This is a genomic window from Mycobacterium colombiense (assembly GCF_001665835.1).
In the GTDB taxonomy this organism is placed as follows: domain Bacteria; phylum Actinomycetota; class Actinomycetes; order Mycobacteriales; family Mycobacteriaceae; genus Mycobacterium; species Mycobacterium colombiense_A.
In genome coordinates, this window is sequence record NZ_LZSX01000073.1 from 224,354 (window position 1) to 426,034 (window position 201,681).

At 66.1% G+C, this 201,681-nt stretch carries 206 protein-coding genes, 4 tRNA genes, 6 pseudogenes and 1 riboswitch; of the genes and pseudogenes, 119 read left to right on the forward strand and 97 right to left on the reverse strand.

From position 1 onward, the window contains the following. Window positions 1-11: 11 nt before the first annotated feature. Window positions 12-1,085, forward strand: coding sequence for an oxygenase MpaB family protein (locus A5760_RS16000; protein ID WP_064882398.1), 1,074 nt, complete (start codon window positions 12-14; stop codon window positions 1,083-1,085). A gap of 21 nt (window positions 1,086-1,106) precedes the next feature. Here the strand turns inward: A5760_RS16000 and A5760_RS16005 are convergent, their stop codons facing one another. The 3 genes from A5760_RS16005 to A5760_RS16015 are packed head-to-tail and all read right to left on the reverse strand — an operon-like array spanning window position 1,107 to window position 2,303. After that, window positions 1,107-1,310, reverse strand: a complete 204-nt coding sequence (locus A5760_RS16005; RefSeq protein ID WP_064882400.1) for a hypothetical protein — start codon at window positions 1,308-1,310, stop codon at window positions 1,107-1,109. A 43-nt stretch (window positions 1,311-1,353) separates the two neighbouring features. Beyond that, window positions 1,354-1,761 (reverse strand): ArsR/SmtB family transcription factor, encoded by a 408-nt coding sequence (locus A5760_RS16010; RefSeq protein ID WP_064882402.1) that lies wholly within the window; start codon window positions 1,759-1,761, stop codon window positions 1,354-1,356. A gap of 44 nt (window positions 1,762-1,805) precedes the next feature. Continuing rightward, window positions 1,806-2,303 (reverse strand): nucleoside deaminase, encoded by a 498-nt coding sequence (locus tag A5760_RS16015; protein ID WP_064882404.1) that lies wholly within the window; start codon window positions 2,301-2,303, stop codon window positions 1,806-1,808. Window positions 2,304-2,421: 118 nt separating this feature from the next. Here A5760_RS16015 and A5760_RS16020 point away from each other — a divergent pair, with 118 nt between their 5' ends. Then, on the forward strand, window positions 2,422-3,321 hold the full coding sequence (locus A5760_RS16020) for a class I SAM-dependent methyltransferase (protein ID WP_064882405.1): 900 nt from the start codon (window positions 2,422-2,424) through the stop codon (window positions 3,319-3,321). A gap of 40 nt (window positions 3,322-3,361) precedes the next feature. Here the strand turns inward: A5760_RS16020 and A5760_RS16025 are convergent. Beyond that, a tRNA-Lys gene (locus tag A5760_RS16025) sits at window positions 3,362-3,437 on the reverse strand. 124 nt (window positions 3,438-3,561) lie between these two features. Between A5760_RS16025 and A5760_RS16030 the strand changes: the two genes are divergently transcribed. The 3 genes from A5760_RS16030 (at window position 3,562) to A5760_RS16040 (ending at window position 3,844) form a co-directional block, all read left to right on the forward strand. Beyond that, window positions 3,562-3,634 (forward strand) — tRNA-Glu (locus A5760_RS16030). A 29-nt stretch (window positions 3,635-3,663) separates the two neighbouring features. Then, a tRNA-Asp gene (locus tag A5760_RS16035) sits at window positions 3,664-3,740 on the forward strand. A 27-nt stretch (window positions 3,741-3,767) separates the two neighbouring features. After that, window positions 3,768-3,844, forward strand: a tRNA-Phe gene (locus A5760_RS16040). A gap of 31 nt (window positions 3,845-3,875) precedes the next feature. Here A5760_RS16040 and A5760_RS16045 read toward each other — a convergent pair. The 5 genes from A5760_RS16045 to A5760_RS16065 all read right to left on the reverse strand — a co-directional run bounded on the left by A5760_RS16045 (window position 3,876) and on the right by A5760_RS16065 (window position 10,982). Beyond that, the gene (locus tag A5760_RS16045; RefSeq protein ID WP_064882812.1) at window positions 3,876-5,252 is read right to left on the reverse strand and encodes a TIGR00366 family protein; all 1,377 of its coding nucleotides are present in this window, start codon (window positions 5,250-5,252) and stop codon (window positions 3,876-3,878) included. A gap of 300 nt (window positions 5,253-5,552) precedes the next feature. Continuing rightward, the gene (locus A5760_RS16050; protein WP_082279487.1) at window positions 5,553-6,818 is read right to left on the reverse strand and encodes an MFS transporter; all 1,266 of its coding nucleotides are present in this window, start codon (window positions 6,816-6,818) and stop codon (window positions 5,553-5,555) included. 367 nt (window positions 6,819-7,185) lie between these two features. Then, window positions 7,186-8,373, reverse strand: a complete 1,188-nt coding sequence (locus tag A5760_RS16055) for a PPE family protein (protein ID WP_064882408.1) — start codon at window positions 8,371-8,373, stop codon at window positions 7,186-7,188. Between the two features lie 1,015 nt (window positions 8,374-9,388). Beyond that, window positions 9,389-10,228, reverse strand: a complete 840-nt coding sequence (locus tag A5760_RS16060; RefSeq protein ID WP_064882409.1) for a mycofactocin-coupled SDR family oxidoreductase — start codon at window positions 10,226-10,228, stop codon at window positions 9,389-9,391. 199 nt (window positions 10,229-10,427) lie between these two features. Next, on the reverse strand, window positions 10,428-10,982 hold the full coding sequence (locus A5760_RS16065) for a TetR/AcrR family transcriptional regulator (RefSeq protein WP_064882814.1): 555 nt from the start codon (window positions 10,980-10,982) through the stop codon (window positions 10,428-10,430). Between the two features lie 281 nt (window positions 10,983-11,263). On the opposite strand from A5760_RS16065, the gene A5760_RS16070 reads away from it, so the two are divergent. Then, window positions 11,264-12,544: a cytochrome P450 gene (locus tag A5760_RS16070; protein ID WP_064882411.1), complete on the forward strand. Its 1,281-nt coding sequence runs from the start codon at window positions 11,264-11,266 to the stop codon at window positions 12,542-12,544. 98 nt (window positions 12,545-12,642) lie between these two features. On the opposite strand, the gene A5760_RS16075 is transcribed toward A5760_RS16070, so the two are convergent. After that, entirely contained in the window at window positions 12,643-13,092 is a 450-nt protein-coding gene (locus tag A5760_RS16075; RefSeq protein ID WP_064882414.1) for a DUF5994 family protein, read from the reverse strand. Between the two features lie 467 nt (window positions 13,093-13,559). Between A5760_RS16075 and A5760_RS26205 the strand changes: the two genes are divergently transcribed. The 4 genes from A5760_RS26205 to A5760_RS16090 all read left to right on the forward strand — a co-directional run bounded on the left by A5760_RS26205 (window position 13,560) and on the right by A5760_RS16090 (window position 16,313). Continuing rightward, entirely contained in the window at window positions 13,560-13,793 is a 234-nt protein-coding gene (locus tag A5760_RS26205; RefSeq protein ID WP_082279501.1) for a hypothetical protein, read from the forward strand. Window positions 13,794-14,354: 561 nt separating this feature from the next. Further along, window positions 14,355-14,558, forward strand: a complete 204-nt coding sequence (locus A5760_RS16080) for a cold-shock protein (protein WP_064882416.1) — start codon at window positions 14,355-14,357, stop codon at window positions 14,556-14,558. A gap of 187 nt (window positions 14,559-14,745) precedes the next feature. Further along, window positions 14,746-15,414 carry a M15 family metallopeptidase gene (locus tag A5760_RS16085; protein WP_231122654.1) on the forward strand — a complete coding sequence of 223 codons (669 nt, stop codon included), beginning with the start codon at window positions 14,746-14,748 and terminating at the stop codon, window positions 15,412-15,414. An 86-nt stretch (window positions 15,415-15,500) separates the two neighbouring features. Continuing rightward, window positions 15,501-16,313 carry a methyltransferase domain-containing protein gene (locus A5760_RS16090; protein WP_064882420.1) on the forward strand — a complete coding sequence of 271 codons (813 nt, stop codon included), beginning with the start codon at window positions 15,501-15,503 and terminating at the stop codon, window positions 16,311-16,313. Between the two features lie 4 nt (window positions 16,314-16,317). Here the strand turns inward: A5760_RS16090 and A5760_RS16095 are convergent, their stop codons facing one another. After that, on the reverse strand, window positions 16,318-17,154 hold the full coding sequence (locus A5760_RS16095; protein WP_064882422.1) for an SDR family oxidoreductase: 837 nt from the start codon (window positions 17,152-17,154) through the stop codon (window positions 16,318-16,320). Between the two features lie 70 nt (window positions 17,155-17,224). Here A5760_RS16095 and A5760_RS16100 point away from each other — a divergent pair, with 70 nt between their 5' ends. From A5760_RS16100 to A5760_RS16115, 4 genes are read left to right on the forward strand one after another with little or no spacing between them, the layout of a single operon-like run. After that, window positions 17,225-18,802 (forward strand): methylmalonyl-CoA mutase family protein, encoded by a 1,578-nt coding sequence (locus A5760_RS16100; protein ID WP_064882423.1) that lies wholly within the window; start codon window positions 17,225-17,227, stop codon window positions 18,800-18,802. Continuing rightward, a complete protein-coding gene (locus A5760_RS16105) occupies window positions 18,803-19,228 on the forward strand; it encodes a cobalamin-dependent protein (protein ID WP_064882425.1) in 426 nt (141 codons plus the stop codon). Then, window positions 19,213-20,169 carry an LLM class F420-dependent oxidoreductase gene (locus A5760_RS16110; RefSeq protein WP_064882427.1) on the forward strand — a complete coding sequence of 319 codons (957 nt, stop codon included), beginning with the start codon at window positions 19,213-19,215 and terminating at the stop codon, window positions 20,167-20,169. The genes A5760_RS16105 and A5760_RS16110 overlap by 16 nt, the downstream gene beginning before the upstream one ends. Continuing rightward, window positions 20,166-21,203: a CaiB/BaiF CoA transferase family protein gene (locus A5760_RS16115; RefSeq protein WP_064882428.1), complete on the forward strand. Its 1,038-nt coding sequence runs from the start codon at window positions 20,166-20,168 to the stop codon at window positions 21,201-21,203. The genes A5760_RS16110 and A5760_RS16115 overlap by 4 nt, the downstream gene beginning before the upstream one ends. 8 nt (window positions 21,204-21,211) lie before the next feature. Here the strand turns inward: A5760_RS16115 and A5760_RS16120 are convergent, their stop codons facing one another. Beyond that, on the reverse strand, window positions 21,212-22,117 hold the full coding sequence (locus A5760_RS16120; protein ID WP_064882430.1) for a LysR family transcriptional regulator: 906 nt from the start codon (window positions 22,115-22,117) through the stop codon (window positions 21,212-21,214). A 164-nt stretch (window positions 22,118-22,281) separates the two neighbouring features. On the opposite strand from A5760_RS16120, the gene A5760_RS16125 reads away from it, so the two are divergent. Genes A5760_RS16125 through A5760_RS16135 form a run of 3 tightly spaced genes read left to right on the forward strand, consistent with a single transcriptional unit; the run spans window position 22,282 to window position 24,568 of the window. Beyond that, the gene (locus tag A5760_RS16125) at window positions 22,282-23,175 is read left to right on the forward strand and encodes an SDR family oxidoreductase (protein WP_064882432.1); all 894 of its coding nucleotides are present in this window, start codon (window positions 22,282-22,284) and stop codon (window positions 23,173-23,175) included. A gap of 8 nt (window positions 23,176-23,183) precedes the next feature. Further along, entirely contained in the window at window positions 23,184-24,089 is a 906-nt protein-coding gene (locus tag A5760_RS16130; RefSeq protein ID WP_064882816.1) for a TIGR03620 family F420-dependent LLM class oxidoreductase, read from the forward strand. Between the two features lie 53 nt (window positions 24,090-24,142). Then, complete coding sequence (locus tag A5760_RS16135; RefSeq protein ID WP_064882434.1) at window positions 24,143-24,568, forward strand: nuclear transport factor 2 family protein; 426 nt, start codon at window positions 24,143-24,145, stop codon at window positions 24,566-24,568. 10 nt (window positions 24,569-24,578) lie between these two features. Here the strand turns inward: A5760_RS16135 and A5760_RS16140 are convergent, their stop codons facing one another. The 3 genes from A5760_RS16140 to A5760_RS16150 are packed head-to-tail and all read right to left on the reverse strand — an operon-like array spanning window position 24,579 to window position 26,560. Beyond that, window positions 24,579-25,835 carry an amidohydrolase family protein gene (locus A5760_RS16140; protein WP_064882818.1) on the reverse strand — a complete coding sequence of 419 codons (1,257 nt, stop codon included), beginning with the start codon at window positions 25,833-25,835 and terminating at the stop codon, window positions 24,579-24,581. Window positions 25,836-25,876: 41 nt separating this feature from the next. Then, window positions 25,877-26,191: a DUF4286 family protein gene (locus A5760_RS16145; protein ID WP_064882820.1), complete on the reverse strand. Its 315-nt coding sequence runs from the start codon at window positions 26,189-26,191 to the stop codon at window positions 25,877-25,879. A gap of 30 nt (window positions 26,192-26,221) precedes the next feature. Next, a complete protein-coding gene (locus tag A5760_RS16150) occupies window positions 26,222-26,560 on the reverse strand; it encodes a 2Fe-2S iron-sulfur cluster-binding protein (RefSeq protein WP_064882435.1) in 339 nt (112 codons plus the stop codon). Between the two features lie 124 nt (window positions 26,561-26,684). On the opposite strand from A5760_RS16150, the gene A5760_RS16155 reads away from it, so the two are divergent. The 4 genes from A5760_RS16155 to A5760_RS16170 are packed head-to-tail and all read left to right on the forward strand — an operon-like array spanning window position 26,685 to window position 30,839. After that, entirely contained in the window at window positions 26,685-28,109 is a 1,425-nt protein-coding gene (locus A5760_RS16155) for a class I adenylate-forming enzyme family protein (RefSeq protein WP_064882437.1), read from the forward strand. Then, window positions 28,087-28,992 (forward strand): acyl-CoA dehydrogenase family protein, encoded by a 906-nt coding sequence (locus tag A5760_RS16160; RefSeq protein WP_064882439.1) that lies wholly within the window; start codon window positions 28,087-28,089, stop codon window positions 28,990-28,992. The genes A5760_RS16155 and A5760_RS16160 overlap by 23 nt, the downstream gene beginning before the upstream one ends. Next, window positions 28,979-30,067 (forward strand): acyl-CoA dehydrogenase family protein, encoded by a 1,089-nt coding sequence (locus tag A5760_RS16165; RefSeq protein WP_064882441.1) that lies wholly within the window; start codon window positions 28,979-28,981, stop codon window positions 30,065-30,067. The genes A5760_RS16160 and A5760_RS16165 overlap by 14 nt, the downstream gene beginning before the upstream one ends. A 1-nt stretch (window position 30,068) precedes the next feature. After that, window positions 30,069-30,839 (forward strand): enoyl-CoA hydratase/isomerase family protein, encoded by a 771-nt coding sequence (locus A5760_RS16170; RefSeq protein ID WP_064882445.1) that lies wholly within the window; start codon window positions 30,069-30,071, stop codon window positions 30,837-30,839. Between the two features lie 21 nt (window positions 30,840-30,860). Here A5760_RS16170 and A5760_RS16175 read toward each other — a convergent pair whose 3' ends face one another. Beyond that, window positions 30,861-31,715, reverse strand: coding sequence for a proline iminopeptidase-family hydrolase (locus A5760_RS16175; RefSeq protein ID WP_082279488.1), 855 nt, complete (start codon window positions 31,713-31,715; stop codon window positions 30,861-30,863). A 12-nt stretch (window positions 31,716-31,727) separates the two neighbouring features. After that, complete coding sequence (locus tag A5760_RS16180; protein ID WP_064882448.1) at window positions 31,728-32,330, reverse strand: cation transporter; 603 nt, start codon at window positions 32,328-32,330, stop codon at window positions 31,728-31,730. 161 nt (window positions 32,331-32,491) lie between these two features. Between A5760_RS16180 and A5760_RS16185 the strand changes: the two genes are divergently transcribed. From A5760_RS16185 to A5760_RS16200, 4 genes are all read left to right on the forward strand, one after another. After that, a complete protein-coding gene (locus A5760_RS16185; RefSeq protein WP_064882450.1) occupies window positions 32,492-33,010 on the forward strand; it encodes a phenolic acid decarboxylase in 519 nt (172 codons plus the stop codon). 137 nt (window positions 33,011-33,147) lie between these two features. Further along, a complete protein-coding gene (locus tag A5760_RS16190; protein WP_064882453.1) occupies window positions 33,148-34,287 on the forward strand; it encodes a thiolase family protein in 1,140 nt (379 codons plus the stop codon). Between the two features lie 7 nt (window positions 34,288-34,294). Then, the gene (gene meaB / locus A5760_RS16195) at window positions 34,295-35,182 is read left to right on the forward strand and encodes a methylmalonyl Co-A mutase-associated GTPase MeaB (RefSeq protein ID WP_064882455.1); all 888 of its coding nucleotides are present in this window, start codon (window positions 34,295-34,297) and stop codon (window positions 35,180-35,182) included. Window positions 35,183-35,306: 124 nt separating this feature from the next. Then, entirely contained in the window at window positions 35,307-36,206 is a 900-nt protein-coding gene (locus tag A5760_RS16200) for a thiamine pyrophosphate-dependent enzyme (protein ID WP_196772102.1), read from the forward strand. Here the strand turns inward: A5760_RS16200 and A5760_RS16205 are convergent. Beyond that, window positions 36,199-36,852: a response regulator gene (locus A5760_RS16205; RefSeq protein WP_064882457.1), complete on the reverse strand. Its 654-nt coding sequence runs from the start codon at window positions 36,850-36,852 to the stop codon at window positions 36,199-36,201. The two genes, A5760_RS16200 and A5760_RS16205, sit on opposite strands and share 8 nt — an antisense overlap. 113 nt (window positions 36,853-36,965) lie before the next feature. On the opposite strand from A5760_RS16205, the gene A5760_RS16210 reads away from it, so the two are divergent. Then, the gene (locus A5760_RS16210; RefSeq protein WP_064882459.1) at window positions 36,966-38,186 is read left to right on the forward strand and encodes a sensor histidine kinase; all 1,221 of its coding nucleotides are present in this window, start codon (window positions 36,966-36,968) and stop codon (window positions 38,184-38,186) included. A gap of 164 nt (window positions 38,187-38,350) precedes the next feature. On the opposite strand, the gene A5760_RS16215 is transcribed toward A5760_RS16210, so the two are convergent. Further along, window positions 38,351-39,094 carry a class I SAM-dependent methyltransferase gene (locus A5760_RS16215; RefSeq protein WP_064882461.1) on the reverse strand — a complete coding sequence of 248 codons (744 nt, stop codon included), beginning with the start codon at window positions 39,092-39,094 and terminating at the stop codon, window positions 38,351-38,353. Between the two features lie 156 nt (window positions 39,095-39,250). Here A5760_RS16215 and A5760_RS16220 point away from each other — a divergent pair, with 156 nt between their 5' ends. Continuing rightward, window positions 39,251-39,964 (forward strand): glutamine amidotransferase-related protein, encoded by a 714-nt coding sequence (locus A5760_RS16220; RefSeq protein WP_064882463.1) that lies wholly within the window; start codon window positions 39,251-39,253, stop codon window positions 39,962-39,964. 68 nt (window positions 39,965-40,032) lie between these two features. Here the strand turns inward: A5760_RS16220 and A5760_RS16225 are convergent, their stop codons facing one another. Further along, window positions 40,033-41,649, reverse strand: coding sequence for an FAD-dependent oxidoreductase (locus tag A5760_RS16225; protein WP_064882465.1), 1,617 nt, complete (start codon window positions 41,647-41,649; stop codon window positions 40,033-40,035). 26 nt (window positions 41,650-41,675) lie between these two features. Beyond that, window positions 41,676-42,353 (reverse strand): IclR family transcriptional regulator, encoded by a 678-nt coding sequence (locus A5760_RS16230; protein WP_064882467.1) that lies wholly within the window; start codon window positions 42,351-42,353, stop codon window positions 41,676-41,678. Window positions 42,354-42,479: 126 nt separating this feature from the next. Here A5760_RS16230 and A5760_RS16235 point away from each other — a divergent pair, with 126 nt between their 5' ends. From A5760_RS16235 to A5760_RS16270, 8 genes are read left to right on the forward strand one after another with little or no spacing between them, the layout of a single operon-like run. Continuing rightward, window positions 42,480-43,343: an alpha/beta fold hydrolase gene (locus A5760_RS16235; RefSeq protein ID WP_064882469.1), complete on the forward strand. Its 864-nt coding sequence runs from the start codon at window positions 42,480-42,482 to the stop codon at window positions 43,341-43,343. Further along, window positions 43,343-45,064, forward strand: coding sequence for a bifunctional 3-(3-hydroxy-phenyl)propionate/3-hydroxycinnamic acid hydroxylase (locus A5760_RS16240; protein ID WP_064882471.1), 1,722 nt, complete (start codon window positions 43,343-43,345; stop codon window positions 45,062-45,064). Before A5760_RS16235 ends, A5760_RS16240 begins: the two co-directional genes overlap by 1 nt. Continuing rightward, window positions 45,012-45,929: a 3-carboxyethylcatechol 2,3-dioxygenase gene (locus A5760_RS16245; protein WP_064882473.1), complete on the forward strand. Its 918-nt coding sequence runs from the start codon at window positions 45,012-45,014 to the stop codon at window positions 45,927-45,929. Before A5760_RS16240 ends, A5760_RS16245 begins: the two co-directional genes overlap by 53 nt. 8 nt (window positions 45,930-45,937) lie before the next feature. Beyond that, a complete protein-coding gene (locus A5760_RS16250; RefSeq protein ID WP_155764353.1) occupies window positions 45,938-47,665 on the forward strand; it encodes an FAD-binding protein in 1,728 nt (575 codons plus the stop codon). 2 nt (window positions 47,666-47,667) lie between these two features. Beyond that, on the forward strand, window positions 47,668-48,969 hold the full coding sequence (locus A5760_RS16255) for an LLM class flavin-dependent oxidoreductase (RefSeq protein WP_064882478.1): 1,302 nt from the start codon (window positions 47,668-47,670) through the stop codon (window positions 48,967-48,969). A gap of 41 nt (window positions 48,970-49,010) precedes the next feature. After that, on the forward strand, window positions 49,011-49,838 hold the full coding sequence (locus A5760_RS16260) for a coniferyl-alcohol dehydrogenase (RefSeq protein WP_064882481.1): 828 nt from the start codon (window positions 49,011-49,013) through the stop codon (window positions 49,836-49,838). Further along, complete coding sequence (locus A5760_RS16265; RefSeq protein ID WP_064882483.1) at window positions 49,826-50,815, forward strand: cyclase family protein; 990 nt, start codon at window positions 49,826-49,828, stop codon at window positions 50,813-50,815. The genes A5760_RS16260 and A5760_RS16265 overlap by 13 nt, the downstream gene beginning before the upstream one ends. Further along, window positions 50,812-51,630, forward strand: a complete 819-nt coding sequence (locus tag A5760_RS16270) for an alpha/beta fold hydrolase (RefSeq protein WP_064882485.1) — start codon at window positions 50,812-50,814, stop codon at window positions 51,628-51,630. The genes A5760_RS16265 and A5760_RS16270 overlap by 4 nt, the downstream gene beginning before the upstream one ends. Before the next feature lie 3 nt (window positions 51,631-51,633). Here the strand turns inward: A5760_RS16270 and A5760_RS16275 are convergent, their stop codons facing one another. After that, entirely contained in the window at window positions 51,634-53,271 is a 1,638-nt protein-coding gene (locus tag A5760_RS16275) for a multicopper oxidase family protein (RefSeq protein WP_064882824.1), read from the reverse strand. Window positions 53,272-53,478: 207 nt separating this feature from the next. Next, window positions 53,479-54,246 carry an SDR family oxidoreductase gene (locus A5760_RS16280; RefSeq protein ID WP_064882486.1) on the reverse strand — a complete coding sequence of 256 codons (768 nt, stop codon included), beginning with the start codon at window positions 54,244-54,246 and terminating at the stop codon, window positions 53,479-53,481. 169 nt (window positions 54,247-54,415) lie between these two features. Between A5760_RS16280 and A5760_RS16285 the strand changes: the two genes are divergently transcribed. Next, window positions 54,416-55,225, forward strand: coding sequence for an SDR family NAD(P)-dependent oxidoreductase (locus A5760_RS16285; protein ID WP_064882489.1), 810 nt, complete (start codon window positions 54,416-54,418; stop codon window positions 55,223-55,225). A gap of 27 nt (window positions 55,226-55,252) precedes the next feature. Here A5760_RS16285 and A5760_RS16290 read toward each other — a convergent pair whose 3' ends face one another. The 4 genes and pseudogenes from A5760_RS16290 to A5760_RS16305 form a co-directional block, all read right to left on the reverse strand. After that, window positions 55,253-56,086 carry a glycosyltransferase family 2 protein gene (locus tag A5760_RS16290; protein WP_064882490.1) on the reverse strand — a complete coding sequence of 278 codons (834 nt, stop codon included), beginning with the start codon at window positions 56,084-56,086 and terminating at the stop codon, window positions 55,253-55,255. Then, window positions 56,086-56,973 carry a glycosyltransferase gene (locus A5760_RS16295; protein ID WP_064882826.1) on the reverse strand — a complete coding sequence of 296 codons (888 nt, stop codon included), beginning with the start codon at window positions 56,971-56,973 and terminating at the stop codon, window positions 56,086-56,088. The genes A5760_RS16290 and A5760_RS16295 overlap by 1 nt, the downstream gene beginning before the upstream one ends. Further along, window positions 56,954-58,196, reverse strand: a pseudogene (locus A5760_RS16300) (glycosyltransferase family 4 protein). Before A5760_RS16300 ends, A5760_RS16295 begins: the two are co-directional and overlap by 20 nt. Beyond that, complete coding sequence (locus tag A5760_RS16305) at window positions 58,193-59,239, reverse strand: glycosyltransferase (RefSeq protein ID WP_082279504.1); 1,047 nt, start codon at window positions 59,237-59,239, stop codon at window positions 58,193-58,195. The pseudogene A5760_RS16300 and the gene A5760_RS16305 overlap by 4 nt, the downstream one beginning before the upstream one ends. A gap of 246 nt (window positions 59,240-59,485) precedes the next feature. Between A5760_RS16305 and A5760_RS16310 the strand changes: the two genes are divergently transcribed. The 9 genes from A5760_RS16310 to A5760_RS16350 all read left to right on the forward strand — a co-directional run bounded on the left by A5760_RS16310 (window position 59,486) and on the right by A5760_RS16350 (window position 69,430). Beyond that, complete coding sequence (locus A5760_RS16310) at window positions 59,486-60,151, forward strand: TetR/AcrR family transcriptional regulator (RefSeq protein WP_064882496.1); 666 nt, start codon at window positions 59,486-59,488, stop codon at window positions 60,149-60,151. A gap of 10 nt (window positions 60,152-60,161) precedes the next feature. Then, window positions 60,162-60,356 (forward strand): ferredoxin, encoded by a 195-nt coding sequence (locus A5760_RS16315; RefSeq protein WP_064882497.1) that lies wholly within the window; start codon window positions 60,162-60,164, stop codon window positions 60,354-60,356. Window position 60,357: 1 nt separating this feature from the next. After that, window positions 60,358-61,602, forward strand: a complete 1,245-nt coding sequence (locus tag A5760_RS16320) for a cytochrome P450 (protein WP_064882499.1) — start codon at window positions 60,358-60,360, stop codon at window positions 61,600-61,602. A 153-nt stretch (window positions 61,603-61,755) separates the two neighbouring features. Next, window positions 61,756-62,817, forward strand: a complete 1,062-nt coding sequence (locus tag A5760_RS16325; RefSeq protein WP_196772115.1) for an amidohydrolase family protein — start codon at window positions 61,756-61,758, stop codon at window positions 62,815-62,817. After that, a complete protein-coding gene (locus A5760_RS16330; protein ID WP_064882501.1) occupies window positions 62,817-64,070 on the forward strand; it encodes a M24 family metallopeptidase in 1,254 nt (417 codons plus the stop codon). Before A5760_RS16325 ends, A5760_RS16330 begins: the two co-directional genes overlap by 1 nt. Beyond that, window positions 64,060-65,187 (forward strand): M24 family metallopeptidase, encoded by a 1,128-nt coding sequence (locus A5760_RS16335; RefSeq protein ID WP_064882503.1) that lies wholly within the window; start codon window positions 64,060-64,062, stop codon window positions 65,185-65,187. The genes A5760_RS16330 and A5760_RS16335 overlap by 11 nt, the downstream gene beginning before the upstream one ends. A gap of 2 nt (window positions 65,188-65,189) precedes the next feature. Beyond that, window positions 65,190-66,185: an enoyl-CoA hydratase/isomerase family protein gene (locus A5760_RS16340; protein ID WP_064882506.1), complete on the forward strand. Its 996-nt coding sequence runs from the start codon at window positions 65,190-65,192 to the stop codon at window positions 66,183-66,185. Beyond that, on the forward strand, window positions 66,185-68,614 hold the full coding sequence (locus A5760_RS16345) for a CaiB/BaiF CoA transferase family protein (RefSeq protein WP_064882508.1): 2,430 nt from the start codon (window positions 66,185-66,187) through the stop codon (window positions 68,612-68,614). Before A5760_RS16340 ends, A5760_RS16345 begins: the two co-directional genes overlap by 1 nt. Before the next feature lie 6 nt (window positions 68,615-68,620). Beyond that, window positions 68,621-69,430 (forward strand): SDR family NAD(P)-dependent oxidoreductase, encoded by an 810-nt coding sequence (locus A5760_RS16350; protein WP_064882510.1) that lies wholly within the window; start codon window positions 68,621-68,623, stop codon window positions 69,428-69,430. Here the strand turns inward: A5760_RS16350 and A5760_RS16355 are convergent. Further along, window positions 69,427-70,266, reverse strand: coding sequence for an SDR family NAD(P)-dependent oxidoreductase (locus A5760_RS16355; protein WP_064882512.1), 840 nt, complete (start codon window positions 70,264-70,266; stop codon window positions 69,427-69,429). The genes A5760_RS16350 and A5760_RS16355 overlap by 4 nt on opposite strands. Before the next feature lie 85 nt (window positions 70,267-70,351). Between A5760_RS16355 and A5760_RS16360 the strand changes: the two genes are divergently transcribed. Beyond that, on the forward strand, window positions 70,352-70,843 hold the full coding sequence (locus tag A5760_RS16360; protein ID WP_064882513.1) for a MarR family winged helix-turn-helix transcriptional regulator: 492 nt from the start codon (window positions 70,352-70,354) through the stop codon (window positions 70,841-70,843). 17 nt (window positions 70,844-70,860) lie between these two features. Further along, the gene (locus tag A5760_RS16365; RefSeq protein WP_064882515.1) at window positions 70,861-71,277 is read left to right on the forward strand and encodes a DUF5313 domain-containing protein; all 417 of its coding nucleotides are present in this window, start codon (window positions 70,861-70,863) and stop codon (window positions 71,275-71,277) included. A gap of 3 nt (window positions 71,278-71,280) precedes the next feature. Here A5760_RS16365 and A5760_RS16370 read toward each other — a convergent pair whose 3' ends face one another. Both A5760_RS16370 and A5760_RS16375 read right to left on the reverse strand, forming a co-directional pair. Next, entirely contained in the window at window positions 71,281-72,129 is an 849-nt protein-coding gene (locus tag A5760_RS16370) for a mycofactocin-coupled SDR family oxidoreductase (RefSeq protein ID WP_064882517.1), read from the reverse strand. A gap of 238 nt (window positions 72,130-72,367) precedes the next feature. Beyond that, entirely contained in the window at window positions 72,368-73,018 is a 651-nt protein-coding gene (locus tag A5760_RS16375) for a TetR/AcrR family transcriptional regulator (RefSeq protein ID WP_064882519.1), read from the reverse strand. On the opposite strand from A5760_RS16375, the pseudogene A5760_RS27795 reads away from it, so the two are divergent. Both A5760_RS27795 and A5760_RS27800 read left to right on the forward strand, forming a co-directional pair. Next, window positions 72,963-73,877 (forward strand): annotated as a pseudogene (locus A5760_RS27795) (acyl-CoA dehydrogenase family protein); the annotation flags it as partial. The gene A5760_RS16375 and the pseudogene A5760_RS27795 overlap by 56 nt on opposite strands. Window positions 73,878-74,033: 156 nt before the next feature. Further along, window positions 74,034-74,447, forward strand: a pseudogene (locus A5760_RS27800) (acyl-CoA dehydrogenase family protein); the annotation flags it as partial. 8 nt (window positions 74,448-74,455) lie between these two features. On the opposite strand, the gene A5760_RS16385 reads toward A5760_RS27800, so the two are convergent. The 8 genes from A5760_RS16385 to A5760_RS16420 all read right to left on the reverse strand — a co-directional run bounded on the left by A5760_RS16385 (window position 74,456) and on the right by A5760_RS16420 (window position 80,612). After that, on the reverse strand, window positions 74,456-74,725 hold the full coding sequence (locus tag A5760_RS16385; protein WP_064882523.1) for a DUF4190 domain-containing protein: 270 nt from the start codon (window positions 74,723-74,725) through the stop codon (window positions 74,456-74,458). Window positions 74,726-74,871: 146 nt separating this feature from the next. Continuing rightward, window positions 74,872-75,702 (reverse strand): acyl-CoA dehydrogenase family protein, encoded by an 831-nt coding sequence (locus A5760_RS16390; protein ID WP_064882525.1) that lies wholly within the window; start codon window positions 75,700-75,702, stop codon window positions 74,872-74,874. Between the two features lie 3 nt (window positions 75,703-75,705). Further along, window positions 75,706-76,803 carry an acyl-CoA dehydrogenase family protein gene (locus A5760_RS16395; protein WP_064882527.1) on the reverse strand — a complete coding sequence of 366 codons (1,098 nt, stop codon included), beginning with the start codon at window positions 76,801-76,803 and terminating at the stop codon, window positions 75,706-75,708. A 17-nt stretch (window positions 76,804-76,820) separates the two neighbouring features. Beyond that, complete coding sequence (locus A5760_RS16400; protein WP_064882528.1) at window positions 76,821-77,291, reverse strand: nuclear transport factor 2 family protein; 471 nt, start codon at window positions 77,289-77,291, stop codon at window positions 76,821-76,823. Continuing rightward, window positions 77,269-78,489 (reverse strand): metal-dependent hydrolase family protein, encoded by a 1,221-nt coding sequence (locus tag A5760_RS16405; protein WP_064882530.1) that lies wholly within the window; start codon window positions 78,487-78,489, stop codon window positions 77,269-77,271. The genes A5760_RS16400 and A5760_RS16405 overlap by 23 nt, the downstream gene beginning before the upstream one ends. A 3-nt stretch (window positions 78,490-78,492) precedes the next feature. Beyond that, a complete protein-coding gene (locus A5760_RS16410; RefSeq protein ID WP_064882532.1) occupies window positions 78,493-78,816 on the reverse strand; it encodes a hypothetical protein in 324 nt (107 codons plus the stop codon). Next, on the reverse strand, window positions 78,800-80,077 hold the full coding sequence (locus A5760_RS16415) for an aromatic ring-hydroxylating oxygenase subunit alpha (protein WP_064882534.1): 1,278 nt from the start codon (window positions 80,075-80,077) through the stop codon (window positions 78,800-78,802). Before A5760_RS16415 ends, A5760_RS16410 begins: the two co-directional genes overlap by 17 nt. A gap of 16 nt (window positions 80,078-80,093) precedes the next feature. Continuing rightward, on the reverse strand, window positions 80,094-80,612 hold the full coding sequence (locus tag A5760_RS16420; RefSeq protein ID WP_064882535.1) for a carboxymuconolactone decarboxylase family protein: 519 nt from the start codon (window positions 80,610-80,612) through the stop codon (window positions 80,094-80,096). A 399-nt stretch (window positions 80,613-81,011) separates the two neighbouring features. Here A5760_RS16420 and A5760_RS16425 point away from each other — a divergent pair, with 399 nt between their 5' ends. The 9 genes from A5760_RS16425 (at window position 81,012) to A5760_RS16465 (ending at window position 88,838) form a co-directional block, all read left to right on the forward strand. Further along, window positions 81,012-82,310 (forward strand): amidohydrolase family protein, encoded by a 1,299-nt coding sequence (locus A5760_RS16425; RefSeq protein WP_064882536.1) that lies wholly within the window; start codon window positions 81,012-81,014, stop codon window positions 82,308-82,310. Between the two features lie 121 nt (window positions 82,311-82,431). Beyond that, a complete protein-coding gene (locus A5760_RS16430; RefSeq protein WP_064882538.1) occupies window positions 82,432-83,598 on the forward strand; it encodes an acyl-CoA dehydrogenase family protein in 1,167 nt (388 codons plus the stop codon). Window positions 83,599-83,650: 52 nt separating this feature from the next. Then, on the forward strand, window positions 83,651-84,484 hold the full coding sequence (locus A5760_RS16435; RefSeq protein WP_064882540.1) for an enoyl-CoA hydratase/isomerase family protein: 834 nt from the start codon (window positions 83,651-83,653) through the stop codon (window positions 84,482-84,484). Window positions 84,485-84,488: 4 nt separating this feature from the next. Continuing rightward, on the forward strand, window positions 84,489-85,643 hold the full coding sequence (locus tag A5760_RS16440; RefSeq protein ID WP_064882542.1) for a thiolase family protein: 1,155 nt from the start codon (window positions 84,489-84,491) through the stop codon (window positions 85,641-85,643). Window positions 85,644-85,780: 137 nt separating this feature from the next. Continuing rightward, window positions 85,781-86,395 (forward strand): TetR/AcrR family transcriptional regulator, encoded by a 615-nt coding sequence (locus A5760_RS16445; protein ID WP_064882544.1) that lies wholly within the window; start codon window positions 85,781-85,783, stop codon window positions 86,393-86,395. Further along, complete coding sequence (locus A5760_RS16450) at window positions 86,392-86,898, forward strand: hypothetical protein (protein ID WP_064882546.1); 507 nt, start codon at window positions 86,392-86,394, stop codon at window positions 86,896-86,898. Before A5760_RS16445 ends, A5760_RS16450 begins: the two co-directional genes overlap by 4 nt. Window positions 86,899-87,055: 157 nt before the next feature. Continuing rightward, window positions 87,056-88,327 carry a cytochrome P450 gene (locus A5760_RS16455; protein ID WP_064882548.1) on the forward strand — a complete coding sequence of 424 codons (1,272 nt, stop codon included), beginning with the start codon at window positions 87,056-87,058 and terminating at the stop codon, window positions 88,325-88,327. Then, the gene (locus tag A5760_RS16460) at window positions 88,324-88,512 is read left to right on the forward strand and encodes a ferredoxin (protein WP_064882550.1); all 189 of its coding nucleotides are present in this window, start codon (window positions 88,324-88,326) and stop codon (window positions 88,510-88,512) included. Before A5760_RS16455 ends, A5760_RS16460 begins: the two co-directional genes overlap by 4 nt. A gap of 32 nt (window positions 88,513-88,544) precedes the next feature. Beyond that, window positions 88,545-88,838, forward strand: coding sequence for a DUF1330 domain-containing protein (locus A5760_RS16465; protein ID WP_064882552.1), 294 nt, complete (start codon window positions 88,545-88,547; stop codon window positions 88,836-88,838). A 3-nt stretch (window positions 88,839-88,841) separates the two neighbouring features. Here the strand turns inward: A5760_RS16465 and A5760_RS16470 are convergent, their stop codons facing one another. From A5760_RS16470 to A5760_RS16500, 7 genes are all read right to left on the reverse strand, one after another. Beyond that, a complete protein-coding gene (locus A5760_RS16470) occupies window positions 88,842-89,042 on the reverse strand; it encodes a ferredoxin (protein WP_007777398.1) in 201 nt (66 codons plus the stop codon). Between the two features lie 10 nt (window positions 89,043-89,052). After that, entirely contained in the window at window positions 89,053-90,258 is a 1,206-nt protein-coding gene (locus A5760_RS16475) for a cytochrome P450 (RefSeq protein ID WP_064882553.1), read from the reverse strand. Window positions 90,259-90,370: 112 nt separating this feature from the next. Next, the gene (locus A5760_RS16480; protein ID WP_082279490.1) at window positions 90,371-91,171 is read right to left on the reverse strand and encodes an NAD(P)-dependent oxidoreductase; all 801 of its coding nucleotides are present in this window, start codon (window positions 91,169-91,171) and stop codon (window positions 90,371-90,373) included. Beyond that, window positions 91,168-91,983, reverse strand: a complete 816-nt coding sequence (locus A5760_RS16485; RefSeq protein ID WP_064882557.1) for an NAD(P)-dependent oxidoreductase — start codon at window positions 91,981-91,983, stop codon at window positions 91,168-91,170. The genes A5760_RS16480 and A5760_RS16485 overlap by 4 nt, the downstream gene beginning before the upstream one ends. Continuing rightward, the gene (locus A5760_RS16490) at window positions 91,983-92,936 is read right to left on the reverse strand and encodes an alpha/beta hydrolase (RefSeq protein WP_064882559.1); all 954 of its coding nucleotides are present in this window, start codon (window positions 92,934-92,936) and stop codon (window positions 91,983-91,985) included. The genes A5760_RS16485 and A5760_RS16490 overlap by 1 nt, the downstream gene beginning before the upstream one ends. Beyond that, window positions 92,933-94,588 carry a thiolase C-terminal domain-containing protein gene (locus A5760_RS16495; protein WP_064882561.1) on the reverse strand — a complete coding sequence of 552 codons (1,656 nt, stop codon included), beginning with the start codon at window positions 94,586-94,588 and terminating at the stop codon, window positions 92,933-92,935. The genes A5760_RS16490 and A5760_RS16495 overlap by 4 nt, the downstream gene beginning before the upstream one ends. Window positions 94,589-94,718: 130 nt before the next feature. Continuing rightward, entirely contained in the window at window positions 94,719-95,042 is a 324-nt protein-coding gene (locus A5760_RS16500; RefSeq protein WP_064882562.1) for a hypothetical protein, read from the reverse strand. Window positions 95,043-95,222: 180 nt separating this feature from the next. On the opposite strand from A5760_RS16500, the gene A5760_RS16505 reads away from it, so the two are divergent. From A5760_RS16505 to A5760_RS16515, 3 genes are read left to right on the forward strand one after another with little or no spacing between them, the layout of a single operon-like run. Beyond that, the gene (locus tag A5760_RS16505) at window positions 95,223-96,146 is read left to right on the forward strand and encodes an NAD-dependent epimerase/dehydratase family protein (RefSeq protein WP_064882564.1); all 924 of its coding nucleotides are present in this window, start codon (window positions 95,223-95,225) and stop codon (window positions 96,144-96,146) included. Between the two features lie 11 nt (window positions 96,147-96,157). Beyond that, complete coding sequence (locus A5760_RS16510; RefSeq protein WP_064882566.1) at window positions 96,158-96,901, forward strand: hypothetical protein; 744 nt, start codon at window positions 96,158-96,160, stop codon at window positions 96,899-96,901. A gap of 12 nt (window positions 96,902-96,913) precedes the next feature. Beyond that, complete coding sequence (locus A5760_RS16515) at window positions 96,914-97,870, forward strand: TIGR03564 family F420-dependent LLM class oxidoreductase (RefSeq protein WP_064882568.1); 957 nt, start codon at window positions 96,914-96,916, stop codon at window positions 97,868-97,870. Here the strand turns inward: A5760_RS16515 and A5760_RS16520 are convergent, their stop codons facing one another. Genes A5760_RS16520 through A5760_RS16530 form a run of 3 tightly spaced genes read right to left on the reverse strand, consistent with a single transcriptional unit; the run spans window position 97,871 to window position 100,671 of the window. Next, window positions 97,871-99,046: an acyl-CoA dehydrogenase family protein gene (locus A5760_RS16520; RefSeq protein ID WP_064882570.1), complete on the reverse strand. Its 1,176-nt coding sequence runs from the start codon at window positions 99,044-99,046 to the stop codon at window positions 97,871-97,873. A gap of 27 nt (window positions 99,047-99,073) precedes the next feature. Beyond that, a complete protein-coding gene (locus tag A5760_RS16525; protein WP_064882572.1) occupies window positions 99,074-99,370 on the reverse strand; it encodes a ferredoxin in 297 nt (98 codons plus the stop codon). Continuing rightward, complete coding sequence (locus A5760_RS16530) at window positions 99,367-100,671, reverse strand: NADH-ubiquinone oxidoreductase-F iron-sulfur binding region domain-containing protein (protein ID WP_064882574.1); 1,305 nt, start codon at window positions 100,669-100,671, stop codon at window positions 99,367-99,369. The genes A5760_RS16525 and A5760_RS16530 overlap by 4 nt, the downstream gene beginning before the upstream one ends. A 36-nt stretch (window positions 100,672-100,707) precedes the next feature. On the opposite strand from A5760_RS16530, the gene A5760_RS16535 reads away from it, so the two are divergent. Beyond that, window positions 100,708-101,181 (forward strand): hypothetical protein, encoded by a 474-nt coding sequence (locus A5760_RS16535; RefSeq protein WP_064882576.1) that lies wholly within the window; start codon window positions 100,708-100,710, stop codon window positions 101,179-101,181. A 5-nt stretch (window positions 101,182-101,186) separates the two neighbouring features. Here the strand turns inward: A5760_RS16535 and A5760_RS16540 are convergent, their stop codons facing one another. The 7 genes from A5760_RS16540 to A5760_RS16570 all read right to left on the reverse strand — a co-directional run bounded on the left by A5760_RS16540 (window position 101,187) and on the right by A5760_RS16570 (window position 107,707). Beyond that, window positions 101,187-102,053, reverse strand: coding sequence for an alpha/beta fold hydrolase (locus A5760_RS16540; protein WP_064882578.1), 867 nt, complete (start codon window positions 102,051-102,053; stop codon window positions 101,187-101,189). A 15-nt stretch (window positions 102,054-102,068) separates the two neighbouring features. Beyond that, the gene (locus tag A5760_RS16545) at window positions 102,069-102,467 is read right to left on the reverse strand and encodes a Rieske (2Fe-2S) protein (RefSeq protein WP_064882584.1); all 399 of its coding nucleotides are present in this window, start codon (window positions 102,465-102,467) and stop codon (window positions 102,069-102,071) included. Between the two features lies 1 nt (window position 102,468). Continuing rightward, window positions 102,469-103,614 carry an amidohydrolase family protein gene (locus A5760_RS16550; protein WP_064882587.1) on the reverse strand — a complete coding sequence of 382 codons (1,146 nt, stop codon included), beginning with the start codon at window positions 103,612-103,614 and terminating at the stop codon, window positions 102,469-102,471. A gap of 29 nt (window positions 103,615-103,643) precedes the next feature. Then, window positions 103,644-104,735 carry an amidohydrolase family protein gene (locus tag A5760_RS16555; protein ID WP_064882589.1) on the reverse strand — a complete coding sequence of 364 codons (1,092 nt, stop codon included), beginning with the start codon at window positions 104,733-104,735 and terminating at the stop codon, window positions 103,644-103,646. A gap of 251 nt (window positions 104,736-104,986) precedes the next feature. After that, window positions 104,987-105,880 carry an NAD(P)-dependent oxidoreductase gene (locus A5760_RS16560; protein ID WP_064882592.1) on the reverse strand — a complete coding sequence of 298 codons (894 nt, stop codon included), beginning with the start codon at window positions 105,878-105,880 and terminating at the stop codon, window positions 104,987-104,989. A 9-nt stretch (window positions 105,881-105,889) separates the two neighbouring features. Beyond that, window positions 105,890-106,270: a carboxymuconolactone decarboxylase family protein gene (locus A5760_RS16565; protein ID WP_064882594.1), complete on the reverse strand. Its 381-nt coding sequence runs from the start codon at window positions 106,268-106,270 to the stop codon at window positions 105,890-105,892. Between the two features lie 12 nt (window positions 106,271-106,282). Continuing rightward, window positions 106,283-107,707 carry an aldehyde dehydrogenase family protein gene (locus A5760_RS16570; protein WP_064882596.1) on the reverse strand — a complete coding sequence of 475 codons (1,425 nt, stop codon included), beginning with the start codon at window positions 107,705-107,707 and terminating at the stop codon, window positions 106,283-106,285. Between the two features lie 46 nt (window positions 107,708-107,753). On the opposite strand from A5760_RS16570, the gene A5760_RS16575 reads away from it, so the two are divergent. The 6 genes from A5760_RS16575 (at window position 107,754) to A5760_RS16600 (ending at window position 114,249) form a co-directional block, all read left to right on the forward strand. Further along, window positions 107,754-108,398 carry a TetR/AcrR family transcriptional regulator gene (locus A5760_RS16575; RefSeq protein WP_064882831.1) on the forward strand — a complete coding sequence of 215 codons (645 nt, stop codon included), beginning with the start codon at window positions 107,754-107,756 and terminating at the stop codon, window positions 108,396-108,398. Window positions 108,399-108,522: 124 nt separating this feature from the next. After that, complete coding sequence (locus tag A5760_RS16580; protein ID WP_064882598.1) at window positions 108,523-109,869, forward strand: hypothetical protein; 1,347 nt, start codon at window positions 108,523-108,525, stop codon at window positions 109,867-109,869. Continuing rightward, window positions 109,866-111,260 (forward strand): acyl-CoA reductase, encoded by a 1,395-nt coding sequence (locus A5760_RS16585; RefSeq protein ID WP_064882601.1) that lies wholly within the window; start codon window positions 109,866-109,868, stop codon window positions 111,258-111,260. The genes A5760_RS16580 and A5760_RS16585 overlap by 4 nt, the downstream gene beginning before the upstream one ends. A gap of 90 nt (window positions 111,261-111,350) precedes the next feature. After that, window positions 111,351-111,968, forward strand: coding sequence for a nitroreductase family protein (locus A5760_RS16590; RefSeq protein WP_064882602.1), 618 nt, complete (start codon window positions 111,351-111,353; stop codon window positions 111,966-111,968). A 123-nt stretch (window positions 111,969-112,091) separates the two neighbouring features. Beyond that, window positions 112,092-113,090 carry an acyl-CoA dehydrogenase family protein gene (locus A5760_RS16595; RefSeq protein WP_064882604.1) on the forward strand — a complete coding sequence of 333 codons (999 nt, stop codon included), beginning with the start codon at window positions 112,092-112,094 and terminating at the stop codon, window positions 113,088-113,090. Further along, entirely contained in the window at window positions 113,074-114,249 is a 1,176-nt protein-coding gene (locus A5760_RS16600) for an acyl-CoA dehydrogenase family protein (protein ID WP_064882606.1), read from the forward strand. The genes A5760_RS16595 and A5760_RS16600 overlap by 17 nt, the downstream gene beginning before the upstream one ends. Window positions 114,250-114,254: 5 nt before the next feature. Here A5760_RS16600 and A5760_RS16605 read toward each other — a convergent pair whose 3' ends face one another. Together A5760_RS16605 and A5760_RS16610 are read right to left on the reverse strand one after the other, a co-directional pair. Beyond that, entirely contained in the window at window positions 114,255-115,649 is a 1,395-nt protein-coding gene (locus tag A5760_RS16605) for an alpha/beta hydrolase (protein WP_064882608.1), read from the reverse strand. Window positions 115,650-116,080: 431 nt separating this feature from the next. After that, window positions 116,081-116,914 carry an SDR family NAD(P)-dependent oxidoreductase gene (locus A5760_RS16610; protein WP_064882833.1) on the reverse strand — a complete coding sequence of 278 codons (834 nt, stop codon included), beginning with the start codon at window positions 116,912-116,914 and terminating at the stop codon, window positions 116,081-116,083. Between the two features lie 309 nt (window positions 116,915-117,223). Here A5760_RS16610 and A5760_RS16615 point away from each other — a divergent pair, with 309 nt between their 5' ends. From A5760_RS16615 to A5760_RS16625, 3 genes are all read left to right on the forward strand, one after another. Next, window positions 117,224-118,141 carry a hypothetical protein gene (locus A5760_RS16615; RefSeq protein ID WP_064882835.1) on the forward strand — a complete coding sequence of 306 codons (918 nt, stop codon included), beginning with the start codon at window positions 117,224-117,226 and terminating at the stop codon, window positions 118,139-118,141. A 4-nt stretch (window positions 118,142-118,145) separates the two neighbouring features. Further along, a complete protein-coding gene (locus A5760_RS16620) occupies window positions 118,146-119,336 on the forward strand; it encodes a cytochrome P450 (RefSeq protein WP_064882610.1) in 1,191 nt (396 codons plus the stop codon). A gap of 97 nt (window positions 119,337-119,433) precedes the next feature. Continuing rightward, complete coding sequence (locus tag A5760_RS16625) at window positions 119,434-120,000, forward strand: TetR family transcriptional regulator (protein ID WP_064882612.1); 567 nt, start codon at window positions 119,434-119,436, stop codon at window positions 119,998-120,000. Between the two features lie 341 nt (window positions 120,001-120,341). Here A5760_RS16625 and A5760_RS16630 read toward each other — a convergent pair whose 3' ends face one another. From A5760_RS16630 to A5760_RS16655, 6 genes are all read right to left on the reverse strand, one after another. Next, window positions 120,342-120,914 carry a hypothetical protein gene (locus A5760_RS16630; protein WP_064882613.1) on the reverse strand — a complete coding sequence of 191 codons (573 nt, stop codon included), beginning with the start codon at window positions 120,912-120,914 and terminating at the stop codon, window positions 120,342-120,344. Beyond that, entirely contained in the window at window positions 120,911-121,780 is an 870-nt protein-coding gene (locus A5760_RS16635; RefSeq protein ID WP_064882615.1) for a hypothetical protein, read from the reverse strand. Before A5760_RS16635 ends, A5760_RS16630 begins: the two co-directional genes overlap by 4 nt. Window positions 121,781-121,812: 32 nt before the next feature. Next, on the reverse strand, window positions 121,813-122,256 hold the full coding sequence (locus A5760_RS16640) for a hypothetical protein (RefSeq protein WP_196772104.1): 444 nt from the start codon (window positions 122,254-122,256) through the stop codon (window positions 121,813-121,815). Window positions 122,257-122,328: 72 nt separating this feature from the next. Then, window positions 122,329-123,693: a cytochrome P450 gene (locus tag A5760_RS16645; protein WP_064882619.1), complete on the reverse strand. Its 1,365-nt coding sequence runs from the start codon at window positions 123,691-123,693 to the stop codon at window positions 122,329-122,331. A gap of 45 nt (window positions 123,694-123,738) precedes the next feature. Beyond that, a complete protein-coding gene (locus tag A5760_RS16650; RefSeq protein WP_008253744.1) occupies window positions 123,739-123,939 on the reverse strand; it encodes a ferredoxin in 201 nt (66 codons plus the stop codon). A 53-nt stretch (window positions 123,940-123,992) separates the two neighbouring features. After that, the gene (locus A5760_RS16655; RefSeq protein WP_064882621.1) at window positions 123,993-124,694 is read right to left on the reverse strand and encodes an SDR family NAD(P)-dependent oxidoreductase; all 702 of its coding nucleotides are present in this window, start codon (window positions 124,692-124,694) and stop codon (window positions 123,993-123,995) included. Window positions 124,695-124,975: 281 nt separating this feature from the next. Here A5760_RS16655 and A5760_RS16660 point away from each other — a divergent pair, with 281 nt between their 5' ends. From A5760_RS16660 to A5760_RS16705, 10 genes are all read left to right on the forward strand, one after another. Further along, a complete protein-coding gene (locus A5760_RS16660) occupies window positions 124,976-126,505 on the forward strand; it encodes an aldehyde dehydrogenase family protein (RefSeq protein ID WP_064882623.1) in 1,530 nt (509 codons plus the stop codon). Beyond that, on the forward strand, window positions 126,502-127,707 hold the full coding sequence (locus tag A5760_RS16665; protein ID WP_064882625.1) for a CaiB/BaiF CoA transferase family protein: 1,206 nt from the start codon (window positions 126,502-126,504) through the stop codon (window positions 127,705-127,707). The genes A5760_RS16660 and A5760_RS16665 overlap by 4 nt, the downstream gene beginning before the upstream one ends. A 383-nt stretch (window positions 127,708-128,090) precedes the next feature. After that, the gene (locus A5760_RS16670; RefSeq protein WP_064882627.1) at window positions 128,091-128,909 is read left to right on the forward strand and encodes an MlaE family ABC transporter permease; all 819 of its coding nucleotides are present in this window, start codon (window positions 128,091-128,093) and stop codon (window positions 128,907-128,909) included. A 13-nt stretch (window positions 128,910-128,922) separates the two neighbouring features. Further along, a complete protein-coding gene (locus A5760_RS16675) occupies window positions 128,923-129,768 on the forward strand; it encodes an ABC transporter permease (protein ID WP_064882629.1) in 846 nt (281 codons plus the stop codon). 19 nt (window positions 129,769-129,787) lie between these two features. Continuing rightward, the gene (locus A5760_RS16680; RefSeq protein ID WP_064882631.1) at window positions 129,788-131,050 is read left to right on the forward strand and encodes an MCE family protein; all 1,263 of its coding nucleotides are present in this window, start codon (window positions 129,788-129,790) and stop codon (window positions 131,048-131,050) included. Continuing rightward, window positions 131,047-132,069 carry an MCE family protein gene (locus A5760_RS16685; RefSeq protein WP_064882633.1) on the forward strand — a complete coding sequence of 341 codons (1,023 nt, stop codon included), beginning with the start codon at window positions 131,047-131,049 and terminating at the stop codon, window positions 132,067-132,069. Before A5760_RS16680 ends, A5760_RS16685 begins: the two co-directional genes overlap by 4 nt. Next, window positions 132,069-133,187 (forward strand): MCE family protein, encoded by a 1,119-nt coding sequence (locus tag A5760_RS16690; protein WP_064882634.1) that lies wholly within the window; start codon window positions 132,069-132,071, stop codon window positions 133,185-133,187. The genes A5760_RS16685 and A5760_RS16690 overlap by 1 nt, the downstream gene beginning before the upstream one ends. Next, window positions 133,184-134,611 (forward strand): MCE family protein, encoded by a 1,428-nt coding sequence (locus A5760_RS16695; RefSeq protein WP_064882636.1) that lies wholly within the window; start codon window positions 133,184-133,186, stop codon window positions 134,609-134,611. The genes A5760_RS16690 and A5760_RS16695 overlap by 4 nt, the downstream gene beginning before the upstream one ends. Beyond that, window positions 134,608-135,960: an MCE family protein gene (locus A5760_RS16700; RefSeq protein WP_064882638.1), complete on the forward strand. Its 1,353-nt coding sequence runs from the start codon at window positions 134,608-134,610 to the stop codon at window positions 135,958-135,960. The genes A5760_RS16695 and A5760_RS16700 overlap by 4 nt, the downstream gene beginning before the upstream one ends. Continuing rightward, window positions 135,961-137,727 carry an MCE family protein gene (locus A5760_RS16705; protein WP_064882640.1) on the forward strand — a complete coding sequence of 589 codons (1,767 nt, stop codon included), beginning with the start codon at window positions 135,961-135,963 and terminating at the stop codon, window positions 137,725-137,727. Window positions 137,728-137,784: 57 nt separating this feature from the next. On the opposite strand, the gene A5760_RS16710 is transcribed toward A5760_RS16705, so the two are convergent. The 3 genes from A5760_RS16710 to A5760_RS16720 form a co-directional block, all read right to left on the reverse strand. Beyond that, window positions 137,785-138,306, reverse strand: a complete 522-nt coding sequence (locus A5760_RS16710; protein ID WP_064882641.1) for a hypothetical protein — start codon at window positions 138,304-138,306, stop codon at window positions 137,785-137,787. A 131-nt stretch (window positions 138,307-138,437) separates the two neighbouring features. Further along, a complete protein-coding gene (locus A5760_RS16715) occupies window positions 138,438-139,079 on the reverse strand; it encodes a hypothetical protein (RefSeq protein WP_064882643.1) in 642 nt (213 codons plus the stop codon). Next, window positions 139,076-139,873: a hypothetical protein gene (locus A5760_RS16720; protein WP_064882646.1), complete on the reverse strand. Its 798-nt coding sequence runs from the start codon at window positions 139,871-139,873 to the stop codon at window positions 139,076-139,078. The genes A5760_RS16715 and A5760_RS16720 overlap by 4 nt, the downstream gene beginning before the upstream one ends. 213 nt (window positions 139,874-140,086) lie before the next feature. Between A5760_RS16720 and A5760_RS16725 the strand changes: the two genes are divergently transcribed. Next, entirely contained in the window at window positions 140,087-140,476 is a 390-nt protein-coding gene (locus A5760_RS16725) for a hypothetical protein (protein ID WP_064882647.1), read from the forward strand. A gap of 3 nt (window positions 140,477-140,479) precedes the next feature. On the opposite strand, the gene A5760_RS16730 is transcribed toward A5760_RS16725, so the two are convergent. After that, on the reverse strand, window positions 140,480-141,082 hold the full coding sequence (locus A5760_RS16730; protein ID WP_064882649.1) for a TetR/AcrR family transcriptional regulator: 603 nt from the start codon (window positions 141,080-141,082) through the stop codon (window positions 140,480-140,482). A gap of 101 nt (window positions 141,083-141,183) precedes the next feature. On the opposite strand from A5760_RS16730, the gene A5760_RS16735 reads away from it, so the two are divergent. Genes A5760_RS16735 through A5760_RS16750 form a run of 4 tightly spaced genes read left to right on the forward strand, consistent with a single transcriptional unit; the run spans window position 141,184 to window position 143,643 of the window. Continuing rightward, the gene (locus A5760_RS16735) at window positions 141,184-141,969 is read left to right on the forward strand and encodes a hypothetical protein (protein WP_064882651.1); all 786 of its coding nucleotides are present in this window, start codon (window positions 141,184-141,186) and stop codon (window positions 141,967-141,969) included. After that, window positions 141,966-142,781, forward strand: coding sequence for a hypothetical protein (locus A5760_RS16740; RefSeq protein ID WP_064882655.1), 816 nt, complete (start codon window positions 141,966-141,968; stop codon window positions 142,779-142,781). Before A5760_RS16735 ends, A5760_RS16740 begins: the two co-directional genes overlap by 4 nt. Before the next feature lie 53 nt (window positions 142,782-142,834). Next, window positions 142,835-143,356 carry a cytochrome c oxidase subunit 3 gene (locus tag A5760_RS16745; RefSeq protein ID WP_419538252.1) on the forward strand — a complete coding sequence of 174 codons (522 nt, stop codon included), beginning with the start codon at window positions 142,835-142,837 and terminating at the stop codon, window positions 143,354-143,356. Next, window positions 143,356-143,643, forward strand: coding sequence for a cytochrome C oxidase subunit IV family protein (locus A5760_RS16750; RefSeq protein ID WP_064882837.1), 288 nt, complete (start codon window positions 143,356-143,358; stop codon window positions 143,641-143,643). Before A5760_RS16745 ends, A5760_RS16750 begins: the two co-directional genes overlap by 1 nt. A gap of 19 nt (window positions 143,644-143,662) precedes the next feature. Here A5760_RS16750 and A5760_RS16755 read toward each other — a convergent pair whose 3' ends face one another. Continuing rightward, on the reverse strand, window positions 143,663-144,958 hold the full coding sequence (locus tag A5760_RS16755) for a cytochrome P450 (RefSeq protein WP_064882657.1): 1,296 nt from the start codon (window positions 144,956-144,958) through the stop codon (window positions 143,663-143,665). A gap of 194 nt (window positions 144,959-145,152) precedes the next feature. Between A5760_RS16755 and A5760_RS16760 the strand changes: the two genes are divergently transcribed. Next, complete coding sequence (locus tag A5760_RS16760; RefSeq protein WP_064882658.1) at window positions 145,153-145,872, forward strand: TetR/AcrR family transcriptional regulator; 720 nt, start codon at window positions 145,153-145,155, stop codon at window positions 145,870-145,872. Here A5760_RS16760 and A5760_RS16765 read toward each other — a convergent pair. After that, the gene (locus tag A5760_RS16765; RefSeq protein WP_082279505.1) at window positions 145,788-146,153 is read right to left on the reverse strand and encodes a hypothetical protein; all 366 of its coding nucleotides are present in this window, start codon (window positions 146,151-146,153) and stop codon (window positions 145,788-145,790) included. The two genes, A5760_RS16760 and A5760_RS16765, sit on opposite strands and share 85 nt — an antisense overlap. A 65-nt stretch (window positions 146,154-146,218) precedes the next feature. After that, the gene (locus A5760_RS16770) at window positions 146,219-146,974 is read right to left on the reverse strand and encodes an enoyl-CoA hydratase/isomerase family protein (RefSeq protein WP_064882660.1); all 756 of its coding nucleotides are present in this window, start codon (window positions 146,972-146,974) and stop codon (window positions 146,219-146,221) included. Window positions 146,975-147,084: 110 nt separating this feature from the next. Here A5760_RS16770 and A5760_RS16775 point away from each other — a divergent pair, with 110 nt between their 5' ends. The 5 genes from A5760_RS16775 (at window position 147,085) to A5760_RS26210 (ending at window position 151,037) form a co-directional block, all read left to right on the forward strand. Beyond that, complete coding sequence (locus A5760_RS16775) at window positions 147,085-147,504, forward strand: lipoprotein LpqH (protein ID WP_064882661.1); 420 nt, start codon at window positions 147,085-147,087, stop codon at window positions 147,502-147,504. Between the two features lie 87 nt (window positions 147,505-147,591). Beyond that, window positions 147,592-148,782: an amidohydrolase family protein gene (locus tag A5760_RS16780; protein ID WP_064882663.1), complete on the forward strand. Its 1,191-nt coding sequence runs from the start codon at window positions 147,592-147,594 to the stop codon at window positions 148,780-148,782. Window positions 148,783-148,814: 32 nt separating this feature from the next. Beyond that, window positions 148,815-150,218, forward strand: a complete 1,404-nt coding sequence (locus A5760_RS16785; protein WP_064882665.1) for a FadD3 family acyl-CoA ligase — start codon at window positions 148,815-148,817, stop codon at window positions 150,216-150,218. Beyond that, complete coding sequence (locus tag A5760_RS16790) at window positions 150,215-150,841, forward strand: hypothetical protein (protein ID WP_064882667.1); 627 nt, start codon at window positions 150,215-150,217, stop codon at window positions 150,839-150,841. Before A5760_RS16785 ends, A5760_RS16790 begins: the two co-directional genes overlap by 4 nt. A 10-nt stretch (window positions 150,842-150,851) precedes the next feature. Further along, window positions 150,852-151,037: a (2Fe-2S)-binding protein gene (locus A5760_RS26210; protein ID WP_082279495.1), complete on the forward strand. Its 186-nt coding sequence runs from the start codon at window positions 150,852-150,854 to the stop codon at window positions 151,035-151,037. Between the two features lie 4 nt (window positions 151,038-151,041). Here the strand turns inward: A5760_RS26210 and A5760_RS16795 are convergent, their stop codons facing one another. Continuing rightward, on the reverse strand, window positions 151,042-152,727 hold the full coding sequence (locus A5760_RS16795) for an alpha-keto acid decarboxylase family protein (RefSeq protein ID WP_064882669.1): 1,686 nt from the start codon (window positions 152,725-152,727) through the stop codon (window positions 151,042-151,044). Window positions 152,728-152,792: 65 nt separating this feature from the next. Between A5760_RS16795 and A5760_RS16800 the strand changes: the two genes are divergently transcribed. The 4 genes from A5760_RS16800 to A5760_RS16815 are packed head-to-tail and all read left to right on the forward strand — an operon-like array spanning window position 152,793 to window position 155,381. Then, complete coding sequence (locus tag A5760_RS16800; protein WP_064882671.1) at window positions 152,793-153,236, forward strand: SRPBCC family protein; 444 nt, start codon at window positions 152,793-152,795, stop codon at window positions 153,234-153,236. 5 nt (window positions 153,237-153,241) lie between these two features. After that, window positions 153,242-154,375, forward strand: coding sequence for a CaiB/BaiF CoA transferase family protein (locus A5760_RS16805; protein ID WP_064882673.1), 1,134 nt, complete (start codon window positions 153,242-153,244; stop codon window positions 154,373-154,375). A gap of 58 nt (window positions 154,376-154,433) precedes the next feature. Next, a complete protein-coding gene (locus A5760_RS16810) occupies window positions 154,434-154,889 on the forward strand; it encodes an SRPBCC family protein (RefSeq protein ID WP_064882674.1) in 456 nt (151 codons plus the stop codon). A gap of 51 nt (window positions 154,890-154,940) precedes the next feature. Then, entirely contained in the window at window positions 154,941-155,381 is a 441-nt protein-coding gene (locus tag A5760_RS16815) for an SRPBCC family protein (RefSeq protein ID WP_064882676.1), read from the forward strand. On the opposite strand, the gene A5760_RS16820 is transcribed toward A5760_RS16815, so the two are convergent. Further along, window positions 155,378-156,565 (reverse strand): pyridoxal phosphate-dependent aminotransferase, encoded by a 1,188-nt coding sequence (locus tag A5760_RS16820; RefSeq protein WP_064882677.1) that lies wholly within the window; start codon window positions 156,563-156,565, stop codon window positions 155,378-155,380. The two genes, A5760_RS16815 and A5760_RS16820, sit on opposite strands and share 4 nt — an antisense overlap. Before the next feature lie 279 nt (window positions 156,566-156,844). Here A5760_RS16820 and A5760_RS16825 point away from each other — a divergent pair, with 279 nt between their 5' ends. Together A5760_RS16825 and A5760_RS16830 are read left to right on the forward strand one after the other, a co-directional pair. Further along, window positions 156,845-158,056 carry an acetyl-CoA C-acetyltransferase gene (locus A5760_RS16825; RefSeq protein ID WP_064882680.1) on the forward strand — a complete coding sequence of 404 codons (1,212 nt, stop codon included), beginning with the start codon at window positions 156,845-156,847 and terminating at the stop codon, window positions 158,054-158,056. A gap of 4 nt (window positions 158,057-158,060) precedes the next feature. Next, complete coding sequence (locus tag A5760_RS16830) at window positions 158,061-160,214, forward strand: 3-hydroxyacyl-CoA dehydrogenase NAD-binding domain-containing protein (RefSeq protein WP_064882682.1); 2,154 nt, start codon at window positions 158,061-158,063, stop codon at window positions 160,212-160,214. A gap of 70 nt (window positions 160,215-160,284) precedes the next feature. On the opposite strand, the gene A5760_RS16835 is transcribed toward A5760_RS16830, so the two are convergent. From A5760_RS16835 to A5760_RS16845, 3 genes and pseudogenes are all read right to left on the reverse strand, one after another. Next, on the reverse strand, window positions 160,285-160,890 hold the full coding sequence (locus tag A5760_RS16835; RefSeq protein ID WP_064882683.1) for a class I SAM-dependent methyltransferase: 606 nt from the start codon (window positions 160,888-160,890) through the stop codon (window positions 160,285-160,287). 26 nt (window positions 160,891-160,916) lie between these two features. Then, window positions 160,917-161,776, reverse strand: a pseudogene (locus tag A5760_RS16840) (LLM class F420-dependent oxidoreductase). A gap of 60 nt (window positions 161,777-161,836) precedes the next feature. Beyond that, window positions 161,837-163,045, reverse strand: coding sequence for an FAD-dependent monooxygenase (locus A5760_RS16845; RefSeq protein WP_064882841.1), 1,209 nt, complete (start codon window positions 163,043-163,045; stop codon window positions 161,837-161,839). Between the two features lie 79 nt (window positions 163,046-163,124). On the opposite strand from A5760_RS16845, the gene A5760_RS16850 reads away from it, so the two are divergent. Beyond that, complete coding sequence (locus A5760_RS16850) at window positions 163,125-163,661, forward strand: TetR/AcrR family transcriptional regulator (protein ID WP_064882685.1); 537 nt, start codon at window positions 163,125-163,127, stop codon at window positions 163,659-163,661. 6 nt (window positions 163,662-163,667) lie between these two features. On the opposite strand, the gene A5760_RS16855 is transcribed toward A5760_RS16850, so the two are convergent. Then, a complete protein-coding gene (locus A5760_RS16855; protein ID WP_064882687.1) occupies window positions 163,668-163,952 on the reverse strand; it encodes a hypothetical protein in 285 nt (94 codons plus the stop codon). Between the two features lie 85 nt (window positions 163,953-164,037). Between A5760_RS16855 and A5760_RS16860 the strand changes: the two genes are divergently transcribed. After that, a complete protein-coding gene (locus A5760_RS16860; protein ID WP_064882689.1) occupies window positions 164,038-165,021 on the forward strand; it encodes an LLM class F420-dependent oxidoreductase in 984 nt (327 codons plus the stop codon). Here the strand turns inward: A5760_RS16860 and A5760_RS16865 are convergent. Further along, window positions 165,018-165,311: a putative quinol monooxygenase gene (locus A5760_RS16865; protein ID WP_064882691.1), complete on the reverse strand. Its 294-nt coding sequence runs from the start codon at window positions 165,309-165,311 to the stop codon at window positions 165,018-165,020. The genes A5760_RS16860 and A5760_RS16865 overlap by 4 nt on opposite strands. 151 nt (window positions 165,312-165,462) lie before the next feature. On the opposite strand from A5760_RS16865, the gene A5760_RS16870 reads away from it, so the two are divergent. After that, complete coding sequence (locus A5760_RS16870) at window positions 165,463-165,876, forward strand: Zn-ribbon domain-containing OB-fold protein (protein WP_044488751.1); 414 nt, start codon at window positions 165,463-165,465, stop codon at window positions 165,874-165,876. Between the two features lie 67 nt (window positions 165,877-165,943). Next, window positions 165,944-167,089, forward strand: a complete 1,146-nt coding sequence (locus tag A5760_RS16875) for a thiolase family protein (protein ID WP_064882693.1) — start codon at window positions 165,944-165,946, stop codon at window positions 167,087-167,089. A 39-nt stretch (window positions 167,090-167,128) separates the two neighbouring features. Here A5760_RS16875 and A5760_RS16880 read toward each other — a convergent pair whose 3' ends face one another. Further along, complete coding sequence (locus A5760_RS16880; RefSeq protein WP_064882695.1) at window positions 167,129-168,337, reverse strand: FAD-binding domain; 1,209 nt, start codon at window positions 168,335-168,337, stop codon at window positions 167,129-167,131. A 101-nt stretch (window positions 168,338-168,438) separates the two neighbouring features. Here A5760_RS16880 and A5760_RS16885 point away from each other — a divergent pair, with 101 nt between their 5' ends. Beyond that, a complete protein-coding gene (locus A5760_RS16885; RefSeq protein ID WP_064882698.1) occupies window positions 168,439-168,921 on the forward strand; it encodes an STAS/SEC14 domain-containing protein in 483 nt (160 codons plus the stop codon). Window positions 168,922-168,977: 56 nt separating this feature from the next. On the opposite strand, the gene A5760_RS16890 is transcribed toward A5760_RS16885, so the two are convergent. Together A5760_RS16890 and A5760_RS16895 are read right to left on the reverse strand one after the other, a co-directional pair. Further along, a complete protein-coding gene (locus A5760_RS16890) occupies window positions 168,978-170,627 on the reverse strand; it encodes a DNA repair helicase XPB (RefSeq protein WP_064882843.1) in 1,650 nt (549 codons plus the stop codon). Window positions 170,628-170,679: 52 nt separating this feature from the next. After that, window positions 170,680-172,938: a helicase-associated domain-containing protein gene (locus A5760_RS16895; RefSeq protein ID WP_064882700.1), complete on the reverse strand. Its 2,259-nt coding sequence runs from the start codon at window positions 172,936-172,938 to the stop codon at window positions 170,680-170,682. Window positions 172,939-173,090: 152 nt separating this feature from the next. Between A5760_RS16895 and A5760_RS16900 the strand changes: the two genes are divergently transcribed. Genes A5760_RS16900 through A5760_RS16915 form a run of 4 tightly spaced genes read left to right on the forward strand, consistent with a single transcriptional unit; the run spans window position 173,091 to window position 174,731 of the window. Further along, the gene (locus A5760_RS16900; RefSeq protein ID WP_196772105.1) at window positions 173,091-173,291 is read left to right on the forward strand and encodes a hypothetical protein; all 201 of its coding nucleotides are present in this window, start codon (window positions 173,091-173,093) and stop codon (window positions 173,289-173,291) included. A gap of 8 nt (window positions 173,292-173,299) precedes the next feature. Further along, on the forward strand, window positions 173,300-173,830 hold the full coding sequence (gene moaC / locus A5760_RS16905) for a cyclic pyranopterin monophosphate synthase MoaC (protein WP_082279497.1): 531 nt from the start codon (window positions 173,300-173,302) through the stop codon (window positions 173,828-173,830). Next, the gene (locus A5760_RS16910) at window positions 173,827-174,309 is read left to right on the forward strand and encodes a MogA/MoaB family molybdenum cofactor biosynthesis protein (RefSeq protein WP_064882846.1); all 483 of its coding nucleotides are present in this window, start codon (window positions 173,827-173,829) and stop codon (window positions 174,307-174,309) included. Before moaC ends, A5760_RS16910 begins: the two co-directional genes overlap by 4 nt. After that, window positions 174,306-174,731 (forward strand): molybdenum cofactor biosynthesis protein MoaE, encoded by a 426-nt coding sequence (locus tag A5760_RS16915; protein ID WP_064882714.1) that lies wholly within the window; start codon window positions 174,306-174,308, stop codon window positions 174,729-174,731. The genes A5760_RS16910 and A5760_RS16915 overlap by 4 nt, the downstream gene beginning before the upstream one ends. A gap of 102 nt (window positions 174,732-174,833) precedes the next feature. Here the strand turns inward: A5760_RS16915 and A5760_RS16920 are convergent, their stop codons facing one another. From A5760_RS16920 to A5760_RS16935, 4 genes are all read right to left on the reverse strand, one after another. Beyond that, entirely contained in the window at window positions 174,834-175,721 is an 888-nt protein-coding gene (locus A5760_RS16920; protein WP_064882716.1) for a transglycosylase family protein, read from the reverse strand. 13 nt (window positions 175,722-175,734) lie between these two features. Beyond that, window positions 175,735-175,947: riboswitch (cyclic di-AMP (ydaO/yuaA leader) on the reverse strand. Window positions 175,948-176,154: 207 nt separating this feature from the next. Continuing rightward, window positions 176,155-176,445, reverse strand: a complete 291-nt coding sequence (locus tag A5760_RS16925; protein WP_064882718.1) for a MoaD/ThiS family protein — start codon at window positions 176,443-176,445, stop codon at window positions 176,155-176,157. Continuing rightward, window positions 176,438-177,520, reverse strand: a complete 1,083-nt coding sequence (gene moaA / locus A5760_RS16930; RefSeq protein ID WP_064882720.1) for a GTP 3',8-cyclase MoaA — start codon at window positions 177,518-177,520, stop codon at window positions 176,438-176,440. Before moaA ends, A5760_RS16925 begins: the two co-directional genes overlap by 8 nt. Continuing rightward, window positions 177,517-177,924 (reverse strand): YccF domain-containing protein, encoded by a 408-nt coding sequence (locus tag A5760_RS16935; protein WP_064882721.1) that lies wholly within the window; start codon window positions 177,922-177,924, stop codon window positions 177,517-177,519. The genes moaA and A5760_RS16935 overlap by 4 nt, the downstream gene beginning before the upstream one ends. 165 nt (window positions 177,925-178,089) lie before the next feature. Between A5760_RS16935 and A5760_RS16940 the strand changes: the two genes are divergently transcribed. The 3 genes from A5760_RS16940 to A5760_RS16950 all read left to right on the forward strand — a co-directional run bounded on the left by A5760_RS16940 (window position 178,090) and on the right by A5760_RS16950 (window position 181,601). Continuing rightward, on the forward strand, window positions 178,090-178,497 hold the full coding sequence (locus A5760_RS16940; protein WP_064882723.1) for a cold-shock protein: 408 nt from the start codon (window positions 178,090-178,092) through the stop codon (window positions 178,495-178,497). Between the two features lie 131 nt (window positions 178,498-178,628). Next, window positions 178,629-180,581: an acyl-CoA dehydrogenase family protein gene (locus A5760_RS16945; protein ID WP_064882725.1), complete on the forward strand. Its 1,953-nt coding sequence runs from the start codon at window positions 178,629-178,631 to the stop codon at window positions 180,579-180,581. A gap of 15 nt (window positions 180,582-180,596) precedes the next feature. After that, complete coding sequence (locus A5760_RS16950; protein ID WP_064882727.1) at window positions 180,597-181,601, forward strand: glutathione S-transferase family protein; 1,005 nt, start codon at window positions 180,597-180,599, stop codon at window positions 181,599-181,601. A 16-nt stretch (window positions 181,602-181,617) separates the two neighbouring features. Here A5760_RS16950 and A5760_RS16955 read toward each other — a convergent pair whose 3' ends face one another. Beyond that, entirely contained in the window at window positions 181,618-182,118 is a 501-nt protein-coding gene (locus tag A5760_RS16955; protein ID WP_064882729.1) for a DUF2771 domain-containing protein, read from the reverse strand. Continuing rightward, entirely contained in the window at window positions 182,115-183,797 is a 1,683-nt protein-coding gene (locus A5760_RS16960) for an MFS transporter (RefSeq protein WP_064882731.1), read from the reverse strand. The genes A5760_RS16955 and A5760_RS16960 overlap by 4 nt, the downstream gene beginning before the upstream one ends. A gap of 109 nt (window positions 183,798-183,906) precedes the next feature. On the opposite strand from A5760_RS16960, the pseudogene A5760_RS16965 reads away from it, so the two are divergent. Further along, window positions 183,907-184,692: pseudogene (locus A5760_RS16965) on the forward strand (DUF3027 domain-containing protein); the annotation flags it as partial. 167 nt (window positions 184,693-184,859) lie between these two features. Here the strand turns inward: A5760_RS16965 and A5760_RS16970 are convergent. Beyond that, window positions 184,860-185,315, reverse strand: a complete 456-nt coding sequence (locus tag A5760_RS16970; RefSeq protein ID WP_064882735.1) for an SRPBCC family protein — start codon at window positions 185,313-185,315, stop codon at window positions 184,860-184,862. Window positions 185,316-185,335: 20 nt separating this feature from the next. Continuing rightward, window positions 185,336-185,611, reverse strand: a complete 276-nt coding sequence (locus tag A5760_RS16975) for a DUF2530 domain-containing protein (RefSeq protein WP_064882737.1) — start codon at window positions 185,609-185,611, stop codon at window positions 185,336-185,338. A gap of 202 nt (window positions 185,612-185,813) precedes the next feature. Here A5760_RS16975 and A5760_RS16980 point away from each other — a divergent pair, with 202 nt between their 5' ends. The 3 genes from A5760_RS16980 to A5760_RS16990 are packed head-to-tail and all read left to right on the forward strand — an operon-like array spanning window position 185,814 to window position 187,389. Then, window positions 185,814-186,245, forward strand: coding sequence for a MarR family winged helix-turn-helix transcriptional regulator (locus A5760_RS16980; RefSeq protein WP_064882740.1), 432 nt, complete (start codon window positions 185,814-185,816; stop codon window positions 186,243-186,245). A 21-nt stretch (window positions 186,246-186,266) separates the two neighbouring features. After that, window positions 186,267-187,100: a TrmH family RNA methyltransferase gene (locus A5760_RS16985; protein ID WP_064882742.1), complete on the forward strand. Its 834-nt coding sequence runs from the start codon at window positions 186,267-186,269 to the stop codon at window positions 187,098-187,100. Window positions 187,101-187,110: 10 nt separating this feature from the next. Further along, on the forward strand, window positions 187,111-187,389 hold the full coding sequence (locus A5760_RS16990; protein ID WP_064882744.1) for a DUF2537 domain-containing protein: 279 nt from the start codon (window positions 187,111-187,113) through the stop codon (window positions 187,387-187,389). Between the two features lie 108 nt (window positions 187,390-187,497). Here A5760_RS16990 and sepH read toward each other — a convergent pair whose 3' ends face one another. Then, complete coding sequence (gene sepH, locus A5760_RS16995) at window positions 187,498-188,271, reverse strand: septation protein SepH (protein ID WP_064882746.1); 774 nt, start codon at window positions 188,269-188,271, stop codon at window positions 187,498-187,500. Window positions 188,272-188,393: 122 nt separating this feature from the next. After that, complete coding sequence (gene serC / locus A5760_RS17000) at window positions 188,394-189,512, reverse strand: phosphoserine transaminase (protein WP_064882848.1); 1,119 nt, start codon at window positions 189,510-189,512, stop codon at window positions 188,394-188,396. Between the two features lie 245 nt (window positions 189,513-189,757). On the opposite strand from serC, the gene A5760_RS17005 reads away from it, so the two are divergent. Both A5760_RS17005 and A5760_RS17010 read left to right on the forward strand, forming a co-directional pair. After that, window positions 189,758-190,783: an AurF N-oxygenase family protein gene (locus tag A5760_RS17005; RefSeq protein ID WP_064882748.1), complete on the forward strand. Its 1,026-nt coding sequence runs from the start codon at window positions 189,758-189,760 to the stop codon at window positions 190,781-190,783. An 18-nt stretch (window positions 190,784-190,801) separates the two neighbouring features. Next, window positions 190,802-192,490, forward strand: coding sequence for an FAD-dependent oxidoreductase (locus A5760_RS17010; protein WP_064882750.1), 1,689 nt, complete (start codon window positions 190,802-190,804; stop codon window positions 192,488-192,490). A gap of 106 nt (window positions 192,491-192,596) precedes the next feature. On the opposite strand, the gene A5760_RS17015 is transcribed toward A5760_RS17010, so the two are convergent. From A5760_RS17015 to A5760_RS17030, 4 genes are all read right to left on the reverse strand, one after another. Further along, window positions 192,597-193,055 (reverse strand): VOC family protein, encoded by a 459-nt coding sequence (locus A5760_RS17015; protein ID WP_064882752.1) that lies wholly within the window; start codon window positions 193,053-193,055, stop codon window positions 192,597-192,599. A 95-nt stretch (window positions 193,056-193,150) separates the two neighbouring features. Next, the gene (locus A5760_RS17020) at window positions 193,151-193,666 is read right to left on the reverse strand and encodes a hypothetical protein (RefSeq protein ID WP_064882754.1); all 516 of its coding nucleotides are present in this window, start codon (window positions 193,664-193,666) and stop codon (window positions 193,151-193,153) included. Further along, on the reverse strand, window positions 193,663-195,132 hold the full coding sequence (locus tag A5760_RS17025; RefSeq protein ID WP_064882757.1) for a serine/threonine-protein kinase: 1,470 nt from the start codon (window positions 195,130-195,132) through the stop codon (window positions 193,663-193,665). The genes A5760_RS17020 and A5760_RS17025 overlap by 4 nt, the downstream gene beginning before the upstream one ends. A 51-nt stretch (window positions 195,133-195,183) precedes the next feature. Beyond that, entirely contained in the window at window positions 195,184-196,305 is a 1,122-nt protein-coding gene (locus A5760_RS17030) for a citrate synthase 2 (protein WP_064882761.1), read from the reverse strand. A gap of 71 nt (window positions 196,306-196,376) precedes the next feature. Between A5760_RS17030 and pdxH the strand changes: the two genes are divergently transcribed. Continuing rightward, window positions 196,377-197,039, forward strand: coding sequence for a pyridoxamine 5'-phosphate oxidase (pdxH, locus tag A5760_RS17035; RefSeq protein ID WP_064882763.1), 663 nt, complete (start codon window positions 196,377-196,379; stop codon window positions 197,037-197,039). A 158-nt stretch (window positions 197,040-197,197) separates the two neighbouring features. Next, entirely contained in the window at window positions 197,198-198,493 is a 1,296-nt protein-coding gene (locus A5760_RS17040) for a citrate synthase (RefSeq protein ID WP_064882765.1), read from the forward strand. 31 nt (window positions 198,494-198,524) lie between these two features. Here the strand turns inward: A5760_RS17040 and A5760_RS17045 are convergent, their stop codons facing one another. Next, window positions 198,525-199,328: an enoyl-CoA hydratase/isomerase family protein gene (locus A5760_RS17045; RefSeq protein WP_064882767.1), complete on the reverse strand. Its 804-nt coding sequence runs from the start codon at window positions 199,326-199,328 to the stop codon at window positions 198,525-198,527. Next, entirely contained in the window at window positions 199,321-200,307 is a 987-nt protein-coding gene (locus A5760_RS17050; RefSeq protein WP_064882770.1) for an RNA polymerase sigma-70 factor, read from the reverse strand. Before A5760_RS17050 ends, A5760_RS17045 begins: the two co-directional genes overlap by 8 nt. A gap of 121 nt (window positions 200,308-200,428) precedes the next feature. Between A5760_RS17050 and A5760_RS17055 the strand changes: the two genes are divergently transcribed. After that, window positions 200,429-200,800: a DoxX family protein gene (locus tag A5760_RS17055; RefSeq protein WP_064882771.1), complete on the forward strand. Its 372-nt coding sequence runs from the start codon at window positions 200,429-200,431 to the stop codon at window positions 200,798-200,800. A 10-nt stretch (window positions 200,801-200,810) separates the two neighbouring features. On the opposite strand, the pseudogene A5760_RS17060 reads toward A5760_RS17055, so the two are convergent. Beyond that, window positions 200,811-201,681 (reverse strand): annotated as a pseudogene (locus A5760_RS17060) (NAD(P)/FAD-dependent oxidoreductase); the annotation flags it as partial.

The following is a 201,681-nucleotide window of genomic DNA, read 5'->3' on the forward strand; positions in this document are numbered from 1 at the left end:
GGGAACCAATTGTGACTCAAGATACGTCCGCATCGCGCCCCCTGACCAGCGACGTAGCACGCAGCGACGTCGTCGGTGCCGTTGAGCAGTCGGTTTCGGCCGGGCCGGCCGACGCGTCCGACGGTGTCGCAGGTGGTTGCCCGGTGTCGCCGGCGGGGTACGACGCGCCGCCCGCACCGCTGGGACCCGACTCGCTGACCTGGCGATACTTCGGGGACTGGCGGGGAATGCTGCAGGGTCCGTGGGCGGGTTCGATGCAGAACATGCACCCGCAGCTAGGGGCGGCGGTCATCGATCACTCCACGTTCTTCCGCGAGCGCTGGCCGCGTCTGTTGCGTTCGTTGTATCCGATCGGGGGAGTCGTGTTCGACGGGGACCGCGCCCCGGGCACGGGTGCCGAGGTCCGCGACTACCACACCGACATCAAGGGCGTCGACGAACAGGGCCGCCGCTACCACGCGTTGAACCCCGACGTCTTCTACTGGGCGCACTCCACCTTCTTTATGGGCACCATCCATGTGGCCGAGCGATTCTGCGGCGGGATCACCGAGGAACAGAAGCGGCAGCTGTTCGACGAACACGTCGAGTGGTACCGGATGTACGGCATGAGCATGCGGCCGGTGCCGGCCTCCTGGGAGGAATTCCAGGTCTACTGGGACCACATGTGCCGCAACGTGCTGGAGAACAACTGGGCGGCCCGAGCCGTGCTCGATTTGACCGAGCTGCCGAAACCCCCGTTCGCGCAATGGATTCCGGATCTGTTGTGGGCCGCGCAACGCAATCTGTTGGCGCCCTTCTTCGTCTGGGTGACGGTCGGCTTGTACGACCCACCGGTGCGGGAGTTGATGGGCTATCGCTGGTCACGCCGCGACGAGTGGCTGCACCGGCGCTTCGGCGACCTCGTCCGAGGCGTGTTCGCCCTGGTGCCTCCCAGATTCCGCAAGCACCCGCGGGCACGGGCCGGCTTGGACCGCGCCAGTGGGCGGATCCCGCTCGATACGCCCCTGGTGCAGACACCGGCGCGCAACCTGCCGCCCGAAGACGAGCGCGGTAACCCAAAGCATTACTGCCCGACGGTCTCCTGAGCCAACCGGGCGCCGGTCGCGCTATTCGTGGCTGTGACCGTGAACGTCTTCCAGGCCCGCCTGATGCAGGTGCTGATGGGTGTGTTCGGTCCCGTCGGCGTGAGCGTGTGGGTGTTCGTGCTCGACGTGCTCGTGCTCGTGGCTCGTGTGCGCATGGGCGTGGGTCACGTCGCCGTGCTGGTGCTCGTGCGCATGCGGCGTGTCGTGGGTGTGCTGTTCGGTCATTGCGGTTCTCTCCTTTGTGAAATGCCTTGTGGTTGTTGCTCGCTCAGCGGCCGGCGCTGCGCTGCCGGCTGGGCGGGCGGGACGACTCGGCGACGGCCTTGAGCCCGCTGTCGCGTCGGTGGTGACCGGGCACCCCGGGGCCGGCGTGCTCGGCGTTGAAGACCGCGTCGATGACGAGCTGACGGACGTGGTCGTTTTCCAGGCTGTAGAAAATCGTCGTGCCCTCCCGGCGGGTGCGGACCAGGCGTGCCATCCGCAACTTCGCGAGGTGCTGGGAAACCGACGGCGCCGGCTTGCCCACGTGCTCGGCGAGTTCTTTCACCGACATCTCGTGGTCGGTCAACGACCAGAGCGCCTGCACGCGGGTGGCGTCGGCCAGCATCCGGAACACCTCGACCACCAGGTTGGCCTGGTCGTCGGGCAGTCGGCCTTTGCCATTATCTGCATGCATACGCAAATACTAGCGAAAGTCGATTCGGCTGCCAAGGGCGCGGATCAGGCCGACGGGACCACCGTCGACTGGCGGCCGCCGTTGCGCTCGTTCCAGAGCCGGTAGACCTGCACGGCGTCGTCTTTGGGCTCGTAGCGCATGGGCAGGCGTCGCTGGTCCCATTCCTTCGCGAATTCGTCGTAGAACGTGGACAACTCGAAGTACTTGCGGTCATCCAGGTAGTACTGCTCGTAGCTGTCCCGGGTGGTCAGGAACACGACTTCCTTGGGTGAGCAGTAGTACAGCGAGCCCAGGCACATCGGGCATGGATGGGCCAGCACGTAAATGGTGGCGTCGACGAGGTGCTCGGTGCCCAGCTTCATGCAGGCCTCGCGGATCGCCAGGATTTCCGCGTGGGCGGTGGGATCGTTCGTCTGGGCCACCTTGTTGGCGCTCTCGGCCAGCACCGCGCCGTCCTGGACGATGACGGTCGCGAACGGGCGGCCACCCTCGTCCACGTTTCGGCGAGCCAGGTCGATCGTCCGCTGGGCGAAATCGGACATGGGTCCTCCGGCGTAGAACGGGAGCAGATAACTCGGAGAGTAGTCCCGCCGCCGGAATGCGACCTTGTGATACTAACTAGATCGTCTATGTTTTTTCTGACCCGATTAAGGGGGCACCATGGCGCGCGCCGAACGTGATCGTTGGAACCTGGCGACGAGTGTCGGGGCGACGGCGACGATGGTGGCCGCTCAGCGGGCGCTGTCATCCGACGCGAAGTTGATCGACGACCCGTACGCCGCACCGCTGGTGCGCGCGGTAGGGATCGACGTCTACGTCCGGTTGGTGAACGGGGAAATCGCCGCCGGCGGGAACACGGAGTTCGACCCGCAGCGGATGGCGCAGGGGATGGCCTGCCGAACCCGGTTCTACGACCAATTCTTTCTGGACGCGACCCGCAGCGGCATCGGCCAGGCCGTGATCCTGGCGTCGGGCCTCGATTCCCGCGCCTACCGGCTGCCCTGGCCGCCGGGGACGGTCGTCTACGAGGTCGACATGCCAGAGGTGATCGAATTCAAGACGCTGACGCTGGGCGACCTGGGAGCCGAGCCGAGCGCCGAGCGGCGCACCGTCGCCATCGACCTGCGCGACGATTGGGCCTCGGCCCTGCAGGCTGCCGGATTCGATCCGCAGGCCCCGTCGGCATGGAGCGCCGAAGGCCTGGTGGTGTACCTGCCCGAGGAAGCTCAAGACGCGCTATTCGACAACATCACGACGCTGAGTGCCCCCGGCAGCCGTCTCGCCTTCGAATTCGTGCCTGACACTGCCGTTTTCGCCGACCCGCGGTGGCGCGCCCACCACGACCGGATGAGCGAACTCGGGTTCGAGCTCGACTTCAACGATCTCGTCTACCACGGTCAGCGCAGCCACATCGTCGACCACCTGAGCCAGCGCGGCTGGCAGACCAGCTCCCAGACCATTGCGGAGCTGCATGCGGCCAACGGGTTTGTCTACGCCGACGACGACGTCGCCGCGGCCTTCGCCGATGTCACCTACAGCAGCGCGGTGCTCGGGCAATGAGCCGTGATTCCGGCGCGCACGGCCGGGGCCGTGCGCTTTGTGGTGCCCCCACTAGGACTCGAACCTAGGACCTGCGGATTAAAAGTCCGTAGCTCTACCAACTGAGCTATAGGGGCCGCGGAGATTCAGGATACTTGGACCGAAAACGCGGCTCGTTTGAGGATTGGGCACACCGTGACCTAAGCTGACGTGGCTCCCAACGAAACCACGTTGCGAGTACCCCGGAGTGATTCGGTTCTGGCCCCCATCGTCTAGTGGCCTAGGACGCCGCCCTTTCACGGCGGTAGCACGGGTTCGAATCCCGTTGGGGGTACGCGACGCGGTGACGCGGAGCAGCAGCAAGGCCCTGTGGCGCAGTTGGTTAGCGCGCCGCCCTGTCACGGCGGAGGTCGCGGGTTCGAGTCCCGTCAGGGTCGCCAAGCGCGGCGAGGCAATCGCTGCCCTCCGGCCAGGTAGCTCAGTCGGTACGAGCGTCCGCCTGAAAAGCGGAAGGTCGGCGGTTCGATCCCGCCCCTGGCCACCAAGGATCTGCGAGTTGTCGGCGTACTGCCGCGTCAAACCACGTAGGGCGCAATCAGAGTGGTGGCACCCAACACCACCAACCCGATCAGGAACGCGACGATCGTGAAGCCCATCACCTGACGGACATTGAGTTTCGCGATCGCGAGCAGGGGCAGCAACCAGAAGGGCTGGATCATGTTCGCGACCCCTTCGCCGACGGCGACCGCCATGGACATCAACCCGAGGTAAGCCGGCGAGGTCTGGCCTACCGCGCGCGCCGAGTCGACCGCGATCGGGCCCTGCACGGCCCAGTGCCCGCCGCCGGACGGCACGAACAAGCTGATGATCAACGAGCCGATGAAGGTAAAAAACGGCAGCGTGTACTGCGTCGCGCCGCTCACCAGCCCGTGGGCCAGCAGCGTCTGCAGGGGCACTGCCTTGCCGCCGGCGTGCGAGGGCGCATAGCCGAGCAGAGCAACCAGACCGCCGTAGAGCGGGTACTGCAGCAGGAGCGGACCAGACACCTTCGCGGCGCCGGTGAATGCCCGGATGAACCGGATCGGCGTACGGTGCAGCAGCGCACTGGTGATCGTGAACAACATGATCATCGACGAGATGTTCAGCGCGAAACCGCTGAGGCAGAAGTAGGCAATGCCCGCGGCGAACACGAGGACATTGAGAATCCACTGGTTTTCCAGCCATTCGGCGAACGATCGCTTGCCCTCGGTCTTGACCCCGGACTGGCCCTCGTCCTCGAACACAGCGGGATGGGGCGCAAGGCTTTGCGTCGGCTGCATGCGCCAGATAGCCAGCGCGAGCAGCGCCAGCACGACGATCACCGACAGCCAGCTGTAAGGCTCGAAGATCGTCAGCTTGAGCGGCACCGTGGCGCCAGTCATCTTGTGGATCACGTTGATTGGGCTGCCGTCGTCCGTGTTCGCCAGCGCGATCGATGACGACAGTCCCTGCGTCCAGACAATGAAGCCCATGAACGCCGCGGCGATGAGGTAGCCGAAATGTGTGTCGGTGAAGCGCCTCGCGACCTGGCGGGCGATCAGCGCACCCGCGACCAACCCGAGCCCCCAGTTCAGCAGGGACAGTGCGGCGCTCAAGCCGAAACAGAGCAGGGCTCCCTGCACCTGGTTCCTCGGCTTGCCCGCGATGTAGACGATGGCCCGCTTGAGAACCGGCGCCTCGGCGAGCGTGTAACCGGTCACGAGGATCAAGACCATCTGAAAGGCAAAGGTAAAGATATTCTGCGATCCCCACACGCCCCCGTACCACGCCTTGAGCATGCCGCTCGCCGATGCGCCGCGCACCAAGAACGCAACCAGGGCGGCGACGATGACGGTGAGGATGACCGCGAACAGGTAGGGGTCGGGCATCAGCCGTTCGACATACCGGACACAGAGCGCGGTGAAGGCTTGGATGACGCCGCGGTGTCTGGGTTTACCGTCTTCTTCTGACGCGCTTGGCCGTTCGGCCTCGGGCTCGGGCGCCTCGGTTGCGGCCTTGGGTTCATCGCTCGTCGTCATCGACATGCCCTCGCGTTCTCAGTGCGTCGGCGTCGTCGTCGATCGGTACCGCGGCGGATTCGGCGGGGAGCTCTAGTGCCCGCGGGGTTCGTATCCGAAGCGCGCGCGTCGCCATCGCCCAGCGGCCATCGTTCGCAGATCGACCCCTTTGTTTCGTGTGGTCAGCCCGCGTTCGACCGCGCGCACTGGCTGATCCTAGTAAACCTTGCGCCGGGCCGCTTCTTTTGCGCTCGCTGCTGATCGACCGGGTGCCGCTGTGCCGGTGGATGCGCGGCCCGCGCCCGATGGCGCTCGGGATAGCTGTGGCGCTTTCCTTTCCAAGCCTGGCGGCACTAACCTGACCGGCACCAATTGTATTGCCAGCAAAGGAAACAAACCGCATAGTGCCCAAGCCGTCGGATACGCGGCGACGGTGATCACCGCACCGAAGAGCGGAGGTCCGGCTGCGGCGACCATTCGCTGAGTGGTGTTGTGCAGGCCCAGCGCGCGTCCACTCCAGAACGGCCCGGCGAACTCCGTGATCGCGGTGGCCTCCAGTCCATTGTCGAGCACCGCGGTTACCGATACTGCGACCATGAGTGGCACTGCGAGAAGTGAGGAAGTGTTATCCGTGAGGGCAAGCAGGAACAAGGCCAGGGTCGCGACGATGGCGATGGTGCGGACCGGGCGCATCCGCGAGCCGACCCGATCCGACCAGCGGCCCACCGCGATGCGGCCTAGCCCGCCGAGTAACTGAGAGACAGTGACTAGGCCGCCGGCCGCTGCGATCGACCAGTTGTGATGTTTGGTCAGCCAGACCAGCATGAAGGTCACGGTGATCGTCTGCGGCATCATCAGCAGACTCGCCACAAGGTGGATTCGCCACAGCACGAACGATTTACGATATGGGTTGGCCAATTCCTGCTCGGTGGCTGCCCGTCGAGATTTGCGTGGCGGATCGACTATTCCGATCGCACCGGCGACGGCCGCCACCGCGCATGCCAGGGCCGGGAACATCAGCCCCACGCGCGGGCCGCGCTCGGCCAGTTCTGGAATGACCAGCGCGCCCAACGCGATACCCAGCGGTTGGGCGGTCTGGCGGATGCCCATCGCCAGACCGCGTTGGTGCGGCGGGAACCATGCGGATACCAATCGGCCGCCGGCCGTGTTGCAGCTGGCGGCGGTCATGCCGCCGAGGAATAGGTAGGCGCCGACCAAAAGCAGTGAATGCGCCGACGCCGCGGCATAGGCCGCGGCGGCCGTCAGTGCAGAACCGACCGTCAGCACGATCCGCTCGCCGACTCGGTCGAGCACGTAGCCCCAAAGAACCAGCGTGACAACCATGCCCCAGCTCGGCATTGACGACAACAGGCCGGCCTCGCTCAGTGGAATCCCGCGGGCGCTCTCCAGTGAGGGGATCAAAAAGGCAATGCCGTTGATGAAGAGGAAGGAGCTCGCCGTTATTCCCAACGAGACGGCCATAATCGACCAGCGTCCGCCCGCTCCCAGTTGTGCCGTAATTTTCAGCTCCTTCGCCGCGGGGGCATCATGCGACGTCGTTGCGACAGAACGAAGTTCACCACTCGCGGAAATCGCCGCGCTTTCTTTGGCCGCCGGTACCCAGCGCCGGCGCTTCCACGGTGATCATCGCCAGCAACAACACCCCAATTCATGAAAAGGAGTAGGGGTATTGCCGTTTCGGCTGCAGTTGTCGCGGCGGGGAAATCGAGCAACCGAGCCGTCTGCGGTGGTTGGTGTCCCGCCGGGCTAGCTCGCGAACCGATATCAGTTGCGATATTGTCGGCGCTTCGCTGCTTGAACAGTCCCAGTATCCTCATTCCCACGGCACTCACCCGCCCGCGGGTGATCGGGAAACCACGGTGGGCCGGAGCTCGAATCGGGAAGCCGCATCACTCATCCCACGTCCGGCGGTATTCGCCATCGGTATGAAGGGCAGACCCGCCGGCGCACTGCTTGAAGGTTCAACTATCGGAGTGGAGTGCCAACTGGCACTGGGTAACTCGATGACAGCAGGGCTTGATACCGGTGCCGCTGCCCAGGCAAGCGGCACCGACAGCGCGCCGATCGAGAGCCCGCGGGCAACGCCCGTCGTCATCGCGGTGCCGCTGCCGCCGAGGCCCGACAATCCCAATCTCAGCGCTCGCGTCCCGGAGCCGACCGCGTGGGCGAGCTCCGATTTCACCGACATCGCGGCTGCCGCCGGCGCGCCAACCCCCTTCGACAACGACAGCGCGCTGTTGATGAAGTTGAGGGGATGCATGGCAATCTTTGCCGGTGTCTCCACCAGAGTGCTCAGCTTCGACATCGCCCCTGACAGTGCCGCGGGTGTGGAGGCTCCCGACGTCGATGCCGGCGTTGTGGCGAGTTCGCGCAGCGCTTGAGGAACCGTTGTGATCAATTGAGAGCCGGTCGACATCGCCTCCTGCGCCCGCAGCCCAACCGAGTCGCCCGCCGCGTGGCTGATGGCCGCGCCCTGTTCGGACATACCCGCCGGGTCGGTCGTAACCGGCGGCGAGAGAAACGGAGTCAGCACCGACGCGGCCGCCGAGGACGCGGCGTAGCCGTACATGGCTGCAGCATCTTGGGCCCACATCCGCTCGTATTCGGCTTCGGTGGTCGCGATGGCGGGGCCGTTTTGCCCGAGGACGTTGGTCGTGACCAGCAGCAGCAGTATTGCTCGATTTTCGGCAATCAGCGGCGGTGGCACCATCGCAGCGAACGCGGTCTCGTAGGCGTCAGCGGCTGCCTGGGCATGGTTAGCTGCCTGCAGAGCCTGACCGGCGGTGGTGCTCAGCCAGGTGACATACGGCGTCGCCGCCTCGGTCATCGCTGTCGAGGCACGACCAGCCCAGTGATAGGCGAGTGTCGAGATCACTGAACCGTATACGGTTGCCGCCAGGTACAGGTCCCCGGCCAGTGTGTCCCACGCCATCGCAGCGGCCAGTAGCGATCCCGCACCGGGGCCCGAATATATGCGTCCGGAGTTGATTTCTGGTGGTAATGCTCCGAAGTCCATCGCTATCCCTCTCCAATGGGCGCTGGGAGTTTGCGACGGATATCGGCTGTGGTTGTGCGAGTGGTGAGTTGAGGTACACGCGCGAACATGATCTTCCTCTGCAGGGCATGGGTGTACGGATGTGTGCCGGCGGCGGGTGGTAGCCGCGCCGCGGTGCAACTGATTCGGCCTACGCCGATTTGCGATTACGGCATTCGTGCTTGCGCATCAAGCGCCGCGACAAGAACCAGGACTTGATGCGATAAAGGTTCACCGGCCGGGTGCATGGCCGCATGAGGCGGCACCCAAAGCCTGACGCTGACCGATCAGAGTCGAGCGATGCAGAAGCGGGTCAAAAAATCATGACTACCAGGAGGATTGGCAGGCGCACGTGACTGGGGCGCACTGCGCGGAGTCAACAGGCCGGCCATGGAGGCCGGTGTCGGAAACGACCGATCCGGTGGTGCCGACCGCGACCAGTTCGGAGGCCGATCACGTTTTATCCCAGCACTTTTGAATGGCTTCTGATTCGTCGATGAAGGCCCATGGTCAGACCGACTTGTGGGTTCGCTAGGAGCGTCGACGTGGGCTCGGACGAGATCTGTCCCGGCCTGCGCCACCGTAACCTGTTGTTCGGGGCCCGGCGCGGCGAGCGCCGACCGTAGCGCCCAGCACCCTGTGAGGGCGCCAAAGAGGGCAAGGGCGGCAATGACCGCGACAGCTGATCGCCATGGTCGTGGTTTGCCTAAACCCCAGAGATTCACAGTGATTCACACGTTATCATCGACGACGGCTCTGCGAAGTGCGGCAAAGATTTGAAGATGATTAGAGGAATTCGGCAGCGCTGGCCCGGCGGTGAAGCCCAGCTAAGACCCCGCTCGCTGGAACTACCTGCGGCTTAGCGTCTGGCGGCACCGGGTGCGGATGAAGACGAGATTGACACCAGATGTCGCGACTATGAGCCACCGTTGGCCACTTCGTTGCAATCTCCAGCAACCGTGCGTCGGGTCCGCCCGGTGCGACCTGACGCCTGCCGCTACTTGAGCATGCTCCCGGCGTCGACGGTGACCGGAAGGCCTGTGATGTAACGCGATTCGTCGGAAGCCAGGAACAGCACCGCGTTGCTGATGTCCACCGGCTCGACCCAGCCGACCGGCAGCACGTGCATGAACTGTGCGGCTACCTTGAGGTCATCCGGGCCGGGGTTCTCCAGGTCCGGCCGGAACAGCTTCATAGTGCCCTCGTTCATGAACATCGGCGTGTTCACGTTGGTCGGGTGAACGGAGTTCACCCGGATGAAGTGCTGGCCGAGTTCGACTGCGAAGGTACGCATCAGCCCGACTACGCCGTGTTTGGCGGCGATGTAGTGACCGGTGTGCGGGTAGGCCTTGAGCCCACCTACCGAGCTGGTCAAAATGATCGATCCACCCTGGCCCTGGGAAATCAGGTGCGGCACACCGGCTTTCACTGTTTTCCAAACCCCCGAAAGGTTGACGTCGATCATATCTCGCCAGTCGTCTTCATTGGTCTTGTCGAGAGTCTGGCCACCGTTGCCGATCCCGGCGTTGGCGCAGATGATGTCGAGGCGGCCGAGTTGTTCGACTCCGCCGTCCACCGCCGCCTTCAGGGCGTCGTAGTCGCGCACGTCGACTTCGGCGGTCACGATGCGCCGGTTGAGCCCCTTGATGAGGTCGGCCGTCTCGGCCAGGTCATCCGGCGTCGAGGGTGGGATCTCGCTGCTGCTGCTGATTGGGGTGCAGATGTCGACGGCGATGATGTCGGCACCCTCCTGCGCCAGGCGCACCGCGTGACTGCGGCCCTGGCCCCGGGCCGCCCCGGTGATGAACGCAACCTTGCCCTCGACTCTTCCGCCCATGACTGCACCTCACTGATCCGGGAGGCCGGGATGACGACGGCCCGGCGCACCTTGGTTCGGTCGACTTCAATTATTTGTCGATCGATCAGGAAGGGTGGCACCATTTGGCCGCAGTGTCAACAGATGCCGGGACGGTCGCACGATTTGGTGCTGCGCGGCGGATGCAGCGCGGGGGTCGTCGCGGGAGCGGCGGCCGGCCCTAGCCGCTCGGTATCGGTCCGGTCGCGGGCGCCTTCAGGAGACTCATCTGGCGTTCGACGAACGCGCGCAACTCGTCGTGCCCCTGGGTGACGCCGACCGCGCTCTCGTTGCACAGGCTGCGCGCCACCTGCGCGATCAGCATCGAGATGGCCACCGGCGGGTACTCCTCGAGATCGACGTGGTTGGCGCGCAGCACCATCGTGACAGCCGCCGTCTCGATGTCGCGTACCCGTTCGGCGTAGGCCTTGAGTTCGGCGCCAATTGCCTTGCGGTGATTGGCCAATGCCATGAACTCGGCATTCAGTGTCGTCACCGCGGAATCGCTGTTCATCAACCACAGCGCTTGCAGCGGGTCGTCGTCGGCCAGCAGCGCGCGCATGCGTGCCAGCGCGGTCTCGGCGCCGGCGCGCAGCACCTCGACGAACAGATCGTCCATGGTCGGGAAGTAGTAATAAACCAGGGCCTGCTTGACGCCGGCCTCTGCGGCCACCCGCCGCGACGTGGCCGCGGCATAGCCCTCCTCGCGCATGATTCGAGCGGTGGCCTCGATCAGCTTGCCGCGCGCGCCCGCATCGGCGCCCCTCCTGTTTTGGCGGGTCGCCGCGGGGTTGGACGCGCCGGCCTTGCTTGACCGGCTCGCGCGATCCGTGGTAGGCATACCGCATCCTAGCAATTTGGTCGGTCGATCAGTTTTGTATGACGTAAGCCGCAGTCAGCCGGGACGGAGGGGACGATGACGACCGCCGTGGCCGCCTGCCCACGCCAGGCCATCAGCGTGATCGCCGGGGGACGCGTGATGCGCCCTTTTGTAGGCCAGGAAAAGGAATCGAACTCATGACTGAACTCGCCGACGTCGACTACTTCACCGACGCGGACATCGCGCAAGATCCCTATGCCTACTGGGATTACCTGCGCGGCCAGGGCCCGGTGTTCCGGGAGCCGCATTACGGGGTCGTGGCCGTCACCGGTTACCAGGAGGTCCAGGCCGCATTCAAAGACGTTGCTTCGTTCTCCGCGGTCAACGCGATCGGCGGGCCGTTCCCGCCGCTGCCGTTCACCCCGGAAGGGGACGACATCAGCGACCAGATCGAAGCGCATCGCCACGAGTTCCCGATCTTCGAGCACATGGTCGTCATGGATCCGCCCGAACACGAAAAGGCGCGTTCCCTGCTCGGGCGGCTGCTGACGCCGCGTCGCCTGCGGGAGAACAAGGACTACATCTGGCGATTGGCGGACCGGCAATTCGACGAGTTCATCGCCAACGGTCAGTGCGAGTTCCTCGGCGAGTACGCCAAGCCGTTCGCGACGCTGGCGATCGCCGATCTGCTCGGGGTTCCCGACGAGGATCGTTCCGAGATTCGCCGCAATCTCGGGGCCGGTAATGCGCCGGGCGCCAGGGTGGGCGCGCTCGATCACGAACCGGTGGGCAGCAACCCGTTGCAGTACCTCGATGGCCTGTTCAGCGCCTACATCGCCGATCGGCGGGAACGCCCCCGCGAGGACGTGCTGACCGGCCTGGCCACCGCCACGTACCCCGACGGCTCGACCCCACCGCTTTTGGAGGTCGTGCGGCCGGCCACCTTCTTGTTCGCAGCCGGCCAGGAGACCGTGACCAAGCTGTTGAGCGCCGCGGTGCAGGTCCTCGGTGACCAACCCGAGCTTCAGGCGCGGCTGCGAGCCGACCGAAGCCTGATTGGCTCATTCATCGAAGAGGCGCTGCGCATGCAGAGCCCGACCAAGGTCGACTTCCGGCTGGCGCGCAAGACCACCACCCTGGGCGGAGTGCACATCCCGGCCGGCACGGTCATCATGCTGTGCCTGGGAGCGGCCAACCGTGACCCCCGAAAATTCGATAATCCCGACGAATTCCAGGTTGACCGGAAGAACGTCCGCGAGCACATCGCGTTCGGCCGCGGAATCCACACCTGCGCGGGCGCACCGCTGGCGCGGGTGGAAGGCCAGGTCACCATCAACCGCCTCCTGGACCGAACGCGCGACATCCGGATCAGTGAGGCCAAGCACGGCGTGGCGCCCAACCGCGACTACCGCTACGAGTCCACGTTCTTGCTGCGCGGGCTCAAGGAGTTGCACCTCGAGTTCAGCCAGGCCGACTGACGAGCGTTACTCTTGCGCCGCAAGGCGTTTCACTTGTTGGTAGTAGATTTGGTAGTAGATGATGTTATACCTCGGCGGGATATAGCGCTGGTCGTTGGCTAGTAGCCGGAAGCCCGTTCACATTGTTGTTGTGCGGCCCGCAGGATCGCCTCTGCGGCAATAAATGCGGGTTTGGCGCGGTCGGCAGCCTCGACGGGCAGGTCCGCGGCGCAACGCAGCACCATCAGGGCCAACGCACTGTGGGTCGCGTAAGAGACGATCAGCAGATTCGCGCAACCATGTGCGCCGCTCACCGTCATGACGTGCTGGCGCTTGCCTTCCCACCCCGGCCAGTTGAAATCGGGTGGTCGCTGCAGCGATGACCAGTTCACACTGATGGAAGTGACATCCCCGAGCAACGGAGTCAAGACCGCAACGAGCTCGGGTAATTCATTGGTGATGCGATCTGCACGCGGCCACCACGCGCCGTCGATATCGCGGCCGAGGTGGCGAGCAACCGATAGCCGGATGGGAGTGGCCTGGCGCCGGGTCCTGGCCGCGTAGCTCATCGGAAGTACCGCAGTTGGCAATTCGCGCACCTATTCACGAAGGTGCAGTCATCCGCAGAATTTGTCGGATTTTTCCGGCGTTGGGTGATGGCCGGGATTGCATGATCCACGGGCGGTTCCTTCGCGCTCGGCGTCGTCGAGCCCGCGGGTGCGGGATCAACGGAGGAATCACATTGCCCGGGTGTATCGTCCGCGCCGACTGCGCGGTGGACCACCGCTGACAACGAACGGCTCGTCTTTTACGCTACGCCACCAACGGCCCGCCCGGGGGGTCGGGTGGCCAGCGACAGCGCGCAAGCACGGCACGGCTTGGCCGACGGCGTCTGGGAAATTCGCCCGGTAGCTGAAGCTTGTCATTGCCACCGCAACAAACCTCTTGCGGTGCAAGGGATGAGGAGACGATGCTTGTCATCTGCTCTTGGAGCGGGATGACGGGTAGGGTGGTGGCAACGGCGAGGACGGATTACATGGCAATAGCGAACTGGTGCGACGCGGTTGAGATCCACCCATCGCAGATCCGGGTCGGTGACATCATAGGCACGCGGCGTCCCACCGAATTGCGTCTGACGGTCAAGATGATCAGTGGTCCGCAGAGTGGTCCGCCCCAGTGGACGTTTTTCAGTCGAGACGATAACGGTCAGCAGCGAACCGATACGTTCGGAGAAGGCGAATTGGTCCGCAGGTACGCCAAAGCATCCTGACGTCCAAGCACTTCAACGCCCATCAGGGACGCAATTTGTACGACGTACAGCCTCTGTATCGGGCCGATCGGAAAACGTCGGGTGCTCGACCGGTTTCTCAGAGGTTTCGCCCGAAGCGACATACTTCGGTGCCTCGGGGTGGGAAAACAGGTTCGACTGGTCCATGGGCTGTCCTTCCGGATGAAGAGTTCGGCCGATACGTATTGTTACCTGGCGTCGGACGACGATCGAATCGCACGGCGGTCTCATTCGTGATTCGTTCGCGATTCGCGGTGAGTGACCGCTAGAGCGCGGATCCCTCCACTCTACAGGCCGCCGGCGCCGTGCATGCCGCACTCAGGTGAGCTGCTGCGGTGGCGACCTTTCTGCATCCAAGGGGGCGGCTCCGTCACGGCCTGGGCGCGCTAGTTCCGCCGGTCACACACGTGGACGCCGTCCCGACTCGCTGATAAATGAATCAGCAAGCGACGCAACTATTTTCCAAATATGGTCGGCCTCGTGCTACCCTGAGTCCGCATGGATGTGTTTGGTACATCCGCATTTGATGAGAGAAGTAAGTAAATGACACAGGGAACTGTGAAATGGTTCAACGGTGAAAAGGGCTTCGGCTTCATCACCCCTGACGACGGCACGAAGGACCTCTTCGTCCACTACTCCGAGATCCAGGGCAACGGCTATCGCTCGCTCGATGAGAACCAGCGTGTTCAGTTCGAGGTTGAGCAAGGAGCCAAGGGACCCCAGGCAGTAGGAGTCAGTAGCGTCTAAGAACCTCACATACATCACGGTGGGCTGGTGCGGTTGCTCCGCACCAGCCCACTGGTATTTTCGAACGTTCCCAGCTTTCGGAAGCCGCTGCCCCGTCGGCTGCGACATCATCTAGTGCTTCACCCGATCCGGACCGACCAATCGGGATAATGACCGGATGCGTCTCGCGTGTGTGCTGCTATTGACGATGGCGCTGGCGCTTGCCTGGGTGAGCGGACCACTCACCGCCCAGGCAGGCCCTGACGTGCCGCCGGTCAGCGACGCCGCGCGTGCGGCCGGCTTCGTGGACATCCGTGCCGTCGTTCCCGACGCGGTGCTCGATCTGCGCTACGCGACCGCCAACAACTTCACCCACACGCAGCTCTATCCCTCCGACGCCAGATGCCTTGTGCACCAATCGATGACGCCCGGCCTGGCCGCCGCGGCCGGCGCGTTACGCCCGCAGGGCCATCTGCTGGTGTTTTGGGACTGCTATCGGCCGCACGACGTTCAGGTCAAGATGTTCAACCTGGTCCCCGACCCCGCGTGGGTGGCCCGTCCGGGTCCGTACGCGCGCAGCCATGAGTCGGGGCGTTCGGTCGACGTGACCTTCACGACGCCGCAGCAGCCGTGCCCGTCCGGGCAGCACGCGGGTGGGCTCTGTCTGGCCGACATGGGCACCGATTTCGACGACTTCACCTCTCGGGCAACTGCTTTCAATACCCAGGGCATCAGCCCCGACGCGGTCGCGAACCGGGCTGCGCTGCGTTCGGCCATGAACTACGGCGGCTTGAAGGTGTATTCGGGGGAGTGGTGGCATTTCGACGGCCCGGGGGCCGGCATCGACCAACCGATTCTCAACGTTCCCGTCGACTGAGGCATCCCATATTATGAGACGGTAATTTCATATCGTGGCTGCGGCGCGTAAGCTGCCAGACGAGACGCGGTAGGCAAGGGGTCACAGTGGACGACGAACTTCGAGCGGCCTACACGCACGGCCACCACGAGTCGGTGTTGCGTTCTCATCAGCGACGCACCGCCGAGGACTCCGCGGCATACCTGCTGCCGCACCTGAAGCCGGGGCTGTCCGTGCTCGACGTCGGGTGCGGACCCGGCACCATCACCGCCGACCTGGCCGCCCTCGTCGCGCCCGGGGCGGTCACCGCCGTCGACCAGGTCGACGACGTGCTCGATGTTGCCCGCGCCGAAGTCGAGCGGCGCACTCTGTCCAACGTCTCGTTCGCGACCGCCGACGTGCACCACCTCGAATTCCCCGACAGCACTTTCGATGTCGTGCACGCCCATCAGGTGCTACAGCACGTCGCCGATCCGGTCGCAGCCCTGCGGGAGATGCGGCGAGTGCGCGCGCCGGACGGCATCGTGGCGGCCCGCGACGCCGATTACTCGGGGTTCGTCTGGTACCCCGAAGTGCCGGCACTCGACCTGTGGCGAGACCTCTACCAGCGCGTCGCGCGCGCCAACCGCGGCGAACCGGATGCGGGCCGGCGATTGCTGTCGTGGGCGCAGCAGGCGGGATTCGGCGACATCACACCCACGGGCAGCCTGTGGTGCTATGCCACGCCCGCGACGCGCGATTGGTGGGGCGGAATGTGGGCCGACCGAATTCTGCACTCCACCGTGGCCCGCGACCTGGTGAGCCTCGATCTGGCGACGACCGCGCAGCTCGAGGAGATCTCGGCCGCGTGGCGGGAATGGGCCGCCGCCCCGGATGGCTGGATCGCCATCCCGCACGGCGAAATCATCTGCCGCGCATAGACGCTCAGTCGAGAAACAGGTCCGGAATCGGTTGGTCGCCGCCGCCGTACCGGGACAGGTCCTCGACACCGGCAGACCGCAGAACATCGGCGTCGATGTAGCAGTTGCCGGTCGCTTCCCGGCTGGGGCGAGAGATGATCTCGACCGCCGCGTCGGCCATGATCTCGGGGCTGCGCGACGACTCGGCCAGCTTGTCCCCGTCGGCCATGTTCGCCACCGCCGCGGTGGCGATATACGTCTGCGGCCACAGGCAATTCACCCCGATGCCGACTCTCCCGGGTTGGAAGGCGAATTCCACCGCCCAGCCCAGCGACAGCAGCGTCATGCCGTATTTGGACAGGGTGTAGGCCGGGTGCTCGCCCAGCCAGCGGGGGTTCATGTTCACCGGTGGCGAGATGGTGAGCACGTGCGGGTTGGCGGATTTCTCCAGGTGCGGCACGCACGCCTTGGTCAGCAGGAAGGTGCCGCGCAGGTTGATCTCCTGCATCAGGTCGTACTTCTTGGCCGACAACTTGGCGGTCGGTTCCACCGCGATGGCGCTGGCGTTGTTGACGCAGACGTCGACGCCGCCGAACCGTTGCACCGCCGCATCGACCACGCGTTGCACGTCCTCTTCGCGACGGACGTCGCCGACGACCGCCAGCGCCTTGCCGCCGGCGGCCTCGACTTCGGCCGCGGCGGTGTGCACGGTCCCGGGAAGGCGGGGATGCGGGGTGTCGGTCTTGGCCAGGAGCACCACGTTGGCGCCCTGCCTGGCCGCACCGATTCCGATCGCGAGCCCGATCCCGCGGCTGCCACCGGAGATGACGACGGTGCGATCGACGAGCAAACCGTTGGGCACGGAGCCTCCTTTTACCTGGTCAAGCACGTGGTATTGGCATTCTCTTTTTTTGCAAGTACGTTATTCACCGATGGATAATACGGCCCACACTCCGTCTGGTATCCCGCTGCAGCCCGTATACGGGCCGGCGGATGTAAGCGCAGAGCCTCCGCAACCGGGGGAGTTCCCCTTCACCAGGGGTAACTTCGCGTCCGGCTACCGCGGCAAGCTCTGGACCTTCCGCCAGTACTCGGGATTCGGCACCGCCGAGGAATCCAACCGCCGTTATCGCTACCTGCTGGAGCAGGGCGGGACGGGCCTTTCGGTGGCGCTCGACCTGCCCACGCAGTGCGGATACGACTCCGATGACCCCGAGTTCGGCGAGGAGGTCGGCCGGGTCGGCGTCGCTGTGGACACCCTGGCCGACTTCGAGATCCTGTTCGACGGCATCCCGTTGGACAAGCTCAGCACGAGCATGACGATCAACGGGACGGCGGCGATCCTGCTGGCGTTCTACGTCGCCGCCGCCGAGAAGAAGGGGATCCCGCGGGAGAAGCTCACCGGGACCATCCAGAACGACATCCTCAAGGAGTACGCCTCGCGCGGTACCTGGATATGGCCGCCGGAGCCGTCGCTACGACTGATCGCCGACACCATCGAATTCTGCGCGGCCGAGGTTCCCCGGTTCAACGCGATATCGGTGGCCGGCGCGCACTTCCGCGATGCGGGGGCCAACGCGGTGCAGGAGATGGCGTTCACCCTGGCCGACGGGGTGACGTATTGCGACACCGTGGTCGAGCGCGGTCGGATGACGATCGACCAGTTCGCGCCGCAGATCTCGTTCTTCTTCTACACCCACGGGGATTTCTTCGAAGAGATCGCCAAATACCGTGCGGGACGCCGGCGTTGGGCGACGATCGTGCAGGAGCGTTACGGGGCGACGACGGCGAAGGCTGCGATGTTCCGCTTCGGCTGCGTCTGTGGTGGCGCGTCGCTGTACGCGCCGCAGGCCCACAACAACATCGTCCGGGTGGCCTACGAGGCGATGGCCGCGGTGCTGGGCGGCGTGCAGTCGATGTTCACGGCGGCCTGGGACGAGCCGTTCGCGCTGCCGACCGAGGAAACCACCACACTGGCCCTGCGCACGCAGCAGATCTTGGCGCACGAAACCGGCGTCGCCAGCGTCGCCGACCCGCTCGGCGGCTCCTACTTCGTGGAGGCGCTGACCGATGCGACCGAGGAGCGCATCATCGAGATCATGTCCGACCTCGAGCGGCATGGTGGAATGGTGCAGGCCATCGAGGACGGTTACCTGCAGGGCCTGATCGCCGACGAAGCCTTCAACATGCATCGCGACGTTGAAGCCGGCACCCGGCCCGTCGTCGGGGTCAACCGGTTCGTGACCGAGGAGCTGGCGCACGATGTCGTCACCTATGAACTCGATGCCGAAGGACGTGATCTGCAGCTCAAGCGGCTGTCCAAGGTCAAGGCCGAAAGGGATTCGGCCGCAGTGAAATCCACGTTGGCTGCGCTGTCGCGGTCAGCCGAGGGAGACGACAATCTGATGCACAAGCTGATCGACTGCGCCAACGCGTACTGCACGGTCGGGGAAATGGTCTCCGCGCTCAAGGCGGTATGGGGCGAATTCCAGCAACCGGTGGTGTTCTAGATGGCCGTCCGCGTTCTCGTTGCCAAACCCGGCTTGGACGGGCATGACCGCGGCGCGAAGATCGTCGCCCGCACCCTGCGCGACGCCGGGTTCGAGGTCATCTACACCGGCATCCGCCAGCGCATCGAGGACATCGCCTCGATCGCCGTCCAGGAGGACGTGGCGGTGGTGGGGTTGAGCATCCTGTCGGGTGCCCACCTGGCCCTCACCGCGCGCACCGTGGAGGCGCTGCGCGCCGCGGATGCCGCCGACATCGCTGTCGTCGTCGGGGGCACCATCCCGCACGCCGATGTTCCCAAGCTGCTCTCCGCCGGCGCCGCAGCGGTATTCCCCACCGGGACACCGTTGGACAACCTGGTGCGCGACATCCGCGCGCTGACCGGAACTTCCGACCCAGTCACGGAGGAATCATGCGCGTCGGAGTAATGATCGGCGCCGAGCGTGGCGACATGGCCCGCAAGGTCGACAGACTGACCTCCGATATCGAATGGGCCGAATCCGCGGGCCTGGACACGGCGTGGATGCCACAGGTGCCCAACGACTTCGACTGCCTGACCATGGTGTCGCTGATGGCCGCCCACAGCTCGCGCATCGAGTTGGGTACCGCCGTGGTGCCGCTGCAGGCCCAGCACCCGATCGCCCTTGCCCGCCAGGCGCTCTCGACGCATGCGGTGGCCGGTGGGCGGCTGGCGCTTGGCGTCGGGCCGTCGCACCATTGGATCATCCGGGACATGCTCGGCCTGCCGTACGAGAAGCCGGCCGCCTACACCCGCGATTACCTGCAGGTGCTCAGCGCCGCCGTCGCTGGGCCGGGATCGGTTGACGTCGAGAACGATTCGTTCAAGGTGCACAATCCGTTGGCGATCGGGGCCGACACCCCGATGCCGGTGCTGGTCGCCGCGCTGGGACCGGTGATGCTGCAGATCGCCGGTGAACTCGCCGACGGCACCGTTTTGTGGATGGCCGACGAGCGCGCGATCGGCGATCACATCGCGCCGAAGATCACCAAGGCCGCCGCCGACGCCGGGCGGCCCGCACCGCGGATCGTCGCGGGAATCCCGGTATGCCTATGTGCCCCTGGGCAAGTCGATGAGGCCAAGGAGCGGGCCAACCGCATCCTGGGCGAGGCCGAGGTGTCGCCCAACTACCAGCGCCTGCTCGACCGCGGCGACGCCCGCGATGTCGGTGATCTGTGCGCCGCCGGCGACGAGGAGGCGATCCTGGCCCGGATGCGCCGATTCGCCGACGCCGGCGTGACGGATTTGTCGGTGCGGCTGCTGCCGATTGGCGACAACCGCGACGAGCTGGTCGCATCCAAGCGCCGCACCCGCGAAATGATCGCCTCACTGGCCGCGGAATTGCGTTGACCGCGGACAACACCGGGCCGCTGGCCGGGGTACGCATCCTCGAGGTCGGCACCATGCTGGCCGGTCCGTATGCGACCATGCTGCTCGCCGATCTCGGTGCCGAGGTCACCAAGATCGAACCCGCCGGCGGCGAGATCTCCCGCAGCGTCGGCGCCACCTACTTCGCCAGCCTCAACCGCAACAAGTCCAGCATCACACTGGACCTGAATTCCGATGCGGGACAGCAGCGATTGGGCGAACTGGTCGCCGAATCGCACGCGCTGCTGGTGAACCTGAAGCCGTCCGCCATCCGCCGGCTGGGCCTGACCTACGACGAGTTACGCCGGCACAACGAGAAGATCGTCTGCGTGGCGATCACCGGCTTCGGCCTCTACGGCGGCGACGATCCGGCCTTCGACTACGTGGTGCAGGCGGGCGTCGGCACCGCCGCCCTGACCGGTGACCCGGACGGACCACCGACGCTGCCCGGCTACTCCTCGGCGGACAACTCCACCGGAATGACCGCGGCGCTGGGGTTGTTGGCCAAGATCATCTCCGGAACCGGCGGCCAGGTGGATGTGTCGCTGCGCGACGTCATGCTGTCCCAGCTGAACTACCACGCGTCCGCCTACCTCAACAGCGGGGTAGAACCGCAGCGCCGCCCCTACGGCGCCCACTCCTATTACGTTCCGGCGCAGCTCTTTCCGACGGCCGACGGATATCTGGCGCTGTTCATCACGCACGACGGATTCTGGAAGTCGTTTGCCGCTGAAGCGGGGATCGGGGGCTTCGAGACGATGGCCGAGCGAGTCGCCCGCCGCGACGAGGTGCTGACCATCGTCACCGCGATGCTGGCCACCGACAGCGCCGTCGGCTGGGAACGACGACTGCGCCCGCTTGGCGTTCCGGCGGCGGCCGTCCGAACCATGCCCGAGGCGCTCGAGGCGACCCCGGAGGTGATCGTCACAGCGGGCGAATTCCGGTTGGTCGGGAGCCCGATCCACGTCTCCGGATATGAGCCCGAGTACCGGCCCCCGCCGGAGCTTCCCCAGTAGCGCGTTGCTCAGGCCGGCGCAGGCCCGGTGAGGACAGCCTCCGCGATCTTGCGGAAGGCCGCCAGCAGGCGGCTGCGATCCCCAGCGCGACAAGCCAATACGACATGGCTGGGTTCGACACCTTCCAACGGCACCGTGGTGATATCCGGCCGCACACCGTTGCCGTGAACGCCCGCCGTGATCGCCACGGCTTGCCCCGAGGCGATGAGTTCGAACTTGTCCTCCAGCGCATCGATGAACGGGCCATCGGGTGCCCGGCGACCATCGGGTCGCGGATCGATGCGCCAGAAGGCGCTCCAGGCCGGATCCGAATGCCGCACCCGCGGCATGGGTTCGTCGGCGATGTCGTCGAGGGTGACCGATTCCCTGCCGGCCAGGCGATGGTCGACGGGTATCGCCAGCACCCGCGGCTCGTCGTACAGGATCGTCACGTGCAGCCCTTCGGTCGGAAACGGCAGCCGGGTCACCACCGCGTCCACCCGATGGCCGAGCAACGCATCGAGCGCCTGGTCCCAATCCAAATGCGTGACTTGGACATCGGCTTCGGGATGCGCGCGGCGCATCTCGCGCACCGCGGGCGTGACGATCATGCCCATCGTGTACCCGATGGTGATCCGGCTGGGCTGCGCGGCCGCTCGCGCCTGCGCGGTGGCTTGGGCGGCCGAACGCAGCAGCGCATTGGCCCGGGGCAGAAACACCTCGCCCGCCTCCGTGAGCCGGGTGCCCTGCGGGGTGCGGTCCAACAGGCGGACGCCGAGTTGCTGCTCGAGCCGGCGGATCTGGCGGCTCAACGACGGCTGCGCGACGCGCAGTGCTGAGGCGGCCCGGCCGAAGTGCCGGTGCTCGGCGACGACGACGAAGTAACCCACCAGCCGCAGGTCAAGGTCCACCACCGGCGATGCCGAGTCCGTCATGCGCTCAGTGTAATCAGAGCCCGGTCGCTTTATGCCTCAGAACCCGGTGTGAACTGCCGTGATGCCTGAATTGCATCGCGTCATATGAAACAGGGCTTGGACAAGGCTTTCACCCCGCCATTGACTTATGGCATACATCCCACGGGACCCAGAAGGGAACTTTCATGCACGTCTTTGTCACTGGCGCGACCGGTCACATCGGCTCCGCCGTTGTCACCGAACTCCTCGACGCCGGGCACCAGGTCACCGGTTTGGCGCGGTCGGACGTGGGCGCCGCCGCCCTGCAAGCCGCGGGAGCAACAGCGCGCCGGGGAGATCTCGACGACCTCGACGGCCTGCGCGACGCGGCGGCGGCGTCCGACGGCGTCATCCACCTCGCGTTCAAGCATGACTTCGACGACTTCGCGGGAGCTGCCGAGACGGACCTGCGCGCTGTCCGCGCCATCGGGGAAGCACTCGTCGGTTCCGATCGGCCATTCGTCAGCACGTCGGGAACGCTGCTGCTCTCGCTCCTGGGTCAGGGCGGTGTCGCCACCGAACAGGACACGGCGCCCGGCGGCCCACGGGTTGACTCCGAAAACGCGGTGATCGCGCTCGGCGAGCGCGGGGTTCGGTCGTCGGTGATCCGCCTTGCGCCGCTGGTGCACAGCGATTTCGATCACCATGGCTTCGCCCACCACCTGATCAACGTCGCCCGCGATACCGGCGTATCCGGCTACATCGGCGATGGCGCCAACCGCTGGCCCGGTGTGCACACGCTCGACGCCGCGCGCCTGTACCGGCTGGCCCTCGAAAAATCGCCTGCTGGAACGCGTCTGCACGGCGTCGCCGATGAGGGAGTGCCGTTCCGGGACATCGCCGCCGTCATCGGTCGCCACCTGAACGTGCCGACGTCGAGCATCGCCGCCGAAAACGCCGGCCACTTCGGCTTTCTCGCGCTCTTCGCGTCGCTGGACAATCCGACGTCAAATGCCTTGACGCAGAAAGTCCTCGACTGGCACCCGGAACGCCCCGGGCTGCTCGAGGACCTCGATGCCGGCCACTACTTCGGCGAGTGAGCGACGCCATGGCTGACACAGTGGTCACTACGGTCCGAAAGACGCTGGGGCCGGTGGGCGTATGCCTGCCGGTCTCGTTCACCGGCACACCACCGGCCGACCTGTTGCGCGAGGCCGCGTGCCGCCTGGAAGACGCCGGGTACGGCGCGGTCTGGACCAACGAGGTCATCGGCAAGGACGCCTTGGTGCAGCTCGCCGTTTTGTTGGCCGCGACCAAACGATTGGCTCTTGGCACCTGCGTCGCCAACATCTGGGCCCGGCCGGCCCAGACGATGCACGCCGCGGCCGCCCAACTGGCCCAGGCGTATCCGGGCAGGCTTGCGCTCGGCATCGGGGTCGGCTATCCGGAGCAGGCGGCCAGCGTCGGGCGCGAATTCGGCAGCCCGCTGACGACGATGCGCGACTATCTGGAAGCGATGGACGGCCCGACGTGGCCGCCGGCACCGGATGCGCCGTATCCGCGGATCGTCGCCGCCAACGGGCCGAGAATGCTTGCGCTGGCCGGTGAAAAAGCCGACGGGGCGTTTCCCGCCGGGCTGCCGCCGGAGTTCACCGCCGAGGCCCGCGCGGCGTTGGGGCCGGACAAGGTCGTGGTCGTTGGCCTGTCCATGGCGAGCGACATCCAGGCCGCGCGCGAGGCGGTGTCGGCCAGACTCGGCGTGCCGTCTTATGCGTCGAGGCTGGTGGAGCTGGGCTACTCGGCGAGTGACATCGACGAGGTGAGCGATCGGTTGGTCAATGCGCTTGTCGCGCATGGCGATCCGGCGGATGTCGCGGCCAAGCTGGGCGAGCACCTGGCGGCGGGCGCGGATCACGTCGTGCTGCTTCCGTCTATCGGCGGTGAATTTGACGCCGCCATCGACCAATTCCACCAACTTGGGCGGGCGGTAGCCGAACTCAAAGACGTTGCCTGATGCGTGCTCCAAGTCCTTGTACCTGAGATAGCTGCCTGTTATAGGGTGCAACGATGGATCAGCAGCGGGTCGCCGATGAACTCGAAATCGCCGCGCTACTCAACAAATACGCCCGCGCCGTCGACGCCAAGGACTGGGACCTGTACCGGTCGGTCTTCACCGACGATGCGCATATCGACTATTCATCGGCGGGTGCCGCGGCGGGCCCGCGCGACGAGGTGGCCACGTGGTTGGAACAAGGCTTCGGCGCCATCCCGATGTCGATGCACTACATCACCAACGTGGAGATCCTGGATCTCGACGGAGATGTCGCGACGGTGCGCGCCATGTTCTACAACCCGATGCAGTTGCCGGGCATGGCGGAGCTGAGTTACTGCGGGGGCTACTACCACCACGAGCTGACCCGCACGGCCGACGGCTGGCGCAGCCGTAGCCTGCGCGAGGAGAACGTCTGGTTCGTCAACCCGCCAGCGGGCTGACCCGGCCGGGCTACGTCAGCTGCTTTTCCTGGTAGCGACGCGCCCATTCGGCACGCGATCGGATCGACACGTCCACGTCAATTCCCTTGGCGCGCAAGGCCTTGACATTCGCCTGCTCGCGTGGGGTCCGGGCGAACGGGTCCCAGCCGAAGAACCGGCAGGCGTTGCCCCAGGTGATTTTGTTGATGTCGGAATCGTCGGCGCCGGCGGCGTTCAGCTCGGCGAGCACCTGCTCGGGCGCGTCCGGCCAGAAGCAGTCCGAATGCGGGTAGTCGCACTCCCAGGCGATGATGTCGATGCCGATCTCGTGGCGCAGCTTCAGCGACGTCTTGTCGGTGACGTAGCAGGCCAGCGAGTGCTCACGAAAGACATCACTGGGCAGCTTGTGGCCGAAGTCGCGACGCAGCCATTTCTGGTTGGTGTAGTGCCGGTCGCTGCGGTCCAGGTAGAACGGAATCCAACCGATACCGCCTTCGGAGAAGGCGAATTTCAGGTCGGGATAGTTGCGCATCGCGGGGCCCCACAGCAGATCCTGGGCGCACATCGCCGACACCTGGGTGGCCAGAATGATCAGGTTGTCGATCGGCGCGTTGGGCGCCATGCTGATCGCCCCGAAGCCGGTGCCGATGTGCAGGCACATCACCACGTTCTCCTCGGACAGCGTGCGGAACACCGGCCCCCAGTAGTCCTCGTCGTGGTAGCTCGGAAGTCCTTCCAGGTGCGGCAATTCCGGCATTGTGACCGCCCGGCAGCCCTTCGCGGCGACGCGGCGGATCTCGGCGCACATGCCCTCGGGGGTCCAGGTCGGCAGGATCGCGATCGGGATGAAGCGGTCCGGGTAGGACCCGGCCCAATCGTCGATGTGCCAGTCGTTGTAGGCCGACACCATCACCAGGGTGACGTCCTCGCGCGTCATGTTGAGGTGCCGGGCCGAAAACCCGGTGAAGGTCGGGAAGCACATCGAGGCGAGGATGCCGTTGCGGTTCATGTCGCGGACACGTTCGTGGACGTCGTAGACGCCGGGGCGCATCTCCGCGAAGCCGGCGGGATCGCGGCCCCACTCCTCGGCCGGCCACGACACCACCGCGTTGAGGCCGCTGACGCCCTGCGGCCTGCCCTGGTACATCCATTGGTCCACGCCCTTGTCGTCGGTGACGACGACGGGTGCGTCCTCCTTGTACTTGGCGGGCACGTGCCGCAGGAACATGTCCGGCGGCTCGACCACGTGGTCGTCAATGCTCACCAAAATCAGGTCGTCGACCTTCATCAACCGGTCCTCTCCCGCGCCGCGACTCGAGCCGAACTCGGTCAGCCGCCGCACTCCGTGGTGGTTTCGAGCAGTCGTGGAATCGGCGCCGGGTCCAGCTGCAGGGCGTCCGACATGTGCAGCTTCCCCGCGTTGGCGATCATGTTGTCCAGAATCGCCTGCAGGTCGTCGCCCTCGATCTCGTAGATGGCGACATAGGGTCCGTCGCCGTCAACGGGCCGTAGCCGGCGCGCGGAGACGAACCCGTCCAGGGCTACCAGCTCACCGAGGTGCACCTCGTCGTACCAGGTGTTGTACTCCAGTTCGCGCTCGGGTGAGCTGGGCCGGCTCTCCACGAGGATGATGCCCTTGGCCATCTTGGACATATCAAGCCACCTCTCTGGCTGCTACTCGTAGCGCACCGTGACCGAGTCCGAATCCGGAACGCCCTGGCACGTCAGAATGTAGCCCTCGGCGACCTCGTCCTCTTCGAGAGCGTCGTTGACCCGCATGGTGGCCTGGCCCTCTTCGAGCTTGGCCATGCACGTACCGCAGTTGCCGGCCTCGCAACTGAAAGGTGGTTCCAGCCCGGCCCGTCGCGCGGTCTCCAGCAGGGTCTCGCCCGGGACTATGGGCACCGAGACCTTCTTGCGGTCGAGATGAATCGTCACCGTTCCTGCGCTGGAGCCGTTTGTTGCCGGATCTGTCACCCGTGGGGTCTCCTCGATGATCCGGGTGACCGTCACTGAGACCGCCCCCTTCCGTACTTGCATTCTTCACTATAGAGAATACTATTCTCACGAAGCGATAGCATCTTCTCAAGACTGTATGGATGTCGGGTCAGCCCGGTCTGTCAGGGAAGGACGGGACGTGACCGAGCCGGCGGCGCTCGTGTTCGAGGAACGGCGATTCAGCGTGCCCGAACTCGACGCGTTGGCCGACGGATGGGCCGCCACCCTGGCGAAAGATGGGGTCACGCCAGGTCAACGCGTCGCCGTCATGGCCTCCAATCGGCCGGAGTTCCTCGCCGTCGTGCTGGCGATCTGGCGACTGGCCGCCACAGCGGTGCTCATCAGTCCCGCGTGGAAGCGCGACGAGGTCGACCATGCGCTCGCGCTGACCAACCCCGAGCACGCCGTCGGCGACCACCCGGTGCTGGCCGGTCTGATGCCGATGCTGCACATGGACCAGCCGGTCGCACCCGCAGAGCCGACAGCCGGCGCACCGCCGCCTGCGGCGGACGCGGCGCTGGTGTTCAGTTCCGGCACCACCGGCCTGCCGAAGGCCGTCCGGCACACCCACGCCTCGCTGGACGAGGCGGTGCGGCACTGGCGCCAAGCGCTGCAACTGACCCGCCACGACCGCATCCAGGTTGCGACGCCACCGTCACACATCCTCGGACTGTTGAATCTGCTGACCGCCCTGAAGACCGGCGCCCGCGTGCGGCTGCATCCCCGGTTCGACATCGACCGGGTGTTACGGCACATCGAAAGTGACCGCATCACAGTGGAAATGGCGGTCGCTCCCATCGCGCTGGCCATCGCCTCGCATCCCGACCTCGAGTCCTATGACCTGTCGTCGCTGCGCTACATCATGTGGGGTGCCACCCCGGTCACCGCCCACGTCGCGGAGACGGTGACCCGGCGCACCGGAGTCGGTTGGCTCCCGGCCTACGGAACCACGGAATTGCCTGTCGTAGCGTGCAATCCGATCGATGACCCGCGCCTCGACACCGTCGGACGCGCGGTGCCCGGGGTCGACCTGCGGGTCGTTTCGCTGGAGACCGGCGAGCCGGTCGGCGCGGGCGAGGTCGGTGAGATCCAGGCCCGGTCGGCATCGCTCATGGCCGGTTACCTCCCGGCCGAGGCGACCTCCGATGCGGTCCGCGACGGGTGGTACCGCACCGGGGACGTCGGCTGGCTCGACACCGGCGGCTGGCTGCGGATCACCGACCGCCTCAAAGAGATGATCAAAGTGCGCGGCTTCCAGGTCGCGCCCGCCGAAATCGAGACGGTGTTGCACGGTCATCCGTCCGTCAAAGACTGCGCAGTGTTCGGGATTCCGGACGGACTGAACGGCGAAGCCGTCGTCGCCGCGGTCGCCGCATCCGAACCCATGGACGCCGACGCCGCCGACGCGGTCGCCACCGAGTTGACCGCCCGGGTGGACGAAAGACTGGCGTCATATAAACATCTGAGCCGGGTCGTGTTCGTCCCCGACATTCCTCGCCTGCCTTCCGGCAAGGTGCTGCGCCGAGTGCTGAAGGAGCGATATGGATGTACGTCTGACAGCTGAACAACAGCAATTACGCGATGCCGCCGCCAAGCTGGCCGACGATCTCGGGCCGGCAGCGGTTCAGGATCTCGACGACCAGACTCGAATCACCCGTCTGGACAAGCAGATCGAGAACACCGGCTGGCGGGCGCTGCGTTCCGACGGGGCCTCCGGTGTGGAGGTGGCCATCGTGGCCGAGGAATTCGGCCGCCGGCTGGTCGACACGCCGTTCCTGGGTCCCGTGCTCGCCGACGATCTGGGCCGCCACGTCGGTGCCGACGTATCGGCGACGACCGTGGCCGTCGACGATCGGGTGATCGATGCCCGCGGCGCCCGGCAGGCCCTGTCGCTGTCGGGTGGCACGGTTCTCGCCGTCGATGTGCAGGTTTCGCCGCAGAGCGTCGACCTCACGCGGGCCGACGGCACGACCGCGGGATCGCCGGAGACGTTGGGCGTCGTGTCGCCCGAGGTTGCCGAACAATGGCGGGCCCTCGCGCTGGTCGCCACGACGGCCGACCTGGTGGGCATCGCCCGCGGCGCACACGCCGTCGCGTGCGACTATGCAAAAATCCGCGAACAGTACGGCAAGCAGATCGGCTCGTACCAAGCCATCGCGCACTTGCTGGCCGAAAGCCTTGCGCTGATCGAGGGTTCGGTGAGCGTGTTGCGGCATGCCGCGTGGGCCGTCGACGAGCTCGCCCCCGCCGAAGCCATTCGGGCCGCCCAGATCGCAAAGGTCTACTGCGGGCGCGCCACCCGCACCGTCTGCGAGACGGCCATCCAGGTGCACGGCGGTATCGGCAACACCTGGGAATGCGTGGCGCATGTCTACCTGCGCCGTGCCCTCACATCGACCGAGCTGTGGCCGGTCGCGTTGAAGGAGATCGATCTTGGACTTTCGTGACTCACCCGACGAAGCCGCCTTCCGGGAGCGGCTGCGCACCTGGCTTGCCGCACACGCCAAGGAGTTCTCGGGCTCGGGCGACGAGTACTGGGTGCGCATGGCCGACTGGCACCGTGCTTTGTACGAGAACGGCTTTTTCGGCCTGTCCTGGCCACGCGATTGGGGCGGCCAGGACCTGGCGCCGGTCTACGACGTCATCGTCGACGAGGAGCTGGTGCGTGCCGGTGCGCCGCCGCGCCCCAGCGTCGGCTATCTGGTGTACGGCATCGGCGCCCACGCCAGCGACGAGCTCCGAAAGCGCTTCCTGCCCGGCATCATCAACGGCACCGAGCGCTGGTGCCAGGGGTTCAGCGAGCCGGGCGCCGGCTCGGATCTGGCGTCGCTGACCACCACCGCTCGCCTCGAGGGCGACAACTATGTGGTGAACGGGCACAAGATCTGGACCAGCTATTCCGATGTGGCGGACCGGTGTCTGTTGCTGGCGCGCACCGACCCCGAGGCCAAGCGACACCGCGGCCTGTCTGCGTTCGTCCTGGACATGAAACAGCCTGGCGTGCAACAGCGCCCGCTGCAGATGATCAACGGGGTCACCAACGAATTCGGCCAGGTGTTCTTCGATGATGCGACGGTGCCGGCGGACCGGATGGTCGGTGCTCCCGGCGATGGCTGGGCCGTGGCCATGACGGTCGTGGGGCACGAACGCGAGCCCTCCACGCTCGGCTATGCGGCCCGCTACGGCAAGCTCGTCCGAGAGCTGTTGTCGCGCAACGACGGTGAAGTGCCCGAGGAGCTGGCGTGGGCCGCGGTTCAGTCGGATATGCTGACCCATCACGTCCGCCGGCGGCTCTCCGAACAGCTCGACGGGGTATCGCACGGCTCGGAAGGCTCGCTGGACAAGCTGCTGATGACGTGGGTCGAACAATCCGTGGGGCATGCGGCCCTTGCCGTCACGGGAACCCGCGATCCCGATCTACTGAGCGCCTACCTGTACAGCCGGGCGCAGAGCGTCATGGGCGGGACATCGCAGATACAAAAGAACATCATCGCTTCACGAATCTTGGGATTGGGAGTCTGACGTGTACGACATGCCTACCGAAATCGACGTTCAGGCCGACGGTGCCCTGCGCATCATCACGCTCAACCGCCCGGATTCGCTCAACTCGGTCAATGACAACCTGCACGTCGGGCTCGCGCGGCTCTGGCAGCGACTCACCGATGATCCCACCGCCCGCGCCGCGGTGATCACCGGTGCCGGGCGGGCGTTTTCGGCCGGCGGCGATTTCACGTATCTGGAGGAGCTGGCGAACGACGCTGAGCTGCGCGCCAAAACCATCCGGGACGGGCGCGAGATCGTGCTGGGCATGGCCCGCTGCCGAATTCCGGTGGTGGCGGCGGTCAACGGCCCCGCCGTCGGGCTGGGCTGCAGCCTGGTTGCGCTCAGCGACATCGTCTACATCGCCGAAAGCGCCTATCTGGCCGACCCGCACGTGCAGGTGGGGCTGGTGGCCGCCGACGGTGGACCGCTGACCTGGCCGCTGCACATCAGCCTGCTGCTGGCCAAGGAATTCGCCCTCACCGGCACCCGGATCAGCGCACAGCGGGCCGTCGAGCTCGGCTTGGCCAATCACATTGCGGACGACCCGGTCGCGGAGGCGATCGCCAGCGCCAAAAAGATTCTGGAGCTCCCTCAGCAGGCGGTGGAGAGCACCAAGCGGGTGCTCAACATTCATCTGGAGCGGGCCGTGCTCGCCAGCCTGGACTATGCGCTGTCGGCCGAGAGCCAGTCGTTCGTGACCGAGGACTTCCGGGCCAACGTCGCAAAATTCAACGCGGCCAAGAAGAACTGAGGTTGTAGCCGCCCGACGGCCTCAGGCATCATGCCGGCGCAGGAAGTCGCGCATCACCGCATCGAACCTGTCCGGCTCTTCGATGAACGGCATGTGTGCGCTGGCCTCGAACAGCTCGAACCGTGAACCCGGTATGCGCTGGTGCATTTCCCACATGTGTTCGGGCACGCATTCGTCGTATCGACCCGCGAGTACCAGTGTCGGCGCGGCGATTTCGCCGAGCCGGTCGACCACATCCCAGTTCCGGATCGTCCCCACGATGTGAAAGTCGCTGGGGCCGAACATGGTCTCGAAAACTTCGGCGCCCATGTTGCGGAACGCATCCTCGAGCTCGCGCGGCCACGGGCGTACCCGGCACAGGTAGGTTTCGTTCCAGGTTCGGATGGCGGCCTGATACTCGGGCGCGTGCGTGCTGCCGGCGGCCTCGTGCCGGTCGATGGCGGCCTGGGTGGCGGGGTCCAGTTCAGATTTCAAGCGCGCCACCATCTTCGCGAACTCCGGTATGGACGCGATGCTGTTGGAAATGGTCAGGCTCGCGGCGCCGGCGGGCGCCGCGTCGAGCACATACTGTTGGGCCAACATTCCGCCCCAGGAGTTGCCGAAGAGGTGGAAGCGGTCCAGGCCCAGGGCTCGCACCACGGCATCCACCTCGGCCACCGAGCGCTCCATCGTCCAAAGATCGCGGTCGGGTGGGCATTTGGAGTTTCCGCAACCGAGCTGATCCCAGAAGATGACCTCGCGCTCCGTGGCCAACCGCCCCAATGACCGCAAGTAGTCGTGCGGCAGGCCCGGTCCGCCGTGAATGACGAGCAGCGGAAGACCCGCGCCGCCGCCGGTCCGCCTGAACCACACGTTGCCGCCCGGGACCGCGACCATTCCCTGAGTCATTCATCCACCCTCGGTGAAGAAGATTTCGTGGACCTCACGCAGCGCGTAGAACACGAGCACGTAGCCGGCGAGGGGGTCCGCCCACCACCACCCGGCGATGCTGTTCAGCAGTAGGCCGAGTAGCACGGCGGCGGCCAGCAGGCCGTCGATGAGGGTTACGCGGCCCTCGGTGGTGAGCACGGGGTTGCTCAGGGCGGCACCGGTTCGGGCCTTGCCGGCCGCAAGCGCGAACATCGTCGCTGCGGTGACCGTCGTCCAAGCGATGCCAAGGGACGAGGGCTTGGGGTGAAAGCCGGCAACCAGGACCGTCGTTGACTGCACCGTCAGGTAGATACCTAGCGCTCCGAAGGCGGCGCCAATGAGCCGCAACGCTTTTCGTCGACGGGCTGCTCCAGTTCCGGAGAGCTCCCAGATCACCGCCAATGAGGCACCGATCTCGATCAGCGAGTCCAAACCGAACCCGGCCAGCGCCACGGATTCGGCCTCGATGGCGGCTGACGCGAGGATAACGATGCCGACCGCGTTCCAGAACAGGGTGGCGTATTCGAGGGCAAATCCGCGCCGCAGCAGAGACCGGCGTGCGGCCTCGTCCAGGTGGCTCATCGGAATCAGTCTCACATATCCGCATACCGCATATCGCCATGGCCGATGTCGTCCATTGACTGTCCAGGAAAGGTCGACGTTGCCGGGCCCGGCCGCCGCAGCCCCCGTTCCTGGCAGGATCTCCTAGTATAGAAGCTGCGGCCCAAATGGGAGGAACGGCAATGACCAGTGTCACGAATCCGATCCCGTCGCAAGATCTTTCGGGAATCGTCGGACATCGCTTCATTTACACCTACGCCAACGGATGGCAGTACGAAATGTACGTCAAGAACGCCGGCACCATCGACTATCGCATCCACTCCGGACATGTCGGAGGCCGCTGGGTCAAAGGCCAGGAGGTCGACCTGGTCCAACTCGACGACGACAGTTTCAAAATTTCCTGGACCGAACCCACCGGCACCTGCGTGGCCGTCAACGTTCTGCCCGCCAAACGCCGCATCCACGGCGTCATCTTCTTTCCGCAGTGGATCCGCGTGCACGGTGAACACACCGTCTGCTTCCAGAACGACCACCTGGATGAGATGCGGGCCTACCGTGACCGGGGACCGACCTACCCCATCTACGAAGTCCCCGAATTCGCCTATATAACCCTGTTCGAATACGTCGGAACCGACGACGAGACCGTCATCGACACCGGTCCCGAACACCTCCCGCCAGGGTGGTCGAACCGCACCAACTAGTGGACGCCGCCGCTGCGCCGCGCTCCGCTACGGGGCGCTTGTTGCGACTCGCACTCTCGCAATGAGAGAATATGATTCTCATGATGTGCGGACGCCTCTCGGGGCGCCGCACCTGCTGGTTGAACTGGAGAAGACCCGTGTCTGAAGCCGTCATCGTGTCCGCCCTGCGCACCCCCATCGGCACCGCCCGCAAGGGCACACTGCGCGATACCAGTGCGTTCGATCTGGCGCAGCATGTGGTGACCGAAGCGGCGAGAGATCTCGACCCCGCGCAGGTCGACGATGTGATCCTGGGCGAGGGCCTCTATGGCGGCGGCGTGATCGCCCGCCACGCCGCCATCACCGCCGGGCTGTCGCACGTGCCCGGGTTGGCCAACAACCGGCACTGCGCGGCCGGTCAGGCGGCGGTGCAGAGCGCGGCGGCAAGCGTGCGCGCCGGGATGGACGAGCTGATCATCGCCGGCGGCGTGAATGCGGCGTCGACGTCGCCACGCTCCCGCATCCAGGTGGACGGCGAATGGGTCGACTGGTTCCCCCCGACCCACCCCGACCGGCCCGACGCGCCGAACATGGACATGTCGATCACCGTGGGCTGGAACGCCGCGGTCAAGGCCGGTGTGAGTCGCGAGGAGATGGACGCCTGGGCGCTGCGGTCACACCGCAATGCCATCGCCGCCATCGACGAAGGCCGCTTCAAGGAGGAGATCGTCCCGATCGAGACGCCGCACGGCCTGTTCTCGGTCGACGAGCACCCGCGCCGCGACACCACGATGGAGAAACTGGCCGCGCTCAAGCCGCTGCACCCCGAGATCGAGGGTTTTTCGATCACCGCGGGCAACGCGTGCGGCGCCAACGACGGTGCGGCGGCGCTCGTCATCGCCAGCGACCGGCTCGGCATGCCCGCGCTGGCCACCATCCGGTCCTGGGCATCCGTCGGCGTCGACCCGGCGATCACCGGCCTGGCGCCGGTGGAGGCGATACCGAAAGCCCTTAAGCGGGCCGGACTTTCGACCTCCGACGTCGACCTTTTCGAGATCAACGAAGCCTTCGCCGCGATGTGCGTGGCCACCATCAAACTGCTCGAGCTCGACCCCGACAAGGTCAACGTCAGCGGCAGTGGCTGCTCGCTGGGGCACCCCGTCGCGGCGACCGGAGCCCGGATGCTGGTCACCCTGGTGCACGAATTGCGCCGCCGCGGCGGTGGCATCGGCGTCGCGGCGATGTGCGCGGGCGGTGGAATGGGCTCGGCGACCGTGATCGAGGTCCCGGCTCCATAATGCGTACATGATCATCGCTGACCTGATTGCCCGCGCGCGCAACGGATCTCCCCGCGCGGCCGGTCGGCTGCTCAGCCTGGTCGAGGGCGACCAGCGCGACGAGGTCCTGGAGAATATCGGTCCCGCGCCGCAGAGCACGGGGCCGGTCGTCGGCATCACCGGGCCGCCGGGCGCGGGAAAGTCGACGACGGTCGCCGCCTTGGTCGCCGCCTACCGCGAGCGCGGCAGCCGGGTGGCCGTGCTGGCGGTGGACCCGTCGTCCCCGTTCAGCGGCGGAGCCCTGCTGGGCGACCGAATTCGAATGGCCGCGCATATCAACGACTCCGACGTACTCATCCGTTCGGTGGCCACCCGTGGGCATCTGGGCGGCCTGGCTGCCGCGGTGCCGGCGGCCATCCGGTTGCTGGGCGCGATCGGTTACGACGTGGTCCTGCTGGAGACGGTGGGGGTGGGGCAGTCCGAGATCGAGATTGCCGCCGTCGCCGACCCGACCGTCGTCATCCTCAATCCCGGCGCGGGCGACGCGGTGCAGGCCGCCAAGGCGGGTGTGCTGGAAGTCGCCGACATCGTGGCGGTCAACAAGGCGGACCGGGACGGCGCCGAACAGACGGTTCGGGACCTTCGGGCCGAAACCAGCGCCCCCATCGTTTCGCTGATCGCTGCGCGGGGTGAGGGCATCGAAGACCTGATGGCCGCCATCGAGGACCACCGCCGCGCCGACAGTCGCGCCCGACGGCTGGCCCGCGCCCGAGCGCAGATTCTGTCGCTGGCGCAAACCCGGCTACGGACCCAGCCCGATCTCGACCGGCTTGCCGAGGCGGTCGTCGACGGCGACCAGGACCCATACACGGCCGCTGATCAGCTGATCTCACCTCCGTCGCCCGGAACGGACTGACGGCCCCGCTGTCCCCCGATCGGGGGACACGCGCATTCATCACCTTTGCTGACCGATTGGTGGAGGTGCGGCCGGGCGCAATCGCCCTACGTTGAGCGTGTTCGCTTGAGAGTAGGAGACCGACATGACTCACACACCCCAGACTTCGGCAGCACTGGTCCGCGACGACCGGTTGGAGCTGTATCACCGGATGTGGGTTCTGCGACTGCTCGACATGGCGTTGGATGAGCTGCGCGTCGACGGTCTGATCGACGACGGCGCGCGTGCGGAGTTCGGGCAGGAGGCTGTGGCTATCGGCACGGTTGCGGCGCTGAGGCCGGGCGACCTGGTCAACGCCGGCACGCCGCAGTTCCGGCACGCTCAGCAGGTAGGCCTGGCCCTCCCGCTGGGGCCGGCCATCGCCGAGACGATCGGCCCCAAGCGCCGCGCCGGCGGCGGGGCGGCCGACTGGAAGCGCTCACTGGCCAACGAGACAGCGCTCGGGCAATCGACTCTGTTTGCGCTGGGTGACGCCAACACTCAGCGAATGACCGGCGAGGGCAAGGTCAGTTTGTGTGTCATCGGTGGCCGCGACACGCACTCCGTCGAGTTCACCACTGCCGCAAGGATCGCCGTGCAATGGCGGCTGCCGGTGGTGTTCGTCGTTGAAAACATCCGCGGTGGATTCAACGCCCGTCGGCGCGCCTACGAATTCAACACGATGCCTATGCTTCCGGTCGACGGCAGGGACGTTGTGGCGGTGGCCGACTCGGTCGCCGAGGCGGTACACCTGGCGAGCGCCGGCGACGGCCCCGCGTTGGTCGAGGCGATCACTTACCACACGAATCACCCCGCGGCCGTCGACCCGCTGGTCTTCACGCGTCGGCAACTGATCGCGGCCGGCAGCGACAGCGACCACCTCTACGAGGTGGAACGGGGCGCACGCCACCTGGTGGCCGAGGCGATGGCTTCGGCGAAGGCATCCGTGCGGCCGCAACAGATTCCGCCCGTGCCAGATTCGAATCCCTGGTCGGCCGCTAGCTGAGCAGCCCTTGCCGCATTGCCTCGGCGACGGCGGCGGCGCGGTCGCTGACACCGAGCTTCTCGTAGAGGCGTTGCACATGCGTTTTCACCGTCGACGGGGCCACAAAGAGCTCACCCGCAATCGCAGGGATGCTCTGACCGCGGGAGATCCTCTGGAGCACCTCACGTTCGCGCGCACTCAACACCGGCGCGGACGGCTCCGCGCGCTGCCGGATCTCCGCGGCGAGGCCGCCGACCAGCGCGGGCGCCACCACGTCATGCCCCTGCGCGCAGTCGAGTACGGCCTTGACGATCTCGCTGCGCGTCGAGTCTTTCAGCACGAAGCCGGCCGCACCCTGCTGCAGCGCCTGGTACACGATCGCCGACTCGTCGTGCGCCGAGATCAGCAACACCCGGGTGGCCAATCCCTGCGTTCGCACGGCGGCCGCCACCTGGGCGCCGTCCATGCCGGGCATCCGGTAGTCGAGCAGCGCGACGTCCGGCACGTGCGACTTGATCAATTCCAGTGCCGCAGAGCCGTCTTCCGCTTCACCGACGACGTCGACCGAACCGCTCGACGCCAGCGCGCGCACCACGCCCTCGCGAAAAAGCGGGTGATCATCGCCGACAACCACCCGCACCGTTTCGGGGGTAGCCGCGCCGACCATGGCGACGAGTGTAGCGGCTTGCCCAACAGCGGCGTTCGCATTCTCGGGGCGGCATGATGAGTCATTTTCGAGATTGCTTCGGGGCGGCAGACGCGGATGAGTACGGTGATCGGGTGGCGGTCGCCGATGACGTAGAGCTGGAACGGGTTCGCACGGTTCACCAGTTGCGCTCGTACCGCATCGGCTCGGTGCTGCGGATCGGTGTGGTCGGCCTGATGGTCGCGGCCATGATCATCGGCACCAGCCGATCGGAGTGGCCGCAGGAAAGCGTGCTGATCGTCCTGTACGCGCTCGTGGCGCTCAGCGCGCTGGGATTGGCTTTCGCTCCGTTCCGTCGATGGATCGGAATGGGCCGATTGGTTGCGATCGGCCGGTTGGAGCCGTTTGTCTTCACCGTCATCGACATCGTCGTGCTGACCGTCTTCCAGCTGTTGTCCACCAACGGCGTCTACCCGCTGCTGATCATGGCGATGTTGCCGGTCCTGTTGGGACTTGACGTCTCCTCTCGCCGGGCGGCGGTGGTGCTGATCTTCTCCATGCTCGGATTCGCCATTGCCGTGCTGCAAGATCCGGTGATGTTGAGCGAGGTCAAGTTGCCGGAGGCGGGATTTCGGTTCCTGCTCTATGCATTCCTTTGTTGCGCGGCCTTCTTGGTGGTGCGCATCGAGGAGCGTCATACCCGCTCGGTGGCCGGATTGAGCGCCTTGCGAGAGGAATTACTAGCCCAGACGATGAACGCTTCGGATGTGTCGCAGCGTCGGATCTCGGAATTCATCCACGACGGGCCCCTGCAAGACATCCTTGCCGTGCGCCAAGAGCTCGTCGAATTGGACGCGGTGCTCGACGGCGATGAGCGGGTCGGCCGGGCGCTGGCCGGTTTGCAGACGGCCTCGGAACGATTGCGGCAGGCCACTTTCGAACTGCATCCGGCGGTACTCGAGCAGGTCGGGCTGGGCGCCGCGGTGCAGCAGCTCGCGGAGTTCACCGCACAGCGGTCCGGCATCGACATCACCACCGACATCGAGTATTCGACGCGCAGCGCCATCGATCCCGTCATGTTCGGCGTGGTGCGCGAGTTGTTGTCCAACGTGGTGCAACATGCTGCGGCCCGCAGCGCGACGGTCATACTCGGGATCACTGACCAGACTTGCGTTTTGCACGTGGTCGACGACGGGGTGGGGTTCGGCCATGAGACGGTGGCGCGCCGCCTGGGGGAGGGCCACATCGGTCTGGCGTCGCACCGCGCCCGGGTGGAGGCCGCCGGGGGAGCACTGGTGTTTCTCGACGTCCCGGTGGGCACCCACGTCTGCGTCGAGGTGCCGCTCAAGGACTGACGGCTCCGGGGCCGTCGACCTTCGGTGGTCACACGAGTCACATGGGTATCAGTTTGGCTGGCATGAAGTGAGTTTGGTTTGCGCTATCATCGGCGCTATCACATATGAGACTCACCTATTGGTCGGGCACACAGCCGGCTTGACGGCTACCGGAGCCGAGCGTCTCACTCGCAATCGCTGACGAGTAGGCGGTAGCCGGCGTCGAGCTGTTGTTTTTCAAGCAGTTCCGCGTGTTGTTGTTGCCATCGTCCGGAGTGCAGGTCGGCCGCAAGGCGGAGCAGTCCTTCGGCTAGGACGCCTTCGTCGGCATAGGCCAGCATGGAGATACCGGCGCGGACGGTGGCGTCGAGGTAGGCCTCCGGCCGGCGCCAAAAGGCGGCGCCGAATCCGTCCGTGCAGTCATGCGGTACGGGCACGGTGCGCACCTGCGCGCCACCCAACAGCTCTACCAGTCGTTCAATCGGTACGTACAGCGCCTTGTTGATCCGAGCGGCGTCGGGCAGATATTCACGCAGCAACCAGAAGTCGTCGATCACCGCTTGATCCCAGGTGAAAACCACGATTCGGTGACGGCTGACCCGGCGCAGCTCGCCGATCCCGGCGGGGAGATCGCTCCAGTGATGCACGGTCAGCAAGGCCATCGAGGCGTCAACGCATTTGTCTCGCAGCGGCAATGCCTCCGCCACGGCCTGGACACAAGGGGCCGCTTGCGGTGAACGCTGGGCGATCATCACCATGCTCGGCTCGATCGCGGCGACGGTCTGGGCCGGTTCGTAGGAGCCTGTGCCGGCCCCTACGTTCACGATGGTGTCCGTCGTGGCGAGTGCGGTATGCACTTGCAAAGCAATCCGCGGGTCTGGTCGACGGGTACTGCGATAGGTCGCGCCGATCCGGTCGTAGGCGACCATCAACCCAGAATGACGCAGGGTGGACCGAATGCGCCAGTACGAGCATGAATTAATCAGCACCAGTGGTCGTCGGGGGCATACGCTTCTGACCGGAAACAACTTGCGCGTAGAACCGCGGGCTGCCACCCTTGAGGGCCCAGCACGGAAGAGCCAGCGATGAACGATCCGTTAAACGTCGTGGTGATCGGCGATTTCGACAGCTCGTATGCGCCTCATGTTGCCACCAATAACGCGATAAGCCATTCAGCGAAGTTGCTCGGCTTGCAGGCTCCCGTGACTTGGCTGGCGACCGAATCACTCGAAACGGACCTCCGGCCGGTCACGACCGCGGATGCGTTGTGGTGCGCTCCCGGCAGCCCCTATCGTAGCTTGCGCGGAGCCCTTGCTGCGTTGCGCTTCGGGCGCGAAGGCCATGTGCCAACGTTGGGTACATGTGGCGGATACCAGCACATCGTTCTTGAATTCGCACGCAACGTACTCGGCTTCCAAGACGCGCAACATGCCGAATACGACCCGTACGGGTCTCGCCTGTTCATCTCATCGCTGACTTGTTCCCTGGCGGGGCTGACCATGCCGGTCAACCTTGAGCCGGGATCCGTGGCCGCGCACTGCTATGGGGAGTGCCGAGTCTACGAAAAGTACTACTGCAACTTCGGGTTGAATGCGGCCTATCGAACGGCGCTAGAGGAAGGTGGGCCGCGGGTCACCGGACTCGACGATGACGAAGAAGCCCGCGTCCTAGAACTACCGGGCCATCCCTACTACATCGCCACGTTGTTCGTTCCCCAGAATCGCTCGACCGTCGAGGAACCTCATCCGCTCGTGACACGACTGTTGTCTGAGGCCGCCAACCGCAAACTCGCCGCGTAGCACAATCGGCCAGCAACTGGGTCGGGACCGATGCCGTAACCGCCCATGCTCGGCGCACAAGGCGTCCGCTACTTCAGGTCGACCGACTTCCCGGTGGCGGCCGCGTGACCCGCTCGGTAACCGAAAACCATTGCCGGGCCCAGTGTTCCGCCGGCACCCCCGTAGGCCCGCCCGGTCACGCCGCCCATCGCATTGCCCGCAGCGAACAGGCCCGGTATCGGTTCGCCGCCGACATGCAGAACGCGGGCATCGTGATCGGTGCGCGGCCCGCCCTTGGTTCCCATCGCACCGATGCTCACCGGCACCGCGTAGAACGGGGCGGTATCGATCGGGCCCAGCGTCTTACCGGCCGGCGTGGTCGCGCTGTCATCGCCCCAGTAGCCGTCGTAGGCGCTAGAGCCGCGGCCGAAGTCGGGGTCGGCGCCGGCGGCCACGTGACGGTTCCAGCTCTCGACCGTGCGGGTCAGGCCGTCGGCGTCGATACCGGTCTTGGCGGCCAACTCGGCGAGGTCCGCCGACTCGCAGAACCAGTCCGGGACAGGTTGTCCCGGTTCGATGCCGAGAAAACCGTAGCGCTGCAGGTGAATCGAGTCGAACACCATCCATCCGCGATCGTTGACATAGCCGCCGCGAGGGTCCAGGTAGTGGAAGGCGCCGGCCATCGAGTTGTAATCGCATGCCTCGTTGACGAAGCGCCGGCCGGCCGAGTTGACGATGATGCTGCGCGGCCGTGTTCGCTCCAGCCGCACGCTGCGGCTGCGCGGCTTGCCCTCGATGGTGTCGCCCGGGATTTGCACGATCGGCACCCACCAGGCTTCGCCCATGTTGGCCAGGTCGGCCCCGTGCTCCATCGCCATGCGCAAGCCGTCGCCGGTGTTGTTGGGCGGCGAGACCGCGCCGTGCATGGGGCCGCGCAGAAAGGCTTGTGTCAGAGCCGGATCCCATTCGAAGCCGCCGGTGCCGAGGATGACCCCGTGCCGCGCGCGAACACTGATCGTCCCATCCGGCAGGGCCACGCGCACCCCGGTGATCTCGCCGTCTTCGGCGATGAGGCCTTCGGCCCGGGCGTTGGTGTGGGGGGTCACCCCGGCATCCAGCAGGCCTTTGAGCAGGCCCGCGATCAGCGCGGTGCCGGCGACGCACAGATGGCTGGTTCGCTCGTCGATCGCCGCGTGCAGGCGCGCTCTGGTCTCGGCGTCGAAGCCGACGTTAGACCAGTCGGCCGGGAAAGACGTTATCTGCGTAGCCCATTCGCCGAGCTGGGCCAGGTCGAAGGGGGCCGCGCTGAGCGACCTGCCCCCGCCCGGCTGCCCTCCCGGTAACTCGGGACGGTAGTCGGGGAATCCGGTCGCGATCTCGAACTGAAGGCCGCTGTGTGCCTCGATGAAATCGAGCATCGCCGGTCCGGTGCGCACGAACGTTTCCACCAGCTCGTCGTCCATCGATCCCAGCGACTGTGCTCGCAGGTACCGCAGCGCGTCGGCGGGCGTCAATTCGCCGTCGGGAGAACGGTTATGGGCGGGGATCCACACGATGCCGCCGGACACGGCGGTGGTGCCGCCGACGCTCGGGGCCTTCTCGTAGACCTCCACCGAGGCGCCCGCGACGGCCGCTGTCAGTGCGGCGGTGAGGCCGGCGCCGCCACTGCCGAGCACGACGACGTCGACTTCGTGGTCCCATGACATGGACTGCTATCCCTTCAGCTCAGTGGCTAGCTCAGGAGCTCGGCCAACTGCTTGGCGGCCTTGACGACCGCATCCTTTCCGCGCATCACGACATCTTCTCGGTGTGAGATGAGGTTGATGCACGTCGGTGGGGACGGCACCGGACGGCGCACCCCCACGGCCAGGCCGTAGGTATTCGGTTCGATCTCACCGTAGGTCGTCACCCAACCACGTTCGCGCGCACGGGAAACCAGCTCGCGTTCCCCAGGGCGTGGAGGCATGCACGCGAGCAGGGCGATCCCGGCGGCGCCGCGGTCCAGCGGGTAGCGGCTGCCTTCGTGGAAGGAAAGCTGGTAGGCGACATGGCTGGGCACGATCACCGCGATCGCCACCTGCTGGTCGCCTTCGGCGATGAGCAGGGACACGGTGGTGCCGAGCTCGTCGGCCAGCGCCCGCAGCGTCGGCAGACTCACTTGTCGCACGTTGCGGTCGAACGAAGCGCCGAGCACGGCCAGGCCCGCGGCCGGCCGGTAGCGGCCGTCCTCGCCCTTGGCCACCAGCCGGAACTCGGCCAACGTCGTCAGCAGCCGATAGGCGATGGTGCGGTGGACCCCCACCTGATCGGCGAGCTGTTGCACCGTCAGTCCACCGGGGGAGTCCGCCACCATCTGCAGCGCGGTCAGACCCCTGGCCAGGGTCTGCGAACCGGTACCGGACCCCGTCACAGCCTTGACAGACCTTCCCGCGAGAGCGAAGCTCTATATATAACGCACATCAGTGTGCGATATTAGCACACAGGATACGCCGAAAACGAGAACGAGATTTCCCCGATCTGGAGGCCGGACAGCACCGTGGCGGAGTTCGAGAGCATCTGGAGCGATCTCCAGGGCGTCGCGTTTGAGCAGGGCTACCTCGACGCCGGAGGAATACGGACCCGCTATCTGCGTGCCGGCGATCCGGGCAAGCCGGTACTGGTGCTGCTGCACGGATCCGGTGGCCACGCCGAGGCGTACGTCCGCAATCTGGGCGCGCACGCCGAGCATTTCTGGACCTGGTCGATCGACATGCTGGGCCACGGATACACCGATAAGCCGGGTCATCCGCTGGAAGTCGCGCACTACGTCGAACACCTGATGGCGGTGCTGCGCACCATCGGTGTGGACCGCGCCTACATCAGCGGTGAATCGCTCGGGGGTTGGGTGGCCGCCCGCACCGCGGTCGACCATCCGGATGTGGTTGAGCGCCTGGTGCTCAACACCGCCGGCGGTTCGCAGGCCGATCCCGCGGTGATGCAACGGATCATCACGCTGTCGATGGCCGCCGCCGAGAACCCGACCTGGGAGACGGTGCAGGCGCGCATCAAATGGTTGATGGCCGACAAGTCGAAGGATTACGACGACCTGGTTGCCAGCCGCCAACGGGTTTATCGCCAACCGGGATTCGTCTCCGCCATGAGCGACATCATGGCGTTGCAGGATCCGGAAATCCGCGCGCGCAACATCCTCGGCCCGGACGAATACGGGTCGATCATCGCCCCGACGCTGGTGCTGTGGACCAGTGACGACCCCACCGCCGACGTGACGGAGGGCCGTCGCATGGCGTCGATGATTCCGGGCGCGCGCTTCGAGATGATGCCCGGTTGCGGCCACTGGCCGCAGTACGAGGACCCCAAGACTTTCAATCAGTTGCATCTCGATTTCCTGCTGGGCCGGTAATGGCCGCACCGGGGCAGGAGGTACCTGACATCGAGACGGACGTGCTCGTGGTGGGCGCAGGGCCGGTCGGTTTGACCCTCGCCAATATCCTTGGGCTGCAAGGCATCCGCACGGTCGTGGTCGACGAACGGGACACCCTCATCGACTACCCCCGCGGGGTGGGCCTGGATGACGAGGCGCTGCGGACCTTCCAGTCGATCGGGCTCGCCGAGCGGGTGCTGCCGCACACCGTGCCCAACCAGATTCTTCGGTTCGTCGACGCCAAGCGTCGAGTGCTCGCCGAAATGGCGCCGCCGGACGCACGTTTCGGGTGGCCTAAGCGAAATGGCTTCGTGCAGCCGCTCGTGGACGCCGAATTGCTGGCCGGCCTGGACCGATTCGAACACGTCCAGGTGCGGTGGGGACGCCCGATGACGGCATGCCAGGAAAGCGCCGACGGGGTGACCGTCGAACTCGGTGACGCCGACAACGACGGTGACACCTCGCGTGTGCGGGCGCGCTATGTGGTCGGCTGCGACGGCGGCCGCAGCATGACCCGCCGGGTGATGGGTGTGTCGTTCGACGGAACGACGTCGTCGACCCGGTGGCTGGTGGTCGACATCGCCAACGACCCGCTGGGCCATCCGAACAGTGAGGTCGGCGCCGACCCCGAACGCCCGTATGCCTCGATCTCTATCGCCCACGGAATTCGCCGCTTCGAGTTCATGATTCACGCCGACGAAACCGATGAGCAGGCCGAAGATCCCGCGTTCCTGACGCAGATGCTGGCCCGGATGGTGCCGCACCCCGACCGGGTCGACGTGATCCGGCGCCGGGTGTACACCCACCACTCGCGGATCGCCGGCGCGTTCCGCCAGGGCCGGCTGCTGCTGGCCGGGGACGCGGCCCACCTGATGCCGGTGTGGCAGGGCCAGGGGTACAACAGCGGGATCCGCGACGCGGCGAACCTGGGCTGGAAGCTCGCCGCGGTGGTGAGTGGGCGGGCCGACGACAAGCTGCTGGACACCTACGACGTGGAACGCCGCAAGCACGCCCGCGCGATGATCGACCTGTCCACCATGGTGGGCCGGGTGATCTCGCCGACCAACCGCCGGGTGGCGACCGCCCGGGATCTGCTGGTGCGCTCGGCGTCAATTGTCCCGTCGCTCAAGCGATATGTGCTGGAGATGCGGTTCAAGCCGATGCCGCGCTATGAACACGGGGCCGTCGTACACGCCGCGCCGGGCCGCACCGATTCGCCGGTCGGAACCCTGTTCATCCAGCCCCGCGTCGATACCCGGGACCAGCAGAACGTGATGCTCGACGACGTGCTCGGTTCGTGGTTCGCCGTGCTGTGCTGGAACAACAACCCGCGCAAGATTCTCGGCGATGTGGCGTTCGCGAACTGGAAAGCCCTGGGCGCCCGGTTCTTTGCGCTCCGCCCGGCGACCCAACTGCACTGGACCGGACACGACGACCCCGATGTCGTGGTGGTCGGTGACCGGCACGGTGGCCTCAAATCCTGGTTCGACGCCCACTCCGACTCGGTGCTGTTCCTGCGCCCCGACCGGTGCATCGCGGGTGCCTGCATCGCTCAGCGCGCCCCCGACCTGAGCGCCGCACTCTTTGACGCACTCACACTCACGCCGCGAGGGGGTGATTTGCAAAGTGGCACTGGCTCTGTGCTGTATGTCGCACAGCCCTCTCCTGAATCTTCCGGGGCCGTCGCAGGACCTGCTTGACGACATCGAAGGCGCGATCGCCGCGGCGCGCGCCTTCGTCGAGGAGTATGACCCCGAACTGGTGGTCAGTTTCTCTCCGGATCACTACAACGGCTTCTTCTACAAGGTGATGCCGCCCTTCTGCATCGGCACCAGCGCCTGCGGAGTCGGCGACTACGGCACCCACGCCGGTCCGCTGAACGTGCCGGAAACGCTTGCGACCGAATGCGCGAGGGCGGTCCTCGACGCGGGCGTTGACATCGCGGTGTCGGCAAGCATGGACGTGGACCACGGCACGGTTCAGCCACTGGAAAAGCTCTTCGGCCACGCCACCGCCCGTCCCGTGATACCGATCTTCGTCAACGCCATCGGCGTGCCGCTGGGCCCGATGCATCGCTGCCGTGCGCTCGGCAGGGCCGTCGGCGACTATCTGGCCACCCTGGACAAGCGAGTTCTGATCCTGGGATCCGGTGGGCTCTCGCACAGCCCGCCGGTGCCGACCCTGGCGACCGCGCCCGCCCCGGTGCGGGAGCGGATCGTGCACGGCCGGCCGATGACGTCCGAGCAGCGGCAGGCCCGGCAAGCCGCCGTCATCGACGCGGCCAAGAGTTTCGCCGCCGGCGACAGTGAGTTGCAGGCGCTCAACCCGACGTGGGACCAGCGATTCCTGGAAATCATCGACGGAGGATGGCTGAGCGAATTGGATGGGTGGTCGAATTCGTTCGTCTCCCATGAGGGCGGCAGCTCCGCGCAGGAGATCCGCACCTGGGTGGCGGCGTTCGGGGCGCTGGAAGCGGCAGGGCCCTACGAGACCACCGAGCGCTATTACAAGCCCGCGCCCGAACTGATCGCCGGTTTCGCCATCAGAACGGCACTTCCGAAATGACGGCGGCATTGGACGGTTTCGATCAGGTTGTCGACGTGCTCATCGTCGGGTCCGGCGGCGGCGGCATGACCGCGGCGCTGACGGCGCAGGCCGCCGGGCTCGACGCACTGGTGATCGAAAAGTCGTCCCACTTCGGGGGTTCCACCGCTTTGTCGGGTGGCGGCATCTGGGTGCCCGGGGCTCCCGCGCAGCGGCGGGAGGGCTATGTGCCCTCACCCGAAGCCGTGGTGGGCTACCTCAAGCTGATCACCGACGGATTGGTCAGCGAGGCCCGGCTGCGGCAATACGTCGAAAGCGCGCCGCAAATGCTGCAGTTCTTGGAGCAGCTTTCCGGATGGTTCGAATTCGTCTGGAAGCCCGGCTATGCCGACTACTACCCCGAGCTGCCCGGCGGCTCCGAGCTCGGCAGCACGATCAACGTGCCCGCGATCGACCTGCGGAAGTTGGGTCCCGACGAGCAGAAGCTGCTCGCGCCCCTGGCGCTGGCCCCGAAGGGAATCTGGTTGGGGCCCAAGGACCTGCGCACGTTCTATCGGATCAGGCAGTCGTGGGCGGGCAAGGGCGTGCTGATCAAATTGATTGGGCGAATGGTCCGGGCGAGGGTGTTCGGTGAGCGGATGGCCGCGATCGGACAGTCGCTGGCGGCCCGGCTCCGGCTGGCGTTGCGGGAGCGCGGTATCCCGCTCTGGCTGGACTCGCCGATGGTGCAGCTGCTCACCGACGCCGACGGGTCGGTCACCGGCGCGGTGGTGGAGCGCGACGGCAAGGCGCAGCGGATCGGTGCGCGGCTGGGGGTCATCCTGGCGTCCGGCGGATTCGACCATGACCTCGCCTGGCGCAAAGAGCTTCTGCCCGAGGTGGACCAGGACTGGAGCTTCGGCAACCCCGCGGCCATGGGCGACGGCATCCGCGCCGGCCAAGAGGTGGGCGCCGCAACGGATCTGCTCGACGAGGCCTGGTGGTTTCCGGCGATCCAGTGGCCGGACGGCCGTATGCAATTCATGCTCAACGAACGGATGATGCCGGCGCAGTTCATCGTCAACGGTGCCGGCAAGCGCTTCATCAACGAGGCGGCTCCCTACATGGACTTCGGTCACGCCATGATCGACGGCCAGCGATCCGGCGTCACGCACATCCCGTGCTGGCTGATCACCGACTACAGGTCGTTCAACCGCTACGTCGTCGGGGGGCACCTGCCGATACCCAAGATTCCGGGAGCGCCGGTGCCGACCGGCCGCAAGATCCCACCGGCCTGGCTGGAATCGGGCGTCGTCAAAGCGGCCACGACGTGGGACGAAATGGCGGCCAAGATCGGCGTGCCCGCGGACCAGCTTGCCGAAACCGCCCGCCGTTTCAACGAACTCGCCGGCAAGGGCCACGATGACGATTTCAACCGCGGCGACAGCGTGTACGACAACTACTACGGCGACCACACCCTGCCCAACCCGAACCTGTATCCGCTTGGCGATCCGCCGTACTACGCCTTCCGGATCGTTCTCGGCGACCTCGGGACCTCGGGCGGCCTGCTGACCGACGAACACGCCCGCGTGCTGCGGGCCGACGGCAGCGTGGTGCCCGGCCTGTACGCGGTGGGTAACACGTCCGCGCCGGTGATGGGCCGCAGCTACGCCGGTGCGGGCGCGACCATCGGCCCAGCCATGACCTTCGGCTATGTCGCGGCGAAACACATTGCGGCCCAAGCAGCCAACCGAACCGTTAATACTCATAGGAGGTAACGATGAAAATCTCACTGTTCTACGAATTCGCTCTGCCGCGGCCCTGGGCACCCGACGACGAACACGTCCTGCTGCAGGACTGTCTCAACGAGGTCGAGGCCGCCGACAAAGCGGGCTTCTCCACCGTGTGGCTGACCGAGCACCACTTCCTCGAGGAGTACTGCCACTCGACGGCACCGGAGATCTTCTTGGCCGCGGCCAGCCAGCGGACCAAGAACATTCGCCTGGGATTCGGCATCATGCACCTGCCGCCGGTGGTCAACCACCCCGCCCGGGTGGCCGAGCGCATCGCCACCCTCGACCTGCTCTCCAACGGCCGCGTCGAATTCGGTACCGGCGAGTCGTCATCGGTCGGTGAGCTCGGCGGGTTCAACATCGACCCCGCCGACAAGCGCGCACAATGGGAAGAGGCGCTCGAGGTCTCGATCCGCTGCATGATCGAGGAGCCGTTCACCGGCTTCAACGGCGAACACGTCCAGATGCCCGCGCGCAACGTCGTTCCCAAGCCGCTGCAAAAGCCGCACCCGCCGGTCTGGGTCGCCTGCACGCGGCCGGCCAGTGTGCAGATGGCCGCCCAAAAGGCGATCGGCGCCTTGAGTTTCGCCTACACCGGTCCCGGACCCCTGACCGAGCGGGTCAACGGCTACTACAAGGAATTCGAGGAGAACGGCGTGCCGGTCACTCCCCGGATCAACCCGAACATCCTGGCCATCGGCGGGGACCTGTCCATGATGGTGGCCAAGACCGACGAGCAGGCGTTGCAGCGGCTCGGGCAGGGCGGCGGCTTCTTCTCGTTCGGCATCATGCACTACTACATGACCGGAGTGCACACGCCGGGGCGCACCGGAGTCTGGAAGCGCTACCTCGAAGAGGTGGAGAAGGATCCGACGCTGGCGTACGGGCCCGGCCGGGGCGCCATCGGCTCTCCGGCCACGGTGCGCGAGTTCCTGCGCGGCTACGAGGAGAGCGGCGTCGACGAGATCATCTTGCTGCTCAACCCGCGTAGCCACGAGGGCACCATGGAATCCATCGAGCTGATGGGCAAAGAGGTGCTCCCCGAATTCATCGAGCGGGACGCAAAGGCCGTGGCGGAAAAGGCGAAACGGCTGGAGCCCGTCATCGAAAAGGTGGAGGCGCGCCGGCCGAAATCGACCGCCCCGCAATTCGACGAGGATTACTCGTTCGGTGGACTCCCGACCGGTCGCGGCGGTAAGTTCACCGCCAGCGAGATCCCCGAAGCAATGGCGGAGATCAACGAAGGCCGCGTACAGGCGGCGCAGCGCGCAAAGGACCAGCAGAAGTAGTGCCGGACGGCATCTGAGCCGGGAGAATTTCGAGGCGAGCCTTGGGAGAGATCGACGAGCTGTGGCGCTACGACGGCCGTCGTGCGGTGGTGACCGGATGTGCGTCCGGCATCGGCGAACACGTGGTGCGTCAGCTCACCGAGCTTGGGGCCGAAGTCATCGGGTTGGACAAACGGCGACCGGACTTCGCGATCGACGAGTTCCATGAGGTCGATCTGGCCGATCAAACATCGATCGAGTCGGCGGTCAGCGCGGTGACGGGTCAGGTCGATGCGCTGTTCAACGTTGCGGGCGTGTCGTCCGGGATCGGCGATCCGCCACTCGTGGTGACCATCAACTTTTTGGGGATGCGCCACGCCACCGAGGCACTCGTTCCGAAGATGGCCGCGGGATCGTCCATCGTGAGCGTGTCATCGCTCGCGGCGGCCGCATACCGGGAGCACCTGGCGGAGGTGGCGCCGCTGCTTTCCACCGCGACGATGCAGGAGGGTATCGACTGGTGCGCCGGGCATCCCGATGCGCTGGGCACCGGCTATCAGCTGTCCAAGGAAGCGATCATCCTCTACACCATGCGCAGCGCAACGCCGCTGGGCGCGCAGGGAATCCGCATCAACTGCACCGGACCAGGGGTCACCGAGACGCCGATCCTGGACCAGCTGCGCACCGCGTATGGACAGGGTTTCCTCGACGACATTCCCAAGCCGCTGGGCCGTGTCTCCGGTCCCGCCGAGCAGGCCGCGGTGCTGCTGTTCCTGAATAGCAATGCCGCCAGCTATATTTCGGGCCAAGTGTTGTGGGTCGACGGCGGAAACGTGGGCGCCGCAATCGCGCGTGAACTCGAGGAAGGGCATGCCCCGTGGCCAGTGTGACCGACTTTCGCCGTACCGCACGCGATGTCAGCAACTGGGGCCGTTGGGGCGATGACGACGAACTCGGCACGCTGAACTTCATCACCGAGGAAAAGATCGCCCAGGCCGCAGGCCTGGTCCGACACGGCAAAGTATTTCCACTCGGCGTGGACTTCGGCTCCTCGGGGCCACAGGGCGCCTTCGGTTTTCGGCACAATCCGATCCACGTGATGACGGTGGACGGCGGTGACGCCAGCACGCTGGCCAAGTACGGGCCGGATTGGGACCGGAACCCGACGGCGGCGCAGATGGGCCCGTACTTCGTCGACAACCTGTTCCGGTTCAACGACGACATGATCATCATGCCGTTGCAGGCGGCCACCCAATGGGACGCGTTGTCGCACGTCTATTACGACGACCAGCTCTACAACGGGATCCCCGCGGGTTCGGTGACCAGCCTCGGTGCCCGCCGGCTCGGCATCGAGAAGGTGGACGGTAAGGGCATCACCTCACGCGGTGTGCTGCTGGATCTGGTGCGTCATCGCGGCGCGGAGGTCTTCCTGGAGCACGGAAACCCCATCACGCCCGAGGAATTGGACGACGTGGTCCGGGCGCAGGGCGTGGCGATCGGACGTGGCGACATCCTTCTCATCAAAACCGGTTGGTGGACAAGGTATCTGCAGACGGGAAACAAGACCGAACAATATTCCGGCCTGGACTGGCGATGTGCCCAGTGGCTGCACGATCACGAAATCGCGGCGGTCGCGTCCGACAACCTCCAAGTCGAAGACCCGGTGTCCGGGGTCGACGGTGTGTTCTTGCCCTTCCACCTGCTGACGCTGCGCGACATGGGGCTGATGCTCGGTGAGTACTGGGACCTGACCGCACTGGCAGCCGATTGCGCCGCCGACGGCGTGTACGAGTTTCAACTCATCGCACCACCGCTGAGATTCGTTGGGGCAGTGGGCTCACCGGTGAACCCGATCGCGATCAAATGATGCAGCGCAAAACCCTGTCGGTTGACGGCCTGGCCACCAGCTACCTGGAAGCCGGCGACGGCGACCCGGTGGTATTGCTGCACGGGGGTGAGTTCGGCGCCGGCGCCGAACTCGGCTGGGAACGCAACATCGCCGCGCTCGCCGCGCGGTATCGCGTCCTGGCGCCGGACCAGCTGGGATTCGGGCAGTCCGCGAAGGTCATCGACTTCGTCGACGGCCGCGGCATGCGGATCCGGCATGTGGCGCGGTTCTGCGAACTGCTCGGCGTCGACACGGCGCACTTCGTGGGCAATTCGATGGGCGCCATCAACCTGCTCACCGACGCCACGTCCGACGCACCACTACTCTCGGTGCGCAGCTTGGCAATCATCTGTGGCGGTGGAGAGATCCAGCAGAACGAGCATTTCGAGGCGCTGCAGAACTACGACGCGACGTTGCCCGCGATGCGCCGCATCGTCCACGCGCTGTTCTTCGACTCCGGCTACCCCGCCGACGACGACTACGTGCGTCGCCGCTACGAGTCGAGCACCGCGCCGGGAGCATGGGAAGCCATCGCCGCGGCCAGGTTCCGGCGCCCCGGCGCCACGCCGTCCGCGACCCCGTCTACCACCCGGGCCTACGAACGCATCGGCGTGCCAACGCTTGTCGTCGAAGGGGCGGGGGACAAGCTCCTTCCCACCGGCTGGTCCGCCGAGATCGCCAAGCAGATCGACGGGGCCCGTTCGGTTGTGGTCGACAAGGCCGGACACTGCCCCCAGATCGAGCAGTCCTCGGTGGTCAACGAGTTGCTGATGGATTTCCTGGGCGCACTCTGAGTGTCAGAAGCTGTAATCCAGGCGGGTCATCATTCCGGCCACCTGGTGATAGGTGTTGTGGCAGTGCATCACCCAGGTCCCGGGATTGTCGGCAACCAGGGCGGCGACGAGCTTCTGCTTGGGCAGCACCATAACGGTGTCCTTGCGGGCGCCGGGGCTGCCGTCAGCCCTGATTATCTGGAACGTATGCCCGTGCAGGTGAATTGGGTGATACATCATCGTGGTGTTGTCGAACGTGATGGTGGGCCGTTGGCCCTGCTGGACGTGCAGCGGATTCGTCGTGCCGTAGGGCTCCCCGTTGATCGTCCAGTTGTATTGCATCATGTTCCCGCCCAGGACCACGGGGAGATCGAGACCGGGATCGGGACGTCCTAGGTTGACCGGCGTTGTGGCCGTGAACATTTCGACGGTTCCAACCCGCTTGGTGAGTTCGCCCGGCTGAAACTGCGGGTCGGGGGCGCTGCCCGAAGCCGTGGAGAACAACGCGCGGGCCAGGCCGTTCTTGCCTTCGGCGACCGCGACCAGTGGGAAGACGCCGTCCGCGGCGGTCACAGTCACGTCGTAGCGTTCGGCCATCCCGATGAGCAGCGCGTCCACCTGCGCGGGGACTACGGGGTAGCCGTCGGTGTGAGTCACCGTCATCGCATGGCCGGCCAGTGCGACCCGGAAGGTGGTGTCGGACGCAGTGTTGATGAAGCGGATCCGGATGCGCTGGCCCGGCTTGGCATTGAATGTCGTGGGGGAAGCGGGGATTCGACTGTTGATCAGATAATACGGGTAGGCGATATCACCGGCGTCGCCACCGAGCAGGTCGCTGGTGCCGACACCCGCCGCGGCGGGCGGCGGTGGCGGGCTCGTCGAGGTTGTCGTGCTGGTCGATGTCGTCTCGCTCGTCGTCTCCGTAGTCGTTTCTGCGGACGATGTCTCGGTCGTTGTCGGAGTTGTCGACGTTGTCGAGGTCGTCGCTTCGGGGGCGTTCTGCGGGGGCTTGTTCGGGTTGCTCAGTTCGGTGTAGAGCTGCTGCGGGCTCTTCCCGACCCCATCGGTCCAATCGTCAAGGACGACGATCCATTCGGCGTCGTAATTGCCCTCGGTCGGGTCGTCGACGATGACCGGCAGATAGAGACCGGTGTCCTCGTCCAGGCCGGTGTGCGGGTGCGCCCAGTAAGTACCCGAATTCGGCACGGAGAATCGGTAGGTGAAGTCGTGGCCGGCGGCGATGTTGGGTGTGGCCGGCTCGGCGCCGTCCATGTCGTTGCGCAGCGCGATGCCGTGCCAATGTACCGATGTCGGATGATCGAGCCGATTCGACACCGTCACCTCGACCTCGTCACCGGTGCGGGCGCGGACCACCGGGCCCGGGATGCTATTGCCGTAGGCCAGCGTGCGCACGACCGGCCCACCCAGGTCGACCTCGACCGGCTGGGGTGTGAGCGTGGCGGTGACGGTGCGACCGCTATGCGGCCGGGCGGCCTCGGTTTCGGTGATGGCGGCGGTCAGCCGGGCGTTGCCCGTCGGATCCGGTTTGGATTGGCTGCACGCCGTCAGCGCCAATCCGCCGGCGATGCCCGCGGCCATGAAACCGCGTCTGGTGAGCCGAGTTCTGCCGACAGGGACACCGCTTGTGGGCTGCACGGGCAATCGGTGCTCCTCGTCTTTGGCTCGCCCCAACGTTCTCGTGCTTGGATGCTAGGCGGAGCGCAACCGCGAGCGCTAGACCCACCACTGATCGCGCGGAGGCATACTCCCGAGCGCTGTGACAGTACGCAATCACTTCAATGTGATTCCGCGTAAACGTATCTGGGGGCAGGGAGCGATACTCGATGTCGCCACTTGCGCACTCTCGCCCTACTGGGCACCGCTCGCTGCCTGCGCAGCCATCCAGTCGCTGAAGGTGGTGGGGTAGACGGCAACTTGTTCGTCGTCGGTGGGAACGATGCTGCGGTCGTCGAGAACCGCACCGTAATAGCGGGCATCGTTATCCGTCACCACCGTGCGCGCATCACCTGCGGCCGCAAACCGCGTGCGGATGAAGTCGTCCATACCATGCTTTTCGGGACCGGCGATGTTGATCACCCCGTTGACTGGATCGCCCGTCGCCGCACGGGTGACCGCCAGGGCCACATCCGCGGCCGCAATCGGCTGGAACGCCCCGTGCGGGGCACGGACGGTGTCGCCTTCGGCCAACGAATCAGCAATGCCGTCAACGAATTCGAAGAACTGCGTTGCCCGTACGATCGAATACGGCTGTCCCGATTCCACGATCACTTTTTCCTGTGCAACCTTGGCTCGCATGTAGCCACTTTCGGCCGCCCGGTCGGCGCCCACGATCGACAGGGCGACGTGATGCTGTACGCCCGCGGCCCGCTCCGCGTCCAGCAGGTTGCGGGTAGACGTGGTGAAGAAATTCAAGACGTCGTCGTCGGCCCAGGACGGCGAGTTGGACACGTCCACGACCGTGTGGACTCCTGCGACGGCGTCGGCGACACCTTCACCGGTCACGGCATTGACGCCCGTGCTCGGCGACGCCGGGACCGCCTCGTGTCCCAGTTCGGTGAGCCTGGCGACGACCTGTGACCCGATCAGCCCGCTGCCACCTATTACCAACACCTTCATGATTACGCCTTTCCCGTTACCCGACGAACTGGCCTCATCAGCATGGCCTAGACGCCGACGGGTCGGAACCCCGGGAGGTCCGCGGTCATCCCGCAGACGGAGGACCCGTCTGCGGCCGCGTTAAATCAACTGCTTGACTTAATGCTGTGCACGCCGATTAACTCGTCATGTGGTTAACGAATTGGATGGCAAGGTTGCCATCGTCACCGGCGGGTCCTCGGGCCTCGGCCGCGGGCTTGTGGAGCGGTTTGTGGCCGAGGGCGCGCGGGTCGTCATCGCCGACGTCGAGACCGAGCGGGGCGAGGCGCTAGCGCAGTCGCTGGGTGCCAACGCCGTCTTCCGGCCGACCGACGTCTCCGACCCCGAACAGGTGGGAGCGCTGGTGTCCGGCGCCGTTGAGACGTTCGGGGGCCTGCACGTCATGGTGAACAACGCCGGGATCTCGAGCCCGCTGCGCAAGCTGCTCGACGATGACCTCAGCGATTTTCACCGGGTGATGGGGGTCAACGTGCTGGGCGTGATGGCGGGTACCCGGGATGCCGCGCGGCACATGGTCGACCATGGCGGCGGGTCGATCATCAACATCACCTCGATCGGCGGCATCCAGGCCGGCGGTGGCGTGATGATCTACCGCGCCTCCAAAGCCGCCGTCATTCAATTCACCAAGGCCGCGGCAATTGAGTTGGCGTACTACGAGATTCGGGTCAACGCGATCGCGCCCGGCAACATACCGACGCCCATCCTGGGGAAGTCGGGGGCCGGCATGGACCCCGAGCAACTGAAGCAGTTCGAGGCGCGGATCCGCGAAACGATGCGGGAGGATCGACCGCTGAAGCGTGAGGGCACGCCCGACGACGTCGCCGAGGCGGCGCTGTATTTTGCCACCGACCGCTCGCGCTATGTCACCGGCACCGTGCTGCCGGTCGACGGTGGGACCGTGGCGGGCAAGCCGATTCGATCCAAGAAGCGCGACGGATGACCGAACGGCACGGACGTGGCACTGCGGTCACCTTCGAGCCGCTGCACGGACCGGACGTCCGTCGTCGTGACGGTAAATGAGTCCTTTGTCCGCGAAGGCGGATAGCCAGCCATCCATCGGCCACCATCCCCAGCGCCGGTGGAAGATCGTGGCGTTGCGCAATATGTCGTCCAGGTGGTCTACCGGAGGGTCGGTGACGGGGTGGTACTGGTGGAACGCGTGTGCCCCACCAACCCACCGCATCGGAACTCGTCGCGCCGCCGCGCATTGCCCGAAGTCGGTGTCCTCCGCGCCGTAGCCGCGGTACAGCTCACAGAATCCCCCGATTCGCTGCCATGTGGCGGCTTTCACCGCGAAAGACAGCGACCAGAACAGCGCGTAGTCCGTCGTGGAGACGACCGCGCCGTCTGGCGGTGCGGGCCGAGCGCGATGCGGTTGGGGTTGCGACCGTACCTCTGAGATCACGTAGCCGCCGGGGCCCGGCGGCGGCAAATAGGTGACAGGCCCGTTCAGGATCGCGTTCTCGTGTTCGGATTTGGCTGCGACGCTGTGGTACCGGTCGAGTAACTCCGCGCCGGGAATGCAGTCGACGTCGAGAAACACCAAGAGCTCCGCGGCATTTCGTACCGCCGTGGCCGCGCCCACGTTGCGCCCCATCGCCAACGGCAACGGGTGGGAGGCCGGGCAGTCAACCACCCTTGCCGGCGCCCCAAGTTCAGCGACGGTGGCAGCGACGGTGGAGTCACCGAGCGCTACCACAATGTGCATGTCCGGCCGCAGCGCGCCGGCGGCCAGGCCTTCGAGCTGCCGACGCAGGTGGACGCCTCGGCCGTGGACAACGGTGATGACGGCGGTCCGCACTACGTGCCCGGTCCACAGCGACGGGCCGTCGACTCGATCGCTTCGGCGGCGCGGTTGGCGGCCCCATCCACTTCCCAGCGCCGCCACCGCCGGGGGTCGGACGCGGTCGCGGCGGTGAGCAGCGCGGGCCAAGCACGTGGGTCGGGCACCCCTTGGGCGACCACCGCAAGCCGGTGGCGCTTGAGCACCCGGGCCGTGGCGCGCTGCTCGTCGAACGGGCGCGGTTGCGGGATGACTGTAGCGGGTCGTCTCGCGGCCGCGACATCGGCAATACAGCTCTGACCCCCGTGGGTGATTACTACGTCCGCCTCGCGGATTTCGCGCCACGGATCATGTTTCCATGATCCGCCCTCACCGCCGAGCGTTGTCCATGAATGGACCGAATGTGCTGCGGCGCAGTCTTGTAGCGATGTGCCGAACGCGTCGCTGGCTCCGCTCAACACGAGTACCCGGGTCTCCTTCAACGGCTTGGCGGGCATCAACGATCCGGACTCGCCGTCGCAGCCGTTGCGGCCCTCGAAACGGCTGATCCCACCGACGTAGCTCGTTTTCTCGTCCCACTGCCGCAGCCATGACGGCACACACAGTGCCCGCGGCCAGGCCGCCACGATGTGATCGGCGAGACGGTGCACCAGTACGTGCGGGGCATCCACCCGGTCGCCGGGCAGCGCCATGACGATCACCGGCACGCCAAGCAGGCGGATGAACACCGCCACTTCCACCGAGACATCGACGACGACGGCTTCGGGCCGCGCATCGGATACCCACCTCGCGAGCTCACTCATCCGCGCGCTGAACCCAGCGTCGTGATGGGGCGCCCAATGCAGCGCGCCGTGTGCGGTGGTCTCGCGCGGCTGCGGCTCCGCGTCATCGCGCGGCAGCCTCATGACCATCGAAAACGGGTGTGGCTCGGAAACATCCAGTGACGTGATGGCTGTCACCGGCCGGCGCATCCGGGCGCAGATGCTGATGGCTCGTGCCAGATGTCCGAAACCGTGATGGTGAATGTAGTACCCGATCATGCGGGCCTGCCCGCGAAGTCGTCCATCATTTGTCGGTACAAATCGGTGTAGGCGGTCACCATCGCGTCCGCCGAGCAGTGCCGAATGGCGTGCTCACGCACCCGCTTTCGCGACAGCCGTACGACGGCGGAAATGGCGTCCGCCATCGCGGTGACGTCACCGGGGGCGACGAGCCGTCCCGACGAGGTGCTGATGAGTTCGGGTATGCCCCCGAGGTCAAACGCCACAACGGGGGTGCCGCAGGACATCGCTTCGGCGACGACAAGGCCGTACGGCTCGTCCCAGGTCGGAGTGACGAGCGCCGCTGCGGCATGACCGACCAAGTGGACCAGACGCTCATGGTCCAGATGGCCCGCATAGGTGACGTCGCCATCCAGATGCGGCTCGATGTGGGTGAGGAAGTATTTCTGGTCGGAGATCGGGCCGGCGAGTATCAAAGGCCTGCAAGCCCGTTGGGCCGCCGCGATAGCGAGATGGGGCGCTTTTTCCGGGGTGATCCGGCCGAACCACACCAGGGAAGGCCCGCCCGGCCCGAGGGACCACTGGCCCGTGTGGATGCCGTTGGGAACCACCGTGATATCGCCGGTCAGGTTTTCCCACGCCGCCGCGGTGTGTTGGGAAACGGCAGCGAAGCGGGTGCCTTGTCCGGTGGAGGCGCCGATTGCCGACTCGAGCCACGGGGTTGGCGGTGTGTGCACCGTGGTCAGCATCGGCGTGGACAAAGCCGAGGCCATCGCCACCGGAAGGTAATGGAGGCTGTGGTTGTGGATGACGTCGAACTCCTGGCTGCCGGGCCCCGCGAGCCACAGCATCAACGACAGATACGCGTGATGATCGGCCATGAAGGCCGCCGGGGGCATCGATACGTCGTGTCGCGCCGCCTCCGACAAATTCAACGGGCGTACGTGGAGCGTCCGACATTTCAGGCCGGGGTCCGAATCGGCTGCCGCGAACAGCGACACCCGATAACCGCGGGATGCCAGCGCCCGGGTCAGGTGGCAGACGTGTGCCTCGAGCCCCCCGGCGAACGGTTGCCGAATCGGATAGCGAGTTGAGGCGATCAAGGCCACGCGTGGCCGTTCCATCATCTCAGGACGCTCCGATAGAGGGCACGATGCGCGGACGCGAGCTCTCGTCTTTCGGCGAGCCGCGCCGCCCAGTTGGCCCTGGGCGCCGGGTGGCCGGCGGCCCAACGGGCATATGCCCGGCGGATCGCGCGGCAGAGCGATGCTTGATCGAGGCCTTCGTCCCCAAAGCCGAAAACCCCGCAGGGGCGTTGCTGGTGATAGAAGCCGCAGCTGGGCGCGACTACGGCGGTCCCGAGATCGTAGCTGGCTTCCAGCCAGCCCGAATGGGTGCCGAACCGGTAGGGCAGTACCGACACCGTCAGCGAAGCGAGGTATTCCCATAGTTCGTCGTCCGAGAAGTAGGGGTGCACCCGGACCTGGACGTGCTCGCAGGAGTCGTAGGCCAGCAGCGCCGCGCCGGTCTCCGGCGCAAACCAGTGATTGTCGGGATCAAAAATCTCATCGTGGACGTTCACCTGCAGGATCGCGTCGGGCAGCGACGACAGGATCACCGCCAGTGCGTGCACGATGGGCAACGGTTCCATGTTGGCGCGCAGGCTCTTGGCGTGCAGACCAACGACGAATCGCTCGCTACGGCTGCGGGGCTTCTCGATCCACTCCTTCGCGAGCACATGAGGATGCGGTAGTACCCGGGCCCGTCGTCTCCAATTCTGCCGAATCAGCTGTGCGGCACCAGGTGTCAGCGTTATCAGTTCGTCCGCGGCAGAAATCAGGACGTCCTGCTGCGCGGCGTGGGCTTCGGGCGCAGGGTGGTGCGGATTACGCAGGTCGTGCACCGTGTAGACAAGCGGCTTGTCGTGCGTCTTGAGCTCGTGGACGACTCCGGCCAAAACCTCGGGACCCACGGCGTCGAATCCGAAGTGGATGTGGAACACGTCGAATCGTGAGTGATTGTCGCTGACCCAGCCGGGCTCCAGCATCAGCGGCGGCCACCAGCCTCCCGGCACGGTACGGCCATCCGCGGGAACCGGATCATCCAGGCGCACAACGCAATCCAAGTTCGAATCACTGAGGTGGCGAACATAGACGTGTGACGCCGGCACCGAGGCGACGCGCAACAACTGGGGCCCCTTCCTGAAAACCGTGGGGGGTCGGCCGCGCGTCCCGGCGGCACTGTCCCGTCAATCGAGAAGCAGAACCGTTCCTGCCGTCTGAAGAACAGTGCGAAGCTGCAATACCCGCCACCGGCGGGGCCAAACTGTGGACGCGCAGGGAGGCTGCCGGTCGGCGCGATCGCGGTATTAAATCAATCGCTTGACTTAAACTCCGCTACGAGGTTGACTGATCAAATGACCACCGCCGGCCGGACCGTTCGCACCGAGCGGGCCAGTTCCACCCAAGAGGCGATCCTGGTGGCGGCCGAGCGCCTCTACGCCGAGCACGGCATGTTCGCGGTGTCCAACCGGCAGGTCAGCGAGGCCGCCGGCCAGGGCAACAACGCGGCCGTCGGTTACCACTTCGGCACCAAGGCGGACCTGGTGCGGGCGATCGAGCAGAAGCACCGCGGGCCCGTCGAGCAACTGCGCGAACAGATGGTGACCGAACTGCTCGACACGGGTGGTCCGACCGAAATGCGCAACTGGGTTGCCTGTCTGGTGCGCCCGCTCACCGATCACCTGGACGAGCTCGGAAACCCCACCTGGTACGCGCGTTTCGCGGCCCAGGCCATGACCGACCCGGCCTACTACAACATCATCGTCAAAGGCGCGCTCAGCTCCCGTTCGCTGGTCCAGGTCGTCGAGGGCATCAACCGCTGCCTGCCCGAACTGCCCGCCGAAGTGCACTTCGAACGCAACATCATGGCCCGAAACCTGTTGATGCACACCTGCGCTGACCGTGAACGCGCGCTTGCCGCAGGCGCGGTGACGTCTCATCGTTCATGGCGGGCCGCGGCATCCGGACTCATCGACGCGATCGTGGGCCTGTGGCTGGCGCCCGTGACGGCGTACGAGTAAGGATTCACAGATGAAAGTGACTGTCGACCAAGATGTTTGCGCTTCCTCGGGCAACTGCGTGATGAATGCGCCCGAAGTGTTCGACCAGCGCGATGACGACGGTGTCGTCGAACTGCTCAATCCCAATCCCACAGCCGAACAGGCCGAAGGGGCGCGGCGGGCGGCGGCGGCCTGCCCCGCGCTTGCCATCCACATCGAGGAATGACATGTCAGACACATTGACGAGCAGCGCGACAGCGCAGACCTCCGATATCCCGGACTACCCGATGGCCAGGGAGCCACGCTGCCCGTTCGCACCGCCACCGGACGTCATGGCGCTGGCCGAGGCGAGGCCGATGTCCCGGGTGCGGATCTGGGACGGCAGCACGCCGTGGCTCATTACGGGCTACGAGCAAGTGCGCGAACTGTTTTCGGATTCACGGGTCAGCGTCGACGACCGCCAGCCCGGATTCCCGCACTGGAACGAAGGCATGCTGTCCACGGTGCACAAGCGCCCGCGGTCGGTGTTCACCGCCGACGGTGAGGAGCACACCCGATTCCGGCGCATGCTGTCGAAGCCCTTCACATTCAAGCGAGTCGAAAATCTGCGCCCGACCATCCAGCAGATCACCGACGAGCACATCGACGCGATCCTCGCCGGACCTCAGCCCGCCGACATCGTCACCGCGCTGGCGCTCCCGGTGCCCTCGCTGGTGATCAGCCAGCTGCTGGGCGTTCCCTACGAAGACGCCGACATGTTCCAGCACCACGCCAACGTCGGCCTCGCGCGTTACGCCACGGGTGAAGACACCGTCAAAGGCGCGATGAGCCTGAACAAATACCTCGCCCAGCTGGTCGAAGCCAAGATGGAGAATCCGGCTGAGGACGCGGTTTCCGACCTCGCCGAGCGGGTGAAGGCCGGCGAGCTCAGCGTGAAGGAGGCCGCGCAGCTGGGCACCGGGCTGCTGATCGCCGGACATGAGACCACCTCGAACATGATCGGGCTCGGCGTGCTCGCCCTGCTGGTAAACCCCGACCAGCTGGCCGTCATCCGCGATGCCGAAGATCCGAAGGTCGTCGCCAGCGCGGTGGAAGAACTCCTGCGCTACCTCAGCATCATTCAGAACGGTCAGCGCCGCGTCGCGCTCGAAGACATCCACATCGCCGGCGAGACGATCCGTGCCGGCGAGGGCATCATCATCGATCTGGCCCCGGCCAACTGGGATGCGGACGCGTTCGCCGAACCGGACCGACTGTACCTGCACCGCTCGGGCGCCGACCGCAACGTCGCGTTCGGCTACGGACGGCATCAATGCGTGGGGCAGCAGCTGGCCCGCGCCGAGCTGCAGATCGTCTTCCACACGCTCGCCCGGCGCATTCCCACGCTGCAACTTGCCATTCCGATCGAGGAGGTTCCGTTCAAGGATGACCGACTCGCCTACGGCGTCTACGAACTGCCGGTGACCTGGTAGCCCAGCTCGCTACTTATCAAAATTGCGGATCCGAACGGAGGGTCAATGATGACGACTCGAACAAGCACGCTCTACCCACCCGGAGGTTATGGCGCCCCGAAGGATCGGCGTGGCCACGCCGTCGGCAGCGACATCGGCCTGCCGCAGGGGACCGTGGTCTTCTCGGCCGACAACCACATCTCGCTCGCGGATGACATCTTCTACCAACGCTTCCCAGACGACCTGAAGGACAAGGCGCCGCGGATCTGGTACGAGGACGGCGCCTACCAAGTCGGCCGCAAGGGACAGTCGTTCCTGCCGGGCGATTTCAGCGCCGTGCTGATGCAGTACGACGACCTGCCCGGCGCTGCGAGCACCAACATCGAGGCCCGGATCCAAGAACTGCACGACGACGGCGTCGAGAAGGAACTGGCGTTCCCCAACGCGGTGCTGGCTCTGTTTCACTACCCGGACAAGCAGCTTCGCGAGCTCGCCTTCCGCATCTACAACGAATACATCGCGGAGTTGCAGGAGCGCTCGAACGGCCACTTCTACGGCGCCGGGCTGATCAACTGGTGGGACCCGCAGGGTGCCCGCAAGACGCTGGCCGAGCTGAAGTCATTGGGAATCAAGACCTTCCTGCTGCCGCTCAACCCCGGCAAGGATGACGACGGCAACATCATCGACTACGGCAGCACCGCAATGAAGCCGGTCTGGGACGAGATCGAGGCCGCAGGCCTTCCCGTGACGCACCACATCGGCGAGACCCCGCCGAAAACCCCTTGTCAGTTCAACAGCGTGGTGGTCGGCATGATGATCAACATCGACGGCTTCCGCGAGCAGTTCGCCAAGTACCTCTTCACCGGAATCCTCGATGATCATCCCGGGCTGCGAATCGGCTGGTTCGAGGGCGGCATCGCCTGGGTGCCTTGGGCTTTGCAGGATGCCGACCACCTGATGGGGTCGTACCAACACATGTTCAACCGGACCCTCGAGCACGAACCGCGCTACTACTGGGACACCCACATGAGCGCATCGTTCATGGTCGATCCGCTGGGCCTGCGGCTGATCGACCAGATCGGGGTGGACAAGGTGATGTGGTCCAGCGACTATCCACACAACGAGAGCACCTACGGCTATTCCGAGAAATCGCTGAAATCCGTTGTGGACGCCGTGGGTCCGGAGAACGCGGTGAAGATCGTCAGCGACAACATCACGAAGTTCCTGGGTCTGTAGTGACGACGTTCGCGCAACTGGATACCAACACCGGCAACGGACCGGTGATCCCGGAAACGGCCGACCTGGCTCGCCTGCGCCGCGAGACGGGGGCCCGGCTGCGTTCGGCGATGGCCGAGCGCGGGGTCGACGCGATGATCCTGCTGGGCAACAACGCGGTGGTCTACGCCACCGGTGCCAGCTGGCCGCTCGGCGACGCCGGATTGTCCTACGTCGAACGGCCGGTGGCCGTGGTGCTCGTCGACGACGAACGGCCGCACCTGTTCCTGCCCTTCCGCGAGGGGGCCTCGCGGGAGTCGGACTTGCCCGCCGACCACTTGCACGGGCCCGTTTACCTCGAATTCGACGAGGGTGTGCAGCATTTCGCGCGTCAGCTGGCCGACCTCATTCCGGCCGACGCGGTAGTCGCGGTCGACGAGTTCACCGGCGCCATGTCGCGCGCCGCGAAGCTCCTGTTCCCGGGCGGCGCACCCGTTGACGCCGCGGCCATCGTCAGCGCCGCCAAGTCGGTGAAAACGCCGGACGAATTGTCCTGCATGCGCACCGCGATCCGGATCACCGACGAAGCGATGGTCGAGGTCCAGAAGAGCCTGGCCCCAGGAATCCGTCAAATCGATTTGTCGGCAAGCTTTTTGCGCCGAGCATTCGAGCTGGGAGCCACGGCCAGCATGCTCGAGCCGATCTGGCAGGTGATGCCGCCGAGTAAGGCCGAGGGAGTGTGGACCACACACGGCGATTTGGCCCTGCCGCTGCTGACCACCGAGCGCGAGTTGGCCGAAGGTGATGTGCTGTGGACCGATGTCAGCATCACCTATCAGGGCTACTGCTCCGACTTCGGGCGTACCTGGATCGTCGGGCGGGACCCGTCGCCCCGCCAGCAGGCGCAGTTCGACAAGTGGTTCGAGATCATGAGTGCAGTCCTCGGTGTCACCAAGGCCGGCGCCACCGCGGCGGATCTGGGCCGGGCGGCCATCAAGGCGAACGGCGGCACCAAGCCGTGGCTGCCGCACTTCTACCTAGGCCACGGCATCGGGGTCAATGCCGCCGAAATGCCGATGATCGGAACCGATCTCGGGCAGGAGTTCGACGAGAACTTCGTCCTGCGAGCCGGGATGGTGCTGGTGCTGGAACCGGTGGTGTGGGAAGACGGCACCGGCGGCTACCGCAGCGAGGAGGTCCTGGTGATTACCGAGGAAGGCTGGATCCGTTTGACCGACTACCCCTATGACCCCTATGGCTCCCATGTCAGTTGAAGTTTGCCCTGACGAGCGCACGCTGCGCTCGGGGCGCCGCCAGCGGGCGCTGGCTCAGATGGCGGCACACGATCTCGACGTCCTGGTCCTCGGCCGCCAGGCCAACGTCCGTTACGTGACCGGGGCACCGCAACTGTGGGTCGCCGGCACCCGGCCGTTCGGCCCGACCTGCGTGCTGGTGCGTGAGACCGGCGCCGTGCACCTCCTCAGCACGTGGGACGAGGGCGTTCCCGAGGACATCCCGCACGAGAACCTCTACGGCATCTCGTGGAACCCGATGAACACGATGTCCGCCCTGCAGCGAATCGACGGCGCGGCGACCGCACGGCGCGTCGGAACCGACGCGCTCTCACCGGTTTTCGCGCAGCTCCTGCCGACCGCATTTCCGAACGCACAGCTGGTCGACGGCGAGCTCGCCATGCGGGCCGCGCGCCGCATCAAGACGGACGAGGAGATCGCCGCGCTACGCGAGTCCATCGCGGTGGCCGAGTCTGCGCTGGCGGCCGCGGTCTCCGAGCTGCGGCCGGGCGTAACCGAACAGGCGCTGGCCGGCGTCTCGCTCGAAGCCTCCTCGGCCGGCGGTGTTAGCACACCATCGAATCAAGATGTCGCATGGGTGACGTCGCGCACGCACCCCTGGCGGCGCGCCCACGGTGACGGCCGTATTCGGGACGGCGACCTGGTGGCGTTCTCCGCCGGAGTGCTGGCGGGAGGCTATGTCGGCGAAGTGGGCCGCACCTGGCCCGCCGACAACCGACACGTGCCCGGCGGCGCGGCGGCCCTGCACGGGCGATGGGAACGCCTGTGGGACAAGCTGATTACCGCCTGTGGGCCCGGCGCGGGCGCGACCGAACTGCTCGAAGCCTACCGGGCCGCGGACGAGCCCGAGCCGCCGATGCCGGTGGCCCGCGGCCTGGGCATGGGGTTCGACCCACCCGTGGTGTCCAAGCACTTGCCTACCACCGCGGCCGACGAACGTCTGGAGCCCGGGATGGTGCTGGCTGTGACGGGCTACGTGTGGGAAGAAGGAGTCGGCGCGGTATTCGGGCGAGAAGCGGTCCTGATCACCGCGGACGGACCCGAAGTGCTCACCGCGAGCCCGTTCTGGCAGCCGTAGCCATGCCCGAGCCCTCGGAGCCGGCGGCCGAAGAGATCATCCGGTACCACAAAGACGCCGCGACGCGGATCGCCACGATCACGTTCGACCGGCCGGACTATCTCAACGCGCCAACGGTCGCCGCACGCCTGCGCTACACGGACTTGTTGCACCGGGCCGGCATTGACGACGACGTCAAGGTTCTGGTGGTCCGCGGAGCGGGTGACGACCTCGGTTCCGGCGCGGACCTGACCGAGGTCATGCGGATGCGTGACGCGCCGGACCAGAGCCCGCGGCTTGCCGAATACCGGATCGGCGCCGACGAAGTCCGGTATCCGCCGCAGGGTTCATTCCGCAACGGCGCCACCCTGGGCCAGTGGTACGCCAACCCGAACTCGGGCATCCGCGGCCTGCAGGACTTCAAGAAGATCTCCATCCTGGAGGCCAAGGGCTACTGCTACGGCTGGCACTTCTACCAGGCCGCCGATGCCGATCTGGTCATCTCCAGCGACGACGCGCTGTTCGGGCATCCCTCGTTCCGCTACTACGGCTGGGGTCCCCGGATGTGGTGGTGGGCGCAGACCATGGGTATTCGCAAGTTCCAGGAAATGGTGTTCACCGGAAGGGCTTTCACCGCCGCCGAGATGTATGACTGCAACTTCCTCAACAGTGTGGTGCCGCGGGACGAACTCGAGGCAGAGGTGGAGAGATACGCGTTGGCCTGCGCGAGTAACCGCCCTACCGACACGGTGTTCATGCAGAAGGTTTTCTTCGAGATCATGAAGCAGTTTCAGGGCGAATACCTCGGCAGCATGCTCAGCGGCGTCTTCGAGTCGATGGGCGCCAGCGTGCGCCCGGATGGCGGCGACGAGCTGATGCTCGACGACGCGATGAAGCGGGGTCTGGGCGACGCGGTCAAGGACAACGACGACAAGTTCCCCCCCGAATGGCGGCTGAGCAAGAAGGCGCGCAAGAAGGCGCGTGCCGACAAGGGCACCGAAGCGAAGAGAAAGAAATAGTGACGCCACACCGCGTCGAACCGCCACTGGACGGCTATACGGTGATCGATTTGTCCACCGGTATAGCCGGCGCCTACTGCACCAAGCTGCTCGCCGACGGCGGTGCCGGTGTCGTGAAAATCGAGTCACCCGAGGGTGATCCGCTGCGCCGGTGGTCGGCATCGGGTGCCGCCGTCCCGGCCGGCGGTGACGGCGCCCTGTTCAGCTTCCTGGCCGGGGCGAAACACAGTGTCGTCGCGGATCTCGCCGGCGACGCCGACGCCCAACTGGTGAATCGGCTGCTCGCGTTTGCGGACGCGGTGGTGTGGTCGGCCGGCTCGAAAGTGGCCGAGCACCCGGACTTTACGCCGGACGCCATCCGCCGCCGCCACCCGCATCTCACCGTCACCTCGATCACACCGTTCGGGCTGGAAGGCCCCTGGCGAGACCGCGCCGCGACCGAGTTCACCCTGCAGGCGTGGTCGGGCGGGATCGTCGGTCTCGGCCGCGGGGAGCAGGAGCGTGCGCCCGTCTTCGTCGGCGGTCAGGTCGGTGAGTACCTGTCCGGGGTCTACGCCAGCGCTGCCACCCTGGCGTCGCGCTGGCGCCGAATCGACGGCGGGGCAGGCGAACTGCTGGACCTATCGATGCTCGAGACACAGATTCTGTGCCTCACCTATTACCCGGTGTCCTACTTCGAACTGCTCGGCCGGCCGTGGCGAGACATGCGACGGCCGACCATTCCGGGGGTGGCCCAGGCCAAGGATGGGCTGGTGGATCTCGGTTGCGGGACCGCGCAGCAGTGGTTCGACCTGTGCGCGATGGTAGGCCACCCGGAGTGGATCGATGAGGAATCGCCGCTGTCGATCACCGAGCAGGCCAACATCCACGCCGAGGAGCTCTTCTCCTGGCTGGCCGAGACGCCGGTTGACGAAATCCGGGAACTGGCCTCGGCATTCCGTATTCCCAATGCGCCGGTAGCCAACGGCGCCAACGTTACTTCCTTCGATCAGTTCGTGGAGCGCGATTCATTCGCACGCAATCCGCGCGATGGCTTCCGGCAGCCGAGCCACCCGTATCGCCTGCGGCCCGCGCGATTGCGCGCGCCGCAGCCGGCCCCGCGGCTGGGCGAGCACACCGAGCACTACCGCGCCGGACCCCTTCCGGCGCGGCCGGCGCCGACCGGCGCAGCGAAAGCGCTGCCGCTCAGCGGCATTCGCGTGCTGGACATGACGACGTTCTGGGCAGGCCCGTGCTGCACCCATTCGCTGGCGTTGCTCGGCGCCGAGGTCATCCATGTCGAGTCGACCCGCCGTCCCGATGGCACCCGGATGATCGCGGGCATACCGATCACCGAGGACCAGTGGTGGGAGAAGTCGCCGATCTTCGAGGCCCTCAACACCAACAAGAAGGGCCTGACCCTGGACCTGCAGAGTTCGAGGGGCCGGGAGTTACTGCGCGAGCTCATCGCCACGTGCGATGTGGTGGTGGAGAATTTCACCCCGCGGGTGCTGGACCAGATCGGGCTGGATTTCGCCACGGTGCAATCGATTCGGCCGGACACCGTGATGGTGCGGATGCCCGGCTTCGGCCTCGAAGGCCCGTGGCGGGACAACCCCGCTTTCGCCTACGTCATCGAATCCGCATCCGGTGTGAGTTGGCTTACCGGCTATCCGGATCGAACGCCCTATGACCCGTATTCGATCGGTGACCCGAACGCGGGCGTGCACGCGCTCAACGCGATACTGCTCGCGCTCGAGCACCGGCGCCGCACCGGCGAGGGCGTGTTCGTCGAGGCGGCGATGGTCGATGCCGCCCTGAGCATCGCGGCCGAGCAGGTGATCGAATACACGGCGTACGGGGCGCTGCTGGAGCGGGCCGGCAACAGGGGACCGACCGCCGCGCCGCAGAACCTCTACCTCAGCGCCGACATCGACGAATTCGGCCGGCTCGACAGCTGGGTCGCCATCGCGGTGGCCACCGACGATCAGTGGGACAGTCTGTGCCGGGCACTCGGATCACCCTCCTGGGCAACCGATCCCAAGCTATCCACCGAATCCGGCCGGCGCACACACCACGATGCCATCGACGAGCAACTCGCCGCCTGGTGCGGGCACCGCAGCCGCGACGACATCGTCGCGACTCTGTGGGACGCCGGCGTACCGGTCGCCAAAGTCATGCAACCGCACCGCCAACCCGAGCTGGAACAGTTGGCGTTCCGGGATTTCTTCGAAGAGGTCGACCATCCGGTCAACGGCCCGGCTAGGCTCAGCAGCGTGCCGATGAGGTTCTCAGCCGGGCCCCACAAGTTCCACACCGAGCACGCGCCGCTGCTGGGGCAGCACAACCATGAGCTGCTGTCCGGGCTGGGCCTGTCCGATCCGGAGATCGCCGGCCTGGAAGCCGACGGCGTGATCGGCAGCGCGCCGGCCATGCGCGCGAGGAGCTGATCGACCATGGCAATCGATCCCTCGAACATTCTGCTCACCGGCCGGGTGGCCGTGGTGACCGGTGGGGGAGCCGGCATCGGGCGCGGCATCGCTACCGGCATGGCGGCATTCGGTGCTCGGGTGGCGATCTGGGAGCGCGACCCGGAGACCTGTGCGCAGGCAGCCGAATCCATTGGCGCCCTGGGCATCGTCACCGATGTTCGAGACGGTGAGCAGGTGGACGCCGCACTGCAGCGGACCGGCGCCGAACTCGGCACACCCACGATCCTGGTCAACAACGCCGGCGGCGTGTTCTCCTCGCCGCTGCTGGAGACCAGCGAAAACGGCTGGGACGCACTCTATCGCGCAAACCTGCGCCACGTGCTGCTGTGCAGCCAGCGGATCGCCCGGCAGATGGTGTCCGCGAACGTGCCCGGCAGCATCATCTCGCTCACCTCGATCGAGGGCGTACGAGCCGCACCGGGCTACGCGGCATACGCCGCCGCCAAGGCCGGTGTAATCAACTACACCAAGACCGCGGCGCTGGAACTGGCCCCGCACAACATCCGCGTCAATGCGATAGCGCCGGATATCACGCTCACCGAAGGGCTGGCGAACCTTGGCGGCGATGCCGCCACGACCGCCATAGGCAACATCGTGCCGCTGGGGCGTCCCGGCCATGTCGACGAAATCGCGAGTGCCGCAGTGTTTCTGGCCTCTGACATGTCGGCCTACCTGACCGGCCAGACGCTACACGTCGACGGCGGCACCCAGGCCTCCAGTGGCTGGTATCACGACCCGCAGACCGGCGACTACCGGCTGGGGCCGACGAGCTAGTGCGTCCAGCCCTCGGCGGCCTGTTCGTCGAAGGTGCGATCGATGCGCTCGAACCTGCGCTTGACCGACGCCCGGGCCGCCTCGTGCGGCAGGATGTACAAGCGGTTGGCCAGGATCGCGTCGGCGGTGAGCCGCGCGACGCCATCGACCGAGACCGTGTCATCCTGCGTCGGCGGGAGCTGTCCGACGCCGCTCGTCAGGTCTGGCGCTGACGCGAGCCCGTCGTCCGCGCCGCGAATTCGTTCCGAGTTCGCGACCAACCCCGTCTCGATGACCATCGGGCAGAGCACCGAAACGCCGATGCCGTTGTCCCTGACTTCGCGGGCCAGCGCCTCGGCCAGCCCGACGACGCCGTACTTGGCAACGCCGTATGCCCCGAGGCCGGCGTTGGGCACCAGTCCGGCAAAGGAAGCGGTGAACGCGATGTGGCCACCCTTGCCCTGCTCGATCAACTTCGGCACGAACGCCTCGACGGCGTGGATCGAACCCCACAAATCGATATCGATGACCCAGTGCCAGTCTTCGTGCGACATCGCCGCGAGCGGACCCGCGACGACGATGCCCGCATTGCTGAACACGACATCGACCTGACCCAGCAGCCGGAAGGATTCATCCGCGAGGCGCACCATTTGATCGAGATGCCGCACGTCGCACGTCACCCCGTGTGCGTCGAACCCCTCGGCCTTCAGGTGCGCCACGGCTCGTTTCAGCGCGGACTCATCGACGTCGGCCAGCACCACGCGGGCCCCACGGCGGGCGAATTCGGTGGCGGTGGCCAAACCGATGCCGCTCGCACCGCCGGTGATGACCGCCCCGCGCCCCTCGAAATCGTCCATGGATGCCGAGCGTATTACTCGCCCAGGAAACGGTGTGAGAGACATCATGTAGCTAGCACCCTAACTATTAGGGCACCATATAAATATGGCCGCTCCGACTGCGCGCGACATCGATCCGCTGGCGCTCGAACACCAGGTGTGCTTCGCGCTGGCGACGACCAACCGGGCGGTCCTGGCGGTGTACCGGCCCCTGCTGGAGCCGCTCGGCCTGACCCATCCGCAATACCTGGTGATGCTGGCGCTGTGGGATCACCGCAAGGACCCCGCGGCGGACCAGTTCCCGTTGTCGGTCAAGCAGATCGCCGCCGCGTTGCAGTTGGATTCCGCGACGCTGTCGCCCATGCTCAAGCGCCTGGAGGCGCAGGGGCTCATCACCCGCGCGAAGAACGCGGCCGACGAGCGCACCACCGATGTGATGCTGACGCAGCGCGGAATCGCCTTGCGGGAGCGAGCACTTGAGATTCCGCCCGCCGTGGTGGCGCGTCTGGGTGTCGAGCTGGCCGAACTCGAGAACCTACATCGGGTCCTCGGCCGTATCAACGCCGCCGCCGTGGCGGCCGGCGCACTGCAATCCTGACACCCTGAGGAGCCATCATGACCGACGCGAAACCCAATCTGTGGCAGCGGATCGGCTATTCCTACGGCCGGCGACTGCCCGACTCGATGCGCACCTGGGTGGCGCGCGATCTGGCCGGGGAGGGAGCGGTCCGCCGGCACATGATCAGGTGGGCCATACCACCCCTGCTGGTCCTTGCTCCGTTCTGGCTGCTGCCCGCGTCGCTCTACGTGCACACGGAGATGACCGCGCCGCTCTACATCTGGGCGCTGCTGATAACCCTTGCCCTGAACAAGGTCTGGCGCCGCCACCGGCTGGCGGTCCACGGGCTGGACCCGAACCTGGTCGACGTGATCGCCCGCCGGAAACAGGCACGGATGCACGAGGACTACATCGCCCGCTACGGGCCGCGACCCGAATCGGCCGAATGGCAGTCCAACAGCAGCCCCTTCTAGCGGCTACTTCAGGCAGCTACCCGCGTCGATGGGCAGCGTCACACCGGTGATGTAGCGGGCTTCGTCCGAGGCGAAGAACAACACCGCGTTGCTGATGTCGATCGGCTCAACCCAGGGGATCGGCAGCGTATGGAACAGCTGGCAGATCGGCGCCATGTCGTCCGGGCCCGGGTTTTCCAAGTCGGGGCGGAACATCTTGAAGGTGCCCTCGTTGTGCAGCATGGGCGTCTTGACGTGGGTCGGGTGCACGGAGTTGACGCGAATCATGTGCTGTCCCAGTTCAACTCCGAAGGCGCGCATCAGCCCGACGACGCCGTGCTTGGCCGCGACGTAGTGGCCGGTGTGGGGGTAGGCCTTGAGTCCGCCCACCGAGCTGGTCAGGATGATGGAACCGCCGTTGCCGCCCGCGATCAGGTGCGGCACACCGGCTTTCACGGTCTTCCACACACCGGCCAGGTTGATGTCGATCATCTCGGTCCAGTCTTCTTCGCTGGTCTTGTCCAAAGTCTCGCCGCCGTTGCCGATTCCGGCGTTGGCCACGATGATGTCGAGCCGGCCAAGCTGCTCGACGCCGTTGTCCACCGCCGCCTTGAGTGCGTCGAAGTCGCGCACATCGACTTCGGCCGTGAAGATCCTGCGGTTGTGCCCCTTGACCAGGTCGGCCGTCTCGGCGAGGTCTTCGGGCGTCGATGCCGGGATCGCGGTGTCCACCACGCCCTCGCGGATGGGCTTACAGATGTCGACGGCGATGATGTCGGCACCCTCCTGGGCCAACCGCACCGCGTGGCTGCGGCCCTGACCGCGTGCCGCTCCGGTGACGAAAGCGACTTTGCCCTCAACACGTCCGGTCATGGCTACCTCAACTCCTGACTTGATCTGATCGGCACGCCTCAGCGCGGAACAAACGCGTTCGGAGGACCGAGGGCCTTGCCGCCCTTGAACTCTGTCATTCGGCCGTCACGGGTGTCAATGACGGATCCGTTTCGGCTATCTCTGGTTCTAGATATTAGAGAATCTCATTCTCACCGGCAAACGGCGTGCGCTATTTGCTCACGAGATAGGAGAGTGAGTGCGGCCGGCTCGGGGTGTGCTACGCGACGAATCCGCGTGAGCAGAAATCCCATACCTCTTCGGCGGTGATGGGGTGCATCGTCGCGTCGTCGGGCCCGCCGCTGGATTGCGCGATGAACATCACCGTCTGCATGGTCATGGCGGCCACCCGCTTGGGATTGATGGTGGTGCGCAACTTGCCCGCGTCGTGGGCCGCGTCCATCAGCTCGGTCAGCAACGCGAGCAGCGGTGCATGAGCGACCTTGACCTCGGCGGGGTGCGTCACCAGCAACCTCGGAGCAAAGTCGGTGAACAGCGGACGCTGGGCCGTGGGATCCGGGCGGGACGCCTCGTAGAGGAGCTGGACCGCGACCTGCAGCCGCTCCAGCGGATCGGCTTGGCTCTCGGTGGCGGCGCGGATCTGGTCGGCCGATCGGCTCAGGGCGTCCTCGAAGAGCGCCAGCAGCAACTCGTGCTTGCCGTCGAATTGCAGGTAGAAGCTGCGCAACGACTGACGGGAGCGGTCCACGACCTCCTGCACGGTAAAGTCCGTGCTGCCCTTTTCGATGATGATGGCCTGGGCCGCGTCGAGGAAGCGCTGAACACGTTGCGCCGCGCGCAGTTTCGCAGTCTTGATGGACCGCTCGACGGCACGCTGCTTCCAGGCCGGCTCTTCGCTGGGGCTGGTCACGGCCGGCTCAGGTGATTGCCGCGAGGGGAGAACATGGTTGGACTCTACCGGAGAACGCGGTGACATCGCTGCGCTCGACCCCCTCACGGATCACGTGTCGGAGATTGTAACTTTCTTACCGCGAGAATACTATTCTCTTAGACGTGTGTATGGAAGCTTATTCGCAAGAGTGAGCCCTGTCGTCGGCGGAAACCCGAATCTACCGACGGCGCGGTGCGCTCAGAACATCCCGGGAAGTGCTGTGCAGCTGACGTTTGACGCCGACGTGGAGGCGTTCCGAGCCGAATTCGTGGCTTTCCTCGACACGCATCTGCCTTCCGAGGCCGAGGCGCTGGTGCGGCCGCAGTCGAGTTCGGACATCCCGGAGTGGGCCCGTCGTTGGCAACGCCTGCTGTTCGACAGCGGATGGCTACAGCCCGGCAACCCGCCGGAGTTCGGCGGGCGCAACGCCACGCTGTTGCAGCAATACGTGTACCAGGAAGAGCTGTCCCGTCGGCGCATCTATCAGAGTTTCAATCCGCAGGGTGTGGGCATCATCGCGGCGTCATTGCTGTCGTTCGGCACAGCCGAGCAGAAGCAGCGTTGGGCGGTGCCGATCCTGCGCGCGGAGATCACCGCGTCGCTGGGGATGAGCGAACCCGGCGCGGGCTCGGATCTCGCGTCGCTGAAGACGCGCGCAGTGCGCTCGTCTGATGCAGAAGGTGACCACTTCGTCGTCAACGGCCAGAAGGTGTGGACATCGGGAGCCCATCACGCCGATGTGTTGCTGACATTCGTGCGCACCGATCCGGACGGGCCAAAACACAAGGGCATCAGCGCTTTACTGATTCCGACCGATACCCCCGGCGTAGTCCGTCGCCCCTTCGCCTCGGTGGGCGACATCGAAGACGTCGACTTCAACGAGGTGTTCTTCACCGACGCGCGGGTGCCGGCCGAGAACTTGGTGGGGGAGCTCAACGCCGGCTGGCGCGTCGCGACCGGTTCGCTCGGCCACGAGCGCGCGATGCTGTGGCTGGATTACGCAGACATGTTGCACGCGTTGACCGCCGAGTCCAGCCCCGCGGGGCCCGTGCAGCGGGATCACTATGCGACGCTGGTGATGGATTTCTACGCGATGCGGCTGCTGGGGTCGGCGACACTGGCCAAAGCCGCGCGCGGCGAGGAGGACGTGCCCGCCCAGTCGGTGCTCAAGCTGCTCGGCTCGGAGGCGATGCAACGCGCCAGCGAGGACGCACTGAGCGCCAAGGAAGGCGACGGACTGGCACTGCGTGCGGTCACCGCCCCGTTCGCGCCGCTCAACCTGGACAGCCACTACGGCAGCTGGTTCGACCGCTACACCCGCACCTTCGCCGCGACCATCGCCGGCGGTACGTCGGAAATCCAGCGCAACATCATCGCCGAACGCGTACTCGGCCTGCCGCGCAATTGAGCTGCGCGTCAGTGCTTCCGGGCGTCCAACTGGGCGTAGTAGCCGATGGCGACGAGACCCGCCACTATCGCGATCGCCCCTAAAACCATGCCGGCGACGGCAGTTCGGGGGTTGTTCGCCTCCCCGCGGGCAACCCGTCGGCGGGCGATGTCGCCCGTCACGACCGCAGCGATGCCGAAGGGCACTCCGAGCAGCAACCAGCAGGTGAGCAGTCCGACCAGGCCCAGCAGCACCGAGGCGACGCCGAACTGGTTTTGTGGTGCGTCGGGGTGACTCATTACGTCCCAACCTCCTGGGGCTGACGGCCGGCGCCGGTTGGCCGCCGCGCCCAGTCTGCTCCGAGCTGCGTCCGCGGGACAAGAAATGGGTCGTACCGCGACCTGATGCACGACGGGTGGTCCCGCGTGCCCCCGGGGACGTCCCGTTACAGCTGCGCGAGCCGTGGCGCAAATCCGGCCGCCACCACCGCTTTTCCGGCGGCACGCGTGAGTTCTCGAGAGCTACCGAGTAGTCCGTCGAGAATCAGCGACCGCTTGATGTGGTGGTGCAGCGGGTGCTCGGCGGTAAAGCCGATACCGCCCAGCACCTGCTGGCAGTGGCGTGCGGAGGTCAGCGCGGCCTGCCCGGCGGCGGCCTTTGCCAGCAGGGAAGCCAGTCCCTGCGGGTCGTCGCACTCGGTGGCGGCCTGCAGTGTGGCCTCGGCACCCTCGATCGCGACAAGTGTCTCCGCCAGCCGGTGCCGGATCGCCTGGAACGAGCTGATGTGCCGGCCGAATTGGACACGGTCCACGGCGTGCTGACGGGCCAGTGACAGCATGGCGCGGCTGGTGCCGGCCAGCCACCAACCCAGGGCTCGCCAACCCGCTTGCAGGGCGGCTGACGGCAAGGGATTTTCCTGCGGCACAGGGTGTATCGGCAGCAGCTCGTCGATCGCCGAGCCGGGGTGGTCGCGACGCTCCCACAGCACCCAGGAGCCTCCGGCGAACGGTAGCGGCAGCGTCCCCCCGGGCGCGTCGCCCGCCGCGCGCAGCACCACATCGTTGAGCACGGGAGCATGCGCGCCGGTCTCACCGAGCAGCTTGAACACCAGAGGGATTGCGATGTCCGGCATTTCGTCGAGCATGTCGCGCCAGCCCAGGTCGGTCAGCGCGGCGTCAAGCTTAGCTCCCGAGGCCGCGCTCATCGTCGTCCGCAACGAGTCCGCCAGCAGGCGCAGCGATTCGGGGTCTGACTCGGTGTCTGCCGAAGGGGCCACGGTTCACTCCTTCCCGAGGTCGAGCAACCGGCGGGCGATGATATTGCGCTGGATCTCGGCGGTGCCGCCGTAGATCGTTGCCGCGCGCGAGTACAGGTATTCCGAACGCCACGGCGTGTCTTCGAGCTCGAGCGTCCCCGGCAACGCGTCGCGGACGGTGTCGTAGAGCCGCTGCTCGGCCGAGGCCAGCAGCACTTTGTCGATGGAGGTGTCGGGTCCCAGTCGGGCCCCGTCGCGCATCCGGTGCTGAGTGGCACGCGACCGGCAGCGCAACGTGTGCAGGGCGAGATAGGCTCCGCCGAGCGCGGATTCGTCGGGCTCGCCGGTTTCGGATGCCGCGGTGATCAGGTCGTCGAAACGCGAATAGAGGTAGGCGATTCGCTGCCAGAAACAGGCGGAACGCTCATAGGGCAGCAGGTCCATGGCCAGTCGCCAGCCGTCGCCGGGCTTACCCAGCATCCGGCTGGCCGGGATCACCACGTCGTCGTAGTACACCTCGCAGAATTCGTCGACACCGTGCATCGTCCGCAGCGGACGGACGGTGATGCCCGGCGTATCGAGGTCGACGAAGAACGCGGTGATTCCGTCGTGCCCGGGCGCGGTGCGGGTCAGCAGCACGCACCGGGTGGAGAACTGCGCGAAGCTGGTCCAGACCTTTTGGCCGTTGACGATCCAGTTGTCTCCGTCCTGGACCGCGCGGGTCGTCAGCGATGCCAGGTCGCTGCCCGATCCCGGCTCGGAAAAGCCCTGGCACCATTGCTCTTCGCCGCTGAGCAGGCGCGGCACCATTTCCTTGGCGAGCTCTGCCGGCGCGTAGTCGATCATCGTGGGCGCGAGCACCTCGAGCATCGAGTAAGGCCCGGGTTCGGCCAGCCGGCGGCCCACCACCTCTTCGCCGACGATCGCGCGCAGCACGGCGGGACCGCCCAATCCACCGACCTCGACCGGCCAGCCGAACCGCATCCAATCGGCGTCGTAGAGCGCACGACTGACCCGGGCGAACTGCCGCATGTGCCCCTGCAGCGAGTGGTCGGGCTCGGGGGTCAGATCGTTGTCGTCGAGCCATGCCCGCAGGTCGGCCCGGAACTGCTCGACATTCACTTCGATTGGTCGGCTCCTTATGTCGTGGTCTGGGCCGCAGAGTCACCGGCGGGACGCCCGATGGCGTGCGGGCGTCCGGAGTCGTGCACACCGCTGCGGCGGATGAAGGTCATGGCGCGGGTCTTCAACCGCCACCCGTCGGCGGTTCGCAGATAGGTGTCGCGGTAGTAGCCGATCCGCATGTCGTGAGTGGCGTGATCGATGAAGCACAGCGGTTGGGTACCGGTGGCCGCATCCCCGTCCAGGTCGACCACCGCGGTTCCGGTGAGGAACAAACCCTTTGGAGCCGCGGCCACCAGTTCCGGGAATCGGCTCAGGCTGTAGGTTTCCCCGAAAGCGCTGTAGGTGCCGTCAGGAGTGAACACTGCGACGAGGCCCTCGATGTCCGCCTGGGTGATGGTGACCGCGTAGCGGCCGAGCAGCTGCTGAATTTCGACCAGGTCGTCGGTTCTGGTTGGACCGCTTTTAGGCTGATCGGGTGTCGACATAGACCTTGCCGCCTTTCATCACGAAGCTGACGTTCCGGGTAACGGTGATGTCTTCCAACGGGTTTCCGGGTACCGCGATGATATCGGCGAGCTGGCCCGTCGCGAGGCGCCCCCGGTCGGTCGAGTCGATGAGCTCGGCCGCGGTGATGGTCGCCGCTCGGAGCACCGCCAGCGGCGGCATGCCCCATTCCACCAGCGTGACGAGCTCGTCGGCGTTTTTGCCGTGTGGTATGGCCGGCGCGTCGGTGCCGACCGCGATCTTCACCCCGGCTTCGTAGGCGGCCTTGATCGATGTTTCGGCCTTGGGGAACATCTCGGCCGCCTTGTCCTGCAATGCTTTCGGGGCGCGGGACACGTCCATCGCCTGGGCAAGCCTGCGGGTGGTAACCAGAAACCTGTCGTTGTCGACCAGCATCTGGATGGCCTCGTCGTCCATCAGGAACCCGTGCTCGATGCAGTCGATACCGCATGCGACCGCGTGCTTGACCGCTTCCGCTCCGTGGGTGTGCGCGGCGACGCGCAGCCCGCGCCGGTGCGCCTCGTCAACGATCGCGCGCAGTTCCTCGTCCGAATAATGTTGTGCACCAGCCTCACCGGTCAGTGACATCACGCCGCCGGAAACGCACACTTTGATCAATTGGGCGCCGTGCTTGATCTGGTAGCGCACCGCCTTGCGGATCTCGTCGACCCCGTTGGCGATGCCCTCTTCGACCGTGAGCTCGAGCGCGCCCGGCATGAACGCGGCGAACATCGTCGGGTCCAGATGCCCGCCGGTGGGTGTGATCGCGTGGCCGGCCGGGACGATTCGCGGCCCATCGACCCACCCTGCGTCGATGGCCTTGCCCAGCGCCACATCGAGCAGGTAGCCGCCGGTCTTGACGAACAAGCCCAGGTTGCGCACGGTGGTGAAACCGGCGCGCAGCGTGCGTCGGGCGTTGCCGATTGCGCGCAGCACCCGCGTCGGCGGGTCGTCCTGTACTTGGGACAGCCCGGGCGTCTCGCCACGTCCGCCCATCAGGAGGTTGACCTCCATGTCCATCAAGCCCGGCAACAGAATCTGGTCGCCGAGATCGATGATTTCGCCTTCGGGGTCGCCACCGACACCGACGATCCGATCGTCCTCGATCTTCAGGATGCCGGGCCGAACGATCTCGCCGCTGTCAACGTCGAGCAGCCCTGCGGCCTTGAGCGTCAGCACCGGCTAGATCACCGGTTCCCGCAGTACTTCAACCCACGCCGCGCCGCTGTCCGGGACGCGCGGTTGTTTCCACGCCTCGATGGGGAACGACACCATGACCAGTGACTGCATCATGTGCATCAATGTCTTTGCGTCATCGGGCAGATCGTTCAGAGGGAACTTGTCGCAGTAGGCGATGACGTCGTTCAGCAATGGGAACGCGACGTCGTAGAACTCCTGCATCTGGGACATCGTCGAGGCCAGCCGCTTGGCGTAGCGCTCGGGCTCGGTCGCCAGGTCCCAATCGATAAACGGCTCGAGGGCGGCGAATTCAGACGGTAGCGCCATTGCGCTGGTACTCCTTCACGTAGTCACCGGTCGTCTTGTGCAGGTGGCGGATCAAGACTTCCTGGTCGCACAGCAGGAACTTCTTGACGGCCCGGGTGCCGATCATGGTCTGCGTCGCTTCCAGGGTGTTGGCGTCCTGCAGCGCGTACTCCTTGAACGTCACGGCGGCCAGCTCCTGGGCCAGGCGTTCCCGCGCATTGCGCGGCGGCACGAAGTACAGCGAGGACTCGAAGATGTGCTTGTCCACCGCGGTAGGCCAGTAGTGGTAGGTCAGGTACCAACCCGGCTCCCAGATCAGCAGCATGAAGTTCGGGTAGAAGAGCCACGAGTCGATGCCCCACTGCGGCACCCGCTTCACGTTGACACCCGGTGGCAGCTCGCGGTTCTCGATGATCTCCGGCTTGTCCCACGGACCGAACAGACCGCTGCGCAGCACCTGGTCCATCGGCTTCACCATGCTCATGTCCACCGGCGGCGCCTGGCCACCCCAGGTCGATTGCAGGTTGTGCGGGCCGGCCAGTTCGTAGTGCAGCGCCTCGTAGCCGAACTTCTGGATCTTGGCGGCTTCTTCCTTGGTGTACTGCCCCTGGTGCAGGATCGGCGCGTGGTAGAACTCGACGAACGCGTCGATGAACAACTTCCAGTTGCTGCCGACCTCGGCCCGGTAGGAGTAGGTCTCCGTCATCTCGCCGAAGGGGTAGCCCTCGATGCTCTTGGCCAGCGGCCCGAGGTAGTCGATCAGCGGCGCCGCGTTGTCGTCGAAGTTGATGAAGATGAAGCCTTCCCAGACCTCGCAGCGGACGGCTGCCAGGCCGTAGTCGCCCTTGTCGACGTTGAAGAACTCTTCCTCCTGTTGGACGAAGGTGAGGTCACCGTCGAGGCTGTAGCGCCATGCGTGGTACTTGCAGGTGAACTGCCGGCAGGTGCCGGAGGTCTCCTCGTTGGGAAAGTCGTTCCACACCAACTTGTTTCCGCGGTGCCGGCAGACGTTGTGGTATGCCTTGACGGTCCCGTCCTTGGTCTTGGTGATGATCACCGAAGTGCCCTTGCCGGCCGCCGGCAGTTCCCTGGTGAAGTAGCTGCCGGTGCGGGGGAGTCGCTCGACCCGGCCGACGTTGAGCCAGGTCTTCTTGAAGACGGCTTCGCGCTCGGCCTCGAAGAACGCCGGATCGATCGAGTCGGTGTAGTCGACCGGCGCGGTCCCCAGGTCGGGGTAGTTTTCTGTCCAGCTGCCGGCGGCTGGCTTGGGGAAGTGCGGCACGTTCTTACTCCTCTTGTCAGTGCTGTTCGGCGTGCTCGAGCTGAATGCCAAAAGTGTTGAAGGCCATGGCCAGCAGCGCGTAGCAGCCGACCGTGAAGACGAAATCCATGCGTTGCTGGTCGTTGAGGCGCTCGCCGAGCGCCGCCCAGGTCTGGTCGGACAGCTCCGACTTCTCGTCGAGTTCGTCGACCCCGGTGATCACGGCTTGGTCGAACGTATCGGCGGCCTCACCTCGTTGCAGGGCCGCGATCTGGTCGTCGGTGATCCCTTCGTCCTTGGCCATCCTCACGTGGTGCGACCATTCGTAGGCGCACTGCCGGCGATGGGCCACCCGGAGGATGGCCAGCTCGCGGATGCGTGGCGGCAGCGTGGACGTCATCAACAGGTGGACGTTGAATCGGAGAAACGACTTGGCCAGCGCCGGGTGGTGAGCCAGCGTGGAGAGCGCGTTGTTGGTGGCCGCGCCACGCATGGCCGAGAGTGCCTGCCGGGTCGCCTCGTCCCACTGGTCAGCCGGCAGCGGCTGCAAGCGCATCAGCAGTGTCCTCTCGGTGAAAGAGAATCAGATTCTCATTTGCAACTAACAGACTGACACGAAACGCGCGCCCGGTCAATGCCGGCGCACCGGGCCCAAGAGTGTGGTCACGGCCTGGCTCACCCGGGCGGCCGGGATAGCTGTCGTTCGCGTCAACGCAGTGGCGGCGCGGTCCCGATATGCCCAGCCGGGTCTTACCTCACGCCATTGCCGCGCGGGGACCGCGTAATTCGTCCCCGCGTTCGGCCGCTGGTCAGGCGGGTGCCGACGGGCTGAGCAACTTATGGATGTTGATTCTCGTCTGGCGAGAAGATAGTTTTCATTTGAGTGATCTTGGCACGGGACAGCGATTCGCCGAGGGCTGTAATCGCTCCGGTGGATCCGATGGAAGGGACGGCCATGAACAAAGAGGACATGATCCTGATCAGCGTCGACGACCACACCGTCGAGCCGCCCGAGATGTTCAAGAACCACCTGTCGAAGAAGTATCAGGATGACGCGCCCCGGCTGGTGCACAACGCCGACGGTTCGGACATGTGGAAGTTCCGCGACACCGTCATCCCGAACGTGGCGCTCAATGCGGTGGCCGGACGGCCCAAAGAGGAGTACGGCATCGAGCCGACGGGGCTCGACGAGATCCGGCCGGGTTGTTACAACGTGGACGAGCGCGTCAAGGACATGAACGCCGGCGGCATCCTGGCCTCGATCTGCTTCCCCTCCTTCCCGGGTTTCGCGGGTCGCCTGTTCGCCACCGACGACCACGACTTCTCGATCGCGCTGGTGCAGGCCTACAACGACTGGCACATCGACGAATGGTGCGGCGCCTACCCGGCGCGGTTCATCCCGATGGCGATACCGGTCATCTGGGACGCCGAGGCGTGCGCCGCCGAGGTACGACGGGTCGCCAAGAAGGGTGTGCACGCCCTGACCTTCACCGAGAACCCGGCCGCGATGGGCTACCCCAGTTTCCATGACGACTATTGGACCCCGCTGTGGAAGGCGTTGTGCGACACCGACACCGTGATGAACGTGCACATCGGTTCCTCGGGGCGGCTGGCCATCACCGCGCCGGATGCGCCGATGGACGTGATGATCACGTTGCAGCCGATGAACATCGTGCAGGCCGCCGCCGACCTGTTGTGGTCCAAGCCGATCAAGGAGTACCCGGACCTCAAGGTCGCGCTGTCCGAGGGCGGAACCGGCTGGATCCCCTACTTCCTCGAGCGCGCGGACCGTACCTTCGAGATGCACTCCGCCTGGACGCACCAGGACTTCAAGGGCAAGCTGCCCAGCGAGGTTTTCCGCGACCACTTCCTGACCTGCTTCATCAGCGACAAGGTCGGGGTGGCGCTACGCAACGAGATCGGCATCGACAACATCTGCTGGGAAGCCGACTACCCACACAGCGACTCGATGTGGCCGGGTGCGCCGGAAGAGCTCTGGGATGTCTTGTCCATCAACAACGTTCCCGACGACGAAATCAACAAGATGACCTACGAGAACGCCATGCGCTGGTACTCGTTCGACCCGTTCACGCACATTTCGCGCGAACAGGCGACCGTCGGTGCACTGCGCAAATCCGCCGAGGGGCACGACGTGTCCATCAAGGCCAAGGGCCACGACAAGGACAGCCGGGGCGGCTCGTCCTTCGCGGATTTCACGGCTAACGCCAAAGCTCTTACCGGCAACAAGGATTGACACACCATCGGACGGATCCGCGCGCCGGTGGCGGTCGCAAGCGCGGCGAGCCGGGCGCAGCGGGCCGGCCGAAAGCTGCTGCATTTCGATCGAAGGAGACTGAGCAGTGCTCGGCGCTGGAATGAACTTTGAGCTGACCGATGACCAGGAACTGATTCGTCGGTCGGTGGCGGAGCTGGCGCGGAAATTCGACGACCAGTATTGGATGGAAAAAGACCAGGCGCACGAATTCCCGACCGAGTTCTACCGCGCCATCGCCGATGGCGGCTGGCTGGGAATGACCATCCCGACCCAATACGGTGGTCACGGCCTCGGCATCACCGAGGCGACGATCCTGCTCGAGGAGGTCGCCAAGTCGGGTGGCGCCATGAACGCCGCCAGCTCGATTCACCTGTCCATCTTCGGCATGCAGCCGGTCGTGGTGCATGGCTCCGATGAACTCAAGGCCCGTACGCTGCCCGCCGTCGCGACCGGCGAGGTGCACATCTGCTTCGGCGTCACCGAACCCGGTGCCGGGCTTGACACTTCGCGCATCACCACGTTCGCCAAGCGGGAAGGCGATCGCTACATCGTCAACGGTCGCAAGGTCTGGATCTCCAAGGCGATGGAGTCCGACAAGATCCTGTTGCTCACCCGGACGCAGAGCTACGACGAAGTCACCAAGAAGACCGACGGGATGACGCTGTTCCTCACCGATCTCGATCGGAGCCGCGTCGACATCCGCCCGATCCGCAAGATGGGCCGCAACGCCGTCAGCTCCAACGAATTGTTCATCGACAATCTCGAGGTACCGGTCGAGGACCGAGTTGGCGAGGAGGGCAAGGGCTTTCAGTACATCCTCGACGGCCTCAACCCGGAGCGGATGCTGATCGCGGCCGAGGCTCTCGGCATCGGGCGGGTGGCGCTGGAAAAGGCGGTGAAGTACGGCAACGAGCGCGAGGTCTTCGGCCGGCCCATCGGCATGAACCAGGGATTGCAGTTCCCGCTGGCCGATTCACTGGCCCGCCTCGATGCCGCCGAACTGATGCTGCGCAAGGCCACCTGGCTTTACGACAACGGCAAATCGTGTGGGCGCGAAGCCAATACGGCTAAGTATCTCTGCGCCGATGCCGGCTTCGACGCCGCGGACCGGGCCCTGCAAACCCATGGCGGCATGGGTTACGCCGAGGAGTACCACATCACACGGTACTTCCGCGAGGCCCGCCTGATGAAGATCGCGCCGGTCAGCCAGGAGATGATTTTGAACTTCCTGGGAGCCAACGTCCTGAAGTTGCCGAGAAGCTACTGATGGCCACTGCCGGTGAACGGCGGCATGGCGATCTGACGCTCGCTCGACGCCGATGACCACAACAGATGGCCCCGTGCTGCTCTCGGAAGACCGCGACGGGGTGCGTACCCTCACGCTCAACCGGCCAGGGCGCAAGAATGCGATCAATCCAGAATTGTGGCTCGCCCTGCGAGACGCACTCGATGCCGCCGGCCACGATCCGGGGGTGCGCGCCCTGGTGATCACCGGTGCCGGGGGCAGCTTCTGCTCCGGCGCCGACATCTCGGCTCCCGAGGACATCCACCCGAAGTACAAGTTGCAGCGCTTGACCGACGTGGCACTGGCCCTGCACGAGCTGTCGGTCCCCACGATCGCAAAGGTGACCGGGGTGGCCGTCGGGGCGGGGTGGAACCTGGCGCTGGGCTGCGACCTGGTGGTGGCCACGCCGGAATCGACGTTCTGCCAGATCTTTTCGAAGCGCGGCCTGTCGATCGACCTCGGCGGCTCCTGGCTGTTGCCGAAAATCGTCGGCCTGCAACAGGCCAAGCGTCTCGCGTTGCTGGCGGACACGATAGATGCCGAGGAGGCGTGCGCCCTCAACCTGGTGACCTGGGTGGTATCGGCCGTGGAAATCGACGACTTCGTCGCGGATCTCGCCGACCGGTTGGCCGCCGGTCCGCCGATTGCGCTGGCCCACACCAAGGCATTGCTGAACGAGGGCGCCGACCGCACCATGCGTGACGCACTGGCCAACGAGGCTCGCGCGCAGGGAGTCAACTTCGCAACGGCAGACACCGCCGCGGCCTATGCCGCTTTCGCGCAGCGGCGGGAGCCATCGTTTACTGGTCGGTGGGCCCTATCGAAATCTGGTGTGGAATCAGGTTCGGGCGAGAAGCAATCGGAGTAGAGATATGCGTGAAACAGTCATCGTCGAGGCCGTGCGTACGCCGGTGGGGAAGCGCAACGGCGCGCTGGCCGGCATGCATGCCGCCGACCTCTCCGCGGTCGTCCTGACCGAACTCATCGAACGCACCGGCATCGGTCCCGACATCATCGACGACGTGGTCTGGGGCTGCGTGTCCCAGGTGGGCGACCAGTCGAGCAACATCGGCCGCTATGCCGTCCTGGCCGCCGGTTGGCCCGAAACCATCCCCGGGACCACCGTCAACCGCGCCTGCGGGTCCAGCCAGCAGGCGCTGGACTTCGCCGTGCAGGCGGTCATGTCCGGCCAGCAGGATGTCGTCGTGGCCGGCGGGGTCGAGGTCATGAGCCGCGTTCCGCTCGGTTCGGCCCGGGCCACCGGTATGCCGTATGGCCCGAAAGTCCTTGCCCGCTATGACGATTTCTCCTTCAACCAGGGGCTGTCGGCGGAGATGATCGCCAAGAAGTGGGGATTCTCGCGCACCCGGCTCGACGAATTCTCCGTCGAATCCCACGAGCGGGCCGCCGCGGCCCTGGATGGCGGCGCGTTCACCGAGCAGATCGCACCGGTCTTCGTCGAAGGCGCCGACAACAACGTGTTCACCGCCGACGAGGGCGTGCGGCGCGGCAGCACCGTCGAAAAGCTCGGCACGCTCAAGCCGGCCTTCGCCGAAGACGGGGTGATCCACGCCGGCAACTCCTCACAGATCTCCGACGGCGCCGCCGCGCTGCTGGTGACCACCGCCGAGATGGCGGTCGAGCTGGGCCTGACCCCGATCGTGCGGTACCTGGCGGGCGCCGTGACCGGGGCGGACCCGGTGCTGATGCTCACCGGCCCCATCCCGGCCACCGAAAAGGTGCTGAGCAAGGCCGGCGTCGCGCTGTCCGACGTGGGCGTCTTCGAGGTCAACGAGGCTTTCGCGCCGGTGCCGCTGGCGTGGCTGGCCGAGACCGGGGCGGCCCCGGCCCGGATGAATCCGCTGGGCGGCGCCATCGCGTTGGGGCACCCGCTGGGCGCATCCGGCGCTGTGCTGATGACACGCATGGCACATCACATGCGCGACAACGGGATTCGTTACGGCCTGCAGACCATGTGCGAGGGCGGTGGGACCGCCAACGCCACGCTGGTGGAGCTGGTGAGCTGACGGCGGCGGCCTCACGCGCACAAAAAACTCGGCACGCGTGACCCTTGTCACAGCGGGCAAACTAACCTACTGTGTGTTCACTAGGTTGGTTTTCCCGAGTTTTTCGAGGTCGGTGCAGGTTGGTAGACGGAGTTCCGGTGCCCGTCGCGCGGCGATACGACACGCTCCTCGCCAAGGGCGAGGACCGCAAACAGCGGATTCTCGACGTCGCGCAACGGCTGCTCACCCGCAACGGCTGGCGCAGCACAACGCTCGCCCAGATCGCCGGCGAAGCCGGCGTCACCCCGGCCGGGCTGCTGCATCACTTCGAATCGAAGGAGCAGCTGCTGCACGCCGTGCTCGATGCCCGCGACCTCGATGACGACACCCATGCCGACCGGACCGGCGACCTGTTCGACCAGATCGCCGCGGTCGCGGACCGTATTCACCGGGCGCCCGAACTGGTGGGCACGTTCACGGTGCTGCTGGTCGAGAACATCCTTCCCGAGGCCCCGCTGCACGACCGCATGCTGGCCAGGCACCGGGCCGCGACCGACATCGTCGCCGATCTCATCCGTCGCGGCCAGGCCGACGGCCGGTACCGCGACGACATAGACCCCGCCGTCAAGGCAGTGGAAATCCTCGCCTTCGTCCACGGAATGGAAACCACATGGTTGCTCGATCCATCGATACCGCTATCCGAGGTGTTCAAGCAGTACGCCCAGACACTGGCGCGGGATTTCGCGCCCCCGAAGACTCGCGAGACGAGATGAGGTACCGGCTCGACGTCGTCGCCGCCACCGTCGTCGACGTGGTGAGATTCGCCGGCGGCTGGATCTTCGACCGGTCGATGGCGGGTTGGGACGTGACCGTACTGGTCGCAGACCACCCGGACGACCGGCCCCTGCAGATCATCGGCGCACAGGTGCTCGACCTCGAAGAGGCGCTGGCGTCGGTGCAATCTCGGCCCCGTCCGCAGGCCCTGGCCGCCGGGGCGGACCTGTTCGGCTGCGACGCGCGGGTGCGCCAGGGCGTGCTGCAGGCCCTCGATCACGGCGTCACCGAGGTCACGCTATGGGGGGAGAGCTGGCCGTCCGAGCTCGACGAAAGCGTCGGCCTGGTGCAACACCAGCTGAGCATGGCCGCGCAGACGTTCAAGGCCCAGGCGTTGGCGGCCGCGGCCGCACCGCCCGCCCCGATCGGTCACGTGGAGACCTTCCGCAGTGGGCTGCTGGCATGGCCCTCGGTCGCCTCCGACCTGGTCCCCGCCAGCTAGCCGACCCGGGAGCCGCGAAACCACACAGCCCGCGCGATTCGCCCGCGTTTTGACGTCGGGACTGGGGTCCGTCGTTGACGACCACCAGGCCGTGTGAAAATGTAATACTCATCCGCGAGAGGCACGTTCTCACTAGCCGAGATTCAAGGAGCAGGAGATGGCGAGCGAATTCTCCGAGTTGGACTTCTTCCGCGGCAGCGAGCTCATCGAGAACCCGTACCCCTACTACGAGGCGCTCCGCGAGCGCTGCCCCGTGACGCGGGAGAGCCATCACGACGTCACCATGATCACCGGTTGGGACGAAGCGTGCGCGGTGCTCAACGACGCCGAGACGTGGTCCTCGTGCATCTCGGTCACCGGCCCATTTCCCGGCTTTCCGGTCCCGATCGAGGGTGACGACATCACCGAGTTGATCGAGCAGCACCGCGACGAGTTGCCCTTCAGTGACCAGCTGCCCACGCTTGATCCGCCGACCCACACCAACCACCGCTCCCTGATGATGCGGCTGATCACCCCCAAGCGCCTCAAGGAGAACGAGGACGCCATGTGGGCGCTCGCCGACCAGGCGCTCGACGACTTTCTCGCGCCGGGGCGCGGCGAGTGGATCAAGGGCTTCGCGGGCCCGTTTACGCTGCTGGTCATCGCCGACCTGCTCGGAGTGCCGATGGAGGACCGCGACAAGTTCGTCAAGGGCATCGCTGAGCACGCGGGTGGCGGCATCGGGGGCACCAAGGGATCCCTGGCCCACAGCCCGCTGGAGTTCCTCTACGGCCTGTTCTCCGACTACGTGCGCGACCGCCGCAGCGAACCCCGCGACGACGTGCTGACCGGGCTGGCGACCGCGACGTTTCCCGACGGCTCGATTCCCGACGTCGAAGACGTGGCCCGCGTCGCCGCCAACGTCTTCTCCGCGGGCCAGGAGACCACTGTGCGGCTGCTGGGTGCGTCCCTGCAGACGCTGGGGGAGCGCCCCGACATCCAGGCGCAGTTACGCAAGGACCGCAGCCTCATCCCGAACTTCATCGAGGAGTCGCTGCGCCACGAGAGCCCCGTGAAGGGCGACTTCCGGATGAACCGGGTGCCCGTCAATGTCGGTGGCGTCGATCTGCCCGCCGGCACCACGGTGATGATCGTGCAGGCCGCCGCCAACCGTGATCCGCGCCGGTTCGAGGAACCCGCCACGTTCGATCCGGCCCGCAAGAACGCCCGTCAGCACATTTCGTTCGGGCGCGGCATCCACAGCTGCCCGGGCGCGCCGCTGGCGCGGGCCGAAACGCGGGTGGCGATCGAGCGTCTGCTCGACCGCACGACGGACATCAGGATCGATGAGAAGGTTCATGGGCCGGCGAATGACCGCCGGTACCAGTATGTTCCGACGTACATCCTGCGTGGCCTGACCGAACTGCACCTGGAGTTCACACTGGCATGAAAGTTTGGGTAGACGACCAGAAGTGTCGCGGTCACGGTGTATGCACGACGCTGTGCCCGGATGTGTTCAGCCTGACCGACGACGGTTACGCCGAGGCCATAGATTCCGACGTTCCAACGGAATTGGAGGCAGCGGCTCAGGAGGCAATCCAATGCTGTCCCGAGCAGGCGATCAGCCAGAAGTAACCGAATACACCGACCAGTAGGAGATTCTTTAAGTGGCAAAAGCGCCAAAGGGATATGTCATCCTGACCGAGGCGATCAAAGATCCAGAGGGCATGAAAGCCTATGCCCAAGCTGCCGGATCAGCGATGAACGGTGCCACCATTCTTGCCGTCGACACCGCGCCCAAAGTCATTGAAGGCGACTGGCACGGCGACCAGACCGTCGTGCTGGAATTCGAATCGGTGGATGCTGCTCGCGCGTGGTACGCGTCCGAGGGCTATCAAAAGGCAGCAAAACTGCGGCAGGCCGCGGCCGACTGCAACGCGGTCATCCTCTCCGGATTCTGATCGCTACTCTCCGACGATGGAGATCGCCTGCCGAGGGCATTGACGGACGGCCTCGCGCACGTCGGCCTCGTTCTCCGGGGTTACTTCTTCCTGGTGAACCGTCAGCATGTCGTCGTCGCCGAGTTCGAATATGTCGGGGTTGATGCCCATGCAGACGCCGTTGCTCTCGCAGAGTCCCCAATCGACTTCGATCTTCTTCGTCACCGTGACCCCCTTACCGAAGCACCTTGACGGGTACATTCTTCCAGCCCGCGACGTTTTGCATGTGGACGCGCTGTAAGCCGTCCCAGTCCACCTCGTAGCGCGGCATGAAATCGAGCAGCCTCTCCAGCGCGATCCTGCTCTCCATGCGGGCCAGGGCCGCGCCGAGACAACTGTGAATCCCGTATCCGAGGCCCAAGTGCTGCGCCTGGGTCTGGTCGCGCTCGATGTCGAATGTGTCGGCGTCGGTGAAGGCATCCGGATCGCGGTTCGCCGCGGCGCCGATGAGGAACACCGGCTTGCCGGGCGGAATCACGCCGCCACTGACGTGTGCCTCTTTGAGTGTGTAGCGGACGTTGTATTGCACGGGCCCCTCGTAGCGCAGCAGCTCCTCCACCGCCCCCGGGATCTTGCTGCGGTCGTCGAGCAGCTTTTGCCATTGGTCAGGATTGCGGGCGAAGATCACCGCGGCGTTGCCCACCAGCTTGGTGACGGTCTCGGCGCCCGCTCCGCCCAAAAGCGTGGCGAAGCCGGTGATTTCGATGTCATCGAGCTTGCGTGGCTGGCCGTCTTCGCCAGGGATTTCGGCCGCGATCAGCCGGCTGATCATGTCGTCCTGCGGATCCTGACGGCGCTCCTGGATCAGGCTGAAGTAGTACATCGCGGTATCGATGTTTGCTTGCACACCGGCTTCGGTGACCTCGATCTGCCCTGGTTCGCGGTGCAGGCCGGTGTCGATCCAGTGTCGCACTTGCTGGCGGTATTCTTCCGGCACCCCGGCCATCCGGGTGATGACTTCCACCGGGAACGGCCCGGAGAAGTCCTGGACCACATCGAAGTGGTCGGGATCGGCCGCGCCCAGGTACTTCTCGATCACCTCGACGACCGTTTCCTGCTGCGATTGGATAGCCCGTGGGGTGAACGCCTTATTCAGCAGGCTGCGCATGTGCCGGTGCTCCGGCGGGTCCATGAAGATGATCGATTTCTGCTCAGGAGATAGGCCCTTGCGCACCATCGCCAGGTCGCATCCACGCGCCGAGGAATACGTCTCGAAGTCCTTGAACGCTGCCGCGACGTCCTCGTGCCGGGTCAGCGCATAGAAGTCCTCTTTTTCGTCGTAATACAGCGGCGCTTCCTCGCGCATCCGTCGATATATGTCGAACGGGTTGTTGAAGTAGTCCTCGGAGAACGGGTCGAAGACGACCTTCGGTTTGGTCACTGCGTGCTCCTCATCGGCGAGGTCGGGCTGAAACCTTTACAGCGGAGTCCCTGACTGTAACGCTAACGGTAATACCTTCGTGACGAACCGGAAAGACCAAAACGCTGGCATTTCAAACCCTCTTCGCGATGTCGATGGTCTCGATGGCCTCGTCCAGCGCACCCAGACTGCTGCCCAGCTCTTCGGCGATACCACGCACGACGGCCACGTCCTTGCCCACGAAGTCACCGGCGACCTCGATGAACGACGCGACGGAACCACCCGCCGCGACGAGGTTGAGCACGCGGCTGGTCGCGCTCCCGTGCCCCAGAGCGGTCAGCAACGTCGACTCCGGCACGCCGAGCCGCTCGCCCAGCCGAATTGACTCGGCGAGCAGCCCGATCTGCGCTGCGAACAGCGCATTGTTGACGAGCTTCACCTTCTGGCCGGCACCGGTGAGCCCGACGTGCAGAACGGGATCGCCGTAGCAACCGAGCAGCGGTCGCACCCGGTCAACCGCTTGGTCGGCACCGCCCACGAACAGCGTCAGCCGGCCCGCGGCGATGTCGTGCGGGCCTCCGCTGACCGCGGCGTCGAGGACGTCAACACCGTTGGCGCGCGCGGCAATAGCCTCGACGGTGTTCGGGTTCGCGGTGGTATGTACCACCAGCACCGAACCGGGCTGCATGGTGGGCAGCAGTGCGGTGTCCAGGCAGACATCCCGCAGCTGTTGGTCGGAGAACACGCAGAGCACCACCGCATCGGCGTCCGCGCCGGCCTCGGCCGCCTCGTTGACCGCCCGCGCGCCCAGTTGCTCGAGTTCGCGGCGCTTTTCGACGGTCCGGCCCAGCACGTGGACATCGTGACCGGCCGCCACCAGACGGCTTAGCATGGGGCGACCCATCCGCCCCGCGCCGATGAATCCGACCCTCACCGTGGGTGGTCCATCAGGGCCAGCGCCGCGTCGGCCGCATCGAGCACGGCTCCGCCGTTCGCCCCGACCCGGCCGGCGAGGTCGACCACCAGCCGGACGTCCTTCTGCAGCAGCCCTCCCGCGACACCGGCCAGCCGATCCAACCCACCGATTCCGCCGAGGGCGTTGAGCGCGAAGCTGTTTCCACTACTGCGGGAGACCACCTCGGTGAGACGGTCGGGCTCGACGCCCAGCTCCTTGGCTAATGACAGGGCGGCGGCCGCAGTAGCCAGGTTGGCGGTGAACAACAGGTTGTTGAGCAGCTTCGTGGTTTGTCCGGAACCCAGCTCACCGAGGTGAACGACCGGATCGGCATAGGTTTCGAAGACCGGACGACAGCGCTCGACGACGTCGGTCTCGCCGCCGACCATCACCAGCAGCCGGCCCTCGGCCGCCGCGCCTCCACCTCCGCTCACCGGCGCGTCGATGACGGAAACGCCTTGCGGGGCGGCCCTGTTCGCAAGCTCCCGGCAGGTGTTCGGGTGCACCGTGCTGTGCACGGCGATGACGCTGCCGGGTTGCATCGTCGTCAATAATCCGTTTTCGCCGCAGGCGAGCTCGTCGATGTCGGCATCGCCGATCACGCAGAGGCAGACCAGATCACTGGCCGCGGCCAGTTCGGCCGGAGACCCGGCGACTTTCGCCGGGGTGTCGGCGAACGCCTCGAGGGCCTCCGGTCGGCGCGCCCACAGCGTGGTGGGGTACCCGCCCTCGGCAATCCGCCGCGCCATGGGCCCGCCCTGGCTGCCCAAGCCGATGAATCCGACGCGCATTACCCCGCCTCCTCGTCCGCCGAGCGTGACGCTGCAGTCACGTTGGGGCTCGAAAGTGACCGGGGCGTCATATTCGAGGAGCCGTCTGGGCGCGAGGCCGCCTCCGCCACGCATTCCCGCACGAAATCAAGGACTTTCGAGTGGTAGTCGGGGGCGGCGTGACTCAGGCTGATGTTGTGCCCGGCGTCCGGCTGGCGATGCACGATGAACCGCGGCGCTCCGGCGAACAGGGCACCGATCTCGGCCACCGCTGCGTCGTCGGTCTGCCAGACCTTTTCGTGCTCGGCGATGCTGAAGTGCACTGGGACGCGCACGGCGGGTGCGAGCTCCGGAAAAGTCTGTCGCGCCCAGTCCGACACCATCTGGTCCTCGTAAGACGGAGCCGACGGTGAAACCCTGGCGCCGCCGAGGACCTCGGGCGGATAGAGTTCCTCTGGGCTCCAGAGTAATTCGCGCATGCCCGATGGGCGGCGTTCGCGGGTAGCGGTTTTCAGTATTTCCTTGGCCGCGGGGTGGTAGTGCCGACCGGTACCGGCCAGTTCGATGCCGAGCAGATCGGCGCCGCGCTCGTCGGCGGCCAACCGTATCGTCAGCTCGCAGCCGCCCGAATGGCCCCAGACGAATACGCCTGCGCCACGCGGTCGTTCGCCGAGGATACGATCGACAGCACCGTAAGCCAGGTTGACGCGCTGCTCGCCGGAGACCATCGCTTCTGGATAGGGCGCCGAGCTGCCATAGCCGGGCCGATCGAGGGCCACCACGGTGAATCCAGCTGCCGCGCCGGTCCGGGCGAGGGAATAGGACGGATGGCCCGGGCAGTCGAAATACGTTGCGGTGGTTCCGCCCCCGTGAATCGCCACAATCACGGCCTTGGGGTCGTCGACTTCGGCGACCAACGCCGACATCGGTACCCCGTCCGCGATCACGAGCCGCGGGCGGGGAGCCGCGCTCATGCGTCGGCCCGCAGCAAAAGCACGCCGCTGGGAGTGAGGCCGCCGCTGCTGACCACACCGACGCGGGCATCGGCGACCTGGCGGTCACCGGCCTCGCCGCGAAGCTGCGTGATCGCCTCGTGCATCAGTCCCATGCCGTGTGTGCGGCCGTGCGAGAGTTGGCCGCCGTGGGTGTTGAGCGGCAACAGGCCGTCGCGCGCAATGTTCTTGCCGCCGTCCAGGAATTCCTTGGACTCGCCGATACCGCAGAAACCCAGCGCCTCGATCCAGGACAGGCAGTTGAAGGAAAAGCCGTCGTAGAGCTCGGCGACGTCGACGTCGGCGGGCCGCAGCGAGGTACGCGTCCACACGTGCGCCGCCTGGCCCAGCACCTGCGGCTCGTGGGTGAGAGTGCTTTGGTCCCAATCGAGTCGCTCGACGATCTGCGTGCCCACCGCTTCCACCAGCACCGGCGGCTTGGCCAGGTCGCGGGCGGCGTCGACGGCCGAGACGATGACGGCGATGGCGCCGTCGCACGGCACGTCGCAGTCGTACAGCCCGAACGGCGTGGTGATGGGCCGCGCGTGGAGATAGTCGTCCATCGTCATCGGCGTCCGGTAGATGGCGGTCGGGTTGAGTTCGGCGTTGGCGCGCTGGTTCAACGCGATCCAGCCCAGCGTTTCCCTGGTGGTGCCGTACCGGTGAAAGTGCCGCTGCGCGTTCATCGCCAACGTGTGCGCCGCCGACGTCGCGCCGAATGGCATCTGCCAGCCCGACATTCGGCCCATCGACGGGGTGATCTTGCCCTGCTTCATCAGCTCGCCGTTGGTCGCTTCCCACAGCGTGCGGAAGCACAGCACGTGACGCGCTAGCCCGCCGGCGACCGCGAGCATCGCGGCGATCACCGAGCCACCCGGGCCGAATGTCTCCATGGCGCCGTTGTGCCATGTCGGTCGAATACCGAGCGCGCCCTCGAGGGCCGTGGTGCCGCCCTCCCCGAAGCCGCCTACATTGATCGCGCCGGGGTAGGTGGACAGGCCGTCGATGTCGGCGTAGGTCAGGCCGGCGTCGGCGATGGCCGCTTCGCACGCCTGCACCGTCAGCGCCAGCGGCAGCTGCATCAATCGGCGTCCGATCGGCGACGCACCGATCCCGGTCAGCGCGACCTTGTCCTCGAACTTCTCGGCGGTCAGCATCGGTCGGACGTGTTCGCCGAACCGTTCCGGCGCGATCTCATCGACCGGCAGGGGAGCGGACTGCCCGTCGGCACTCGGCTTGAACAGCGGAAACCACACGTCCTCGACCTGCTCGAAGACGACCTCGACCTGCTGGCCGAGTTCGAGCTGATCGGGTTCGCACTCGACGATGTTCGTGGTCAACCGGACGCGGGGGTCCTCGGCGATCGCCACCTGCGCGATCACGTAGGGCGCCGGCAGCCCGGGCAGGCTGAATCGCTCGTTGATGGTGAATCCGGCGAGCGTCGCCCGGCCGGAGACCTCCCGGACGCCCACATCGAGCGAGCGGCAGTATCGGCACACCGGCGCCGGTGGATGGATCAGCGAGTCGCAGGCCCTGCATTCCTGCAGCCGTAGCTTTCCGTCGGCACCCGAGGTCCAGAAAAACTCGTTCTCCTGCGTGACCTGGGGCAATGGGCGGCCCGGTGCTGCTGACACGTCACCTCCGGAAGTCGCACGGCCGGCTCGGTAGGGCCATTATGCAAATCGGAGAATTACGTTATCACTCCAGGCAGGTGGGATCCAGACGGCGCAGGTAGTGCTGGTAATGCATGTCAGGCGCCCGCCGTCAGTACGGCACCCAGACGCCGGCGAAATAGGCGCCCCATTGATGAAAGCCGACGCTCCACATCGGGGCGTTCGGTGACCACCAAGGCCGAGGCGGTGGCGGCGGTGGCACGTCCTGTGCCGCGAATGACGGCGCGTATGCCGGCGGAGCGCTGTACCACGGCGGCGGCGCCGGAAGCGGTTTGCACTCCCACGTCGAGACATTGAACGACATGTTGGGATCGCACTGCGCCGAGCTGACCGCCGGCGTCGCGATCGTCGCGACAGTCATCGGCACGAAGGCGACCGCGATGGCAGCGGTCAGACGACCAATTAACCACCTCATGGTGGGCCTCCCGGTTGGGGCCATTGCGACCCCGGCTGGTGTCAGTTTATTCCGTCGATACCGGCGCGACCAGATGAAACATTCGACGCGACGCCGAGCCCGGCTGCTCGTGGCGTTTCGTGTCGGACGGGAGTTATGCTCGCGGGCGCGGTATCAAGTACTTAACATTCGGAGGGCTGGTTGCTCGACGCAGAGAAGATCCTGATCACCGGTGCGACGGGCAAGATCGCGTTCCCGATCGCGCGTGCCCTGGCGGCGGCGGGAAACGAGGTGTGGGGCGCTGCGCGCCTGAAAGATCCCGCGGCCCGGCAAAAACTAGCGGACGCCGGGATCAAGCCCGTGGCGCTGGATATCAGCGCCGGCGACTTCTCAGCCCTCCCGGACGATTTCACCTACGTCTTTCATGCGGCCGTAGACCCGGGCACCGACGACTGGAACCGCTGCGTTGAAACGAACGCTCAAAACTCGGGCGAATTGCTCCACCACTGCCGCGCCGCAAAGGGTTTCGTCTTCTGCTCCACCGGCTCGATCTACGCCTACCAGGGTCAGCGACCGCTGACCGAGGCAGATCCGCCGGGGGCGCCGCTGCGGGCGAACTACAGCTTCTCCAAGGTTGCCGCGGAAGCGGTGTGTACCTGGGTCGCCAAGCGCTACCAGGTTCCGCTCACCATCATCAGGATCTGTTCGACGTACGGCCCCCAGGGCGGTGCGCCCAGCGACCGCCTCGATGCGATGTTGGCGGGCAAGCCTATTCGGCTGCATCCCGACAAGCCCAACAATTACAACCCCATCTATGAAGACGACTACGTGGAGCTGGGCATCCGCGCGATGGAAGTCGCCGCGGTACCGCCGGTCGTGGTGAACTGGGCCGGCAGCGAAACGGTCAGCGTCGAAGAGTACTGCGCGTTCATGGGTGAACTGGTGGGTGTCGAACCGATCTTCGAGTACACGCCCGAGGCGCACACGCCGCTGTGGCCGGACGTCACCCACATGCACGACGTGCTCGGGCGCACCAAGGTGTCCTGGCGCGAGGGCTTCCGGCGCATGGTCGCGACCCGCCATCCCGAAATCACGCTGCCCAAACATGATTCGACGAGATCCTGAGGACTGACGCTATGCATCTTCCCGGCACGCCATCGGACGAGGTCACCGAGATTCTCGCCACCGGGGCTGGCGAGATCGCCACGTTGTTCGTCTCCATGGCGCTCCGGCACCCCGACGGGAAGGACGCCGAGTACCTACGCTGGCACAGCCTGGACCACCGCCCGGAGCAACACCGGCTGGCCGCGGTGCGCGCGTCGTTGCGCCTGGTGTCCACGCCGGCCTGCCGCGCCGCACGCGCGCTCAGCGGGGGGCCCTTGGACGCGGTCGACCACGTGATGACGTACTTCTTCACCGACACGGCCGGACTGCAGGATTTCAATGAGCTGTCAACGGCATTGGGCAATGCCGGCCGCAAACTCCCGCTGCTGCCACCGGTCGAGCGCGGCGTGTACGAGGTGCAACGCAAGGCGGCCGCGCCGCGCGCCAGGGTCGGGTCGGACGTCCTGCCCTGGCTGCCCGTGCGGGGCGCGTTCGTGTTGGTCGAGCGGGGATCGGCATCGCCGGACCCGCTGGTGGAGGTCGACGGTGTCGCCGGTGTCTGGTCCGCGTTGTCGCGCCGGGTCGACGCCAGCCTGGCCAGTGCCCGAGAGAACCAGACGATCACCTACTGCTTCCTCGATGACGATCCCATAGCCACCGCCGAACGGCTGAGACCGGTGCTCAAGGCCCGCTGGGCCGAGTCGGACATCGAACCGCTTTTCGCCGCACCATTTTTCGCGGTCGTTCCATACGAGTGGGATCGGTATGTGCCATAGGGGAGGGGTCGCGTGCGCATCGACTTGATGGTTGGCTCCGACAAGGAGCGCTCGCGCGCTGATCGGCTTGCCGGGCTGATAGACGACGGTGTCGCGGCCGAAGGCGACGGATTCACCGCGTTTTGGATGCCGCAGGTCCCCGGCTACCTCGACGCCATGACCGCCGTGGCCCTGCTCGGGCAGGCCACCGGTCGCATCGAGATCGGAACGGCCGTCGTTCCGATTCAGACTCGCCACCCGATGATCATGGCGCAGCAAGCCTTGACCACCCAGGTGGCGTGCGGCGGGCGGTTCACGCTCGGCATCGGGCCCTCGCATCACTGGATCGTCAACTCGCAACTGGGCTTGCCCTATGATCGCCCGGCGCGGTTGATACGCGACTATCTCGCCGTGCTCGACGCGTCCTTTGCGGGACCGGGGACTGTCGACGTCGACAACGAAAACTATTGCGTCCATTCGCCGGTCGATGTCACGGATGCGTTCGAGATGCCGGTGCTGTTATCGGCGCTCGGGCCGACAATGCTGCAACTCGCCGGCGAGCGGGCCGGTGGCACCATCCTCTGGATGGCGGACGAGCGGGCAATCGGAGACCACGTCGTTCCGCGCATCGCTGCGGCGGCCGACCGGGCCGGGCGGGCCGCGCCGCGGATCGTTGCCGGCGTTCCCGTAGCGCTCTGCTCGGACGGTGAGATCGAGGATGCTCGCGCCTACGCCAGCGAGGTGTTGGGGCACGCCGATTTCTCGCCGAACTACGTGCGGCTGCTGCAGCACGGTGACGCCGAAGACGTCGGCGACACCATGGCGGCCGGCGACGAGACGGCCGTCCTGGATCGGTTGCGCCGCTATCGGGACGCGGGCGTCACCGACCTGGCGGTGCGAATCGTGCCGTTGGGCAAGGACGCAACCGCACGGGCCGAATCGCGCCGTCGAACCCAGCAGTTCTTGTCGTCGCTGTGTCCGGCTCTTTGATCAGCGTGACGGCAGTCCGAGGACACGCTGGGCAATGATGTTGCGCTGAATCTCCGACGTGCCGCCCGCGATGGTGCCCGCGTAGCTGCTGATGTAGCGCGCGAACCAGCTGGCGGTGAAAAGATCGGGCGCGTAAGGGTTGTACGGGGCGGTCAGCATTTTGTCGGGTAATCCGTCGACCCCGGCCGCGTCCAGTGCGTGCCGCAGCGCGCTCTGCTCGGCCTCCGAACCGAACACCTTCAGCACGGACAACGCGGCTACATCGACTTCACCGCGGGCCGCTCGGCCCAGCGCGGCCGACCCGAGCAGCCGCAACGCGTAGTAGTCCATCACGATGGTGCCGTAGTGGTCCGCGTTCACCTCATCGGCGGGCCGGTAGTCCTCGAGCAGTTGCTCGAGCCGGTTCGCGAAGGCCATCCACATCAGGGTGCGCTCGTGGCCGAGCGAGCCGTTGGCGACCTGCCACCCGCCATTGAGCGGGCCGACCAGGTTGTCCGCGGGCACCCGGACGTCGTTGAAGAACACCTCGTTGAAGTCCAGCTCATCGGAGTCATAGACCGAGGGGAAGGGGCGACGCAGCACCCCGGGAGTGTCGGTCGGGATCAGCAGCGCGCTGATTCCCTTGTGGCGGGGAGCGTTTGGGTCCGTGCGAACGAAGGTCAGGATGACGTCGGCGTCATGGGCGCCGGAAGTCCATACCTTCTGCCCGTTGACCACGAACTCATCGCCGACCAGCTCCGCCTTCGTGCGCAGCCCGGCGAGGTCGGAGCCGGCTCCGGGTTCGCTCATTCCCAGCGACGCGGTCTTGTCGGCTCGCAGGATCGGTACGGCCCAACGTCGCTTCTGCTCCTCGGTGCCGAAGGACAACAGCGACGCCGCGATGATGCCGACGCCTTGGGGATTGAAGCAGTGATAGATCCGGCGCCGTGACAGCTCCTCGCGATGCACGAACTGCTGCAGGATGTTTGCGTTGCGGCCGCCGAATTCCGGTGGGTTGCCCGGCAGTAGCCACCCGTGCTCGAACTGGAGCCGCTGCCAGCGGCGCGACCATTCGGGCACGTGCGAGGTCGACGAAGGACGCTCCGCGGCTTGAGCCTGCGTCGGCAGGTGTTCGGCGAGGAAGTTGACGAACTCCGCGCGGAACGCCTCTACGTCGCTGTCAAAGGTGAGTTGCATGGCATGACTTTTCCGGGAGAGGACCGGTCAGCGCGTGAATCCCCACTCTGCCTCGTTCTCTTCGGTTTTGAGGTGCTCGGCCGGATCCTCGGTGTCGGCGAGTGGCGGCTGAGAAGCTCGCGAGGTGCGCTGGCCGATTTCGGTGATGGCATGCACGGGACAGTCGAGCAGCGCCCGCATGACCGCGTCGCGATCCGGCTCGGCCACCGTGCCGTCCCCGATGAGGGATGCGTACCCCCAGTCGTCCAGCGAGAAATATCCCGGAGCGTGCTTGGCGCAGATGCCGAAGCCGTCGCAAACGGTGCGGTCCAGCCGGATCTTCATGCTTGCCTCACAGGTTCCGCCTCGTAGGGACGGTCCGCGCGGAACGCGCCGGGTGTGCAGTCCGGACACGTGCCGTCGAGATGCGTACCGACTTCGTCCGGGAACTGATCGAGCAGGCTGGCGGCAATGTTGGTGGCCGCATCCAACGTGGCGCATGCGCCGCGTCCACGCAGCAGCACCGACCAACGGCGCAACCGTTCGACGTCCTCTGCCGTCGCGGCGCCGTCGCGCAGCGCCCCGGCGGCCGCGGCCATCGCCGCCGTTCCGTTGAAGCACGATCCGCATTGCCCGGCGTTTTCGCGGTCGAAGTACGCGAGCACCGATGCCGCCACCGCAACGGGGCAGTCGTCGGTGATGACCGAAATCGCGCCGCAGCCCAAACCGCTGCCGACACGTCGCATCGTCTCGTGGTCCAGGGTCGTTTCCAACACGGAGCGGTTGAGCAGACCGGCGAAGTAGCCGCCCATCAGCGCACCGCGGACCTGGTCGGCTGAAACACCATGCAAGGTAAGCAATTCGGTGAACGCCAAGCCGAGAGGGAGTTCGTAGAGCACCGGCGGCTTACCGGCCCCGGTGATGGTGGCCAGGAAGGTGCCGGGCGACAACGTCGTGCCTTGCGACCGGTAATCAGCCGAGCCGTGGCCCTGCAGGTAGGGCAGGTTCGCCAAAGTCTCGACATTGCTCACCAAGGTGGGCCGGTCGTCGACTCCCACTTCGAAGGGACGCGGCGGTTTGTCCGTCGGCTTGGCCGGGCCGCCGTTGATCGCCCGAACCGCGGCGGTCTCCTCGCCGGCGACGTATCCCGGCTGCACGGTGAGCATCTCGATCGTGACACCCAGCGCGTCGGGATCCAGTTCGCCGAGCGCGGATTCGACGCTGTGTGCCGATTCCGGGTCGGACACGTAGATGTAGGCGCGGTCAGCGGCAACGATCGTCGCGGCGAGCCGCAACCCGTCCAGGACCAGGTGAGGACGCTTGCGCAGCAGCCAGCGGTCCTTGACCGAAGCCGGTTCTCCCTCTTCGCCATTCGCGACGACGACGGGAACGCCGAGCGAGCGTCCGTTGTCGCGCACCGTCCGCAGTTTCACCGCGAGTGGAAACGCCGCACCGCCGCGCCCGACCAGGCCACTGGAATCGATTTCGCTCAGGAATTCGTCGGGGTTGGCAAGCGGGCGGTAGCCGCCGAGCTTCCGATAGGTCGCCAGATCTTCCCGGGCCTGGCCGGTGTGCTCACTCAGCAGCCGCGGCGTGCATCCGGGGAAGGTCGCGGTGGTGATGCTTGTGGACTCGGTGGTGTTCAAAGCTGGCCTGCCATCGTGTTGGTTAGGCTTGCGCACATGCGAACTGCCGTGGTGCGTGTGAACGTCGACTCGGACAGCGTGCTCACGTCCGCACAGCTACGTGACGGCATGGCGGCTCTCCTCGAACTCGCGGCCACGGCCGGTGTGGACGTGGTCGAGAACGACCTCGTGTCCATGCCCGCAATCCGCCGCGAAGTCGAACTGCTCATTGCGGCCGAAGACGGCGACACGGCCAAAGACACGGCGATCGGATTGTGCGCCAGGGCGTTCGGTGGTGCTCCCGCTCCGGGCGTGATCACGTTTGTCAGCCGGGGCACCGACGACGACGCGCACGGGGTGCTGTCCGCGTTCGGGTTGACCGGTGACATCGAGCGCACGCCCGGCGATGATGGATTCGACATCGTCCAGGTGACGCTGCGGGAGTCCGACCTCGAACGCATTCCCGAGAGCCGGGTACACACGGCGCTGGAGGCGTCGCTCAACTGTGAGGTCCACATTCGCACCGTGTAGCGCCATTACGAGCCCAGGAACTCGAGGATCGCGGGTGCCGCCTGCACCCAGGTGTCGAACATGTTGAAGTGTTGTACCCGGCCCGCGGCACGGTCTTCGGACGCGCGCTCCCAGGCGTCCTCGGGCCACGGCGGATCGACGAGCTTTGATCCCTTGATCAGGCAGCTGACTTCCAGCGACGTCCGCTTCGGGTGGTCCATGTCGTTCTCGCCCCCGCGAATGATCAACGTGGGGACCTTGATCCGGTCGAACATCTCGTCCTCGACACCCGGAATCGTCTGCCCCGGCTTGGAGACGAAGGCGTTGAGCCAGCGCAGCATCAGCTTGAGGAACTCGCCGGAGTCGAAGTCGAGGAACCGCTGCTTGTTGTTCGGGTTCTCCTCGATGCGCTCGCGCCATTCGGCCACCTTCACCACGCCGTCCATGCCGGTGCCGCGTACCGCGAGGATGCTGGGAATGATGTAGAAGGAGCCGAGCACGAAGGTGCCGTAGGTGCCACCGACGATGTTCCACACCACGAGCTTGGTGACCATCTCGGGGTAGAGCATCGTGGTCAGCATGGAATCCCTTGCCCCGCCGGAACCTCCGGCCAGAATGCAGCGCTCGAAGCCCAGGCCGGTCACCAGCTTGTGCAGCGTCTCGGCGCGCATGTGCGATTCGCTCTGCCCGTAGAACTGCACATCGGAGGCGCCACAGTTGGGCCGGTCCCACAGCAGCACCCGGTAGCCACCGGCGGCCAGGGCATCGGCCAGCGGACGCAGGCCGGGGATCTCCTTGCTGAACCGGCCACCCGGCGTCAGGGCAATGAGATCGCCGGAGTCACCGAGGATTTCGTAGACGACGTTTCCCCCGTTGATCTCGATAGAAGGCACCCGATTCTCCTGTAGTTAGGCCTGAACCAACACGTCGTTGCCGACGACGCGCACCGGATAGGTACGGATACTCCATTCGGGCTTGACCGCGGTGGTGCCCGTCGCCAGCTCGAAACCCCATTGGTGCCAGGGGCAATAGATGTATTCCAGGTCGCGCACCATGACGGAGTCACCCGGCGCGGTCTCGTCGACGATCGTGCGTCCCCGGGCTCGTCCCGAACACAGCGGGCCGCCTTGGTGCGGGCAATAGTTCGCGATGGCGTAGAAGGTGCCGTTGACGTTGTAGACGCCGACGCCGTGCCGTCCAATCGGTACCAATTTGTGTGTGCCCGGCGGGATTTCGTCTACCGTTGCGACCACATGCTCGCGGCCCTGGGCGAGACGTGGCTCGGGCCGCTTGGTTTCCTCCGTCAACTCAGAGCACCCGGGTCTGACCCTCGAGGACCGGAACGGTCTCGGGCAGGTGATAGGTCGCGATGCCGTTCTTGTACATGACCGCGTCGCGGGCGTGCTTGGGCAGGTGCTTGACCAGCCAGCGCGGGTCATCGAACGTCCAGTGCGGGTAGTCCGAGGAGAAGAGCAGGATCTTCTCGCACTCCATCCATTCCAGCGCGCGGGTCAGTTCGGTCTTGTCCTCCGGGTAGTCCAGGGGCTGGGTGGTGAACTTGATGTGGTCCTTGACGTATTCGGACGGCTTGCGCTTGATGTCGAGCCACGACTTGCGGGCGTCGTAGATCGCGTCCATGCGCCACATCAGCGGCAGGATCCAGCTGAACGCGTGCTCGACGAAGACGATCCGCAGCGTCGGGAAGCGGTCGAAGACACCGTCGAAGATCAGGCTCATCACCTGGTTGGCCGCCAGCAGGGAGTAGGTCACCATGAAGTCGTGGTTGTAGCTGGGGAACCCGACCGGCGGGATCGGCAGCTCATCGAACTGGCTGCGTGACAGGTGGCAGCTCACGGTGATGTCGTTCTTGGTGGCGGCCGCCCAGATCGGGTCGTACTTCGGGTGACCCCAGGACGGCCGCGGCTCGGCCTTGATCAGAATCTGCGCCATGAAGGGGTGTCCGGCCCAGCGTTCGATCTCGCGCACCGACTCTTCCGGTTCCTCGATGGCGATGCAGATCGACCCGCGCCACCGTTCGTGCCAGTTGTTGTGGCTGTCCAGCCAGTGATTGGCCTGCCAGTCGTTCAGCGCGGCCGACATCGCATGCTGCGCTTCAGCAATGCGTGCCGGGTAGGCCGCGGGTTCCAGGATCGCGATGTCGGAGCCGGCCTCCATGATCAGCTGGCGGAACGCCAAATCCGGGTCACTGCACGGGAACTCGCCGTTGGCGGGGAAGGAGTCCACGCGCATGGCGTAGGAGTGTGCGTAGTCCGGGGCGTCGTAGTAGATCTGCTCGCCAACGGAGCGAGTGAGGAAGTACTTGCTGCGCCACGGCTCGGGGATGTATGGGAGTAGCTCTCCGCGCTTGGGCGCCGGGTGGACATCCGAGTCGACGCAGCGGACGGCTATGCGCTCGGTAGCGGGAACCCGCTCCTGCGAATGGGTCAACGTCATCTGGCTCTCCTCAGTCTTTCGCGATACTTCTACTCTGCGCCCACGCCGGCGGGAATGTCTATGCCGTAGAGCTGCGCCGCGTTGCGCCAGCACAGCTTCTCGCGCTGCTCGGCGGACAGCGCGCTGGGCAACTTCGTGACATCACCGCACTGCCAGTGTGGATAGCTCGAGCCGAACATCACCATGTCGTCTTTACCGGTGAAGCCGAACCATTCACCGGCGAACTCGACGTCGCCGGGGCCGTCGAGGCTGCCCTGAACGAAATACACGTGACCGGGCAGGTAGTCGCTGGGAATCCGCGGGGCCCATGGTGTCTGCTCCAGGTGCGGCCGGCCGAACGTGTCCATCCGCCAGATGAACGGCGTGATGAAGTCGGCGGCGCCATCGCCCCACACGAACTTGAGGCCGTCGAACCGCTCGAAAACTCCCTCGGCGATCATGTTCATCTGGTGATACAGGTAGTTCAGCGCCATGAAGCTGACGTACTGCTCGTAGGTACGGGTGTTCCCGTTCGGCGTCGGCGGAAACGCAATACCCGAGCCGACCTCGATGTGTGCGGCGACGGGAAGCCCGGCGTCGACGGCGGCCTCCCAAATGGGCCAGAACTGCGGCTTTCCGTAGAGATCGCGGGACTGCAGCGGCACGCCGATCTGGACCACCCGCGGATGCGCGCGCCATCTCTCGATCTCGCGCAGCGCGCCGGGGATGTCGTCGGGGTTGACCCGGATGGTGCCGCGGAATCGCTCGCCGAACTCGCTGGACTCCAGCCAGTTCGACACCATCATCTCGTTGTGCGCGGCGTGTAGCGCGCTGCCCAGGTGCCGGTCCGGCATGATGCCGCGCGCCATCGGATGCAGGACCGCAACATCGACGCCACGCTTCGAAAACAGTTCATTGGCAACAAAATTCGGATCCGAACCCGGATACTGGCGGTCCGGCCCCTCGGTGTTGGGCGCGTACTCACCGCCGGGGGCGCCGTACCAGTCCATCTCGTAGTCGGGGAACCCGCGGCTCTTGAACGGTTCGCGCAGGGTCTTCCGGAGCGCCTTGTTGGAAGGGAAGAAGATGTGCACGCTCGCGTCGATCAACGGTGTGCTGGTTCCGTCAGCGTGCTTGATCACGAGAGCCACCCTTCGGCTCCGGCGGCCAAAGCCGGCCGTGCGAGGTCATATGATAGCCAATCTAACATTTTCTTCAGCGGTCCATCAATGGGTTTCCGGTAAGCATTTCGTTTAATCATCATCCCTGGTAGCGGGCGTTTTACGATCCTTTGGGCAAGTCGGGTTCTTCATTCCGGATAATACCATTCTCCGGGTTGGCGGACGGATGCGATCCGCGCCGTTCGTCACCACGAAGGCCGGCTCCCGAGGGGCTACTCCGAAGACCCACCCACCGTGACGCCGGCGGCCCGCTCGAACGGTTTGATCACCGTCGTGAAATCGGAGTCGGGCCCTTCGGCGCGGGCGAGCGCCTCCCACAGCCGGCCGACGGTCTCGGCAACCTCGGCGGGCACACCAAGCGCTCTGGCTTCGTCGAGATAAAGGCGCACATCTTTGAGCATCAGGCCCGTGGCAAAGCCGTAGTCGAAGGTGCGCGGCAGGATCGCGCGGGGGAACTTGTCGCGGCTCGCGCTCGTCGCACCCGATCCCGCATTGAGCACCTCGATCATCACGCCGGGATCCAGGCCGGCTTTTACGCCCATCACGACGACTTCCGCGGTTGCGGTCAAGACGTTTGCCGCCAGAATGTTGTTCGCCAGCTTCATCGTCTGCGCCGAGCCGGGCTTGTCGCCGACATACACCGGCCGGCCCAGTGCTTCGAGCGCGGTTCGAACGGCGTCGAATTCGTGGCGCGGGCCGGACACCATCAGCGCCAGGGTCCCCTTCTCAGCCCCGCCGACACCGCCGCTGACCGGGCTGTCCATCGCCACGATGTTGCGCTGGGCAAGCAGGCCGTGGATCTGCGCCGCCATTTGGCTGCCGACAGTGGACAAGTCGACATAGCGCTTCACCCGCGCGCCTTCGATCACTCCAGCCGGACCGGTGGCCACCGCGAGTGACGCGCCGGGTGTGGGCAGGCTGGCCATCACCGTGTCGGCGCGATCGGCGACCTCTTTGGGCGATGACGCCGGGCGTGCCCCCAGGGCGACGACGCGCTCGAGGGCCTCGTCGCGCGTGTCGAAGGCGACGACGTCATGCTTTTCATCAATGAGGCGACATGCCATGGGAAAGCCCATGTTTCCCAGCCCGATGAACCCGATGTCCACGTTGCGCCCCTAGCCCCGGTCCAGTTCGGCGAACGCCTCATTGGCGATGCGAAAGCTGTCGACGGCGGCCGGCACGCCGGCGTAGATGGCCACCTGCAGGAAGACCTCGCGGATTTCCTCACGGGTGACGCCGTTGGTCAGTGCCGCCTTGACGTGGGTGCGTAATTCGTTGGGCCGGTTGAGCACCGCGATCATCGCCAGGTTGAGCATGCTGCGGGTCTGTCGCGGGAGTTCGTCGCGGCCCCAGACGGCACCCCAGCAATATTCGGTGACGAGGTCTTGCAGGGGCCCGGTGAAGTCGTCCGCGTCGGCCAGCGCGCGGTTGACATACTCCTCACCCAGCACCTCGGAGCGGATTCGGAGCCCCCGCTGGTAGGTTTCGCGATCCAATGTTTTCCTCCTTCAGAGCCGAACGATGACGGTCTTGGTGGCGCTGAACGTGTCGAGGGCTTCATACCCCTTCTCGCGGCCATAGCCGGACTTCTGGAAGCCGCCGAACGGCAATTCCACGCCGCCGCCCGCGCCGTAGGTGTTCACATAGACCTGGCCCGCGCGGACCTGGGCCGCCAGCCGGTGCGCGCGGGAAAGGTCGGTGGTCCATACGGCGCCGAGCAGGCCGTAGGGTGTGCCGTTGGCCAACTCGATCGCCTGCTCTTCGGTGCGGAATCGGTGGACCGTCAGCACGGGACCGAAGATCTCTTCTTGGGCGATCGGCGATGCGGGGTCAGCTCCGTCGATGATGGTGGGGCAGAAGTAGGCGCCGTCGGTCAGCCTCGCGTCACGTGGAGGCTCTCCGCCGCAGAGGATTTCGCCTTCGTCGTTGTCGGCGAGCATGGTTTGGACCCGGAGCTGCTGCTTTCGGGAGATCAGCGGTCCGAGGTCGTGGTCCTCGATCCCGGGCCCAATTGTGGTCGACGTCAAACGTTGTCGGACCATGTCGACCAGGGTGTCGTGAATCGCGTCGTGCACCAGCAGACGCGATCCCGCCGAGCATGTCTGTCCGGCGTTTTGCAGAATCGCCTTCGTGATCGACTCCGCGGCGCGAGCCAGATCCGCGTCGGGAAAGACGATTTGTGGGGACTTGCCGCCCAGTTCGAGCGTCGTGGGGACCACGCGGTCGGCGGCGGCGTGAGCGACTATCGATCCGATCTGAGTCGATCCGACAAAGCCGAGGTGGTCGACATCGGGATGGGCGGTTAGCGCCGCCCCGGCTTCGGCGCCGATGCCGGTCACCACATTGAACACGCCCTGCGGCAGGCCGGCCTGCACCGCCAGAGCAGCGAATTCCACTGCCGTTCTGGGGGTTTCGTCGGCGGGCTTGACCACCGCGCAGTTACCCACCGCGATGGCGGGAGCAACCGCGCGGGCGAGCAGTTGCATCGGGTAGTTCCAGGCGATGATGTGGCCGGTCACCCCGAACGGCTCGCGTCGGGTGTACACGTGCAGATCCGTTGAGAGCGGGATGGTTTGGCCGTAGTAGGAGTCGATGGCGTGGCCGTAGAACCGGAAGTACCGCGCGGCCACGGCGGCATCGGTGCGCGCCTGGCTCAGCGGCTTTCCGGTGTCCTCGCACTCTATTCGGGCCAATCGCTCGCGGTTCTCGTCGATGACATCGGCGATCCGTGTCAGCAGGATTGCCCGGGTCTCCGGTGATGTCTCCGGCCAGCGCTTCGACGCCGCTCGCGCTGCCCGGACGGCGCGATCCACTTCGTCACTGCCGCCGCGCGCTACCGGTCCCAGGGATCGACCGGTGGCCGGATCGATGTTGTCGTACACGTCTGGCGAGGACACCGATTCGCCGTTGATGAAGGACTGCGTGGTGGTCACGGTGGCCCTGACCTCTTTCGTCGCGCCGACGGGTATCTACACGTTAATGTATATTTCCGTGGTCACGACAACCCGGCGTGGACGCCCGACGCACGCCGAAGCCAAGAAGCTGCAACAGAAGTTGCGCAAGGCGGCCGTGGCGACGTTCGTCAAGCACGGCTACGACGGCACCAGCATGGACGCGATCGCCAAGGCGGCCGGCATCACTCGGCGCACCCTCTATGCGCGCTATCCCGACAAGCGCGCGGTTTTCCTCGATGTCATTCCCTGGGCGCTCACCCGCAGGACGGAACGTGAAGAGACGCACGATGTGGACCAGGATGATCTGCGGACCGCCCTGGTCGAGGTCGGTCGGGCCGGTCTCGAGCGCGCGATCGATCCCGACATCGTGCGCCTGAAGCGCATCGCGATGAACGAATCGGCACGGTTTCCTGAATTCGCCGTCAGTGCGCACTCCATGACCTGGTCCCCGCGCCACCGGCAGGTGATGGACCTGCTCCGTCGCCACCAAGAGGCGGGGGCCATCGAGATCGATGATCTCGAGTTGGCCGCCGGCCACTTCATCGCGCTGGTCGAGCACTTGCCGGCGCGGTTGGCCGACTGCGGAATCTATCGCAGTCGTGAGGAGGACGAGCACCACCTACAGCACGCCGTCGACCTCTTCCTGCGCGCCATACTGCGCCGCGCCTGAGTCGGCGTCTCTCGAATTGGCAAGGTAAGCAACGGAACCTGTGCGAATTCGGCAGCGGCCCTGGAACATTAATATACGATGGTGTTTACTTAACTGCAGGTGGTGTCAACCCAAGGAGCGCCGGATGACTTCTGCAGTAGAGCGTCTAGTGACAATGGTCGGAGCGAAGGATTGCTTCGACATCGAGCCCGCGGAACTGCTGCCGCTGCAGTTGCAAGCGGCCAACGAGCGTCTCGAGGCCCAGTCGCAACGCATTCCGCTGTTGGCCAACCGCGCGGAATCGGGCGGGGTCGAGCGCATCAAGCAACCCGCCGACCTGGTGCCGTTGCTTTTCGCCCACACCACTTACAAGACGTACGCCGAAGGCTGGCTCAACGACGGCCAGTGGGACCGGATGGGCAAGTGGTTGGCCACCGTCTCCACCCGTGACGTCGACGGCCTCGACACCGGCGGGGTGCAGACGCTCGATGACTGGCTGAAACGGCTGGAGACCGTCGGCCATTACCTGTCGTGTTCGAGTGGCACCACCGGCAAACCCGCGATGCTGTCGTGCACCGAGGGCGATATCGAACTCTCGGCGCGGATCAACAGCGAGGCGCTGCTGTGGGCCACCGGCCTCACCCGCGGTGAGGACCGCAAATTCCTGGGCCTGGGCCCGCAATTCGCCGCTCCTCGTGAAGATGCGATCCGCCAGGCGATGGTCGATTGCTTTTCGTCGCGATATCCGCCCTACCAGTTCGGCGACGGCGAGCCGATCACCGTCGGGTCGATGGTCGACATGATCACGTTGCGGCGCAAACTGGCCGACGGCACCGCACGCCCGAGCGAGATCGCGGACTTCGAACGCATCGCGGCGCAACGCGGCGCCGACATGGAGGCTTCGGCCAAGAAAGCCGTCGACGCGGTGATCGAGGCCCGCGCCGTGCCCCTGCTGGCCACCGGCATGTTCGCCACCTTGTATCAGATCGCGGAAGGCATTCGCGCCAAAGGGCACGGCGGTGACGATTTCAATCCCGGCAATGCCATGATGGCCGCCGGCGGCCTCAAAGGTGCTGTGCTGCCGGACAATTACCGCGAATACGTCTTGGAGACGTTCAACGTCACCGAGGACCGGCTGTATCACGCGTACAGCATGCGTGAGATCAACGCGACCTTCCCGCTGTGCTCTGCGGGGCGGTATCACGTTTCGCCCTGGGTGATCATGCTGCCGCTGGATACTGCCGGCGAGCAATTACTGGATCCGGCTGACGGCGAGATCGAGGCCAGGGCAGCTTTTTTCGACGCGTCGATCGAGGGCCGCTGGGGCGGCGTGATCAGCGGGGACCGGGTCAGTGTCAGCTTCGGCAAATGTCGCTGCGGCCACCAGGGGCCGACGGTGGGCCGCGAGATCACGCGGTACGCCGACCTGCCCGGCGGTGACAAGATCACCTGCGCCGGCAGCATCGACGCCTATGTCCGGGGCGTCGCATGACCACATTGGCGGCGCCACATTTCGTCCAGGGCGTATTGGTCGAGGGGGAAGGAGACCGTCACCGGTCGCGCGATCTGGGCGCCGACTTCGTCACTCCCGCAATCGATCTCGATGCACTCGTCATGCCGCGGTCGCAGCTGCCACCGCTGCTGGACGTCAAGCTCGCCGAGATCGTCGACTTCCTGGCGGAAACCGGTGAGCGCCTGCAGTTGGATCGCAACCCGCACCTGCAGCAATGCCTGGAACTGATCGCGGCCACGAATCCGTTGCCGCGGCGCGTGGTGGAGAATCTCTATCGCCAAGCCCCGATGTACCTGACCAGGCCGCTGCTGAACAGCATGATCGATTCGAACTTCGCCGATCGCGAGGCGCTGGACGGGTGGGTCGAGCGCGTCGACATTCACGGCAACAAGGGGGCGGTACGCGCCTTCCCGTCCCGAATGATCCACATGCTGGCGGGCAATGCCCCGTCGGGCTGCGTCGCCTCGATCGCGCAGGGTGCCCTGGTCAAGGCCGTCAACGTGTTCAAGCTGCCCTCGAGTGACCCCTTCACCACGGTGGCGGTGCTGCGGACCATGGCCGAGATAGATCCGAATCACCCCGTCGTGCAGTCGATGTCGGCGGTCTACTGGCAGGGCGGCGACACCACCATCGAGCGCACGCTCTACCGGCCGCAGTACTTCGACAAGATCGTCGCCTGGGGAGGCGGTGAGGCGATCAACAACGTGATCCAGTACCTGGGCCCGGGGATCCAACTGATCTCCTTCGACCCAAAGTCCTCCATCTCGATGATCGGGCGCGAGGTGTTCGAGTCCGACGACCGCGTCGCCGATGTCGCGGATCGCCTGGCGACCGACACCACGGTGTTCAACCAGGAGGCCTGCCTGGCGAGCCGCTTCGCGTTCGTGGAAGGTGAACGGCCCCAGGTCGAATCGTTGTGCGCAGCGCTGGCGCAGCGGCTGGCCGTGGACCGCGATTTCGCCTCGGCGGTGGGCCCGCCACTGACCTCGGAGGTGCGCGACGAGATCCAGGTGATGGAGGCCATGGGCGATCTCAAGGTCTGGGGCGGCTTCGACGGGCGCGGCCTGGTGATCCTTTCGGATCGGCCCGTCGAATTTCAGCCCACCAACAAGACATCGAATGTTGTCATGGTCCCGTCGCTCGATGACGCGGTCCGCTATGTCAACGTCGCCACTCAAACCATCGGTGTGTACCCGTACGAACGCAAGGCGCAGCTGCGGGATCGGCTGGCGAGCGCGGGGGCCCAACGTCTGTGCCGGCTGGGAACGGCGAACGCGCACGTGCTCGGTAGCCCGCACGATGCGATGTATCCGTTGCAGCGGTTCGTGCATTGGATGGGCGACGACGACATCGCCCGGGCCGGCGTATGACGCTGCGGCCGCGCTGCGCGCTAGGTTGCGTGAGGGAGCAGGAGTAGAGGAGAAGCAGTGACCGGAGCAAGCGCGGACATCTGGGAAGTGATGTCGACGGCCCGAACGATCCGGCGCTTTACCGACGAACCGGTGGACGATGCGACTCTGGCGCGTTGCCTTGAGGCGGCCAGGTGGGCGCCCTCGGGCGCGAACGCGCAAGGCTGGCGTTTCGTGGTGCTACGCTCGCCCGAGCAGCGGGCCGTGGTGGCCAAGGCCGCGGCCCACGCTCTGGAAGTGATCGAGCCGGTCTACGGCATGAGCCGGCCGGCCGCCGACGACAACAGCCGCCGCGCCCGCACCTACCGTGCAACGTACGAATTGCACGACCGCGCCGGTGAATTCACCTCGGTGCTGTTCGTCCAGGCGCACTACCCGACCGCGTCGGAACTGCTGCTCGGCGGTTCGATTTTTCCCGCCATGCAGAACTTCCTGCTGGCCGCGCGCGCCCAGGGGCTCGGCGCCTGCCTGACCAGCTGGGCCTCGTATGGCGGTGAACAGCTGCTGAGGCAAGCCGTCGGCATACCGGAGGGCTGGATGGTCGCCGGTCACATCGTGGTCGGGTGGCCGAAGGGCAATCACGGGCCGCTGCGCCGCCGCCCGCTTGCCGAGTTCGTGAACCTCGACCGCTGGGACAACGCCGCCGACGGCCTCGTGACCAGCGGTTAGGTCGCTGTAGGAATTCCGCTCGTCACCGCCCTTACGGTGACCCCATGCCCGGATTGGGAGATTATTACTTCCGCAACCGAGAATGTTATTCTCGCCTGACAGTGACGACGAGAGGCGGCGCGGATGCTGTTGGAGTTCGATGCTGATCAGCGACTGTGGCAGGACACCGTGCGCGACGCCGTCGCGAAGCAGTGCCCGCCGTCGCTGGTGCGCAGCGTGGCGGAAGAGGGCGTCGACCCGAGCCCGCTGTGGAAATCGTATGTAGACCAGGGCTGGACCGAGCTCAGCGATGCGGACAGCGCCGTCGAGCTGGCCATCGTGCTCGAGGAGCTCGGTCGCGCCACCGATCCCACCCCGTTCCTGGCGACGATGAGCCAGTTCGCGCCGCTCGCCGGCGACCGCTTCGACCCACACCAATCGGGCACCGCGGTCTACGGCGGGGTCGCGGCGCACCGCGACGCCGAGGGCTGGGTGCTGGACGGCACGGCCCGTCACGTGCTCGACGGCGATCGCGCGGATCGGCTGGCCGTGGTGACCGATGCGGGGGTGTTCCTCGTTGAATCCAGTCAGGTGTCGGCCCGGCGCTCGGCGGTGTTCGACCCGGTGCTGCACGTCGCCGACCTGTCGTTCGCGGGGGTTCGGGTACCCGACAGCGAGCGGCTGACCGTCAACGCCGAGCGCGCGCATCACCTTGCGCTGACCGGCATGGCCATCACGATGGTCGGCGCCTGCCAACGCATCCTCGACCTGGTGCTCGAGCACGTCAAAAGCCGTCAGCAGTTCGGCGTGGCGATCGGCTCCTTCCAGGCCGTCCAGCACAAGGCCGCCGACATGCACGTCGCGGTGGAACGCGCCCGCGCCCTCGCATACTTCGCCGCGCTGACGATCGCGGCCGACGATCCCCGCCGCCGGCTGGCGGCCGCGATGGCCAAGGCATCGGCGGGGGAGTGCCAGTCGCTGGTGTTCCGGCACGGCCTGCAGCTCCATGGCGCAATGGGATTCACGTGGGAGAACGACCTGCAGTTCGCGCTGAAACGAGCCAAAGCGGGTGAGCTGATGCTCGGTGGCGCGGCGGAGCACCGGGCGCGGATCGCGGAGGAATACCGTGCAGCTGACTTTTGATTCCGACGTCGAGGAGTTCCGGGCGGAGTTCTCGGCGTTCCTCGACGAAAACCTGCCCCCCGCAAGCGAAACGCTCGAGCGGCCCCGGTCGGTCTCGCACATGCCGCAGTGGGCACGCGCCTGGCAGCGGCTGTTGTTCGACAACGGCTGGCTGCTGCCCAGCCAGCCACCGGAATTCGGCGGCCGCAACGCGACGGTCATTCAGCAGTTCGTCTACCTCGAGGAACTCAGCCGCCGCCGGATCTACCACAGCTTCAACCCGCAGGGCGTGAACATCGTTGGGGCGTCGCTGTTGTCGTTCGGCAGCGACGAACAGAAGCGGCGCTGGGCGGTCCCGATCCTGCGGGCCGAGATCACCGCGTCACTCGGGATGAGCGAACCCAGTGCCGGTTCCGACCTGGCGTCGCTGCGGACCCGCGCGGTACTCGACGGCGATCACTTCGTGGTCAATGGTCAGAAGGTGTGGACCTCGGGTGCCCACGACGCTGACGTCCTGCTGACGTTCGTCCGTACCAATCCAGATGCGCCGAAGCACAAGGGAATCAGCGCGCTCGTCATCCCCACCGACATCCCGGGCCTGGTGCGCCGGCCGTTTCCGTCGATCTGCGGCGTCGACGACCTGGATTTCAACGAGGTGTTCTTCACCGACGTGCGGGTGCCGGCCGAGAACCTGGTCGGCGAGCTCGACCAGGGCTGGCGGGTGGCCAACGGATCGCTGGGCCACGAGCGCACCATGATGTGGCTGGGTTTCGCCGATCGCCTCGAGAACATGATTGATGACTTCCATCCCGGCACCGAGGTCGAGCGTGACCAATACGCCAGCACGATCATGGACAGGCAGGCGCTGCGCCTGCTGGGTTCGGCGGCCCTGGCCCGCGCCGCGCGCGGCGAAGATGACGTGGCCGCGATCTCGGTGCTCAAGCTGCTCGGTTCCGAAGCGGAGTTGCGCGGCATGGAACTGGCGTTGACGTCCGCGGGATCCGAGGGCCTCGTGCACCCCGGGCTCACGGGCCCGTATGCGCACATGAACCTCGACCACTACTTCGCCAGCTGGTTCGAGCGCTACGCCCGCAGCTTCTCCGGGACCATCGCCGGCGGCACCTCCGAGATCCAGCGCAACATCATCGCCCAGCGGGTGCTCGGCCTGCCGCGCGGCTAGCGCGGTCAGAGGGCTTGCTGAGAGACATTGCCGGCCAACGGCATCCGGGCCGCGTCCGGAGTGCCGAGCTGGCCTGCCAGCCACGGCAATGCCGTGGCGAATACCGTGCCGGCGGTCGGCCAGTCGTGCTTTCCGGGCTGGGCGACCACCGCGCAGTCGATGCCGTTCGCCCGGCCGAGCTGGCACAGGGAAGCGGCGGCCGCAGCCTGGTTGCCCGGGTCAGAGGCCGCACCCCGGCTTGCGACAGAGAGCGCGGCGCTATCGACAATCGTGATGTTGCGATGCGGCGTCGGCGGACCACCAGAGGAGATGGCGAACCAGCCGGATACCCCGGTGTAGCGACCGTGGCGGTTGATCACTGTGGTCGGGTCGAATTTTGCCCACGCGTCGGCGTCGCCGTCGAAAAGGTCGGCGATGGTTTGTTCCTTGGTTCCGGTGTTGGGGGTCAGGTCGCCCTCGATGTCGACGAACGAGCTGAACATGTCGGGGTGCATGACGGTGAGATCCACTGCGGTTGTCCCGCCCATTGACCAGCCGACGATGCCCCAGTGGGACGGGTCGGGGCTGACGCCGAAGTTCGAGACCATATAGGGCACAACGTCTTTAGTCAGATGGTCGGCGGCATTGCCGCGGGTTCCGTTGACGCCTTCGGTGTCGTTGTCGAACGCCCCGCTCGGGTCCACGAACACCAGCACCGGTGCATTGCCGTCGTGCGCGGCGGCAAAGGCGTCGACGGTCTGTACGGCGTTGCCGGCGCGCACCCAGTCGGCGGGCGTGTTGACCATGCCGCCGATCATCATCACCGTCGGCAGCTGCGGCGGCGGTGAACTCGCGAACCACGCCGGCGGCAGGTAGACGAGTTCCTCGCGGTGCTTGAAATGCGACGCGTCATCGGGCGTCTGCACCGACACCAGGCCGCCGTGCGGCGGCTTGGCTCCCTTCGCCGCCAACGCGATCACGGCGGCCTTGTCGGTCTGGTTGGGCAGCCGAACGGAGGTGATCTGCTCCCACGCGCTCTGCACGGTTTGGAAGTAGCCGACCCATTGGTTGAGCACGAGCAGCGAGCAGAGCAGGCACAGCGGCACCGCCAGGATCGATAGTGCACGTCGCCACAATCGTGCGCCGCGCCAGCCCAGGATCAGCACCGCCGTGGCCATGCCGAGCAGCGCGATCCACACGTACAGCGCGTCCGGCGCCGACTTGCTGGCGCCGTCGGCGATGCAGGAATGCGCCCCGAGGGCCGTCATGACTCCGGCGACGGCGGCGGCGGGCAGCCACAGCAGGCGCCAACGACGCGAGCGCCACCCGGCGGCGAGCCCCAGCATGATCGGCGTGACGATCTGGGCCGTGATCGGCACCCAACCGTGGATCAGAGATATGTGGTTGCCCAGAAGCGACATGGCGATTCCTCCTCTCAGCTGCCAGCGATCCAGCTGCGTGAAAAAAGGATCGAATGCCGACCTCGGCGAATCCTTGGTGGATTCTTGGGCGGTCCGGCGTGCAGCGCGGGGGTGCAACCTCGGGTGCGAATCTGGCGTGTTCCAGTGAATGAGTCCAACCAGTTCTAGAGTCCTGAAGCCCGGTATAGACGCGATTCCCCCAACCTGAGGTCCGTCATCAACCAGTTGCGGTGGAGTTCGCCTCTGCGGACCCGCTGCCGGACGACAGCACCCGCGGCGCGCACCCGGTCGCCACCATCTCCGCACCGGTTCTCGACGCCGACGACCGCATTGCGCTTGTTCTCGCCATACACCCGTTGCGCCATGAGCGATTCGCGAGATCCGGACTGCCGCGAAGCTACTGCCGCCTGGTCGACCATCTGCGGGAACTCCTAGGATCGGTTCACCAGGGTGGCCGTCCGCTGCCACAATTCGTCGCTGTGGCGAGGGTCGTAAGTGATCCGGTGCGCGCGACCGACGCGGCGTTTCACGAAGTAATCGCCGGCGGGCTCGAAGTCTTGACTCTCGTCCGCAGCCAGCCACACCAGTTGATCACACGCTGCCTCCGGGGTGATACCGACGAGCCGTTCGGAGTGCGCTCGCTCCATGACCTTCAGAAGGCGTGAACCCGATGCCGGGCCGAAGTTGCTGTTGACGAAGCCGGGGTGAAACGACGCGGCGGAAACACCGAGCCCGCCGTAGCGACGGTGCAATTCGCGAGTGAACATAACGAGCGCGATCTTGGACCGCCCGTAAGCAACCGTCGGGCGCACCGGCTTCACGCAGAGCAGGTCGTCCACCGACACACCTGGACGCACCAATCGTTGCGACGAGCTCGACGTGCAGATGATCCGCGCCTTGGAGGCGACCAACACGTCCATCAACAAGGTGGTAAGTAGGAACGCCGCAAGGTAGTTCACCTGAAGCACGCTGTCGAACCCGTCAACGGTGAGGCCGTCCGCCGCAAAGACACTTCCGGCATTGTTGGCCAGCACGTCGATTCGCCGATAACGCTGCCGCAGATCCCCGGCCAACGTACGCACCTGGGCGAGGTCGGAGAAATCCGCACAGAAATAGTCGGTTCCGAGTTCGTCGGCAAGCGCCTTCGTCTTCGACACGGAGCGACCGACGACGACGACGTTGTCGCCGGCCGCCGCCAACCGCCGGGCTGCTGCTGCACCGACGCCGTCGCTGGACCCAGTGATGACGATGGTCCGCTCCGACACGTGTGCCATACCCCTCGTCTGCACCGTTACTGCAACGGCTACTGGTAAGACATACTGGTGTCACCTACAGTAAGTTGTGAACTGTCGAATTGGCAACCGCTCTTAGCGCCCTGAGAGGCTAGACCCGTGACTTCATCTCCTGACACCGCGAAGCGTCGCGTCGTTCACGTCGGCACCGGCATGACGGGCAGCGTTGCGCTGCGCGCAATCATCGACGACCCAGCACTGGACCTGATCGGGGTCAAGGTGTCCTCGCCGGCGAAGGTAGGCACGGATGCCGGCGCGTTGTGCGGCCGTCCCGATGTCGGCATCGCGGCCACCGACGATCGGGCGGCAGTCCTCGACGCCAAGCCCGATTGCATCGCCTACTGCGCGACCGCCGTCCGACGTGAAGACGAGGTGATCGCCGACATCGTCGGCTACCTGGAAGCCGGCATCAACGTGGTCACCATCTCCGCCATTCCGATGGTGTATCCGAAGGCGGCACCGGCCAATTGGCGCGAACCGCTTGAAAACGCCGCGCGTGAAGGTAGCTCGACCTTCTACGCCACCGGGTGCGAACCCGGCTTCGTCAGTCTCAATCTGCCCACCGCCCTGCTGGCGGGTGCAGGGGTGATCGACACCTACCGCATGGACGAGTACGCCCTCGACCTCGACTTGGCCTATCCGATCTGGGAGGTGCTGCATGAGTCGATGGGCTTCGGAAAGCCCAACGGCCACGTCCCGATTCGCATCGCTGTCGGCAAGGTGAACAACGACTGGGAACCCGTCGTGCGCTACATCGCCGACACACTCGGCATGGACGTCCAACGAGTGGCACTGGACTGGGAGACGATCCTGGCTCCGCACGATCTGGATACCGCACTCGGGGTGATCCCGAAGGGCACCATCTGCGGCCACCGCTGGCAACTCGCCGCGATGCACGACGAGCGTCCCGTCGTCTCGGTTCAGTACTTCGCCGCGGTGACCTCGACTCCGTGGCCCGACTCTTGGCCGCGCCCAGCGCAACCCGGCAAGGGAGGCATGGTGTTTCGCATCGAAGGAAACCCGAACATGACCCTCGACCTACATCTGGACCCCGCACCAGGCGACTCCACCAATCCCGGCGTCGCCGCGACGGCGATGGCGGCGATCAACGCCATCCCCGCGGTCATCGACGCCGCGCCCGGACTGCTAGGCGCGCCACTGGCCGGCCCGTCGATAGTGACCCGTCAGATCCGGCGCTGACACGATGAACCAGGAAATCGTTGACCTGTATTACGACCCGTTTGACTTCGACATCGACGAGGATCCATATCCGGTGTGGCGGCGGATGCGCGAGGAAGTGCCGCTGTACTACAACGAGCGTCACGACTTCTACGCGCTGAGTCGATGGGATGATGTCGCTCGTGAGCTGCCGAACTGGCAGACCTACCGGTCGGGGCGCGGCACCGTCATGGATGTCATCAAAAGTGGCATCGAGGTTCCTCCGGGGGTGATCCTGTTCGAGGACCCACCGCAACACGACCTGCATCGGCGATTGCTGTCGAAGGTGTTCACCCCGCGCCGGATGGCTGTCATCGAACCGTTGACGCGCGAGTTCTGTGTACGGGCTCTCGATTCGTTGATGGGGCGGAACCAATTCGACGTCATCGCCGACCTCGGTGCCCTGATCCCGATGCGCACCATAGGTTATCTGCTCGGCATCCCCGAACACGGCCAGCAGCTGATCCGCGACACCACGAACAATGCTATCGACCTGAAGGAGGGTCAGTTCGCGGTCGCCGACAAAGCGTTCGAGGAGTCGTATCTGTTGTTCTCCGAGTACATCGACTGGCGGGCCGACCATCCATCCGACGACCTGATGACGCAGCTGCTCAACGCTGAACTGGAAGACGATGGTGGAGTACGCAAGCTGACGCGCACCGAGGTGCTCACCTACACCAGCATGATCGCCGGTGCCGGCAACGAAACCACTACCCGGCTCATCGGTTTCGCGTGCCAGCTGCTGGCCGATCACCCGGCCCAGCGCCGCGAGCTTGTGGCCGACCCCGCACTGATCCCGGGTGCCATCGAGGAGGTGCTGCGCTACGAGGCGCCGTCGCCGGTGCAGGCGCGATACGTCGCCCACGATACGGAATGCCTCGGCCAGCTGATCGCAGAGGGCTCAATCATGTTGCTAATCAACGGATCCGCCAACCGCGACGAAGCGCACTTCCCGAACGGCGAGCAGTTCGACATTCACCGTCGAGGTGGACACCTCAGCTTCGGGCAGGGTCTGCACTTCTGCCTCGGTTCCTCGCTGGCACGCATGCAGGCCAGGGTCTTGCTGGAAGAGATCCTTAAGCGGTGGCCGCAGTGGGACGTCGATTACGCGCGTGCGAGCAAAGCCCATACCGCCAGCGTGCGGGGGTGGTCCAAGCTGCCGATCATGACACGATGAGCGTCACACCGCGGGCAAGGAGGTGAGGGTGCAAGCTTCGAAGCCGCAGCAACAATCCGTCCGACGAGCGCGAGGCTCGCTGACTGAAGATGCGATCGTGGAGACAGCCTTCGCGATAGCAGCGGAGTCCTCAATCGAGGAGCTCAGCATTCCGCTGGTCGCCAAATCGCTGGACGTCGGCGTAACCAGCATCTACTGGCATGTACGCAACAAATCAGAGCTTCTCGACGCCATGACCGACCGCGCGTTGCGCCGCAGCGGATTACCGGCGTTCACCGAGTCGGACGATTGGCGCGAGTCGTTGAAGGCGCACGCACGCGGCGTGCGCCGGACCTTCCTCAGCGACCCGGTGTTGACGGACCTGATCCTCATTCGAGGCGCGCTGAGCCCGCTGGCACGACGGCTCGGCGAACAGGAGACGCAGAAAGCGATCGCCAACATGATCGATTCCGGTCTCGACGAGCAGACAGCCCACGACACGTACTCCGCGGTGTCGGAACTCGTTCGAGGGTCAATACTTCTCGCGAGATTGGCACAAAAGCACAACGCAGCACAGCAGACGGAGTCCGCCGACGAGGACGGATTCACCAGCGCCCCAGTACCGCCCGACGATCGAGCATTCGAACTTCTTCTGACCTCACTGCTCGCCAGCGCCGCGCCGTGACTCGCAGGTTTAGCCGCTGCGTTCCCGGTTCAAAAGCCATGTAGTTCCTTGGGCGTTAGAGGACTCCGCAAGAGGCCACGGGCACCAACACGCAGCCGGCCTGGGTTACCGAACACCACCGTGTGCGCTGACCGAGACAGCCGCGCCCGCTAGCCGTGGCCTGCGAGATATCAGCAGAATTACAACGGCGCGGCTCTAATTCCGGATGGGCTCGCTATCGGGGACTCGCCAAATCCGCGGCCTCGCGTGTGCGGCCACAGCGGCCGCCGTCGGCGTGTCGTGGCCGTCAGCTCACCGGCAAAACCCTGGGTTCACACTCGACGGTCGAACGGCGAAACGGCCTAGACCGGATCGAACTTGGTGATCAGCCAGGCGCCGTTGACCCGGGCCAAGCTCACCAGCACGCTGCTGGATGCCATCGCCGGGTCGGGATTGTCCTTGCTCGTTGTGCTCTGGTCGACCAGCACCAGCACGACGGCCGAATTCGGATGTAACTCCTGAACCGCGGCCCCCAGCACCCGGGCGTTGGTTTTCAGTGACTTCTGTTTGGCTGCCGGAGCCACGATCTGTTCGGTGAACTGGTTGTAGTACGACAAGAAGTCGCCGGACAGGTGCGTCTTGGCGTTGGCGAAGTCTTTGTCGAGCGAGTCGGGCGAGTACGACAGCAACGCGACCGTTCCGTCGGACGCCGCAGTGGCGACCGCGCTAGCGACGCTGGCGTCGGTCTGCTTATCCGGCCGGTACTGCTTGAAGTACAGCCACGTCGCCGCGCCACCGGAAAGCAGCAGCAGCACAATCAGAATCACGGGAACGACTTTCACCTTGCGCCGCGCAGGTGGAGCGCTACTTTCATTGCGGTCGGTTGGTTCGGCAGAGTCGTCGGCCGGGTCGATGCTGGGCTTGTCCTCGCTCATGGAATGAACTCCACGTTGGACATCTTGTATTGCCCGCCGTCGTTTTTGACGGTCACTTTGAGCCGCCAATTGCGTGGTTCGTCTTTGGCGCCCGCGGCGTTGTTGATGTGCGAGGTCGCCGCGACGAGAACCAACGCGGCATCGCCGTTTATGGCTTGCACGGCCGCCGCATTCACGGTTCCTTGCGTGACGACTTTGGACTGCTCTACGACGGTCGTGAAATCTTTTGCACGCGCCTGGAAGTCGTCCCGGAACTGGCCGGTCGAGCTGTCGATCACCCGCTGGACGTCCTCCTTGGCCTTGTTGAAGTCCATGGAAGTCAGATTGACGACGCCTTGTCTGGCTCCCGCGATGAAGTTCGCGGCGCGCTGGTTGCGCTCGACGGTTTCATGACGCTGCCACATCATGTATCCGCTGGCCCCGGTGAAAGCGCAGATGAGGACGATGACGGCTGCTTTCCATGCCACGGACCACGAGGGCAGCCGCAGGCGTCGCCGAGAGCGGGCCGGCTTGGATTCCGCTTCTGCCTCTTCGGCGGTTTCGTCGGAGCCTTCTTCGGCCTGTGTCTCGTCTTCGACGGTTGCCTCGGAGGTGTCGGCGTCGGTCGTGTCGGTGACGTCCTCCGTCTCCGGCTCGGCGGTGTCGGTTGTGTCCTCGTCCGCGGCTTCTTCGGTGGCCTCGGTCTCGGCCTCTGGCTCAGCCTGGGCCAGAGCTTCACGCCGGAGGCGGGCCGCACGGGCGCGGGCGCGCGCCGCGGCGGCCAGCGCTTCGGCTTCGGCTGCCTCGGCCTCGGCTTCCTCGAGCAATGCCATCGCGTCGGCTTTCGAGGTGGCCGAATCTTGCGGCGGTTTCTTCGCCTCAGCCATCGTGCTTACTGACTCCTGTACGTCTCACGCGGCTACCATCGCACGAGCGAGAACGGCCAGCTGTTGGTGCCCCCCGGTCCGCCGCCGCAGCCGGTGTCGAACGTCGAGTCGACCTGACCCGCCAGCGTCACCGCATCCCACGAGTAGACGTCATGCGAGGGAAAGAACTGGACCACGCAGCGCACACCGTCAGGCACATCAACGGCCAGGGTGTAGCGGCCGTTGGACAGCTGGGCTATGCCTCTATAGACCGTCGCTTGCCCGTTGGGCTGCGGAGTTGCGTACACCTGCAGGCATCCCGGCGCCGGCTGGACGCACGGGCTAATCGACCAAATCCAGCTGTGGCCGGGATCCCGATTCGTGTCCACCCTGTAGTTGCCAAACAGCATGTCTGCGTGGGCGCTCGGCGTGACGGTCAGCGCGGCCATGGCAAGCGCAAGGCTCACTGCGAAAGTCTTCACCGGTGCGTCTCCCATCTCTGCACACGCAATTGCCCCAATATAGGTCGCGGTCACGCCGAACAGGTCTACTCGAAGAAATTGCGACGGTCAGTCGATGACCGCGGATTCCTTGCGTTCCGTGATCGGCCGGGCGAGTTCTTGCTCGTCGCAGATGCGCTGCAGCTTCTCCAGCGTCTCGTCCAGGCCCGCCCCGACCTTGCGGCCGGGCGTGAAGGTGGCCGGCAGCTTACGCATGCCCTGGATGACGCCGATGGTCTCGTAGTGGACGGTGCCCTCCCGATCGCACTGATAGTCGGGCATCCGGTCGAGGACCGCGGTCAGCATGGACTTGAACACGGTGCGCGCCACGTTCGAGCCGATGCACCGGTGAACGCCCAGCCCGAAGCTGAAGTGCCGGTTACCTTTACGGTCGAGGATGATCTGGTCGGGGTCGTGGAACACCGAGGGGTCGCGGTTGGCCATCGCCCACGAAATCCAGAGCCGCTCACCCTCTTTGAAATGCGTGCCGTCGAGCTCGGTGTCGTCGGCAAAGGTCCTGCCATCTCCGGGCGCCGGGGTGAAGTAGCGCAGGAACTCCTCGGTCGCGGGGTCGAGCAGGGTTTTGCGCTCGTTGCTGAGCAGCTGGCGCTGCTCGGGGTGTTCCGAAAGCCATTCCAGCGAATGGGCGGTCAGCGCGGTCGTGGTGTCGAAGCCACCGCCGATGACCAGGCCCAGGTTCCCCAGGATTTCCAGCTCCGGGGCCGGCTCGCCGTCGATGCGCATCTCGAGCAGGCCGTTCACGATTCCGGGCCGCGGGTTTGCGCGGATCTCGATCATGTTGTTGACCATGTCGAGCCCCATCTCGCGGTGCATCGCGGTGACGCGCTCGATGTCGGGGGAGTGCTCGGGCGTGTACACCGCGGCGTGCACCGGCTCGCTGTACATGTTCCACTTCTTCAGCGGGATACCCAGCATTGCCAGCGTGAAGACGGCGGGCACGATGTTGGCCAGGTCGTCGACGAAGTCGATGCGGCCACTCTCGATTTTCTCGTCGAGGCAGGCGCGCGTCACGTCGTCGATGAACGGTTCCCAGCGCTTGATCGCCGCCGGTGACAGATACGGGTTGAGCACGGTTCGGTAGGTGCGGTGCTCGGGGTCGTCCATCTCCAGGATCCCGCCGCGCACCGCGCTGACCCGGCTGGCCGTGGGGATCGAAATGCCCTTGTAGCCGCGGCGTTCGCCGTGAATGTCGTGATCGTTGGAGACGGCGGGGCAGCGGGCCAGCTCGAAGACCTCGTGGCTGCCGGCCGCAACCCAGTGCCCGCCGTAGGTTTCCGTCCACGCCATGGGGCACTTGGCGTGCATCTCTTCGGTGATCGCCTTGAACTTCGACCGGTACTCCGAAGAATGCCGGTCGAAGTGGTACCGGTTCTTCTTGCGGTCGCTGTCATTGACGACGTCGTCGACACTCAACGCTCTGTCTCCCTACGTGTTTCGATAGCTGAGGACCGTGCCGGCTCAGGCGTCGTCGGTGATCATGATGGCCTGCTCCGGACAGGACTGCGCGGCTTCACGCACCTGGTCCTCGCGATCGGCGGGAACCACCTCGTCGATCGCCGACGAACTGCCGTCAATGTCGCTGAGCTGGAACGATTCCGGAGCGATCATCGCGCACAGGGTGTGGCCCTGGCACCGTTCTGAATCCACCCAGACCTTCACGGGCTTTCTCCTCTCACACTGGTTGCCGGGCACCGCTGACGAATCGCCAACGCTCAGGTGTTTCGACCGCCATTGACGCCCAAGATCTGACCGGTGATGTAGCCGGCCTCCTCGGACACCAGAAACGCGCATGCCGCCGCGATGTCCTCGGGGGTGCCCATCCGGCGTACCGGGGTCCGCGCGATGGTTTCGTCGATGTCGCCGAGGAATCCGTTCTTCTCGGCCGCGCGCAGCATCGGGGTGTCGATGAAGCCGGGCGGCACCGCGTTGACCGTGATGCCCTTGGGTCCGTACTCAAGTGCGAGCGACTTCGTCAGGCCGTTGACCGCCGACTTCGCCGCCACATAGTGACTCATATAAGGAGCACCCGAATGCGTGCTCGACGACGAGATGTTGACGATGCGGCCCCACCCCGCCTCGACCATGTCGGGCAGCACCGCCTGGACGGTATGGAAGACGCCGTTGAGGTTGACGTCGATCACCCGGTGCCAGTCCTCGAAGCTGATGTTGTTGAACTTCTTGAACCCGTCGAGGCCCGCGGCATTGACCAGAACCGTCACCGGCCCGAGCTGGGCGCGGATGGCCGACAGCGCCGCATCTACTTGCGCCCGGTCGGTGACGTCGGCGGTGTAAGCGAAGTCGGCTTCCGAAGGACGCAGGTCCACAGAGGCGACGTTCAAGCCGTCGGCGCGCAGGCGGTGCGCGACGGCGAGACCGATGCCAGACCCGCCACCGGTGACTACCGCGGTCTTCATGTTGTGGCCTCTGCTCCGAAGGGGGCCATTTCAGTCACAAAGAATCTCCCTTACAATTATGAGAACCTTACTCTCCACGCGGAGCGCCGTGCAACACGCGCACAACACCGCGTCCAGCCTGCGCGGAGAGGCCCAGGCCGACAGAGTACGGCTCTTTGCGGCGCTGGTCAGCACCTCGATCCCGTTCCTGAGACTTTCTTGAATTATCGAAACTCGACTGTAAGATTCGCCGGGGAAGAGAATGAAATTATCGTGATCGCCACCACACTAGGGGGTACGGAATGCCTGCCCAGGACACGGCAGAGCCCGCCACTGGAACCACGGTGACCATCGCGGATGCCGAGCCCCATGTCGACCGTCGCCTGCTGATCGACGGCCGGCTGGTCAGCGCCGACAGGACATTCCCCTCGATCAATCCGGCGACGGGTGCCGTCGTCGGGCACGCGCCGGACGCCGGCGGCGCCGAGGCCCAAACCGCGATCGCGGCGGCCCGGCGTGCGTTCGATACCACCAGCTGGCCCACCGATGCCGAGTTTCGGATCCGCTGCCTCGACCAGTTGCACCGGGCGCTACTCGAGCACGCCGACGAGTTGCGGGAACTCACCATCGCCGAGGTCGGCGCCACACGCACGCTGACCCAGGGCGCTCAGCTCGACGAGCCGATCGGCATCGTGCGCTTCTACGCGGACCTGCTGCGCAGCTATGAGTTCTCCGAGGACCTCGGCGAACGAGAGGTGCGGGGCATGCGCCACCACCGCTGGGTGGAGAAGGAGGCCGCCGGCGTGGTCGGTGCCATCATCGCCTACAACTATCCGAACCAGCTCGCGCTGGCCAAGCTCGCGCCCGCGCTGGCCGCGGGGTGCACCGTCGTGCTCAAGGGCGCGCCGGACACACCACTGGTCACCCTGGCGCTCGGCGAGCTGATCGCCAAGCACACCGACATTCCCGCCGGGGTGGTGAACGTGCTCAGTTCGTCGGATCCCGCGTCGGGAGTCGCGCTGACCACCAGCCCGGACGTCGACGTCATCACCTTCACCGGGTCGACCGCGGTCGGGCGCAAGATCATGGCCGCCGCGAGCGACACCGTCAAGCGCGTCTTCCTGGAGCTCGGCGGCAAGTCGGCGGCGATCATGCTCGACGACGCCGACTTCGCCAACGCCGCCCTGTTCGCGGCGTTCAGCATGGTCACCCACGCCGGCCAGGGGTGTGCGCTCACGTCCCGGCTGTTGGTGCCCAAGTCGCACCATGACGAAATCGTCGAACTGATCGCGCAGAACTTCGCCAAGGTGCGACACGGCGACCCGGCCGACCCGACAACTTATATGGGGCCGCTGATCAACGAGCAACAGCGGGAAAAGGTCGACGGCATGGTGCAGCGCGCCGTGGCCGCCGGGGCAACCCTGGTCACCGGCGGCAAGCGGTTGGATCCCGGCTATTTCTATGCGCCGACGCTGCTGACCAACGTCGATCCCGACAGCGAGATCGCGCAGGATGAGGTCTTCGGCCCTGTCCTCGTGGTGATCGGGTTCGACGACGACGACGATGCCGTGCGCATCGCCAACAACTCGATCTACGGCCTGGCCGGTGCGGTGTTCAGTCGCGATCAGGACCGCGCGCTCGCGGTGGCGCGCCGCATCCGGACCGGATCCTTCTCCATCAACGGCGGCAACTACTTCGGCGCCGACACCCCCTTCGGGGGTTTCAAGCAGTCGGGTGTGGGTCGCGAGATGGGGGCGGCCGGGCTCGAGGAATTCCTGGAGAGCAAGACCTTTGCCGTGCCAGCCGTCTCAGCGAAAGGAGTCGGTGCATGAGGCCGCTCGAAGGCATCCGCGTACTTGAAGTCGCCATGTACGGGTTCGTTCCGTCGGCGGGTGCCGTGCTCGCCGAATGGGGCGCCGACGTGGTCAAGGTCGAGCACGCGGTGACCGGTGATCCGCAGCGGGGGCTGCGGCAGACCGGGATGCTGCGCGTTGAAGGCGATCCCAACCCCAACATCGAGCACGCCAACCGCGGCAAGCGCAGCATCGGGCTGGACATGTCGGTGCCCGAGGGCAAGGAAGTGCTCTACGAGCTGGCCCGCCGCGCGGATGTCTTCCTGACCAGTTTCCTGCCCGATCACCGGAAGAAGTTCGGCATCGACGTCGACGACATCAGGGCGGTGAACCCGAAGATCGTCTACGCGCGGGGGAGTGCGCTCGGCCCGCGCGGCGAAGAGTCCACCAAGGGCGGCTACGACATGACGGCCTTCTGGTGCCGGGCCGGAACCGCCGCCACCATTACTCCCGCCGGCATGCCGGGCATGATCGCGCCGCCGGGACCGGCGTACGGCGACACCATTTCGGGTACCAACCTCGCCGGCGGCATCGCGGCGGCGCTTCTCAAGCGTGAGCGCACCGGCGAACCGTCCGTCGTCGATGTGTCGCTGCTGGGCAGTGGCCTGTGGTCGCTGGGCCACACGGTCGCGCTGACAAGGCATCTGAACCAGCGGCTGGAATCGCCACCGCCCGGCGTGCACGGCGCGCCCAACAACCCGCTGGTGGGCCTGTACACGACGTCCGACGGCCGCTACATCTCGTTCGTGATGATGCAGCCCACCAAGTTCTGGGCCGACGTGTGTCGCCATGTTGACCTGCCGGAGCTGGCCGATGACCCGCGCTTCGACACGGTGGAGAACATCGCGGCCAACACCGCCGACGCGGTAGAACTGCTGACCAAGGCCATCGCCACCCGCACGCTGGCGGAGTGGAGCGAGCGCTTCGCCACGCTCTCCGGGCCGTGGGCACCCGTGCAGGACACTCTGCAGGCGGCCGACGACGCGCAGATCCGCTCGAATGAGTACATGGTGCGGGCGGGTGAACTGGAGTTGGTGTCCAACCCGGTACAGTTCGACGTCGCAGCGCCACAGACCGGGCCGGCCCCCGGATTCGCAGAGCAGACCGACGAGATCTTGATGGAGCTCGGCCTCGACTGGGACCGGATCATCGAACTCAAGACGGCCGGCGCCGTCACCTAGGACTGGAGCAGCACTGACATGCTTGAGCCGATCGCCTCTTCCGTTGGGACGCAGTTGCCTTGCGCCCTTGTATCGGCGGCGAGGTGCGCGATAACGGTTATGCATTTTTCGCTCCGCCTGGACGCGGCATGAGTCATAATCGCCGGACGCTTCAAGACGTGGAGCCCCTCGCTTTGCGGCGCCCACTTATGCGACAGAACGGAGGTCTGTGGTGAGCGGACTAGCAGCTGTCGCATCGCGGACCGACGCCGGAACATGGCTGCCCGCTGAGCATTTCGCTCTCGTCAGCGCGCCTATACAGCTGTCAACTATGCCGAATGTACCGCACTCGTTGCGCCACAACAAGACTGTCGGTCTCGTAGCTTGGGAAGGGGCTGCCGCCGATGGCAACCAAGGGAGCTGACCACTGGTCCGCGGGATTGCCCGCCCTCAGGCTCAAGTTCAATTTCGCGGGGCCGATGCAGGCCGTCGGAGCTTTGTTCGCAATGTCGGCCGACGCGGTCAAGTACGCGTTCCGCCGGCCGTTCCAGTGGCGGGAGTTCTTGGAGCAGTCCTGGTTTGTCGCTCGGGTGTCGCTGGCTCCGACCTTGTTGGTGGCGATCCCCTTTACCGTCCTCGTCAGCTTTACGCTCAACATCCTGTTGCGCGAACTGGGCGCGGCGGATCTGTCCGGTGCGGGTGCCGCGTTCGGTGCCGTCACTCAGCTCGGCCCGCTGGTCACCGTGTTGATCGTGGCGGGCGCCGGTGCAACGGCGATGTGCGCGGACCTGGGGGCACGAACGATTCGCGAAGAAATCGACGCGATGGAAGTGCTGGGCATCAACCCGATCCAGCGGTTGGTCACACCGCGAATGCTGGCTTCCGGATTGGTGGCCTTTCTGCTCAACAGCCTGGTCGTCATCATCGGCGTCCTTGGCGGCTACGTCTTTTCGGTGTTTGTCCAAGACGTCAATCCCGGGGCGTTCGCCGCGGGTATCACCTTGCTCACCGGCGTGCCCGAGGTGATTATTTCGTGCGTCAAGGCAGCCCTTTTCGGCCTCATCGCCGGTTTGGTGGCCTGCTATCGGGGCCTGTCGATCACCGGCGGGGGCGCGAAGGCTGTCGGCAACGCGGTGAACGAGACCGTGGTTTATGCCTTCATGTCCCTGTTTGTGGTCAACGTGGTCGTCACCGCGGTCGGCATCAAGATGACGGCGAAGTAGGGCGAGGGCGACAATGGCGCTGAGGGCCGCATATCCGCGATTAACCCGCCAACTCGAGAGGCCGGTCGCCCTGCTGGGGCGGATCGGCGACCACGCCCAGTTTTACGGTAAAGCGCTCGCCGGAATACCCTTCGCGGCCACCCGCTACACGCGCGAAGTCGTTCGACTGGTCGCCGAGATCAGCATGGGCGCGGGCACTCTGGCGATGATCGGCGGAACCGTTGTGATCGTCGGCTTCCTGACGCTTGCGGCGGGCGGCACACTGGCCATTCAGGGTTACACCTCGCTGGGCAATATCGGCATCGAGGCGCTGACGGGCTTCCTGGCCGCCTTCATCAATGTCCGTATCGCGGCCCCGGTGGTCGCCGGGATCGGTCTGGCGGCCACCTTCGGCGCCGGGGTGACTGCTCAGCTGGGCGCCATGCGGATCAACGAAGAAGTCGATGCGTTGGAGAGCATGGCCATTCGGCCGGTTGCCTATTTGGTGAGCACCAGGATTCTGGCGGGAATGATGGCTATCACGCCGCTGTACAGCATCGCCGTGATCCTGTCGTTCGTGGCCAGTCAGTTCACCACGACGTTCCTGCTCGGACAGTCGCAGGGGCTGTACCAGCACTACTTCAACACGTTCCTGAACCCGATCGACTTGTTGTGGTCGTTCCTGCAGGCCATCCTGATGGCGCTCACCATCCTGCTGATCCATACCTACTACGGCTATTTCGCCTCGGGCGGCCCGGCCGGTGTCGGCAACGCCACCGGCAACGCGGTGCGTACCTCGCTCATCGTCGTGGTGTCCGTGACGCTGTTGGTCTCGCTTTCTATTTACGGTACGAACGGCAACTTCAACCTGTCCGGTTAGCAGAGGAGGTGAAACAGCAATGACGCAGAATGTTCCAGCGGGTCGCGGCGCGGTCGCCGGCCGACCCGCGCGCAGCGGCCATGCGCGGCCGCCGGTCGGACGGAATTACCTGCCACCCCTGCTCGGACTGACCACCGTCCTCATCATTGGTCTGATCTTCGCCGTGGCGGTGGGTCTGTTTCAGGGCGCCTTCACCAAAACCGTGCCGGTGACCGTCATCTCGCAACGAGCCGGCCTGGTGATGAACCCGGACGCCAAGGTCAAGATGCGCGGCGTTCAGGTGGGCAAGGTCGACTCGATCGAACCGCTGCCCAACGGCGAGGCGGCCATTCACTTGGCGATGGACCCGTCGCAGTTGCACTTCATCCCCGGCAACGTGCTTGTCAATATCGCCTCATCGACGGTCTTCGGCGCGAAGTCCGTCGAGCTGGTGCCACCCGACCAGCCCTCGGCGCAGCGGCTACACAGCGGCCAGACGCTGCAGGGCCAGCACGTCATGGTCGAAATCAACACGGTATTCCAGCAATTGGTGTCGGTTCTGAGTCATATCGACCCGCCCAAGCTCAACGAGTCGCTGGGTGCGCTGGCACAGGCGTTCAGTGGGCGGGGCCCACAGCTCGGCCAGTCGCTGAGTGACCTGGATTCGTTCCTGGCCAGGCTGGAGCCGAGCCTTCCCGCATTCCGGCATGACCTCGCGGTTTTACCGGCGGTGTCCAACGCCTACGCCGACGCGGCACCCGACCTGGTGAAGACCGCGGCCAACGTGACCCGGATCAGCAAGACACTTGTCGATGAGCAGCACAACCTGGATGCGTTGCTGATCAGCGCGATCGGCTTGGCCGACATCGGCAACGAGGTCTTGTCGACGAACCGCCAACCGCTGACGGATGTATTGCATCTGTTGGTGCCGACGACCGATCTGACCAATGAGTACGCCCCGGCGCTCAACTGCGCTTTCGCCGGGCTCGTACAGATATCGCACGGGGCGCCGTTGTCGGAACCGAGCATCAACATCTCGGCGAGCCTCACGTGGGGCGCCGAGCGTTATCGGTACCCGACGAACCTGCCCAAGGTCGCGGCGACGGGCGGCCCGCAGTGCGTGGGTCTGCCGAAGCTGCCGTTCAATACGGCCCCACCGCAGCTGATTACCGATACCGGCGCGAATCCCGTGAATTACGGAAACCCACAGCTGCTGATCAACTCCGATCTCCTCAAACAGCTGTTGTACGGGCCGATCGCCGGACCGCCACGCAACTCCGCGCAGATCGGACAACCCGGATGAGAACGCGCGCCACGCTGGTCAAGTTCGGCATCTTCGCGGTCGTGATGGTGATGCTTACCGCCTTCCTGTTCTTCATCTTCGGCCAGTACCGGACGGGTTCGACGACCAAGTATTCGGCAGTGTTCACCGACGTATCGCGTCTCAAGCCGGGTCAGTCGGTGCGGGTCGCCGGCATCCGGGTGGGCACGGTCAATAGTGTTTCGCTGCAGCCGGACAAGAAAGTTGTGGTGAAATTCGACGCCGACCGCAACGTCGTCCTCACCGAGGGCAGCAGGGCGGCGGTCCGCTACCTCAACCTGGTGGGCGATCGCTACCTTGAACTCGTCGACGGTCCGGGCTCGCCCAAGCGGCTGCCGGCCGGCGCTCAGATTCCGGTCAGCCGCACCGCGCCGGCGCTTGACCTCGATCTGCTGCTAGGCGGGCTGAAACCCGTTACCCAGGGCTTGAATGCGCGCGATGTCAACGAGCTGACCTCTGGTTTGTTGCAGGTCTTCCAGGGTCAGGGCGGGACGCTCGAGTCGCTCTTCGCCAAGACGACCTCGTTTTCAAATGCCTTGGCCGACAATGACCAAACCGTGCAGCAACTGATCGACAACCTCAACATCGTGATCGGCACGGTTGCCAAGGACGGCAAACAGTTCTCCGGCGCGATCGATCGCCTCGAGCAGCTCGTCAGCGGCCTGTCGGGTGACCGCGACACGATCGGATCCGCCATTGACGCCCTGGACAAGGGAACCGCCTCGCTGGCGGATCTGCTGGCCGAGGCCCGCCCGCCGCTGTCGGGCACCATAGCTCAGTTGAATCGGCTGGCGCCGGTACTCGATGGCGATAAGGACCGCCTCGACGCCGCCCTCCAAAGGGCACCGAGAAACTACCGCAAGCTGGTCCGGCTCGGCGTGAACGGCGCCACCATCCCGTACTACATCTGCCAGTTCGGGATCCGCGGCACGGATCTTTCAGGCAAGACCGTGCGCGCCAATATCTACCGGTCAGATGCAGGAAGGTGCACGGAACCCTAATGCTCAAGTATCGCGGAGCTGGGCTCGTCAAGCCCGGAATCATCGGCGTCGTCCTGGCGGTGATGGTCATCCTGGTGGGCCTGTCGCCCGACCGATTCATCTCGTGGGCGACGATGGTTCGCTACCAGGCGATGTTCACCGAAGCCGGCGGTCTTGCCACCGGCAACCCCGTGGTTGTGTCGGGGCTGAAGGTCGGCACCGTGTCGGATGTGAAGCTGAGCCACGGCGACGCTCTGGTGACGTTCGCGATGAAGGGCAACATTCTGCTCGGTTCAGAGACTTCCGCGCACATCCGCACCGGCTCGCTGCTGGGCGAGCGGATGCTGACGGTGGAGTCCGCCGGCAGCGGCACGATGCATCCGATGGCTCTGATCCCCGTCTCGCGCACGTCTTCGCCATATTCATTGACGGAAGCTGTCAGTGACCTGACGTCGGACACGGCCGGCACCAACACGACGGCGCTGAATCAGTCGTTGGACACGCTGGCGGCGACGCTCGACCAGATCGCACCCCAAATGGGGCCGGCCTTCGACGCGCTCACCCGGTTATCGCGAACCCTCAACAGTCGCAACAAGAACCTGGGTGAGTTGTTCAAGAGCGCCGGCGACGTCACCGGGATACTTTCCGAACGCAGCATGCAGGTCAACAAGCTCATCCTCAACTCCGATTCTCTGCTCCAAGTGCTGGTGGCGCGGCGACAAGAGATCGTGGACCTGCTGGCCAACACCTCGGTGGTGGCCAAGCAGCTGACGGGCCTGGTGCACGACAACGAAAGCACTTTGGCGCCAACGCTGGAGCGGCTGAACAGGGTCCTCGGGGTCTTGGAGAAGAACCGGGACAACATCGGCAAAGCGCTGCCGGGTCTCGCCAAATTCGAGATCACGGTCGGTGAGGCCATCTCGGGTATGTACGCCTACCAGGCGTTCGCCCCGAACTTCCTTCTCCCGCAACTCTTCCAGGAGTTGTTCGACTATCTCTGGGGATTCCGCACCTTCGATACGTCTAAGGGTCCCGGCTTCCCGTCGCCGGTACCTCGGGCCCTGACGCCCTGGCCGTACAACGCCATTCCACAGTGCCCTGGCTGCACGTTGGGCGGACGGATCGGAGGATCGCAGTGACCTCTCGGATCTCCCGGATTCCGCGCAAGCGGCTGGCCGCCGTGACGGCGGTCGTCCTGGTCGGGCTGATCGTTGCGGGCGCCGCCATGGTCGTCCGCAACGCGTTCTTCGGCCCACGGACGATCACCGCCTATTTCACCACCGCCACCGCGATCTATCCCCATGACGAGGTGCGCGTATCGGGTGTCAAAGTCGGCAACATCAAATCCATTCAGCCGCAGGGCACACAGGCCAAGATGGTCCTCAAGGTCGACCGCGGCGTGCCCATTCCGGCGGACGCGAAGGCGGTCATCGTCGCCCCGAATCTGGTGTCCGCCCGCTACGTCCAGCTCTCACCGGCCTATCGCGACAGTGGGCCGGTCATGCGCGACGGGGCAGTCATTCCGGTTGAGCGCACCGCGGTGCCGGTCGAGTGGGACGAGGTCAAGACGCAGTTGATGCGGCTGGCAACCGATTTGGGACCCAAGAGCGGTGTATCGGGCACGTCGGTGGGCCGGTTCATAGACAGTGCCGCCAACGCGCTCGAAGGCAACGGCGACAAGCTGCGGCAAACACTCGGTCAATTGTCCGGGGTGGGCCGGATACTCGCCAACGGCAGCGGCAACATCGTCGACATCATCAAGAACCTGCAGACATTCGTCGGCGCGCTGCGCGACAGCAACGTTCAGATCGAGCAGTTCAACGGTCGCCTGGCCACGCTCACCAGCGTGGTCAACGACAGCAAATCCGACCTGGACGCGGCGCTGACCGATCTGTCGACGGCGGTCGGCGAGGTGCGGCGGTTCATCGCCGAGACTCGCAACCAGACCAGCGAGCAGATCGCCCGGTTGGCCGACGTCACGCAGAACCTGGTCGATCACCACATGGCCCTGGAAAACATTCTGCACGGCGCGCCGAACGCCTTCGGTAACTTCTTCAACGACTACAACGCCGATACCGGAACCATCGTCGGCGGGTTCGGGCTGATGAATATGGCGAATCCAACATGGGGCGGTCAGGTTCTGCTGTCCACTCCGGGCTGCACGCAGATCGGCGCCATCGAGAACATCACCGCGGTCGAATCGGGCAAGCTGTGCTCCCTGTTCCTCGGTCCCGGATTGCGGCAGACCAGCTGGAATAACTCGCCAATTCCCATCAACCTGTTCATAGCCAAGTCGATTGACCCGGCCAGGGTTCTCTACACCGAACAGCGCCTGGCGCCCGGCGGCGAGGGCCCGAAACCCGGACCACCAGAGATGCCGCCCGCGGTGTCGGCCTACACCGGCCTGCCGGGTGATCCGGTGGGACCGCCGGGGGCGGTGCCGCCCGAGCGGATACCGGGCGCGGCGATGCCGCTGCCGCCGCCACCGTCGACACCGATGCCACCACCACCGGCGCCGAGCGTGTCGGGCATGCTGCTGCCAGACGAAGGGCCACAACAATGAGCGCCTGGGTCGCGGCTAAGCGGGTATTCGCCACCGGCTGTTGCGTGGTGGTCACGGCGACGGGATGCGCGTTCCACGGCCTCAATTCACTGCCGCTGCCCGGTGCGGTCGGACGCGGGCCCGGGGCCAACATCTACCACGTCGAACTCCCGAATGTCGGTACGATGGAGTCGAATTCGCCGGTGATGATCGACGACGTCGTTGTCGGCAGTGTCGGCACGATGCGGGTGCAAGGGTGGCACGCCGACGTCGAGATCTCGGTCAAACGCGATGTGGTGGTCCCCGCCAACGTGGTAGCCACCGTCGGTCAGACCAGCCTGCTGGGCTCGATGCATGTGGAGCTCAATACTCCGGTGGGCCAGCAGGGAAGTGGACGGCTGCAGCCGGGTGCCACCATCCCGCTCAGCCGGTCATCGGCCTACCCGTCGACGGAGCAGACGCTGTCGTCGTTGGGCGCGGTTGTCAACGGCGGTGGACTGGGACAGATCGGGGAGGTCATCCACAATTTCTCGGCCGCCCTGTCCGGGCACGAGGGTGCGGTGCGTGATCTGATCACCCGCCTGGACACGTTCGTGGGCACACTGGACGACCAGCGGGACAACCTCGTCGCCTCCATCCAGGCGCTGAATCGGCTTGCCGGCACATTCGCCGACCAACGCGACGTTGTCACCGAAGCGCTGCGCAAGATACCGCCGGCGCTCGAGGTGTTGATCAAGGAGCGGCCGCGTCTGACGGCCGCCCTGGACCATCTTCGAGTGTTCAGCAACACCGCTACCCGACTGGTCAACGACGCCCAGGCCGACCTGGTCACGAACCTCAAAAACCTGGAGCCGACCATCAAAGCGCTCGCCGACGTCGGACCGGACTTCGGCGCGGCCATCGCGGCCTCGTTCGTGTTCCCGTTCACCCAGAACTTCGTCGACCGAGCGGTCCGAGGCGACTTCTTCAACCTGCATCTCGATTTCGACCTGACGATTCCGCGGCTCAAGAAGGGCTTGTTCCTGGGAACCCACTGGGGGCAGCTGGATATGCCCGTGCCGCCGGTGCCCGGGGACCCGTATCGCTTCAATTACACACTCGATCCTTTGCATAACCCGCTGAGGCCACCGTGGATCGATCCCAACGCGTTGCCGCTGCCCCCACCACCGCCGGGTGCGGTGCCGGCACCGGGGCCGGCGAACTATGGACCGCTGCCCGGGCCTGCGCCGAACGCCGCCCCGCTGCCCGGGCCTGCGCCGGCTGCGGCTCCGCTGCCCGGGCCTCCGCCCGGCGCGGCCCCGGTGCCCGACGCGGGTCTTGGTCAAACGCCGATGCCCGCAGAGGCGCCTTCGACGGGAGCGGGTGGATAAATGCTGACTCGCTTCGTTCGGATCCAGCTGGCGGTTTTCGCGATCGCCGGAACCATTGGCGTGATCGCGATGGTCCTCTTCTACATCCAGGCGCCGACCCTGCTGGGCATCGGTCGGATGACTGTGACGCTGGAGCTGCCGGCCACCGGCGGCCTGTACCGGTTTTCCAACGTGACCTACCGTGGGGTTCAGCTCGGCAAGGTCACGTCGGTGGGTCTGACCCCGACGGGCGCGAAAGCGACGCTGTCGCTTAGCACTTCACCCAAGGTCCCCGCGGACCTGACAGCGCAGGTGCTCAGTGTCTCCGCGGTGGGTGAACAGTACGTCGACCTGCGGCCCAAAACCAATTCGCCGCCCTACCTGCACGACGGCTCGGTAATCGCCGTGCGCGACACGACGATTCCGCAGCCGGTCGCCCCAATGCTCGAGCAGGTCAACGCCTTGGTCCAAAGCATCCCGAAGACCAAACTCGGCCAACTGCTTGACGAGTCCTTCCAGGGCTTCAACGGCACCGGTTACGACCTGGGGTCACTGCTCGATTCCTCGAAGACGCTGTCCCGCGACGCCAACGGCGTCGTCGATCGCACCAGAGCCCTCACCGAAGACACCGGACCGCTGCTGGATACCCAGGCGCGCACCACCGATTCGATCAGAACGTGGGCACACAGCTTCGCCGGCATCTCGGATACGTTGGTGAACAACGACTCTCATTTCCGCACCATCCTGGAGAAAGGTCCTGACGCCGCGAACGAAGCATCCCGGCTTCTCGATCAAATCAAACCGACGCTGCCGGTGTTGCTTGCCAACCTGACCACCATCGGGCAGATCGGCGTCACCTACCACCCTTCGATCGAGCAGCTGCTGGTGTTGCTGCCGTCGGGGGTTGCCATCGAGGAGGCCGCCCAGGGTGAAAACCATCCCGACGGTAAGGCTTACGGCGACTTCGCCGCCACGGTCGACGATCCGCCTATTTGCACGGTCGGCTTCATGCCACCCAACACCTGGCGATCCCCGGACGACCTGACCGACATCGACACGCCGGACGGGTTGTATTGCAAACTCCCGCAGGATTCACCGATCGCGGTACGCGGTGCCCGCAACTATCCCTGCATGGGTCACCCGGGTAAGCGCGCGCCGACCGTCGAAATCTGCAACAGCGACAAGCCGTACATGCCGCTGGCGATGCGCCAGCACACCCTCGGTCCCTATCCGCTGGATCCGAATCTGCTAGCCCAGGGTGTCCCGCCCGATGACCGAATCACCACCAATGACAGGATCTTCGGCCCGGTCGAGGGAACGCCGCTGCCGCCGGGGGCGGTGCCGCGCGGCGCCCCTGCGGGGCCGCGGGGAGAAAATCCGCCGCCGGGCACGGTGGGAGCCGCCGTTCCCCCGGTGCCGTCGTCGGGACCCGCGCTGGCGCCGATGTCGAGAATGTCGGCGGACCTGCCGCCCATAGCGCCACTCGACGTCCCTGTGGCGGGAGAACTTCCCCCGCCGCCCGCCGCGCCGGCACCGCCTCTAGCGCCGCCTCCGGGCCCGCCCATTCCTCCCGATTCCGCACCGGCCGACACGGCCGGCGGCGGCGGCCCCCAGGCTGCGCCAAGCTCGTTCGGAGCCAACGCATCTAAGCCCGCGCCGTCGGTCGTGGTGGCGAAGTACGATCCGCGCACCGGTCGTTATGTCGGTCCGGACGGGAAGTTGTATCAGCAGTCCGATCTCGTCGCCCCGAAGGGGCCCAGGACGTGGAAGGACATGCTGCCCACCTGAATTCGCCCTGAGCCGAAGCGGCCCGAGGGGCGGGGCGATGAAGCTACGGCCGCCCGGTCAGGAGAGCTGGTCCAGGCGCAACGGCATCGTGATGTCAAGCCAATTGTTTTGCCCGCAGGCACCGCTCGGGCCGACTGTCTTGTCCTTGCCCGAGAGGACCCGCGACCCGACTTGGAATCCACCATTGTCGTTCACCGGGAAGAAAAAGAATTGCTGCTGGCCGGGGAACGCGGTGCCGTCCTCGCACCGCTCCCAGTTCGGCACTTCGCGTCTCACCTTCCACATCTCCCCATCATTCATATATAGGGGCGCGCTCCATCCTTGGTCGCTCGTCACCGTGCCATGGCATTCCAAGGTCGAGTCGCACGACGAGCTGATGGTCCATACTTGGTAGACCGTAGGTTCGCCGAAGTACTGATCGTTTCGCTGGGCCCAATCGCCAATGGACGTGGCGCGGAAAGTCCCGTTGAGGGCCACGTCTTCCTTGGTTATCGCCTGGGCTGGCGATGCAGTGCACAAACCGCCGAATGCGGTGGCAGCCACCAGCGTTGCGGTGGTGAGTGTTTTGACTGAACGCATCAGGTGCTCCTCGAAGCGCGTAATCCGAGGGTGCCTATGGCACCTTTTCGCCGTCGATTGCGGCGTTCTCGAGCGATGACGTTACACCGCTTCGGCCCGCCAGGTAACGGTTGGGACAATATCTGCCGCGCTCATCCGGACGGGTCGAATTTCGCGATCAGCCAGGAACCGTTGACTTTTTTCAGCGTGACCAGGACGCTGCTCTGCGTCTTCTCGGGATCTTTCTTTTGCACGCTTGCCGTGGTCTGGTCGACGAAAACCAGCACGACGGCCGACTCGGGATGCAATTCCGAGGCTGCGGCCCGAATCACCTTGGCGGACGCCGTCAGTTGTCCCTTCTGCGCCACCGGCGCGACGACCTCGTCGGAGAATTTGCTGTAATAGGCCAGAAAGTCGCCGGTGAGATGTGATTTCGCGTTGTCGAAATCGCGGTTCAAATGGTCGTAGGAATAAGACAACACCGCCACGGCACCATCTGACGCCGCCCGGATTGCCCGGCGCGCCGCCGCGTCACCGACCTGCTGATCCGGCCGGTACAGGATGAAGTACACGCCCGCAGCGACCGCCACGGCGGCAACAACCAGCGTTGTCGCGACGATCGAACGCCACCTTGCCAAATAGCGGAGGGCCCGGCGCCGAATCGCGGCCAGCCGGCGCAAGCGTGTCGATCGCTCGGTAGCGGGTGGCGTCCCGTCCTCGTCGGCGGTTGAAGTCTGGGCACCGTCAATCGCCTTTTCCGTGCCGTCCGGCGACGAGCCATCCTCGACTGTCATTGCAGGAAATCAACTTTCGACATCTTGAGCTGGCCGCCGTCGCGGTCCATATTGACGCTGAGCCGAAACAAGGCCGGTGGCGGTTTGGCGTTATCCGGCCCAAAGGGATCGGTTTTCGCCGCCACAAGCACGACTCCCGAATTGTCGCTCAACGACTCGACGGCGACGGCTTCGATGGTGACCTTGTTGCCGACCTTCGTCTCCTCGGCCTTATTGACTATCAGGGTCGACAGCACGGATAGCTGGTTCTTCTGGTCGCCCGTGGAGGCATCGATCGCGCGCTGGACATCCTCCTTGGCATGATCGGGGTCGATCGACATCAGTGCCGTGATCCCTTGCCGGGCGGCCGCACTGAACTCCGGGGCGAGTTGGCGATTATGCACCGCGGTGCGGTGCTGCCACACCATGTAGCCGCTCGCGGCAAGAGAAGCGGAGGCGAGCACGATGCCGACGCCGACAGCCACGGTTTTGCGTCCCGGGCGCCGGAGCCACCGTGGTCGCCCACGACCCCGCAAGCGCAGCCGCTTCCGGATCCGCTTCGCGAGGCGCTGCTCGACATCTTGGGCGTCGTCGTCCACGCCCCCGGTTTCGGCTGCCCCGCGCAGGCTTAAGAGGCGTTGCCGGGCCGCCTCGGCGCGCGCTTCGGCCTTGGCAACTTCGTCTTCTGGGTCGGCTTCGGACGCGGCCGCTCCGTCGCCGCCGTCGGCCCCTGCGCTTGACTGTGGTTCGTCGGGATCGGTCACATCCCTCGGGTCACCAGAATCGTTGGCGTTGGCCCCCTCCGGATCGTGCACGGAGAAGCAGCTTATCACTCCGACCTGGGCTCAACGCCGTCGTCGGACGGCTGCCCTCGTCGCCCCTACATGCGGGAATACTCGCTCGCCGGGTAACGGGGCGCAGTGGCGTTCGGGATGGTCCGGCGCCGGGCACCGTTCCGTCCAGGTGATCTTCTCCAACCAGGAGAATTTTCTTTTCAGGTGTGGCAGAGTAATCGGGTGCGATCATTCGTGGCTCTGGTTGCCGCGTTGCTCGGTGCGGGTTTGGTGGCGGCGCCGCAAGCCTCGGCCGGGCCGAGCGTCTGCGACTACCCTGCCTGCACCCCGGGCATCATGCCTCATCAGGTTCTCGGTGCGCCGTGTGACAACACCACCTACTACGCCTTCGGTGTCGCCGACGGATACGTTTCCTTCGCCTCGGAGCCAGGACGGCTGATGTTCTGCGGCTCGCCGAGGCGATACCAGCCCCGATGGTTCCGCTCACCGCCGATGGCGGGAGTCAAGGACGAGAACGCCGACTGCCAGAACTATCTGAACTACGTCGCGCAGTCGCCCGATGGTCTGTTCCTGATCTGTATTGCTCACGACGGCATATCGAGCTGGGTCCGCGCCGACACGTAGCGGTCACTCGGGGGTCTGTCGCGGAAGACCGAGCAGGCGCCGGCTCAAATCGGTGACCCGTTCGAGCAAGGTCTCGTCGTCGATGTCGGCTACCAGCGGATGCATGACTGCGGTGCTGAGGGCGCCAGAGAACATGGCGGCCTCGATCCGCCCGTCCAGCCCCGCATCGCTCAACAGGACCCGGTACAGACGGTCCATGAAAAGTTGAAATGGCTTGTGCTCGGCCAGCAACCGGACGACAACGGGATCGAACTGCAGCGTGCGCACCAACCGGCGATCGCGAACGGCCATCTCAACCACACGTACCAACAACGCATCCCGTGCCGCAGGACCGTCGTCGTAGGCTTCGGCCTCCTCGAGTGCGGGCTCAAGCCGACCTAGTTCGCGCTCGGTCACGGCGATGACGATCTGCTCTTTGGTCCGGAATTGATGGTAGACAGCGGCTTTCGTGATCCCAACGGCGTCGGCGATCCTCTGCAGCGACGTACCGCTGACGCCGTGTGTGGCGATCAGATCCAGCGCGGCGTCGAGTACCCGCGTCCGGGCCGGGCTGTGCTCGATGAGCCAGAATTGCTCACCGATGACCGGCTGGCGTGCTGTTCCCACGCACCGAGACTAGACGACGCTATTGACCCTGGCTAGCCGATCGGCTAGCTTCGCTCACTAGCCGAGTTTCGGCGGCGATTTTGTGCGAGGAAGGAGTACCGATGTCCGACGTCGGCGCGAACGATGCACGCGGTAACCAATCTGCACGAACCGTCTCGCGGCGGACCGATGGCGAGCTGATCCTGCTCTGGACATTGCCGGCGGCGCTGATCCTGTGGATCGCCTCCTTCTTCCTGTTCCCGGGTTTCAACCCGCCGATGTCACCCACGATGCCGGCGGAGCAGGTGGCCGCGTTCTACCGCGATCCCGCGCACATTCCTCAGATCCGTTCCAGCATGATCCTGTTCAACTGGTTCGGGGTGTGCCTGGTGCCGATCCTGGCCCTGATCGTGCTGCAGATCCGCCGCATGGCGCATCGGACGCCGATCTTCTCCTACGCCATGCTTGGGTGTGCGGCCGGCGGTCCGACGCTGTTTCTTGTCGCCGATGTCTGCTGGCTGCTGGCAGCCTTTCGGCCCGAGCGCAGCCCCGAGCTGACGCAGCTGCTCAACGATCTCGGCTGGGTCACCTTCACCATCCTGGTCCCGTTTTTCATCGGGCAATGCGTAATCTTGGCCCTGGCAATCTTTTTCGATGATCCGTCCCGCCCGGTGTTCAACCGTTGGGTGGCCTACTTCAATCTTGTCGTGGGGGCCGCGCTGGTGCCGGCGTCCTTCGTCGGCGTGTCGTTGACCGGACCGCTGGCCTGGGACGGCTTGCTGTCGTTCTGGGTAAAGAATATTGCCATTGCCATCTGGATCATCGTGATGGGCGTTGTCCTGGGCCAAGCCGTTTATCGCGAGCGTGCCGAGAACCGCAGGCGCCCAGAAGAACTGGTCACCGCATGAGTGCGGTGATCACCCCGCCGACGTCCCCCGCAACGCCGCCCGCGGGCCCACTGCATCACCGTATCGGTTGGCACCTGCGGCGCGACCCCAAGCGAGAGCTGTGGCTGGCGTGGGGGATCCTCATGGTGTTCTACGGCCTGTTCTTCCCGATGTTCTTCATCGTGGCCCAAGTCCAGCCGCCGCCGGAGCCCACCTGGGACCTCGCGACGCAGGCACACTGGTTCGCCGAACGTCACCTCGGCATACCCGTCGGCTTCGGCGTCATCTTCGCCATCAGCGGCATGATCGCGGTCAACAATGCCCTCATCGCGTATTCCATGCGGCGCATGTCCGTCAGCCGCGCATTCGCATACTCGTATCTGCTCATCTACTCGCTCAGCGCGGTTCCCGGCATGCTGCTGCTCAACATCGCGCTGATCGTCGGCACGCTGCGACCGGACCGCGACCCCCGAGTGATCGGTTGGCTTTATGACTTCGCCTTCTTGTCTTTCGACGGGACTATGGGAGTGTTCCTGATCGGCTCGCTGATCTGGATGGTGGCGATCCTGCTCGACAAGAACCGCGTCTTCCCCAAGTGGTTCGGCTATCTCAACCTGTGCAACGCGCTGACCGAAGTCGTCGTGGCGCCCTGCTGGATCTTCCGGCGTGGGGTGTTCGCGTGGGATGGCGAGATCGCTTGGTGGCTGGACATGGTCGTGTTCGGCATCTACCAAGTCACGTTCATCGTCATGCTGTTTCAGATGATCCGCCGCGAAGACTTCGGGACCGGTGAGCTGCCGGGCCTGCCGCGAAAGAAGGCGGTCGCGCAGTGACCGACCTAGCCGACCGGCGCGGACGCGTAAGGGCCGTGCCGGGCCAACCCGACATGTGGGCCTTCGTATTGTTCGAGACCCTGGTATTCACCGCATATTTCGGCTTCTACCTGTTCTCCCGGGGCCGCAATCCCGAGCTTTTCCTGCACTCGCAGGCTCACCTGGACCTGCGCGTCGGAGTCTTCAACACTCTGGTTCTGCTACTCAGCTCATGGTCGGTGGCGCGGTGTGTGCAGTCGGCCCGCGCCGGCGCCTATGGGGCGGCTCTCAGGGACGTCTTCATCACGGCAGCGTTCGCGGTGATGTTCCTGTTTTTCAAGGTGTTCGAGTGGGCCCGGTTGGTCCAGGCCGGAAATGGCATAGAGCGCAACGACTTCTTCACGTTCTATTTCTTCCTCACCGGGATCCACTTCGTCCACCTGCTGATCGGCTTCGTCGTCCTCGGCGTCATCGTCTACCAACTCTTGAGTCCGGCCCGGCGCTCCCAGGAAATCATCGAAACCGGCGCAACATATTGGCACACCGTCGATTTCCTATGGGTGCTCATCTTTGCGCTGCTCTACGTGGTGAGGTGATCGGAATCAGATTCAACAAGAGATTGCTGTTTGTCTGGACGATCTTGGCCGCCCTGACGCTGGCTTATCTGTGGATAGACCGCTCGGTCGGCGGGGCGCTGAAATCCAGCGCTGTGGTCACGTCGAGCGTCATCGTCATCGCACTGGTCAAGGTGCGCATCATCTTTCGCGAGTTCATGGAGGTGCGAAACGCCCCGGTCCTGCTGTGCCGACTCACCGACGCGTGGGTGGTGTTGATCGCCGTCGTCTTGCTCGGCTGTTACTTCGTCGGGATGCAGGTCCGGTAGCGCCCGCGAGCGAAAAGGCCTAAGCCACCGGGGCGATCGCGTCCGCAGTGGTGAACGACAGGTGCAGTTCGCTCAGGCCGCGCAGGATGTACGTCGGCTCGTAGTTGTAGCGACGCTCGGTGGCCGGCCCGTGATGGGCTTCGTTGATCTCGATGTGCGGCATCCGGTCCAGGATCCGCTCGATCGAGACACGGCCTTCGACACGGGCGAGTGGGCCGCCGGGGCAGGAGTGCACACCACGGGCGAACGCCATGTGTTCGCGGACGTTCTTGCGGCGCAGGTCGAACTCGTGCGGATTCTCGAAGCGGCGGGGGTCGCGGTTGGCCGCGCCCGGCAGGATCATCACCACGGTGCCGGCGGGGATGTCGACACCGCCGATGGTGGTTGCCTTGCGTGCCAGCCGCGAGTCGCTCTTGACGGGGCTGTCCATCCGCAGCGATTCCTCGATGAACCCGGGTATCAGGCTGCGGTCGTCGCGCAACTGTTGCTGGATGTCGGGCCGGTCGCCCAGCACCTGCAAGGCGGCGCTGAGCAGCTTCGCCGTGGTCTCCTGGCCGGCGGCGAACAGGAACGTCGCCGAGCGGACGACCTCGATCACCGGGGGTGTCGAGCCGTCCGGGTACTTCGCTTCGGCCAGGAACGTCAGCACGTCGGCGCGGGGTTCGCGGCGCCGATCCTCGATGTAGTTACAGAACTTGTCGTCGAGCCATTCGAGGGGGTTGATGCCCACCGACTCATGATCCAGGGCGCCCACCCGCGCGCCGGGCCGGTCGGCGCCCAAGACGGTGCGGAACTCCTTGTGGTCTTCCTCCGGAACGCCGAGCAGGTCGGCGATCACCAAAGTGGCGAACGGCTTGGAGTATTCGGCGATGAATTCGCACTCACCGATGCCGAGGAACTCGTCGAGCTGACGGTCGGCGAGGCGCCACATGAACTCCTCGTTCTGCTTCAGCCGGCTCGGGGTCAGCAGCTTGGCGAGCACCGATCGGGCCTTGGTGTGGTCCGGCGGGTCCATGGTGACCATGTGCTCGAACATGGGGAAGGAGCTGCGGTGCGCATCGATCTGCGGGCTGATGTCGTCGCCTTCGGGCGTGAACGGGAGCGGCGGGAACGGCCCGCCGAGCGCGACGATGTTGGAGAAGGTGTCCGGGTCCTTGTAGATCTCGCAGGCTTCGTCGTAACCGGTGACCGCGACGACGCCGTAGTGCGGCAGGCGCAGCACCGGGTTCTGACTGCGCAGGTAGTCGAAGTACGGGTGCGGATCTGGGACCAGTGACGGATCGGTGAAGAAGTCGATCGAGTCGAAGGTGCTCATCGGATTGCGTCTCCCTGGGCTGGGTTTACCGGTGGTGTTCGGCGGCACATCGCTACGGCCGCCCGATTTCGAGATCGAAAATGTGCTGAGCACCTGCTTAGCATGGCGGTAATGTCAGGGTCAAGGTCGCAACACCGCGCCACGATACGATCCGTGGGGTCGGCACGGGATGGCACACAGTACGGAGCAGGGACATGACATCGGCCCGCAGAATCGGGGCGCCGGACGCGAAAAACCGCGTGTTGTTGCTCGATGCCGCCGAACAGCTGATGCTCGAAGAGGGCTATGCGGCGGTGACGTCGCGGCGCCTGGCGAACAAGGCCGGGCTGAAGCCTCAATTGGTGCACTATTACTTCCGCACCATGGAAGAGCTGTTCCTGGAAGTCTTTCGGCGCCGGGCCGAAGAGGCGCTCGAGGCGCACGCGCAAATGCTGCAGTTGCCACAGCCGCTGTGGGCGCTGTGGCGATTCGGCACCGATCCCGCGTTCACGCGGATTTCCATGGAATTCATGGCACTGGCCAATCACCGCAAGGACATGCGGGCCGAAATCGCTTACTACGCAGAGCGCTTCCGCGAAGAGCAGCGCCAAGCGGTGGCCACGGCGTTGGAGCGCTACGGGTCCAGGATTCAAGACGAGGGCCAGGACATCGAGATCCCTCCGGTGGTGTGGACGGTGCTGATGAGCAGCCTGTCGCGCTTCCTGGTGCTCGAGCAGGCGATCGGCATGTCCGCCGGCCATGCCGAGACGGTGGAGTTGGTGGAGAACTACCTGCGCCGCCTGGAAGGCGAACCGCAGCCGATCGAAGGTGTGCCGGAGACCTGGCTGGTTCACCAGTTCCGCAGCGAGCAGAGCACGCCTTTGGGGCCGTCCTTGGACACGACGACGGCGCCGTCTACCGCCAGATCACAGTGAAGCCCCGGCGTGCCGGGCTCCGTGCCCGTGCTCGCCACGACCATCGCGTAATGGTCGGGGTCCGACATGTCCAAATCGAAGCCCCACGGCTTGCCCGGGGCGAGGTCGATGTCGACGTGCGGTGTGAACGAGTAGGGGTTGTGGCTGTAGTCGGAAAACTTGTCCGGCTGATGGTCCAGGTAATAGATGCTGGTATAGATCGGATTCTGCGCGCTGACGGTGTATCTGACGTGATGCATGACCGGATCATCGGCATGCGCCCGCCCGCTTCCCACCAGCAGACCTGCTGCCAGTAGCGAAGCCAACGACACGATGGAGCTGACGCCCATCACTGTCTTCATCGTGGTCATGATGCTCCTCCGGCTGCCGGGCGCGGTTTGGCGTTGCGGTTCATCACCCGTTCTGCGGCCTGCCAGTGCGGGTCGGCAACCCATAACCGTGCGAAGGATGCTATCGCCTCCTCCGGAGAAACTCCGCGGATTACCCGCTTTATCTCGGTCGCCGGCAGGCGTGCCAGCGAGCGTGCGACGGCCCGCCAGCCATGGTCGGGCGAGTCGAACGCGCCGCGGGGCACGACCTGATCCACCAAGCCGATGCGTTCGGCATCGACCGCGGTAAGTGCGGTTCCCGAGCCGGCCAACAGCAGCGCCTTGCTCTTGCCGACCAGCGCGGCCAGCCGCTCGGCTCCGCCCCAGGCCGGCATGATCTCGAGCTGCACCTGGTTGAAGGCGATCTTGACGTCGTCGGCGGCCACGCGGATGTCGGCGGCGACGGCGACTTCGGCCCCGCCGCCGAACGCGTGGCCGTTGAGCGCGGCGATGACCGGAGCGGGGAAATCGGCCAGCTGATCACAGATGGACCGCATCCGCCGGGCCATGGCCGCGGCGTCCTCCTCGGTCCGCAGCGCGCTCAATTCCTTGAGGTCGCCGCCGGAGACGAATGCTTTGTCCCCGGCACCCTTGATCACCAGCGCCTGCGCGCCGGCCGCCGCGTCGAGCGCCTTCTCCAACTGGTCCATGGTGTCCAGGCCGATGGCGTTGCGCGCGTGTGGGCGGTCGATGGTGACCACCGCCAACCCGTCGTCGATCTCCAGGTCCACCATGTGTGTAATCGCTCCTCGACAGGAACCCGATATTGGCATTCTCTTTTCGCGAGAATAACATCATCGCTGCAGGCTAAAGAACTTTCGTCAGCGAGGATGGAGGTGACCCCATGCGGAACCGAATCGTGGCGGTCGCGGCGGTCTTGACCGTGGCTTTGGTTGGCGCGTGCACGTCGCGGCCACCAACCCAAATCGCCAGCACGGCGTCAGTCACCGTGAACGGTAACGACCGGAACTTCCACATCGTGAAGTGCGGCCAGCGGGAGTGGAGTCGGACGATCGAAATCGGCGGCAACTTTGCCGGCGCCAAACTCGTCATCGACGAGAGCGCGCAACCGGCGACAGTCGAGTCTGTACACATCCAAAACCTGGGTGGCTTCAGCGGCATGTACTCGCGGGGCGATGGCGGCAGCGCGGACATGAACATGACGGGCGACAAATTCAGCGTCTCCGGCACCGCCAACGGTTACAGAACCGACAAACCCGGTGAACCGGCCGACGCCACCTACAAGATCGTCGTGTCGTGCTGACCACGTCGAACCGGGGTTCGGCGGGGCCACGTTGCGATTAGGCGCCTGTAGAGAATAGTATTCTCACAAATCAAGAAGGAGGATTTCATGGGGCAGTTGTCGCACCGGGAAGACGTCCCGTTTCCAATCTTTGACGCGGATAACCATCTATACGAGCCGCCGGAAGCTCTGACCAAGTTCCTGCCCAAGGAGTACAAGGACTTCGTCCAGTACGTGCAGGTCAACGGGCGGACGAAGATCGCGATCCGGGGGCAGATCAGCAACTACATTCCCAACCCGACTTTCGAGGTCGTCGCCCGGCCGGGCGCCTGGGAGGAGTACTTCAAGTTCGGCAACCCGGACGGGAAGACCAAGCGCGAGCTGTTCGGTGAGCCGATGCGCGCGATCCCGGCGTTCTTCGAGCCCGGCCCGCGCCTCGAGAAGATGAACGAGCTGGGCCTGGACCGCACCCTGATGTTCCCGACGCTGGCCAGCCTGCTCGAGGAGCGGCTGCGCGACGACCCGGTCGCCATCCACGTCCTGGTCCATGCGCTGAACGAATGGCTCGACGAGGTGTGGGGCTTCAACTACCAGAACCGGATCTTCACCACCCCGGTGATCACCCTGCCGATCGTCGAGAAGGCGATCGAGGAGCTGGAATGGGCGGTCAAGCGCGGTGCGCGTTGCATCCTGGTCCGCCCGGCGCCGGTGCCCGGCTTCCGCGGTCCGCGGTCCTTCGCGCTGCCGGAGTTCGACCCGTTCTGGGAGCGGGTCGTCGAGCACGACCTGCTGGTCGGGATGCACTCCAGCGACAGCGGCTATTCCCGCTACACCTCCGAGTGGGACGGCGCCGACCAGGAGATGCTGCCGTTCCAGACCAATGCGATGGGCATCCTCAACGAGTGGCGGCCGATCCAGGACGCGGTGGGGTCATGGGTGATTCACGGCGCGCTGTACCGCCACCCGAAGCTGAAGGTCGCGATCGTCGAGGCCGGTTCGAAGTGGATGACGCCGCTGCTGGACGGTCTGGCCGAGGTCTTCCGGAAGGCCCCGGAGGCCTTCCCGAGCGACCCCGTCGAGATGGTGAAGAACCGAATCCACGTCAGCCCGTTCTTCGAGGACGGCATCGACGATCTTGTCAACCTCGTCGGTGTGGATCAGGTGCTGTACGGCTCGGACTGGCCGCACCCCGAGGGCCTGGCGGAGCCAACGTTCTACGTCAACGCGCTGTCGCACCTGTCCGCTGAGGATCAGGCAAAAATCATGGGCGGCAACCTCGGTCGGCTCGTCACGGTGTGACAGCGGCCCCCGCTTGGCAGACCATCCCCGAGATGGTCTCGAGCGCGGCGGACCGGTTCGGCGACGCGGAAGCAGTCGTCGACGGTCCGCTGCGCTTGACTTTCAGGCAGGTCGTCGAGCGAATCCGTTGCGCCGCAGGCGCCTTCGCCGACCTCGGCGTGGACAAGGGTGACCGGGTCGCAATCTGGGCGCCCAATTCGGCCGAGTGGATCATCGCGGCGTTCGGCTTGCTCACCGCGGGTGGCGTGCTCGTCCCGGTCAACACGCGGTTCAAGACCGAGGAAGCCGGCGACATCATCGTCCGCAGCAAGGTGAAGGCCGTCCTGGTCCAAAAGGGCTTTCTGGACCAGGATTACACCGCGCCCGCCGGCGTGCCGGTCATCGACCTGAAGTCCGACTTCCTGTCCAGCGGTTCACCATTCGAGCGACCGGTGAGCGGCACCGACACCTCGGACATCATCTTCACGTCGGGCACGACCGGGCGCCCCAAGGGCGCGATGCTGAGCCACGGTCAAACGTTGCGCATGTATGAGGAGTGGGCGACCCTTGCGGACCTGCGCGAGGGCGACCGCTATTTGCAGATCAACCCGTACTTCCACACCTTCGGGCTGAAGGCAGGTCTCGTCACGTCTTTCCTGCGCGGTGCCACGATGCTGCCCGTCGCGGTGTTCGACGTCGAGACGGTGGTGGATCTCATTGAACGCGAACGCATCACGATGCTTCCCGGACCGCCGACGCTGTATCACTCGTTGCTGACGGTGCAGGACAAGTCCGGGCTGTCGTCATTGCGTGCGGGGGTGACCGGCGCCGCCGACATCCCCGTCGAGCTGATCCGTCGCATCCACGACGAACTGCCGTTCCAGACGCTGATGACGGGTTACGGGCTCACCGAGGCCGGCAACGTCACCCTCTCGCTGCCCGGCGATTCCTTCGAGGATGTCGCCACCACCGCAGGCGTGCCGTGCGACGGGGTCGAGGTGCGCATCGCCGACGACGGCGAGGTGCTGGTCCGCGGCTACGGGGTCATGAAGGGCTATCTGGACGAACCGGAGGCCACCGCCCAGGCGATCGACGACGAGGGCTGGCTGCACACCGGAGATCTGGGCGACTTCACCGATACCGGGCGGCTGCGCATCGTCGGCCGGAAAAAGGACATGTTCATCGTCGGCGGCTTCAACGCCTACCCGGCCGAGATCGAGGGCTTCCTGCTCAACCACCCCGCCGTCGCGCAGGCGGCCGTCATCGGCGTCCCCGACGAGCGGATGGGCCAGGTCGGAAAAGCGTTCGTGGTCCGTAAGGGCGACGTCAGCGCCGACGAATTGATCGGCTGGTGTCGCGACCGGATGGCCGGTTTCAAGGTGCCGCGCACGGTAGAGTTCCTCAATTCACTCCCACTCAACGCGACGGGGAAAGTGATGAAGGACCAACTCCGATGAACAACGGCGATATCCACTCGATGGTCATCGCCTCGGACTACCGCGTCCCCGATCCCACCCGGGTGTGGCCGCTGCTGGAACGCAACAAGGCCGCCCTCGCCGATATCGGCGCGCATCACGTGCTGGTCTACACCTCGACCCACGACCACGGTCGGGTGTTGGTGATGATCGGCGTGCACAGCCGTGAGCCGATCGTGGAGCTGCTGCGCTCCCGCGTCTTCTTCGATTGGTTCGACGAGGCCGGCGTCGAAGACATCCCCGCCGTCTTCGCCGGCGAGATCGTCGAAAGGTTCATCGCGCAGCCACCGAAAAACCCGGCGGCACCGGGCGTCGTGGTCGCCGCCATCGCGTCCGTCAACGACGTATCCCTACTGACCTCCGAAGTCAGCACGGCGATCGACAGATTCACCACGGCCGGAATCCGAAAGACGTGGGTATTCCAGGCTTTCGACGACGACCACGAAGTGCTGATCTTGCAGGAGTTCCCCGACGAAGACAGCGCCCGGGAGTGGATCGACCATCCCGATGCCGCGGCGCAGTGGATGTCCGGGGCGGGCATCGGTGCCTACCCGCCGTTGTTCGTCGGCCGATTCTTCGACATGATGCGCATCGAGGCGGACTGAGGATTCGCCGTTGTTCGTGTGCCTGTGTAATGGAATCACCAGTCAGACCGTGACGGAGGCCGTTTCGTGCGGGGCGTCGACGACGAAGGAAGTTGCCAAGGCGTGCGGTGCGGGCGCCGATTGCGGTCGCTGCCGGCGGACGGTGCAGGCCATCCTGCGGTCGTCCAGTGCGGATCGGACGCCGAACTCGCGCTAGAGCGTCAGCGTCGCGGACTGCCGTCCGGTGACGTCGGTTGGACGAGTTCGACCAGCAGGTTGGGGATTTCGAGCCGCGGCAACACCACCTCGACGAACACCATGCGGTCCTGATGTTCCGCCGCGGCGGTCAGCGCGTCGTCGAGTTCGCCGTAGGTCTGGACCCGGAACGCCAGATGGTCGGTAACCCCCAGCGCGCGGGGCACGTCCGTCCACTTCCAATTGACGATGTCGTTGTACGGCGCGGTCTCGCCGTGGATCGCCCGTTCGATGGTGTAGCCATCGTTGTTGACCACCACGATGACGGGCGACCGCCCCTCGCGTGAGAATGCGCCCAACTCTTGGACCGTCAGCTGTGCGGCGCCGTCACCGATGATCAACACTATTCTGCGGTCAGGATGCGCCACCGCCGCCCCGAGCGCAGCGGGCAACGTGTAACCGATTGAGCCCCATAGTGGTTGACCGATGAAGGTCACGCCCTGCGGCAGCCGATGGTCGGCCATGCCGTAGAAGGAGGTGCCCTGGTCCGCAAGCACCACGTTGCCCGGTGTCAGGGCCACGCACAGGCGGTCCCACAACATCTTCTGGGTGAGCGGCTGGTCGCGCGGCGGGGGCGGCGGCAGCGGCTCGGCCGGCGGCGACACCACCGGCGGCGACGAGATTCCGCGCCGGATCAGGATGGTGGCCAGCGCCTCGAGCGCGGCATCCATCTCCAACGGCGCGAAGACTTCTCCGGCCACACTGCTCTGATACTGGCCGACATCGATGGTCCGGGCCGGGTCGATGCGCTGGCTGAAGAAGCCGCTGACCATGTCGGTGAAGACCACGCCGGCGGTGACCAACACGGGTGCCTCTTCGATCGCGTTGCGCACCGCCGGCGCGCTGGCGGACCCGGCGTAGATGCCCAGGAAGTTGGGTGAGCTCTCGTCGAGCAGACTCTTTCCCCACATCAACGTGGCGTGCGGCACCACGTCGGCGGCCAGCAGCGCCTCGAGTTCCTTGATCGCCTGCAGCCGGTGCACCAGCAGGTCTGCGAGCACGGTGATCTGGTGGTCGCCGATGAGTTCGGCCGCGGCCTCGACGAACATCGCCAGGGCGCGGGGACTGGTGCCACCGGTGTAGCGGGGCAGCGGCGCCTCGGGCGGCTCGGTGGGGAAGCGGGCTACGTCGGTGGACAGCAGGATGTAGCCGGGGCGCTTCTGCTCTCGCACCTCGGACAGCACCCGGTCGATCTCGCGGCGGGCCGTCGCGGGCATGAGATTGGCTTGGGCGCAGGTGATTTCGCGGCTGACCCGGAAGAAGTGCTCGAAGTCCCCGTCGCCGAGCGAATGGTGCAGCGCCCGGCGGGTGCCCTGGGCGTCCTTGGACGGGCCGCCGACGATGTGTACGACGGGTACCTGCTCGGCGTAGCTGCCCGCGACCGCGTTGGCCGCGGAGAGCTCGCCGACGCCGAAAGTCGTTACCAATGCCGACATTCCGCGTAGCCGCCCGTACCCGTCGGCGGCGTAGCCGGCGTTCAGCTCGTTGGCGTTGCCGACCCAGCGGATGCTGGGGTGGGCGATGATGTGGTCGAGGAATTCCAGGTTGTAATCGCCGGGGACGCCGAAGATCTCCGAGACGCCGAGCTCGGCGAGACGGTCCAACAGATAGTCACCGACGGTGTATGCGGGATCGGTCGCGGCATCAGTCACAGGCACGACGGTACGCTCGGTCCAATCCGTTCCGGGTGAGACGCCAGGCCAGTATCGTGCGGGCCATGGCACTCAGAGAATCCCGCGACATCGTCATCGAAGCCAGTCCGGAGGAGATCCTGGACGTCATCGCCGACTTCGAAGCGATGCCCGAATGGTCGGAGCCGCATCAGAGTGCGGTGATCCTCGACACCGGCGACGACGGGCGCCCCCGCCAAGTGAAGATGAAGGTCAAGGTCGCCGGGATCACCGACGAACAGGTGATCGCCTACACGTGGGGCGACAACGTGGTCAGCTGGAAGCTGGTCAGCTCCTCGCAGCAGAAGGCGCAGGACGGGAAGTACACCCTGGTGCCGCAAGACGACGGCACACTGGTCAAGTTCGAGCTTCTCGCCGACCCGAACGTGCCGCTGCCGGGCTTCGTGCTCAAGCGCGCCGTGAAGGGAACGATCGATTCGGCGACCAAGGCGCTGCGCGAGCGGGTGCTCCAGGTCAAGAAGGGCAAGTAGCCGCCGTGAGCGGGGGCGGCCCACTGACCGGGGTGCGAGTCATCGAACTCGGCGGCATCGGACCGGGGCCGCACGCGGGAATGCTGCTCGCCGATCTGGGTGCCGACGTGGTGCGGGTGCGCCGCCCCGGCGGCGTGCCGATGGCAGGCTCGGCGCAGCCGGGCGAAGCGGGTCGGCACCAAGCGGTCGCGACGATGCCGGCCGAAGACCGCGATCTGCTGCACCGGGGCAAGCGAATCGTCGACCTCGACGTCAAGACGCAGCCGCAGACGCTGCTGGAGCTGGCGGGCAAGGCCGACGTGCTGCTGGACTGCTTCCGTCCCGGCACCTGCGAGCGACTCGGCATCGGGCCGGACGACTGCGCGGCGGTCAACCCGCGGCTGATCTACGCGCGGATGACCGGCTGGGGACAGGACGGACCCCTGGCGCCGACCGCCGGTCACGACATCAACTACCTGTCCCAGACCGGTGCGCTGTCGGCGCTGGGCTACGCCGACCGGCCACCGATGCCGCCGCTGAATCTGGTCGCAGACTTCGGCGGTGGGTCGATGCTGGTGGTGATCGGCATCGCGGCCGCCCTGTACGAGCGGGAACGCTCGGGCACGGGGCAGGTGATCGACGCGGCGATGGTCGACGGGGTCAGCCTGCTGGCCCAGATGATGTGGACGATGAAGTCCACTGGCGCACTGCCGGACCGGCGCGAATCGTTCCTGCTCGATGGCGGCGCCCCGTTCTACGGGTGCTACGAGACCGCCGACGGACAATACGTCGCCGTCGGCGCCATCGAGCCACAATTCTTCGCGGCGTTGCTCGCGGGGCTCGGCCTGTCACCTGACGACGTGCCCGCCCAACACGACAGGGCCTCCTACCCGCGGATGCGCGAGGTCTTCACCCAGCGATTCGCCGGCCGGACTCGCGACGAATGGGCACAGACCTTTGCCGGCACCGACGCGTGCGTCACCCCGGTGCTGACGTGGAGCGAGGCCGCCGCCGATGAGCACCTGCGGGCGCGGTCCACGGTGATCACCGCCCACGGCGCCGATCAGGCCGGACCCGCCCCACGCTTTTCGCGGACCCCGGCCGGCCCGGTCGGGCCGCCCCCGGCGGCGACCACGCCGCTCAGCGAAATCAACTGGTAGGAAACTGTTTACGGCGAATCGGTCCGTATCGGGGCCGGCGTTGCTAAGTTGATCCTCAGTGGCCGTAAAAGCATCACGGGAATTTGTCGTCAACGCGCCGCCAGAAGTGGTCATGGAAGCGCTGACAGATGTCGGCGTCCTGTCGTCGTGGTCGCCGCTGCACAAAAACATCGAAGTGATCGACCGGTATCCCGATGGCCGGCCGCACCACGTCAAAACCACCATCAAGATTCTCGGGTTGGTCGACAAGGAAGTCCTGGAATATCACTGGGGCCCCGATTGGGTTGTCTACGACGCCAAGGGAACCTCCCAGCAGCATGGGCAGCACGTCGAGTACACCCTCAAACCCGAAGGGATCGACCGGACCCGGGTGCGTTTCGACGTCACCGTCGAACCCGGCCGGCCCATGCCCGCGTTCATCGTGCGTCGGGCGGCCGAGAGCGTTCTCGACGCCTCGATGAACGGGCTGCGCGCGCTGGTCATGGGCGACGGCGATTCGGACAAGGCAACGTAATCCGGATTTTTCGGCTCGCCCGGGCGGCGCGATTGCTAAATTTGGTAGCTGGTGGCCATACGCGCATCGTCTGAGATTGTCATTGAGGCGCCCCCGGGAGTGATCATGGAGGCGCTGGCCGACATGGACGCCGTCCCCTCGTGGTCACCATTGCACAAGCGGGTCGAAGTCGTGGACAGGTATCCCGACGGCCTGCCACACCACGTGAAGATGACGATCAGGGTGAGCGGCATCGCGGATACCGAAATGGTCGAATACCACTGGGGCCCCGACTGGATGGTCTGGGACGCGCAGAAGACCGCGCAGCAGCACGCGCAGCATGGCGAATACAACCTGGCGCGTGAGGGCGACGACAAGACCCGGGTGCGATTCAGCCTCACGATCGAGCTCCGGGCGCCGCTGCCCGGGTTCTGGGTGCGCTCGGCCGGCAACAAGGTCCTGTACGCCGCGCTGGAGGGCCTGCGCAAGCGCGTGATGGGTGCCGTCGGTTAGCCGGCTGATGCGTTCTTCAGCGCAGCCAGTCGCTTGATCGCCTCGTCGAGGGTGTCGTCGCGCTTGCAGAAGGTGAAGCGCACCAAGTGATTCCACACGTCGGCCGGGCCGTGCGTGGTGGCCGGGTCGCAGAACGCCGACATCGGGATCGCGGCCACGCCAACCTTTTCCGGCAGCTGCGCGCAGAACGCACTGCTGTCGTCGTAGCCCAGCGGACGCGGATCGGCGCACAGGAAGTACGTGCCGGCGCTGTCGTGCACCTCGAACCCGACGTCGATCAGCCCGGCGGCCAGCCGGTCACGTCTGGCCTGCAAAGTCGCGCGCAGGCCGGCCACCCACGCGTCCTCGGTCTCCAGCGCCAGGGCCACCGCCGGCTGGAACGGCGCACCGCCGACGTAGCTCAGATACTGCTTGGCCGCGCGCATCCCCGCAATGAGTTGTGTTGGGCCGCAAGCCCATCCGATCTTCCAGCCGGTGCAGTTGAACATCTTGGCCGCGCTGGAGATGGTGACCGTCCGCTCGGCCATGCCGGCGAAGCCGGCCAGCGGCACATGTCGCCGCCCGTCGAACACCAGATGCTCGTAGACCTCATCGGTGATCACCAGCAGGTCGGCTTCGATCGCGACCCCGGCGATGGCCGCCAGCTCCTCGGCACTCAGCACCGTGCCCGTCGGATTGTGCGGGGAGTTGACGATCAGCGCCCGGGTCCGTGGCGTCACCGCCCGGCGCAGCGCATCGGCGTCCAGGGCGAAGCCGCGGCCGTGGGGGACCAGCGGCACCGCCACCCGCTGGGCGGAGGCCATCGCCACCACCGGCGAGTAGGAGTCGTAGAACGGTTCGATGAGCAGGACCTCGGAGCCGGGCTCGATGAGGCCGATCACCGCCGAGGCGATGGCCTCGGTCGCGCCGACCGTCACCAGCACCTCGGTGTCGGGGTCGTATGCGATGCCGTAGCGGCGCTGCCGCTGGGCGGCGATGGCCTGGCGCAGCGGCGCGATGCCGATGCCCGGCGGGTATTGGTTGACGCCGTCGGCGATGGCCTCCTGGGCGGCGTTCAGCATGGCCGGGGGCCCGTCCTCGTCGGGGAACCCCTGGCCGAGGTTCACCGCTCCGATCCGCGCGGCCAGCGCCGACATCTCGGCGAACACCGTCGTCGCGTAGGGGCGCAGTCGCGACACCGTCATGGTGGTTGAGCTTAGGCGGGGCGTGCCACGGCGGCGCCCGACGTCTCGCCGAGCCCCAATGTGAAGTCAGGTGCACGTTCGTCGCCGAGCGTGAAAGTAGTTTCACGTTTCCCGGGGCGGGCGGCCACCCGCCAAAGCGAGCGCGTGGTGTCCGTCACAAGGTGCCCCTGAGCTGCGCGGTCTTGCCCAACCAACAGGTTGGCCGGGGCCCCTGTTAGGCTGGCGCGGGACCTAGTCTTGAAGACGGATTCGAACCCAATTCGGAGAACAGGAAGTCGTATGTCCGAAGAAGCTTTTATCTATGAGGCCATCCGCACCCCGCGGGGCAAGCAGCGCAACGGTTCGCTGAACGAGGTGAAGCCGCTCAACCTGGTCGTGGGCCTGGTTGACGAGCTCCGCCGGCGTTTCCCCGACCTGGATGAGAACCTGATCAGCGACATGATCCTGGGCGTCGTGTCCCCGGTCGGTGACCAGGGCGGCGACATCGCCCGCACCGCGGTGCTGGCCGCCGGCCTGCCCGAGACCACCGGCGGCGTGCAGCTCAACCGGTTCTGCGCCTCCGGCCTGGAGGCCGTCAACACCGCCGCGCAGAAGGTGCGCTCCGGCTGGGACGACCTGGTGCTGGCCGGCGGTGTCGAGTCGATGAGCCGCGTCCCGATGGGCTCCGACGGCGGCGCCTGGGCGACCGACCCCGAGACCAACTACCGGATCGGCTTCGTGCCCCAGGGCATCGGCGCCGACCTGATCGCGACCATCGAGGGCTTCTCCCGCGAGGACGTCGACCGCTACGCGCTGCGCTCGCAGGAGAAGGCGGCCGCGGCGTGGTCGGGCGGCTACTTCGCCAAGTCGGTGGTGCCGGTGCGCGACCAGAACGGCCTGGTCATCCTCGACCACGACGAGCACATGCGGCCCGACACCACCCTGGAGGGCCTGGGCAAGCTGAAGACCGCGTTCGACGGCATCGGCGAGATGGGCGGCTTCGACGACGTGGCGCTGACCAAGTACCACTACGTCGAGAAGATCAACCACGTCCACACCGGCGGCAACAGCTCCGGCATCGTCGACGGCGCCGCGCTGGTGCTGGTCGGTTCGGAAGCCGCGGGCAAGTCGCAGGGGCTGACCCCGCGGGCGCGCATCGTGGCCACCGCCACCAGCGGCTCCGACCCGGTCATCATGCTCACCGGCCCGACCCCGGCCACCCGCAAGGTGCTCGACCGCGCGGGCATGACGATCGACGACATCGATCTGTTCGAGCTCAACGAGGCGTTCGCGTCGGTGGTGCTGAAGTTCCAGAACGACCTCAACATCCCGGACGAGAAGCTCAACGTCAACGGTGGCGCCATCGCGATGGGCCACCCGCTGGGCGCCACCGGCGCCATGATCACCGGCACCATGGTCGACGAGCTCGAGCGCCGCAACGCGCGTCGCGCCCTGATCACGCTGTGCATCGGCGGCGGCATGGGTGTCGCCACCATCATCGAGAGGGTTTAAGACCATGGCAGAGAACACCATTCAGTGGGATAAGGACGCCGACGGCATCGTCACCCTGACCCTGGACGACCCCACCGGGTCGGCCAACGTGATGAACGAGCACTACAGCGAGTCGATGCACAACGCTGTGGGACGCCTTGCCGCCGAGAAGGATTCGATCACCGGCGTGGTCATCACCAGCGCGAAGAAGACCTTCTTCGCCGGCGGTGACCTGAAGGGCATGATCAACCTCGGCCCGGAGAACGCCGGAGAGGCGTTCGACACCGTCGAGTCGGTCAAGCGTGATCTGCGCGCGCTGGAGACCCTGGGCAAGCCGGTGGTCGCGGCCATCAACGGCGCCGCGCTGGGCGGTGGCCTGGAGATCGCGCTGGCCTGTCACCACCGCATCGCCGCGGACGTCAAGGGTCTGGTCGTCGGCCTGCCCGAGGTCACGCTGGGCCTGCTGCCCGGCGGCGGCGGGGTGACCCGCACCGTGCGGATGTTCGGCATCCAGAACGCGTTCATGAACATCCTGTCGCAGGGCACCCGCTTCAAGCCGGACAAGGCCAAGGAGATCGGCCTGGTCGACGAGCTCGTCGGCTCGGTGGACGAATTGGTGCCGAGCGCAAAGGCCTGGATAAAAGAGGCCAAGGACAACCCCGACGCTTACACCCAGCCTTGGGACAAAAAGGGTTACAAGATGCCCGGCGGCACCCCGGCCAGCCCAGCGCTGGCCGGCATCCTGCCGTCGTTCCCGGCGCTGCTCAAGAAGCAGCTCAAGGGCGCGCCGATGCCGGCGCCGCGGGCCATCCTGGACGCGGCCGTCGAGGGCGCGCAGGTGGACTTCGACACCGCCAGCCGCATTGAGAGCCGCTACTTCACCCAACTGGTCACCGGCCAGGTCGCCAAGAACATGATCCAGGCGTTCTTCTTCGACCTGCAGCACATCAACGGCGGTGGTTCCCGCCCAGACGGCATCGAGCCGGTCAAGATCAACAAGATCGGTGTGCTGGGCGCGGGCATGATGGGCGCCGGTATCGCCTACGTGTCGGCCAAGGCCGGGTACGAAGTGGTGCTCAAGGACGTCAGCCTCGAGGCCGCCCAGAAGGGCAAGGGCTACTCGGAAAAGCTTGAGGCCAAAGCGCTTCAGCGTGGCAAGACCACCGAGGAGAAGAGCAAGGCGCTGCTGGACCGGATTACGCCGGCCGCCGACCCGGCCGACCTCAAGGGCGTCGACTTCGTGATCGAGGCCGTGTTCGAGAACCAGGAACTCAAGCACAAGGTGTTCCAGGAGATCGAGGACGTCGTCGAGCCCAACGCGCTGCTCGGGTCCAACACCTCGACGCTGCCGATCACCGGTCTGGCGACCGGCGTGAAGCGCCAAGAGGACTTCATCGGGATCCACTTCTTCTCGCCGGTCGACAAGATGCCGCTGGTGGAAATCATCAAGGGCGAGAAGACCTCTGACGAGGCACTGGCCCGCGTGTTCGACTACACCCTGGCCATCGGCAAGACCCCGATCGTGGTCAACGACAGCCGCGGCTTCTTCACCAGCCGCGTCATCGGCACGTTCGTCAACGAGGCGCTGGCCATGCTGGGCGAGGGCGTGGAGCCGGCGAGCGTCGAGCACGCCGGGTCGCAGGCCGGCTACCCGGCCCCGCCGCTGCAGCTGTCCGACGAGCTCAACCTGGAACTGATGCACAAGATCGCGTCGGCCACCCGCAAGGGCGTCGAGGACGCGGGCGGCACCTACGAGCCGCACCCGGCCGAGGCCGTCGTCGAGAAGATGATCGAGCTCGAACGCCCGTCGCGGCTGAAGGGCGCGGGCTTCTACGAGTACGTCGACGGCAAGCGGACGCGGCTGTGGCCGGGCCTGCGCGAGACGTTCAAGTCCGGCAGCGCGGAAATTCCGTTGCAGGACATGATCGATCGCATGCTGTTCGCCGAGGCGCTGGAGACGCAGAAGTGCCTCGACGAGGGCGTGCTGACGTCGACCGCCGACGCCAACATCGGCTCGATCATGGGCATCGGCTTCCCGCCGTACACCGGTGGTAGCGCGCAATTCATCGTCGGCTACGAAGGTGCGCACGGTGTCGGCAAGGAAGCCTTCGTGGCCCGGGCCAAGGAACTGGCCGCCAAGTACGGCGATCGTTTCCTGCCGCCGGCATCGTTGACGTAACCACACACGAGCGCAAAGCCCCCGAAACAACGAGGTTTCGGGGGCTTTGGCGTGTTGGGGTCGCGAAAGGCTAACGGCGCCTTTGGAACAGGTAGTACCGCGCCGGGGTCTTCTCGGCGCGGTCCAGCTCGCGTTCGGCCCCGGCCGACAACAGCGTCCAGCTCTGGGTGAATCGCCGTTCCATCTCGGCGTGGTCGATGCCGCGCACCCCGACCCGGCCGCCGGGGATGAACGCAACGATCAACAGCCGCGCGTCCGGTGCCGCGACGGCGCTGATCTCCCGGACGTAGGCGTCTCGATCCGCGTCGCTCATGTTGTGCAGGCACCCGTTGTCGACGATCAGCTCGAAGTTCGCGCCGATGCCGGTCCGGCTCAGCTGCGTGACGTCGGCCTGGACGAACTCGACCGCGGCGCCCGCCGTGCGTGCCTTGGCACGCGCCCGCTCGAGAGGCTTGGCCACGAAGTCGACCGCTGTGACGTTCCAGCCGTGTTGGGCGAGGTAGATGGAGCAGTCACCGGTACCGCAGCCGATTTCCAGGGCCGACCCGACGGGCAGGGCCGCGGCGTCGCGCGTTCCCTCGACCAGATCCCGCACGCTCTGCGCGAGCGGATGACCATCCCACGGGGTGAAACCGATGCGGTAGAAGATCCGAAACAGCGTTCGTTTGGAAGCCATAGTTCACCCTAGGCCCGTCGGGCCGGTCATCTGGAGGCGGCGGCGATGCGGCGCCATTCCTCCCGGGGGAAGGCCCGGGGATCGGTCCGCAGCACCTGGACGCAGACATGGTCGGCGCCCGCGGACCGATGCTCGGCGACGCGGCGCATCACGGCCTCTTCGTTACCCCACGCGATGATCGCGTTGAAGAGCCGATCGCTGACCTGCGACAGGTCGTCTTGGGAGAAGCCGCTGCGCAGCAGGTTGTTGGCATAGTTGGCAGCGCCAAATACGCACGCAGCCAATCGGTTCCGATCTGGCGGGCCTCGTCGGCGCTGTCCGTCAGGATCACGGTCTGTTCGGGAAGCAGCAACGGGCCCCGGCCCAAAGTCGAACGGGCGGAAGCGGTGTGCTCGGGGGTGACGAGGTACGGGTGGGCGCCGGCGGCGCGGGTCGCGGACAGCGTCAGCATCTTGGGGCCGAGTGCGGCAAGCACCCGGCGGTCGGTGGGAACCGGCCGCGGCGCGGCGTCCAAGCCGTCCAGAAATGACGCCGTCGCCGCCAGCGGTTTGCGGTATCGCCCGGGTTGGCCGGCATCGATCAGCGGGGCGTGGCTGACACCGATTCCGAGCAGGAAGCGGTCGCCGTGCTCGCCGGTCAGCGTCGCATAGGATTCGGCGACATCGGCGGGCGAATGCATCCACAGGTTCAGGATTCCCGTGGCGATCACGGTCCGCCTGGTCGCGCCGAGCAGATGACCCACCGCGTCGAACACCGGGCCGCCGACGTCGGGTATCCACAGCGCCGGGAAGCCTAGTTCGTCGAGTTCGGCTGCGGCATCGGCGGATTCGGCCGGGTCGCCGTAGCGCAGTTGACTACTCCAGATTCCAACACCGGTCAGTTCCATGTGTGGCCTTCCCTTCGTGGCGCGCGGCTGCTCGGGGCCGCGGCTCTACAGGACATGCTGTCAGACGTCGCTTCCGGTGTATTCGGGAACCGGCATCGAATCGTGCATCCGGATGCCCTTGGTGTTGAGCTTCGCCACGGACCGGGACAGCGACCCTGGCATCGCCGAGATCAGCTGGGCTCCACGGGTTAACGCCCACACTCCAATTCGTGAACCGGGGATGATGCCTTTGGCGGCACCGCGGGCAAATGTCCGGCTGCGATGCACCGGGTCGTGCATCTTCAGTTCGTAGGCGGCGAAGGCGCGCAAGTGGTCGCCGTCCGCCTCGGCGAGTTCGCCCGCCAGCACGTAGGCGCCGAGGACGGCGAGGCTGGTGCTGCCACCCACCGCCGGGCCCGGGCAGTATCCGGCGTCGCCGACCAGGGTGACCCGACGGCGCGACCACCGGTCGGTGCGCAGTTGGGTGATCGAGTCGAAGTAGAAGGTGGGCGTGCGCAGCAGTTCGTCCAGCCAGCTGTCCACCTGGTCGTGCATCCCGGCGAACGCGTCGCGCAGTAATTCCTTCTGCCGCAACGCATCGCGATGGCCGTAGTCCAATTCCGTTTTGCTGCGGAACATGAACACCGCGCGCGCGTCGTCCAGGTGATCGGCGGTATAAATCCCGGCGAAGCGGCCGACACCGACGTGGCCGACCATCTGGCCGGACTCGACCAGCGTCTTGGGCGCCGACACCACCGAGAGGTATCCCCCGAGGAAGCGCGTCAGCTCGGCCTCCTCGCCGAAGGTCAGGCGCCGAACATGGGAGTGCAACCCGTCGGCACCCACGATGACGTCGAAGGTGCGCGCCGCCGAATGCTCGAATGTCACGGTGCCGTCGTGTTCGATCGCGGTGATCGAGTCGCCGAACACGTACTCGACGTCGTCACGGGCGGCGTCGTAGTAGATCTCGCTCAGGTCGTCGCGCATGATCTCCACGTGCGAATCGGAGGTGGCGGCGTAGATCTTGGTGAGGTCGACATCGATGGCTTTCGGCCGGCCTTCCCGGTACAGGATCAGCCGGTCCGTCCCGGTGGCCCGCGCCTCGATGCGCGGCAGCACCCCCATCTTCGCCGAGATTTTCATTGCGGGGCGGAACAAGTCGACGGCGTGGCCGCCGGTTTTGCGCAGCGTCGGCGCGCGCTCCACAACGGTGACGTCGAAGCCGTACCGGGTCAGCCAGTACGCCAGGACCGGGCCGGCGATACTGGCGCCAGAGATGAGGATCCGCATGAGCACCTCCCGCACTTACTTAACGTTCGGTAAGCTTAGCATCCCGCTTACCTATCGGTAAGTCAGATAAGCTGGCGGGGTGAGCAGGCCCCGGTCGGACACCCGTGAGCGCATCCAGGAGGTCGCCCGCGAGCTGTTCTTGCAGCGCGGCGTGCAGCGCACCAGCCTGCAGGACATCGCAAATGAGCTGGGCATCACCAAACCCGCGCTGTACTACCACTTTCCGTCACGTGAAGAGCTGGTGCGCAGCATCCTGGTGCCGCTGATCGACGAGGGCGAACGGTTCGTCGCCGACCACGAGGGCCGCCGCCACAACGATGTGCGCGAGCTGTTGGAGGGTTACTTCGACTTCCACTACCGGCACCGGCGGGATCTGGTGCTGCTATTGACCGAGCTGTCCACGCTGATCGACCTCGACCTCATCGACACCGTGCTGGCGTGGCGTGAGCGGCTGGCCAGGTTGGTCTTCGGTAAGAAGCCGACGCTGGCGCAGTCGACTCGGGCGGTGGTCGCGTTCGGCGGCTTGCAGGACTGCTGCGTGCAGTTCCCCGATGCGTCCCACGAGGAGCTACGCGAGAAGTCGGTTGCGGCCGCGCTCGATGCGCTGGGTGCGTGAGGCGCGTCAGGAGGTGCCTGCACCGCTTGCGGTGCTTTGGTCTTGGGCATTCTGAGTGAAGGTGTCGCCGGAGGTCTGCCCGTTGTCGTTGACGAAATTTGTGTCGTCCGTGGGCAAGGGGGCGGTGGCCGACGGTCCCGCGGCGACGACGGGGCCGCTTGCAGCCCGCGGTGCGGCGCTGAAGAGGACGAGGGTCGCGATGGCGGCTGCGCCGGCGAAGAGCGCTGGTGCGGTGTGGACGTGCCGACGGCGAGCGCCGGCGAGATTGGTGGGGTGCCCGATGGTTGTCATGCGTTATGTGTACGGCCCGGGCGTCAGCGACGGCTGGGCGCGGCTTATCGATCTGCTGTGAGCCCGTGCGGGCTACAGTCCCGGTATGCGCTTTGGACTCTTCATTCCGCAGGGCTGGCGGATGGATCTGGTTGACATCGAACCCGAAAAACACTGGACGGTGATGCGCGACCTGGCCACCTACGCCGACAACGGTGCGTGGGACTCGCTGTGGGTCTACGACCACTTCCACACCGTGCCGATGCCGACCGGCGAGGCCACGCATGAGGCGTGGTCGCTGATGGCGGCCTACGCCGCCACTACGTCGCGGATCAAACTCGGCCAGATGTGCACGGCGATGAGCTACCGCAACCCCGTCTACCTCGCCAAGGTGGCCGCGACGGCCGACATCATCTCCGGTGGCCGCATCCAGATGGGCATCGGCGGCGGCTGGTACGAACATGAATGGCGCGCTTACGGTTACGGATTCCCCTCGGCAGGTGTGCGATTGGGACGTCTGGACGAAGGCGTGCAGATCATGCGCGATGCGTGGCGCGATGGCAAGGTCAGCTTGGACGGCAAGCATTATCAGGTCGACGGCGCGATCGTTGAGCCGAAACCGTTGCAAGACAACGGGATTCCGCTATGGATCGCCGGTGGTGGCGAGAAGGTGACGTTGAGGATAGCCGCGCAGTACGCGCAATACACCAACTTCACGCCGGAGCTCGAGGCCTTCAAACACAAATCGGATGTGTTGGCGGAGCACTGTCGTGAGGCGGGCACCGACTTCGACGCCATCGTGCGCTCGGCCAACTTCAGCGCAATCATCGGCACCTCCGAGGCCGACGTCAAAGACCGGCGGCAGCGGATACGCGACCGCATGTCCCGCTACGTCCCCGAGGCGGCGGCCGATGCCATGCTCTCCGGCGGCTCGGAGGGCGCAACGGGCACAACGGAACAAGTCATCGAGCGGATCACCAAGGTCCGCGACCTCGGGTGCGAATACGCGATCTGCTACTTCCCCGAGGCCGCCTACGACCGCTCCGGCATCGAGCTGTTCGAACGCGAAGTGATTCCCGCGCTGAGCTAAATGTCGCTGGTGGTGTACCTGGTCTTGACCGGCGGCGCAGCCAGCAGCGGAGGAAGCTGTGTCAGCTTGCCCTCGCCGGCGCGAAACGCGCGGTAGGCCTCGTCGTTTTCGACTGTCTCCCACAACTCGTAGATGAGCCAGTGCGCTTCGTCGTCCTCATCGACGAGGACGTCGGTGCGGACATTGCCGTCGAACGCCCGGGTGTCCTGCAGCGCCCGGCCCATCAGTTCGCGCCCGGCAGCGACCTCGTCCGGCTTGAATCTGAGCTCGAGTATCACCGTGACCGTCATGGGCCCAACTTATCGCCGCGCCCCGGGCAGCCGATGGCCTGGCCTTCCTCCCGTGGATGAGAATGTGGTTTCCACTTTTCGGAAAGCTGTTATACGGTTCAGTGAGCAATATTCTGTTGGCGGATTGTGGACAATCCTGGAGGATCCCTCGATGCAGAAGGCACTAGCCCCCGAGATCTCTACCTGGCCCGATGAGAGCCCGCAGCTGATCGGCAGCCGATGCGGCAGCTGTGCGGCCACCACCTTCCCGGTCCAGCAGTGGTGCCCGCGATGCAGCGCCGCCGAGATGTCCGATGTGCTGTTGCCCCGGCGCGGAACGCTGGTGGCGTGGACCACCCAGGGCTTCCCGCCCGGAGCTCCCTATGCTGGCCCGACCGGCAAGGACTTCGTGCCGTTCGGCGTGGGGTTGGTCCAGCTCGGTGACGTCATCCGCGTCGAAGGCCGGTTGACCGAGAACGACCCGGCCAAGCTGCAGTTCGGCCAGGAAGTCGAACTCACCATGGTGCCGTTCGCGACCGACGACGAGGGCGCCGAAATCATCACCTTCGCTTTCCAGCCGGTCTGAGTGGCGATCGTGAGCGCGGCGGAGCCGGGCGAAGCGGGTCGCCACCGTCTAACCAGGAGGATTTGAGATGACCAACGACGTCGCCATCATCGGCGTGGGTCTGCACCCGTTCGGCCGGTTCGACAAGACCGCGATGCAGATGGGCGCCGAGGCCGTCCAGCTCGCGCTCAAGGACGCCGGCGTGGACTGGAAGGACATCCAGTTCGGCTTCGGCGGCAGTTACGAAGTCTCCAATCCCGACGCGGTGACCCGTCTAGTCGGGCTGACCGGCATCACGTTCACCAACGTGTTCAACGCCTGCGCCACCGCGGCCAGCGCCATTCAGCAGACCGCCGACACCATCCGGCTGGGCAAGTACGACATCGGCATCGCGATCGGGCTCGACAAGCACCCGCGCGGCGCCTTCACCGACGACCCCGCCAAGCTGGCGCTGCCCCAGTGGTACGCCAACAACGGCCAGTTCGTCACCACCAAGTTCTTCGGGATGAAGGCCAACAAGTACATCCACGACCACAACATCTCGCAGGAAACACTGGCGCGGGTGGCCAACAAGAACTTCCGCAACGGTGCACTGAACCCAAATGCCTTCCGGCGCAAGGAGATCTCCGTCGAGGAGATCCTCAACTCGCCCGCGCTGAACTACCCGTTGACGCAGTACATGTTCTGCGCGCCCGACGAGGGGGCCGCCGCGGTCATCATGTGTCGCGCGGATATCGCCGAGAAGTTCACCGACAAGCCGGTCTACGTGCGCGCCTGCGAGATTCGCACCCGGCGCTTCGGCGCCTACGAGGTGCACGCCACCTCGGCGCCGCTGGACGAGGACGCGTCACCGACGGTGTATGCCGCCAAGGCCGCCTACGAGGCTGCCGGCATCGGCCCGGAGGACGTCGACGTCGCGCAGCTGCAGGACACCGACGCCGGCGCCGAGGTGATCCACATGGCCGAGACCGGCCTGTGCGCGGACGGCGAGCAGGAGAAGCTGCTGGCCGACGGCGCCACCGAGATCCACGGCTCGATGCCGGTCAACACCGACGGCGGGCTGATCGCCAACGGCGAGCCGATCGGCGCGTCGGGGCTGCGGCAAATGCACGAACTGGTGCGGCAGTTGCGCGGCGAGGCGGGGGAGCGTCAGGTACCCGGCAACCCGCGCGTCGGGCTGGCCCAGGTTTACGGCGCGCCCGGCACCGCCTCGGCGACCATCCTGTCGCGCTAACCGCCTGAGCCCAAACACTTCTCAGGTCCAATCACCCGGCTATAGGGCATATTCGGGTAAGGCGATGTCGTCGCGGAATTCGCTGCGAATGGCCCAGTCGGCCAGCCGCGGAACGTTCAGCAGTTTCGACGCCTGGTTGCGGGTCCATACGCCCAGCGCCGTCCTCGGCGCGAACATCGTGGCGAACGCCCGTGCTGATCGCTGCCTGGCCTCAACGATCGGACGCAGCTGCCGCTCATAGCGGCGAAACGCATCCTGGTGATTGGATCCTGCGCGATTGAGTTCGCCGGCCAGTATGTAGGCCTGCACCATCGCGAGACCCGTTCCCTCACCCGCCAGCAGCGAGACCGCTGCCGCCGCGTCACCGATGAGCGCTACACGCCCATCCGACCAGTGGTCCATGACGATTTGGCTGACGCGATCGAAGTACACATCGGAGGTCCCGTCGAGTTTGCGCAAGATCTCTGGGCATTCCCAGCCCGCGTCGCCGAAAACTTCATGCAGGGTCGTCTTGGTCTGTGACACATCCTGCGGATCGGGGCCGCCCATGCGATCACGGGTGAAAACGAAAAGAAACATCGTCTTCTCGCCGCGCATCGTGAACCGTCCGATCATGCGCCCGGGCATGGCGTGCACGACGTAGACGAGTTCATCACGCGGTTGATAACCCTCGGCCTCGAACGCCGCGACTCGGTAGCCGAGATCTGCCTCCCAGCGGGGTTGCGGGCCGAATGTCAAATTCCGCACAGGCGAATGGATACCACCTGCACCAACCAACAGGTCGAATTGTCGTGACCCGCCGCGCTCGAGGGTGACCTGCACGCCCGAGTCGTGTTGCTCGATGGCCGAAACGCTTTCACCGAACAGAGTTTCGACATGGTTGTCGATGGCGCGAAAGATCATGGCCGCCAAATCGCCGCGGGGCACGGTCACGAACCGGCCATCGAGGTTCTGCCGGAACAATTCGGCCGAGAAGCCGCCCACCTTCCGCGAATTCCGGTCCACGATCCGGACCTCTTGGACCGCGTATCCGGCGGCATGCAATTCGGCGGTAAGTCCCATGCGTTCGGCAACGGCATACCCGCCGCCCCAAAAGTCCACGGCATAGCCGCCGGTGCGAAGACGCGCCGCCTTCTCGATCAGGGTGGGCTCGTGGCCATACCGTGACAGCCAGTACGCAAGCGTGGGGCCGGCGATGCCGGCGCCGACAACGGCGATCTTCGTGTGCCCACCTCCTCGGTGATGGATGGGATTACTATAGCACTATGAAATAGTTGCACTGGGGTATTAATTAGGGTGTCGGAGTGACCGGGAACGTTGTCGCCCGTCGGCGCCGAGGAGGAGTCGCTGTGCTGAGGGAACTTACGGACATGCCTGCGGGCATTCATGCGCTCGAAACCACCGGGACTGTGACGGCAGCGGATTACCAGCGGATCTTCGCGCCGATGGTCGAAAAGGCACGGCGCACAGGGAATCGACTGCGCCTGCTATACGAATTCGGCCCTGGATTCCAGCGCATTACGGGAGGAGCGCTATGGGCGGACGCGCGACTCGGAACGGGCTATCTGCGGTTGCTCGACGGGTGTGCTGTCGTGAGCGATATCGGCTGGATTCGGGCAACCAGCCGCGCCATCGGCGAGTGGATGCCAAGCCCGCTTCGGGTGTACCACAACGACGAACGCGATGACGCCGTCGCGTGGCTAGCTTCGCTGTCGGAATGCCCTGGCGTGTCGGGCCGCGATATGGCCAAGGCCTACGTCGGTGGAGTCGGCGCTGCTCTCGTTACCCTTGGCGGGTTGGCGGTCTCGAAGAGAGGTCAAGAGCCGGAATAGAATTCGTTGATCACAGCGCATCGCGGCCGGCACGCTGAGCGGTTGCCGGCCACGACCTAAATCGCCGGCCCCAGGAGGTCGTCCGCGTCGCGGATGATGTAGCCGTAGCCCTGCTCGGCCAGGAAGCGCTGCCGGTGCGCGGCGTACTCGGCGTCCAGGCTGTCGCGCGCCACCACGGAATAGAAGATGGCGCCCCCACCGTCGGACTTGGGTCGCAGCAGCCGGCCCAGCCGTTGCGCTTCCTCCTGGCGTGAGCCGAACGTCCCCGAAACCTGCACAGCCACAGAGGCTTCCGGCAGGTCAATGGAGAAGTTCGCGACCTTGGACACCACCAGGGTGGACAACTCGCCGCGCCGGAACGCGTCGAACAGCTCTTCGCGTTCCTTGGTCCGAGTGGACCCCTGGATCACCGGGGCGTTCAGCTCGGCACCGAGCTCGTCGAGCTGATCGAGGTAGGCGCCGATCACCAGGGTCTGCTCGCCGGGATGCTTCGCCAGGATCGATTTGACCACAGCGATTTTGGTGTGCACCGTCGAGCAGAGCTTGTACCGCTCTTCGGGCTCGGAGGTGGCGTAGAGCATCCGCTCGTTGTCCGTCATGGTGACCCGCACCTCGACGCATTCGGCCGGTGCGATCCAGCCCTGCGCCTCGATGTCCTTCCACGGCGCGTCATAGCGTTTCGGGCCGATCAGCGAGAACACGTCGCCCTCGCGGCCGTCCTCGCGGACCAGGGTGGCGGTCAGGCCCAGGCGCCGCTTGGACTGCAGGTCGGCGGTCATCCGGAACACCGGCGCCGGCAACAGATGGACCTCGTCGTAGATGATCAGCCCCCAGTCCCGGCTGTCGAAGAGCTCCAGGTGCCGGTACTCGCCCTTGGTGCGCCGGGTGATCATCTGATACGTCGAAATGGTGACCGGCCGGATCTCCTTGCGTTCGCCGGAGTATTCGCCGATCTCGTCCTCGGTGAGCGACGTGCGCGCGATCAGCTCGCGCTTCCATTGCCGCGCCGCGACGATGTTGGTGACCAGAATCAGCGTCGTCGCACCGGCTTTCGCCATGGCGGCCGCTCCCACCAACGTCTTACCGGCGCCGCACGGAAGCACCACCACCCCGGAGCCGCCGGACCAGAACGAATCGGTGGCCATCTGCTGATAGTCGCGCAGGTGCCAGCCGTCCTGAGCAAGGCTGATCGGATGCGCTTCGCCGTCGACGTAGCCCGCGAGATCCTCTGCGGGCCAGCCGATTTTGAGCAGCATCTGCTTGACGCGGCCGCGCTCGCTGGGGTGGACGATGACGGTGTCGTCGTCGATGCGGGCGCCGAGCATGGGGGCGATCTTCTTGTTGCGTAACACCTCTTCGAGTACCGCGCGATCCAGGCTCACCAACGTCAGGCCGTGCGCGGGGTTCTTCACCAGTTGCAGGCGGCCGTAGCGAGCCATGGTGTCCACGATGTCGACCAGCAGCGGTTGCGGCACCGCGTAGCGCGAGAAGCTCACCAGCGCGTCGACCACCTGCTCGGCATCATGGCCGGCGGCGCGGGCGTTCCACAGCGCCAGCGGAGTGATGCGGTACGTGTGCACATGCTCGGGTGCGCGCTCCAGCTCGGCGAACGGCGCGATGGCGGCGCGCGCCGCGCCGGCCTGCTCGTGGTCCACCTCGAGCAGCACCGTCTTATCCGACTGCACGATCAACGGTCCGTCAGACATCGTCAGCGCCACTCCTCCTCATCTGCGTTCACATCGGCGGGCATGCCCACCATTATCCGGCGGTGGCCGACACGACCGACGTGATGCGGTGGATGGCGAAGTCACGCAGCCGCCCGGACGCGGAGTCGAAGGCGACCAGCTGACCGCCCTTGATGGTGATGGGCGACACCACCCGCTGGGTGGCCACGCCCGCCGCATCCAGATAACCGATCACCAGGGTGTCTTGTTCCTTGGCCGCGCGCTGCAGCTGGGTCATGGTGACGGCGGGATCGACGCGGATATTGCCGAACGGTGCGGCGGTCACCTTGCGCAGCACCGCGACCACCGCGTTGAGGCTTTCGCTGTTCGGGCGCCGGACCGGGCGGTACGGCCGGCGCTGCTGGGGTGCGGCCACCCGGGCGCCGCGCGGACGCACGTCGACGATGGAGCCGGAGGAATCCTCGGCCGCGGGAGCGAAGCCCGCGGCACGCAACGCGACGAGCACCTCGCCGATGGGCGCCGGCGATACCGCGACCGTCGGCGCCAGCGCCCGCAACTGCACCTGGTCGGTCGCCGGCGCGGCCACGGCCTGCGCCAGCAGCGCGGGGTCCTCGCAGCGCACGAACGACGCGGCCATGCCGATCCGCAGCTGGCCATGTCGGCGTGCGACATCGTCGATGAGATAGGTAAGCCCTTGGGGCACCGGGGTTTTGGAATGGTTGGCGAACAGGGAATGCATCCAGTCGCGGGTCTTGCCGACATCGAGGGCATGCCGGATCGACTGCTCGCTGACGCGGTACACCATCGCGGTGCCGGCCGATTCGACGGTGGCAACGACGGCGAGTTGCTCGGCCAGGTCGCGTTCCAACGGCCCGGGCACGACCACGGTCAGGTCCGCCTGCACCAGGAAGTGGTCGACCGGCTTGGGCAGGGCCCGGTTCATCGCCTCGATCGCGACCTGCGGATCCCCGTCGTCGTCCAGCAGCGCCCGACCGGGCGTGCTGATCGCCCCGCGGCCCACCAGGCCCAGGGCGTTGCTCTCGGCGAGCAGGTCCGCGACGGGTCCGGGCTGCAACCGCTTCGCCCAGCGCGGACGCCGCCAGATCAGCGCCGCGGAGGCTGCCGCCGGGCTGACGCCGGCGCCGGGGGACAGCTCGGACAGCATGCCGAGCAACAGCCGGCGATCCAGCGGTGCGGCGGTGGAGTACAGCCCGTCGGTGAGGGCGCCGTAGGGCTTGGCGTCGGGTCCGCGGGTGCCGATCAGCGCCGGCCGACCAGGAAGGTCGAGCCAACTGCTCGCCAACAGCTGCCAGCGCTCGGCCGCCGACATCGCGGCGTACCGGTCGGTGGCGATGGTCGGCGCCCAGTACGGCGCCTCGCCGGTGACCGGCTCGGGGTCGGGCATGCCGCTGGCGATCAATCCGGCCGCGGCCGCGACTTCGAGGATCAATCCCAGCCGCGGCTCCTCGATGCCGGTCACCTTGCTCAGCCGCTTGACGTCGCGAATGCCCAGCCCGCCGCTGCGCAGCTCGGAAACCGGTGCGGTGGAGAGAGTTTCAAGTAGGACGTCGACCTCGTGCAGCAAGTCGATGACGGCCCCGGCGGCCACCGCGTCGGCGTCGTCGGCCGTGGTCGTCGACACCACCGGGTCGGGCGCGGTCAGCTGCATGGGGCCGGGCTGCTCGCCGCGCAGCACCTGCCCGACGTGGCGGGGCAGGATCACCGTCTCGGCGTCGATGCGCCGCAGCAGCCCCATGGCCAGCAGCTGGGGCACCGGCCGGTCGGCGGGCGCGCCGGGCGCGGCGTCGCGGGTGCGGCCCATCGGGGAGCCCTCGAGAAGTTTCTCCAACACGTCGAGCTGCGCCTGGTTGAGGTCGTCGATCAGGCCGGCGATCTCGTCGGCGCCGCGCGAGGTGTCCTCGAGGATGACCTGGCCCGGGTGCCAGGGCATTCCCGTCGCGGCGTCGGCGGCCACCCGCAGCGCGGCGTCGCCCCAGACCAGGGCGCGTCGCCGGAGGTCGTCCACGGCGTCGAGGACGTCGGTTTCGGGGGCGCGGTCATCGATCAGCGCCAGCAGCTTCGCGGTCGGCACCGGCTCCGCGTCGGCCTGCAGCACCAGCAGCGCGTCGAGAACGGCCAGGCGCAGGAAGTCGAGGTCGTCGGTGCCGGCCTTGATCGACTGGCGGGCCTGGGCGCGCGCGGCCAGTGCGGCGATGCTGCCGGGTGGGGGCTGGGCGAGGTCCGGCCGCAATTCCAACAGTCGGATCAGCCGCTCATCGGATAACTCGGCCAGCCAAGACCCCAGCGGTATATCCGGGGTGTTGTCGGTCATTGCTGACCAGCGTAAAGCAGGCTGCGGGTACCGAGCAGAGCTCGATGAGTGATCGCCTCGCCGGGGCGGCGGGCATCGGCGGCGCGCGCCGCGCGTCGCCGAACCCCGGTCTTGCGCCGCATGCCGTCGGGCCACCTGTAAGAATGGACCTCGTGGCTGACACTGCTGAGGGCAAAGCCCGCAAGACCAAGTATGTCGACAACGGCTGGCCGACGACGGACCCCGACGACCATGCGGTCAGTGAACTCGTGACCGATCGCACGGGTGCGCTGTCCCCCTTCGGCGAGCTGGCGTTCCCGCTGCCCTCCACCGATCTGCCCTACTTGCACCCGGTCACCGTCGTCAATCGGTAGGCCGCCAGATGGCTAGGGCCTCTGCGGCCTCCGAAGCCTCGTCGAGCCGGGCTTCGGCAGACTCCGGCTCGGGCGCCCTGTCACACCTGGACGATCACGGGGCGGCCCACATGGTCGACGTCAGCGAGAAGGTAGCCACCAAGCGCACCGCGGTCGCCGCCGGCGTCCTGCGCACGTCGGCGCACGTGGTGGGGCTGATCTCGACCGGCGGCCTGCCCAAGGGCGATGCGCTGGCCACCGCGCGGATAGCCGGCATTCAGGCCGCGAAGCACACCAGCGACCTCATCCCGCTTTGTCATCAACTTGCACTCACGGGGGTCGACATCGACTTCACCGTGGGCGAGTCTGAGATCGAGATCATCGCAACCGTGCGAAGCACCGACCGCACGGGGGTGGAGATGGAAGCGCTGACGGCCGTCAGCGTCGCGGGCCTGACGCTCTACGACATGATCAAGGCGGTAGACCCGGCCGCACGAATCGACGACATTCGAGTGCTGCGCAAGGAAGGCGGCAAAACCGGAAGGTGGGCGCGCCCATGAGTTCCCGTTCAGCCCGCATCATCATCGCCTCGACCCGCGCGTCGTCGGGTGTGTACGACGACCGCTGCGGTCCGATCATCGCCGAATGGCTGGCGGAGCGGGGCTTTTCAGACGTGCAGCCGGAGGTGGTCGCAGACGGGCCGCCGGTCGGCGACGCGCTGCGCACCGCGATCGACGCCGAGGTCGACGTCATCATCACCTCCGGTGGCACCGGCATCTCGCCCAGCGACAGCACACCGGACCAGACCGTGGCCGTCGTCGACTACATGGTTCCGGGGCTTGCGGAAGCGATCCGCCAGTCGGGCCTGCCCAAGGTGCCGACGTCGGTGCTGTCGCGCGGGGTGTGCGGTGTGGCCGGCCAGACCCTGATCGTCAACCTGCCAGGGTCGCCCGGAGGGGTGCGCGACGGGCTCGGCGTGCTCGCCGGTGTGCTCGACCACGCGCTCGACCAGCTCGCCGGTAAAGACCACCAGCGATGACGCTCGTTGTGCGCGCCGCGATGACCGAGCACCCGATTTCACTGGCCGAGCACGAAGAGTTGGTGGGCCACCAGTCGGCCGGGGCCATCGTCGGGTTCGTCGGCATGATCCGCGACCACGACGGCGGACGGCGGGTGGTGCGACTGGAGTATTCGGCGCACCCGTCGGCCGAGCAGGTCATCGCCGAAGTGGTGGCCGATGTGGCCGAGCAATCCAGCGGCGTGCGTGCCGTCGCCGCCAGTCACCGGGTCGGCGCGCTGCGCATCGGAGATGCGGCGCTTGTGGCGGCCGTCGCCGCCGATCACCGGCAGGCGGCGTTCGCCACGTGTGCGCACCTGGTGGACACCATCAAGGCGCGGCTACCGGTGTGGAAGCACCAATTCTTCGCCGACGGCACCGAGGAGTGGGTGGGCTCGGCCTGACGCCGTAGTCACGTCGGCCTTACGTCCGCTGCCGGATTGGTGCGCCGTGCCCGACACGCCCCGAACAGGAGGGTTTTCGGGGCGTGCGGGGAGTGCGGCGGGTCAGGCGTTAGGCGACGGCTGAGCGAGAGCGTCCAGCGCGTCGTTGCCCTGAACGTCCTGGGCCCGGATGGCGTCCCAGAGTTGCTGGGTGTAGCCGGCCTCGGAAACATGCTGCGGCATGCCGGCCGGTACGAAACCGTGGAAGTCCGTGTCCACCACGGGCGGTGCGTCCGCTGGGGGTGCGGGCGGCATCGCGTCGGCCGGAGGCGGGACATCGGCCGGCGGTGCCGGCGGCAGGTCCGCCGGGGGCGCGGGCGGCAGGTCCACGGCGGGCGCGGGCGGCAGATCCGCCGGGGGCGCGGGCGGCAGGTCCACGGCGGGCGCGGGCGGCAGATCCGCCGGGGGTGGCGGAGGAGCGTCCGGCGGTGCCGGCCGGCCGAACGAGGCCAGTTGCACGGGGGCGGGGGGCGGGGGGGGGGGCGGGGGGGGGGGGGGGGGCGCGTCCGCGGGCGGGGCCAGCGGCGCCGGGGCGCCGTTGATGCCGGGGGCGTCCAGGCCGGCCGGCAAGGGCACGTCGCGCTGGCTGGGACCCGACAGCGGGCCACCGCAGACGGGCCAGGCGCCACGGCCCTGGCTGGCGAGCACCCGTTCGGCGACGGCGATCTGCTGTTCTTTGGTGGCTAGTTCGGCCGACGGCGCGTATTGGCCACCGCCGTGCGAGGCCCAGGTGCTCGAGCTGAACTGCACGCCGCCGTGGTAACCGTTGCCGGTGTTGATGGCCCAGTTACCACCGGATTCGCAACGGGCTACCTGATCCCATTCGCCGTCGGTGGCCGCGGCCGCCTGGCCGGCAAGGGCGATGCTGCCGCCTCCAAGAACCGCACCGGTGAAGGCGATCTTGGCGACGCTGATGTTTGAACTGCTGGGCTTACGGTGACGTCCACTCATACGCGCCGGTCTATTCCTCTCTCGTCACGCGCCTGCGAGGTCAGCTGTCGGGTTCGGGTTGGAGAGGCCACCCGGCCGGCGTGGTCGTCATGCGAGACGACGCCGGCTTCACCCCTAGGGGCCGCGAGCGGCCCCAATCGATCACGGTGGACCGGTGGGTCCCCCGTCTCCATCCATGTAGTTCGGTGGCCCCCGCCTATTGGATGGAGCTCGGCGCGATAGGGAGGGGAGGTCCGCCAATCGGGATGGCTGGCGAGCCTTCGGAGACGGTAACGGTTTCTGTTGGTCCCGTCACGTCTTGCGAAACCCGGCGTTTCCCTCTCGGCCATCCGCGAAAACCGCAGGAACACTTAGTGTTTGCGCAGGTCAATATGGGCGATATCGGAGCGTGACCGCGCCGTTATGAATCCGTTACGTGAGATAACTCACAGTTTCAGCCGCCAGAAAAGGGCGGCAGAACATCAATCGTGTCACCGGTTTGCAACGCCGCGGTCTCGTCACGGACGGCGATCCCGTCGCGCAGGTACGAGCACCGGGTCAACACGGTGGCCAGGCGAGACCCTCGAACGGCGAGCCGCTCGACCAGCTCGCCGACCGTGGTGCCGGGGCGCAGCACCACCGTCTCCGACTCGACACCCGCCGCCGCGCGGGCGGCCGCGAAGTAGCGCACCGTCACCTGGACACCGTTGGCTTGGACAGGGGTCTGTCCCGTGGGACTAGCCACCGATCGCGCTCATCGGGCGATCGGGCTGGATGAAGTTCGGGTCGTTGATGCCGTGACCGGCGGGCTTGCCCCACATGGCAGTTCGCCACGCCGCCTCGATCGCGTCGTCGGGCGCGCCGCTGCGCAGCAGGCCGCGCAGGTCGGTCTCCTGTTCGGCGAATAGGCAGCTGCGGATCTGGCCGTCGGCCGTCAGCCGGGTGCGGTCACACGTCGAGCAGAAGGCGTGCGAGACCGACGCGATGACGCCGAACTTTCCGCTCGGTGTGCCTGGGCCGGTGTCGACCAGCCAGAGCTCAGCCGGCGCCGATCCACGCGGCGCCGGGTCCGGCCGCAGCCGAAAGTGTGGGCGTAGCGCGGCCAGCACGTCGTCGGCGCTCAACGCGGCGTCGCGGCGCCATTGGTGCCCGGCATCCAGCGGCATCTGCTCGATGACGCGCAATTGATAGCCGAGGTTGAGGCAGAACCGCAGCAGCTCCACCACGTCCTCGCATCCGGTGGCGGGGTCGAGCACCGCGTTCACCTTCACCGGCGTCAGGCCGGCTTCCTTGGCGGCGGCCAAGCCCGCCAGCACATCGTCGAGCCGGTCGCGACGGGTGATGGTCGCGAAATGCTGCCGGTCCACGCTGTCCAGCGAGATGTTGACCCGGTCCAGGCCCGCCCGGACCAGCCCGGCGGCCCGCCGAGCCAGCCCGATGCCGTTGGTGGTCAGCGAGATCTCGGGTCGCGGCTGCAGACCGGCGGCCGAGGCGACCACCTCTTCGAGGTGGCGCGCCAGCAAGGGCTCGCCGCCGGTGAACCGCACGCTGGTCACCCCGAGCCGGGTGACCGCGATGCGCATCAGCCTGGCCAGCTCGTCGGCGCTGAGTAGTTGCTCTCCCGGCAGCCAGTTCAGGCCCTCCGCCGGCATGCAATAACTGCATCGCAGGTTGCAGCGGTCGGTCAGCGACACCCGCAGATCGGTGGCGACTCGCCCATGGGTATCCACCAGCGGGCCGGTGGTCGGTGCGTCCGCGGGTACGGCCGGGCCGCCGTCGCGGCTCGGGACCGTCGGGACGCCCAGTGTCGTCAGGGTCATGCGGCCACCGCCGGCACGTCGTGAGTCGGCGAGCTGACGGGAACGATCTCCTTGCCCAGCGGCATCAACGACACCGGAATCAGTTTGAGGTTGGCCAGCGCCAGCGGAATGCCGACGATCGTGAGCGCCATCGCCGCCGCGCTGACAAGATGACCGATCGCCAGCCACACACCGAACAGCACTACCCAGATAACGTTTCCGATCAGGGCGCCCGACCCCGCGGTCGGCTTGTCCACGATGGTGCGGCCGAACGGCCACAGCGCATAGGAGGCGATGCGCAGCGAGGCGAATCCGAACGGAATGGTGATGATCAGCAAGAAGCTGATGAGCGCCGCAGCCAAGTATCCGACGGCCATCCAGAGGCCGCCGAAGACTAACCAGATGACGTTCAGGATCAGGCGCATATCTCCTCCGCGGGTACCACCAAGCGTACCGAGTACCCGATAACGGGGGTGCTGGTTACCCGGGCATCCGAGTAGGATCAGACTCCTAATACGGCGTCCTGCGCAGGCGGGACGCTTATTGTGTTGCCTATTTCTACTGATTCGTTAGACAAGCAGGTGAGACCAGTGCCGACGGGCAAGGTTAAGTGGTACGACGCTGACAAGGGCTTCGGCTTCCTGTCGCAAGAGGACGGCGAAGACGTGTACGTCCGGTCGTCGGCGTTGCCCGCCGGGGTCGAGGGCCTCAAGGCGGGCCAGCGTGTGGAGTTCGGCATCGCCTCCGGGCGGCGCGGGCCGCAAGCGTTGAGCCTCAAGCTGATTGAGCCGCCGCCCAGCCTGACCAAGGCGCGTCGCGAGGCGCCCGCCGAGCACAAGCACAACCCCGACGAGCTGCACGGCATGGTCGAGGACATGATCACCCTGCTGGAAAGCACCGTGCAGCCCGAGTTGCGCAAAGGCCGCTACCCGGACCGCAAGACCGCCCGCCGGGTTTCCGAGGTGGTCAAGGCCGTGGCCCGGGAGCTCGACGCCTGACCCTGACGCCGCCCTCCCGCGCTGATGCGTGGCCTGCGAGGACGGACCTCGACACGTGTGCAGCTGCCGGCTTGGCGAGCGCCGCGCGGGGGTACTCGACCTGACGTCAGTCGTTGAGCGAGGAGGCTGCGATGGCTCAGCAAGCGCAAGTCACCGAGGAGCAGGCACGGGCTCTTGCCGAAGAGTCACGCGAAACCGGCTGGGATAAGCCTTCTTTCGCCCAGGAGCTGTTTCTGGGTCGATTTCCCCTGGAGCTGATACACCCATTTCCCAAACCCTCTGACAGTGCCGAGGCGCGCACCCGGGCATTCTTGGATGAGTTACGACAATTTCTCCAGACCGTCGAAGGCAGCGTCATCGAGCGCGATGCGCAAATTCCCGACGAGTTTGTGAAGGGTCTGGCTGACCTCGGGTGCTTCGGCATGAAGATACCGTCGGAGTACGGCGGCCTGAACATGTCGCAAGTCGCCTACAACCGTGCCCTGATGATGGTGACGAGCGTTCACCCCAGCCTCGGCGCATTGCTGTCCGCCCATCAGTCCATCGGGGTGCCCGAGCCGCTCAAACTTGCGGGCACCGAAGAACAGAAGCGGAAGTTCCTGCCGCGGTGCGCGGCCGGCGCCATTTCGGCGTTTCTGCTCACTGAACCCGACGTTGGGTCCGACCCGGCGCGGTTGGCCTCCACGGCAACTCCGACCGACGACGGCGAGGCGTACGAACTCGATGGCGTGAAATTGTGGACCACCAACGGCGTGGTCGCCGAGCTGCTGGTGGTCATGGCCCGGGTTCCCAAGAGCGACGGGCATCGCGGCGGCATCAGCGCTTTCGTTGTCGAGGCCGATTCGCCCGGCATCACCGTGGAGCGGCGCAACAAGTTCATGGGGTTGCGCGGCATCGAGAATGGTGTGACGCGGCTGCACCGCGTGCGCGTTCCGAGCAATAACCTGATCGGCCGAGAAGGCGACGGTCTGAAGATCGCGTTGACCACGCTCAACGCGGGGCGGCTGTCGATTCCGGCGAGCGCGACGGGATCGTCGAAGTGGGCGCTCAAGATCGCGCGCGAGTGGTCCGGTGAGCGGGTGCAGTGGGGTAAGCCGCTTGCCCAACACGAGGCGGTGGCGCGCAAGCTCTCGTTCATCACCGCAACCAATTACGCCCTTGACGCAGTACTCGAACTGTCCGCGCAGATGGCCGACGAGGGACGCAACGACATCCGAATCGAGGCGGCGTTGGCGAAGTTGTGGTCCAGCGAGATGGCATGCCTGATCGCCGATGAGGTCATGCAGATCCGCGGTGGCCGAGGTTATGAGACCGCAGAGTCGCTGGCCGCCCGCGGCGAAAGAGCGGCACCGGTCGAGCAGACGCTGCGTGACCTACGGATCAACCGCATCTTCGAAGGCTCCAGCGAGATCATGAGGCTGCTCATAGCCCGCGAGGCGGTCGACGCTCACCTTGCTGCTGCCGGCGACCTCGCCAAGGCTGACGCCGGTCTGCGGCAGAAGGCCGCCGCAGCGGTCAGTGCGAGCGGATTCTACGCAAAGTGGTTGCCGCAGTTGGTTTTCGGTGAAGGTCAGCGACCGCGGGCCTATCGAGAGTTCGGTGCACTGGCGTCACACCTGCGGTTCATCGAACGCTCCAGCCGCAAGCTGGCCCGCAACACCTTCTATGGGATGGCGCGCTGGCAGGCCAAGCTGGAGCAGCGCCAGGGATTCCTCGGGCGCATCGTCGATATTGGCGCAGAACTGTTCGCGATGTCCGCGGCGTGCGTGCGGGCAGAGGCTCAGCGCACCGCGGATCCGGTGGTTGGCCGGCAGGCCTACGAGCTGGCTGGCGTGTTCTGCGAGCAGGCGACCCTGCGAGTCGAGACGTTGTTCCGCGGGTTGTGGGACAACACCGACGTCAGCGACGTTCAACTCACCCGCAATCTCCTGGAGGACCGTTATATCTGGCTCGAGGACGGGATCCTCGATCAGTCCGAGGGCACCGGACCGTGGATCGCGCACTGGGAAGAGGGCCCTTCCACCGAGAACAACCTGGCCCGGCGGTTCTTGTCCGGCGATCGTTCGGTAACCAGCCCGAGCTGAGAGACGATGGGAGACATGGCTTCCTATATTGCGCAGGCAGGCGAATTCACCCGCGACACCAACTACATCGCCACCCGCATCACTGCCGATGGGCGCGACGGCTATCCGGTCGAGCCCGGGCGGTATCGGCTGATCGTCGCCCGCGCGTGTCCGTGGGCAAACCGCGCGATCATCGTGCGCCGCTTGCTGGGCCTGGAAAGCGTTCTCTCCATTGGCTTTTGTGGCCCCACGCACGACGAGCGCAGTTGGACGTTCGATCTGGATCCGGGCGGTGTCGATCCGGTGCTGAAGATCCCGCGACTGCAAGACGCGTACTTCAAGCGATTCCCCGACTATCCCAAGGGCATCACGGTGCCCGCGATCGTCGACGTCGGAACCGGTGCGGTGGTCACCAACGACTTCGCGCAGATGACCCTGGATCTGTCAACGGAATGGTCGGCCTACCACCGCGACGGAGCGCCCGAGCTGTATCCCGAGCAGCTGCGCGCGGAGATCGACGAGGTGAGCAAGCGGGTCTACACCGAGATCAACAACGGCGTGTACCGGTGCGGGTTCGCCGGCTCGCAGCAGGCCTACGAGGCGGCCTATGACCGGTTGTTCACCGCCCTGGATTGGGTGAGCGAGCGGCTGACCAATCAGCGATTCCTGGTGGGCGACACCATCACCGAGGCAGACGTGCGGCTGTTCACCACCCTGGCCCGCTTCGACCCCGTGTATCACGGGCATTTCAAATGCAATCGCAGCAAACTGAGCGAGATGCCGGTGCTGTGGGCCTACGCGCGCGACCTGTTCCAGACCCCGGGTTTCGGTGACACCGTCGACTTCGTCCAGATCAAGCAGCACTACTACATCGTGCACGCCGACATCAATCCCACCCGGATCGTGCCCAAGGGTCCGGACCTGACCGGCTGGCTAGCCCCGCACGGGCGAGAGAGCTTGGGCGGCAAGCCCTTCGGGACGGGCACACCTCCCGGGCCGCCGGTAGAAGGTGAACGCGTGCCCGCCGGCCACGGGGCCTGAGCGACGCGGTCGATCCTCAGAAGGTCAGCCGCACCGACCATTCCGCGTGCGGAACGTCGCGCAGCTCGCCCGCGGGATCCACCGCAAGCGTCAGCAACTGCACGACAATCCCGGCCAGACGCCCGCGATGCGGGTCGACCGAGGGGATGGTCACGGCGAACCGGGTGCCCGGCCGGAAGATAGTGCTGGTGGTGTTGGTGGGGTCGTCGTAAACCTGCAGCAGCCGCCAGGGTGCCCGGTAGATGGCATCGGGCACCGAGAGCTGAATCGGGTAGCGCTCGCTGACCCGCAGCTCGCCCTGGTTCTGCGGCGACTCGCAGTCTTCGAGGTTGAGCACGTTGCAGTACAGGTACGGCCCCACCCGGGTCAGGTGGCCGTGCGAATACGCGCTGATCTCGGGGTGCCGCGGTTCGGAGCGGCCCACCAACAGCCAGGTTGCGACGCCGGCGCCGACGCAGAGCACAGCCACCAGGCAGGCGAGCAGCACGGCCACACCCCGCTTGCTTCCGGATTTCACTCGGCAACCACCGCCGGAGCGCCGACACCGCGGCGCTTGCCCTCCTGCTCGACCATGATCGGCCTATTCCCTCCCAGGCCGGGAATCAGCGAGTTGCCGCGGAAGCTGACCAGGGTCTGCGCCAGGCCCAGGATGAGCAGCGCAGTCACCGCGGTAAAACCGACCCACAACTCGGTGTACACCAACACCCCCAGCGCGCCGCCGAGGACCCAGGCCAACTGCAGCGTCGACTCGGAGCGCCCGAAGCCCGATGCGCGGGATTCCTCCGGCAGGTCGTTCTGCAGCGACGCGTCCAGGGACGCCTTCGCGATGGCGCTGGATCCCGACGTGACCAGGGTGGCGATCACTGCCAGCATCAGGTTGCCGGCCACCGAGGCGGCCAGCGCGACCGCGCTCACCGCCACCGTGCAGCGCACCACCAGCGCGGCGGGCCGGCCCAGCTTCAGGCGCGCACTGGTGAAGTTGCCCACGAAATTGCCGATCCCGGCCGCGGCGCCGATCATCCCGAGCATGGCGATCTGGGCCCAGCCGTTGGCCTGGTGGGCCTTGGCCACGAACGCGGGATACAGGAACAGGAAGCCCACCATGACCTTGATGGTGCAGTTACCCCACAGCGAGGTGATGATGTTGCGGCCCAACGGCTGTCGCAGCGCCCCGCTGACTTCCTTGTGCCAGCTGCGCCGCAGCGGTTCACTGTCCTGGCGATAGCTCAGGGTGGCGGGAACCTCACCGGCGGTCACCTCGACCCAGCGCGGTATCCGCATCGACAGCATGGCGCCGGCGATCGTCATCGCGATCACCACGAACAACGCCCCGGGCAGCTTGAACAGGTGGGCGCAGACGAATTCGACGCCACCCGCGATCGCGCCGCCGACGATGGTGCCGCCCAGCAGACCGAACATCGTCAGCCTGGCGTTGACCCGCACCAGGTCGATGCTCGGCGGCATCACCCGTGGTGTCACCGCGCTGCGCAGCACGCTGAACGACTTCGAGAACACCATCATCGCGAGCGCGCACGGATAGAGCACCCACGACGGGAAACTGCCGCTGGCGCCGTCGTAATTCATCACCAGCAGCACGGCCAGCGCGGTGCGCAGGGCGAACGACGCGGCCAGGGCGACGCGGCGGCCGTGCTGCAGCCGGTCGAGCGCCGGGCCGATCAGCGGCGCGATCACCGCGAACGGCGCGATGGTGATCAACAGATACAGCGCGACCCGGCCCTTGCTCTCACCTGTGGCCGCCGCGAAGAACAAAGTGTTGGCCAGCGCGACGGCCATCGCGGCGTCCACGGCGAAGTTGGCCACCACGGGCCACGTCAGCGCTGTCAGGCCGGACTTGTCGGCGCCGTCGGCCGTCGCGGCGCGCTGCACCATCCAGTACATCCGTGAACCCATCTCGCGGCTGCGAAGCGCCGCGGCGCGGGTGACGGTGATCCGCTCGCCGGACGCCGGACCGCGAGGCGCCTCGGCGCTGTTGCGTTCGGGCTCCGGCCGGTGGCCCAGCGGGGGCAGGTAGCGATTGGCGCTCGGCACCGGCGTCGGGCGGCGGGTGCGCCGATCGGCGGCCCCGCCGGCGGGGTAATTGGCCGCGCCCGGATGCTGGGAGGAAGCGCCATTGCGGGGCCGGCTGGCCGGCTGAGAGGCCACCCGGCCCGGATTGTTTTGCCGCCGTCCAGACACGTCCCGATTCTCCCCTATGCCGCCTTGATGCGTCTGCAGGTAACGGGGCGTGGCTCGTCAACCTAGTATTGGAACCGCAATGCAGAAAGAAGACAGCGCGACCCGACCCATCGAGGAGCCCACCGTGGAGTACGCCGTGGCGACCGTGGCCGACTGGCCCGAGGGGTTGGCGACCGTGCTCACGGGCGCGGCAGACCAGGCCAGGGCCGCGGTCGTGGAGTTCAGCGGGCCAGAGATGGTCGGCGACTATCTGGGCGTCGGCTACGAAGACCCGAACACCGCCACCCACCGGTTCCTGGCGCATCTGCCCGGCTACCAGGGTTGGCAGTGGGCGGTCGTCGTGGCCGCGTATCCCGGCGCCGATCACGCCACCATCAGCGAAGTGGTGCTGGTGCCCGGGCCGACGGCGTTGCTGGCCCCGCACTGGGTGCCCTGGGAGCAGCGGGTGCGGCCCGGGGACCTGAGCCCCGGCGACCTGTTGGCGCCCGCCGCCGACGATCCCCGGCTGGTTCCCGGCTACACCGCGAGCGGTGACCCCCAGGTCGACGAGACCGCCGCGGAAATCGGGCTGGGCCGGCGTTGGGTGATGAGCGCCGAGGGCCGCGCGGAGGCGGCCGAGCGCTGGCGCACCGGCGATTACGGCCCCGAATCGCCGATGGCGCGATCGACCAAGCGGGTGTGCCGCGACTGCGGCTTCTTCCTGCCGCTGTCCGGATCCCTAGGTGCGCTGTTCGGCGTGTGCGGCAACGAACTGTCGGCCGACGGGCACATCGTCGACAAGCTGTACGGCTGCGGTGCTCACTCGGACACCCCGGCCCCGGCGGGCACCGGGTCGCCGGCCTACCAGCCCTACGACGACGGTCTGCTGGACGTCACCCAGGCACCGGTCGAGCCGTCCGCGCCGCCCGCGGAGTCGCCGGAGGCGTCCGAAGCGCAGCCGCAGGGCGAGTCAGCGGAGCAGCAGCCCGAGGCCGCGGAGCAGCAGCCCGAGGAGACGCTGGACGCCGAGCCCGTGTCCGAGGCCCCGGAGTCCGGGCCGCAGGCGCAGACCGAAACGCCGGACTAGCCGGTTTCGGCGGCGGCCTTGATGCGCGCCAGCGAGGTGTTCATCCCGTCGAGCAATTCGCGTTCGAAGTTGGTGGTCCCGCCCAAGAGCGCATTCACCGACAGGTTCGAAAATGCGGTGACGCCGTTTTCGGCGTGACGACTCTCGATCAGCCGCGTGCCCTCGCCGCTGGGCTCGAGCTCATAGGTCCAGATGGTGTTGTTGGTGTCCACCCGGAACGCGAGCTTGCGGTCGGGGACGATCTCGACGACCGTGCACGTGGTCGGCCAGAACAACCGCTTGCGGCGGTTGAGGTTGAGGGTCCTGGTGCCCTGACGGACCGGGCCGAAGGGCTTCATCCACCGGCACTGCGGGCTCCACTGCGGCATTCGCCGCAGATCGGAAATCAATCCCCACACGGTGGCCACCGGTGCGTCGATGTCGACGTGTGTTTGCAACAGCGGGGCTACCATCTCTCCTCCAGGTGTGCGAATTACTTGTGGTCGAGATAGTTTTCGAGCCCGGCCTGGGCGCCGCGCGCACCGCGACGGGCCGCGGCCAGCTGCAGCAGGAAGATGCTCGTGCCGAGCACCCCCACGCCCAACCCGGCAAGGGCCACCGGACGCCAACTCTGCAGGGCGGGCACCAGGAAAGCGGCGGCCACCGCGGCCAGCCAGCCCAGCGCGCCGAGCGCGATGAAGGGCCACACGTGCAGCAGCGAGGCGGGCAGCGGCGGCGCGGTGCGGTTATCACCGGGTTCGGCAGACATCGCGATTAACATAGCCCGCCGCCGGTGTTCGCGGGCGGCGCACCCACTTGCCGAAACGGATGATCGGAAACCGCTGAGCAAGGCGGGATGGGCGGGCGGGTAAGCGTTTCGAGCAAAATTCCGAAGCTTAGCGAAAAGGTTCCACACCGGTCGTTCGCCGGTTCGTGTCCCGGTTTCTCAGGCTTCCGTGTAACCTCGCGCCATGCCTGACAGCGATGCGCGGCTGGCCAGCGACCTGTCACTGGCTGTTATGCGGCTGGCCCGCCAACTGCGGTTTCGCAACCCGTCGTCGCCCGTGTCGCTGTCCCAGCTGTCAGCGCTGGCGATGCTGACCAACGAAGGCCCGATGACGCCGGGCGCCCTGGCGATCCGCGAACGGGTCCGGCCGCCGTCGATGACCCGGGTGATCGCGTCGCTGGCCGAGATGGGCCTGGTGGACCGGGCGCCGCACCCGGTCGACGGCCGGCAGGTGCTCGTCTCGGTCTCCGAGGCCGGGGCCGAGCTGGTCAAGGCGAACCGTCGTGCCCGCCAGGAGTGGCTGGCCAAGCGGCTGGCGACGCTGGACAGCGAACAACGCGACACGCTCCGCAATGCGGCCGATCTGATGTTGGCCCTGGTCGACGAAGGCCCGTGAGTTACCGGACCGAAGCCCTGAATGTTCACCGACGTTGACGACCCCGACGATGCGAGGCTCGACGATTTCCGCGACCTGAACAGCGTCGACCGTCGTCCCGATCTCCCGTCGGGCAAGGGGCTGGTGATCGCCGAGGGTGTGCTGGTGGTCCAGCGCATGCTGGCGTCGCGCTTCCGTCCGCATGCCCTGTTGGGCACCGACCGCCGGCTCGCCGAACTCGAGGATGATCTGGCCGGCAGCGCCGTGCCGTTCTATCGAGCCTCCGCCGACGTCATGGCCCAGGTGGTGGGCTTCCACCTCAACCGCGGCGTGCTGGCGGCCGCCCGGCGGGTGCCCGAACTCAGCGTCCCCGACGTGATCGCCGGGACCCGAACCGTCGCGGTGCTCGAAGGGGTCAACGACCACGAGAACCTGGGCTCGATCTTCCGCAACGCGGCGGGCCTCGGCGTCGACGCGGTGGTGTTCGGCAGCGGCTGCGCCGACCCGCTGTACCGCCGCGCGGTCCGAGTGTCGATGGGCCACGCGCTGCTGGTGCCGTATGCGCGCGCAGCCTGCTGGCCCGCCGAGCTTGAGACGTTGCGGGAGAACGGTTTTCGACTTATGGCGATGACCCCGCAAGGCACTGCGTGCGCCTTGCCGGAGGCGATGACGACCGCGCGCGACGACCGCGTTGCGGTGCTGGTGGGCGCCGAGGGGCCGGGGCTGACGCCGGCCACCCTGCGGTTGAGCGATGTGCGGGTGCGCATCCCGATGTCTCGGGGCACCGACTCGCTCAACGTCGCGACGGCGGCGGCGCTGGCGTTCTACGAGCGGGCCCGCTCGACGACGAGAGGCGGCGATGGACAGTCAGACTAGGCTCCGGCTGATGAGAGACGAATCCGTCCCCTGGGCAACGGGTTTGACGGTGACCGCTTTCGTTGCGGTGGTCACCGGGGCCGCGATCGTGGTGCTCAGCCTGGGCCTGGTTCGGGTGCACGCGCTGCTGGCCGTCGGGCTCAACGTCGTGGCCGCCGGGGGACTGGCACCGACCTTGTGGGGGTGGCGACGTACCCCGGTGCTGCGCTGGTTCGTGCTGGGCGCGGCGGTGGGCGTCGCGGGGGCGTGGATTGTGCTGCTGGCCCTGACGGCCGCGGGTCGGGCTTAGTGGTGATCGCGAGCGCGGCGTGGCCGGGCGAAGCGGGTCGTCACCGTCGGGCTTAGTGGTGATCGCGAGCGCGGCGTGGCCGGGCGAAGCGGGTCGCCACCATCGGCCTTAGCGCTGCCCGCCCGAGCGCACGCCGAGCAACACGTCTTCCCACGCCGGGATGACCGGCTTGCCGCGGCGGGTGTGCACGGGCTTTTCGTCGGGCTCCACGACCGCCTCGGGTTCCGCGACGGGCGGCTTCGCGGGCTCGTCGAAGTCGACGTGGGCGACCCGGGCCACCGGGCGCAGCGGACGTTCGAAGGTGGGGTCGATCAGCGCGCTGGCCGCGTCGTCGATGGCGGTCACCGTTCCGCCGTGGGCGCCCGGGCAGAAGCAGAAATGCGCGAGGTTGTCGGAGCGGCCGACCTTCCATGCGAGCTGCACCGTCCAGCGGTTGTCTTCGTTGCGCCAGGCGTCCCAGCTGAGCTTGTCGTGGCTGAGGCCCCGGGTCACCAACGCGGCGCTGACCGTCTCCAGCAGGGTCAGCACGGCGGGGCCGTCGGCCAGCATCGGGTGGGCGGCGGTTGCCAGTTCGGCGGCTCGGTATCGTTCCAAGAGCACCGGGTGGGCAAAGCGGCGGACACGCGAGATCTCGGAGCCCGACGCCGCGGCGACCTGCTCGACGGACGCGCCCGCCCGGATTTTTGCCTGAATTTCTTTGGGGCTCAGCATGTTGGTGACTTCAATCTCGAGCTGCGGTTGCTCAGAGGACAGGGCTGCGTCGCGCAGCAGGGCTCGCAGCCGGTCGTCGGCCGCTAGCTTGAACTGCTCCGCGGCATCGTCACCCTCGCAGATGACATATTTGCTGTCGGCATCCAGCCCAACCACTTTGAGTTCCCGCATGGTTATCTCCTCGCAGGCTCCGTGCAGGTCAGCGACGGACCCGTCACGTGCGCACTTTAGTCCAGCAACCGCCCATCACCTGTGCTGACACGCTGTGCGATTGCGCGCTGATTGCCGGTTGGTTACAGCCGCTCGACGACCCAGTCAATGCATTGGGTGAGTGCGCTGACGTCGTCGGGGTCCACCGCCGGGAACATCCCCACCCGCAGCTGGTTGCGGCCGAGTTTGCGGTACGGCTCGGTGTCGACGACGCCGTTCGCCCGCAAGATCTTCGCCACGGCCGCGGCGTCGACTTCGTCGGCGAAGTCGACGGTGCCCACCACCTGCGAGCGCAGCTTCGGGTCGGTGACGAAGGGCGTGGTGTAGGCCCGCTCCTCAGCCCAGGAGTACAGCCGGCCCGACGAGTCCGCCGTGCGCTTGACGGCCCAGTCCAGCCCGCCGTTGCCCAGGATCCAGTCGACCTGCTCGGCCATCAGCGCCAGGGTGCCGACCGCCGGGGTGTTGTACGTCTGGTCCTTCAGGCTGTTCTCCACGGCGATCGGCAGCGACAGGAAGTCGGGCACCCAGCGGCCGGAGGCGGCGACGGACTCGACGCGGGCCAGCGCCGCCGGGCTCATGACGGCCAGCCACAGCCCGCCGTCACTGGCGAAATTCTTCTGCGGGGAGAAGTAGTAGGCGTCGGTCTGCGCGATGTCGACCGGCAGGCCGCCCGCGCCCGAGGTCGCGTCGATGACGATCAGCGCGTCGCCGGAATCGGCGGGCCGGCCGATGGGCACCGCGACGCCGGTGGATGTCTCGTTGTGCGCCCAGGCGATCACATCGACCGAGGGGTCGCTCTGCGGCTCGGGGGCGCTGCCGGCGTCCGCCTTGATGACGACGGGATCGCCGACGAAGGGGTTCTTGGCGACCGCGGAGGCGAACTTGGAGCTGAACTCGCCGAAGGACAGGTGCAGCGACCGCTTGTCGATCAGGCCGAAGGCCGCGGCATCCCAGAACGCGGTCGCGCCGCCGTTGCCCAGAATGACCTCGTAGCCCTCGGGCAGCGAAAACAGGTCGGCGAGCCCGGACCGCAGCCGGCCGACCAGGTTCTTGACCGGCGCCTGCCGGTGCGAGGTGCCGAACAGCGGGGCGGCGGTGGTGCTCAGCGCCTGCAGTTGTTCGGGCCGGACCTTCGACGGGCCACACCCGAAGCGGCCGTCGCGGGGTTTGATGTCAGCGGGGATCTCGAGCTGGTCAGCCATGATCATCAGGGTAGTGAGCCAACCTGACGGGGCGGTGCGGCGGCCCGACCGCAGGCGCCGCCCGCCGGGACAAAATGCCAGCTCGGTGCGGCCAGACGTTTGGCCGGGTGTGAGCTGGGGCATAAAAAATTCATGACCACCGGTCAGGTCACAGTGCCTGGGAGGGGTCTAGTGAATATCCGGTACCTGCGGTACTGTCTGGACATAGCACGTCCAAATGTAAACCTCGTTGGGGAGGCCTGGATATGGCTAGGACGCGATTAGTCCGGCGTTGGCGAAGCAACATGGAAGTGCGCGACGACGCCGAATACGTCAACATGCTTGCCACACTGTCCGAGGGGTCGGTGCGGCGAAACTTCAATCCGTACACCGATATCGATTGGGATTCACCGGAATTCGCTGTCACGGAGAACGATCCGCGGTGGATTCTGCCGGAGACCGACCCGCTGGGCCGGCATCCCTGGTATCTGGCGCAGTCGGACGAGCGCAAGATCAAGATCGGGATGTGGCGCCAGGCCAACGTGGCCAAGGTGGGTCTGCACTTCGAGTCCATCCTGATCCGGGGCCTGATGAACTACACGTTCTGGGTGCCCAACGGCTCGCCGGAGTACCGGTACTGCCTGCACGAGTCGGTCGAAGAGTGCAACCACACGATGATGTTCCAGGAGATGGTCAACCGCATCGGCGTCGATGTACCGGGCATGCCGCGGGTTCTCAAGTGGCTCTCGCCGCTGGTTCCGCTGGTGGCCGGCCCGCTGCCGGTGGCGTTCTTCATCGGCGTGCTCGCCGGCGAGGAGCCCATCGACCACACGCAGAAAAATGTTCTGCGCGAAGGCAAGTCGCTGCACCCCATCATGGAGCGGGTGATGGCGATCCACGTGGCCGAGGAAGCACGCCACATCTCGTTCGCCCACGAGTTCCTGCGCAAGCGGGTCCCGGAATTGACCAAGAGGCAGCGGTTCTGGACCGCGCTGTATCTGCCGCTGACCATGAAGGCGCTATGTCGCGCAATCGTGGTGCCGCCCAAGGCGTTCTGGCGCGAGTTTGACATCCCGCGTGACGTCAAGAAGGAACTGTTCTTCCGGTCGCCGGAATCGCGAAAGTGGTTGAGTGACATGTTCGGTGACGTGCGGATGCTGGCCTACGACACCGGCCTGATGGAGACGCGCTCGGCGCGGTTGATGTGGCGGCTGTGCAAGATCAACGGCAGGCCGTCGCGGTACCGCAGCGAGCCGCAGCGCCAGCACCTGGCCTCGGTCCCGGCCGCGTAACCAACTGCGAGTTCCTGTATGCCGCACGTTATTACCCAGTCGTGCTGTAACGACGGGTCCTGTGTCTTCGCGTGCCCGGTGAATTGCATTCACCCGACACCCGATGAGCCCGGCTTCGCCACCTCGGAGATGCTCTACATCGATCCGGTGGCGTGCGTGGACTGCGGTGCCTGCGTGAGCGCGTGCCCGGTCGGCGCGATCGCGCCCGACACCCGGTTGGACTCCAAGCAGCTGCCTTTCATCGAGATCAACGCGTCCTTCTACCCGGAGCGGCCGAAGGACGAGAAGCTGCCGCCGACGTCGAAGCTGGCGGCGGTGATCCCGGCCGCCGAGGTGCGCGCCCGGCGCAGGCCGCTGACGGTGGCCATCGTCGGATCGGGGCCCGCGGCGATGTATGCCGCCGACGAACTGCTGACCCAGCGGGACGTTCGCGTCAACGTCTTCGAAAAGCTGCCCACGCCTTATGGTTTGGTGCGTGCCGGGGTGGCGCCGGATCACCAGAACACCAAGCGGGTCACCCGGCTGTTCGACAGGGTCGCCGGTGATCGGCGGTTCCGGTTCTATCTCAACGTCGAGGTCGGCAACCAGCTGAGCCACGCGGACCTGCTGGCTCATCACCACGCCGTGCTGTACGCCGTCGGTGCACCCGACGACCGCCGGCTGGACATCGAGGGCATGGGCCTACCGGGAACCGGAACGGCAACCGAATTGGTCGCGTGGATAAACGGGCATCCCGAGTTCGCCGATCTGCCAGTCGATCTCAGCCACGAGCGGGTGGTGATCGTCGGTAACGGCAACGTCGCCCTCGATGTCGCGCGGTTGCTCACCTCGGATCCCGACGACCTGGCCCGCACCGACATCGCCGACCACGCGCTGGCGGCCTTCCGGGGCTCGGCGGTGCGCGAGGTGGTGGTCGCCGCCCGGCGCGGCCCCGCCCAGTCGGCGTTCACGTTGCCCGAGCTGATCGGGCTCACCGGTAGCTCCGAAGTGGTGCTCAGCGCGGCGGACCATCAGCTGGTGGCGGCCGATCTCGCGACCGCGTCGGACGCGCTGACCAAGCGCAAGCTGGAAGTCTTGAGCACGCTCGGCGACGATTCGGTGCCGTCGGACCGCCCCAGGATCAGGCTGGCGTATCGGCTGACCCCGAACCGGGTGCTGGGGGACCAGCGCGCCACCGGCGTGGAGTTCTCCGTCACCGGCACCGACGAGACGCGCCTTCTGGAAACGGGTCTGGTGCTGACGTCGATTGGCTACCGCGGCAAGCCGATTCGCGATCTTCCGTATGACGAATCGTCGGCTGTCGTGCCGAACGACGGCGGCCGCGTCGTCGACCCCGCCTCCGGGCGGCCGGTGCCAGGCGCATTCGTCGCGGGCTGGATCAAGCGGGGCCCCAGCGGCTTCATTGGCACCAACAAGTCCTGCTCGCTGCAGACCGTGCAGGCCCTGGTCGCCGATTTCAACGCCGGCAGACTGACCGAGCCGGTCGCCAAACCCGACGCGCTGGCCCGGCTGGTGCACGACCGTCAGCCCGACGCGATCGACGCGGCGGGGTGGCGCGCCATCGACGCCGCCGAAATCGCACGCGGCAGCGGCGACGGCCGGCCCCGCAACAAGTTCACCGACGTGTCCGCCATGCTCGCGGCCGCGGCGGCCGCGGAGCCGGCGCCGCCGCAACGACGCCGGCTGCTGGATCGGCTGCTCGGCTAGTCCCGATGGTGGCGACCCGCTTCGCCCGGCTGCACCCCGTAGTGGCGACCCGCTGCGCCCGGCTACGCCGCGCTTGCGATCGCCACGGCCGCGCTCGCGATCGCCACTAACCGGCTCCCTGGCCGGACATCGCCGCCGAGATCTCTTCCATGCTGACCTCGCGGACCGGCTGCCCCATCGACCAGTGATGGCCGAACGGGTCGGCGACCATGCCGTAGCGGTCGCCCCAGAACTGGTCGTCCAACGGCGTCACCACGGTGGCACCGGCATCCAGCGCGCGCCGGAAGCTGGCGTCGACGTCGGTGACCGTCAGGTGGATCGTGACGGGGGTGCCGCCCAGCGACGTCGGCGTCATCGACTTGCCGCCACACACCTCCGGGAAGTCGTCGTTGAGCATCACCGTGAAGCCGTTGATGCGCACCGCGGCGTGCACCAGTTTGCCGTCGGGACGGGGCACGCGCCCGATTTCCTGTGCCCCGAAAGCCTTGACATAGAAATCGATTGCCGCGGCGGCATCGTCGACCACCAGGTGCGGGGACAATGCCGGTTCGATGTTGATCGCCATGCTGGTTCTCCTTGCTGTCGGTTTGGCCCGTGAGGGATCAGCAATATTGACCGGGCGTCTCGGCAATTTTCATCGCGCCGGTTCGAAGTAGCTCGTCACACCGGGTTGAAGCTGTTGATCAGCCAGGTTCCGTTGACCTTGGCGAGCCCGACGCTCACCGAGCTGGACGTGGTCGTCGGTCCGGACTGGTCAGCGGAGGTTGTCTTCTGCGAGACGAAGACGAGGATGGTCGCCGCGTAGGTGGCCAGGCTCTGAACCCCGGCGCGCTGAACGGTGGCGGCGGTGGTCACCCGCTTCTGCCGTGCGGCGGGGCCGACGACCTGGCTGGTGAACTGCCGGTAGTAGGTGAGGAAATCGCCGGTCAGCATCGCGCTGGCGGCGTTGAAGTCCTGTTCGAGTGTGTCCGGTGAGTAGCTCAGCACCTTCACCGTTCCCGCGCTCGCGGCGCGGGTTGCCACCTGTCGGTCGGAGAGTTGATCCGCTACGGGCGGTGGTTGTCGGCTTTTCAGATGCATTTCCCAGGCGCCGAGCGCGTCCACGCCCACCGTGGTGAGGGTGAGGACGACCACGACCGCCCACCAGATGATGCGTCCCGCCGAACCTGATCTCATGTCACGAACTCGACCTTGGAGACCTTGTAGGTGTCGCCGACTTTCTCGACGCGCATCGCCAACCGCCAGTTTCGCGGGTCTTGGGCCGCGCCGCTGCTGTTGGTGACTTTTGCCGTCGCGGCGACCAGGACCTGGGCTCTGGTTCCGCTGATCGACTCGAGCGCCGCGGCGTTCGCGATCCCTTGGGTCGACACGTTGGAATCCACGACCGTTTTGGTGAAATCTTCGCGCCTGGTCAGAAAGTCGTCGTGGAATTCGCCGATCGATCCGTCGACGATGCGCTGGATGTCGCTGTCGGCGGATTTTGAGCTCAGGCTGGTGAGCCAGCCCGCGAATTGCTTGGCGTAGTCGACGTATGGCTGCCACTGGGGCGCGGCGGTCGACGGTTGTGGAGGCGGACGCAAGACCTGCGCCGCGGCGAACGCGCCTGTGCTCAGCAGCAGAATCGTGAGGACCAGCGGCACCAGCACGGGGGTGAGCCTTCGTCGCCGGGGTGCCGGTGCGGCTGCCGGATAGGGTGGCATCGGCGACATCTGGGGCCAGGGGCCGGCCGTCAGAATTGGCGGTGCCCCCATCGCGGCCGTGCCCACCGGCCACGGCGCGGCCGGCGGGTTCCAGTGCACCACAGCGGAGTTGATCGACTCGCCGAGGGCCTGGGCGAAGTCGGCGCAGCGCGAAAAGCGTTGCGCGGGATCCTTGCTCATCGCTTTCGACAGCACCGGGTCCAGCGGCGCCAGGTCGGGGCGCCGCTGCGCCAGCAGCGGTGGTGGCGCGTTCAGATGGTTGGCGATGACCGCCGCCGGGCTGGTGCCCGCGAAGGGTGCGACACCGGTCAGCAGGTGAAATGCCGTGGCGGCCAACGCGTATTGATCTGCCCGTCCGTCAAGTTCGCCGCCCATCAGCTGTTCCGGCGCCGCGTAGCTCACCGCGCCCGCGCTGTCGGTCGTCATCAATCCGCTGATGTCATCGGCTTTGCGGGTAATGCCGAAGTCGGCCAACAGGATTCGGCGTGGTTCCGAGTCGGATTCGGTCAGCAGAATGTTTCCGGGTTTGACATCGCGGTGCAGCATTCCGCGCCGGTGACCGTGGTCGAGCGCGTCCGCGACGGTCGTGACGATCTCCAGGACTTCGCGCGCGGCCATGCCGTGGGTGTGGTGTTCGCGCAACAGGCGCCCGGCATCGGTGCCCTGTGCGTAGTCCATGGCGATCCAGAGCCGGCCGTCGAATTCGCCACGGTCGTGTATGGCAACGATATTGGGGTGCCGCAGCGCGGCGGCCAGGTCCGCGTCCCGCTCGAAACGTTCCCGAAAACCGGCATCACCGGTCAACGACGCGGGCAAGATCTTGAGCGCGTCCAGCCGCGGCAACCGGGGATGCCGGGCCACGTAGACGTCGGCCGTCGCGCCCGAGCTCAGTAGCCCCTGAATGGTGTAGCCGGCAAACTCGGCACCATCCCCCAAGGTCATGCAGCGATCCTACTGAGTGATCACCAAAGAGGGTTGCGCCGAGCGAACGGCTCAGGCGTTGGTGAGACTGCGGTCCCAGCCCTCGACGGATTCCGGGCTGCGCGGAGCGGGGCCCACGTAGATGGCAGACGGCCGGACCAGCTTGCCCAGCCGCTTCTGCTCGAGGATGTGCGCGCACCAACCGGCCGTGCGGCCGCAGGTGAACATCGCCGGCATCATGTTGGCCGGTACCCGGGCGAAGTCCAGCATCACCGCGGCCCAGAACTCGACGTTGGTCTCGATCGCCCGGTCCGGACGGCGCTCGCGCAGCTCGGCCAGGGCCGCCTGCTCCAGCGCGACGGCGACCTCGTGGCGCGGGGCGCCCAGCCGTTCCGCGGTGGCGCGCAGCACCCGGGCCCGCGGGTCCTCCGCACGGTAGACCCGGTGGCCGAAGCCCATCAGCTTGTCGCCGCTGTCCAGGATCTTCTTCACCAGGGCACGCGCGTCGCCGGTGCGCTCGACCTCTTCGATCATCGGCAGCACTCGCGCCGGCGCCCCGCCGTGCAGCGGGCCGCTCATCGCCCCGATCGCCCCGGACAACGAAGCCGCCACGTCGGCGCCGGTCGAGGCGATCACCCGGGCGGTGAACGTCGAGGCGTTCATCCCGTGCTCGGCGGCCGAGACCCAGTAGGCGTCAATCGCTTCGACGTGGCGTGGATCCGGCTCGCCCTGCCACCGCGTCATGAAACGGGCGGTGACGGTTTCGCATTCGTCGATGATCCGCTGCGGCACGGCGGGCTGGTAGATGCCGCGCGCGGACTGTGCGACGTAGGACAGCGCCATCACCGACGCCCGGGCCAGCTGGTCGCGGGCGACGGTTTCCTCGGTGTCCAGCAGCGGCTTGTACCCCCAGATCGGGGCCAGCATCGCCAGGCCCGCCTGCACGTCGACGCGGACGTCGCCGGTGTGAATGGGCAGCGGGAACGGCTCGGCGGGCGGCAGCCCGCGCCCGAACCTGCCGTCGACCAGCAGCGCCCACACGTCACCGAAGGTGACCTGCTGGGTCACCAGGTCTTGGATGTCGACGCCGCGATAGCGCAGCGCACCGCCGTCTTTATCCGGTTCGGCAATTTCGGTGGTGAAGGCGACCACGCCTTCGAGGCCGGGGACAAAGTCTTCGGGGACCACAGTCATAGGAAAATTCTCGCACCCCCTGATCGGGCCGACGCTACCGGCCGGTAGCAAGCGCCGGTAGCGTTGACGCGATGGCAGGACCAGAAGACGAGCACCTGCAAAGAATGCGTGTGGAGTACGGGTCGGTGGAAAAAGACGGCAGTCCAGATCTTGACGCGGATTGGCTGCGCGACGGCTGGGTCTCGTTGTTGCGCAAATGGATCGACGACGCCGAACGCTCGGGCGTGGCCGAGCCCAACGCGCTGGTGCTGGCCACCGTCACCGCCGACGGCAGGCCCGCGAGCCGATCGGTCTTGTGCAAGAGCGTGGACGAGACCGGGATCACTTTTTTCACCAACTATGACTCTGCCAAGGGCGACGATCTCGCGGCGACGGCCTACGCCTCGGCGACGTTTCCCTGGTACCAGCTCGGCCGTCAGGTCCACATCCGCGGGCCGGTGAGCAAGGTCAGCGCACAGGCCACCGAGGACTATTGGTCCAAGCGGCCGCGCGGCTCCCAGTTGGGTGCCTGGGCGTCGCACCAATCGCAACCGATCGCCTCACGGGCGGCCTTGCTCGAGCAGCTGGGCGAGGTGACCGCCCGCTTCGCCGACCGCGAGCAGGTTCCGGTTCCCCCGGGCTGGGGTGGCTATCTCATTGCCCCGGAGCTGGTCGAGTTCTGGCAGGGCCGGGAAAATCGATTGCACAACCGCATCCGCATAACCGGAGATCGGGTGGAGCGCCTGCAGCCTTAACCCGCAGATGATGCACGTCGCGCGGCGGCTTGACGGGATCGATTGTTGGCGTGACCAGCGGACTCGACCCCGGGCAGGCGCCTCATCCTCATAACGACTACCTTTTGCAGTAAGCACCAAGTCAGCAGCCATATCAGCCAGAGCGCAAAGGGGTTCTCGTGGCAGACACCGACGACACCGCCACTTTGAAGTACCCGGGCGGCGAGACCGACCTGGAGATCGTCAACGCCACCGAGGGCGCTGACGGCATTGCGCTGGGCTCGCTGTTGTCCAAGACCGGCTACACCACGTTCGACAACGGCTTCGTCAACACCGCCGCGTGCAAGAGCTCCATCACCTACATCGACGGCGACGCGGGCATCCTGCGCTACCGCGGCATCCCGATCGAGCAGCTCGCCGAGAAGTCGACCTTCATCGAGGTGAGCTACCTCTTGATCTACGGCGAACTGCCGAGCAAGGAGCAGCTGGCCGATTTCACCAAGCGGATCCAGCTGCACACCATGCTGCACGAGGACCTCAAGCGTTTCTTCGACGGCTTCCCGCGCAACGCCCACCCGATGCCGGTGTTGTCCAGCGCCGTCAACGCGCTGTCCGCCTACTACCCCGACTCGCTCGACCCGATGGACACCGAGGACGTCGAGTTGTCCACGATCCGGTTGCTGGCCAAGCTGCCGACCATCGCGGCGTACGCCTACAAGAAGTCGGTCGGCCAGCCTTTCCTCTACCCGGACAACTCACTGTCGCTGGTGGAGAACTTCCTGCGCATGACGTTCGGGCTGCCCGCGGAGCCCTACCAGGCGGACCCCGAAATCGTTCGGGCGCTGGATATGCTGCTCATCTTGCACGCCGACCACGAACAGAACTGTTCGACGTCGACGGTCCGGCTGGTCGGGTCGTCGCAGGCCAACCTGTTCACCTCCATCTCCGGAGGCATCAACGCGTTGTGGGGCCCTCTGCACGGCGGGGCCAACCAGGCAGTGCTCGAGATGCTCGAGAAGATCCGCCAAAGCGACGACGACGTCAGCGAATTCGTGCGCAAGGTCAAGAACCGCGAAGAAGGCGTGAAGTTGATGGGCTTCGGTCACCGCGTGTACAAGAACTACGACCCGCGCGCCCGCATCGTCAAGGAGCAGGCCGACAAGATCCTGGCCAAGCTCGGCGGCGATGACGACCTGCTGGACATCGCCAAGCAGCTCGAAGAGGCCGCGCTCACCGATGACTACTTCATCGAGCGCAAGCTGTACCCCAACGTCGACTTCTACACCGGTCTGATCTACCGGGCGCTGGGCTTCCCGACCCGGATGTTCACCGTCCTGTTCGCGCTGGGGCGGCTGCCCGGCTGGATCGCGCACTGGCGTGAGATGCACGACGAGGGCGACAGCAAGATCGGCCGCCCGCGCCAGATCTACACCGGCTACACCGAGCGCGATTACGTCACCATCGACGCGCGGTAACTGTCCCAAGCGCCGGTAACGCGCTGCTGGATCAGTCGGCTTGCTCGCGGTTCTGGCTGAACGCTTGTTGGGCGGCGCGGAACGAGGGCGATCTCAGGCAGCGAGCCTGGGCTTGGACGGCGAGTCGTAAGCTCGCGGCGGGCTGCAGAAGCCAGCTGGCCTCGATGGCCCGGCGCGCGCCTTCGACGGCCTCTGGTGGCTGGGCGGCAAGGCGTTTGGCGAATGTCTGGACCGCGGGTTCCAGGAAGTTTTCGGCGACAACGCGATTCGCGAGTCCGATGTTCAGGGCATCAGTGGAGTCGATGATTTCACCGAGCAGCACCATCTGCCGCGCGCGGGCTTCCCCGATGAGTCTCGGAAGTCGGAAGGTGGCGCCCATGTCCGGTAGCAAGCCATAGCGCGTTTCCGGGAGGCCGACGCGCGCACCGTCGGTGAAAATGCGGAAGTCGCAAGCGAGCGCCAGCTGTAGTCCCGCGCCGTAGGCGTAGCCTCGAACCGCCGCGACGCTGGGGCAGCGCAGCTTGGGAATGAATTCGAAGCTGCCGGCCAGCCGCAGACCTCGCTCGATCGTCTGCTCGTCGGGCGGTTGGCTGGCGAACTGCGGGAGGATGGTTGACATGGCCTCGGGCAGGTCAAGTCCTGCGCAAAAAGACGGCCCGGCACCGGTGACCACAAGGCAGCGTAATGTGTTGTCCGCCAACAGATACCCGCTCAGATCGTGCAATTCGTCTCGCATTCGCTGGTTTTGCGCATTCAGCTTGGACGGACGGTTCAAGGTCAACGTGCCCGCGTCGGCAGCCCGCTGGTAGACGATGGTCTCAAAGCCCTTATTCATGCGCGCGGTGGTTTTCAGTCGGGGCCCGATGGGTCACTGGATCCCGGCATGCCAGGGGCGACAGGGCGAATCCAAGGTGTTTGAGTTTGTGCGGATTGATGACCGAGCGGATGGTGCAAATGCTTCCGCCGTAGATGTCGAGGCTCAGCACGTTGATCAGGGCGCCATCGGGGTCGAAGGCCAGCACTCCGGGCTGTCCGTTGATCTGCGCGTGTTGCAGTCGCACGCCAAGACTGCGGTAGGCACCCATGATTGCGGCCAGGACCCGGTGAACGCGGTATCGCCCGAAAATCGGTCGCGGCAGTCCGCGGCCGACACCGCCCCCGTCGCCGTAGAAGGACACGTCGTCGGCCAGCCATTGCACCAGATCATCCAGATCGCCATTCTCGGCCGCGGCGAAAAAGCGATCGGCGAGTTGATCGCGACGCGTGGCGTCGGCGTCAAAGCGGCGCCGCCCGGCCGCGATGTGCCGACGTGCCCTGTTGAGTAATTGGCGGCAATTGTCCGGTGTCTTATCGACGATGTGGGCGATGTCGCCGTAGTCGTAGGCGAAAACCTCGCGCAGCAAGAAAACCGCTCGCTCCACGGGTGAGAGCGTCTCCAGTAGCAGAAGAAACGCCATCGACAGAGAGTCGGACATCACGGCCAGATCCGCGGTGTCGGGAACGGCCGGGGTAATCAGGGGCTCGGGAAGCCAGGGGCCCATGTACTTTTCGCGTTGCACCCGGGCAGAGCGCAGATGGTCGATGGCAAGGCGGGTTGCGATAGTGGTCAGCATCGACCGCGGCGATTCGACGCGATGGCCCTGCTGCAAGTAGTCGAGGTAGCGCAAGTATGTTCCCTGCACGATGTCCTCGGCGTCGGTGACACTGCCCAGCATGCGGTAGGCGATGGCGAACAGCAGCGGCCGCAGAGCGGTCGGGTCCCCATGCTGTTCAGGACCATCGCCAGGCGGCGGGTCGGTGGGTGGAGTCGTCATGTTCTGTAGACGATCGAGTCGTCACAGGTGTGACAGGTAGCGCGGCCAGATGACGGATCGATGTCACAGGCGGCGGCCGTCGTTCGTCTTAGGGTCGTCCGCTCAAACGGAAAGGAAGACAATGAACGCCGCGCTATGGGTAGCACAAATCATCCTGGCCGGGATATTCGCCCTGTCCGGAACGGCCAAGCTCACGCTGAGCCGGGAACGACTGCTGGCTACAGGTCAAACCGGCGTCGCCATGTTCCCCATGCCGGTCGTCCGTTTCACCGCCGCATCGGAAATACTGGCCGCGGTAGGACTCATCGCGCCCGGGCTGACGGGAATTGCGCTGATCTTGACGCCGCTGGCGGCGACGGGCCTGTGCGTGGTCATGGTCGGGGCGGCGTGGGCGCATACTCGGCTGCACGAACGGCGCGCGGTCGCGGTCAACATCGTGTTACTCGGGTTAGCGGCATTTGTGGTGCTCTGCCGAGTTGCGATGCTGCACTGATCGGTCGCGATCACCGGGGGCGATCAAGCGAGGCCAGCACAGCCATCGCGGCATTGTGCCCGCCGATACCCGACACCGCCCCACCGCGGCGAGTGCCCGAGCCGCACAGCATGATTCGTTCGTGCGCGGTGGCCACGCCCCATTGCCGCGCCGGGGTGTCCAGCGGCTCGTCGTCCTCGGCGAACGGCCACGACAGCCCGCCGTGGAAGATGTTGCCGCCGCTCATGCGCAGGGTGCGCTCCAGATCCAGCGTGGTCGTGGTCTCGAGGCACGGCCGGCGTTGGGCGTCGGTCAGCAGTAGGTCTTGAATGGGTTCGGCCAGAACGGAATTCATCGACGCCAGCACGTCATCGGTCAGCCGATCGCGCAGCGCGTCGGGGTCGGTGCCGCCGAATAGCGAGTGCGGCGTATGTAAACCGAACACCGTCATCGTCTGCGCGCCCGAGTCGCGCAGCTCGCCCGACAGGATGCTGGGGTCGGTCAGCGAGTGGCAATAGGCCTCGCACGGCAGAGGATTCGGGGGTTGGCCGGTGGCGGCCTGCGAATACGCCGTGTCCAGTTGGCTCCAGGTCTCGTTGACGTGAAACGTCCCGGCGAATGCCTGTTCGGGCGTGACGGCGTGGTCGCGCAGTTGGGGCAGCCGCGCCAGCACCATGTTCACCTTGACCTGCGCGCCGGCGGCGGCCGGCTCCGGTTCTTCGCCGAGCAGCCCGGCCAGGACGGTCGGTGTGACGCCGGCCAGGACGAACCGGGCCCGAATCAGGTGATCTTCACCGCCGCTGCGATAACGCACTTCGCCGGTGGGATTGACGGCGTAAACCTCAGCGCCGGTGGTGATTTCGGCGCCGTTACGCGTGGCGGCCGCGGCCAGGGCCGTGGTC

Coding starts and splice junctions, on each gene's coding strand:
- A5760_RS16435 (WP_064882540.1), top strand. CDS start 83,651: ATGACCACAACAGATGGCCCCGTGCTGCTCTCGGAAGACCGCGACGGG.
- A5760_RS16295 (WP_064882826.1), bottom strand. CDS start 56,973: ATGAGGCTGCCGCGCGATGACGCGGAGCCGCAGCCGCGCGAGACCACC.
- A5760_RS16490 (WP_064882559.1), bottom strand. CDS start 92,936: ATGAGCGCGGCTCCCCGCCCGCGGCTCGTGATCGCGGACGGGGTACCG.
- A5760_RS16860 (WP_064882689.1), top strand. CDS start 164,038: ATGCGCTTTGGACTCTTCATTCCGCAGGGCTGGCGGATGGATCTGGTT.
- A5760_RS16760 (WP_064882658.1), top strand. CDS start 145,153: ATGACATCGGCCCGCAGAATCGGGGCGCCGGACGCGAAAAACCGCGTG.
- A5760_RS16320 (WP_064882499.1), top strand. CDS start 60,358: ATGTCAGACACATTGACGAGCAGCGCGACAGCGCAGACCTCCGATATC.
- A5760_RS16160 (WP_064882439.1), top strand. CDS start 28,087: ATGGATGTACGTCTGACAGCTGAACAACAGCAATTACGCGATGCCGCC.
- A5760_RS16635 (WP_064882615.1), bottom strand. CDS start 121,780: ATGGCTGAGGCGAAGAAACCGCCGCAAGATTCGGCCACCTCGAAAGCC.
- A5760_RS16670 (WP_064882627.1), top strand. CDS start 128,091: ATGGCAACCAAGGGAGCTGACCACTGGTCCGCGGGATTGCCCGCCCTC.
- A5760_RS16135 (WP_064882434.1), top strand. CDS start 24,143: ATGGATCAGCAGCGGGTCGCCGATGAACTCGAAATCGCCGCGCTACTC.
- A5760_RS16820 (WP_064882677.1), bottom strand. CDS start 156,565: ATGACGGTGTCGCGACTGCGCCCCTACGCGACGACGGTGTTCGCCGAG.
- A5760_RS16340 (WP_064882506.1), top strand. CDS start 65,190: ATGCCCGAGCCCTCGGAGCCGGCGGCCGAAGAGATCATCCGGTACCAC.
- A5760_RS16980 (WP_064882740.1), top strand. CDS start 185,814: ATGCCTGACAGCGATGCGCGGCTGGCCAGCGACCTGTCACTGGCTGTT.
- A5760_RS16455 (WP_064882548.1), top strand. CDS start 87,056: ATGGCGAGCGAATTCTCCGAGTTGGACTTCTTCCGCGGCAGCGAGCTC.
- A5760_RS16915 (WP_064882714.1), top strand. CDS start 174,306: ATGACGCTCGTTGTGCGCGCCGCGATGACCGAGCACCCGATTTCACTG.
- A5760_RS16640 (WP_196772104.1), bottom strand. CDS start 122,256: ATGGGAGACGCACCGGTGAAGACTTTCGCAGTGAGCCTTGCGCTTGCC.
- A5760_RS16800 (WP_064882671.1), top strand. CDS start 152,793: ATGGCACTCAGAGAATCCCGCGACATCGTCATCGAAGCCAGTCCGGAG.
- A5760_RS16735 (WP_064882651.1), top strand. CDS start 141,184: ATGTCCGACGTCGGCGCGAACGATGCACGCGGTAACCAATCTGCACGA.
- A5760_RS16845 (WP_064882841.1), bottom strand. CDS start 163,045: ATGCGGATCCTCATCTCTGGCGCCAGTATCGCCGGCCCGGTCCTGGCG.
- A5760_RS16510 (WP_064882566.1), top strand. CDS start 96,158: ATGCATCTTCCCGGCACGCCATCGGACGAGGTCACCGAGATTCTCGCC.
- A5760_RS16070 (WP_064882411.1), top strand. CDS start 11,264: ATGACTGAACTCGCCGACGTCGACTACTTCACCGACGCGGACATCGCG.
- A5760_RS16270 (WP_064882485.1), top strand. CDS start 50,812: ATGATGCAGCGCAAAACCCTGTCGGTTGACGGCCTGGCCACCAGCTAC.
- moaC (WP_082279497.1), top strand. CDS start 173,300: ATGGCTAGGGCCTCTGCGGCCTCCGAAGCCTCGTCGAGCCGGGCTTCG.
- A5760_RS16975 (WP_064882737.1), bottom strand. CDS start 185,611: ATGTCTGCCGAACCCGGTGATAACCGCACCGCGCCGCCGCTGCCCGCC.
- A5760_RS16580 (WP_064882598.1), top strand. CDS start 108,523: ATGACTTCTGCAGTAGAGCGTCTAGTGACAATGGTCGGAGCGAAGGAT.
- A5760_RS16680 (WP_064882631.1), top strand. CDS start 129,788: ATGACGCAGAATGTTCCAGCGGGTCGCGGCGCGGTCGCCGGCCGACCC.
- A5760_RS17030 (WP_064882761.1), bottom strand. CDS start 196,305: ATGACTGTGGTCCCCGAAGACTTTGTCCCCGGCCTCGAAGGCGTGGTC.
- A5760_RS17025 (WP_064882757.1), bottom strand. CDS start 195,132: ATGACCTTGGGGGATGGTGCCGAGTTTGCCGGCTACACCATTCAGGGG.
- A5760_RS16500 (WP_064882562.1), bottom strand. CDS start 95,042: ATGAGGTGGTTAATTGGTCGTCTGACCGCTGCCATCGCGGTCGCCTTC.
- A5760_RS16715 (WP_064882643.1), bottom strand. CDS start 139,079: ATGACAGTCGAGGATGGCTCGTCGCCGGACGGCACGGAAAAGGCGATT.
- A5760_RS16700 (WP_064882638.1), top strand. CDS start 134,608: ATGAGCGCCTGGGTCGCGGCTAAGCGGGTATTCGCCACCGGCTGTTGC.
- A5760_RS16550 (WP_064882587.1), bottom strand. CDS start 103,614: ATGACGTTGACCCATTCGCAGGAGCGGGTTCCCGCTACCGAGCGCATA.
- A5760_RS16685 (WP_064882633.1), top strand. CDS start 131,047: ATGAGAACGCGCGCCACGCTGGTCAAGTTCGGCATCTTCGCGGTCGTG.
- A5760_RS16605 (WP_064882608.1), bottom strand. CDS start 115,649: ATGTCGCTTCTGGGCAACCACATATCTCTGATCCACGGTTGGGTGCCG.
- A5760_RS16870 (WP_044488751.1), top strand. CDS start 165,463: ATGCAGAAGGCACTAGCCCCCGAGATCTCTACCTGGCCCGATGAGAGC.
- A5760_RS16705 (WP_064882640.1), top strand. CDS start 135,961: ATGCTGACTCGCTTCGTTCGGATCCAGCTGGCGGTTTTCGCGATCGCC.
- A5760_RS16400 (WP_064882528.1), bottom strand. CDS start 77,291: ATGTCGACACCCGATCAGCCTAAAAGCGGTCCAACCAGAACCGACGAC.
- A5760_RS16220 (WP_064882463.1), top strand. CDS start 39,251: ATGAACGATCCGTTAAACGTCGTGGTGATCGGCGATTTCGACAGCTCG.
- A5760_RS16245 (WP_064882473.1), top strand. CDS start 45,012: ATGTCGCACAGCCCTCTCCTGAATCTTCCGGGGCCGTCGCAGGACCTG.
- A5760_RS16120 (WP_064882430.1), bottom strand. CDS start 22,117: ATGACGGACTCGGCATCGCCGGTGGTGGACCTTGACCTGCGGCTGGTG.
- A5760_RS17050 (WP_064882770.1), bottom strand. CDS start 200,307: ATGACGACTCCACCCACCGACCCGCCGCCTGGCGATGGTCCTGAACAG.
- A5760_RS17010 (WP_064882750.1), top strand. CDS start 190,802: ATGCCGCACGTTATTACCCAGTCGTGCTGTAACGACGGGTCCTGTGTC.
- A5760_RS16935 (WP_064882721.1), bottom strand. CDS start 177,924: ATGCGCCTGATCCTGAACGTCATCTGGTTAGTCTTCGGCGGCCTCTGG.
- A5760_RS16085 (WP_231122654.1), top strand. CDS start 14,746: ATGGCGCTGGCGCTTGCCTGGGTGAGCGGACCACTCACCGCCCAGGCA.
- A5760_RS16010 (WP_064882402.1), bottom strand. CDS start 1,761: ATGCATGCAGATAATGGCAAAGGCCGACTGCCCGACGACCAGGCCAAC.
- A5760_RS16185 (WP_064882450.1), top strand. CDS start 32,492: ATGACCAGTGTCACGAATCCGATCCCGTCGCAAGATCTTTCGGGAATC.
- A5760_RS16855 (WP_064882687.1), bottom strand. CDS start 163,952: ATGACAACCATCGGGCACCCCACCAATCTCGCCGGCGCTCGCCGTCGG.
- A5760_RS16450 (WP_064882546.1), top strand. CDS start 86,392: ATGAGGTACCGGCTCGACGTCGTCGCCGCCACCGTCGTCGACGTGGTG.
- A5760_RS16740 (WP_064882655.1), top strand. CDS start 141,966: ATGAGTGCGGTGATCACCCCGCCGACGTCCCCCGCAACGCCGCCCGCG.
- A5760_RS16020 (WP_064882405.1), top strand. CDS start 2,422: ATGGCGCGCGCCGAACGTGATCGTTGGAACCTGGCGACGAGTGTCGGG.
- A5760_RS16280 (WP_064882486.1), bottom strand. CDS start 54,246: ATGAAGGTGTTGGTAATAGGTGGCAGCGGGCTGATCGGGTCACAGGTC.
- A5760_RS16835 (WP_064882683.1), bottom strand. CDS start 160,890: ATGGCTTCCAAACGAACGCTGTTTCGGATCTTCTACCGCATCGGTTTC.
- serC (WP_064882848.1), bottom strand. CDS start 189,512: ATGGCTGACCAGCTCGAGATCCCCGCTGACATCAAACCCCGCGACGGC.
- A5760_RS16660 (WP_064882623.1), top strand. CDS start 124,976: ATGCCTGCCCAGGACACGGCAGAGCCCGCCACTGGAACCACGGTGACC.
- A5760_RS16910 (WP_064882846.1), top strand. CDS start 173,827: ATGAGTTCCCGTTCAGCCCGCATCATCATCGCCTCGACCCGCGCGTCG.
- A5760_RS16770 (WP_064882660.1), bottom strand. CDS start 146,974: ATGGTGGACCTGGAGATCGACGACGGGTTGGCGGTGGTCACCATCGAC.
- A5760_RS16385 (WP_064882523.1), bottom strand. CDS start 74,725: ATGAGTCACCCCGACGCACCACAAAACCAGTTCGGCGTCGCCTCGGTG.
- A5760_RS16335 (WP_064882503.1), top strand. CDS start 64,060: ATGTCAGTTGAAGTTTGCCCTGACGAGCGCACGCTGCGCTCGGGGCGC.
- A5760_RS16780 (WP_064882663.1), top strand. CDS start 147,592: ATGGGGCAGTTGTCGCACCGGGAAGACGTCCCGTTTCCAATCTTTGAC.
- A5760_RS16215 (WP_064882461.1), bottom strand. CDS start 39,094: ATGGTCGCCTACGACCGGATCGGCGCGACCTATCGCAGTACCCGTCGA.
- A5760_RS16920 (WP_064882716.1), bottom strand. CDS start 175,721: ATGAGTGGACGTCACCGTAAGCCCAGCAGTTCAAACATCAGCGTCGCC.
- A5760_RS16655 (WP_064882621.1), bottom strand. CDS start 124,694: ATGAAGACCGCGGTAGTCACCGGTGGCGGGTCTGGCATCGGTCTCGCC.
- A5760_RS16970 (WP_064882735.1), bottom strand. CDS start 185,315: ATGGTAGCCCCGCTGTTGCAAACACACGTCGACATCGACGCACCGGTG.
- A5760_RS16175 (WP_082279488.1), bottom strand. CDS start 31,715: ATGGTCGCGGTCCCGGGCGGCAACGTGTGGTTCAGGCGGACCGGCGGC.
- A5760_RS16055 (WP_064882408.1), bottom strand. CDS start 8,373: ATGGACTTCGGAGCATTACCACCAGAAATCAACTCCGGACGCATATAT.
- A5760_RS16690 (WP_064882634.1), top strand. CDS start 132,069: ATGCTCAAGTATCGCGGAGCTGGGCTCGTCAAGCCCGGAATCATCGGC.
- A5760_RS16755 (WP_064882657.1), bottom strand. CDS start 144,958: ATGAGCACCTTCGACTCGATCGACTTCTTCACCGATCCGTCACTGGTC.
- A5760_RS16200 (WP_196772102.1), top strand. CDS start 35,307: ATGACTCACACACCCCAGACTTCGGCAGCACTGGTCCGCGACGACCGG.
- A5760_RS16830 (WP_064882682.1), top strand. CDS start 158,061: ATGGCAGAGAACACCATTCAGTGGGATAAGGACGCCGACGGCATCGTC.
- A5760_RS16365 (WP_064882515.1), top strand. CDS start 70,861: ATGACCGACGCGAAACCCAATCTGTGGCAGCGGATCGGCTATTCCTAC.
- A5760_RS16875 (WP_064882693.1), top strand. CDS start 165,944: ATGACCAACGACGTCGCCATCATCGGCGTGGGTCTGCACCCGTTCGGC.
- A5760_RS16535 (WP_064882576.1), top strand. CDS start 100,708: ATGCGAACTGCCGTGGTGCGTGTGAACGTCGACTCGGACAGCGTGCTC.
- A5760_RS16050 (WP_082279487.1), bottom strand. CDS start 6,818: ATGGCCGTCTCGTTGGGAATAACGGCGAGCTCCTTCCTCTTCATCAAC.
- A5760_RS17020 (WP_064882754.1), bottom strand. CDS start 193,666: ATGAGATCAGGTTCGGCGGGACGCATCATCTGGTGGGCGGTCGTGGTC.
- A5760_RS16420 (WP_064882535.1), bottom strand. CDS start 80,612: ATGCGCTTGCAGCCGCTGCCGGCTGACCAGTGGGACGAGGCGACCCGG.
- A5760_RS16895 (WP_064882700.1), bottom strand. CDS start 172,938: ATGACCGACAACACCCCGGATATACCGCTGGGGTCTTGGCTGGCCGAG.
- A5760_RS16125 (WP_064882432.1), top strand. CDS start 22,282: ATGCACGTCTTTGTCACTGGCGCGACCGGTCACATCGGCTCCGCCGTT.
- A5760_RS16255 (WP_064882478.1), top strand. CDS start 47,668: ATGAAAATCTCACTGTTCTACGAATTCGCTCTGCCGCGGCCCTGGGCA.
- A5760_RS16785 (WP_064882665.1), top strand. CDS start 148,815: ATGGTCTCGAGCGCGGCGGACCGGTTCGGCGACGCGGAAGCAGTCGTC.
- A5760_RS16790 (WP_064882667.1), top strand. CDS start 150,215: ATGAACAACGGCGATATCCACTCGATGGTCATCGCCTCGGACTACCGC.
- A5760_RS17055 (WP_064882771.1), top strand. CDS start 200,429: ATGAACGCCGCGCTATGGGTAGCACAAATCATCCTGGCCGGGATATTC.
- A5760_RS17045 (WP_064882767.1), bottom strand. CDS start 199,328: ATGAATAAGGGCTTTGAGACCATCGTCTACCAGCGGGCTGCCGACGCG.
- A5760_RS16410 (WP_064882532.1), bottom strand. CDS start 78,816: ATGGCGCTACCGTCTGAATTCGCCGCCCTCGAGCCGTTTATCGATTGG.
- A5760_RS16460 (WP_064882550.1), top strand. CDS start 88,324: ATGAAAGTTTGGGTAGACGACCAGAAGTGTCGCGGTCACGGTGTATGC.
- A5760_RS16620 (WP_064882610.1), top strand. CDS start 118,146: ATGAACCAGGAAATCGTTGACCTGTATTACGACCCGTTTGACTTCGAC.
- A5760_RS16205 (WP_064882457.1), bottom strand. CDS start 36,852: ATGGTCGGCGCGGCTACCCCCGAAACGGTGCGGGTGGTTGTCGGCGAT.
- A5760_RS16590 (WP_064882602.1), top strand. CDS start 111,351: ATGTCGACGGCCCGAACGATCCGGCGCTTTACCGACGAACCGGTGGAC.
- A5760_RS16440 (WP_064882542.1), top strand. CDS start 84,489: ATGCGTGAAACAGTCATCGTCGAGGCCGTGCGTACGCCGGTGGGGAAG.
- A5760_RS16060 (WP_064882409.1), bottom strand. CDS start 10,228: ATGGGCGGAAGAGTCGAGGGCAAGGTTGCGTTCATCACCGGGGCGGCC.
- A5760_RS16110 (WP_064882427.1), top strand. CDS start 19,213: ATGCGCGTCGGAGTAATGATCGGCGCCGAGCGTGGCGACATGGCCCGC.
- A5760_RS16355 (WP_064882512.1), bottom strand. CDS start 70,266: ATGGACGATTTCGAGGGGCGCGGGGCGGTCATCACCGGCGGTGCGAGC.
- A5760_RS16370 (WP_064882517.1), bottom strand. CDS start 72,129: ATGACCGGACGTGTTGAGGGCAAAGTCGCTTTCGTCACCGGAGCGGCA.
- A5760_RS16015 (WP_064882404.1), bottom strand. CDS start 2,303: ATGTCCGATTTCGCCCAGCGGACGATCGACCTGGCTCGCCGAAACGTG.
- A5760_RS16865 (WP_064882691.1), bottom strand. CDS start 165,311: ATGACGGTCACGGTGATACTCGAGCTCAGATTCAAGCCGGACGAGGTC.
- moaA (WP_064882720.1), bottom strand. CDS start 177,520: ATGACCCTGACGACACTGGGCGTCCCGACGGTCCCGAGCCGCGACGGC.
- A5760_RS26205 (WP_082279501.1), top strand. CDS start 13,560: ATGGCAATAGCGAACTGGTGCGACGCGGTTGAGATCCACCCATCGCAG.
- A5760_RS16180 (WP_064882448.1), bottom strand. CDS start 32,330: ATGAGCCACCTGGACGAGGCCGCACGCCGGTCTCTGCTGCGGCGCGGA.
- A5760_RS16745 (WP_419538252.1), top strand. CDS start 142,835: ATGTGGGCCTTCGTATTGTTCGAGACCCTGGTATTCACCGCATATTTC.
- A5760_RS16520 (WP_064882570.1), bottom strand. CDS start 99,046: ATGCAACTCACCTTTGACAGCGACGTAGAGGCGTTCCGCGCGGAGTTC.
- A5760_RS16105 (WP_064882425.1), top strand. CDS start 18,803: ATGGCCGTCCGCGTTCTCGTTGCCAAACCCGGCTTGGACGGGCATGAC.
- A5760_RS16665 (WP_064882625.1), top strand. CDS start 126,502: ATGAGGCCGCTCGAAGGCATCCGCGTACTTGAAGTCGCCATGTACGGG.
- A5760_RS16240 (WP_064882471.1), top strand. CDS start 43,343: ATGGCCGCACCGGGGCAGGAGGTACCTGACATCGAGACGGACGTGCTC.
- A5760_RS16990 (WP_064882744.1), top strand. CDS start 187,111: ATGAGAGACGAATCCGTCCCCTGGGCAACGGGTTTGACGGTGACCGCT.
- A5760_RS16130 (WP_064882816.1), top strand. CDS start 23,184: ATGGCTGACACAGTGGTCACTACGGTCCGAAAGACGCTGGGGCCGGTG.
- pdxH (WP_064882763.1), top strand. CDS start 196,377: ATGGCAGGACCAGAAGACGAGCACCTGCAAAGAATGCGTGTGGAGTAC.
- A5760_RS16950 (WP_064882727.1), top strand. CDS start 180,597: ATGGCTTCCTATATTGCGCAGGCAGGCGAATTCACCCGCGACACCAAC.
- A5760_RS16945 (WP_064882725.1), top strand. CDS start 178,629: ATGGCTCAGCAAGCGCAAGTCACCGAGGAGCAGGCACGGGCTCTTGCC.
- A5760_RS16100 (WP_064882423.1), top strand. CDS start 17,225: ATGGATAATACGGCCCACACTCCGTCTGGTATCCCGCTGCAGCCCGTA.
- A5760_RS16575 (WP_064882831.1), top strand. CDS start 107,754: ATGTATATTTCCGTGGTCACGACAACCCGGCGTGGACGCCCGACGCAC.
- A5760_RS16985 (WP_064882742.1), top strand. CDS start 186,267: ATGTTCACCGACGTTGACGACCCCGACGATGCGAGGCTCGACGATTTC.
- A5760_RS17015 (WP_064882752.1), bottom strand. CDS start 193,055: ATGGCGATCAACATCGAACCGGCATTGTCCCCGCACCTGGTGGTCGAC.
- A5760_RS16485 (WP_064882557.1), bottom strand. CDS start 91,983: ATGCGCGTCGGATTCATCGGCTTGGGCAGCCAGGGCGGGCCCATGGCG.
- A5760_RS16525 (WP_064882572.1), bottom strand. CDS start 99,370: ATGAAGATCCGGCTGGACCGCACCGTTTGCGACGGCTTCGGCATCTGC.
- A5760_RS16080 (WP_064882416.1), top strand. CDS start 14,355: ATGACACAGGGAACTGTGAAATGGTTCAACGGTGAAAAGGGCTTCGGC.
- A5760_RS16825 (WP_064882680.1), top strand. CDS start 156,845: ATGTCCGAAGAAGCTTTTATCTATGAGGCCATCCGCACCCCGCGGGGC.
- A5760_RS16630 (WP_064882613.1), bottom strand. CDS start 120,914: ATGAGCGAGGACAAGCCCAGCATCGACCCGGCCGACGACTCTGCCGAA.
- A5760_RS16425 (WP_064882536.1), top strand. CDS start 81,012: ATGAACAAAGAGGACATGATCCTGATCAGCGTCGACGACCACACCGTC.
- A5760_RS16145 (WP_064882820.1), bottom strand. CDS start 26,191: ATGGCCAAGGGCATCATCCTCGTGGAGAGCCGGCCCAGCTCACCCGAG.
- A5760_RS16890 (WP_064882843.1), bottom strand. CDS start 170,627: ATGTCTGACGGACCGTTGATCGTGCAGTCGGATAAGACGGTGCTGCTC.
- sepH (WP_064882746.1), bottom strand. CDS start 188,271: ATGCGGGAACTCAAAGTGGTTGGGCTGGATGCCGACAGCAAATATGTC.
- A5760_RS16595 (WP_064882604.1), top strand. CDS start 112,092: ATGCTGTTGGAGTTCGATGCTGATCAGCGACTGTGGCAGGACACCGTG.
- A5760_RS16350 (WP_064882510.1), top strand. CDS start 68,621: ATGGCAATCGATCCCTCGAACATTCTGCTCACCGGCCGGGTGGCCGTG.
- A5760_RS16675 (WP_064882629.1), top strand. CDS start 128,923: ATGGCGCTGAGGGCCGCATATCCGCGATTAACCCGCCAACTCGAGAGG.
- A5760_RS16360 (WP_064882513.1), top strand. CDS start 70,352: ATGGCCGCTCCGACTGCGCGCGACATCGATCCGCTGGCGCTCGAACAC.
- A5760_RS16775 (WP_064882661.1), top strand. CDS start 147,085: ATGCGGAACCGAATCGTGGCGGTCGCGGCGGTCTTGACCGTGGCTTTG.
- A5760_RS16315 (WP_064882497.1), top strand. CDS start 60,162: ATGAAAGTGACTGTCGACCAAGATGTTTGCGCTTCCTCGGGCAACTGC.
- A5760_RS16430 (WP_064882538.1), top strand. CDS start 82,432: ATGAACTTTGAGCTGACCGATGACCAGGAACTGATTCGTCGGTCGGTG.
- A5760_RS16310 (WP_064882496.1), top strand. CDS start 59,486: ATGACCACCGCCGGCCGGACCGTTCGCACCGAGCGGGCCAGTTCCACC.
- A5760_RS16140 (WP_064882818.1), bottom strand. CDS start 25,835: ATGAAGGTCGACGACCTGATTTTGGTGAGCATTGACGACCACGTGGTC.
- A5760_RS16005 (WP_064882400.1), bottom strand. CDS start 1,310: ATGACCGAACAGCACACCCACGACACGCCGCATGCGCACGAGCACCAG.
- A5760_RS16585 (WP_064882601.1), top strand. CDS start 109,866: ATGACCACATTGGCGGCGCCACATTTCGTCCAGGGCGTATTGGTCGAG.
- meaB (WP_064882455.1), top strand. CDS start 34,295: ATGATCATCGCTGACCTGATTGCCCGCGCGCGCAACGGATCTCCCCGC.
- A5760_RS16225 (WP_064882465.1), bottom strand. CDS start 41,649: ATGTCATGGGACCACGAAGTCGACGTCGTCGTGCTCGGCAGTGGCGGC.
- A5760_RS16075 (WP_064882414.1), bottom strand. CDS start 13,092: ATGAGCTACGCGGCCAGGACCCGGCGCCAGGCCACTCCCATCCGGCTA.
- A5760_RS17005 (WP_064882748.1), top strand. CDS start 189,758: ATGGCTAGGACGCGATTAGTCCGGCGTTGGCGAAGCAACATGGAAGTG.
- A5760_RS16710 (WP_064882641.1), bottom strand. CDS start 138,306: ATGCGTTCAGTCAAAACACTCACCACCGCAACGCTGGTGGCTGCCACC.